This is a genomic window from Bacillus sp. 9.4, assembly GCF_055486415.1.
On record NZ_JBVFMU010000001.1, the window covers coordinates 561342 to 785720 of the forward strand.

A 224379-nucleotide genomic window follows, 5' to 3' on the forward strand; every position below is an offset into this window, starting at 1 on the left:
AAAAGCCGCCAATCAAGCCGCCGATATGTCCTGAATTATCAATATTCGAAACTGCAAAACCAAAGCCCAGATTGATGATAATAATGACAATAATATTGGTTCCTATGGTTCTTAAAAACATTTTTCGATTAGACAAAGCAACATACAGTAATGCACCTAAGCATCCGAATATGGCTCCTGATGCCCCTGCCGAAGGATACGGGCTGAACACAAAACTCGCAATCGAACCCATAATGCCAGCAGCCAGATAAATCAGCAAAAATCTCCCCGATCCATACATCCGCTCAACCGCTGTACCAACCGACCATAAAGCCAGCGTATTAAAAGCTAAATGCGCTATGCCGATGTGAAGCACGATCGGTGTCAGAAGCCGCCACCATTCTCCTTGTGCAATCAGGCTGTTTTCTTTTGCTCCAAAAGCCACCAGCGTCTCCGTATTAGTGCTGCCTCCGTTTATTTCGAGCAAGAAAAACATCAGGATCTGAAGCGCAATAAATAAATATGCAAAAAACGGTTTTCCGTTTTGAAAAACCGCCGCTTCAGTTTTTCTCTGTTCTTCTTGTTTCAGCACTAGCGAAAGGAAACGTTCTCGCGCCATTTGCGCGTCTTCAAACGAAGCGTGTTCCTCTGTACAATCTTCTGTACGAAATGATGGAAAAACCGCTTGAAGATCATCTCGAAGCATCGTTCCTCTAACGATCGCCGGCTCAACTGACACAGTTCCCTTCTCAAACATTTTTTTTGCAATCTCTTCCCAGTCATCAACAGGGGCTTCCGTTGAAAAAAACACATTCAGCAGCTTCATCCTTCGTCTGCCCAATTGATGTCTGAGTCGTTCTACTCGTTCGGCCTGCTCTTCGATGTCTCTAACCATTTCTTGACGGAAATCAAGATCGTGCTTATAAAGACGAACTAGATCATGAGAGGACTTGTCCGGCGCTTCCAGCCATATTTCATCTGACTCACCGGCTTGTATGACGCCATACCCGCTATTCACCAGGTGCGCCGCAATTTTCCAATATGTATACTCCAGCAAAAACATGTTTACCGCTCCAATAGTTTTTTTTCATTATAACAGCTGGCGCTCCCAAACGCCTACTGAAAGCAAAAAATCCCGTTTTTCACGGGATTTTAGAAAGCTTGCTGTATAAACTTATTGCGGATAAATGGAATTCTTAAAAACAAATGGATAAAAGACCGCCTGATTCCTGGCTGGCTGAGTACAGTATTCATAAGACGGTAGCGATTTTGATAAAACATGACGGCAGAAACAGCGAAAATGGCATATATCAAAAGTTTTTTCATTATATCCCTCCTGCCAATAGGATTTGTTATTCTGCCTTATTTATTCTCGAATCAGGGACAGGAAAGTTATGAAAAACAAGAAATGATCCGATCCTCTGTTATCAGCTTATGTACCGGGATGTCATGCGGCAGACTGGGTACGTGCGCAAACAACTGGCACTCCAAAAGCAAAGAGACTGTCTTCCCTTCATATGCACTTAAATAGCGATCATAATAGCCGCCTCCAAAGCCGACCCTAAACCCGTTAACATCAAAACAAACACCTGGAACGATCACCAAGTCAATTTGTGATGGGTTTACTTCTTTTGTTTTTTCAATTACCGGCTCGAGCAGTCCGGCGTAAACGGTTTCGAGCTGATCATCGGTCTTATATGTCCGAAATTGCATTTTCTTCGTGTCCGGATGGCATTTTGGGATGCAAACTTGTTTCCCTTCTTCCCAAGCCTGCTCAATGACAGGACGCGTCGGTATCTCTAATCCTCTGGAGATGGTGACCGCAATGGTGCCGGCATTTTGCCACTCCGGCAGAGAAAACAAGTACTTATACATACGTTCCGTTTTTTGAAGCAGATCTTCATTTGATAAAGCAGACAGTGCCTCCAGCGTCTTTTTTCTTAATTGTGATTTCATCTCTCATCCCCCTCGGAATAGAAAAAAAGCCAGAACCTTTTTCAAAGCTCTGGCTTTTTTCTTACACCTCAAACAGCAAAGCTGTTATTTTGTTTCACGGTGTAACGTAGATTTTTTATCACGTGGGCAATATTTTTTAAATTCAACGCGGTCTGGATTGTTGCGTTTGTTCTTTTTAGAAATATAGTTACGCTCACCACATTCAGTGCAAGCCAAAGTAATATTAACGCGCATTATTTTCCCTCCAAACTAAAATCATTTACTTATTCAGACTTATATATAATACCACTATAATGGACGGAATGCTAGGCTGTTTTTCAATGAATTGCTGAATTATTGAAGATACGCTCATAAAGCTGCAAATATGATGACATAATGAGTCGGGGGTGGTGGAGCTTGAACACTTGTTGTCTGCCAGCTTCTTTTATCCGGCGGGCTTTCTCCCGGTCTTTTAAAAAGCTGTCCAGCAGATCAGCCGCTTCCTGTACGCGCGTAAAATCAGCGATGACTGCCGTTTTGTCATGAACGGCATAGTCACAAAAACCACCCGACTGAGAAACGACAGTCAGCACACCTTGTTCCATGCTTTCTTGCGCGGCAAGCCCAAACGGTTCATAAGTACTAGGGAAAACAGCCATTTCACAGTGAGACAGTAACGTTCTGATGTCTTTCCTATTGAGAAACGGCAGGAACATGACGCGATCCTTCAGGTTATATGCCGCAGCCAATTTCTCATAGCAGGACAGAGACGGCCCCTCCCCAGCCAGCACTAGATAGAGGTCTGGCTGACGCTGCTTCAAGATGGCAAACACCTTTAACAGCTGCGAAAATCCTTTTTCCGGAACAAACCTTCCATATGAAAAGAGGAATCTTCTATTCATGCTTCTTGGTATTTTCCCCTTCTCTTCCTCCATAGATGCAGGGCTCGGGATAACGGTTAATTTTTTATGTGCCGCCTTATCAAGAGACCGCTTCATAAATGTGCTTAATACGATCAAAGCATCAGCGGACTCTATAAGGAGCCGTTCGGTCTTGAGCCTGTAAGGGTGTGGGGCTTCTCGGCACACCTTCTTCCTTTCTCTTTCAAGACCGTGGATTGTCGCAGCAAGCGGAAGGCCAAGCCGTTGTTTCAAATACTGGGCGGCAGGGGCAGTTGTGTCATCATGGGCATGAATCAGATCAAAGCGTTTATTGTGTGATAACACATGGCGAACCATTGTAAAGTTAGCATCAGCTATGTAATCTTCAAACTTCGCATACGAAAACAGCTGCCCGCTCGGAGTACAAACTGTAATGTTGATATGAGGGTTTAAATAGGAAATGAGGCGGTTTAAATGGACACCGAGCCCGCTTTTCGGCTCATCGGGATGTTCGGGTGAAAGCATGAGAATGTTCACCGTTCTTTTTCCCCTCTCTCATAACAGGTGTATGCAGAAAATTGCGCCTCCCAACTGGTGTGCGCTTCTTCAATCTGAAAACTGTTTATATGACGAATCCCATTTTCATCAAGGTAGATGTCGTCTGTATCGGCAAGCTTGAGAGAGACATTCATTGAATTCACAATTCTGTATTCAGCCCGATATACAGCATCACCAGCCGCCTGTCTAATCGTCCATTCGCCTTTATCATACGTTGTGCGTTTTGTACTGACAGCTTCAATGTCTTTTCTTTTGATGACAATGCGCAATTCTTTTATCATATCCTGCGTTTTTTCGAAAAGGACCGCTTCAGCCAGCCGCATTGTTTCTTCTGAGATTTCCCAGCTTACGGTCAGGGTGTGAGCGTTTTGAATGATCATGTCGAATGTGTCCCTAAAAAAGGAAAGCTTATGTCGTATATTATAGGGAAATGGGTGTTTATCCATGGACTCCTAACATTCTCCTTTCCAATCGTTCACTTCGTGTTCCTATTAAACCATTACATAAAGAAGAAGCAAAGAAAGATTTCTCGACAAAATCTCGTTTTTTTCGCGAATTCCTTTAGAAACTATTGGTTTTATGGTATAAAAAAGAAGGATAAAAAAAGAATAGAAGGTGATGAAACGTGGAAATTGCTATTATTGCGTTGTTTATCGTCAGTATAGCGCTAATTGCATTCTCATATTCTCAAAGAGACCCGATGAAAGATGTAGAACAGGAACTCGAAACACTGCAGCTTTCTGCGATGCAGGAAATTTACAAGCTCAAAAAGAAAATGACAGTGCTTGAGGAAGAATTACTGGAAACAAACCTTGTCATTCGCAAATCAAAGCAGAACGACATCAATCAAAAAATCGCTAAACAAATACTTTCTAAATATAATAACGGTATGTCAGCTGAAGCGATTGCTAAAGCTGAGCATGTATCAGTGGAAGACGTGAATACGATTATCAAAGATAATGAGAAGGTGCTCGTATGACAAAACGGGGCATTCAGGCATTTGCTGGCGGCATCATTTTAGCGACAGCCGTTCTTGCAGCTGTTTTTTATCTGACTGACGAAGACCAGGCCGCTGCTGTAAAAGATAATAAAACAGTAACTGAACAAGACGTGAACAATTACCTTGATTCTAAAAAAATGGTTTCTGTGAACCGTGATGAATATCAAAAACTTCTCGATTCAAAAGAGAAATCCTTAAACAATGACAGCGGCTCAGACACGAAATCAGACAAAGTCAAAACCTACAAGCTCACCATTAAAGACGGCATGAGCACGGCGGATGTATCTGCTATTCTTGAAAAAGAGGGCATTATCTCCTCGGCTCAAGACTTTAATGACTACGTCATTGATGCCGGCTATCACAAAGAAATTCGTGCCGGCGAGTTTAAAGTAAAATCAGACATGAGTTTCAAAAAAATCGTAAAAACGTTAACACGATAAAAAAACAGGCTGACTCAGCCTGTTTTTTTCATCCAAACTTTCCTGAAATGTAATCGAGCGTTCTTTGGTCCTTCGGGTTAGAGAACATTTTATTCGTATTGTCGCATTCAACAAGCTCGCCCATGTAGAAAAAGGCGGTTTGATCAGAAACCCTTGCTGCCTGCTGCATGTTATGCGTGACAATGACAATTGTATATTTATTTTTCAGCTCTAGAATGAGTTCTTCAATTTTTCTCGTTGAGATTGGATCTAGTGCAGATGTCGGTTCATCCATCAGCAAAATATCAGGATTGGTCGCAAGTGCTCTGGCGATGCAAAGACGCTGCTGCTGGCCCCCTGACAGCGAAAGAGCGGACGTATGCAATCGATCCTTCACCTCATCCCATAACGCCACGTCTTTTAATGACTTTTCCACAATTTCCTGAAGCTTCTTCTTATTTTTGGTGCCGTGGACTCTCGGTCCGTAAGCCACATTATCAAAAATAGATTGCGGAAACGGATTCCCTTTTTGGAATACCATGCCGATATTTTTTCGCAAATCCACGATGTCCACTTTATCCTTTAAAATGTTGCTGCCATTATAGTTCAGCTCACCTGCAAGCTTTACATTCGGCGTCATTTGAATCATTAAATTCAATGTCTTGATAAAGGTCGATTTCCCGCATCCGGATGGCCCGATAATCGCCGTAACCTCATTTTCATAAATGCTCAAATTGATATTTTTTAAAGCTTGATGCTGTCCATACCATAAGTTCATTCCATTGACTTGATAGACTTCCTGTTTCATTACAGCTTCGGTAGCAATACTCATTGCCGCCCTCCTATCCGAATTTCCCGTTAATATAATCCTCTGTCTTTTGCTTTTTCGGACTCGTGAAAATCTGTTCGGTCTGTCCGTATTCTACAAGCTCGCCGTTTAAAAAGAATGCCGTCCGGTCAGAAACCCGCAGAGCCTGCTGCATATTGTGCGTGACAATAATAATTGAGTATTCTCTTTTCAATCCTGTAATTAATTCCTCTATTTTTGCATTTGAAATCGGATCAAGCGCTGAAGCTGGTTCATCAAGCAGAAGAACAGCCGGCTTCATCGCAAGCGTTCTCGCGATGCATAAACGCTGCTGCTGGCCGCCGGATAACGAGAGTGCTGATGAATGTAAACGATCCTTCACCTCATCCCAGAGCGCTGCTTTTGTTAAACTTTCTTCCACAATTTCATCTAAAACGGCTTTATTCCGCTCTCCGGCATATTTCAATGCATGTGTGATATTCGCATAGATCGATTTCGGAAATGGATTTGGTTTTTGGAAAACCATGCCGATTTCTCTTCTCAAGCTGACAACGTTAATATTGCCGCCCAATATATTTAATCCTTCATAAAGGATTTCACCTTCCGCTCTTGCAGATGGAATTAAATCGTTCATTCGGTTAATATTTCTCAAAAAAGTGGATTTTCCGCATCCCGACGGCCCAATTAAAGCAGTCACCGCATTTTTTTCAATATCCATGTTTACATGATGAACGGCTTGTTTATTTCCGTAAAAAATAGACAGATCTTTGACCTCAAGCACGTGGTTCTGCTTCGGAACAATAACAGCTCGCTCAGGTTTTTCTTTTACCATTTGTTCAGACATGTTTTTCGCCTCTTTCCGTTCTAATTTGCCGTAAGCTTTTTGTAGATCATCGTGCCAAGCCATCTCGCCGCGAGATTAAACACAAGAACAGAAATCACCAGCACGGCAGAACCACCATTGGCAATCGCTTCAGCATCCGGAATCATTCCTTGTGTATTGACGTTCCAAATGTGGACCGCAAGTGTTTCAGCGGGCCTGAAAATATTAAGCGGTGATGTTTCCGAAAACGGGTTCCACTCCGTAAAATTAAGACGCGGTGTTGTCAGGCCTGCCGTAAATAATAATGCGGCCGCTTCCCCGAACACCCTTCCTGACGCTAAAATTGCCCCTGTGATGATAGAAGGAATCGCACTTGGAATTAAAACGGTTTTTACGGTATGCCAGCGTGATACACCTAAAGCGAGAGAGGCTTCCTTCAGATCTTTAGGGACTGAACGGATCGCGTCTTCTGTCACACGCACCATGACAGGAAGGTTAAAAACAGTTAACGCAAGCGCCCCGCCTATGATCGTATATCCCCAGCCTGTTAAGTTGACAAACATCAATAATCCAAACATCCCAATGACAATAGACGGAAGAGATGAAAGCACCTCTATACATGTTCTGATGAAATCAGTCACTTTGTTATTAGGCGCGTACTCAGCCATGAAGACTCCGCCGCCCACACCGAGCGGGATTGTAATCAGCATTGTAATAAACAAAATATAAAAGGAGTTAAACAGCTGGTCTCGTATGCCTCCTCCAGCTGCAATGGCGCTCGATTTTGTCGTAATAAAATGAAAACTGAGCTGAGAAACACCGTTTATAATAATATAGGAAAACAAACATACTAAAATGGCAGCGATAATGGCTGCACACAAACCAAACATTCCGGTCGCCAGTTTATCTGTTATTTTGCGGTTCATTACACTTTCCTCCTAGATGACAAGTAGCGAATAAGCAGGATGAACAAGAATGACATCACCAGAAGCACAAGCCCCATTGACCACAGCGTATTGTTTTCAACACTTCCGTATGTGGTGTGGCCCATATTCAGCGTGATGATCGTTGTCAGCGTTCCCGCAGTGTCAAACAGGCTTTCCGGCAATACTCTTGTATTTCCAATGACCATCTGAACAGCCAAAGCTTCACCGAACGCCCGAGCCATGCCTAACACAACAGCTGTCATCAATGTTGGAAAAGCTGCAGGCACAAGTACTTTTCTGATCGTCTGCCATCTTGTCGCACCAAGCGCGTAAGAACCCTCTCGTAAACTCTTCGGAAGAGAAGCCATTGCATCAGCAGAAATCGATGTGATCGTCGGCAGAATCATGACGGAAAGGACAATCGTTCCCGCCAATAAACTGTGCCCTGTTCCGCTCGATTTGAACTGGGCGATAAACGGCACCAATACTGTAAGACCTATGAATCCATAAACAACAGATGGAATACCGACTAAAAGCTCAATCACCGGCTGCAGCACTTTCTTTCCCCAATTCGGGGCAATCTCTGTCATAAAAATCGCACCTGCAATGCCAAGCGGCGCAGCGATTAGAGCAGAAAGAATCGTTACTGCAAATGAGCCAAAAATAAATGGCAGCACTCCGTATTTCGGATCAGTATCTGTAGGATTCCAATTTAAGCTCGTTAAGAATTCAATTGGGCTTACACCATTTACAAGAAAAGATTGCAGCCCCTTCACGCCGAGGAAAATGGTGATCGCAACAGATGCCGCAATCATAATCAGCGCACATGCTGTCACAATCATTCTTCCCCGAACTTCATCCAATTGCCGATTTTGCCTTGAGCTGATTAAACGCTCGCTCACAGACATATTTTCTCTATTGTTTATCATTGTTTTACACTCCTATGAATGTGTTAAGAGGAGAAACGGTTGTCCCCGCACTCCTCTTTTTATTAAGATCAGCTTTGCTTCCCGTTGGCATCGCGTGTCACTTTCATATCAGTAACCGGAATGTAGCCTTGGTCAGTAACAATGCTTTTTTGAATGTCTTCACTCTTTAGATAATCAAGAAATTCTTTAGCTAAACCTGTCGCTTCACCTTTTGTATAAGAATGCTGATAAGCCCAGATCGGATACTCGCCAGTTGCTACATTTTTCGCTTCAGGTTTAACACCGTCAATAGATAGAGCAGTTACTTTGTCATCTGTTAAATATGAGAATGCAAGATATCCAATCGCTCCCGGAGTATCAGCAATGATCTTTTTCACCGTGTTGGAGGAATCTTCAGTAATGCCTTCTGCAGGCTCCTCTCCGTCAAGCGCATATTTCACAAATGTAGCACGTGTGCCAGAAGAATCAGGACGGTTTACAAGTGTAATCTTTTGGTCTTTGCCGCCGAGCTCTTTCCAGTTTTTGATTTTGCCAGTGAAGATTTTTTTCAATTCATCTTTTGAAATATCCTTCACACCAGCATCAGGGTTTACAGCTGCTGCCATACCAACTACAGCGACTTGATGATCGACAAGCGCTTTTGCATCGATGCCTTCTTTTTCTTCAGCAAAAACGTCTGAATTCCCGATCTGAACAGCTCCTTCAGAGACTTGAGAAAGCCCTGTTCCAGAACCGCCAGCTTGTACCTGTATATCAGCATCAGGGTTTTCTTCCATAAATTTTTCCGCGGCTGCAAGTACTAGTGGCTGCATTGCCGATGAACCAGAAATGGTTAAAGAACCTGATGCCTTTTCTTCTCCTTTTGCAGAATCGCTATTCGATTTTTTACTTTCTCCTGCATTTCCGCATGCAGCTGCAATCATCATAAAAGCAGCCATCAGAAGCATAAGCATCAATTTGTTTTTTTTCATTTCCTGAATTCCCCCTGCGTATAATGTGTAATTTGTCCTACACGTATAGAGTAAAGGTTCTATGTAAAAAGGGTTTGAACCGAATGTTAAGGTTTTGTAAATCAATGCGTTTTTTTGTATAAAAAAAAACGCCCACATCATGTGAGCGTTTCTTTTTAGTTATCAGAAGACGTTGTGTTTTCTGCATTTTCTTCGATTTTGTTTTTATTCTTTTGCTGAGTATCTTCTTTGTCCTGCTTCGATTTCAGCTCAAAATATTTATCCATTACTTCCCTGCCGATTTCGTTTGTAATGGTATATTTAGCGCTGTAATCAATATAAGCCCAAGGGACTACTACAGAGATCGCAATCTCAGGATTATCAGCCGGTGCATAGGCAACAAGTGTCGTATTATAAGTCGCTGTTCCTGTTTTTGATTTATCAGGTCCATCATAGAACGATTGTGCTGTTCCTGTTTTACCAGCAGGCTGATATGACGCTGAAGCAAATTGGCTGGCAGCTGTCCCTTTTGTCATCACCCGTCTGAATCCGGCCTGAACCTCTTTAATGTATTCACTCTTCATGTCGATTTTATTCAGCACTTCCGGCTGAACGGATTGTACGACAGCACCGATCCCTCTTTTAGCATCAGGTTCTCTGACTTCCTTTACAAGCTGAGGCTTTAAGCGATATCCGCCGTTTGCAATCGTTGATACGTATTGCGCGAGTTCCAGCGGTGTATACGTGTCGTATTGGCCGATCGCATAGTCAAGCAAGAATCCCGTCAATCTGTCTGTTCCTTTATAGCCTGTCATTTCATTCGGAAGATCAATTCCAGTTTTGACACCCAGTCCAAATTGGCTGAAGTAATTACGGAACGTATCAAAGGCCGTCGTATCAATCGGTAAAGCTTGGTGCGGTTTATATTCACCTTTTCCGAGCGCGATCGCTGTTTTGAACATAAATACGTTGGAAGACTGCTCTAAGGCTCTTTGAATGTTAACAGGTCCTAAAGTAGTCCAGGATTTTTTACCATTTTTATCCTGACCGATATACAATGGTTCATCCTGAAAAACTGTATTCAGGTTGATGGCACCGGTTTGAAGGCCTGTCAAGACTGTTGCGCCTTTGACCGCTGATCCCATGGCATAAGATGACGTCATTGTACCTAAAGCGTAATCATCAATTTTATATTTCCCATTTTCTTGTTTAATCTGCTTGCCCGCCATTGAAAGCACTTCACCGTTTCTTGGGTCCATCATCACAACGAATGCCCGGTCTAACAATTGCGTGCTTGGTCTTGCTTTAGCAGATTTGAGGTTCTTCTCAATGATTTTTTCCACTTCTTTTTGCAAATCAATGTCAATCGTAAGCACGAGATCTTTACCGGCTTTGCCTTCAGATACCGTTTTTGTTCCCGTGACATTGCCGTTTGAATCTGTGATATTTTCGACTTTGGCTTTTTGGCCCTGCAGAAGGCTTTCATATTGGTATTCCAAATAGCTTTTTCCGACCCTGTCATTACGGCTGTAGCCAAGCGACAGGTAATGCTCGAGCAAGTTGGAAGGCAATCCTTCATTAGAGCTGGAAACACTTCCGAGCACTGAGCGAAGAAGGTTTTTATACGGATACTCACGTTCCCAATCGGACGTGACATCAACACCTGGCAGTTCGTCTAAATGTTCACTTACCACTGCCATTTCCTTCGCTGATACATCTTCGTTTTTGATATATTGAGGGGTCAATGCATAGCCCGAATCCATCTGTCTTTTGATAGCGAGGATCTGCATATCTTTATCCGTCAATTCATTCAACTGCTTATCAGTAATCCGTTTTAGCTGAAGCTGGTATAAATCGTCATCGGATATTTTTTTGTCTTCAACCTGCTGTCTTTCTTTAGAGCTAATGAGCTTTTTTGCTTCTTTCGGTCTAGTCAAAATCCAATAATCTTTTTTATCCCGTTCTGTTACTTTTTTTGTATCGACTTTGATCATGTCAGACAGCTTTTTTGCGATCTTTAAGCGCTGTTCTTGCGTGGTCGATTTAGATCTCGTGTATGTGATTGCATTTAAAGCCTTATTTGTCACAATGGCATTAAAGTTTCGATCATAAATTTTCCCGCGTGGTACCGCTGAGCTGACTTCACTTTGTTCCTGCTTATTCGCTTGGTTTTTGTAATCATCGCCTTGCACGATCTGCTTGATGCCCAGTTCCACAATAATCCAGGTAAATATAACAAAGGCAGCTAAAAATAAAATATTCAGCCGGATCGGAAGCGACTTCTTTTTCTCTTTATGATTTTGCTTTTTTGGTTTATTTCTCCTCATAACATCACCTTTTCTATTTACAGAAAGAAAAGACACTCAAGTAAGAGTGCCAGTTTTCATTTTAAAGGTTTTTTCGACTTTTTTCTACAGATAACCCCTTTTTGGCAAAAAAATTATCTCTCGCCTTTTAACAGGGTCGGTTCTGTTACCCGTTTTTGGCCGTCTTCTTCCATGGTTTCATTTTCCCCTTCTTTCTCCTTAAAACGGATATCCTTGACAAAGTAATAAATCAAAGGATGTCCTATACCCAATATCGCAAGTGACAAAGGAATTCCCACATCCTCTTTCAGAAGGGCCACGATCAGGAGAAAGCACAAAATGGAAACAATTCTGCCGGCATTCAAGAACATTTCTCTAAGCACGATATATTCAATTCTTGCTTTTCTGGCATGCCTCGCGCGCCCTATCACATCATATGTAAGTGATACATATGGCACAAGCAACAGAGGATAGCCGATGGCAATAAAAACGCCGTACGTTAATAATGTCGAAAAGCTCATATGGAACAGAATCAAAAACAGCGCGCCATACAAAATAAGTCCGCCCAGCAAAATCGATTTTTTTCTCGCCTTTTTCTTAATCAGCCTGGATGCAAAGTAGTAGGCAAAGAAAGAAACAGCTGAATTGACAAGACCGAATGTACCGAGAGCAAGTTCGCTGTTTGTCTCAATAAATACAAACACACTGATTAAAAAGACAAAAATCCCTTCTCTCAAACCCTGAAAAAAATGCGCATTCGTGATTCTCCGCCAATTCATATTGCTATGGCGCTCTCCAAATACTTTGCTCAGCATAAAACGGCCCTTTGATTCTCTCCGTTTTAAGAAAAAGCTCATCACGACAGCCAGGGCAAATAAACTGAGGGAGAGACTGAAAATCACTGTATAACCCGTATTATTTTCAAGCCTTGAGATCACGAATCCGGCTACAATCGGGCCGATCATTCCTGCAGAGGAAGACAGAATGCCCATAAACCCGTTGAAAAAGTCTCGCGTATCCGGCTCTGTTATTTCAAAGGTCAGCACGTTAAACGCTAGCCAATAAAAGCCATAGCCCACTCCGAGCACCGCGCCGATTAGCACGAGGCGGCTGGCCGCCGTTTCTCCGGCTAAAAGCACACTTAAATAAAAGGCAGCTAAAAAAATGACGCCGAACCTTAAAATGAATACCCTGTCTATTTTTTTGGCTAACCGTCCAGCCAAATAAAAGGTTATCGGCTGCATTGTCACAATGGATAAATTATATATCGCCAAATCAATAAATTTCCCTGACTGCTTCCAAAGATACACATTAACAAATGTATTGGACAGTGCAATTCCCAGCGAGTAAAGCCCGCCAATGGTCAGCAGAAAGAGTAACCCTTTGTTTACGTCTACATCGCCTATCACTTTTTTTAGTTTGCTCATTACTGACTCCCCTTTACTATCCCTTAGTCTGTCTCACTCAAACCGAGATATGTAAAAAGAAGACATAAAAAAACAAGGCCCCATAATGAGGACCTTGTTTGTGCCATTATTTTGCTTCGCTGTATAGACGAGCCACTTCGTCCCAGTTTACAACATTCCAGAAAGCTGAAATGTAATCAGGGCGGCGGTTTTGATAGTTAAGGTAGTAAGCATGCTCCCAAACGTCAAGACCTAAGATAGGCGTTTTGCCTTCTGAAAGCGGAGAATCTTGGTTTGGCGTGCTTGTGATTTCAAGTTTACCGTTGTTCACAACAAGCCATGCCCAGCCAGAACCGAAGCGTCCAGCTGCTGCTGCTGCGAATTGCTCTTTGAATTTGTCAAAGCTTCCAAATACACTGTTGATCTCTTCAGCAAGCGCGCCAGTCGGTTCGCCTCCGCCGTTCGGAGATAAAAGTGTCCAGAATAATTTGTGGTTTGCGTGTCCGCCGCCGTTGTTGCGGACTGCAGTGCGGATGTTTTCAGGAACAGAATCAAGATCTGCAACAAGCTCTTCAACTGATTTGTTGGCAAGAGCAGTGTTTCCTTCAACCGCTTTGTTTAAATTTGTCACGTATGTGTTGTGGTGTTTCGTATGGTGAATAGTCATAGTTTCCTTGTCGATATGCGGTTCTAAAGCATCGTACGCATAAGGTAATTCTGGAAGTTCGTAAGCCATGATAATTCCTCCTTAGTATATATGTACTGAAATGCCGCTTCACAGCGAGCCTTTCTTCATTCAATGTAACAAAAGAATGCTTTGTAATCAATGAAAAAGCTCACGATTTGGCTCATTTCAGCGGACATATTTCACTTTAACCGATAATCGGCACCATTAAACCTGCCGCCAGCATTTCTTATAGGACCGTCCATAAAAAATATCCGATCATCAAAAGCTGTATGATACCCTTTGCAATAACCCCTGTTAAAAAACCAATGAGTGAGCCGAGGCCAATTTTAAACGCTGACTTTAAGTCCTTCTGATGGACGATAAGTTCTGCGCAAACAGCCCCGATAAACGGACCCAATATGATCCCTGCAACCGGAATGACAAAAGGCCCGATTAATAAACCGATCGTGCTTCCCCATATGGCAGCTTTGCTTCCTCCGAACCTTTTTACTCCAAGCAGATTCGACAGGTAATCTGCTGCGAATAATACTGCGGCAAAAACTGCCTCAACAAGCCAGAACATATAAGAATACGGACTGAATGAAAATAAAAATCCGTACAATACAAATCCGGCAACAATAAATACTACGCTCGGAATAACAGGATACACCAGCCCGATAAAGGCAATGATAAAAACCGCTGCAATCAACAGCCAATACAACATATCCATAGCTTCCATCCTCCCATTTTACTCTGTCTTCTTCATGTCTTCCTTGTATTCACACGCATGCAACGATACAATAAGCAACATATATTAGTTTAGCTAGGAAGTGAAGATAGTGAATGTGTTTCAGCTTTTCATTAAAAGTACATACTCTCCCCGTGATATTGCAAAAACAAGATTTCAAGGAATCGGAAAAGCGATTCTTTATGTATTTTTGCTCTCTGTCCTGTTTGCAATCCCTACCGCTTATTATGTAAGTACAGGGACCGTAAAATCAATGAACGGCTTTAAAACTGTTTTAAACAAAGATTTCCCTGATTTCACAATTTCAAACGGCAAACTTCAAACGGATGAGAAAAAAGCCACGGAATCTCAGGCAAATGGTTTCGTCATCGTGTTCGATCCGACAGACTCCTATGGCACTGAACAAATTGAAGCAAAGCAAAACGCGATCGGCATCCTTCAGAACAAATTTGTTTTGGCCATTGACGGACAAGCCCAAGAAATGTCTTACTCAATGATGCCGTCAGAGTTACAGAAAAAAGATGTCATTGCAGGGTTAAACCAAAATAAAGCGATGATCGTAACTGTTCTCTCAGCTCTTATTTTTCTCGTAACAGCAGCGGGAAAATTTATTGAAGTATCGTTTTTAGCGCTTATCGGGTTAATCATTAAGAATTCGCAGAAAAAACATTTATCCTATCATCAGCTCTGGAAGCTTTCTGCTTATTCCATCACCCTTTCAACTGTATTCTTTACAATCATGCGGGCATTAGAAGCAACCGTACCAAGTGAATTTTTGCTGAACTGGTTTGTCAATTTTGTCATCCTGTTTCTCGTTTTAAAAGAGATTCCGTCCAAAAAAGCTGCTGTATAAACCGAGGCTGCATTCGCAGTCTCTTTTCTTTTGTCATGAATCGAAATGGACAAGCATACTATGGTATAAAATTTCGTATACGGGAGGAAAAGCGATGAAGCGTCTCACCTTAGTATGCAGCATTGTTTTTATACTTTTTATTCTTTTTTATGACCTTAAAATTGGAACCATACCCATTCAGGACCTCCCTGTCTATGAAGCATCAGCAAAAACGGCTGTACAAGAACCGGCTTATAAAACGGTGAAGGTAAAGCCGGGTGATACGGTTATGTCGATAGTCGGATCAGCAGGTTCTCCGGATGACATTGTAAAGGATTTTGAAGCACTGAATCCAAATGTGAAAGCTAACGCCATTCAAGCCGGAACAGCGTATAAATTCCCGGTCTACCCTTAATTTAACGTTAATTTCTTGTCAGTTCGGCGAAGACACTGTTACAATGTAATTTGTAAAATAAATTCACATAAACCATACTAGAATTGTTATATCTAGAAGCGGCAACTACAATTAAGGAGCGATTGCAAGTGAGTGAAATCACACATCGTACAAAAACGCGTCCCGTCAAAGTGGGACCTTTAACAATAGGCGGCAACAATGAAGTTGTCATCCAAAGCATGACAACAACAAAAACACATGATGTAGAAGCAACGGTTGCGGAAATTAACCGTTTGGCTGAAGCCGGATGCCAAATCGTTCGGGTAGCATGTCCGGATGAACGGGCGGCAAACGCCATTGCGGATATTAAAAAGCGCATTTCCATTCCTCTCGTTGTTGACATACATTTCGATTATAAACTTGCGTTGAAAGCCATTGAAGGCGGCGCAGATAAAATCCGAATCAACCCCGGCAATATCGGCCGGCGCGAAAAAGTTGAAGCGGTTGTTAAAGCGGCCAAAGACAAAGGCATTCCGATCAGAATCGGAGTAAACGCCGGTTCATTGGAAAAACGGATTTTAGAAAAATACGGTTATCCGACTGCCGATGGAATGGTAGAAAGCGCACTTCATCACATTAAAATTCTTGAGGATCTTGATTTTCACGATATTATTGTCAGCATGAAGGCCTCTGACGTGAACCTTGCAATCGAGGCTTATGAAAAAGCAGCGAAAGCGTTTGACTACCCGCTTCACCTCGGGATCACCGAGTCAGGAACACTGTTTGCCGGCACAGTAAAGAGCGCAGCAGGACTCGGCGCCATTTTAAGCAAAGGCATCGGGAACACCATGCGCATTTCACTAAGCGCAGACCCTGTAGAAGAGGTAAAAGTAGCAAGGGAGCTTCTGAAATCTTTCGGCTTAGCCTCCAATGCTGCCACGCTCATCTCATGCCCGACTTGCGGCCGTATTGAGATTGATCTAATCAGCATTGCCAATGAAGTGGAAGAGTATATTTCTAAGATAAAAGCGCCGATTAAAGTTGCTGTTCTCGGCTGCGCTGTAAACGGACCTGGTGAAGCGAGAGAAGCTGATATCGGAATCGCCGGCGCACGCGGTGAAGGGCTGCTGTTCCGGAAAGGGAAAATTGTCCGTAAGGTTCCAGAGGAAACGATGGTAGAAGAACTCAAAAAAGAAATTGACATTCTTGCTGAGGAACACTACGCAAAACTTGAAGCTGAAAAAGCAAAATTAAAAGAAGAAACACAAAAAGCTTGACGGGAACCCGTCAAGCTTTTTTGTGTTAGAAAAATGGAATAATAAATATTCCAAGCACTAATGAAACGACACCGATACCCATTGCCCAGGCTCCAAGGCCTTGAGCACCTCTTCTTCTTGCGATATAGCCGACAATAATACCGGCAGCTCCCAATAAAACAGGCAGTACAAACAATGAAATGATGGACAAGGCTAAAGCGATGTACCCTATTCCCCGTCCTTCATTGACATTGCCGCCGCTGCGATCATTGTCTTGGTCATTGCTGCGGTCAGCAGCACGATAAGGCTCTGCGATTTCAGCAGCTGTTTCCTCAAAAAAACGGTCATTGTCGCGGGTAATATTTGTCCCTTCAGATCCATGATCAACATAGTAACTGTTGTTATCACGCTTTTCGTAATCGTTTGCCACCTTCAATTCCCCCTTCTGTTTTATTAAAGGAGCTTTTATAGTTTGATCCATTTTGCCTGATTCATGTTTGCTAAACTTTTCTGTTAATGTCAATTGTTTATGTTACACTTGAAGGGATGAAACTGAAGGAGTGTGGGCATGTTACGCTTAGGAATAGATATTGACGGCACAATCACGGCTCAGGATACATTCGTCCCTTATTTGAACCGTTCGTTTAATCTTTCCATTTCATTAAACGATATGACGGATTATGATTTAACAAAGCTGTTAAACATTACCCAGGAAGAATTTTGGGATTGGATGAATCAAAATGAAGCAATCATATATAAGGAAGCATTGCTTGCACAGCATGCGAAACAGTCACTTGATCTTCTCAAAGAGGAGCACAAGCTTATTTATATTACAGCGAGACGGACTCATTTAACTGATATTACCTATGAATGGTTTGACAGACAAAACATTCATTATGACCACATCGAACTCGTTGGCGGTCATCACAAAGTTGAAGCGGTCAAGGATCATAACATCGACCTGTTTTTTGAAGATCATCACGGGAACGCCATGATGATTGCGAAAGAAGCCGGGATACCGGTGATTTTGTTCAATTCCCCTTATAATCAGCTTCCGATTGATTCAAACATCATCAGAGTAAACAACTGGCTAGAAGCCGTTCAATGGATGAACAACAACAAGCATCACTTTATACGCGTCAATAACTGAAAAAGGAGCCCAAACCGGGCCCCTTTTTCATATATACGCATTTTACGCAGTAGTGTTGTCTTGGTTTTCCGCTGTACAATCAGGGCATGTGCCGTAAATCTCAAATTTATGCCCGCTGACCTGATAGCCATCCAAATCATCACAAAGCTTGTCCATCGGACATGATTCAATTTCCTTTGTTTTGCCGCAGGCAAGACAAATAAAATGATGGTGGTGATGGGTGAATGAACACTTAAATCTGAAAAGCTTTTCACCGGACAGCTCAGTTGTTTCCAAAATCCCAAGTTCTTCATATAAAGAAAGATTTCTGTAGATTGTATCAAAGCTTAAGCCTGGATAATCATCATTCAGTGCAGACAGTACGTTTTTAGCGGTAAGATATCTGTCTGAATCAGCAAAAAGCTGCAGCATATCCTCCCGTTTGTTTGTATATTTATATCCGTTTTCTTTTAGTAGGTTCAGCGCTTCTTGGACGTTCATGAAGGGTCCCCCTTTTCGCTTTGCTTAAGAACGTATCACATGTATGAAAAAGAAAATGGCAGCTGTCTGTCCAGCAAGCCATTTTCTTTACTGCAGATAAAATTATACCCATAAAATGAATAAAAGTAAATGAAAGCCTAGTGGATTGCGTTTTTGAATTTTCCGCCTCTCGTTTCATGAGTATTCATAATTGTTATGAATGCATTTTGATCAACTTCAAACACGATCGATTTGAGCTTTGTCACTTCCAGCCTTGTGACAACCGCGTAAATTACGTCTTTTTCTTCGTCCGTATACCCGCCTTTCCCCTTCAGCTTCGTTGTGCCCCGACCAAGACGGTGCAAAATCGCGTCGGAAATCTCATCATACTGCTCAGACACAATAATGACAGCTTTTGTTTCATCAAGCCCTTGGATCACGGCATCAATCGTTTTCATCGCAATATAATAAGTCATGAATGAGTACATCGCTTGCTCAGGACCGAACACAAAAACTGCCCAAATGAAGATGAACACATTGATGAACATAACGAACTCACCTACTGAAAACGGGAGTTTTTTGGTCAGCAAAATACCGAGAATTTCTGTACCATCCATTGAACCTCCGTTTCGAATAACAAGCCCGACGCCAAAGCCGAGTAAAAGACCTCCGAACACAGTAGCCAAAATAGGCTGGGTTGTAATGGCTTCTACATGGTGAAGTGAGGATTCAATAACGGCAAGCCCGACAATCCCTATAAACGTAGAGACTAGAAAGGTCTTACCGATATATTTATATCCGAAGATCATAAAAGGAATATTTAATATGACAACGAAAAAAGCGAAATTGAGAAAGGGGTTTGACATAAAGAGGTGGTCTAAAATAAGTGATACACCGATAATCCCGCCATCAATAAAATCATTGGGGATTAAAAATAATTCGATACTTACAGCCGCAGATGCAGCACCTACCAGAATCATAAAGACCCTGAAAATAAAATGGGTAAATGTTTCTTTCTTATGTTGTTTTGTTGGGGTCATAAAATCTCCTTTCCTGCAATAACTATTTTAAATACATTATAAATCTATTTTACCATTAAACACTGACACATTTTACTGATTTGCCCATACATTAAGTCTGGAGGTGGAATGACCGATGATTTTATTTCAAAGAATTATTTTACAGCGGCTTAATCAGGCTACTGCTGATGATTTGCTGAAGTACTCAAAACAATACGGAATCAGCTTAACAAGATCGCAGGCCGTTGAAGTAGCGAACTTGTTATACGGGAAAAATGTAAACATCTTTAATGAGAGTGAACGAATGCGGCTGTTGAAACAAGTAGAGACGATTACATCGAAAGAAACAGCTCAAACAGTTAATGAACTATTCAAACAATTTACAAGCTAAAAAATGGGGGTGTTATCCCCCATTTTTTATTGCTGTAGAATCTTTTCGAGCAATGTATCATCAAATTGTTTTTCTTTCAGCATTTCAATCTCAAAACGGTATGGCGGTTTTTTGTTCTTTTTATCTTCACCGACATATGGTGTTTCAAGAATTTTTGGAATGTCTTTTAACTGCTCATGGTGAACAACATATTGCAGTGCGTCAAAACCTATTTCACCAAAGCCAATATTTTCATGGCGGTCTTTTCTCGCACCTTTGACATTTTTGCTGTCATTGATATGAAGCACTTTAATACGGTCAATGCCAATGATTTTATCGAACTCATTTAGCACTCCGTCAAAGTCTTCGACAATGTTATACCCGGCATCATGTGTATGGCACGTGTCAAAGCACACTGACAGCTGCTCATTGTGTGTAACGCCTTCGATAATCTGTGCAAGCTCCTCAAAGCTTCTGCCGCATTCTGATCCTTTTCCAGCCATTGTTTCTAATGCAATCTGGACATTTTGATTCGGATCAATCACTTCATTTAAGCCTTCAATAATTTTTTTGATGCCGGCTTCAGCTCCTGCCCCTATGTGAGCGCCAGGATGAAGGACAATTTGCTTCGCTCCGATGGCCGCTGTCCGTTCAATTTCAGAACGAAGAAAATCAACACCCAGCTCAAAAGTGGACGGATTTGTCGTGTTGCCAATATTAATAATATAAGGCGCGTGTACGATAATCTCGTCAATGCCGTTTTCTTGCATATGTGCCCGGCCTGCTTCTATATTTAAGTCTTCAATTTTCTTTCGGCGCGTATTTTGCGGTGCGCCTGTATAGATCATAAACGTATTCGCCCCATAAGAGACTGCTTCCTGGCTTGCAGCCAGAAGCATATGTTTTCCGCTCATAGAGACGTGTGAGCCTATTCTCAGCAACAGGTTCCCCTACTTTCTTTTCTTAGATTGGTTTCTTCTCTGTTTTTTCTTGATTTTCTCCATCTCATAGCTCATTTTCTTTTTATACCCAGGCTTAACCTTCTTCGGCTTTTTCACGAGACGATGAGCAATTTCATCCGCTTCATTCGGCGTTTTTTTACGCTTTTTGCGGCGCTGACGGTCATCGCCTTTTTTCCATTCGCCCTTTTCAAGCTCTAAGTAATCAAATTCGATGCCCATTTTTTCAAGTCTTACTAATGCATCCTCATCAGTAAGCTCATAAATGGTCATCGCTTGTCCTGATGAGCCGGCACGAGCCGTTCTGCCCACACGGTGAACATAGAAATCGAGATCATCCGGCAGCTCATAGTTGATAACATGGCTGACACCTTTAATATCAATACCTCTTGCGGCAAGGTCAGTTGCAATGACATAAGTGAATTCCAAATCATTAATCTGCTTCATGACTTTTTTCCGCTCACGTGGTGTTAATCCGCCGTGCAGCAAGCCGATTTTCATGCCTTTGCCAGTCAGATACTGGGCAATATGGTCAGCCGTATTTTTCGTGTTAGCAAACACAATCCCCAGGTATGGATTCAGATGCGACATGATGTCAAAAAGGAGCTTGTCCTTGTCACGATGTTTCGAAGGAATGAGGATATGCTCGATTTTCGCAGCAGTCACCTGTTTTGGCTCCACATGGGCGTATTTCGGATTTTCCATGTATTTCTTCAAAAATGGTTTCAGCTTTTCCGGTATGGTCGCTGAGAACACAAGCATTTGCAGATCCTCAGGCATGCGGGAACCGATGTAATCTACATCTGCAAGGAATCCCATGTCCAACATTAAATCCGCTTCATCAATAACAAGAGATTCCGCTTTATGAACACTTAACGCCTGTTCTTTGATTAAGTCAGCAATCCGTCCGGGTGTACCGACAACAAGATGCGGCTGTATTTTCAATTTATCAATTGATTTTTGTTTATCAGTGCCTCCGATAAAACATTTCGAGCGAATCTGACTGCCTTCCTCACCCTGCGTGATTTTAAGCGCTTCCTGATAAATCTGGTTGGCTAGCTCTCTTGTCGGAGCCGTAATGACTACCTGAACGACATCCTTAGCAGGATCGATTTTGTTTAATAAAGGCAGTAAATAAGCGTGAGTCTTTCCAGTACCCGTCTGAGACTGGCCGATGACGCTTTCTTTTTTTAACACTGCAGGAATCAGCCTTTTCTGGATATCAGTCGGTTCGTAAAAACCAAGGCGATGTACTGCATCTATAATAAATGGTTTCAATTCATAAAGTTCAAATTTCGTTTCTTTCATTTTTCCCAGCTCCTTAAAGCGGCACATTATGTGTCCATCATCACATTATACCCGATTTTGCTTAAAAACACCACGTTTGCAAGGCGTTTGTTTTATTCAGTTATGTAAAGCAAATACCGCAGCCCATGCATATTCTAATAGCAGAGAGAGCTGAAAGGAGGTACAAGTATGTTTTCACCGCAGCAGCCAATGAGAAATTACCCACAGCCCGGACCGCCCCGCCCCATGCCAAATCAGCGAATGATGGGCAGAAGACCGCCTAATATGCGAGGACCTTCATTTGGAGCACAGCAGCAAGGTTTTCAGCAAGCCGGACAATTTCTTCCTCAGGCAAATGCCGGAGCGAGAAATGGTGCAGGTGCAGGTACAGGCGGAGGCTTAAAAGGAATGCTGTCAAGGTTCCTACCCGGCGGAGGAGGCGCTGGCAGCGCCGGAGTTCCTGGAATTCCAGGAGCAGGTGCAGCAGCGAGCGGAGGTGCTGGCCTGCAAGGCATTCAAAATATCGCCAATCCTGCATCATTATCCAGTATGCTTGGAAATGTGCAAAAAGTACTCGGCATGGCGCAGCAAGTCACCCCTATGATCCAGCAGTACGGCCCATTAGTCCGCAATCTGCCAGCAATGATGAAGCTGTACAGCCAATTAAGTAAAAGTGATGATACTGAGACAGAGACCAATGAGGAAAGTGAAAAACAATCAGTTTCAGAAGAATCATCAGAAAAAGAGAAAGAGACTGAAACAAAAACCTCAGATGGGAACAAAAAATCAAAACCAAAAAGTTCTTCTCTCCCAAAGAAATCTAAAACAACTGACAATAAAGAACAAGAATCAAAAACGTCTGCCCCGAAGAAAAAGGAAGCTGCCTCTCCTGCTCCGAAAAGAACATCAGGCAGTTCAAAACCGAGATTATATATTTAACATTCTTTGATATCTGAAGTGAGATTGGCTATAATGAGATCAGAAGAATGCAAGAATAGAGCCGTTTGATTACGGCTTTTTATATTGCCTTTACTCACTTCAGTATTGGAGGACAACCGAAAATGGACGTAATTAAAATTTCACCGCGCGGCTATTGCTATGGTGTTGTTGATGCTATGGTCATTGCCAAAAATGCGTCACTAGATAAAAGCTTGCCAAGACCCATCTATATACTCGGGATGATTGTTCATAATAAACACGTCACTGATGCGTTTGAAGAGGAAGGGATTTTTACATTGGACGGCTCTAACCGTCTGGACATCTTAAAGCAGGTTGACAAAGGAACTGTCATTTTCACTGCGCACGGTGTTTCTCCCGAAGTCAGAAGAATCGCAGAAGAAAAAGGGTTAGTCGCAATTGATGCTACATGTCCGGATGTGACGAAAACTCATAATCTAATCTTAGAGATGAAAGAAAAAGGATATCACGTGATCTATATCGGCAAAAAAGGGCATCCAGAGCCTGAGGAAGCCGTTGGCGTAGCGCCGGAGATCGTTCACTTAGTTGAAACAGAAGAAGATGTAAAGAACCTTGATATCCAAGCAGAGAAGTTAATCGTGACGAATCAAACAACAATGTCTCAATGGGATGTTCACGACATTATGGAGCTTGTCAAAGAAAAATATCCTCATGTCGAATATCACCAAGAGATTTGCCTCGCTACTCAAGTGCGGCAGGAAGCTGTATCAGAGCAGGCAAAAAAAGCGGACTTAACAATCGTTGTCGGAGACCCGAAAAGCAACAATTCAAATAGGCTTGCTCAAGTGTCAGAAGAAATAGCCGGGACAAAAGCATACCGGATCGGTGACTTAAGCGAATTGAAGCTCGAATGGCTGAAAGGCGTTAATACCGTTGCAGTTACAGCGGGAGCTTCAACACCGACGCCGATCACAAAAGAAGTCATTCGCTTTTTAGAGCAGTTTGATCACGAAGATCCATCAACTTGGACAACTGAACATAATATACCGCTCAAAAAAATACTTCCAAAAGTAAAAGCAAAAAACTGAGGCTGTAAAAGCCTCAGTTTTTTTATAGAAATGTAAATGGATTTGTATCTGTTTCAGAAACAAAGATATTCACGCCAAACTTTTTATCATTACACATTGATGTCAGTTTTCTCGTGACGCCTTCTTTCATGATTTTTTCCGCGTAATGGCCCGGATCAACCACATTTAGGCCAAGCATCATCGCATCATGGGCCACATGGAAGTATAAATCTCCTGTGACGTAAACATCGGCTCCCTTTCGTTTTGCATGATGAATATACTTGTTTCCATCTCCGCCAAGAACAGCTACTTTTTTCACCATGCTGTCAGCATCCCCCACCATTCTGACACCATTGACGTCAAGCTTGTCTTTCACAAATAAAGCGAATTCCTTGAGCGTCATCTCATTTTTAAGGGTTCCGACACGGCCGAGCCCTTTTTCGGCGGGAGTCTGTTCGATAGGATAGATATCGTAAGCGACTTCTTCATATGGATGGCTTTTTATCATTGCATTGATAACAGCTTTTTCGACGCTTTTAGGAAATACAGTCTCAAGCCTTACTTCATGAACAAGCTCAAGCTCTCCCACTTCACCGATAAAAGGCTTAGCTCCGTCTAATGGTATAAAACTGCCGATTCCTTCAGATGAAAACGCGCAATGGCTGTATTCACCTATATGGCCAGCCCCCGCATTTCCGAGCGCGGCTCTGACCTGCTCTTCATATTCCTTCGGCACGTATACTGCCAGCTTTTTCAGAGGATCCGTATAAGTAGGCACCAGCACTTCCGTCTCACTCAGCTCTAATGCTTCAGCAAGCAAATCATTCACACCGCCGTCCGCAACGTCTAAATTTGTATGAGCTGCATAAACAGCAATATCATGCTTCAAACACTTTTCAATTAACCTTCCGGCAGGCTGATCTGTTGAAATATGCTTTAGCGGCCGGAAAATTGGTGGATGGTGTGCAATAATCAAGTCAACCTCTTTTTCAATCGCTTCATCGATGACGCTCTCTAACACATCAAGTGTAACCATCACATTTTTAATTGGTTTGTTTAAAGTGCCGATTTGCAGGCCGATTTTATCTCCTTCAACCGCATAGGCTTTCGGGGAAAATTGTTCAAACAGCTGGATGATCTGCTGCCCATTTACACTTTTAGCCATGATCGATTACCTCCTTTAACAGCTCCATTCGATCGGCGAGCTCCTTTAATTTTTGTTTGTTTTGCTCTGTATCCGCCGCTTGGCTGATCTGTTCATAAATGCTTTGAGTGTGCTGAAGCTCTTGTGTCCACTTTTTCAAAAAGACAGCATTTTTTTCTTTTGCCAAGAAAGGGCCGACAAGCATCCCGGCTGATAAAGAAATACCGTCATAAGCCGCATCCCTGTCTCCCGCTTCGGCTACCAGCACCTCATAGCACTTTCCGTCCTCTTCAAGGATTACCTCATCTATCAGCGCATATCCTTCTTTATAAAGCCACTCCCTGATATGAACAGCATGAATATTCGGCTGTAAAATGAACCGTTCTTTCCCCGTTAATTTGTCTTTGCCCGCTTCTAAAATGTGAGCGATCAAAGCCCCGCCCATTCCGGCAATCGTAATGGCATCAGCTTCACCTTTTTTAATCACTTCCAGTCCGTCTCCCTGCCTTACAGAAATGTGCGAGTTTAAGCCTGATTTTTCAACCTGCCGCTTTGCAGACAAAAATGGGCCATCTGTGATTTCTCCGGCAATCGCCCCGCTGGCTTTATGATTCAGCACCGCATAACAAGGAAGGTATGCGTGATCAGAGCCGATATCGGCCATCACCGCTCCATTCGGTATGTACTCCGCTACTGTTTGCAATCGTTTAGATAATTTTAATTCGTTCACTTGTCATCACAACTTTTCTCAATCATTTTTTCCTTTACTATCATATAAAAAATCAGCCCGGAATCCAAGCTGAAGCAAATGATTTTGAGATTATTTCTTTTGATGCGGGTCTGCACGCGGCAGTCAAAAATAAAAGGCTGTCGAGAACATCTCGGCGGCCTGTGAATGTATAAAGAGAAAAATGGTTCTTTTATTTAATTTTTGACACCCACTCTGCCATATCATCCAGCTTATCGGCCGGAACAAGACCGGAAGGCATTCCATTACCGCCTTTTTCGATCTTTGTTTTAATTTCAGCGACATCTTTCTTATCCCCTACACCTTTTAAGCTAGGACCCGAAACACCTTCATAATTTTCACCGTGGCATGCGATGCAGTTTGCCTTGTAAATTTCTTCTGGTGAAGCGTTTGCATCTTTCTTTTCAGCAGATTTGCTTTCTCCTCCGCTTGCAATCTCCCGAGAGTCATCAAGTCCTTTTACTGATAAAAAGAAAGTTAGACCAATTCCTAAAACAGCGATCAGCAAAAATGGAATAAGCGGGTTCCATTTCATTTCCCTTCCCCCTTTTTGATCCTTCCCCCTATGTAAACACTTCTAATTCTAACTTATTTTTACAAAAAGTAAATGGATTGCTATACAAAAGTTTTTTATTCACACTTTATACAAAATTGAATTGAAACATGCCTAAATCTCTAATATCCTTTTTATTCTATTGTATAATGTATTGTATACGCTTACAATAGAAAATATGGAATTAGATTTTGAAATTTTTCATCACAATGTTCATTTGCAAATGACATCATTTTTCAGTAAAATAAAGGCATATTATCCATATATCTTTTTAAAAAAGAAGAACGGATCATCAAGACCCGTTCCATCTTATTCGAGGAAATCTTTCAAACGTTTACTTCTGCTAGGATGTCTTAGTTTCCGCAACGCTTTGGCTTCGATTTGTCGAATACGCTCTCTCGTTACTCCAAATACTTTGCCGACCTCTTCTAATGTTCTTGTACGGCCGTCATCAAGACCGAATCGAAGACGCAATACATTTTCTTCACGATCAGTTAACGTATCAAGCACATCTTCCAGCTGCTCTTTCAATAGCTCGTATGCGGCGTGGTCAGAAGGTGAAGTTGCTTCTTGGTCTTCAATGAAATCACCAAGGTGCGAGTCATCCTCTTCACCGATCGGTGTTTCCAGCGATACCGGCTCTTGAGCAATCTTTAAGATTTCGCGTACTTTTTCAGGCGTTAAATCCATATCTTCCGCAATTTCTTCAGGTGTTGGTTCTCTGCCTAAGTCTTGCAGTAATTGACGCTGCACACGGATTAATTTATTAATGGTTTCAACCATATGAACGGGAATCCGGATCGTTCTCGCCTGATCGGCAATGGCGCGTGTAATCGCCTGTCTGATCCACCACGTAGCATACGTACTGAATTTATAACCTTTGCGATAATCAAATTTTTCAACGGCTTTCATCAGGCCCATGTTTCCTTCCTGGATCAGATCAAGGAACAGCATACCGCGTCCGACATACCGTTTTGCGATACTGACAACAAGCCGCAGGTTCGCTTCAGCCAATCTGCGTTTAGATTCTTCGTCACCTTCTTCAATCTTTTGAGCGTAGGCGATTTCTTCTTTTGCAGAAAGAAGGTTAACCCGACCGATTTCCTTTAAATACATACGAACTGGGTCATTGATTTTAACGCCAGGCGGTACACTTAGGTCATTAAGGTCAAATTCTTCTTCGGCTTTGGCAAGCTGCTGAATATTAGGATCTTCTGTTTCTTCATTCTCACTAATTAATTCAACACCTTGTTCACCTAAAAATTCATAATACTCATCCATTTGGTCTGATTCAATTTCAAAGCTGGACATACGCTCAGCAATTTCTTCATATGTCAAAACGCCACGTTTTTTACCAGACTCTGTTAATTGCTCTTTTACTTGGTCGAATGTTAATTCTGTCTCGTGGGTTTGTTTATCAGCCATTATGGATCCCTCCTTCCAAAGCTTGCAACGAATTCTATAAGCGGTATGATTCTTATTCGGTCCATTCAGGCGTTTTCTATGTGAACTGCCTTTAACAATGTGCGAATAATGAAATGACAATTCATGATGAGGTTAAGCGATCTATTTGCTCCTCCGCAAGGAATCATTGCCAATAAATGCTCCTCATCAGTTCTCCAGTTATTTTAAAGATCGGTTCAATGTAACGATTTCTTGAGCCAGAGAAGCAGCTCTTAAAAAATCTTTTTGCCTTTCGGCTTCGGCTCTTTCCGCCTCTTTTTCTTTTATCATTGACCAATTTCTTTGATTCAACACTTTTTTTACATAATCTGATAACTCGGCTTCGCTAAGCTCTTGACTAACCTGAAGCATTAATATATCAGACAAGAGCTGGCTTATATGATCATCCGTCACCCTGGCCATCAGATGCTGAGGCGTCAGCTCGGCTCCCTCTTCATAAAAAGCATAAAGATAGGCAGCTAATGCCCGGTGCTCATCAATATTAAATTGAAACCCTACCCGGTCAATCACTTTTTTGATGACGCTCCGATCTCGAAGCATGTGAGCGAGTAACAGCCTTTCTGCATTTTCATACGCCGGACGCAAACGTTTTTGCCTTGCTTTTGTCGTCAGATGCGCTCGCCGCGTTTTTGTTTCACCGCTATTGTCAGCAGGTTTGTTTTGCTTGCTGAAAACAGACAGCTGCTCAGTTAAAGACTCCTGTGAAAGCGAAAACTCTGAAGCAAGCTGCTTTACATAGACTTCCTGCTCTAGAGACCCTGAAAGCGTGCTGATTTCTTTCAGTACGTCTTTAATGTAAGCTAGTCGGTCGCCTTCATCGGACAGGTTCTTTCCTTTTCGGAAATATTGCATTTTGAACGCCATTACGGTGACACTGGCGTCAATAATGTCGTTTTTAAATTTTTCCCCGCCGAATTTTTTGATGTAATCATCAGGGTCCAATCCGTCAGGAATCATTGCAACTCTGACTTTGCAGCCTTTTTTTTGCAGAAGCTCCGAAGCTTTTAAGGTGGCTTCATAACCGGCTTTATCAGAGTCATAGCAAAGAATGATTTCTTCGACGTTTCTTCTCAGGATCTTGACATGATCATCTGTAAGCGATGTTCCCATCGTGGCTATGCTTTCTTTTACACCCGAGCTTACGGCCGATATGACATCAGCAAACCCTTCAAATAAGACTGCTCTTTCCTGCTTTCTGATATGAAGGCGGGCCTTATAAAAATTGTAAAGCAGTTTACTTTTATGAAAGAGCGGGGTTTCAGGACTGTTCATATACTTAGGCTGCTGGCTGCCAAGAGCCCTGCCTGAGAAAGCAACAACAGCCCCGTGATGATCATGGATCGGAAACATGACACGGTTTCTGAAGCGGTCGAAATATCCGCTTCCGTCTTCGCGTCTGATCAGGAGACCCGCTTTTTCCATTTGTGCCTCACTAAATCCCCTCTTTACAAGGAATTTCGTGATAAAGTCCCAAGAATCAAGAGCATAGCCAATCTGAAATTCATCAATCAGCTCTTTCGTAAAGCCCCTAGAAAGCAGATAATCCAGCGCCTCTTGACCTTCTTTTGTATTTATTAACAAATGATGGTAAAATTTCTTCAGGAGCTCATGTGCCTCAGCCATTTTTTGTTCTCCAGAAGACTCTGGCCGGGCTCCGGAATGGACTGTTATATCATCTGGAAAATCAATTTGGTATTTGTCAGCAAGGTGAGAAACCGACTCGGCAAATGAGTAGCCTTCCATCTGCCTTAAAAAAGAGAAAACATTGCCGCCCGCTCCGCAGCCAAAGCAATGAAAAATCTGTTTGTCGGGCGATACGGAAAACGAAGGTGTGCTTTCTCCATGAAAAGGACAGAGTCCAAAGTAGTTTCGGCCTTGCTTCTTTAATTGAACATAATCACCTATGACTTCAACGATATCTGCCGACTTTTGCACCTGATCCACAATTTCATCTGGTATCCGATTTCCCATCTTATAACACTCCGTCGTACATTATTCGATGCTTTAGTGCAAAATCCCTTCATCGTTCGACAGGATTTTTTGCAGCAGTGCAATAAATCGTTCTCGATCTTCTTTATTCAATTTTTTAGGCCCTTTGGCATATACGCCTTTTCTTCTTTGTTTGCCGGAAAAATGACGGCCCTCTAGAGCAAAATCAATCGTGTCTTCTTTGTAAAGACGACCTCTTTCCGACATAACAGAGACATTTCTGTTCAACAGCAGAGATGCTAATCCGATGTCCTGCGTCACAACAATATCTCCCGGTTTCACGTGATTTGCGATATATAAATCAGCAGCTTCTTTATGAGGATCAACATACTTCCATTTTTCTTCATTGCTTCTGGAAAGCTGATAATGTTCAAATGAAGCGACAAAAAGAACTTGAACTTCACACTCGGATGCTGTTTGTAAAATTTCATCTTTTACCGGACAAGCATCAGCATCGACAAAAATCGTCTTTTCTTGTTCATTAAGAAGAGTAATTCTCCATCCCTCCATTAAACTCCTGCATAAAAGCAAGCAAAATCGCACATCCTTTATTATTGTGGATGTATATGAATTTGTCGAAAAATTTCCGGGAGAAATTCTTGACATCTTACCCATAATAGTTTATTCGTATCACACGATCCTTAAACCTAAAATTAATCATTTTATCACAATTTTTTATTATAATACAAACTTCACAAAGATGCTATTGTTTTTCATTATTCCCTTTTGGCACAGCCAAAAACCCAGGATAGAGCGTCCTGAGTTATATGTTTTTTGTTTTGAGATGATGGATAATATTTGCTGTTTCCTCAACCGCTTTATTTGAAACATCAACAACCTGGCAGCCGATCCGATCCACAATCTTTTCGAAATACTCGAGTTCCTCTTTGATTCTGTTGATATTTGCATAAATCGCTTTATCATTAAGCCCGAGTGATTTTAAACGTTCTTTTCTGATATGATTCAGTTTATCAGGGCTAATCTTTAAACCGATGCATTTTTTCGGATCAACGTTAAAGAGTTCTTCCGGCGGATCAACCTCCGGTACAATCGGAACATTGGCAACCTTCAGGCGTTTGTGTGCGAGATATTGAGACAGCGGTGTTTTAGACGTTCTTGAAACGCCGATCAAAACGATATCAGCTTTTAAAATCCCTCTTGGATCACGTCCATCATCGTATTTAACTGCAAACTCGATGGCCTCCACTTTTTTGAAATAATCTTCATCAAGCTGGCGCACCCGCCCCGGTTCGTATTTCGCTGTTAAACCGTAGGCTGTTTCCATTTTATCAATCAACGGGCCGATAATATCATAATATAAAACATTTGCTTTTTCCGCTGCGGCTATCAAATATTCTCTGATTTCCGGCACCACGAGTGTAAAACAGATAATGCCGCCGTCTGCCTTTGCAAGTGAAATCACTTCATTGATAGTGCCTATATCTTCAACATAAGGAATTCTTCTTACATGAGTATCATCCGCCGATCCGTTAAATTGGCTGAGTGCTGCTTTTACTACCAATTCAGCCGTTTCACCGACGGAATCCGATACAACATAGATGATGCGGTTATTCATATTATCCCCCCGTTAGTTTGCAATCTTATAGGATTTCATTTTCAGATAAACTGACAAGTATTTTTGTCATATTTGTTTTTGTCACTCTGCCGATCACTTCAAAGCCTTTATCGGTGTCTTTGATGACAGGCAGTGCATCAATTTGTTTTTCTATTAAGTGCTTTGCAATGTCCATCACATAATCCTCGCGTCTGCACACCGTAATGTTCGGCATCCTTGTCATGATGATGTGAACAGGGACCGATGTAAGCTCCTGCTGGCCAATGCTCGCTCTGAGCAAGTCTTTTCGGGAAAGCACCCCGACTAAAACAGCATCGCGGTCCACCACAAACAGAGTACCTACATCTTCTAAAAACATGGTGCAAATCGCATCGTACACAGAAACGTTTTCGTGAATCACTACGGGGATAGATTGAAAGTCTTTCACCTGAAGCTTTTTGAGTTTATCCGCCAAAAGCTGCGTGCCGGTTTTTCCCGTATAGAAATAACCGACTCTCGGGCGCGCCTCGAGGAATCCTGACATGGTGAGTATGGCTAAATCCGGGCGCAATGTCGCCCTGGTGAGGTTCAGCTTTTCTGCAATATGCTCCCCTGTAATCGGCCCGTTTTCTTTTACAATCTGCAAAATATGTTCTTGCCGTTTATTTAGTTCGATCGTACTCACCACCTTTTCACTTCATAGCTATGTAAAGAAATAATAATCCATATTATAACGTAAATATCTTGTAATCAAACAAAAAACTTATAAATGGGGAAAAGACGATTACCGATCACACAGCAACCGCCTTTTCTCTCTTTATTTTACAATAAGGGCATTCATATTCGCAAAGGACTTGATCTCATCCGCCAAGCTTACCATTTGCGCTAAACGATTTGCCTTTAATGCCTCATTATCCGCTATAACCATTGTATGATCGAAGTAAGCATCGATCGGTTCTTTTAAGGCTGCAAGTGAAGCAAGCGCCGCCTCATAATCTTTTTTGCTGAAGTTTTCCTGCAGATTTTGCTTCGCTGTTTGGTAGGCATCAAACAGTTTTGCTTCGTATTCATTTTCAAACAGATCAGGCTGAATGTCTCCGCGGACTCCTTTTTTGCTGATAGAGATCACTCGGCCTAACGCTTCGGCTGTTTCCTTAAAGCCAGGTGCACCAAGCTTTTGCTCCAGTACTTGTGCTTTATGCAGCGCAGAGTACGGCTCAAGCTCAGAGCTTTCCAGCACGGCGTCAATGACATCATGTCTGATTTGTTCAGCATTCAAGACATATTTCAAGCGCTGAGTGAAGAAATCCAGCAGTTCATTTTCTTTATCGGTTTGTACGAAAGTAAGCAGCTCTTCAAATGAAATTCCCCAGTTGCGGTCAAGAAGAATCGCAACAATACCGCTTGCTTGGCGGCGCAGTCCGTAAGGGTCCTGGGAACCGGTTGGAATTACGCCGATAGAGAAGAATGAAGCGATTGTGTCAAGCTTATCCGCCATTGCTACAACAGCTCCGGTGAAAGTAGAAGGCGTTTCTCCGCCCGCTGATCTAGGCATATAATGTTCATTGACTGCCGCCGCCACAGCTTCATCTTCGCCAAGCATTCTCGCATACTTTTCGCCCATAATTCCTTGAAGTTCAGGGAATTCATATATCATATGCGTCACAAGGTCGAATTTAGAAATTTCAGCAGCCCGCTTCACATGTTTTAATGTATCTTCATCAGCCTGAAGACGAACGGCAAGTTTCTCTGCGATTGATGTGACTCTTCTAACCTTATCAGCAAGAGAACCAAGCTCTTCATGGAAAACGATATTTTCAAGCTTCTTCACATTTGCATCAATGTTTAGTTTCTGATCTTCCTTGTAGAAGAATGACGCATCAGATAAACGTGCGCGCAGCACTTTTTCATTGCCTCGGGCCACATTTTCAATCGCGTGGCTGTTGCCGTTTCGGACTGTGATAAAGTGAGGCAGCAGGTCACCGTTTTTGTCTTTGACAGGGAAGTAGCGCTGATGCTCTTTCATTGTCGTGACAAGCACTTCTTCAGGAATTGACAGAAACTCGGATTCAAATGAACCGTAAAGAGCTGTCGGGTATTCTACTAAATGATTCACTTCATCAAGAAGGTCTTCGTCAACTGGAATGCTCCAATTGTTTTCAGCAGCCATTGTTTCCAGCTGAGATTGAATCATTTGCTTTCGGACGCTAGGATCAGCAATAACATGCTGTTCTTTCAGCTGCTCTTCATAAGCTGAAGGTGATTCAATTGACACTTCATGTCCGAGGAAACGGTGTCCCTGTGTTGTCCGTCCAGACTCAACGTTTGTGATCGAAAATGGAATGACATCCTGTCCAAATAATGCGACAATCCATTTGATCGGTCGGATATAACGCAAATCTTCATTTCCCCAGCGCATGTTTTTCGGGAAATGCAAGCTTGTAATTAAACCGCTCAATTCTGGCAGAAGCGACTTCGTTTCTTGGCCGGCTTGGAATTTTTGCACGAATACATACTCTATGCCTTTTACTTCTTTGATATACAGGTCTTCCACATTCGCGCCTTGGCCTTTTGAAAAGCCGATTGCCGCTTTTGTCCAGTTCCCGTCCGCATCAAGGGCAATTTTTTTCGCAGGCCCTTTTGCTTCTTCTTTTATATCATCCTGCTTTTCTGCGACATCCTTAACGAATACAGCAAGACGTCTCGGTGTATTGAAAAGTTTCACTTCACCGTGAGTAATATTTTTTTCTTTAAGCCAGCCTGTCAGCTTGCCGCCAAGCTGAACCATGCTTTCATTCAAAAAGCGCGCCGGCATTTCCTCTAATCCGATCTCTAAAAGTAAATCCTGTTTACTCATGAGAAGAACCCTCCCCCTTAAGCATTGGGAACCCTAGTTTTTCTCGTTCCTCATAATAGGTTTTTGCTACTTTTCTAGCTAAATTCCGCACTCTTGCGATATAGCCCGTCCGCTCGGTAACAGAGATCGCACCTTTGGCGTCAAGCAGATTGAAGGTGTGCGAGCATTTCAGTACATAGTCATATGCTGGATGAACAAGTCCGTTATCCATTTGCTTGATCGCTTCTTTTTCATATGTGCTGAACAATTGGAACAGCATATCGACGTCTGATGTTTCAAACGTATAAACGGAATGTTCATATTCAGCCATCATGAATAAATCTTTTACTGTAAACCCTGACGTCCATTCCAAGTCAAACACATTTTCTTTATCTTGGATATAAGACGCGAGACGTTCAATTCCATACGTAATCTCTACAGAAACGGGTTTACACTCTAATCCCCCGACCTGCTGGAAATACGTAAATTGTGTTATCTCCATTCCGTCAAGCCAAACTTCCCAGCCTAGACCCGCGCAGCCTAAAGACGGATTCTCCCAGTTGTCTTCAACAAAGCGAATATCGTGCTCAAGCGGATCAATTCCAAGAGCACGCAAGGAATCTAAATACAGTTCTTGAATGTTATCAGGAGACGGTTTAATAATGACCTGGAACTGATGATGCTGATACAGTCTGTTCGGGTTCTCCCCGTAGCGGCCGTCTGCAGGACGTCTGGAAGGCTCTACATAAGCCACTTTCCACGGCTCAGGGCCGATACTGCGCAAAAATGTATACGGGCTCATCGTGCCGGCTCCTTTTTCTACATCGTAAGCCTGCATAAGCACACAGCCCTGACTGGACCAATGCTTTTGCAAGGTTAGAATCATGTCTTGAATATTCATTTCAAGCACCTCCACTTTTCTTTCATAAGTTGACTGCGGCAGCAACCAAAAAACTCCCGTCTCTATGCTTGCCAGCCGCAAACATAGGGACGAGAGTTCTCCCGCGGTTCCACCCTAGTTGCTGAGAACAAAATCCCAGCCTCTTTTTTTAAAATTGCTCAAGAATGCCTTTCGTTGCGTGCTCATCCTTAGCTTACACCGCCCTAAGGTCGCTTTCATGAGGTAAACGCAAGTACTTCTTTCTCTCACTGCAACATATTTTATAATAAATGATCATATAAAAAGATGGACCAAATGTCAACTTTTGTTTTCACCCATAAGATGTTTCATGCTTTCCATTTGATCTAAAAAGCGCTTTGATTTTAAATACAATCCCGAATATTCTTCGTAATATAAATCAATCACTTGCTTTAATTCAGCTTTTGTTTCCTCTTTTAAGGACACATTGCCGAGTCTCGACAGATCAAAATAGTAGAAGAGTCTTAACAGCCTTGCCGTTTGCGGTTTAATCGGTATCCTGTAAGGATCTTTTTCAAAACAGCGGTGGCATATAAAACCATTATCACGAACAGAAAAATGAAAGGTTCCGTCTTGGCTTTTACAATGTACACAATGATTTAGCTCAGGATACAGGCCCATGACACCGAGCATCTTCATTTGAACAATGAAGGTGATAACATCCGGATCTGTTCCTTCATTCAGCTGTTTTAATGATTCTAATATGAATTCAAATAAATAAGGATTTGACTTTTTTTCTTCTGTGCCTCTGTCGACTAACTCAGCAATATAGGCAGCATATGCTGTTAAAAACAAGTCTTCCCTGATGCCTCTCATGCTGAGGATCATTTCCCCCTGCTGAAGCGTTCCGAGGCCCGATGTTTTTTGCATTAAGAAAGAACCATACAAAAAGGGCTGGCTGACTGCTGATAAACGGCTGTTGGTTTTTTTGGCGCCTCGTGCCATAACACCTATTTTTCCGTGTTCTCTTGTCAGTAAAGTTACGATTTTATTCGTCTCTCCGTAATCATTTGTGCGAAGAACGATTCCTTCACATTTTGTCAGCATTTCCGCACCTTCCTCAAGCAGGAGCGGCCAAGAGGTTTATAAAATTGGATAATCAAATCGGGCTAGCTCATCTTCTAGTTCTTCGGGTCTTTCCATGTTCTCTTTTTCCAGTTCTTTAAAAAGAAGATACGTATCAACATTTCCTGTTTGAGAAAATACGTTCCAGGTAAAATTCAACACAAGAAACCCACCTTTCTGTAGTTAAACTAGCTTACCTAAACTCCAAATTCTTACCTTTATCTTGACCAGATGTCCTCCATTTCATGTTAAACAAAATTTGCTAATGTATCCCTGTTCCTGTGAGATAATGACACACACAGCAAGAGATTAATATTCGTCCTCTTTAAAGCCAAAATCGCGAAGCTGGGACATTTTATTACGCCAGTCTTTCTGCACTTTCACCCACAATTCAAGGTAGACACGGGAGCCCAACAGTGCTTCAATATCCGCTCTCGCTCTTTTTCCAACCTCTTTTAGAAGGCTTCCTTTTTTACCGATCACGATGCCTTTCTGGGAATCCCGCTCGACCACAATCGTTGCCGCTACGTGCACAGAACCGTTGTCCTGCCCTTTGATGGATTCGATGGCCACCGCAATGCTGTGCGGGATTTCTTCTCTCGTCAAATGCAGCACCTTTTCCCTGATTAATTCAGAAATGATAAATCGTTCAGGGTGGTCAGTTACCTGGTCACTCGGATAGAATTGCGGCCCTTCCGGCAAATACGCTTCAACCTGAGCAAGCAATGTTTCGATGTTATTTCCTTCTAAAGCAGAAATCGGAACAATTTCCTTAAAAGGATAACGTCCGCGGTATTCGTCAATTAGCAGGAGCAATTGGTCGGGATGAATTTTATCAATTTTGTTTACGATTAAGAATACAGGCGTAGACATCTTCTCCAATTTCTCAATGATGAATTCGTCGCCCTTCCCGTAGCCTTCCTCAGCATTGATCATAAACAAGATCAAATCGACTTCTTTTAATGTATTTTGCGCCACTTTCATCATAAAGTCCCCAAGCTTATGCTTAGGTTTATGAATCCCTGGTGTGTCAATAAAAATGGTTTGTGATGTGCCTGTCGTCAGTACTCCTTGCACCTTGTTTCTCGTCGTTTGGGGCTTATCGCTCATGATCGCGATTTTTTGTCCAATGACTCTGTTCAAAAATGTAGATTTTCCTACGTTTGGTCTTCCAATAATGGATACAAATCCTGATTTAAAGCTTTCGTTCGTCATGTAAATCCTCCGATGAAAATGCGCCTGGCAATAATTCTTCCACAGTCATTTCTTTTATTTGTCCTTGTAAATTAGTTAGTACGACAATAACGTCTTTTGTGCAAAGCTCAGAAATCACCTGGCGGCAGGCTCCGCACGGAGATACCGGTCCAGGGGTGTCAGCCGCAACGGCCAGCATCTGAAACTCTGTATCCCCTTCAGAAACAGCTTTAAATAAAGCGGTACGCTCGGCGCAATTGCACATGCTGTATGCCGCGTTCTCAATGTTGCAGCCTCTGTACACTTTTCCATCCTTGGTAAGAAGAGCGGCTCCTACTTGGAATTTGGAATACGGCGCATATGCCATATCACGCGCTTTTAAAGCTTCTGTTATTAATTCTTGTCTGTTCATGTGTACATTCCTCTCTTACCTATAATGGTACCGCTATCACTTTATATTTTACATAATCGCGCGCTTTTTTTCACGCCCATTTCTAAAAATGTAAAATAAATGTAAGAATTTTCAGCCATTACAGCTTTGGCAAAAAAATAAGTAAACCAATGATACACGAAATCACGGCAAAAACGCAAACAGCCCCGGCGGCAGCGTCCTTGGCCGCTTTAGCAAGAGGGTGATGTTTGTCAGTTATTAAATCAACCGTATGTTCAATGGCTGTATTTAAAAGCTCAAGCGAAAACATACCGCCTATCAAAAGGAATATAATCATCCACTCAATCATGCTGAGCTCTACAAGGAAGCCGCAAATGAGAACAGCGCAGGCGGCTGCGGCATGAAATTGGAAATTCCGCTCCGTCCGCGCTGTTTCCCAGATGCCCCGGCCTGCATGCACGAAGCTTTTGAAGAATCGCTTCAGCTCATTTCTATGATCTTTTGAGTCCATAAGCGTCCAGCAATTCCTTTTGCTTAGTAAACATCTCCTCTTCTTCCTCTTTCGTCATATGGTCATATCCTAAAAGGTGCAGAAATCCGTGTACAGCTAGAAATCCGAGCTCTCTTTTAAAAGAATGATTATACTCCTCTGCCTGCTCTCTTGTGCGATCGGCACTGATGATAATATCACCTAAAACCGGAGGCATTTCGGCGCCCACGATTTCGACCTCGCCTTCTCCCTCTTCTTCAAGAGCAAATGAGATGACATCTGTCGGAGCATCCTTTCCCCGGTATTCTTTGTTAATCTGATGTATGTCATCATTGGAAACAATCGTGACAGAAACTTCAGCCTGATCCTGAACGCCTTCACGCTCAGCGGCAAATTGAAGCAGATTTTCTACTTCTTTGAGCATCTCTTCTGAGACGCTTCCTGTTTCATCAACGATATCAATCAGTAAACTCATCTATTTCACCTTCTTAGTAGCCTCCGGATATTCAATCCGGGAGTGGAAAATTCCTTTTAATGTTGCACAGAGCGTTTTTGCGATTGTATCCAGCTCTTTAAATGTCAAATCGCATTCACTGAACTGTCCGTCCTGAAGCTTATCGGATATAATACCCCGGACAAGCTTTTCAATTCGTTCAGGATTTGGATTATGCATGGATCTGACGGCCGCTTCAACACTGTCGGCCACTGATATAATTGCGGCTTCCTTTGACTGCGGCTTCGGCCCCGGATAACGGAACTCTTCCTCTGTAATCTGGTCGCCTTTTTCCTTCGCTTTATAGTAAAAAAACTTTAAAAGCGAGGTTCCATGATGCTGCTCAGCAATATCGACAAGCTCTTTCGGAAATTTATAGCTTCTCAGCATATTCGCACCGTCTGTCGTATGCGAGATAATAATATTTTTACTCAACTGAGGTGACAGCTTATCATGCGGATTGTCAATATTCATTTGGTTTTCAATAAAATATTGCGGTCGCTTTGTTTTTCCGAGATCGTGATAATATGCGCCGACTCTTGCAAGCAAACCATTAGCCCCAACCGCTTCACAGGCTGCCTCTGATAAATTGGCAACCATTACACTGTGATGATATGTACCTGGTGTTTCTGTCAGTATTTTGCGCAATAGCGGATGGTTAGGATTAGACAGCTCGAGCAGTCTCATGGTGGATAAAATGCCAAAGCCCGTCTCAAAAAACGGCATCAGGCCGATGATTAATACAGATGAAGCAAACCCCGACACAACCCCCATGAGCATTAATGTTCCTATTTCAAGACCCGACAGTGCAGTGTTTTGGATCAATAATAAAGAAAGAACGACAACCATATTAATAAACGCTACGAAAAGCCCGGTCTGCAAAATCTTTGATCTGGCATTGTGCTTTCCTAAAAATAATACACCTGAAATCCCGCTGATCAAATAATAAATCCCTATGACATAATTGAATGTTCCTGTCACACCCTGATTAAACATCATACTTCCGCAAATCGCAAGAATGATACTTCCCAAAATGGCAATGCGTTCATTCATCAGCAGTTTGATTAAGATGGCTCCGGCCGCAATGGGGACCAGATAGCCGATATTATTATACTCCATCTTCTGAAACAAACTGACAACCTCCATGATCACAAGCAAAAGTGTTGTGATTATGGAGAATAACAGAATGGATTGGTTTTTAAACTTCAGATTTTGTTTCTGTTTTTCAAAATAATATACAAGTGTTGCAATGAAAAGTCCGATCATAATCAATAGCCCGCTGATCGGTTTAAAGAGATTTGAGTTATTTAATAACCCAGTCAGCTCAAGTTTCCTGTACACTTCCCGATCAATGAGGTCATTTTCTTCCACAAGCACTTGCCCCTGTTTGATTTGAACCTGCTGGACATTGTCTGAAGCTTCCTGCCGTTTTGCCTCTGTTGCTTTCGGATCAAAGACGTAATTCGGAATAATAGCAAAACGCCCGATTTCTGTCGCAGCTCCCAAGTATTTAGACGGAATAGAATTGCTCTTTAGCTCTTTTTCTACCTTATCCTTTGCATCAGATAGTTTATCCGAAGGGATTTCACTGCTCATGACCGTATTTACTGCGGTAATGACCGTATCTCTGACAAAAGAAAAGTCTTCACTGTCTGCTTTCAGCAATGTCTTAATTGAGTCCTCGGATATGGAATCATTCACATCTGACGTCAATTTATCCTTTACGGATTTGACCATTGATTTTTCCGATGGTGATTTGCTGCCTTCTTCCGATGATTTTTTCACTTCACTGATACTGTCGAATATTGATGACACAAGGTCAATCCGATTATCTGTGTATTCTTTTTTTAATGTATATTGATCCTCAACCGCGTCCTCAGCGGCTTGCTTTTTTTCCTCTGTGGCTTTTTGATCTTCCACGGTTGCCGGAGCATAAATGGTCTTGTCGCTGACTGAAAACAGGTCTAAATCAAGTGTTTCCGGCTTAACATGTACAAAGAGCAAAGCAAACATAATGGCAGCCAGCAGAAGATACAGCAGTACATGCATGGAGCGGGCATTTTTAAAACTGCTCCATTTTTTTGAGCTGCTTTTGGTCTTAGCCTTCTTTTTCAACACAAGAACCTCCTCTTGAAACATCAAGCCAATAAGCAATCATAAAAATGACCCGATAACGCGCGATCGGGTCATTCAGCATTAATTTTGCTTATCGTATGCTTCAATAATTTTCGCAACAAGCGGATGTCTGACCACGTCTGTCTGGTCTAGCTCAATCATAGAAATGCCGTCTATTCCTTTCAGCATCTCCTTCGCTACTGCAAGTCCCGATTTGACGCCTTTCGGCAGATCAATTTGGCTAACGTCACCTGTAATGATCATTTTAGAGCCAAAACCCAGTCTCGTCAAAAACATTTTCATTTGAGCAGGCGTGGTATTCTGTGCTTCATCAAGTATAACATAAGCATCATCGAGCGTCCGTCCCCTCATATATGCGAGCGGAGCAATTTCAATGATGCCTCTTTCCATCAGACGTTCTGTATGATCTGCCCCAAGCACATCATGGAGAGCGTCATACAGCGGGCGCAAATAAGGATCTACTTTTTCTTTTAGGTCACCTGGGAGAAAACCAAGGCTTTCACCAGCTTCCACGGCAGGTCTTGTTAAAATGATTTTTTTGATATGTCCGTTTTTTAAAGCATGGACTGCTTTTACGACAGCCAGGTACGTTTTCCCGGTTCCCGCCGGACCAATGCCGAATACAAGGTCATTCCGCTTCATAGCGGCCACGTATTCCCGCTGTCCCATTGTTTTTACACGGATTGATTTGCCTTTTGCGTTTTTTGTAATTTCTTCTTCATACATGCTTTCAAAGTATTCAAGTTCATTCTTCTTTGCCATTTTGATGGCGTAAATCACATCACGTTCAGAGATCTCTATCCCCTTGCGAATTAAAGCGAGGAGCGATCCCAGCAGCCTGTCTGCAATCTGAAACGATTCATCATCGCCTGAAACATAAATCGTCTCGCCGCGCGTAATGATATTTACATTCAGATCTTTCTCCATCAATTTCAAAAAAGAATCTTGGTTCCCGAAGAGTGAAAGCGCCTCGTCCGGGTTTTTCAGTTTTTGATTCATCGCAAGTAAATGTTCTGTCATTCTTCAGTCTCCCTGACAATAGGTGTGGTTTGAACGATATCTTCTATAACTTGGTAGAGAATAATCAACTTTACTTTACCATTCTCAACAGTCTGGTGCAAAACTTTTTCACTTTTCACCTCGCCGTTTTCGCCTATTTTATCCTCTACATCCTGTTTACCCAATTTAATGCCTTCTTGAACTGCTTCTTCTTTCGTATATTTTCGCAAAGCCTCTTCACTTTCTCTCGTTTGCTCTTTGACATAGGATACAGGGAGCTTAAACCCGAGAAAATGAAGCGAATGCTTTTCTTGTTCTGTTTTTGGATGCTTCAATTCCTCTTTTTTAAACGTCATCCCCCAGATCGGGATTGCCAAAGAACCAAAAGAAAGCTTGTGCTTTGTCCTTACTTTGCCCGTATAGACGTTAAATAATGTTTCAAGCGGGACTGTCACTTCTGATCTATACCAGGTTTCTCCGTAAATTTCTGCTTTTGAGGCGACTTCCTGCTGATGGTCTTCGCTGCCGATCAGTCCCGAAACAAGCAGCTGCCCCTTTTCAACATGATCGTGTATGGCGGCCATGGGCTGTCCTTTTTGCACAAACATTCTCGTAATGGTTGCTTTCTTTTTGGCGACAATATTGCGCGGGCTAACATACTTTTCTTTTTCGGGCTCATTTTTCTCCACAACTTTCATGTGAATGGTCGTCCCCTTCAGATCAACTCCGACCCAAGTGATATTGTCTATTCCATTGGTTAATGATTTCTGTATTTTTTCGGGCGACATCATTAAAAACTGCAGACGGCCCTTTTTGACGCCGATTTCATTAAGATGCTGCCTCATTTGATGTTCTGTTTCAGGCTTAGCGCCTGTCACATCAATTTTCCACACCATATTGGACAGCAAAAACAAAAGGATGAAAAAAATCGCAAAACCGATCGTAAACCCTATATTCAGCTTTGATTTCAGCAACAGGAAGGGAAATCCCTTCCGATTGATAAATCGGGCTTTACATTTAAATTTACATCTCACCCGCCGAAAGGCATGTACATCCTGAAGCTGTATATATAACGATACGGCTTCTTTCTTTTTTTTGACATGAAAGACCGGAATCCCCTGTCTTGTGCATTCATTAAGGAGCCGCTCAATCCCTCTTCCCGTCAATTCAAGCTGGACCTTACCCGAAAAAAAAGACAGCCATTTATTTTTCACAACATTTCCCCCTCGGCTTTATGACTCAACATATCGAACGACATCAATCGTACCCTCCAAAAGTATCTCTTCCGGAAGAATCGCCTTGATGACAAAATTTTTACCAGATATGATGCACTGGCCCTGCTTCAGCATCAGCCTCACTTCATTCTCACTGAAAAGCAAAAGACCTCTGTGGTTTTCTATGTAGATATGAAGTCTGCCAACCATTGTAATCCTCGGCAGATCCATCATAACGTCCGGGGGAATTTCCAATGCTCTTGTCAGCCAAGCTTTCATACGATTCTTTCTTTGCCCCATACAAAAAGAACCCCCTTTCATCTCATATGTATGATTTGAAAGGAGGTTCTAACACTTTAATTTTTACGGGCCGGGCGCATCGTACGGTGAGGTTTTTTCGCCCGTGGAGGCCCGAACACCTCTCCTAGAACGATCCCCTGTACGACGGTGTCTTTATTCACCTGAAGCATTTTTTGTTTTGTGTATACTGTTTTTTGTTTGGCAGCAGCAAGATCTCGTTCCAGCCCTTTCAGGTTTCTTGCTGTTTCCCTGCGTCTTTCTTCCGCTTCCCGTCTTGCCTGTTCCATACGGTTAGGGATAGGTGCAGGGGCATCTTCTTTTGACTGCTTCTTTTGAGGAGAAGCAGATTGCACGTGTTGAGGTTTTTTTCTTTTTTGGTTGTTTTGCTTTTCTTCTTTGCTCTTTTTGCCGAAAATCGCAGAAATGATTCCGATGATCGCTGCAATAATAAGCGGATTGGTCAGTAAATCTTCCATCAGCGTTCTCCCTTCTTAGAGAGATTATGATTTGCGGTCTTCATCCGAAGGGTCTTTCGTCAGCTTCCCGAATGAATCACGCATTTCTGTGTCAGCATCGATGTTCTTGATATTCATGTAATCCATGACACCAATATTCCCTTCACGCAAAGCTTCTGCCATCGCAAGCGGCACTTCCGCCTCGGCTTCTACCACTTTCGCGCGCATTTCTTCTACGCGGGCACGCATTTCCTGTTCTTGAGCGACAGCCATCGCACGTCGTTCTTCCGCTTTTGCCTGCGCGATGTTTTTATCAGCCTCAGCCTGATCGGTTTGTAAAATTGCACCGATGTTTTTGCCGATATCTACATCTGCAATATCAATTGAGAGAATTTCAAACGCAGTTCCTGAGTCCAATCCTTTTCCAAGGACTGTCTGAGAAATCATATCAGGGTTTTCAAGCACTTTTTTATGATTGCCAGATGAACCGATTGTAGAAACGATCCCCTCACCTACACGAGCTACAATGGTTTCTTCTCCTGCTCCCCCGACGAGGCGCTCGATATTCGCTCTTACTGTGATTCTCGCTTTCGCTTTCACTTCAATCCCGTCCATTGCGACACCGGCAATGAACGGTGTTTCAATCACCTTAGGATTAACGCTCATTTGAACAGCTTCCAACACGTCCCGGCCTGCAAGATCAATGGCAGCACAGCGCTCGAATGTGAGTTCAATGTTAGCTCGCTGAGCGGCGATAAGCGCGTTGACGACTCTGTCAACATTACCTCCAGCCAGGTAGTGGCTTTCAAGCTGGTTTGTTCCAACATTAAGTCCCGCTTTATGGGCTTTAATCAGCGGGTTAACAACCCGATTCGGAATGACACGGCGAAGCCTCATCCCAACTAGAGTGAAAATGCTGATTTTCACTCCGGCTGCCAAAGCTGAAATCCAAAGCATTACAGGCACAAATGTAAAAAATACTGCCAAAACAATGATCGCTACTGCGACAATTGCCAGAATCATAAGTGTTGACGGATCCATATAACTTCTCCTCGTTTCTATTTAAATTTCTCTCACGACAATGCGTGAGCCTTCTACTTTTATCACTTTTACTTTTTTATCTTTTTCTGTAAACGATCCCTCCGATACAACGTCAAGGCGTTCATCATCAATAATGACGGTACCGGAAGGACGCAGCGGTGTAAAGGTTATACCCACTTTTCCCATTAAGTCCGTGCGCGTTTGATTTGAAACGTAGCCGCTCTCCGTATTTGTAGAATCATTTAATATCAATTTCTTAAAGAATTTCATACGCTTTCCCAACACCCTTGTCAGTAAAATAAAAGCTGTAATCGAAACAGCTGAGGCGATCAAGAGAGAAACCGCCATGACAGTGAAGCTCCCCGCGGCTAAAAACAGGCTCGCAATAATCGCTCCCAAGCCCAGTAATCCAATGATTCCTCCGGGAAGAAAAATCTCAAGCAGGATGAGGATCACCCCTGCTATAAAGAGGAGAACCGTCTCATACCCGGCAAGGCCGGCTGCAAGATGCCCGTAAAAGAACAGCAATAACGCAATGAATCCAGCCGTTCCAGGGAGGCCGACACCCGGTGAAAAAAGCTCCACCGTCAGACCTAAAAAAGCGATTGTCAGCAGAATAGGGACAATGACCGGATTCGTCAGCCACCTTGCCGTCTTTTCCGCAAAGCTCTCCTTTGCGTAGCTGATCTGCGCTTTTTCGAACCCAAGCTTCTTTACGAGCGTGGACATATTGTCAGCAGTGCCTTCTGAATAGCCTACCTCAATTGCCTTGTCTGCGTTAAGTGTCAGCAGATCTCCCTTAGGCGCGCCGACTTCCTTGGCATCTATATCCGGGTCAGCCATTGCGAGCGCATATTTTGGATCGCGGTTATTTTTCACTGCGGCATCTTCCATCTCTGCCAGCCAAAGTGATTGAGCTTTTTGGTCAGCGGCATTGCCTTGGCCATCAACAATCGCGGCGGCTCCCATTTTTCCGCCAGGCGCCATATAAATGTGATCTGCTTGAAGTGCAATATATGCACCAGCAGACAACGCGCGTTTGTTGACATATGCAGTTACGGGGATCTCGCTTTCGGTTATCAAATCGGCCATATCAATAGCAGATTTGACCAATCCCCCCGGGGTATTGATATCAAGAATAATATGGTCTGCATGTGCATCCTTTGCGTCTTGTAACGAACGGGACAAAAACGAGGCGAGACCCTGTTCGACATTTTTTTCAACCGGAATCACATAAACAGTTTGTTTTTCTGCTTTTGCGTTCAGTTGTACGCCTAATAAAGAAAGCAATAATATACTCAAAAGAGCAGCACGGAATCCTTTGATTTGAAGCAAGGGCGGTGTATCCCTCCTTCCTTTTATAATAAGTGCCTTCTCTTCATACGTAACAAATGTATCAAAGGTTTCATTTTTTTATGTATAAAAAAAGACATCTCTCTTAGAAAGATGTCCTTTTCTTTGCCATTTAAGACAGTTGACTGCTCACAAGCTTATTAATTAAACTTCCGTCAGCTTTACCTTTTACTTTAGGCATAATTGCCCCCATCACTTTGCCCATGTCCGCTTTTGAGCTCGCACCGACCTCCGCGATGGTTTCATTTACGATTGTACGCAGCTCTTCTTCTGACAGCTGCTCAGGTAAATAAACTTCTAAAATGTCCAGCTCTTTTTGAACTTTATCTACTAAATCTAAACGATTAGCGTTTGAAAATTCCTGGAGGGAGTCTTTACGTTGCTTAAGTTCACGAGAAAGGACAGTGAGTTCCTCATCCTCGGTCAAACTGTCTTTCTTAAGCTTAATTGCTTCATTTTGAAGTGAAGCCTTAACCATTCGAACGACAGTCAGTTTGTCTTTCTCACGGTTTTTCATATACAGCTTCATATCCTGGTTGAGACGCTCAAGAAGACTCATAAATCCACCCTCTTTTAGAATTTGCGTTTTCTAGCAGCTTCAGACTTTTTCTTGCGCTTTACGCTAGGTTTTTCATAAAATTCACGCTTTCTTGCTTCTTGCAAAGTACCTGTCTTTGATACACTGCGTTTGAAGCGACGAAGAGCATCTTCAAGCGATTCGTTTTTTCTAACGACCGTTTTTGACATTCTCTTTCCCTCCCTCCGAATACACCAATCGACTACCTTTAAGTTACACATATAAACATGTACTTTGACATTATAATATAAGCCATCAGTCAGGTCAACTAAGTGAGTTCACTTTTCCGTCATGAGTGCGACTGCCTGTCTATATAATGAAAGAAAGGGGTTGGTGAATAGGATGTTAATTCTGATTAGCTTTACTGCTCTTATATTATTCTTTCTCGCAGGCATGAACATGCTTCGAAAGGGCTTAATTTCAATGGCGTACTCAAAAATTGAAGAACGTTTGCTTTTATTTACGGACCATCCGTTAAAAGCGTTTCTTATCAGTATTGTATTTACGGGGATACTTCAGAGCAGCTCAGCCTTTATGGTCATTGTCATCGGCTTTGTAAGTGCGGGCGTTCTTTCTTTTAAGCGGACGATACCGATGATTCTGGGGACGAATGTTGGCTCTACTTTTACAACTGAATTTATTGCTATCAAAATGGATATTTTGATTTGGGTTCTTTTAATAGGTGGTTTATTGTTTTTTCTGACTGGCAGGTATCCTTTGAAACACCTGGGAACAAGCTTCCTTGGACTGGGCATCATCTTCTTTTGCATCAGCGGATTCAGCCATCTTGCCGGGCCGCTGACGAAGCTGAAAACGGGAGCCGACGTTCTATACCATGTTAACGATTCAAACTGGTCCGCTTTGCTCATCGGGATGGTGTTAACTGCCATCATTCACTCCAGTTCTGTCTGTATCGGCATTTTGATGAGTTTTATGAATGAAGGGATTATCGGACTGACACAGGCGATGAGCGTCGTACTCGGATCAAATATCGGGACATGCATTACAGCTGTCATGGCTGCTGTATCCGGCGGATATGCGGCGAAACAGACAGCGTATGCGCATGTGGTATTTAACGTGCTAGGGGTGGCTCTAGTATTGCCTTTTCTGACCGCAGCGACCGGCTTTGTAGAGCAGTTATCACCCGATCCTGCCCAAAGGATTGCTCATTTCAGTCTTTTATTTAATGTAGTAACAGCTCTTTTATTTCTTCCGCTTACAAACTTGTTTTACCGATTGATTCACCTTCTGATCCCAGTTAAATAAAAAACCGGTACATTTTAATGCACCGATTTTTTAGGTTAAGAAGACAAACGCATGTGTTCAGTTATTTCATCCTCAACCACACGGACAAACTGTCCTTCGTTGTAAGGATAACCTGCTTTTAGGATTTTGACTTTTACGATTTTGCCGATCATATCTTCCGTACCTTTGAAAACAACCTTCATATAATTGTCTGTGTAACCGACAAACATATTTTCTTCTTCTGTTTCCTTAAACGCTTCCTCAGGGATAATCTCAAGCACTTCATTTTCATACTGAGAAGCGTATTCCTTTGCAAGCTGGTCAGAAAGAGCAATCAGGCGGTGCACACGTTCGTTTTTCACGTTTTCATCCACTTGGTCTTCCATTCGCGCAGCTGGTGTTCCTGTACGTTTACTGTAAGGGAAAACATGCAGTTCAGAGAATTTATGTTCTTTAATAAAGTTATAGGTTTCCATAAATTCTTCTTCTGTTTCTCCAGGGAACCCGACGATGACATCAGAAGTAACAGCTAAGCCTGGCAGTGCTTTTTTCAATTTATTTAAACGGTCTGCAAAGAATTCCATTGTATATTTGCGTCTCATCCGTTTAAGCACTGTGTTTGATCCGGATTGGATAGGAATATGCAGATGATTCACTATCTTATCTGAGCGGTCTAAGACCTCGATCACTTCGTCAGTGATTTGGCTGGCTTCGATTGAAGAAATTCTGATCCGTTTCACGCCTTCCACACGGGTGTCTAATTCGCTCAAAAGCTTCGCGAAGTTGTAATCTTTCATATCTTCGCCGTAGCCGCCTGTATGAATACCCGTAAGAACAATTTCCTTATATCCGGCATCGACAAGCTGCTGCGCTTGTTTAATGACTTCTTCAGGGTCGCGGGAGCGGAGCAGGCCGCGCGCCCACGGAATGATACAGAATGTGCAGAAATTATTGCAGCCCTCCTGTATTTTCAATGACGCTCTTGTGCGGTCCGTGAAAGCAGGCACATCTAGCTCTTCATAGACTCTTGCTTTCATGATGTTGCTGACGCCATTAATCGGCTGGCGTTCTTCTCGGTATTGGTCAATGTAGCCAAGCATTTTTTCACGGTCCTGTGTTCCGACTACAATGTCGACACCGGGGATCGCCATAATCTCAGCAGGTGAGGTTTGCGCGTAGCAGCCTGTGACACAGATGACACCGTCAGGATTTTGACGAATGGCGCGTCTGATCACTTGGCGGCTTTTTTTATCTCCCGTATTTGTAACCGTACATGTATTAATGACATATACATCAGCTGTTTGTTCAAAGTCTCTTCTTTCATAGCCCGCTTCTTTGAAAAGCTGCCAGATTGCTTCTGTTTCATAATGGTTGACTTTACAGCCAAGCGTATGGAAAGCAACAGTTGCCATTACTGATCACCTCTTAATAACTCTGTTTGATAAGAAATCGCGCTCAACGCGTATAGCGGAGCGGTTTCTGTCCTTAAAATTCTCGGTCCAAGGCCGCACGGCACACCGTCTTGCTCTGTGAGCCGTTCAACCTCCGCTTCTGTTAAACCGCCTTCGGGACCAAATACGATCAATAGAGATGATCCTTTCGGAAGGCTGCTTACAATCGCGCTGAATGCGCTTATTTCCCCTTGCTTCGATGACTCCTCGTATGCAACGACACATTTATCGAAATCCTGCATCCTTTGAAGAAGCTGCTGAAAAGAATGGACATCCATCACTCGCGGCACTTCGTTACGGTACGATTGTTCAGCCGCTTCCTTCGCAATTTTCGTCCATCTTTCCCGCTTTTTCTTTGCCTTTTTGTCATCCAGCTTGACAACAGAACGCGCGGCTTGGAAAGGAATAAAGGCATGAGCTCCGAGCTCAGTCCCCTTTTGGATAATCCATTCAAGCTTATCTCCTTTCGGAAGGCCGCTCGCAATATAGACCTTTATCGGAAGCTCTCTGTTTTCATTCGTCCATTCTATCACAAGGCAGGACACTTTATCTTTGGAAACAGATTGAAGTTCACATTTTGCCTCGAAGCCGTCTTGAGAGCAGCAGATAATCTGATCTCCCTCATTCATTCTCATCACGTTCACAATATGATGAACATCTTCGCCGGTAATCGAAAAAGCCGGCGCTTCCTCTATTTGCTGCTTCGTGAGCTCGATAAAATATCGTTGCATACGCTGTGACACCTACTAACTGTTATTTTTTCGCAATAATACTGACCCAATCTTCCATTGAAAGGATTTCTACAATGGTAAAGCCAGCTTGTTCCAGTGCTTCTTTTACTTCTTGTTTTTTATGACCGATGATTCCTGACGTAATAAAGTGGCCGCCTTCTTTTAACAGGCTGTACGCTTGTGAAGTAAAGCGAAGAATGACTTCAGCCAAAATGTTGGCCACAATCACATCATGTTCCCCTTCAATCCCGTCTAACAAATTGTTTTGCTTCACTTGAGCAATATCGCTGACTTTGTTCAGCTTGAGATTAAGGCGTGCACTTTCTACAGCCACGGGATCAAGATCGTAGGCATGAACCGATTCAGCCTCAAGCATTGCAGCCGCAATACTTAAAATTCCCGAACCAGTGCCGACATCAATCACCTTATCACCCTTTTGCACAAAGCGTTCAAGCGCCTGAATGCAGAGTACGGTTGTGGGATGTGTCCCTGTGCCGAAAGCCATTCCCGGGTCCATTTCAATAATCAGTTCATCAGTATGGACCGGCGTATATTCCTCCCACGTCGGCACAATTGTAAACTTTTCAGAAATTTTCACAGGATGATAATATTTTTTCCAGGCAGTCGCCCACTCTTCTTCATTTACTTCAGAAATAGTGATGTGGTTTCTGCCCAAATCAATATTGTAAAGAAGGAGATTATTAATCGTTTCTTTAATGCCGTCTACAGTTTCGCCCAGAAAACTGTTAACCGGCAGATATGCTTTGACAATGACACCCTCATCTGGGTAATCATTGGGGTCGAGCTGGTAGATTTCCCCGTACACATTCTCACGTTCTTTAATTAAATCAAGCGGGTCCTCTATCACAACCCCACTTGCACCAGCTTCATGCAATATATTTGAGATAGGTTCGACCGCTTCATGTGTTGTGTGAATGCTTAATTCGGACCATTTCAAAACTACCAACTCCTCATCCAATAATTAATCGCCTTTAAACGCGCGTTTTACCTTGTCAAAGAAACTCATTTCCTGTTCGTCAGGCAGGTTTCCGCTGACTTCGGCAAATTCGCGGATAATGTCTTTTTGTTTATCAGTCAGATTTGTCGGCGTAACGACGCGGACGACGATATGCTGGTCACCCTGTCCATAGCCTCTGACATTTTGAACGCCTTTGCCTCTTAATCTGAATTTCGTTCCTGTTTGTGTACCGGCCGGAATTTTCAATTTCACTTTTCCATGCAGCGTCGGCACTTCTACCTCATCTCCAAGAGCAGCCTGAGCAAACGTTAACGGCATTTCACAGTAAATATCATCGCCGTCACGCTCGAAAAACTCGTGTGCGCGTACATGGAACACGACAAATAAATCCCCGGCAGGGCCGCCGTTTATTCCTGGTTCACCCTGTCCCGAGAGACGAAGCTGCTGCCCGTCATCTACACCGGCTGGAATTGTCACATTGATTTTCTTGCGTTTTTTGATTTTTCCTTTGCCGCCGCAGTCCGCACATTTGTTTTTAATGATTTTGCCTGTACCTTCACAGTGGTGGCAGACCCGTCTGTTAACGACTTTTCCAAACGGTGTATTTTGCTCCACGTTTAACTGGCCGGAGCCTCCGCAGTGGGAGCATGTTTCTGGATTTGTTCCAGGTTTCGCACCTGAGCCTTTACATGTTTCGCACGTTTCCTCGCGGGGAATTTCGATGGTTGTTTCTTTACCGAAAGCCGCATCCTCAAACGACAGGGTCATCGTATACTGTAAATCAGCACCCTGGCGCGGAGCATTTGGATCTCTCCGTCTTGTGCCTCCGCCGAAAATACTTGAGAAAATATCATCGAAACCAAAACCGCCGAAATCGCCGCCGCCAAAACCTCCGCCGCCAAAGCCTTGGTTAGGATCAGTGTGACCAAATTGATCGTAATGCGCACGTTTTTGGTCATCTGACAGCGTTTCGTACGCTTCTTTTACCTCTTTAAATTTTTCATCTGATCCGGCTTCTTTGTTAATATCAGGATGATATTTTTTTGACAGCTTCCGATAAGCTTTTTTAATTTCATCCTTTGAAGCGCTCTTACTTACTCCCAGCACTTCATAGTAATCACGCTTACTCATCTCGCTTCACTCTCCCGAATTTCTCACATAAATTAGATTGTATCATTTTGAATTATGATTTTTCAATTCCTTTTATCCCGGGCAAGAAAAAAAGTCAAAGCCAAGAGATGCCTGACTTTGACTTTCTAATCATTGAATCAGATTATGAAATGTGTTCTTTTCGGTCAGCTCCGGAAGCGGGGCTGACACTAAAAAGAACTTATTTTTTGTTTTGGTCGTCGTTTACTTCTTCGTATTCAGCGTCGACAACGTTGTCATCCGCTTTGCCTTCAGCGTTTGCTCCGCCTTGAGCTTGCTGTGCTTTAGCAGCTTCTTCATAAAGCTTCATAGAAAGCTCTTGAACGATTGTTTGAAGCTCATCTTTTTTCGCTTTGATCTCTTCAAATTCGTTTTTCTCAATCGCTGCTTTTAAAGCGTCTTTGGCATCGTTGGCTTTTTTCACTTGTTCTTCATCCACTTTGCCTTCAAGATCTTTTAATGTTTTCTCAGTTTGGAAAACAAGCTGATCTGCTTCGTTGCGGACTTCGATTTCTTCTTTTTTCTTCGCATCAGCGTCAGCATTTTCTTCCGCTTCTTTTACCATGCGTTCGATCTCTTCATCTGAGAGACCTGAAGAAGATTTGATTGTAATGTTTTGTTCTTTTCCTGTGCCTAAGTCTTTTGCTCTTACGTTTACGATACCGTTTTTGTCAATATCGAAAGAAACTTCGATTTGAGGCACGCCGCGCGGTGCTGGCGGGATATCAGTAAGCTGGAAGCGGCCGAGTGTTTTGTTGTCGGCAGACATTGGGCGCTCACCTTGAAGAACATGGATATCAACAGCTGTTTGGTTATCAGCAGCAGTTGAGAACACTTGAGATTTGCTTGTCGGGATCGTCGTGTTGCGGTCGATCAGTTTTGTAAACACGCCGCCCATTGTTTCGATACCGAGAGAAAGCGGTGTAACGTCAAGCAGAACAACATCTTTTACGTCACCTGTGATAACGCCGCCCTGAATCGCAGCACCTAGCGCTACAACTTCATCCGGGTTTACGCCTTTATGCGCTTCTTTTCCAGTTTCTTTTTTGATTGCTTCTTGTACGGCAGGGATACGAGTTGATCCGCCGACAAGGATGACTTTGTCGATTTCGCTTGCAGAAAGTCCTGCATCTTGAAGCGCTTGACGGACAGGACCCATTGTGCGCTCTACTAAATGAGAAGAAAGCTCTTCGAATTTAGCGCGAGTTAATGTAAGTTCAAGGTGAAGCGGTCCTGCTTCTCCAGCTGTGATAAACGGTAAAGAAATTTGCGTAGAAGATACGCCGGAAAGATCTTTTTTCGCTTTTTCAGCTGCGTCTTTCAAACGCTGAAGCGCCATTTTGTCTTTTGATAAATCAATGCCGTTTTCTTTTTTGAATTCAGACACAAGATGATCGATGATAACTTGGTCAAAATCGTCCCCGCCCAGACGGTTGTCGCCGGCAGTTGAACGAACTTCGAATACACCGTCGCCAAGCTCAAGGATGGAAACGTCGAATGTACCGCCGCCAAGGTCGTATACTAGGATCGTTTGATCTTCATCTGTTTTATCAAGTCCGTATGCAAGCGCTGCTGCAGTCGGCTCGTTGATGATACGTTCTACTTCAAGACCTGCAATTTTACCAGCGTCTTTTGTTGCTTGACGCTCAGCATCGTTAAAGTATGCAGGAACTGTGATAACTGCTTTTGATACTGTTTCGCCAAGATAGCTTTCAGCGTATGATTTAAGGTGTTGAAGGATGATAGCAGACACTTCTTGTGGAGTGTAATCCTTTCCTTCAATTTCAACTTTATAATCAGTACCCATATGACGTTTGACTGACATAATTGTGTTAGGGTTTGTAATAGATTGGCGTTTAGCCACTTCCCCTACTTGACGTTCGCCGTTTTTAAACGCAACAACTGATGGCGTTGTGCGGTTTCCTTCAGCGTTAGCAATAACTTTAGGCTCGCCGCCTTCAAGCACTGCCACACATGAGTTTGTTGTTCCTAAGTCGATTCCGATAACTTTACTCACTTGAATAACCTCCTGCTATGTAATTATTGATTCACTTTGACCATGGAAGGGCGAATGACGCGATCCTTCAGCTTATAGCCTTTTTGCATTTCCTCAACAACAATGTTGGAGCCGTAGTTTTCGTCTTCAGCCTGCATAACAGCTTGGTGCAGATTAGGATCAAATTCCTGCCCTACAGCTTCGATGGCTTCGACGCCTTCTTTTTTCAAGGCTTCTACGAGCTGACGGTGGACCATTTCCATTCCCTGGAGCAAACTTTTCGTCTGTTCATTGTCGGCTTCAACCTGAAGCGCTCGTTCAAAGCTGTCAAGAGCCGGCAGCAAATCAGTCACGATATTTTGAGAACGGTATTTTTGGGACGCTTCCATCTCTAAACGGCTGCGTCGTTTATAGTTTTCAAAGTCTGCTTGAACACGCAAAAGTTTGTTTTCTTTTTCCTCAAGCAAACCTTGCAATTCGTTAATTTGGTTTTGAAGAAGTTCGCTTTCATTTGTTTCTTCCTGCTGTTCATCAGCGGCAGCTTGTTCTTCAATGATTTCTTGCTCTTCTGTTTCGTTTTGTTCAACGGTTTGTTTTTCTTCTGACATTGTGTTCACCTCCCTCAAAGTGTAAGGAGAAGGACAGGTGCTGCCCTTCGATAAAATTTGCCAAAATTCCCTTATTCATCATACAGACTTGTTAATGCTTTTGACAAGTCCGAAGTCACATGCTGAAGCAGGCTGACAACCCTGGAATAATTCATGCGGGTCGGGCCGATAATCGCAATTGAGCCGATCTGCTTCTGGTCTACGGAATAAGAAGCCGTAATCAGACTGCAATTTTCCATCTCTTCATAGTCGTTTTCTTTTCCGATTTTAATCGAAATACCCGTGTGCGGAGATTGAACCAGCTTTAAAACATCCTGTTCTTTCTCAATTAATGAAAGCAGCGACCGAACTCGGGTGATATCATGGAACTCAGGCTGGTTCAGCATATTGATTTTCCCGCCAAAAAACAACTTTTCAACATGATTTGTGGAATGAAAGGTTGAACGAAGCGCGTCGAGTATATTGTCATAGTTTTTAATGTGCTGTCTTAGGTACATGACAACTTCCTTAAATATGCGCTCATTCAGTTCATCCATTGGAACGCCGCTTAAACGGTCGTTCAGTATATTTACCAGTTTTTCAATATCAGACAGATCCATTTTGGTCGGAAAGTTAATCGTTTTGTTTTCCACATGCCCCGTATTGGTAACGAGAATCGCTACCGCCATATCAGGCTGAATCGGAATGATTTGAATCTGTTTAAGGTAATTCTCACTCAGCTTCGGCCCGAGTACGATGGATGTGTAATTCGTCAGATCGGACAAAATTTGCGCTGATTTTTGAACTGTCTTCTCCAGCTCGAAAATTTTCTCTTTGAAGATCGAGTGGATTTGGTCCAGGTCGCTTTTCGTCAGTTTGACGGGTGACAGCAAATGGTCAACATAGTACCGATACCCTTTTTCTGACGGAACACGTCCTGAGGATGAATGGGTTTTTTCAATAAAGCCCAATTCCTCCAAGTCAGCCATCTCGTTTCTTATTGTTGCAGAGCTAAATGTGATTTCATCTTTTTTCGAAAGAGTTCTTGATCCCACCGGCTGTGCCGATTTAATAAAATCGTTGATTATAACCTGAAGGATCAGCAGCTGACGATTTGTTAACATCATCATCACCTCTGTTAGCACTCTCAATAAGCGAGTGCTAATTCTATAACAAAAGTATCAAACCACAAGAAAAATGTCAATTATAACTCACCCAAAAAAGCGCCAAAAACTTCATTGCCTAATAATTTCCCTTGATGAGTCAAATAAACGGCAGACTCCGAATTGTGAATCAGCCCTTTTTCAGCGAGGTCTTTTAACACGCTTGGGAAAAGTCCATCCAGGGAACGGCCGTATTTTTCTGCGAATCGTTTTTTGCTGACACCGGCTGTTTTTCTCAAACCTAAAAACATTTCTTCCTCAATCTGTTCTTCTGTTGTCACTTCATGTGTATCTCTGTACGGAAAACCCTTTTCAGCTATCAGGTCAATGTAATGCTTAACAGGTCCGACGTTCACTGTTCGTGTGCCGCCGATATATCCGTGAGCGCCAGCTCCGAAACCGAAATATTGTTCGTTGCTCCAATACGTTAGATTGTGCTTAGATTCCATGCCTGCCTTAGCAAAGTTGCTGATTTCATATTGATGGATGCCGTGAGCTTCCATCTGGCTCATCACCATTTCATACATTTCAGCTTCCTGCTCCTGCGGCGGAAGATGAAGCCGCCCTTTTTGCATCAAATTATAAAATACCGTTTTCGGTTCTACAATAAGGGAGTAAACGGAATAATGCTCGGCATCCAATGATAAAGCAGTGTTTATGGAATGTTCCAGATGCTTGAGGGTTTGCCCCGGAAGCCCGAACATGAGATCAAGACTGATATTCTCAAAACCGATTTCCCGCGCTCTTTCAAAAGAGGTGAATACATCTTTTTGCTTGTGCACTCGGCCGATTTTTTCTAACAGATCGTCTTCGAACGTTTGCACACCAAAGCTGAGGCGATTTACGCCTGCTTCTTTTAATATTTTTAATTTCTCTGCGGACAGGTCGTCCGGATTCGCTTCAACCGCAAATTCCGATAAGTCGCTTGAGGGCTTCAGTACGCGGTTGATCATGTCCATCAGCTTTTTAAGCTGTTCCTCAGACAGGGAGGTCGGCGTGCCTCCTCCGATAAAGATTGTTTTGAGATCAGGCTGCCCAGTTTTTGCTATTGTATTTATCATTTCCTGTTCGAGTGCGTTTACATACTCGTCGACTGGCTGACTTTGAATAAAATATTTATTGAAATCGCAGTAGTGGCAAATATGCTCACAAAATGGGATATGGATATAAGCTGATTTCAACGGATTCACCTTCTTTACAGAAAGAAGCCGCAGTACAAGACTGCGGCGGCTTCTATTGTTTTTTCGGACTGTCGTCCATTTTCAGAACTGCCATAAATGCTTCTTGCGGCACTTCAACTGAGCCGACCTGCTTCATACGGCGTTTTCCTTCTTTTTGTTTTTCAAGAAGTTTCCGTTTACGCGAGATGTCCCCTCCGTAACATTTAGCCAATACGTTTTTACGCATTGCTTTTATGGTGGAGCGGGCCACGATTTTCTGGCCGATTGCGGCTTGTACCGGAACTTCAAACTGCTGGCGCGGAATGAGTTCTTTCAGTTTTTCAACGATCACTTTTCCGCGTTCATATGCGTAATCACGATGCACGATAAAGGAAAGGGCATCGATTTTTTCACCATTCAGCATAATGTCCATTTTCACAAGCTTGGACGGTTTGTAGCCGATCAGTTCATAATCAAAGGACGCATAGCCTTTAGTGCTTGATTTCAGCTGGTCAAAAAACTCATATACGATTTCCGCTAATGGCATATCATAAATGATGCTGACACGGTTTGCGTCTAAATACTGCATATCAATGAAATTGCCGCGTTTTCCTTGGCAAAGCTCCATCACAGCGCCGACATAGTCATTCGGCACCATCATCGTCGCTTTTACGTATGGCTCCTCAACCCGTTCGATCTTTTGAGGATCCGGCATGTTGGACGGGTTGTCGACAACGACCTTTTCGCCGTCTGTCATGTACACGTCATAGATAACGCTTGGCGCTGTTGTAATCAGGTCGATGTTGAACTCACGCTCAATTCGCTCCTGAATGATCTCCATGTGAAGCATGCCTAAAAATCCGCAGCGGAACCCGAATCCAAGCGCTTGCGAAGTTTCCGCTTCATATTGAAGGGAGGAATCATTCAGCTCAAGCTTTTCAAGAGCTTCCCTTAAATCATTATACTTCGCTGTATCAATCGGATACAAACCACAGTACACCATCGGGTTTAGCTTGCGGTATCCCGGCAGCGCTTCTTCTGCAGGATTAGCAGCGCTCGTTATTGTATCACCGACACGTGTGTCACCGACATTTTTGATTGAGGCAGTCAGGAAGCCTACATCACCGACCGTCAGTTCATTTGTCGGAGTTGCTTTCGGCGTGAACACGCCTACCTCTGTTACTTCGAATTCTTTGCCGGTTGCCATCATTTTGATTTTTTGTCCCGGCTTTACCGTTCCTTCAACGACTCTGATATAAGCCACGACACCGCGGTAGGCGTCATAAAGCGAGTCGAAGATCAGCGCTTTGAGCGGCGCCTCCGGATCTCCGGTCGGAGCTGGCACCTTTTCTACGATTTGTTCTAAAATCTCCTCAATCCCAATACCGGCTTTTGCTGAAGCAAGCACGGCTTCTGATGCATCAAGGCCGATAACGTCTTCTACCTCTTGGCGCACACGTTCAGGCTCGGCGCTCGGAAGGTCGATTTTATTGATGACCGGAAGGATTTCAAGATCGTTGTCAAGCGCTAAGTAGACATTGGCGAGCGTCTGCGCTTCAATCCCCTGGGCTGCATCTACGACAAGAATCGCTCCCTCACAGGCAGCAAGGCTTCGGGATACTTCATATGTGAAGTCGACGTGTCCCGGCGTATCGATTAGATGAAAGATATATTCTTCTCCGTCTTTTGCTTTATATTTAAGCTGAACAGAGTTTAATTTAATGGTTATGCCCCGCTCACGTTCAAGATCCATAGAATCGAGCAATTGTTCTTTCATTTCTCGTTGAGTGATTGCCGACGTTTTTTCTAAAATACGATCCGCTAAGGTCGATTTTCCGTGGTCAATATGGGCAATGATAGAGAAATTCCGTATTCTCGATTGCCTCTCTAAACGCTTTTCTTTATCTGTCACAATCTATCACTCCTACTATTAAACGCAAAATACACTAGCTTAGATTATATCAATAGGATTGTAAAGATTCAATGTAAAACAAGAAAGAGAAAAGTTCCCTATCATATCTGGGCTGCTTTTCTCTTTCACGTACTTATTGATTCATATCCCGTATCCATTCATACATTGACTGGGCAGTATTGGTTACGGTGTCCGAAAGCGCTTTTCCGGCTTTTGAAAACATATTGAATGTCTCCACCTTTTCCAGCTCTTTTTGTTTTTCTTCTAAATCTTTTGCCGTGACTGTTTCTCCTAGGATTGAGGCTTCTTTTTCATTATCTTTTCCGTCGGTGAGCGTAAACGCCCCCTTCAGTGAAGGGTCATGATAGCCTTTCATACTCAGCATCCCGTTGTTTGCCTGCTGCATGCCGAACAGTACGCCTAAAAACATGATCGTGACAAGCAGTAAGCATTTTCCAAAGTATGCAATCAAATCAACCACCTATTTCTTATTGTTTTTTCGTCTCCCCGCTCGTTGCGTTGACCTTTTCAGCATCCCAGTACATTTCGCTGAATACGTCCGCGGCCGCGTTAGCCGCACGCTGCAGCTCTTCGAGATTATTATCTACTCCGCCAAATTCGAGCAAAAGCGCTCTATCGGTTAAATCCTGATTGTAAACACCATTATCGCCTGGCGAGCCTTTGGAAAAGACACCTGTGCTAAGTCCGGGATATTTTTTCTCCATCAGTTTATGAAGCTCACTCGCAATTTTATAGTTTTCTTCGAAGTTTTTGCTTTTTTTCCCGACGACAAAGGCTACCCTGGCATAGCTTTTCCCTTTAATCGTTGCGGTTGTGTTTTTTTTGCGCCGTGAGTCTCTGTGGATGTCAATGATATATTGCAGATTTTTGTTTGAAGCGAGGGCGTCTTTCACAACCGGCCTTGATTCATCATAGGACCTGGCATAGTTTAAGCCTTTTTTATTCAATTTTGACTGTATATCGGTTTTATTCACTGTGGCTCCGATGCCTTGGGATTCAAGCGCTTGTCCGAACATATCTCCTACAAGCGTGACGTTGGCTTTAGAATGGCGCGCCATGTCAGGATCGGTCTCACCTTTTAATAGAGGGAGATATGATTCCGTATTGTGCGTGTGATAGATAAACACAACCTTTTTATCACCTGTTGTTTGTTTGGGCGGATCTTTTTGCGCATTATCTGATTGCGTTTGCTGTTTTTCAATCTCTGCCAAATTCGCTTCCCTTTCTTCCTCCATCACCTTAGACGGCGGCGGCGATTCCGCAGGCATATTCGTATAATCCGTCCCTTGTCCAGCTAACAAAATCTCGGTATCAAATTGTGCAAACCCCGGCAGCTCCCTACCGAGAAAGCTCCGCGGATCTTCGAGGTTAATGCTCGTCGCCAGCTTTAAAGAAAGACGAGAAAGATGAAATGAGCTGTCTGTTTGAGAGAGGTCAGAAGCGAAATAATGGTTTTCCATCCGCAGCAAATGTGCAAACACGTCACCCGGCAATTCTTCAGCAATCCCATAAAAAGAGTCAGACGACGGCCTAAGTTCCGGCCGGAGAGACGTCAGCACACCGGATAGAACAAAAATCACGATAAGGCTTACGATAAATAGAAAGATGGCTTTTACCGCTTTCCCGCCATTTACCGCAACAACAATTTGTCTGTTTCTGCGTTTATTTCTCATTGAATCCCTCCAGCGCTTGTCTAGTAATTACTCTATGAACAAGCTAGAGGAAGTAGAACTGTTTAGTGATTGTAGGAGCCTTTGTTTTCTTGTGACACTTTTTCATGAAGCGCTGTGTTTAATCCGTTCGCTAAAACATTTGCCATATCGTCGATAAATGAATCGACTTCCTTCGGCGTAACCATTAAGTTGTGCCCTAAAGGCGAAAGCACCTCGTGAATGAGCTGCCGTTTTTCATCTTCTTGAAGGGTTCCGACAATACCTAGGAACGATTGGCGCTGCTTTTGATCAGGAAGATCTTCTTCAGTGAGCACTTTCTTCTTCCCAAAGGTCATGCCTGCCGGAACAAGCGACCTTGACGGCCTGTTATCCTTCATTTCTCTGCCAAAATGTTTTAATATGTAGTCCACCGTGTCGCTGGCAATTGTCACGGCATCAACTACTGTCGGAACACCGATAGCGATCACCGGAACACCAAGCGTGTCTTTGCTTAAATCTTTTCGTTTATTCCCCACTCCAGATCCAGGATGAATGCCTGTATCCGATATTTGAATCGTTGTGTTGACCCTTTCCACCGCCCGCGCCGCCAACGCATCAATGGCGATGACAAAATCAGGCTTTGATTGCTCAATCACACCTTTAATAATGTCACTTGTTTCGATTCCTGTTATCCCCATTACACCCGGTGCAAATGCACTGACAGGCCTGTAACCCTCCTGTACGTTTTCCGGCTGAAGCTTAAACAAGTGCCTTGTTACCAACAGATTTTCTACTGCCATCGGTCCAAGCGCGTCAGGTGTCACGTTCCAGTTGCCGAGCCCAACGATCAAACAGCTCGCATCTTTTGAGATATTAAGGTTTTCAAGAAAAGCTGAGAATTCCTCTGCAAAGACAGCAGAGACCTTCTCCTGCATTTCCGAATCATTCTCCCTGATTCCCTGTGCTTCAAGCGTTAAATAGCGCCCTTCTTTTTTTCCCGAAAGCTCTGCGCCTTCCTTTGTAACATCAACTGTGCGGATTTTAATGCCGCCGTGATCACGCTCTTTTTCAATAAAGCCTTTAATTTCTTTTGTCGGCACAGCCTGCTGATTGGCCATTGCTTCCTTCGTTTCCACTGCCAAATCGGTACGTATCAAATACTGATTCACATCTAGCTCACTTTTTTTCATACAGGGGCCTCCTTCACATTAAGTACCTATATTGTTGCCATTTGCTGAATGAATCATGCTAAAAAGAGAACCTTCAATGAAAAATACTTTACATTTATATTGCAATCTAAAGGTGTGTTTGATAGAATACAATTTGTTCTATTGTGAAGAAGATTTAACCTTAAGACACTGTGCTACAGGTTGTATCTTAGGAGGTGAAACACATGCCAAACATTAAATCAGCGATTAAACGTACAAAAACAAACAACGAACGCCGCGTTCACAACGCGACAATCAAATCTGCTATGCGTACTGCAATCAAACAAGTTGAAGCTTCTGTTGCCAACAACGAAGCTGACAAAGCGAAAACTGCTCTTACTGAAGCAGCTAAACGTATTGATAAAGCAGTGAAAACAGGTCTTGTACACAAAAATACCGCAGCTCGATACAAATCAAGACTAGCGAAAAAAGTGAACGGACTTTCTGCATAATATAAAAACGATCCTCAATAATGGGGATCGTTTTTTTCATTTCTTTTTAACAGCTGTAAAAGGAACAGTTCGAGCAGGAGCTGCTTGTCCTTTTTCCCGGTTTTCATCTCATAGTCCATGACAGCAAGCTGTTCAATAATTGAACGGAGCTCCTCCTCTGAAAAAAGCCTTGCTTGATCCATCGCCAGCTTTACCCGAAATGGGTGAACTTTTAGATTAGAAGCGATTTGTTTTTGTCCGTATCCCTGTTCCGCGAAGTACTTTGTCTGCAGAATCAGCCGGAACTGGTTCGAAATAAGCGCCATAATTTTGATCGGTTCTTCATTTTGTTTAAGCAAATCATAAAAAATTTGCAGACTCTCAGTTCGTTTTCGGTTGACGATTTTATTGATCAGCTCAAAAATATTTTGTTCAAGGCTTCTAGCAACAAGCATTTTCACATCATCCAGCGTAATTTCTTCACGATCTCCAATAAACGTGCAGAGCTTTTGAATCTCCTGAAAAATCGATGACAGATGCCCGTTCACAAGCAGAACCAAATGCTCCGCCGCTTCCGTGCCGATTGTTTTCTGCTCTGTTTTTGCAAGGTTGACAGTAAAGTCTGTCGTTTCCTTTGCGTTTAATTCCTTCGCCTCCATCATAAACGCGTGCTTCTTTAACGCTTTCGTCAGCTTTTTCCGCTCATCAAGCTTTTCATAAGGAGCAAGCAGGACAAAGACTGTGTAAGGCGCAGGTGATTGTATATATGATTCAAGCGCACTGACGTTGTGCTCAATTTTTTCTTTTTTCTTTTCACCTGTTAAAAAATATGGATTTTTCACAATGACAAGACGCCGCTCCCCCATAAACGGAAACGTTTCAGCATCTGCAATTGCTTGATCCAGCGGGTCCTCTTCCAGATCAAAAACGGACAGATTGAAATCCTTTGTCTCCTGATCAACGACCGTCTGTCTGATCCTGCTGACGGTTTCTTGCAGCAGATATGTCTCTTTTCCGTATAAACAATAAACTGGATGGACCTCTCCTTTTTTCAGGCTTTTCCACACATCAAATACCATTGTTGTACGACTTCCTCTCTTTCATCATCCCCTTCTATCCTAAATTGAGTTTGCAAAATAGTAAAGAGGAAGCCTGACTGCTGCTTCCCCATTTATATTAAACGCCTGTTCGCAAGCCCCCGGGACAGCTTGTAAAAAGGCGATAATCACCAGAACAGAAAACGTTACCTTAGCTTCTAGATTTTTCAAAACAATTCCATTATACTTAAGTCAGTCAGGAGGGATAAAGTTGAATGATTTTGAAAAAAACGTTCAAAGCAAACGAAATGATGCTGTAGATTCAGCTGTTGGTTTTGTTGTGTCCTTCGGATTTTTCGCCTTCTTGTTTGTCATGGCAACGGTTATTCACCTAGTTGGTTCATAACAGCGACTGCCCGGGCTGCTGATTTCTCGGCAGTCTTTTTTAGTTCGTCTCTGTTATATCTGATGTATCATATGGAGGATAGACAGAAAAGGTTCCAACTCTGTTTTTGTATCTATATTGGATCGTTCCGTTTTGATCTGTTCGCAGCACACGGATAGAATGTCTCTGTAATAGTTGCAGAACTTCTTGATGAGGATGATGGTACCGATTGTTTTTCCCGGCTGAGATAATGGCCGTTTTCGGCTGAAGCTGTTGGATGAATTCTTCACCAGTAGAGCCTTTGCTCCCATGGTGCCCCACCTTTAAGACATCTGCTTTAATATTTGGAAACACGTCCATCACCTCCTGTTCCCCTTCTTTCTCCAGATCACCCGTCAAGATCCAGCTCAGAACGCCCGTCTCCATCCAGAGAACGAGAGAGGAATTATTTTTGCTTGCAGGATCAGGTGCTTCAGGTGACAATACATGGAACTGCAAATCCTTTATTTGCAATACATCGCCTCGCTTCACCTCTTCAATTGTCACTCCCTCTTCTCTGGCTGTCTGCAGCACTTTCTCATCTTTAGGTTCAGAAACGAACCCTTTCGGAATCACGAGGCGCTTTACTTTATGATGCTTCAGCAGAGTCTCCGCCTCTCCGATATGATCTTGGTCAGCGTGCGTCAGAATTAAAGCGTCAAGCTGTTTGATTCCCTTAGCAGTTAAAAACGGAATCAGCACCTTCTCCCCCAGTGAAAACGGATGCTGTTTTTCGCGCCAAGGCTCTGACGAGTAAGACAAAGTGCCGCCGGTATCAATTAAGACACGCCCCCGCTGATGCGGAGCACCTACAAACATGCTGTCCCCCTGTCCAATATCTATCATATCCACTTCTCCTTCGGAACTAAGACACGGATATATAAAGAGCAGAAACAGCACCGTGCAGCAAATGCCGCCGGTTACCATCAACTGCGACAAGGAGCATTTTTCAATCGCCATAAGCAATAGGATGATCGTGACCGTGAATAAAAAAAGCAAAACAGGTGCAGGATGTGCGATCATAATCGTGAACACATCAACATCTGCAATGTTTGTGATTAACCTATTGGTCCAGCTTATCAATAAATCAAACCAGCTGAAAAACAATCTCCCAAACGAAGCGGAAAGACTTAATAGAAGAACACCTGCTACAGCTCCCGGCAAAATACAGAAGGTATAAAATGGTACCATCAACATATTCATCGGTACGCTAATTATAGAAAACTGATGAAAATGATACAGGAGAATCGGAAGCGAGCCCAGCTGAGCGATGAGTGATACAATTGTCAGCTGTCCCAAGGAGGTTTTAACCTGCTGAAAAATAGAAGAGGATAGAATTAAAGAAAAACTGACGGCGAACGATAGCTGAAAACCGGCTTCAAAGAGATGATAAGGATTGAAGAGCAGAAGGACGATGTATGAAAGGCAAATTGCAGTTGCAGAGCGGACACGCCATTTGACAAGACTTCCAGCTAAGTAAACACCCGACATGAGAGCGGCGCGTAGCACTGAAGGAGCAGCGCCGGTCAACATCACATAGAACGGCAGAAATAACAGCAACAGAATTGACGCCTTTTCTCTTGTTATACCAAGGCGGATCATGATATAAAACAAACCTGCTGTCAAAATCCCCACGTGGAGTCCTGATATTGCCAAGAGATGGACAACACCAAGCTTTTGATACGCGGTAAGCACTTCATCCTCCACGTAAAATCTGTCACCGACTGTAAGTGCCTGTACAATCCCTGCCGAATCAGGAGGCAGAAGGCTGTTTGTGAATGATATGATATGTTTTCTCAAACTGAGCACCTTGTACTTGAAATTTTCAGGTTCGCTGCAGTTTTGGATAGACGTGACAGAGTAGTTCCAATGAATATGCTGCCGATAGAGATACTCGTTATAATCAAATGCACCCGGCACAGTTGCGTGTTTCGGTTCTTCCAATGTACCAGTCAATTCACATGACATTCCTGGTTCTATGTATAACAGCTGTTCTTTTTCACCAGCAGACTGAATGCGATACGCAGCAGCCCATTTTTCCTTATCAGGTGTCTCAACCATCATAGACATACGGTCGCCGTCAATTTTGGGAATAGTGTCAATCACTGCCTTGAATTGATAAGTTCCCTGCCGATAGGAAGAGACATTCTGAGAATCTGTGACTGCATACAGTACAAAAAACAATATAAAAGAGAAGAAACAAACAATAATAAGAAAAGCGTGCCTCGTTTTGATTAAAATGATGAGGAGAAGGAGGATGAAAAGAAAAATAGCGGGGAAATAAGCGGCGGCAGTAATTCCAACCGTTGCCGAAGCTGCCGCCATAGGCAATAACAAACGCGAATTACGCATTCATCACACGTAGCTCGTGAAAAGTGTATTCGCCTGTTCATGTATCTTTTTCAATTCTTCCTCCGCTAAACCGGCATCGGCCAATTTCCCTATAAGTCCCGCTACAAATGAAAGCTTTTCTCTGTTTTTCAGATCAACGATCATTTCATCGAGTTCAACCTGTTCAACAGTTACACCCGCCTGTTCAAATAATTCCTGCGCATACGGATGTGTTTTGTAATCCTCAGCATAATAAACCGTTTTGATACCAGCTTGAATAATAGATTTGCAGCATTGAATGCACGGATAATGCGTCACATAAATCTCCGCTCCATCAGTAGGCACCCCAAACTTAGAGCATTGAAGAATCGCATTCATTTCAGCGTGAATCGTTCTTGCACAATGATCATCTATCATTAAGCATCCTTCATCTGCACAATGTACGCCGCCTGCGATTGACCCGTTGTAGCCTCCTGCTATCATGCGTTTGTCTCTGACTATAGTAGCGCCGACAGATAATCTCGGACATGTGCTGCGCAGCGCCAATAAATGGCTTTGAGCCATAAAGTATTGATTCCATGAAATTCGTTCCACGTTGTTCCCTCCAAATGTTGTATTGCCTGACCTTTAGTTTACCTATCATAATGCATGACCGTCAAATCACTTTACTGTAATGGAAGACTTTATTTTCTCAAATGACTTTTCACCTATTCCTGAAACCTTAGTGATATCTTCAATTGTTTGGAAACGACCGTTTTCTTCCCGATATGCAATAATAGCTTCAGCTTTGGATGGCCCCACCCCTGAGATGCCTTGTAACTCCTCTAAGGTTGCTGTATTGATATTCACCAGCGCTCCCTTCCCTCCATCGCTTTGAACAGACCCTCCGCCACCTTGCTGCACTGCTGTTTCCTCTCCCTTTTTCGGGATGTACACCACTGTCCCGTCCTGCAGAATCTCCGCCAAATTTACTTGCGCTTCGTCTGCTTGTTCACTGGTCCCGCCCGCTTTCTCAATTGCCTGAGATACTCTGTCCCCTGTTCGCATTTCATAAACGCCAGGATGCTGAACAGCACCTTTGATGTCTATCACAATTGTTCCGTTTGACTCGTCGTTGTTTGCTTCCTGCTTTACCACTGTATTTTCTGCCTCTGTTGGTACAGCTTGCTTCACCGGCTCTTTATTTTTCCCTGTGGCCAGAAAGATCATAATCGCTGTGAAAACAGCCGCAGAAGCCGCTAAAATAATTGCTTTCTTATGCTGATTCAACCAATTCATCGTGCATGTTCCCCGCTTTCGTCATATTTTATTTTCATAACACATATGGTTTAGAGGATAATAGCTCAAAGGAGGGGAAACCATTGAAGATAGGCTTTATCGGCACAGGAAATATGGGTACGATCCTTATCGAATCATTTATTGAATCAAAAGCAGCCGATCCCTCAAACATAACAATCACAAACCGCACAATTGAAAAAGCGTTACACATAAAAAACCGCTACAACAGCATAAACGTTACCGAAAGTCTCGAAAAGCTCGTTTCTGAGAACGAGATGATTTTTATTTGTGTTAAGCCGCTTGATATATATCCTTTACTGGCAAGAGCGCTACCTTATTTAAGAAAAGATCATATTCTCATTTCAATTACAAGCCCCGTTCAAACCGAACAGCTCGAACAATATGTGCCGTGTCAAGTGGCGCGAGTGATCCCAAGTATTACGAACAGAGCGCTGGCAGGTGTTTCTCTCGTCACGTTCGGCACAAGCTGCAGCGAATCTGCAAAAGCGAAAATCAATGAGCTGATGCAGCATATCTCTCATCCGCTGCAAATTGAAAGTGACATCACGAGGGTTGCATCAGACATCGTAAGCTGCGGCCCTGCTTTTATGAGCTATCTGATCCAGCGGTTTATAGATGCAGCTGTTTCGGAGACATCAGTGTCTAAACAGGACGCGATTTTGATGTGTAAGGAAATGCTTGTCGGAATGGGAAAACTGTTAGAAACCGAATTGTATACCCTGCCTGCATTACAGGAAAAGGTTTGCGTTAAAGGCGGTGTAACAGGAGAAGGCATTAAAGCGCTGGAAAGCGGTGTGCAGGATATGTTTCACCGGGTATTTCAAAATACTCATATGAAGTACGAGGAGGATATTTCCGCAGTGAAAAAGCAGTTTCATGTGTAGACGAGTATGTCATACTTTCGTCTGTACTGCAAAAGCATAAAAAAGCATTTTAAAAAACCATCGTTTTAAGAAACGATGGTTTTTGATTTCTGCGCCTTGAAAAAGAGGCGTTCTGATTGTGCTGATGGCTCGGTATCCGTAAAATCAGCTGTCACGCGATGGAGCTGAAAGCCGCAGTTCTTAAGCATTTCTTCGTATTCTTCCACCGGGAACGTTCTTTGCTCGTGTGTCTCATCAAAACGATCATACGCTTCTCCATTCCACACAAAAAACGACATATCATGAATGACAGAAAGCTCGCCACTTCCGGCAAAACTCTGCCAGATATAGCTGATATCTTCGTCCTGGTCAGCAAATGTGCTATCCGGAAAGACTTCCGCAATTTTATAAGATGAATGGACATCAAACAGCAAAATGCCTTCAGGCTTTAATACCCGAAATACACTTTTAAAGGTTTCGATCACATCATTTTTTGTTTTTAAATAATTTAATGAGTCACAGCATATCACAACAGCGTCAAACTGACCGTCAAAGCCGGTAATCTCTCTCATATCCTGCTGAAGAAATAAAATAGGCTGGCTACTCGATACCTTTTGCTGGGCGAAAGAAAGCATCTCTTCGCTGAGATCGATGCCTGTAACCTCGAAGCCTTTTTCGGCAAGCCGGATGGAGATTTCCCCCGTGCCGCATGCTAGATCGAGAATACGGCCTTTTTCCGGGAGAGATGCTTCAATCCATTCTGTCCATTGATCGTAAGGAGCGTGTGACATTAACTCGTCATACACGCTTGCAAAGCCTTGATAAATCATTGATTCATTCCAAGATCAAGATCTGCGAGCGGAGCGTCTCCCCACAGCTTTTCAAGGTTGTAGTAGCTTCTTTCATCCTTGTGGAAGACATGGACAATCACATCGCCTAGATCAACGAGAACCCATCTTGCTTCATCAAAGCCTTCCATCTTTTTAACTTGAATGCCGTTTTCATCAGCCTGATCCTTGATTTCACGGGCAATCGCCTGTACCTGTTTATCTGAATTTCCGTGGCAGATCAGAAAATAATCAGCAACCAGAGAAATACCTTCCATATCCAGTGCTAAAATATCCTCTGCCCGTTTATCGTCGCAAGCCGCAGCTGCGATCTTTAAAATGGACTTTTGGTTCATTCACAAATTCCTCCTGTTCAGCTGCCAGACACAAGCCAGTTATACGTTAAAAATGTGTCTGGAAAAACCGGTTGATTTTTTTTCATAAGAAAAACCATTGTATTTTTAATGGACTGAATCAGCGCTTGATTCAAATCTGTCTCAGCAAGCTTACGCACCTCATCGACACCGGGAAATGCCCGATTTGGCTCAATGTAATCAGCAACGTAAATGACTTTTTCTAAAAGTGTCATGCCGGGGCGCCCTGAGGTATGATACCTAATGGCGTCAAGAATGTCTTCATCTTGAACCCCTGCCTCTCTTTGGACCAAATAAGCGCCGACCGGAGCGTGCCAGAGCTCCGGATTATGATCCAATAAATGCGCAGGCATTTTTTCTCGCGCAATAATTTGTTTCATTTCTTCTTTCGGGCGGAATTTGGCGTAATCATGAAAGATTGCCGCTGTTTCCGCTTTTTTAGAATCGGCTCCAAAACGCTCCGCAAGTTCGATCGCCGTGTTCATCACGCCAACCGTATGGATATATCGGTGTTCGGTCAATTGCTGCTTCACGCATGCAAGTGCCTCCTCACGATTCATATAAACCATTCTCCTCTACATACTTCTTCACTTTATCAGGGATTAAGTAGTCAGTGGGCTTCTTGCTTTTAAACCGTTCCCTTATCATAGTTGATGATACCTCAAATTCCGGAACGTCTGCAAAGAGAAGCGGATAAGGGGTTTCAACATGAAAACCGGGGCGCTTTACTCCAATAAATTGAATGAGGTTCAGCAGCTCGTCCAGCTTATACCATTTCGGCAAATATTCAATCATATCAGCACCGATAATAAAGAACAGCTGATCATTTGGATAACGCTGCTTCAGTAAAGAAACGGTATCAAAGGTATATGACGGTCCTTCTCTTTCCATTTCAACAAGCTCCAGCTTAAAGGACGTATTAGATTGAATTGCAAGCTTTAGCATTTCCACGCGATGAAAGCTGTCGGTATAGTCTTCGTTCTGTTTATGCGGCGGAATTTGATTAGGCATAAACCAAATTTCATCAAGCCCTGCCTGGTACAGCACCTCATTCGCCATTAAGAGGTGACCATTATGCGGAGGGTCAAACGTGCCTCCGAAAATTCCGATTTTCTTCATTTCAACCACCTTTAAGGAAGCTCGATTTGTTTATTTTCCTTTGATTCCTTATATAACACAATCGTATTGCCGATTGTCTGCACCAATTGAGAGCGGCTTCCTTTTACAAGAGCTTCCGCTACATCGTTTTTATCCTCTTCGCAATTCTGAAGCACGCTGACTTTAATGAGCTCTCTCGCTTCAAGCGCCTCAGCAATTTGTTTAATCATGTTGTCGTTTACTCCGCCTTTACCTACTTGAAAAATCGGCGTTAAATGATGCGCTTTTGAACGCAAAAAACGTTTTTGTTTACCTGTTAACATTCTGTTCCTCCTAATTTTCCTATTACAATGGATCTCATTTTTTCAATATTAGGCTCTTGTCCAGTCCACAATTGGAAAGACAATGCTGCCTGTTCAACAAACATGCCCACACCGTCGAGTGTTTTCAAGCCTTTTTGGCTTGCTTCTTTTAAAAGGGCCGTCTGTATTGGATTATACACGATATCACATACGACGGCACTGCTCGCGGCACGCTGTAATGAAAGCGGCACATCGTCCACGTTCGGATACATGCCCACAGACGTTGTATGGATGATAACATCATACTGCTCAAGACGTTCTTCTGCTTCTTTTATGCTTAATACTTCTTTATTGTGAAACGAGGGAGTAGCTTCTGTAAGCCGCTTTGCTTTTTCTAACGTCCGGTTGCAAATGTCAAATTTTTTCGGGGTATTTCGGACAATTGTTGTAAAAATGGCTCTCGCCGCTCCGCCAGCGCCGATCATTAAGAATGACAGTTCAGAGATGGGCTTGTCTAATACCTTCATTAATGACTTCACGAAGCCTTCCCCATCGGTATTGTATCCGACAAGCTTATCTCCCTCTCTTCTGACCGTGTTTACGGCACCGAGCACTTTTGCACTCTCATCAATATGATCCAGATAATCCATAATGGAAACCTTGTGCGGAACAGTCACATTGATTCCTTGTACGCCTAGAGCTCTTATTCCTTTTACCGCATCCTCCAGATCATTCTCTTCTACCTTGAAGGCATGATAATGTCCGTCAAGCCCGAGGTCTTTCAATGATGCGTTATGAATATCAGGTGACATAGAATGGCCAATCGGATTTCCGATAACCCCGTACAGCTTTTTCATGCTCCTCTCCCCTTTTCTTAAATTAATGAACGCCGAACAAATACATGAACGCCTTTTGGCGCGTATGCAGTTACCTTTTTATCGGCGTCATGGACAGTAACCCAGCCTAACCCAGAGAAAACGATATCTGTCTTTTTGTCTTTTATCGTAAACGTATGGGCGACCAATTCCGGAAACTCATCCATTTCATCTTTACCCGGAGGTGTGAGCAATTCCCCTGCATGCTTTTCATAAAGCGCGTCTGCATTTTCAAGTTTTGTTCTATGAATCATCAGCTCATTCGGCATATAGCAAATAAAAGGAGATCTTTCCCCAGACACATAATCAAACCTTGCAAGTCCGCCAAAATACAGTGTTTGCTGATCATTAAGCTGGAATGTGCGAGGCTTCAGCTCCTTTTTAGGAGATAATATTTTCAGATCCTTTTTATTGACATAATGCGCCATTTGATGGTTGTTGATAATTCCAGGTGTATCATAAAGCGATGAACCGTCATCCAGCGGGATTTCAATCGCATCAAGGGTTGTGCCAGGAAATTGGGATGTTGTAATAATATCTTCTTCACCTGACACTTCTTTAATAATCCGGTTAATAAAGGTTGACTTTCCTACATTTGTACATCCGACAACATAGACGTCTTTTCCGTTGCGGTAATGCTCAATCGCGTCAATTACTTCTCTGATTCCCTGGCCGCGTCCCGCACTGACCAAAAATACGTCAACCGGTTTTAAGCCAAGCTCTTTCGCTTCACGCTTCATCCATTGGATCAGACGCTCTCTTTTCAGTGACTTAGGCAAAATATCCGCTTTATTGCCAACTAATAAGATAGGGTTTCCCCCCACCAAGCGCTGCAGCCCATTAATCCAGCTGCCGTTAAAATCAAAAATATCAACAATTTTTACGACAAGAGAGTCCGTTTCTCCAATACCGTGAAGAATGTTCAAAAAATCATCATCAGTTAAGGAGACATCTTGTATTTCATTATAGTTTTTCAGTCTGAAGCAACGCTGGCAAATCACATTTTCTTTCGTAAGTGATGCAGGCGGCGCGTACCCCAAACCTGTTTTGTCCTCGGTTTGGATCGTAACTCCGCACCCGATACAAACAACCTTTTCCATTTCTTACTCCTCCCACTGAATGTGCCCTTTTCGTTTGAGAGCACTCAGTATTCTGCGTTCGACCTGGCGGTTAAAGCGCGTAATGAATCCGTCAGAGGAAGCGACTGGCACGACCAAAATCGTATGGTAGCCGTTTCGGTTTCCCCCGAGTACATCGGTCAGCAGCTGGTCTCCGATGACAACGCAGTCCTCTTTTTTCAGCTCCATATTGCGCACCGCTCTATTAAAGGCTTTACCCATCGGTTTTCTGGCTTTATAGATGAATGGGATTCCAAGCGGTTCTGAGAAAAGTTTCACTCTTCTTTCGTTATTATTAGAGACAATTGTCACTTTAATGCCGTGTTCCTTCATTTCTTCAAACCACTCGATCAATCGCGGCGTCGCGTTCGGCCTGTCCCATTCAACAAGCGTATTATCCAGGTCAGTAATAATTCCTTTTACATTTCGTTCCTTTAATTTCTCAGGTGTAATATGAAAAATATTTTTTACAAACTCGTCAGGTAAAAAAAACTTTTTTAACAAAACCCGCACCCTTCCCTTTTTTCTTTCTCTCAAAATGATTGTCGAAAAAAATCGAACTTGCGCCTAAATAAAAACTGAGCAAAAAAATTTCGACAAAAATTGGGTTTCTTCACCAGGTGTGGATAAATTTACACACACTATCCACTCTTATTACATCACTCTTTAGACAAATTATAAACACGATACTCACAAGTTATCCACTTTTTGGTGTGGATAACAGAACGATTGTTCTTATATGCATTTCATGGTAGATTAAAGATAACTTCAACCTCAGATGAACGCAACTTATCATTGTATGCGTTAAAATCATGAATGATTCCAACTTTTAAGGAGGTGCCTCTCCCATTAATTGGGTTCCTAGCATGAGAAAACTGTCTGATGAATTACTAATAGAATCTTATTTCAAAGCCACCGAAATGAATTTAAACCGTGACTTTATCGAGTTAATTGAAAACGAAATAAAAAGAAGATCGCTCGGACATATTATTTCCGTATCTTCTTAATAGGAATTTGTCTATTTTTTCCGGGCGTATTTCCTTTTTTTACTCAGATGACTGATATTATATCACTTTGGCTGCGCGCTTTACTACTATTTTCAGCAAAAAACACCCCTAAAAAGAGGTGTTTTAAAGGGCCGGTTATTATGCTAACCAGTATATGCCGCCCACAACCAGGAGAACAACAACTAAAACAACAATAAAAGCGTATCCATATGCTCTGCCTGCGCCATACATGTGAAGCGCCTCCTTAATAAGGTTTTATAACAGCCTATGTAGGAGAAATAAATCGGACTAGGCGGTTGTCCGGCTCAACGCTGCAGGATCTGCCCATCTTGTATTCCTTCATATACGATCCTTGCCCCTTTAGGTGTCATATGATTTCCAGAAGGATCTATAAGACCAGATTGGATAAGCGCTTCATCAGTTGCTTTTCCGCCGTCTGCTTCTATAAAATGCTTCCAGTTATCTACAAGAGGGACATCCAGGCGCTTCGACACATCTCTTGTAATATCGTTATATGAGTTGTGCCATTTCCTTGCTCCGCCTTTTGGTTCAAAAGCAGCTGCTTGATATCTGGAATAGTAAAACAAATGATGCTTCCCATTACCTTCTATAATTGGGATACACGTCATTAAGATTGGCTTGATTCCGTGTTTTCTGCTTTCTTCAATAAAATAAACCAGATTTTCTCTAAAACGCTGCTTCGACACTCTCGGTTTCCCCTCAGTCAGTATGGCAGCGTCATTGGTGCCGAACATAATAAACAAATACTTCGGTTTTTGATCCAGCACATCTGTCTGAAATCGGAGACGGGCATCCTCTGTCGTCTGTCCGCCGATTCCCGCATTGAGTATGTCAAGGTTACCGCGCTCAGCTGTTTTTAATATATTGACCCACTGCTGTGCTTTTGGATAATCGCGATAATCCCAATTAGAGCCACGCGTATTGCTGTCACCAAATGCTACAACGTCTTCGTATCCCCTTCCCTCGCATCCTGCTGTAACGAACAGCAGAAGGAAAAGGATGATAAAATGTTTCATCTTTACACCCCCAAAAGCCTCACCTTAATGTTATACCTCTGTTTCTCTTCGTTCAATGAAGAGTTTTTCGCTATCACTGTTTTTTCCTATAGTTAACGTGTCCCCCTCAGTGAATATCATTCTGCTTTCATTGCGGCGCAGCTGATGATTTTTTAAAATTCCCTTCTTTCCAATCTGAAAAACACACAAACCAAAGAAAAGAAAATAACCTGGATCCGCACTGGAAACAGGTTATCCGTTAAATCCTGCATTTACTTTAACTTCGATTTAAGCTTGGCCTTTGTTTTTGGCCCATAAATCCCGTCTGCAGTTAATCCGTTCATGAGCTGAAAACGCTTGACGGCATTCGCTGTTTTCGGTCCGTAAACTCCATCTATGCCATTGTTTTTGGCTCCCTTATCAGGGTAAAAGTGAAGTGCAGCTAAAGCCTTTTGCAGCTGGAGAATGTTTGTGCCCTTTCGATAAGGCGAAGTGAGCTTTATAACCCCAGACGGCAGAGGATATGATGGTAAAGGTTCTTTTGGAGGTGTATCCGAGGAAGAAATTCCGTTTATAAAAGAGTTCCAGTGGTTCAAGAGTTTCCGCGGACATTCTTTCCCAGACCATTTTTTGTGGGGAACAACACGATTTAACGGAATATTGTTTTCCTTCATCAGCTTTCTGATCAGCCACTGGGCATTTGATGTTGCTTTTTCAAAATCGCCATCAGCATTTTCGCAGATTTCAATCCCGATCGATTTGCGGTTTCCTGTCCCGTTTGTACCGTCTCCCGCATGCCAGCCGTTTTCATCTATCGGGAGATGCTGATAAATGACTGAATCGTCAACTGTAAAATGCCAGCTTTCGGATGTGCTCGGGTTTTTTACAAAATTGGCGTGCATTTTCGCATCAGCGCCTTTTGCTGTATTCGCTGTATTATGCACCGTAATATAAGCAGGCGTCATCGCATAGCCAGGACGATTATCATTTGATACCGGTATAAAATCCTTTTTTATGGTTACCATTTCTATCCCTCCCTATTATTAAGAATGCAGAAAACAGAGAGATGGACAGCCTTTTTTATGAGGTAAAAAAGAATTGTGTTCTCAACCTGGTTTTCAGTTGAACCGCTGAAATGGCACCAGTTATACTAATTTAGATGACGGAGGTTTTGGCTCCTGACATCACCTAAGTTGGGAGTGACCATAGACATGTTAAAAAAAGTAATAGGTATACTTGTGATTATTGCTATCATTGCAGTCGGTTTTTTTCAGAAAGAAGCTTGGCTTGATGCAATCAAAGCAGGAGGGATGTTTTCCGTTTTATTTAGTATGCTGCTGATTGCTGCCGATGTTTTTTTCCCAATAGTGCCGTTTGCTTTGATTGCTGCTTTAAATGGCGCAGTGTTCGGGACTGCAAATGGAATTTGGATTACACTGACCGGCTCAATGCTTGGTACAATATTGCTGTTTTTTCTCGCCAGGTACAGTTTTAGAGATTGGGCCAGAAAAAAAGTTCAGGCCTATCCTGCCATACAGAGCTACGAGGCTTCCTTCAACAAAAACGCTTTTACCGCTGTTTTATTAGGAAGGCTGATACCTGTCATACCTTCACTTGTAATGAACGTGATCTGCGGGCTGAGCCAAGTTCGCTGGCATGTTTTTTTCTTTGCGTCTTTAATAGGGAAAATCCCCAATATTGTTGTTGTCACTATTGCAGGTGCCAATTTCACCAGCAATAAATTATTGTCTATCAGCATTTACGGTACATATATTCTGATCATCATGGTGGTCATTTATAAAAAGTTCCCTCATCTTCTGAAGGTGCCAAAAAAATAAGGCGGCTTGTTTGGCCCCCTTACTTTTTTTCTGTCGCATGGCCTCCAAATTCATTTCGAAGCGCAGCGACCACCTTTCCTGTAAACGTATCGTCTGTTAAAGAACGGTATCTCATCATCAGTGACATGGCGATGACCGGAGTTGCCGTCTGCAGATCAAGCGCGGTTTCCACCGTCCATTTTCCTTCACCTGAGGAATGCATAATGCCCTTGATCTGATCCAGTTTCGCATCCTTAGAGAAAGCTCGCTCAGTCAGTCCCATAAGCCAAGAACGAATGACAGAACCATGATTCCACACTCTGGCAACCTTCTCATAGTCAAAATCAAATTGGCTGTTTTCAAGCACTTCAAATCCTTCACCAATCGCGGCCATCATTCCATACTCAATTCCATTATGGATCATTTTTAAAAAATGTCCGCTTCCCGCTTCACCAGCGTATAGATAACCATTTTCGACGGCGGTATCACGAAAAAGCGGTTCCACAATCTCCCATGCTTCATGGTCGCCCCCCACCATAAAACAGGCTCCATGCCGTGCGCCTTCCATTCCGCCTGACGTTCCGGCATCGAGATAATGGATACCCGCTTCTTTCATTTGATTGTAGCGGCGAATTGATTCTTTATAATGAGAGTTTCCAGCTTCGATAATCATATCGCCTTTACTTAATAAAGGTGATACATCACGCAAAACAGCATCGACAATGCTATGCGGTACCATAACCCATAGGATACGCGGCGGGTCTAATAAAGAAATTAACTCTTTAAGATTCGTTGTCCCCTCAGCCCCGTATGCTTTCAGTTCATCAACAGCCGCTTGATTTACATCATATCCTACCGCTTGATGATTGCGGTCAATGAATTGCTTTCCTATGTTTATGCCCATTTTCCCTAAGCCGATTAATCCGATTTTCATATCTGTTCCTCCTGATTGTCTAAAAAGCCTTTACTCTTTATGTTCCCTTTGGATTGTATTGTGATACGCAGAAAACAAATGGGGCTTACATCGTCTGCGCATGTAAATTTTATTTTTCATGACCGACGGCGCCTGCCAGTTCTATTACTGAATCTCTTTATATCCATAATTATCGCTTTATCCTTGATTTACCATCAGTTTAAGTTAAAATATGGGAAGGATTTCGATTTTTTCAGTAAAAAGAAGGTGACATGTTGCAGAATCAATCTCATACTCTTATTGGAGTTACGAAAACCGCTGTATTCTTTTTATACGCTGCACTTGCAATCATCGGTTTTGCAATCGGGTATTTTATCCCGCAGATTGCGAAATGGGCATTATCCCTCCCGTGGATCCCTCTTGAAGGACCTCTTCGGCTCATTACCTCTTTTCAGGGATCTACAGCTGCATTTATCACTGCTCTTCTCGGTATGTGTGCGGGGATTTGGTTCGCTCATTCTGTTATTGCAATGCTGCTGTCTGTCAAAATTACAGATCACACAGTGGAATTCATCAAAGGAAAAAAAGTGCAAACAATTCATTCCGATGACATCGCTCTTGTATTTATGGATCACAAACGGCTTGTCCTCCTGGGAACAGCCGGATATGAATTGGTACGGGAAGAAATTGATGAAAAAACAGTAAACGTTGAGAAGGCCTTTAGACAGCATCATTACGAATGGGCAACAGATGGTGATCCGTTTAAAGATCAATTTCGCCGATGGATTCCTGATGCACCAGACCTATCGCAAGGCGCCCATGCCTTATTAAAAGCTCGTGACAAAGCGCTGCAGGACGAAGAAAAAGACGATATTGAAGAATTCCGTCTCGAACTGGCACAGCTGGGCATCGTTGTACGGGACGACGGCACACGCCAATATTGGCGAAAAGCAGAAACCTATCCCCCGAAAATTCAGTACGGCGAAGGATTGTAACAACAGAGGCTCAAGAAAGAGCCTCTTCTTTATTACTGCACAATAAACAGCACTCTGGTGCCGTCAGGATAGCTGCTCATTTGATTCCCTACCCACGAGCCGGCGCCGCGATTATCAGAAGGCGTCACATATCGGACATCAGCCCCTGCGCCGCCTTCCTCGCAGACAGCCATCGGCCACTCATCCCGGTCATAGCCCGGCTTCGTCGGGATTCCCTTTAAAGATTCCTCCCGCCTTTTGTCTGCTCCATCTCTATCAATGGTACAAATATCTGGATGTCCCTCTGCAATCGCATCTCTAATATGACTGCCGGTTTCCGGATAACGAGACAGCGGAAAATATAACACTTTGTCATACGAAGATGCGCCTTGGATCTGTTGCGGAACCATTAAACAAAGAAGAACTGCTGCAGCAAGAAACAGGCCTGCCATCCATTTTTTCATTCCCATCCCCCCATATCTTTGTTCACTTCAATGTATGGGCGCTTGATAAAGATTATTTTTAACATTTGAAGTTAGTATGCTGCTTACAAAAGCCGGACTCCCCCGCGAGAAATTTCCCGGTACAGACACAGACAGCCTCCCGGTCACATACATTTACATATAGGCTTTTGCCTACATACTTTTGTGGAGGTGACGATGGTGACAGGTGTTTTCGCAGCGCTCGGCTTTGTTGTTAAAGAGCTTGTCTTTTTAGTATCTTACGTGAAAAACAATGCCTTTCCACAACCGCTCTCAAGCAGCGAAGAAAAAAAATACTTAGAGCTCATGGCTAAAGGGGATGAACATGCCAGAAACATGCTGATTGAGCATAATCTTCGCTTGGTCGCCCATATTGTGAAAAAGTTCGAAAATACAGGTGAGGATGCAGAGGACTTAATCTCCATCGGAACGATCGGGCTTATTAAAGGAATTGAAAGCTATTCCGCTGGAAAAGGGACAAAGCTGGCGACGTATGCTGCGAGGTGTATTGAAAATGAGATTGTAATTACAAAAGGGGGGTGCATACACCCCTCTTTAATACGTTTCAATATATACGGTGTCAGAATCCACAACGGTAACTTCTTTCACGATAAAGTTAACAATTGTTTTTTTATCTTCAAGAGTTAAGTTATCTGCACCGATTGATTGAAAATAATCAATGGCTCTCTTTAGAGCATTTTCACTTGAGCTTGTATCATCTAATACTTTCATTTTTGATTGAATTTCGTTACACTTTTCAGTAAGCTGATTTTGCTTTTTTTGCAGTTCAATAATTTGTGCTTTGATTTCATCTATGTCTAAATCATCGTCATCGCTTAGGCTGATTAGCGTTAAAAGACGCTTGCGGCCTTTTTTTGTTTTCTCTATCTCTTTTTGAATAAGTTCTAATTCATCAGACAGGTGATTTGATTGTTCAATCTCTTTAAAAGAAGCATATTTTTGAGGATTGGTGATAAATTTAAAAATCTCACCCCATACATGCCGGTTTAATTTATTCTCAGACATTTCTTTTCCGCAACCGCGGTCCTTTGCTCCAGAATAATTTTTCCGGCAAGTATACACATAGTAGTCTTTACCGTGTGATTTTCTTTTCTTCCCTGTCATGGTATTTCCGCATTTCCCGCATCTAACCAAACCCGATAACAAGTAATTGTGAGGGCTAATACTCAAGTGTTTTCTTTTACTTTGACCTAAGAGTTCTTGAGCATAATCCCATTGTTCAGCTGGAACAATTGCTGGAATTGCCACAGTGATTTGCTCTTCTTCAGGCCTTATTTTAATGATAGATTTGTTTCCTGCCTGTTTTGAAACATAAGAACCCTCAGTGTCATATTTATACTGCTTATGTTCACCCTTATAAGAAGAGTTCATTAATATCTGTCGAACAACCTGCCTGTGCCATACTTTGGCGCCTTTTTTTGTTTTAACCCCCATCTGGGTTAAATGTAGAGCAATCCCATTCACTCTGCCGAAAAAAGGGCTTTTGTGATCGGTGAAATAGTTGAAAATCATCCGAATGATTTTTGCTTCCTCTTCTAATATCTCAAGAGTTCTTTTCTCTTTAACAAATTTATAGCCATATAGTTTGGAATCTTTAATGATCATACCTTTTTTCATTTTTTGAAGTCGGCCGCTTGAAGTCCGTTCTTTAATTTTGGCTTTTTCAAATTCTGAGATTGCTCCACGCATTGCGAAAAATAATTGACCTTCTGGAGAATTGGCGTACTCACCATTTACAAAAATTAAGGGTATATTTCGCTTTCGCAGTTCATCATCAATGATAAGCTGATTCATTAATTTCCGAGAAAGACGGTCCGGATCGTAACAAATGACTTGACTTATAAGTCCCTTGCTTGCATCCTCCCTTAAGCGATTCAAAGCCGGACGTTCTAAAAGCTCCCCAGAAAATCCTTCATCGGCATACTTCAGCACATCCTTAGTCCCTGCTTTCTTTAAGCAAGCCTCGATCTGACTGTCGATGCTCGATCCCTTGATCGCTTGTTCCTCGGTCGATACCCTTACATATATTGCTATCACCCTGAATCTCCTTCCTATAAAGTTTTATTAAATAATGATAGCAATCGTTAATGCATTTGTCAGCTTGCGGTCCCTCGATGATTACCACCTTCATAAAATGCATCACCCCTTGGGTAATGCTATGTAACAGCTGTTTGTCCAAATGAGGAGATTTTAAATTAAACTACAGTGTTATTAAACGTTTCAATGTATATGCAGAAAATAAAAAACACCGATAATTTGAAACAATCGATGTTTTGTTGAGACATTTCTACACTCCTTAGATCCTCAATAGGAGAGATTTTATTTTCTAATCAAAGCCTTAAATCAAAATTAGCTTATTATCGTTCACAAAAATTTATCTCATTTTTAAAAAATGAAGTAGCGTTTTCATTGCCAGTTATTAATGCAATTTCAACAATACAAATTTTTGTTGAGGGGACTATTTAAGAAAACAGAAGTAGGGCAAAAATTAGAAGAAACCTTGGTATATAACAGAATACTGCCCCTATTGTAAATAAACAAGCTACCACATTGGTAGCCATCTTAAATTAACTTGTTCAAATTAAGATTATCCTCATCCGGTAGTATTAAAATAACCAGTGATAAACAAAAAAATCCTCTCTTGAAAAGTTTGTGCTTAAGGGCTTGTATAAGTTAAAGAAATCATTAAGTACACTTTTTCGTCTGAACGGTTTATATACGTATGAATCTCTTCACCTTTAAATTTAATGATATCCCACTTGTTTAGTTGGTGTTTTTCCTCTCCAACTTTCATTTCCAATTGACCATTTAATACAAGTACGATTTCTTCAGATCCAGCCAAATGTGACTCACTGTACTCACTGTTTGGATCGATACATGCTCTATACCATTCAACCGTGCCAAATGCCTTAAACAATGGGTTGATAAACCAATCATTATTTTGTCCCGCAAAGTGATGGGGAGGCACAAATCGGTGTACTTCAATTTCCTCTTCAAAAGTTAGTAAAGATGCTAATGGAATATTTAATCCTCTACATATTTTCCATAAGACATTAATTGTTGGGTTCGCTTCACCTCTTTCAATTTTACCTAGAGTTAATTTACTGACATTGCTTAAGTTAGACAACTCTTCCAAGCTAATTTTTTTACTTCTTCGAATTTCTCTAAGTTTAATCCCTACCTGATTGGATAAGTCAATATTTTCTTCCTTCACTTTTTCACACCTTTCGCCTTGATTCTACCCAAAAAATATATTATAGTATACCAAAGATATAACTATAGTATGCATACACACAAAAAAGTTAACTATATTATATCAAATAATCATCTAAACTCATAAAAGGAGCGTTTATAATTATGAAAAAAAAGAGAAAAATTTATATAATTTGGAGCATCTTTTCTTTGTTTGTTATATCCATGAGCTTACGTGCTTCCATTACATCAATCTCTCCAGTTTTAAAAACTATTCAGGCAGATTTACAAATGTCTAATGTTTCGGTTAGTTTACTTACAGCCCTCCCAGTTTTTTGTATGGGGGTATTTGCTCCTGTGGCTGCAAAGCTTAGTCAACGATGGGGAATTGAATTGACCATTGCATTTTCAGTCTTATTAATTGGATTAGCAACAGCGTTGCGCTTTATGGCAACCTTCCCTTTTCTATTATTAATGACAGCTGTACTTACCGGAATTGGGATTGCAATAGCCGGTCCACTTATCTCTGGATATATAAAAAAACAATTTCCTAAATATTCATCTTCAATGATTGGTGTTTATTCAGCTGGCATGGGGGTTGGAGCATCCTTAAGTTCTGGGTTGGTAGTGCCCGCTATGCATTCTTTTAATAATTCTTGGAACATCGCTTTATCAATATGGGCTTTATTCGCTGGAATTGGAATAATTGTTTGGATGCCAATAATTAAAAAATCAAAACTAAAGAAAAGTGTAGAAGCGGCGTCTGTAAAACAAAAAAACCAATTACCTTGGAGAAATCGATATGTATGGCTGCTTATGGTGATTTTTGGCCTCCAGTCTGGCATGTATTATTCTTTTGCAACATGGCTAGCTCCAAAAGTACAAGAAGTAGGTTTTAGTGCCACATATGCAGCAACAACTGCTACTGTTTTTTCAATCATACAAATGATTTTCAGCTTCATCATCCCTATTTTAATTAATAATAGTCCAAATAGAAAACCTTGGATTATTCTATGTACTTTATGTTATTTTATCGGGATAATCACGTTAATAGCTGGAAGTATTTCACCCATTATTAGTGCTATTTTGACTGGTATTGGTGCCGGAGGGTTATTTCCAATTGCAATGATCCTTCCTTTAGACGCAACAACTACACCAAGAGATGCTAGTCAATGGACTGCTATGATTCAATTCGGTGGTTACATTATAAGTGGCGCTGTCCCTATACTCGTCGGGGCTGCAAAAGATATGACAAACTCTTATAATTTTGCATTCTTATTATTACTTTTTATTTCAATCATATTAATGCTATTAACTTTAAAGGTTAGGAAGAAGAAAGAATCTAATTTTCAAATAAATGAGTTGAAAACAACAAGTATGTAATATTTTTAACACATTAAAAACTACTTGACATAAAAAACCCAGCTTCTCTATTGTAAAGATGAAGCTGGGTTTTTATTTAGATATTCACCTAAGAAAAATATAGTTATTAGATTATTTAATAGTGTGTATCTACATAATAAAAATTCTTAAGTTATCTAATATGGGTGAGAATTTCCCTTTAATTCTTCAACTAACCTTGTAGTATTGTGAAATCAAAAAGAATCCATCAGTTGCATTGATTTACGCTTTTTACTTTCCCCTTAGTTATACTTTATATGCGGTGATAGATTGAATAGTCACATTAAAAAAGCCGTGGTTAATGAAAAATCAACATTAAACAAAATGTCTATTCATTGGAAAATCACTCAAACTATATTATGCACCAACTCGATCGATACTCTTACATATATCTCTATCATCCTTTAAGCCAATATGTTTATTACTTACTGTTCCCCTTCTTCATGGGAGGCATCTTGCGAGTAATCTGATTCCTTTTTCAATTTCTTCAATTGATAATCCACCAAATCCCAACATGATGTAGGAATCACCTTCGGGGTTTGGATTAAGCCAAAACCTAGACGGAGAATAAACTTTGACACCTTTTTGGAAACCAGCTTCGATCAAATCGAAGGCTGTTACGCCTTTTATTTTCAATAAGACATGTAAGCCTGACTTTTCTCCAACAATTTTTACTTGAGTGCCCATATACTGTTCAATGCTCCTTAACAGAGTCTGATGTTTTCTTTGATAAATCTTGCGCATTCTTCGTATATGCCTCTCAAATTCCCCAGACTGCATGAACAGAGCCATAGCCCTCTGAATAATAGGAGAAGCAGATTGTTTGTAAGCTGTGAACTTTCGGGAATATTGAACCATTAGAGAAGATGGAAGTACAATATAACTTAATCGGGCTGAAGGTAGAAATGATTTAGAAAATGTACCTAAATAAATAACCCTTTCCTCTTCGTCTAAAGATTTCAGTGAAGGAATAGGCTGTCCCCTGTATCGAAACTCGCTGTCATAATCATCTTCAATAATGTATCCCTCAGTTTGATAAGCCCATTTTAATAATCGCATTCTTTTCGATATGGACATAATCATACCAAATGGAAATTGATGAGAAGGTGTTAAATACACGGCTTTTGCCTTGCTCATTTGTATATGCTCCATTGACAATCCGTCCATTTCAAGAGGCACTGGTTCAATCTGGCATCCCTGGTCTTCTAAGACTGATCGAACCCCACTGTAACCTGGTTCTTCCATGGCCACGGTTTTTTCCTGGAGTGCTAAAAGACGGCAGATTAACGCCATAGAGGTTTGTGTTCCGGGCGTTACAAGAATCTGTTCTGGTGTAGAGCGTACACCTCTGGATTGCAGTAGATAGTTTGAAATCTCTCTCCTCAATGCAAAGTCACCCTGGTTTTCTCCATAATGAAATACTTGATCAACTGCGTCTGACAGACATTTTTTCCACTGCTTCAAGGGAAACTTGTCAAGATCGATGTTCCCATATTTAAAATCCACAAGGACCTCGCTTGATTGTATACTTTCCAGCCTGATAGGATGTTCCACTACAATCGGATGTAGTAAAGGTTTCTCAATCTCAGCTACCCATATTCCACTTTTAGGGACACTTTCTAGGTACCCCTCTGATTGTAACTGCTGATATGCTGTCTCAATCGTGTTTCGGCTAACCTTTAAATGAGCCGTTAGCTGACGAATTGATGGCATCTTCATTCCTGGCAAGAGCCTACCTTCCTCAATTTCATTCTTAATCCAATGATACAATTGACTATATAACGGCTCGGAAGACTCCCTATGTAAAAATGGGGTAATTTCCACTGTTAACCCTCCATCTGTCCCTAATGTTTTTTTAAATTCTGTCACTTTTATTAGGTACAGAAATTCTCTAAAATGATTTTATCATTTATAAAGAAAGTTGGGATAAAAAATGCATAAGATCCGCCAACAAAATTAATATGTACAGATAATAAGAGGGTTGATCTTACTCAGATACGATCGGATAAATTGTTTGGATTATTCTAAAACTAGGTACTTTATTGGGAGAATTCTTACGCTGATGGAATCCCCAAAAGTTAGAGAAAAAGCATAAGTTCATTACTTCGTGGGTTGATCTAAGAAAGGATATGTTAAGTATGCAAATTAACCAATTTGGACAAAAAATCGGTGAGCCAGTTGAGGGGTATCAACACCCACTAGTTCCCACAAGAAATACAATAGCAGGAAAATACTGTACGTTAGAAAAGGTATCAATGAAGCATTTTGATGACCTGTACAAAAATGTTTATGGGCCCGATAGTGACGATAAACAGTGGACCTATCTGCCAACCGAAAAATTTACAAGTGAAAAGGAATTCGAAATTTTCCTATCAAAATTAATAAAATCAGAAGACCCTTTTTACTATGCAATAGTTGACAATGACACTAACGAGGCACTAGGCTCTTTTTCACTAATGAGGATCAATATCGAAAATAGTTCAGTGGAAGTTGGACATGTAATATACTCTGAAAGACTAAAAAAAACTAGAATTGCTACTGAAGCACAGTTTCTACTGGCGCGTTACGTATTCGAAGAGCTGCACTATAGACGTTATGAATGGAAGTGTGATAGTTTAAACGCCCCTTCTAGAAAGGCAGCTCTAAGATTGGGATTTCAATATGAAGGAACTTTTAGGCAAGCACTTGTATACAAACAAAGAAATAGAGATACAGCTTGGTTTTCGATAATTGATAAAGAATGGCCCACTATAAAAAATCGGTTCGAAAAGTGGCTTTTGGAAAGCAATTTTGATGAATATGGAAATCAAATTTCAAAACTAGACAACCAGTTTTGAAACGAGAAATTACTTTATCCATTTTTATGATGTTTCAAAACAGATCCGCGGCTTTTTGCTCTCGAAGTTTTTTCATAGCCACCGGGCGTTGCAAGTGGGACTTCCCCTACAGATTTGACTCCACCAACCGTGGCAGAAATCGGTAGCACCTGGTATGGAGCTTCATTTCAACGTACTGGTGTTAATACAGAGTGCAAGCTTCTGATGCTTGCACATGCATTTGATTCGTGGAATACTATCAGAGTCACACTGAAAACTGACGCTCGTAACATACGTTCACGTTCTGCTATACAAAGGCTTGGTGCTACTTTTGAAGGCATTCGCAGGGCACATCTTCCTGCAAGTAATGGTAGCATTAGGGATACAGCTTATTTTTCAATCATTGCCGAGGAATGGCCTGCTGTCCGCACAAATCTCAAAAATCGGCTTGAAAAATATAACTGAGTAAAGCGAACGAGAATCAGAGTGTAATGAACATAAGCCGGAGCCTCTAGTTGAACAGGAATCCGGCTTTAATGAAAAGTGGCTTAGCGTGCGAAATCGCATTTTATAGGTGGGCCATCTTAAAGAAGTCATAAAAAAAGTCAGCCTCCTTTGACAGGAAATTTGACTTTTTTTAGTTTGAAGTTAAGCTTTGTGCAAAAAATCCATGTTTCCTAATGTCACTTTTGAAATTTTAGCATTTGGAAATAAAAACAATCCTATGACCCCTTTATACATGTATCTTGGCTGAACCCCAAATAGACTTTGTTCCGTGGTCATGTATCTGTCGAAAAAGCTGAATCTTTTTTGGCTTCTTGTACCTTTTGGGTACTAAGCACAAAACTTACGATTGCTGCAACGCTACAAACATATGGAAGTGAAGAATATCCCCAATTAGATATAACATAACCCCCAATCATTGAACCAATGGTAATACCAATATACAAAGCCGTATTATTCCATGCCATAACAATTCCTCGTTCTTTTGGATATTCCACTGCTAATCTTGCTTGGTATGATGTAAATCCTGCATACCCAACTAAAGCCCATATAAAAAGAAAGAAATAAATCCAATCACCAGATGAGAAAAATATCCCTAAACAAATGAGTATTAAAATTAAGAAAATTAGCGTAACCTTCGAAATTTTCTCTTCTCCAAATTTATCTGTTAATTGCCCACTTGTAAGGCTCCCTAAAACAGCACCGACACCATAAAAAGCAACAGCTAATGCGATTTCTGATGACGAGAATTTATTTTTGGAGTAAAGAGCTGCACCTAAATAAACATAAAGGGTATACATTGAAATCGCCCAAATGGTAGTAACACTTACAGAACCAAGCATTCTTAGCAGATTTCCTTGTAACAGATTTCTTTTTAAACTTTTTTCAGGAATAGATTCCCATGTTTTAAAATTCACTGCCGCCAATATGGCTCCTATGATTGCCATTACGGCAAATACTGAGCGCCATCCAAGAAAATGCTCTAATAACGTACCGATTGGCGCTCCTGCCCAAAGAGCTGTCAAGTGTCCTGAGACAACAATCGAAAGCCATATTCCTCTTCGGTTAGGTGGGGCAGTATCTCCAATAATTGCGTATATCAAAGGAGTGATTGAAGCAACGGATAAACCAGCTAAAATACGGCTAACAATCAACAATAAAAATGAAGGAGAAAATGCAGTTAGCATATTAGAAATAGCGAACAGCAACAAGCCAAATGTAATCAATGTTCTCCGTTCTTTTAAATCTGAAAGCCAACCGAAGAAAGGAGCCGAAAAAGCATATGTAACTGAAAAAACAGTTACCATCCATCCAGTGGTCGATGCACCAACTTTATATACTTCTGAAATAAACGGTAATAATGGAGAGACAACAAATAAATCAGTACCCATTAGAAACAAAGTTATCCAACCAACGCTTAAACTTATCCTCCCTTGCAATTTCATATAATCCCCCATATGAAAAAATATTTTTACATGTATATTCTCTAGGGGGCATAAAAGAACTTTATGTAAGTGGTACACCCATAAAATGAGACAAATAAAAAACACCGATAGTTTGAAACAACCAGTGTTTTCTCGGACAATTACTTCGGCCATTAGGTCCTAAGTAATTTTGAAGTCATTCATTACATCTTTTTACACAGTTTTATATTCATTTTATCCACAAAAATGAGTACAAGTTCAGCAATCATCCAAAATAGAAATACAAGGTCTGATCACCTTTCTCTTTATGCATAACTTGTTCTTCAGCATTTTAAAATCACTTTTGAAGCACTGTCTTCATCTACGAAGTGAGTTTTTAATGAGCTAATCCTCAAAACCACTTAATTCACCATCGAGAGATTTTCCATGAGAACTAAAAAGTTATTGCGGTCTCACCGAAAATTTAAATTGCGGTGCCCTATTGCCTTTTTCTGCGAACGAAAACTTGTTAATATTTACATTACTAGTAGAGTTAAGGGAAGGGTGAATATCTTGATATCAATCACATCAGCTGAAGTGGGAATGAAGATTAATGAATGGCATAGGCATATTCAAAAATTTAACGTAACTGATGCTGAAATGTTAAAAGCTGAAATCGAACGTGATATAGAGGTTATGGAAGAAGATCAAGACTTGCTTATTTATTATCAACTTATGGCCTTTCGCCATAAAATTATGTTGGAATACACGCTACCATCTGATGAAAACCGAATAGAACTTTCAGAATATTTAAAGAAAATTGAAGGCCATAAGAAAAAACTAGACAATATGCGGGCATATTATTATAACTTCTTCCGCGGAATGTATGAGTTTAGAAACGGTGAATACACAAAGGCCATTACATATTACAAAAAAGCTGAACGCAAAATTCCAACGATCTCCGACAAGATTGAAAAAGCTGAGTTTTATTTTAAGTTATCCGAAGTCTATTATCATATGAAAATGACACATATCTCGATGCATTACGCCGAGCTTTCATACAACATCTATAAGAAACACGAGCTTTATTCTGTCAGACGTATACAGTGTCATTTTGTTATTGCCGGTAACTACGATGACCTTGAAAATCATGAAAAAGCTCTCCCCCACCTTCAAGAAGCTTTAAAAGGTGCTGAGCTGCTTAAAAGTAAAAATACTCACATCTATGCCACCGCATTTTTTAATCTCGGTAACTGCTATCACAAAATGGACAACTTAAATAAGGCTGCACGTTACATCGAACAAGCCTTGGTTCAATACAGAAAAATAAACTCTGACGTACTTCCCCAAGCTTATCATGACCTAGCGTTGATTTATTTTAAACAAGGCAAAAAAGAACAAGCAATGGATTGCTTCCGCAAAGGAATCAGAAGTGCTGTAGATTTTAAAGACGAACTTTTTATGAACTTATTTGAAGCATTAGACGTTTTTTATATAAGAAATGGTGATACACCTAAACTCCTCAACATTTTTTCTCGTTTAGAGAACGGCAAAGGATACCCTTATCTGGAAGAGCTGGCATTGTTAGGAGGCAACCTTTTCGATTATAATGGAAAAATAGAGGATAGTATCATCTGTTTCAAGAAGATGGTATATGCTCAAAAGCAAATATCGAAAGGGGAATGCATGTATGAAATCTAAATTGTTTATCAGTTTATCCGCCGTTTTAATTGGACTTGCCTTTTTCGGATCTATGTCTGATGGCGAAATGAAGGAAGCATCCCGGAATGTAACTCTAGTACCTACTCATGAATTCCTTGTTTGATTCGATAAACAACATTAGTTCTAATTCCCTTTAGCCGTTGCATAACGGCTTTTTCTTAATTCTAAGAAAGATAAGCGAATCTTGTTCACCTACATACAACGGAAGCGATTAAAGTATCTCTAACAGATAACGAATGTTATTCTATACTAGAAAATTTGGCTAAATCATCTCTACTACCAATTACAACTAATAAATTTCCTTTGTGAATAATCTGATCTGGAGAAGGGGATATGATGACATCATCTTCTTTAACGATGGCTATTACGCTGACATTGTATTTGGCACGAACATCTAGTTCTCGCAGACTTTTTTCAGCCATTTTGGAAGGGATCATTATTTCCTCAATATTATATTCTTTTGACAGTTTAATGTAGTTTAGCAAATTGGGTGATAGAAGATGATTAGCAACTCGTTCCCCCATATCCCTTTCAGGGTAGATAATCATATCAGCTCCAGTTTTGTCTAAAAGCTGTCCATGCCGCTTTCCTATCGCTTTTGCGATGACCTTTTTTACACCCTGTTCCTTAAGAAGCATAACGGTTAATACACTCGCTTCCATATTATTCCCGATCGCTACAATCACACAATCAAAATTACGAATCCCGATGGAAGCAAGTGCTTTCTCTTCTGTTGAATCTGCCACGACTGCATGAGTAACAAATGATTCTGCATCTTCGACTCGATCCTCGTTCAAATCAATTCCTAAAACCTCATGACCTGCTTCGTGTAACCTTCGAGCTACACTTACTCCAAATCTACCTAATCCAATCACTGCAAATTGTCGTATGGCCATTTCTTTTATTCACTCCCTGCTTGTTAATTAACCAATCATTATATTTCCTTTTGGATGGTGGAAAGCTTCTTTTGTTCGTCTCTTCGTAATAGCGAAAGCAAGTGTTAAAGGACCTAATCTTCCTGCAAACATAGTGAATATTATGAATAGACGACCTATTGGAGATAACTCTGGAGTTAACCCCATAGAAAGACCAACAGTACCAAAAGCAGATGTAGCCTCGAATAAATACATAATAAAATCATGACCCTTTTCTGTAATACTAAGCAACATGGTAATAGTAATAACGATAATTAATCCACTTATAGCAACAGTGAGTGCTTTTAATATCGTTTCAATTATAATTCGACGTTTGAATAAGACTACATCCTCTTTCCCTCTATACTGCGCCCAGATTGTTGCTATTAAAACAGCGAAGGTAGTTATTTTAATTCCTCCAGCAGTTGATCCTGAGCCACCTCCAATAAACATAAGGAAAATCGTCAAGAATAAAGTTGGATGGGTTAAATCAGCTATTGACAGTGTATTAGAACCAGCTGTCCTTGGGGTAACCCCATGAAACAATGCCCCTAATCCTTTACCGGTGATAGATAAAGGTCCCAAAGTCTTACCATTACCAAATTCAAATATGAAAATTAAAAGAGCTGCGCCTACCGTTAGAATCAAACTTGACATCAATACGACCTTTGTGTGTACCGATAAGCGTCGAGTTTTCCGATATTCATAAAGATCGTTCATCACGATAAATCCTATCCCACCTAATATGATAAGGGAACATACAGTAAGAACAACAACGGGATCATCTACATAAGCAGTCAGACTCCGAAATTCGCCCATTAAATCAAAACCTGCATTATTGAAATTTGATATAGCATGGAAAAAACCAAAATAAATGGCATTTCCTATAGACATGTCGAAAGAAAAGCGAATCGATAAGATAATCCCACCTACAATTTCAATTATTGCAGTGAACATCAATACTCTTTTAACTAACATTACAAGCCCTGAAAGGGAAATGTTATTGAAAGCCTCCTTTATAAGCAGCCTTTCCTTTAAAGAGATTTTTTTTCTCAAAAGAAGAAATAAAAAAGTTGCAAATGTCATAAATCCTAATCCACCAACTTGAATGAGCGATAATATCACCAACTCACCAAACATTGAAAATGTATCTCCTGTGTCTACAACGACAAGTCCAGTCACGCATGTAGCAGACGTAGAAGTAAATAAAGCATTTAAAAATGAAAGTCCTTCACCATCTTCTGTCGCTATAGGAAGCGTTAATAAAAAAGCTCCCAAAAGAATGAGCATCATAAAGCCTAGTACAAGGGTTTTTGGAGGATCAAGATAGGATATTATTTTTTTCATCGTTTTCTCCTTACTGACCTAATATAAAAAGCATTTGTTCTCTTTTTTTTACTCTCTCCAAAGTTAGATCCAAATATTTAGCTAGAGAAGCGAGATAAAAAAGAAAGACTATTGCTTATACTCATGAAGTATAAGCTTATTAATGAATTTTTTAAAGCTTCTTCTGCAGTTTCTGCAGTTTAAAAAGCAACACATTTACAGTGGAGGGTTCTAAACGACTAACACAGAGGATTTTTTGTTTTAAAAAATGTATTCTTACTTAAATTACCTTTCATCTTAAAAATCAAAAAAACACCAAACAAAATAGCGATAAAGCTATTAGTTCAGTGTCCGCAGGCTTTCCGTATTGGATTTATTAATATAAATTCTATCTACAATCTTTCCCTCCATTCTACATAGATTTTTTAGCAATTAGAGATAAAATAATTATGCCCATAAATAGTAAGCCTAAAATCACTTCACCTATCCCATCAATAATCAACTCCAGTTGGTAGCTGAATGTTCAATTCACACATTTTTATTCAGTTCTATATCCATGTCTTTTAAAGTAAAATTATTTCAAACCAACTCATTAGATCCTATATAAAAAATACAAATAGTAATTCAATCCAGTTAAAATCACCTTTTTGTTAATATCTCCAATTGATAAAAAGGCTATTCAGTTAAATAATTCACGATTAAGACTAAAGTTTAAACCATATTTATTCTTTCTCAAAGGTATCTTCTAACGAACAAAAAAAGGAGTAGACACTTAGTCTACTCCTCTAACTTAGTTTCTTCATAGTATGATATCTTCCTTACGAACACCAGTCTGTGATTTCTCCCTTTAATCTAGTTCTTTAAAACCAAAAAGTTATTGCGGTCTCACCGAAAATTTAAATTGCGGTGCCCTTTTGTCTTTTTTTCTCCTTAAAATAAACATTTCTTTTAACTCAATGTCAATGTTGAACCAAGCCAATACATAAATAAAAAACCCTCAATTGAGAGGGTTTAATCAGTTTTCATGTTTGATTCCGGTCAGAAAGTTGATGATATGCTGCACCTTGCTCTACATTAAAAGTAGTAACGAGACCTAAACTTAATGTAACTGCGGCAATAATAATGATTACGCCTTTTTTAAAATTCATACAGGCATTCTCCCCTCTGAATTTGTTTTTGCGTTTCTAGCATTTTTTGATGATAAACATATGATGTTTCAAATTCCTTTGATTTTGCAAAAACTTCAGCCGTATCAATTGCGATATCTTCCACATACGCATAATTCTTATTTCTTTCTAAGTATTCAATCGTTTTTTTGATTCCCGCTTGATCTACTGCATTAATATAAAGTGCTTCCAAGTACTTTTGCAGGGACACAAAAAGTTTATCACCTTGGGATATCGCAGCGGATAAACCCTTTTTACTCATTTTTATTGCTTCACTTGTTTTCCCCTGCTTAAAAAGAAATTTAGCGTATGTAAACAGGGAATGTGGTAAATTGCTCAACTTAGCACTTTCTGATACCTTGGCAGCCTCATTTAAGAAATGATCTGCTTTATCATTTATTCCTAAATCTGCGTAATTCTTTCCGAGATTGTAGTAAGCCGAGCTAAGTAGCCTTTCATTGCGATCTAATTGTTCGGACAACTCTAAGGCTTTTTCAAGGTGCGGCAAGCTTTTCTCGAAATGTTTAAAATCAACGTAATTTCCAGATATCACGAAATGACATTGTATTTTTCGTACTTTATAAAGTTCATATTGATTATAAATGTCCATCGCCTGTTTAACATGGTGCATCGAGATATGATTTTGCTTCATAATATAGTAAGCTTCAGCCAACTTAAAATGGAATTCCGCCTTCTCAATATCATCATTTACATGAGTAAGATGTTTTTCTGCTTCTCGATAAAAACCAATTGCTTTGACATATTCCCTCTTATCAAACTCATACATTCCACGAAAAAACAGAGAATAGTAAGACAGCAGGCCAGTAATCCCCTTATTAGATGCCTCTATTTTTTCAAGAAGTTCGTCAATAGTTGGTCTAATACGTGTTGTTACGGGTTCTAAATAATCTAACATGAGCTGATGACGGAATTTCATTAAGGAGAAGTAAATGAGTAAATACTCATCTTCCTCCATCTGATTGATCTCTTGTTCCACCTCAGCCTTTAAAATCTCTGCATCCGGAACACTGAATTGACGTATCATTTTATACCATTCATTAATTTTCACGCCAACTTCTGACGATGATAAAACAGGATTCACAGGACCCCTCCTCCCACGTCTTTTTATGTAATATTCTAACATTTCTAAAAAGTGTTTGAACCGCAAAAAAACCGCAAACTTTTTATTCGGCTCTTTCATAATAAAAAAGCAGGCATTATGCCTGCTTTTTTGTAAGGACTCTATCAATTAAAAACATAAATAAACTGAATAACAAGGACATAACTAACATGTCGAGTATAGTAATCCCCGAATCTCTTTTTATTCCAAAAAACAAAATAGCTTGTAAAATCAAAGAGACTAGGAAAAACAATATGTACTTCATACTTTTCATGTTAGAACATCCCCTTTAGCGTTTTTATTTACCGATACAACGTACACTAAACCAAGCTAAACTTGCAGCTAAACCAACAACTCCGCCTTTAATGGCATTTTTACCTACAATTTTAATGATCTGAATTGCAGCTTCTTTCCAGAGTTTCTTTTCAAGTAATTTTTGCAAACCACCTGAAATAAATCCGATTCCAGTGAAGTCAATGATCTTATCTTTCAAGCACCCCATATATGATGCTGTCGAGAAATCTCCCGCAGGATTTGGAACACCTACTAGGTCAGATTCACTGAGTTCTTCACCATTAACCATTTTAACAAAGGCAACGATAGACGCAACGTTCTCAGGTCCGAATTTTTCGGAGACTAATTGCTCATTTACAACATATTTACCGTTTTCGAGAGTAGAGGCTTCATCAAAAATAAACTGCATGTCCTGTGCTAGTTGGTCTTCTTCTGAAAGATTTTGCGCATTAGCGAATGGCGTAAACACCGCTACAGATAAAGCTAAAGCACACAACAAGGCAACAACAGACTTCCAATTTCTTTTTAAGGCAATCAACTTTGAAACTCCTCCTTTGGAAATGATTAATATTACCTAATATTGTTATATCAATTATTTATATGCTTATCAACCATAATTTACATATTTCTCTATTCCATGGTACTATTTTGATATCAAAACAGTTTAGAAGGGATAAGTCATGAAAGTCTTTGAAGCTAAAACACTTATGTCTGAAGCTACAGACCGCGCCAAAGAATATAAAGAACTAAGGACGCAAATGGTCAACTTGAGAAAAGCTTTACAAAGCGTCGCTGAACTGGACGACAGCGAATTCTCAGGTAAAGGCGCTAATAACATTAAAGCATTCTATCACGATCATGTTGGTGTCACTGATCAATGGATCGACTACATTGACATGAAAATTGCATTCTTTAACAGCATTGCCGGAGCTGTCGAGGACAAAGGCCTCTCTGATGCTTATATTGAAGAGTCTTTTTTAGAACATGAACTGGCTAACGCCCATAAAAAATCAAAGTCCATCATGTCTGAACAGAAAAAAGCCATGAAAGATATCCTAAACGACATTGACGACATCCTCCCGCTCGACTTGTTTTCAACAGAAACCTTCAAGGATGAGCTTGCGGATGCCAATGACAAACGCAAAAAAACAATTGAAAAACTAGGTGATCTTGACGAAGATTTACTGACAGAATATGCTATGTCAGAACCAAATGAACAATTCATCAAGTCAGATTTCCAAAATCTCCAAGAAGCAACTGGCAAAGGCAAAAACGCTACGCCTCTTCACTACAACGCCAAGGCGTACCGTGAGAGTGATATACATAAGAAAAAAGGCGATATTGAGAAACATACAGAAGCTTATTTGACGATTAAGAAGAAGGAAGAAAAAGAACGAGAAATCGAAAAGCTGAAAGAAAGACTGAAAAATTACGACTATGCTGATGCAGATGAGTTTTATTCAATAGCCAAAACCATTGGTTATGATAACCTAACAGAGGATCAGCAAAGATATTTCACACAGATTGAAAACACACGTGAGTTGATGGCTGGAGCCAAAGGTACTATTACAGCTCTTTATGATATGACAGCTGAAACATTAGACTATATGGCACACAATCATCCTGTCGACATGCTTATTAATTCTGCAGTTGCAGTTTATCACTATGATTCCACATTTAATTCAATTAAAGATGCAATTTTAACCTCCTATGTAAGAGACGTAAAGAACGGTGACACAGAATCAAAGGCTCATTGGTTTACATATGCAGCAGTAAACATCTTTGGCTTAAAAGGTGCTGGTTCAGTTGCTAAAATAGGAGTAAAAACAGCCGGAAAAGCTGCAGTCAAAAAAGTATCAAAGAAACTTGATGCAACTCCTGATCCACTAACAGCAATTAAACCGTTTGTCATGCGAGAAGATATTGTTGTAGCAGGTGGCATGCCTTATAATGTCATCAATGATGTGAGCACAAAAGACAGGCTGCTTCAGCTTGCTAAAAAACTAGATGATAGCAGAAAACCGTTTACAGGTAAGGAAATAAATCTTCCTTGGTTAAATAAAGAAAAGTATAGTGCTGTTGAAATAGACGGCAAAGTAAAGGTTAAAGGTGAAGTTAGAGATGTAAGCCGGAGAGTCTATACCTTAAAGGACATTGATATTAATCAAAAAACTCCAAAAGGAAAAACCAATCTTGAATTAATGAAAGATGGTAAATCTCCTTATGCTAAAGACGGAACACAGATTAACTTACATCACCTCATACAAGAAGAAAGTGGAACATTGCTTGAGATACCTAACAGTTTACATACAAAGTATAGTGACGTGATACATGGCCTAAAAGGTAATGGTGAAAGCTTTAGGAATGATGTTTACCTGGAGAAACAATACAATAACTTTAAGACAAGGTATTGGAAGTGGAGAGCAAAACAATATGAAAAAGAATAAGGAGTTATAAACCATGGATTTTTATTTGAAAGTAAAAGATTTCTTAGCTGATAATGCAAAGGAAAGAGATTTTACAGGTGGAGTCGGAGAAGATAAAATTTTAAAAATAGAACAAGATCTTCAAGTTACTCTTCCAGATAGCTACAAATGGTTTCTTAGAAACTATGGTTCTGGCGGAATTTATGGAATCGATTTATTAGGCTATGATTTTGGCGGTGCTTCAGTTGTAGAAACAACCAGGGAATATCGTGAATATAGGGAATTGCCAAGTGGATTGGTAGTTATAGAGCATGTTGATTTTTTTGGTTATTGCTTAGATACCAATAAAATGAACAGTGAAGGAGAATGTCCAGTTGTTATTTGGAGTGAATTTGGTGGCTATAAAGAGCTTGATTCGGCGCATTTTATAAAGTTCTTTTATGCAAGACTTCTTGAGATGAAAGAAAACTGGGAAGAGGATGAAGACTGGGACGATTAAGCAAAAAATTGAATTTAAAGCCCCTTGCAAATGAGGGGCTTTTTTTCATTGAAACGAATATATTTCCATACTTTGAAAACAATATTAAAAAAAGAGTGTGGTCGTGTATGATTTTCAATTTATTTTGTTTATTATTACCTTGGGGTTTTTTTCTTATTCACTTAAAAAATAGACCCTTTTTGACTTTGGAACACTTGTTGATTATCGGTTCATTTTCAGCATTGATCGCTTCACTAATCAACGAAGTTGGATACAGTTTAAAATTCTGGTCAATAAAACCTTTTGAATACCGCGTATTATCAATGCTCCCTTATGATTTAGGAATATATACAATTCTAGGCGTATATCTTGTCTATTTCATAAAGATTTTCCGCTCTCCGTCTTTTTTGATTGTTTCCATAGCATTAATTACTACATTGTTTGAATTGGTTTTATATAAATTTGAATGGATCATTTATTCAAATGGATGGAATATATTTTTCACTTTTTTAAGTTATTTACTGGCCTATTCCTTGGTGTTTTTCTTTGCAAAGCTAACAAGATTCTTATAATAGCCCATCCATTTTCGCTTTCGTTTTTGGTCCGTAACTGCCTCTATTTTCAGTAGAAAAAAGAGCCCTTCTTTAAGTAAGGACTCTTCTCAATTTAGAATTATTAATTTTTATTTAAACCAAGCTTTCTTTAAATTGTTGGTGAAATTACTATCATTAAAAGGAACATTTGCTTTACCGAAATCTGCTGTATTTAATGCATTCCTTGCGGCAGGAGTTAAATCATCCCAATCGATTAACGGTTGAGTACCACCTACAACACGATCGCTCATCATCAATTCGTGGTTGAGTGGCCACGTGCTGTCATAGGCAATCAAAGGATGAGTGCCATCTTTCATGTTGGTTCCGCTTGGTGCTACATTTGTGAATTTTCCATGTCCAGAATATGCAATTGATAAAACCTTTGGATTTTGATTTGCTGGATTATCAACCCATACAACGATTCCTTCCCAGTCATGTCTGTGACCTAAGCTTGGTGAGGCTTCATCTTTAGGAAAATACCAAGAATACATAATTGCCCAAACCCCATTGTGCCATGCAGAACGTGAATATACTTGTCCAGTATTTTTGCTGCAATGTCCTTCAGGTGCTCCAGTAGGCTCTAAACCGCCACTTGTATTACCTTGCGCATCTACTGCAGGAAAAGGCACACAGCCGCTATAAACCTTTAAATATGGTTGAAAACGTTTCGCTGCTTTTTGAGTAACAGTGGTAGGAACCACCTCTCTAAAACCCACAACTTTATCATGATCGATTACAGCTGCATTTGCTGTTGAAACCATGCTAACAGAAGTGATTACAGATAAAAAGAGAGCCAAGAAAATTTTGTTCATAATTTCAACTCCTTTTAAGAATATTGACAACAATTAAATACCACAGAGTTGGAATAAATATCAATATCTTTTTTAGAGTTGACTGAATTTTCATACCATATCACTATTTTATTTTTCTTATGTCTTTGAATTCAGTAAATAATGAACTCTTCAAAAATAAATAAAATGTCCTCCCTTTAAAAAAGAGGGTTGTTATTTCAATAATGATTCAAGTTTAGCTTTCGTATCCGGTCCATAAATACCGTCTTGGGTAAGACCATACATCGACTGGAAGCGTTTGACCGCGTTCGCCGTTTTTGGTCCATAAATACCGTCTATACCGTTATTCTTTGCTCCTTTATCCGGGTAGAAATAAAGAGCCGCCAGCGCTTTTTGAATCTGCTTTACGTCATCACCTCTACGCATAGGGCTTGTCACTTTATAGATGCCAGATGGTAGCGCATATGACGTTTTTTTGCTACTTGAGTTTGTTTTCTTTTTAGTTGCACTTGTTTTGCTTGAGCTTGTTTTTCCACCTAGCGCCTTTAATTCTTTTTCAATGGCAGCCTTAACTTGATTCCATCTTCCCTCTGACAAAATACGGTGTGGGCAATACTTGCCGTTCCAGTCTTGATGCTTACGGACACGATCAACACCCCATCCGCGTTCTTTCAGTAGCTGCGCCACAAACTTAATAGCAAGCTTTTCCGCTGCTTTATATCGTGCTCCTCCTGACTTGCTATAACAAATTTCGACACCAATCGACTTACGATTCCCCGTACCATTAGTTCCATCTCCTGTGTGCCATGCATTTCGATTAGTTGGAATTCCTTGAATAACTTGTTTATCGTCTACTGCAAAGTGAAAACTTGTTGAGCTTGAATTATTCTTCATATATGAAATTTCATTGGCTGCTGAAGCATCATTCGCAGTGTTGTGAATAGTGATGTATTCAGCTTTCATTGGATTAGGACATTTCAATCCATACTTTGATTTGGAGACTAGATTCTTTACAACTTTAATGGCCATATATCCTCTCTCCTTCTGTCTGTGTAATAAAAAAAGCCACCGGCTCAGCCAACAGCTTTGTCTGCGTTATTCTTACTCTGTTCTTTTTCGTTCTCAATTGTTTGTAATCGATCTGTTATCGTTGAAGGGATTTTAACACCGATCTGTGCTAGGTTTTCAGTTATTGACAAGCCTTCATTAGCGATATAAAAAAGAACGGTACCAAAAGTTAGGACACCGTTTAAATTGAGGACTGTATCAATAACGTTTGCTAAAATGACTGCAAAGAAATTGAGCAGCTTACGGACATAACCAAACCATGCGCTCCGGCTTCGCAGTTTTTTGAATTTCCATGCCTTGATTACTCCTGTTAAAACGTCAATTATGCTAAGTACTAGAAGTAAATCAAGGTACTTCACCCCTCCAAATAAATATACTCTTGCTAAATCTAATGTTTCAAAATTGATAAACAAACTTGTCTCCCCCATTTCTAATCACCTCCTCCGAGGCAAATAAAAAAGGACAGCCGGATCTTATGAGACGGCCGTCCCTCTAACTGAAAAGTTTCCATTTGTTAAAGATGTAAGCTCCATAACAATTTCTTTAAAACCAGTAATGTCAAAAGACCAAGCTTCAGATTTTCCTTTTGTGCTAATGGCAAATGTTCCGTCATCCACTTTCTGCCCTCTAAGGGCTCTTTTTGTTCCCGATAAGGATTTACCCCAGAACTTCAATTCACTTGTCTCAGCCGTCCCATAAACCTCAATGAGTAACGTTTTGAATGATCCAACGGTGAATGGGTTACCCTCACCTATAATTTCTGTTTTATCGTGAAAGACAATATCCATTGTTTTTGCTTGAGTGTCTAATGAGCTAAGGTTCAAGCCTTCAGTTTGAACTTTTAAACGACCATCATTAGTTAACCCGCTTTTATCTAACTGGACTGAGAACGGAGCAACTGCTGTAATAGGAACAGTGTGGTTAATGTTTATATCCTCTTCACCTGCCCCCAATGACTGGTATAGTAAAAATTCAGATTGCTATAGATTACCATTTGCGTATCTGAAACGGAAATAGCGTTTAGTTAAATGAATCCATTCAGTCTCGCCAAGCGTATTTGCTTTAACAACCAACGAAGAGATTGTGGTCCATGAATTCATATCGTTACTTTCTTCAATGAATAAGGTACCTTCACTATCAGAATAAGCATGACCTTTTACTTTTGAAATTAAAATCTGACCTAATCGATCTTGACCATATTGCGTGTACACTTCGGTCGCTTTTAAAACTGCATTCGTCAGCAGCTCTGCATTACCGGAAATTGAAGCTACCGGCACAACAAAATCTCTGTTTCCTTCTCTGTAAGGCTTGGCTGCCCCCGGCTTACCGGTTGCATCTGTTGGAAATTGAAAACTATATGATGGCATTAAAAATCCTCCTTGCTATTGTAGATCATTAGTGGTGAGCATGGGTTTACAACGGAACCACCCCCTTTAAGGCAAAATAAAAAAGCCCTAAATGGCTTCTCCTGTGATCTCTTTATACTGTTCAGCTGTAATGAGTTTTTTCTCTATTCCTTCCTGTAAATCTTCGGGCGAGCAATCTTTGAAATGGATTGCCTTTTTCACCATTTCAGAAGAAGCCCAATTATAATGCAAAGCCAGCACCCAATAATTCATGAATCTTTCCCTCCTTGTAGAGTAAGCAGTTGTAACTTTATTTTTGAGAGCTCGCTTCCCAAAGTTTGGTTTAATTCTTCAAGTTGTTTACGAGCTAGCTTCTCCTGAGATAACTCTCGCGCGAGTAGCTCAATCTGATCGGGATGTTCATAAGACGTTTTTTTCTGTGACTCCTTCCACCAGTCCTCTAATTCTTCTTGAGTCGGTAACGGCGCCCTGATATTCCATTTCTCAATGTATGAACCGTTCCCGTCATTCCGTAATTCAAAATCTTTTCTCGGTACTGCGTTAGGATACTTGTACATAATCGCATCATACAAAATCATAAAAGCCTCCTAAAATCTCGGGTAATTTCTGCCGCCGATTTCTGTGATATCAAAGTAGTTATACCATCCTGAGTTATCAGAAATATACCGTGCAGTATTACCGTCATAACCCACATAAAGGTACATCTCTATATAGTCCCCCTTATCAGCCGGAACAGTAGCAGCTCCATATACTCCTACATTGAAATCTGCAGTATCAGACGGGCTTGCAGGGCTATTTCTATAATGTGCTATGTTTTTATAAATCGTTCCGTTCAAGTAAATCTCTAATTCATAGTTGGCATATCTCTGAACGTTTTCAATATATACACCGGCATTGACTAGAAACATTCCGCTGTTTGGACAGATAAACCGGCAATTATTAATGTCAAAGGCATTATGACTGTCCTTTATCTTTCGATTAAAACGAATTTTTTGCTTTTCTCCTTTGATAAGAAGTTGCTTACCTGTTGTTCCAATATTGGCATGAGCGAACCCTGATATCTTTTGCCAAGGGGTCCACCCTGAACCACTCCACCAGTGTCTAATCCAAACTCCTGTACTATCGTAGTAAGTCCCAGACTCATTTCCTGTTCCATAAAAGTATTGCGTAAATCGGTAATTATTATATTTTTCATTTTTGACTATGCCATAACCCAAAGGGTAACCTGTAGTATTTCCCTGACCAATCTCCATTAAGGTCAGTCCTAAAGGATATTCTTCCCCTCCTGTTCTTGCATCTTGAATAGCATAGTCTCCAGTAATTAACGTTAGATTGTTATTTTTGTAGTTGGTATCCACGTAATGTTTTGCATCCGTTAAAGCCTTATCAGCTTTTTCCTGAGCCCCGGCAGTTGTTTCTTTTGCATTCCAATTCTCCCGTTCTACTGGTGTAATGTGCCGTTGTAAATCATTACGATGCTCTTCAAATTCTTTTTTCGAAGCTTGCTGTACATTATCTACGTTCCCTAGCCCGATTTGCGCCTTTGTTGTATTGTGAGGGTTGTTCATGTCATTTTTATGTACAGCTAAATCTTTATGCGCGTCTTGAATACCTTTCTCCCAACGGTTCACATCATCCTCATTAATAGGATCATCTGGCAGCCAGTCTCTTTTTGCTTCATATGCCATTTGTTACACCACCTCAAAAGTAATCCTAAAATCAAGCGTTCTATTATTACTGACGTCTAAATCTGTTGTTCTTTCCGTAATTACGTTGTTTTGTTCATCAAGGATCTGCACACTCTTAATATGTTTGATATCTTCCTCTCGTTGAGTAAGTACCGTGACAACCGCACCGTGAATGGTGAGTTCCACAATTTCTGTTTCACTCCCATTCAGTAGCACTTTCGATATCCTATTTTTCAAATCTGCAGCTGTACGCTCTCTATAAACCTGCGTAATCATGCAAGGACCACCTCGTTATTATTGAGCGTGACGGAATAACCTACCTTTAGCTCACTTGCTTTTCGATACCTTCTGTTATTCAAAATGACAGTATCTTTTATCTTGAGTGGCTCATTCACAGCAGCTCGCAAGGTATATGCCAAATGAGCTGGCTTCATATTCTCCAATGTTTCTATGAGCTCGCTCATATGCTGCATATCATCTATATCAATATCAACATTAAAACGGTACTGTCCTTGAAGCAGCCTGACCTGAGCAGACGGATTTTTCAGGAACCGGTTCAATGCCTGTTCAATGGCCTTATATGTTGCGGGCGGTATATTGGACATTTTAGAGATTAGACGCAATCGGCGGATCTCATCGGGGTCACCTGATTCCCGCGGTACGTTCAAAATCTTTTCCCATCGTTCAAGCCCCCAGGTTGCCGTAGTAATAAACAGCTGATCTGTCAGATCAAAGATGCTGTTATTTTGCTCCTCAAATTCCGGAGCTTCCGCTTTAAGAAGTTCAGCCATTTCCTTTAACTTGGTAAGGAACGGAGGCAGGTAAGCAGTCATTTCATCGAGTTTGCTCAATGATGTTCACCTGCCCCAATTTAGGGATTTCGACGTCACTCAGAACCAAATTTTCGGCCACGCCGTTGATTTTAATATCTGCGTAATCACTTACTGAAGGTGAATTGTAGACGATATTATTAATCTGCGATAAACGGATGACGTTATCTTCAAAAGCAATCTTTTTAAAAAGATTTAAAACGCCTGATTCGATTTCTTGCTTTACCTGATCGATAGAGCTATTGACCTCGGGAAGTACCTCGGCTGAAATCTCAACCTCTTTCCATTCCGCACTCTCCACTGTGACAAAGGCACCTATTGGCGCTTGTCCCTCACCTTGTCCGGGTTCAGGATCAATATAGTTTTTCACTTTTGATATTAAAATATCAGAAGCAGGTTCCAAGTTAGCATTGGTCACGACAATTTTGACTGTGCTGTCCCCGTTCCAAAGCGGAAAGACCTTTACCTTCCCTACTCCGTCTACTTCTTCAGCCCATTGTTTATAGTGAGCTTTATTGGCACTGACAGCTTCCCGACGCACGCGGGTAAAATATCTAGCTCTTAAACTGTCATCATCCTCCTCTTCTCGGCCAGGAATTAGAATCTCTTTCACGATCGCTTTTTGGAGTCCTGGTATGGTGTCTAATGACAATAGATTCTGGCCGGAAATATTTGCGTTCCCCGCTTCCCCCGCTGTTTCACATTCCAATGTTCCGTCAGCTGTGTATTGAAAATAAAGATTATCAACATAAAAGCGAGACCCTACAGGAATGGTCACGTCTTCAGTAAACTCCCCTGCCCTGACTGCTTTCGTGGCAGCCGTTCGCTCAATGCCTGCTTCAGTAGCCCGACGATCTAAAAATTCCCCTTGTGCTGTGTCTGAGAAGACAAGTTCCAGCACAGTATCGAGCCAAATATATGACTTGGCCAATTCTGCGGCTGCAGGAGCTAAGGCATTATAAATCACGCTGCCTTCCCTTGTATCAATGTCCGCTGAAATGCTGTTCAACATACGGTCCATAATCACTTCAAAGGTTTGATCCTCAAACATCTTCATCAAGCACCTCCTCGATCTCCAATGTTCCCTCGTCAGTTTCGACTATAAAGGAGACATGGAACGAATCGCCTTGTTTTTCTATTTCAAAATCTATAACAGCAGAAATCCGATCGTCATAGATCAGTGCTTCCTCTATCAGCCGCGGGATCTCCATTTTCTTATATGCGTCTGTTGTTTCGTTATCTGCCAACACTTCTTGAAGCTCATTTCCAATGTCATGACTGTAAACAGGGTATGCATATCGCTCAGTATGGAGAGATAGATATACAAACTGCTTGATCGCTTCAAGACCTGTGATGATTTCATTTGTGATACGGCCATTTTCAAAATCTATTTTGTAGGTTTGCGAGGTCTCTATGATTTCGCTGTCATCTTCTATATCCTCAAACTCGATTTCCGGAGACAAAGCCATTTCAAACACCCCCTATATTTTGTCGAGAATAAAAAATGATTGTCCGCCTTTTAAGGAGACAACCATCACATTCTCACCCATCTTTAGTTCTTCATCTCCTCTAGCGCGCAGCCGTTTAGGAATAATAATCAAATCAGACGGAATAATTAGCTTTTCATTTTCATTGAGTTTAATTTCAACAGGAGAAACGGAAACCACTTCAGCCGGCAGGATATCCACCGGCGACTCTGAACCAACGGCACCGACAGCCAAATGCTTGATCGCTTCACTTAGTCTCATGAGGAAACACCATCAGGGATAGAATTTTTCTCAACCACATCAATGGTCATCGTGTGTGTCGATCCTTTAAATTCGTGTTTATCTGTATCAATCCAGTATGTTCTCTTAATCCCGACTTCCGGAATTGAAATATAGACAGGCAAACCGCTCTGAAGATCTGGAATCCCTATTGCTTGAATACTTTTGAGTTCTTTTTTGACGCCTTTCTTCTGTGCTTGTTTAACTTTCGCACGCTGCTGAAGCTGTGCTTGGTTAATGTTATCGGAGACCGTTTCTACATACTGAAGCACGCCGTATTTACTGATACCCGAGTTGTCACTTGCGGTGGCCGTGTAAGTTTTATTGTCTTTCTGACGCCGTAGTTTTACTCTTGTGGCCGTGTCATTAATGGAAGTGCTGTATTGATAACCAGTAATGTTCACACCCGTTTCTAGCACCCATACTTCTGAAGGGTCTGGCCAAGCACGTAGACCAAGCTTCCCCTTCGCCGAATATAATTGATAATTCCTTCCGGTTTGGCTCTTCGTTTGTTTCAAGGCTTTTAGAATCATGTCATAAAGACTCGTATCATCTTTAAACACTAATGATTTAATGGTGTAACTCGTATTTGCAATGGATGTAGTCGGGATTTGAAAATCTCTTGCAAGGCGCTTTATAATCTCGTCTGCACGCTGATTAGAGAACACATAAACATCCTTGTTCTTGACCAGATATTGCAGCATGTCATAAGCCGTAAAGGTCAGCCCGTGTTCTTCCGGATTGCGAGAAAACACAATACCTCGAAACAGCTCTTTTCCTTTCCACTTAAACAAAACCGTATCTCCTTCTGATACGCTGTAATATGAATGGGTTCCTTGTTTCGTTATGATCTTTGCTGTGATTGATCGCGGTGCCTGATACCGTTGGCCCTCAAGAGAAACACTTTCAGTTACCAGCTCAAGCCATTCCGTTTCTTTAATGACGAAAAGTTCTATCATGTCATCACCTGCTTACTGCGGTATCTTTAATTTTTGCCCAGGAAAGATCCAGTGTCCTGGCTGTCTGATATTCCGTTTGCTTCGTTTGATCATAGCCTTTTTATTGACGTTCCAGATCTTGCGCCATTTTGTGCTGTCTCCATAAAATTTGCCGGCAAGGTCCCACAGTGTATCGCCTTTCTTAACGGTGTACGTTTTAGGAGCTGATTTAGATGGCCGTTTCTTCTTCGTCTTTTTCTTCTGCTTGATCTTCCGCGGCGAAGCAGTTTTGTATTCCTTCAGCTTTATTTCATAATCACGATCACCTATATCTTTTTGGCCCTCGCTATAAGAAAAAACCTCGATACTGCAAGTTAAATTAATTTTCGTTCCAGTAATTAAGAATTGAACCGGCTTTTTAGATTTCACCCATTTCTCGATCTTTGCAATAGCATTTTCAGGAGAAGGAAATCCTTTATACTCAGCAAGCGGGCTATGTTTCTTTGGAAAAAAAGAAGAGAACGAAATTTCTTTCGCTCCCGGTTTATCAATAAAAGTGATCTCCCCAAAACTAGCCACTTTTACTGATTCATTTTGAATTGTGTTGGATATATCAATTTGTTCAGGAAGGACCGGAAGCCGCAGCTTGTCCTTCCCTTGTGAAATCCAGAATTCATATATGGATTTAGTCAAAAGCAACGACTCCCTTCGTTCCAATGTTGATATCCTGTTCAAGCTCATCGACAAGGGCCTGCTTAATCTTAGCTACAAGACTGTTCATGTCTTGACCATTGTGAAAATGCTGATCGCCATTAAACTGAATAATAACCTCTTTACCTCCTGATGCTTTAACAGTTGTTTGCTGACTACCTGTTGTAGCTGCTGTTACCTGACTGGAAGATAATTCAGTTTGACCTTTTTGAGATGGGTCTGTGACTTCCATTCCGAGTGCCTTAGCTGCTTGGGCTAATAAATAACGTCCACGGATGCCTCGCTCCTCCGGAATGATCCATTCCCTTTTGTTTCCTTCACCGACACGTGCAATCTGCTCTTTGGTAATAAGTCCGCCGTTAGCGTAGCCAACATATGGACCTCCGTGTCTCATGCTTCTAATGCCTGGTACATTATTAATTGATCCATATCTGCTTTTGATATAGCCAATCGCAGCAGCAGCGTTGTGAATCGGGTTAAGAATGTTATTCATTCCCGGCAATTTGTGTGCGTTGAAGGTACTTGGGATTGTCTGCATGAGCCCCTGAGATGGATGTCCTGCTTTCGCATTACTATCCCATAAGTTAATTGCCTTCGGATTACCCCCTGACTCATGCTGAGCAATTGTCATCAGCCCTGGAAGCCAGCTCATTGGTGTCTTTGTGGCCATGATAGCTGCCATAAGCCATTGCTTCACATTTCCGCTAACTGCTCCCATTCCGGAATAAGCAGCAGCTAGTGAACCTGCTTGTTTTTCAGCAAACTTTTTCACATCAACTGAATCCAGACCTTTTACAATACCAATAGAGGCAAAACGACCGAGACTCATCATGACACGGGAAGGTGAATGAATATCAAGCTCTTCACGAAATGCCTTCTCAACTTTTTTCGCCAGTTCCTTGGCAGCTTCATGGACTTCACTTGCCTTAGAAGTCATGCCAGAAACAAAATTACCGACCATACCGCTTCCCCAGCCGTTTGATGATTCTTTTGAGCGGATAAACGGCTTGTTAATATGAGTGCTGACGTATTGATCAGTACCAGTTTGTGAACTATTTTGTCCTGAAGCAAAACCTTTGACCGTTCCACTTCCCCATGAAGAGGATTTATTTACGGTGTTCTGGAATGGTGTTTTAACCTTCGTCTGCAAGAAGCCATCTGTACCGGTTGAAGTACTGTTTTGACCTTTAGCATAACCATTGACCATTTGCTTTCCGTAATTCGGAGAATAAGAGATTAAATTGTTCATTGGCTGTCCAACGTTTTTCTGTTTCCATGCTTCCATAGAAACAACATTATCTCTAATTCCTTGATCAAAGCTCTTCGTGAACTGTTGACCAAATGATGTTGCTTGTTCATCAAGACTGGATGTGTCAATAATAGGAGATACAGAAGCAGTCACCGCCGCACTACGGACTAGCGGGGAAGTTGCTGGTTCACCTCCTGCAGATGAAGCAGATGCTATATCATCAACAACACTCATCCCTAATTTCGAAGCAGCTTGAGAAAGGAGCATTTTGCCGCGACCTTTATTATTCTCAACAGGAATAACAAACTCTTTACCTGCTTCACCAATCCAAGATATTGTTGGTTTCGTAATGTAACCACCAGTAGCATGTTTCTTTGGCTTTTCTTTTCCCGTACCAAATAAATAATTTACGCCACTCTTCACATATCCCCACGCTTTACCAGCAGTTTTTTTCGCACTTGAAGCTACTTTACCACCAACTTCTTTTACTCCGCCTAAAATACTGCTTCCCAATTCCTTTACACTCTGCCACTTTTCAGACCACCACTTCTTACTAAAAAGGGTTTCTGAGATGGAACTCTTAACACTTTTCCATATTGATTTAGCATTGTCCCATTTATTTTTTGACCAGCTCTTTACACTTTCCCATTTTCCTGACCACCATTTCTCACTAAATAAAGTGGATTTCAGCTTTCCTTTAACTGATTGCCAAACAGAAGACGCACTGTCCCATTTACTTTGAGCCCAACCTTTTACGCCTTCCCACTTTCCTGACCACCACTTCTCACTAAACAAAGTGGATTTTATTTTTCCCTTTACGGACTCCCAAACAGATGATGCACTATTCCATTTGTCCTGTGCCCAGGTTTTAACGCCAGACCACTTCTCAGACCACCATTCATTATTAAATAAAGTAGACTTCACCTTTTCTTTTACATTAGACCATGTATCACTTAACCCATTGAGAGAAGTCTTCGCATTACTCTTAATGCCGGACCATTTTTCAGACCACCATTTTTGATCAAATAATGTACTGTCTAGTTTCTTTTTTACTTCTGAACCATCAAACGCCTTACCTAAACTTGAGCCGCCCATGGTGCCTGCTATACCGCCAACTAATCCACCAATAGCTGTTCCCACTCCTGGAAAAACACTGCCAATAGCTGCTCCTGTAGCCGCTCCAGCAAGGCCACCGCCAGCTGATCCAATTTTTTCACCAACATTGTCTTTATTCATCCCAATTAAATCGGTTACCGCTAACGCTGTTCCTAATAGAGGAACTCCCTTTGTAAACTTACCAACACTTTTCAGAGGACTTAAAACTTTCCCGAACTTCGATGTACCGCCTGCAGCTCTACCTGCTGAGTATAGTTCCGATCTCGTAGTGGTTATTGCTGATCTTGAATCTCTGGTTGGATTAGTACCTACAGTTCTACCGGAACGCCTTCTCTCCAACCGTTCAGATGACACAGCAATTGAACTGTCAGAAGGGTTCATTCGGTTTGGATTACCGCGTCGTCCTAAAACTCTTTTCCCTCGTCTTCTACGAATGCGATCATTTTTACCTCCATCGCTACAACAGCAACATGTTAAGCTGCCACTTCGAGGCAAACTCGTTGGACCTATGGCAGTTTTGGATGTCCTTGTGCTGGCATTACGATTACTGTTTCTGTTCCTCCTTTCACTTCGCGTATTAGCGCCAGCTTCAGGAGTACGTTTTGGAATTAACTTTCGGATTACGCCTGCTGCATCACTTCCGACAGTACCTATGCCTTTTAAAAGCGGACGTAGTATTTTCAAATAACCAATCAACCCAATTAAAGAAGGGATCACAACTTTAATCGCTGTTTTTAAATCATCCCAATGGTTGACGCTCCACTCAATGGCTACGTTTAACTTATCACCTATCTCCTTACCAAGATCAGCAATATCTTTTTTGATCTCTTTAAGCTTTTCCTGACCTTCTTTACTGTTAATGAACGAGCTGATTTTATCAAAGGCCGGTCCTAATCCAGTTAGCAGAGATGTTCCCATATCCTTAGATAAGCTTTCAAAATCTCTCATGGCATCATTAACCGGTGTCATTGGGTTATTATCCCGAAGTTTCGTAAAGCTACGTTCTAATTCATCGCTTGTTTTGGCACTTGTACCAATACCCTCAGCCATATCTAAAATCGGCTGCTTAAGGTCTTCATATTGTGTTCCAATAAGCTCAGTCGCAATAGCAGCCCGCTTTGTTTTATCTTTCACTTTAGAAAGGGCTTTTGCCACCCTAAATAAACTTTCCTCACCGCTTATTGAACCATCTTTGAAGCCCTTGAACATTTTCTTAGTTTCCTTGGCTCCGAACAGCGTTTTAAATGCGTCCACTTGACTATCAGACATTTCGGTTCGGCGGATGTTAAACTCACGCATACTATCGGCTAGGTTATCGAAGTTTCTGGCGCCACCCTTTGTTCCTTTTATCATGGCGTTTGCAATCTGGCCGCCTGTGAGCTTCAAGTCTTTAAAGGTGGAACTGTATTCATTCATCGTATCCAATAAATCGTCGGCTTGGTCACCGGCATTCCGATATACATAAGCAATTAAGTCTCCGCTTTGTTTCCCGGACAATTTCAAGTTGTTATACATTGAACTGAAAGCACGATCTACCTCTGCCTGATCAGCATTCATGAGCTGGGCAATCTTACTTGACGACTCAGTCAATTCAGCAAGAGCTTTTTTAGAAGCCCCTGTCTGTTGCGATAAGTTTCTCAAAGATAAACTGACTTCTTCCCGAGAACTGCCCGCTTTATTGTTGAAATAGATCTGATCCGTCATTCTTGCAACATCCTTCTTATTAACGTTTGAAGTTGCTGACACATAAGCATCCTGAGACATTGTACTTTTACCTGAACCCATAATTGCACCTGCAGAAAAACCACCTGCAACTGCCAGAGTAATGGTAGCATTCTTCAAGCTGTCTATTTTCGCTTCAATAGCATCCAGAGCAGCTGAAGCTCTGTCCTTAATAGAGACGGTTGGCTCAGCATGTTCGCTGTCTACATCGGACACATGACGACGGATCTCATCTAATTGGTTTGAAGCATGATCACGAACTGAAACAGTTGGCTCAGCGTGCGAGCGATTTAAATCAGAGAGACCTCCACGGATTAAACGAAAACGTGGTGTAGCTTGATCATTTACGGAAACCGTCACCTCATGACTGCCCTTGGTAAGATCCTCAGCTTGCTGACGTATAGAATGTAAGCCATTCGAAGCTCGATCATCTAAATCCACTTCAAGCGATCGAGCCCGTCCGGTCAAACGGTTGGCCGATCGGTCAATCCGCCGCATAACTCTCTCAGTCCGGTCTTCAGCCTCAAAAATAAGAGGGCCATTAGCAGCCCTCTTAAGTCTTTCAGCATTGCCTTGTATCATTCGAAGCTTGCGGGAAATCTTATCATGTAATTCAAACGTGGCTGTTAGTTTAGCCATAGTTAATTACCTCCCTTCTTCGTTTCTTTTTCTAACAGCTCAAGCTTATAACTGATAAACCCATATAAGAGCGCCTTGAATTGTCGCGGTGCCTCATATAGTTCTCTTAATTCTGACGGGGCGTATTTGAGCTCATGCATCGCGTAATAAAGAAATACAGCCTCTTTGTCCCCGTCCTTTACTAGTTTTTTGCTGCTTCTTCAAGGTCTTCGAGATCATCATCAAATCCATTGATTTCAATTGCTTTGTTCAGCCAATTTGCATACTCACCGCCGACAGAAAGAACACGTTTTGCAACTTCCACTGGATCTTCTGTTTTGTAAGCCTCACGTAGTTCCTTAGCTTTAAAGTTCGGATAAACAGTCGTTTCAACCGCAATCCGAGCATAAAAGCGTTGGCTGTCCAAGTCCTTCACACGGCCGCGACCTTTTACATTTTTGTATGTCGTATTCTCTTTCTCCAGCTCGTCAATTCGTTCAGTCGTAATTGCTTTGAAAATGAATGGAACAACATTGCCCTCTTTGTCTACAAACCGTTTAGAAATCGGCACTTTTACTTCTTCAGCTTCGATTGTTTGTCCTGGCATAAAGAATGAAAGATCGTATACTTTTTCGTTTTGTTTTTCACTCATGTTTATTAACTCCTTCAAAATTCGATTTAAAGTTTTTCGCAATAAAAAAAGCACATTCTCCTGTGCAAACAAATTGAAATCATCAATTTATTTAGGGGATGTGCTTACCATAATATTCATGTATAATAGATTCTTGAAACTACCTTTTCCTATCTATAAAGGAGGGTGGTAGATAATGAATTCATGTAAACACCTCCTGAGAGGAGGTGAAAAACAATGACCACTGTCCAGTTTCTGCAAGTTTTGGCACCGATAGCGTTAAAGGTTGTTGCAGACAGATATTTTAGAAAGAAAGACACAAACGAATCAAAAGACATTGCAGTGTCTAAAGTATGTTTGTGTCAACAGACGCGACGGATGATTAGTCCGAATACAAGATATAAACGGAATATTCGCCCGAATAGACGCTTTAAAAGGAAAAGGTAGCGTCGTTAATAAGAGCTAGAGTGTTGCAGCACTCTGGCTTTTATATTTTATGCATTTCTCATGAAAGAAATACACGTTAACAAGTTGTATTGTTGTAATTGGTACCAACTATAAGCTTACGCCAGTAGTTGCAATACTTTTGCTTGGCACCATTATAACATGAATATATATTGATTATATAATTATTTGTATCTTTTATTCGTTACTTTTTTTATCTCTGATCTCAAAATGGCCTCATCTTTAGAAGCCTTCCCTTTTTCTTTTATGTCTTTAATCAATAAATATCCCTCTGATTTGAAAGTGTTATGATACAATATGGTTTAGTATAAATGAATATTGGCTTTCAACATCTCAAGGGCGGTCTGGCTCACTCCCTCATGAAAGGGGGTGATGCACGTGTCAACATTTCAAGCATTGATGCTTATGCTTGCTTTCGGGTCATTTATAATTGCCCTGTTGACTTATATAAAGAAGAAATAGACCCACCCCTTGAGCTCGGCAAAGTTAAAGGGTAAAGTCTATCCTAAATACTTTCATGAAGTTGTTAAGCCAGCCCTCTTGATGGGCCAACATTTATACCGACCCGGCGGCAACCGGGTCTTTTTTATTTTATGCATTTCTCATGAAAGAAATACGGCAAAACAATATTAATAATAATAATGTTATTATTATCGTTATTATTATCGTTATTAATAACGATATAGCGATATTATAGCATACAGCGTGTGTTATAGTCATTTTTTGTTTTCGCTACTGGATATATTTTTCGCACATTGATTTTTGTACACTGGTGCATTTTTAAAATGTACACCAGTGTAGCTTAAAACGTATCCTTCAGCCGCTCAGGAACATCAAAGTCCTCAAAGGTAAACGGTACCTCTTCCTCTAATGCTTCTGAGTCCACATCAAGCCCAGCGATTTTCGCAGAATCAAAGTTCACATCGTACAAGGTGACTCGTTCAGTGCCACGACCTGAAGAGGCGTCATCCAGAACAGCTTGTAAAGTGAAGTAAGGATCACTTCCCTTTTTCACATAGTCCATCATAATAAGAACAAATTGAGAAGTCACTTTATAAAAAGTGGCGGTTCCCGTTCCATTTGCTCCAGTCGTTTTGTGCCCCGTCATTCGGCGGCCCATGATATTTACTTCGGATTTATTTTTCTCCACGTTGGCTTCAAACGTTTTGATATGTGCCATTTCTTCTCCATCAAGAAACAGCCTGCCCTCTTTACCGGAAATGGTGTTTTGCGCTTTTAATGCCATTCTTATTTCACCTCAACATTAAAGTAGAATTTTTCAGCTGCATCCACCGGTTGAACTGCAAGATCAATCAGGAAGCCGTCACGATCGTTATTCAGAGCAATAGTAATGTCATTCTCTGAATCAAAATCAGTAATGCCCCCGTTATCTTGAAGAACACTCAAGTATTGAGTAATCAGCGTTTTTACAAACTGCAGTCCGTCATTTGTAGCAGGAACGTCACTGCTGCTCGCTTTTCGAGACTTGATCAATGCTTTCAATTGAGAAGTCAGATCATTATTGATTGCATCAAGTACACGGACAATTTTGTTTTTCTGGAACATCTTATTTTTCTCTGCTGTTAGGCTTGTGAGTGAATTAATGTCCTTTTCAACCGATACTGATTTATCACGAGAATCATAAGTAAACAAGAATTCCCCATTTGACAATTGTTCAACGATTTCGTCGTTGTCAATTCGGTTAAGGACATCTACAGCTCCCTCGTATTCTACAAATGTAAGTGATTGATTAAATGTAGCCCCCGCACTTGCGCCTGCAACCCAAGCAGTAGCTTTTTCAGGAGTAATCTCCGTTCCATCTTCAAGTAGGACGCCACCAGTTACATTGATAATACCCTCATGGTCTCCCTTGTAATTTGAAAGAACACCTTGAACCTTTTGCCCTTGGTTGTCTCTCAGTCGCTTAATAAACGCAACAAAAGTCGCTTTTAATTGCTCGTTATCCTCTACAGGTAAAGCGATTGTGTCAAAGTATTCCGTTTCAGCCGCTTCCAAGAAAGCTGTATAATCAGCATTGGTCGGTGTTTTGTCTGTTCCGCCTGACAAGCGGATTCCGGAAGTTGCAGGGAGAGCACCGCTAACATCTTCAGGGGCCGTACCGGTTAACGGAATAGTGACTGTTAAATCCCCTTTCCCCGTAAACGTGACATAGTTATTTTGTTTAAGCTCTTCAGCTTTAGACACTGTTTGTTTATCCACTTCAGATTGATCAAGGTAGGTAGTGACATCAACTTTCGAAGAGTCAATAACGTTCTCCGTAATACTAATAATGATGTCATTACCTTTAGTACCGCCATAAAGAGCAGTAGCCTTTACACCTTCGCTAATGTCTGCTGAAGCACGAAGACCTTCCGTCAGACGATAAAGCAAGACTGTACTTGCCTTCTTCATCGCCTCACGTAAAAGCAACATTGAAGGATCATCAATGTTCAACCCCACTTTTTTATTCAAGTCCTCGATTGAAGAGATAGAAATGAATTTCTTAACCTCACCCCAGCTGGACGCTATCGGCAGCGCAACTGTTCCACGTTCTCCGGCAGAAACACGGTTCTCCGCGGTCGTTTTGAAGTTAAAGTAAATACCGGCACGCTCTTTTTCCTTGCCGGGTGTGAAAGTTCCGCCGTTCATCTATTTGACCTCCTTTTGAAGAAACTGAGTAATCAACTTCTTCGCTTCCGATTTTGTAATACTCGTTTTATGAACATGAAAAAGAGCACCGTCAAACACCTCGGGTCTTACCCCAAAGAGCTCTCGACTGTGCTCTCGCAAATCCTTAATATAAAAAGCATTTTCCGCTTTCTCTTTTTTAGTGGCCATCATTTCACCCCACTTTTAAATTTAAAACCATCCAATGAACGCTGTTCTTCCCGCTCATACCAATAGCGGCTCGTCCAGTTTAAGACAATGGTCGCGTAATCATCTGATACCCGCGTTTCTATTCGAGATAGGCGAATAAAATCCCCCGTATCCTCGCCAGATTTTTGTATAAGCGGAATTATGCCCTTTTTGCTTCTAAGTGCATCCGCAATCCTTTCTGCTTCGTTATGAGCCTTCTGTGCGTTTTCGTGAAAGAGTTTTACGTTTAAAATATAGGCTTTCTGAAACGTAGATACTGTGTCCGCCCCATAGACCGTGGAAGCCGGTGGAAAGTAAAGAGACGGAACAGCAAAGTCCTGCGGTATTTCTTCTTCATACACTTGAACAGGATACAGTTTGTATAGATAGCCCATAATTGAACCTACTTCTTGATTCATGGCAACACCGCCTTAAAATTCTTCATCAATCCATTGCTGCAGCTTCCGCTCAAGGCTTCTCTCAAACATCAACTGAAATATAGCCATGGCGTTATCCCAAAAGCCGGAACCGTCGACCCATTGGAACTTCAGTAGCATACCGGAATTTCTTTCGGCAGGGTCATAGTCGAAACGGTCGCCTTTCCACCGCCCTGGGACCCACCGTCTATCCTGATTTTTAGACGGATCGATAGTAAAGTGCCCGTCATTCACGTATGAGGCGTATTCTAGATTTGTTCCAATATCCAACTTTAAGCTGCCTTTTGTTATTGAAAAGATATTACCCTGGTCACCTTTCTGAAAGGAATTTAGCAAGCGGCGTGTGTCTACCGTCTTCGTCCTGATAATTTCATCTTGGATAATGTCTAGGAACTCAAAACCCATACCTTCAAGCCACTCCTCGTACTTCCCTTTCAATCCTCCACGAGAAGCACGGTTTAATGATTGAATGAACTGATCAAGACCTTTTATCTTCACAGATATTCAACCTCTCGTACTGCCGTAACTTCCCAATGATGATTCCTGATTTTGCGGGGCTTCTGTAATTTATAAGCAGTACCATCCCAAACCGCCCTGTCATTTACTCGAATATCAGCAGTTGCAGGGAAATGCACAAGGAATGATTGATAAACAGCTACATTTGGTTCCTGTTGGATAACGGACTGACTCTTTTCTGTAAAATAACACGGCTGATTTTCTATATCCGGATCATCAGGGTACGAAAAAAACGGTTGAACATCTTCAACCGGAACCCCGAATTTTTGCTGTCTATTTTCTTTTTTCTCCTGCAGATGGTAAATGTCGCATCTGTGAGTCAATAAAGATTGATAACTCATATTGATCTCATCCGCACTCTCGCTTCAATCCCTTCTAAATCAGGGTCAGCCGGTTTCACATAATCTTTTATTAATGCATACACATCAGGTTTTTGAAGAGAACTACCATCCCCTAGAGTATAAGAATAATCACCAATTTTTTCAGTTGTATATCCTTTAACAATTGACTCGTCGCCATTTATAAGAGCATAAAACTGAGACAACTTTAATAGGGCCAGACGAACCGTGTCAGGCAAAGGAATATACTCTGCATCTGAAAAATCATGTCCAACTTTAAGAATGATATCGGCAGTTGCCTCAAGTATATCCTGTTTTAACAACTCATCAGGTCTGGTCTTTACAGACTCAAAAACTGAATAATTCTTTAATTCATCGGGAGTGATTAACAGCATAAGGTCACTCCCCTTTGTTATCTATTTGGTTAAGGATGTAGGCAATTCTTTCATCTGCGTTTTTGAAGTCAGACGGATTGCCACCAAGATTATAAATAATGGATTCATGCTCTGCTTTATTCATACCTTTCAATTCCGATTCAGTATAATTTATTGGATCATCCTTTTGATTCTTAAGATCTTTATCCAGTACAAAATATGGATTTTCATTTAAATACTCATAGAGCTTTTTCGGTACTGTTTGACTGACACCTGCTCGAAAGGTTATTCCCATAACATTGTATGTTTTGCCTTTAATAAGCCTTGCAGTATACACGCCAGACCACCTACTCCTTCACTTTCACAATCTTGGCTACTGCGTCTTCTTCTTCAAAAACACTATCCAATTTTGCTGTCAAAACAATGATAAACATACGGCGACGGATGTCTTTATCTACTTCAATCCGAATGTTACGAGAGAATCCGAGAATGATATTCTTCGGATGAGTTAGGATAATATCAGAAACATCGGCTGCAGTATCTCCCTCTCCAATCGTATAAGGTTGTAAATTTGCAATACCTTTGATCGGAACACCAAAAGCAGATGAAAGGCCACCTTGAACAGCTGCATCCCCTAAATTTGTTTGACGATCAGCTACGCGATCTTTCCATTCGACCTCAATACCAGGCGATGTATAGAAACGGAACTCCTGTGGAATTCGCAAATATTTTGGAGGTACAGCTTTGTATCCTCGCTTGAACGTTTGGCGTGTCAGTTCCTCACCTGCAGCATCGACAATATGAGAAGTAGCTTGTTTTCTAATGCCATCTAATTGTGCAAGATATGAATCGGATGAAGATGTATCCCCATTTACAAGCAATTCTTCAATATCAACTGCAGCACGTTCAGCTATCATTTGCATAATTGTATTTTGAAGACCATCTTTTTCGATGTTGTTTTCAAGTGTGTCATAGGTAATGTTAACTTCAGCAATTACTTCTTTTGTGCTTAAGTTAACTGTGCTAGTTGATGGAACTGACTTTTGATCTTTAGTTAGCGCAACTCCCTCTTGGGCTGCCCTTAAAATACGCTGACCAAAACCGATCTTCTCGATTTTTTGTGTGTCATGATCCATTTGGATAACTCGCGCATCTCTTAAAATAGTTGGCGTATCTTGAACCATTCGAATAAAAGTTGAAGCTTGAGTAGGATTCATAATCCCGCCGCTCTCTAAAGTAGAAAGCGTCATTTCAGCTTTATTAATAACCTCTTGATTTCTCATTCGTATCCTCCTTATACATTAAAACAACCCTGACCAGATTGTTTTTTGAACTTGTTCAGAACCCGATTCTTCGGTTTGCTTAGATGTTCCACGGCTTTTTTCGATTGCTTCAATTCGATCAACGAGCGGTTGAACAGCATCTGAAATTGCTTTTTTCAACTTCTCAGCTTCTTTTTCAGCCTCTTCTTCTGTTTTTTCTTTATCATTCTTTTTAGGATCTTCTTCTTTTTCTAGATCTGCCAGCCGCTTCTCAATTGGCTCTAATGCTTCTTGAATGGATTTTGTTACTTCCTCCGAAGTCATTTCTTCTTCCTCCTCTTCTGTTTCCACCTGGCTCAGTAAATTTCCCAGAGCGGTATGAGCATTTTTGATTTCTTGCAAGTTTGAAGCGGAAAATTTTCTGCCCGCCTTTGCAACTGGCTCTTCATATGATTGCTGTTGTTTTCCAACAAAAAAGTTTTTGAGCAAATAAAAAAGCCCTTTCTCATCTGTTTTATCTTGAGAAACGAGCTTTTCTTCTTGTTTTTCAATTGTCTCAGCAGTACCAGCCATTGAATAACCGGTAATTTCACCTTTTTTGATTTGTTCCCAAACTTCCTCAGAAGCCTTTGTGACAAGGACCCATGATCCCTTTTTAATGGTTTCCCCATTCATTTCAAAATCAGCAGGTGAGACATAGGACTCTACCACCTCACCAACACCGCCCTGAAAATCATGTTGCTTGTCAATTTCTCGGGCATCTTTCAAGAATCCATGGGCTGCCTTTTCGATTTCTGCGGCTGTCATGAAATCCCCGTGAGCGTCCACTGTATCAGGCTCATATACGATACCGTACACAAGTTTTTGCTCGTCCGCTTCTTTCGTAAGGACCTTGACTTCCTTTTGAAAGTCCGGCTGTTTTTCTGATTTCATAAAAAAGAACTGCTTTTGATTAGCAGCCTTGTCTACATAAGAAACATGCGTGATTTTTGCGTTTACCAATTCTCTTGGCATATTGTTCACCTCCTTTCAAAATAAAAAGACCTCTATGATTGAAGGTCTTCTGCAAGTGTTTTTGATAACTCAGTACGAAGTTGTTCGAGCGACTCCGCACAAAGAACGTAATAGTCTCTTGCCCTATTTGCAAATATGGTTCTTTCATTTATATTTACTTTCATACTATCATTTTGTACTGATTGAGAAATGATAAATAACCCTTTTATAGCATCCGCCGCTTGTTTCGAAATTTTTCTATTTTCGTACAAAACATCCATAACGTGAAAAGTATCGCCTTCTAATTTCAAATCAGTATTTTCCTCTACAAAAGTTGTGATATTTTCTAAACCTTTTAAGAAATCACTCCAAATATCTTCAATAGTTCTTACTGGATCTATTAGCGCTTTTTTGATTACAACTTCTAATATTTGTTGATTATTTAACATTGTAAATACAGGAATTTCAATAACAGCTTTATCATCTTTTACAACTTTTTCAGATGCTTCTTTTAAATTAACTTTTGTAGTTTCTAATAACTCATCTACAACGACCTTAATCCCATTTCCTCCTCCCGCTTCTACTTGAACTTTCCTATTTTTTAAAGTCTCTATAATTCCTTTTTTGAAGGAAAGTGCAATTATTACTATGGCTAACGGCCAAGAGGTAATTGCACTAGTAATAAATTTAGAATTTAAAACGGATGATATAAACTTAATTAATTCAGCTGGTGGAATGTGAATATCTAATAAATATGAAAAAAACAAGAGACTGAAGAGTACTGTCATAATAATCCCCCATTCGAATAATGAGGATATTATACTACTTTATTCCATGTTTGCTAAGGCTTCTCTTCGAATCTCTTCCTTTTCCTCAGCTGACAGCCCCAAGATCTCGTTATCTACCACAGGCGAGAGAACGCAGTGACAATTAACTCGCTCAACCGCGGAAAGCTTCGTGTCCCGCGGATACATACATGTTTCGCTGCTACCGGGTATCGAAAATTCTTCATCCACTCCAATGACTGTGCCATCAAGATCGATGTGAGTTTTACGAGGATTGTTCTTCTTCCCTCCGCTGTGCCGCCATTTCTTTTTCTTTACAGCCGGCGATTGTGCATAAGATTCATGCTGAGCGGCTGAGGAAGCGGCAAGCACTTCAGTGATGGCCGTTGTGCGAGCTCGCCCCCTATCAAATTGCGGCATGTCTTTTAGGGTCAACTCAATGTCCTGAATCGATGAACCGTTCTCGATAGCATTAGTTAGCACGTTCTCCACCGCTTCATGTGTGTTTAACTTCATGATCTCAGCCAGCTTCTTTGACCAATCCTTAATCCAATTAACTGTACGGGTAGATAAGACTTTAAAAGGCACTTCTGGATCTATAGAATCCATGATTATTTCAGCCAGCTCTTCAATAGTCTGTTGCAGGAATCCCTCAGTCAGTTCCTGAAATTCATCCTCGAAGTCATCCTCCGCAAATAGGTTCTGAGTAAAAAACACTAGAAGGGCTTCTAACGTTTCTTTTGAGTCTTTACTTACAAAACCATTAAGACCATCTAAAAACTTCTTACGCTGGCGTCTGAGTAATCTAGCGATGCCTTTTTCATAATCCTCCACATATTTGGGGATATTAGATTTGCCAGGAAAGTCAGGTACCATCTCCCCCAATTGCTTATACTGATTTTCCTCTGCTTTTTGAATGAATACGTTCAGACTTTCCAGCAGTTTATCCGTTTTGTTCATCTCTTCAGATCCTCCAGAACATCCCGCATATCTTTTAATAACCCAATCATATCAGGTGTACCGGTCTTAGATTTAAACAGCGTAGCCAAAGGATCAGAAGCGGACGACTCGTTAGTCTTACCAAGCGGCCTATTGTATTCTTCCTCTGGCCATTCTTCAAGCGTCTTCCCGAGCACCCGTCCAGCCAGATCACGTAGATCATTCGGAGAAACTGCACCAGCTGTTATAAACGGTGTTAGAACCTTAGCAATCTCAAGCGGGTCTCTAAAGTCTGGCCCTTTCAACATAAGACGAACCTTATGAATTTCAAGATCATTTAGAAATAAAGCATTCAGTTTACCTGTGATTAATTTTCGTTCAGGCTGAAATACTTGTTCCTCAGTAATCTTTCTTGCTGTGTCAGCTGTCGCTCTGTTGTAATCTTGAGCTTCACCTGTATAAAGTGGAGGCAAACGAAAAGCCGATCTAATTTTGTCTCGGCTCTTTTGGTCATATTCAAGAAACAAGGCATCCTCTTGAAGGATTTCAGCAAGTGATTTAATATCAACTTTCACTGGAGCAATCTCTTCATCACCATGAATGTTTTTCCCCTTCGCTATGCCTTCCGCTTCAAGTAAAAGAAACTTATGAGCATTTTCCACACCTTCAAGCCCATTCATGTAATCCTGCAATTGTGTATATGAGTCCTCAGACAACATACCATTTTCAATTGTAATGGCAGCGGGAATATGTCTACCTTGTTTGAAGTACATGAAATTTAGCTCTTCAGCTTTTCGAGCCCCGTACAGATTAACAATATGGCCAATCCATCGCGGTTTCCCATAAGTACCGCTTCCTATTTTGAAATGGACCACTTCATTTGCTCGTTTCTCGAATGGGGTTTGTTCATCATATTGACCTGTCTCTAAATTTAAAGTGCGAGGATCACCATATTCTTTAAAATAAACCATACGGCCGTCAATCATCTGAACATACTTTCGAAATCGTTTCTCTCTTTTGATTGATTTTCTTTGTCCTTGTTCAAAGTACGTAAAATCAACTTCGATTGGTTCAGACAGTTTGCAAACTCGTACATTTTGAACGTCCATGTATTCAATGCCGGCTGGCTTATTTTCACCGTTTCGGATAACCTCAATAAATCCATTACCGGTCTTTTCTCGGTCTTCAATCACAAAGCCGAGTAAAGTCTCAGCTGACTCATCAAAGTGAAGATATTTAACGAACTCTTCAAGCTTTGTCCATTCACTTTCAGCTTCTGTTTTTTCTTCATTTGTCACATCTGGAGAGTTTACATCAAACGAATACTCAAAATCAAAACCAAAACCCACAATATTTGTCCTGTAAGCATCAACGCATTGCTGTAAGATCGTTGAATACTCAGCAATCATCTTTAATTCTTTTAGGTTATACGGAGGCGGTAAAATATTGCTGTCATAACTGTCCGCAAATTCATCTTCATAAATTTGTTTCGTTGATTCAGTAGGTGGAGAAGCTTTGATCACTCGTGCTTTAACAGATTGTTTTGACATGCTTTACCTCCTTTCTGGTCTTGATCTTTGAGGTCTCCCTTTAGATTCTTCTTTCAAATCGGTTACCTCATAATCATCGAGAGCGTACCAGATAGCTGACAGTGTATGCGGGTCTATGGTGAACTCGTCTTCTATGATGTTCCCCAGCTTATCGGTAGCATAAGTGAGCGGTTTTAGTTCATAAATCGTGTTCTCGCAACGATCAGAGCAAATGATCTTCTTGAACCGTTTGATCTTCTTTGTGTATTGGAGACGTGATCCTTGATACTTTCGGGCACCTACCATATTGAAACCGTGTTGCTGAAAATAACGTATTGTTTTGGGCTCTGCTGAATCCGCCTTGATTAATTCCTTAGTCTCTGCAAATTCCTTGAGTTCTTCGGCTGTCTTATCATCCGTCAGTCCATTTTTGTAATACTCCCAGTAGATATAGAGATATTTCTTCTCGTGATCCACAGCAACCCTAACAACGGCGTTATACGATTCCACAAAACCAAAGTCCATGCCAACTCGTTTAAGCGGCCGGTTAACGTTAGCGATTGCAGTCATAACCTCTTCATGCGGCCATTCTTCAAACTGCGGCAGAACCCGAATTCCATTCACGCCAAAGTGACCTTTCCGCGCAATCCGGTAAAGGTCTGGATCGTATTCCTTTAATTCTTCAAGTTGCTGGACGTAGCTTTCTGGCAGAAAAAGATTATCATCCGCCGTTGAGTGATGATAATAGGTATCGCCGCTAACTAATATCCGCTTTTCATAAAGCTCCTTATCTTCCAGTACAAATCGCTTCTCCCTATCATCCTTGAAGAAATGCTTAAAAGTCCAATTGTCCTCTCCAACAGGATTTGTCGAAAGTATCATGTGAAGCGGCAATGTCGGGTGACGAAGACGTCCTAACAGCTCCTTGAATCCTTCATACTTCACTTCTGAACATTCCTCAATCCAAATGAGTGAAATATTATTGATTGATTTCAGTTTGGCTGGCTTATCCATCCCTTTAAAGATGATGCGGCTGCCATTTGAAAATCGAATCTGCATAGGAGAAGATACGCACCTAACAATTCCATCTAATTTCAGATCACTTACAAGTTCATCAAAAAGAGAAAATGTGGAGTCCCTATGTGTGTCGTACACTTCTCTGATAACAAGAGCAGTACGTTTTTCTTTAAGCAATTTCAGAACAATCTTCAAAGCAACATGATAACTTTTGGATGACCCATAACCACCAACAAGAAACTGAAACTTTTGATTCCAATCAAAAAGAAATTCTTTAAAATGAGGATTTACTTGTTTAATCATTTGTCATCACTCTTGTTTACTATGGTGATCTCAAAAGGTTTATCTTCTTCTGTAAGTTCTTCAATCTCTAATTTTTCCTTGTTGATTTTTAAACGCATATGCTCCAATTTAAGGCGTCGTTCGTCTTCGGAATGAGCTAACTCATCAAACTGTTTTATTAGGTTCCTGAGCTCTGCCATTGCCCGAGATTGAGCGTTCAAGAACGTGGCATGACGATCCCAAGAAAATTGGAATTCATACTCTTCCTCTTCAACTTCGTTTGTCTCAGTTAGGACAGACTTTTTCTTTTTCAGTTCTTTAATCATTTCCTGCTTATCAGAAACGAACATGATCTTTTGTGCCCTTATTATTGCAGCATATTGGATTTGTATTTGGTCCCATATCATATCGACAGGTGAGCGCTCCTGTATTCCTTCCATGATCGATAACGTTTCTTCTGGCAGGAACTTTGAGAAGAATCCATGAGTCACAGCGTTTTGATTTCTTAGTGGAGCAGCGCCGCCTTGATTACCCAATGCATTTTTATTACCAAGTGGTGCTCTTCCTCCCTTGTTTCCTATTGCATTTTTGTTCCCTTTAGGTGCACCTCGACGTAAAAGAGCGCTCCCTTTCGATTTAGGAGCGCTCCCTTTTATTTTTTCTTCCCATTTATCGTTTGCTTTCCATTTGCGAATAGTGCTGCTTGTGATACCTAATTCCTCGGCAATGTCTTTTAACTTCTTGCTCCCGTTGCTCTCTTCCCACAAACGAAAAGCTTTGTCTCTGCGTGGATCTCGTGGTCTTGGCATTACATCTCACCCACCTCCAGACCTCATGTTTGAGTTTGTGTTTGTTTTAATAGCTTTTGCTGATGTGTCCGCTATTGCACTTTTAGACAAAATATTCATTTCTTCTTTTTTAGACTTAAATCTATGTCGAAAGTTATTGTTTATCATACCTTATACTATCTCCCCTAAAGGAGGTGGAAATATGGGATTCTTCGGTGGATACTCTAACGGAAATACTGGTTATTCAAATGGATATGGTAACTCCTTCGCTTTGATCGTGGTGCTATTCATTTTGTTAATCATTGTTGGTGCTGTATTCCTTTTCTAATCTAGAGGAGTTTAAATCCAAAGCCATCTGGTATTCATCTCCCTGTAATACTGCATACGCCATAAGAAGTTTTTATGGCGTTTTGCTATGTTATTAACTTTATCAATGCTGATAAAGTTAATAAATCAGCGTTAAAAATAAAAAGAGAGGATCATTCTAAAGCCTCTCTTTTTATTTTCTTTTATAGCTACTTTCACATTCCAGCTTCAGTATTAAATATTAAAAGCAACCCTAAGGATGCTTTTTTATTTTCTGCTCTTTATGTAATCTTCTTTACTGATACCTAAAAGCTCCGCAGAATGCTCATCTGCTGACTGTTCTAAATGATGCATTTGGTACTTAACGAATTCTTCTTCTGTAAATACCTTTTTGTCGATGAGAATATCAATTAGAGCTTCTATTGTACATTGACGGTTTACCGATCCACCTGCTAACTGTTCTAACAAATGTTGCTGATTAACATTAATTGTCTTATTCATGTCTTCATCTCCCAACTTAGTATAGGCGAAAGGTTTCGACAAAAAACCTTTACAGGATCATTAAGGTGACAAATAACCCAGTAGATTAAGATGTTTAGCTTAAATACTCAATGCTGTGCGTTCTGTTGGTTCTCTTTTTGATTTTCTTCCTGTTCAGCAAAAAGCGAAGCTGTAAAAGGTCGCTCACTTTTCACCACTAAGGCGTCTAGATATATACTATAATCTTTTTTAACAAATATAGAATATAGAAAAGGAATAGATCTTATATTATCGAGAAAAGACAAATATCTATATGTCAACTTACTATAAAGTTTATTTTTCTTAAAATAAAATCTATATTCTAAAAAACGTTTTGCATTTTCGAATCCATATAGTCTAGTAATAAATTTAAGCAAAAAATACATTGTCCGATACTTAGATATCTCTTTCTTAGACTTACGGTCATAAGGCGCAATTTTTATTAACTCATTTAAAATTTCTTCATAAAGATTAAATTGAGCACAATCTAGACTAATTCCTGATAAATCATCAACATAATCAAATCGTTTTAGTTCATTGTAAGCATTAATTATTTTAGGAGATGCGTACTTTAAGTTCTCACCGATATGATAATTTATATCATTTAACATCAACTGTTCATCTATAGGATCGTCTTTTAAAATACTTTTATTGAATTCAGTAATGAAATCACAGTATTTATACATTTTTAATAAAATAGGCGCATAAAGTTCATTGTAATAGAGTCTCTGATTGTTCTTTTTTTCTCTTCTTAAAACCAATCTGTGAGAAAAAAATTGTGCTACGCAGGCACCTATAAAAGCTCCAACTAGTGTTGTTGCAGCAGTCAAAACTGCAGGTCTCATTTCTTTTGGTATATCTGTTATCCACAAAAGTTCCATTTCTACTCCCTCCCACCTTATTATCGGATAAGGTGCGAAACAAAGGGAACCATTTGCAGAATTTGTCGAACGAAACTGTTGAATAAAACCCACTATTGGTCGGGGATATTAATTTTCACGGAATACTGCTGCTGTTTTATCACCCGATTCACTATGTAAGACCTCCCGATCGAGTAACCCCTCGCTTATCGTTGGGAGGTTTTATTCGTTGTATAGAATTGGTGGTGACGCAGGAATAATTCGCCGCGCCGACCTGCCTCCCATTTTACACCACAGATTTTTTCAGATTCAACAAACGCTCAAAGTGGCAATCTTGGCATAATTGGCTGATCAACTCGTCTTTCATTTTGCGTACAGTTTCCCGTGAAATACCAAGATGAAGACCAATAGCACGGTAACTCATCCCCTCCATCATGCAATCATAAATGACTTTATGTTGCTCTCCTTTGATCATTTCAGCCCCTAACTCCACCACATATACTAGTTCTTCATAATACTTAAGACGTTTGAAAAGACGTTCTTCTCTCATATCCATTTCCCGCAATTCAGCCTGACTCTTCCCGGGACTTCCTTTAGGCATAGCTGCTTCTAGTCCATATTGAGCAATCCCCCAATTCTTCATGGGAATTACTGAACCATAGAGTACCCTTTGCAAACGACGAACCTCTTTCACCATCCAGTGATAGCTATTGATTAGATTTTCAATGTCTTTTCGATTCATGAAACGTCCTCCTTTTTAAACAAATAAAACGGACACCAAACCAACAGCGTAAATGCTTTAGTTCAGTGTCCGCAGGCTTTCCTTCTTGGACAATATTACCTCCTCAGTGCCCATGCTGTACCCTCATTTCGGGATGCAGGCATTCGGGAGGTTTCTATATTTAAACTAAGTTCACAAAATATTAACAAAAAATACCTTGGATATTTTTGTATCTCATGTAATAATACACTTGTATTAAAAAAACAAAGGGAGTGTTTAAAATGAAATTGAAAAAAGTTTTAACTGGTACTGCATTGTCACTTGCTTTACTTGTTTCTGCTGCTCCTGCCTTTGCCGCAAGCCCTACTGATACTCATTCTGAAGAAAGTCAAACAAAGGAAGTATCTGCATTAGGTACGCTAGTTGTTCGTGGACTTCCTTCTGATCCAGAGCCTGGACAAACAATCACTATCAACGGAACAACATATTATTTAGACAGTGTTACTTTTTATCCTGATGGATCTTATGTAGCCTACTATTCAAGTTAACTATGAGGAGGTTTATAGCCTCCTCTTTCTTATAGTTCTACTACCTGATTGACAGTCATTGCTACAACTGTCATTGCCTTAACGGCACATTTGAAGTTCAACTTGTAATGGCACCCACCATAAAACTCCCTTCATTACTTACCTGACTTTGTAACCTATTTCATGATCAACCCGCGCAAAGCTCCCCTTCACAGTTTGGATCACCGTTTTACCGTGCTCCGGAGCATCTAAGACATGTGCTGTACCCTGATTCCCATCTAAAACAATAATTTTAACCTTCCCTTGGTCAATCTTCTGCTGAATAGTGAAGTCTTTTTTGATGTTTATTTCTCTTGGATTGTACACTCAAAGCGCCCCCTGTGTTATGATAGAAGTACCAGTTCATATCAAGAACACTGAGGCTAAGCGCTTCAGTGTTTTTGATTTTAGGGAGAAACCTCTTCTATCTTGATTTCCACCCTCGGCTCTTCGCTATAAAACTTGCTGACTTTCAGATCAACCACCTGGCTATCATCTTTATATATCAGATGATTCAAAGCATCTTTCACACCCTTTACGTAGTTATCAATATCAGGCTTCGTTGTCGGCCGCAGAAGACCATTTTCAGCTTGTTCTTTCTTCTTTTTTGAGTTTGAAACTGATTTTGGCATTGGTCTGTACACTTTGACAGCCATTGCAACAGGACCAGTAATAATTGTTTCTGGGCGATGCTGAGATGCAACCAATGCTACATACTGCTTAAAGTGCTTTGATTTCGCTGGATCATGCATATGCACCTTCCCATTTTGTATTGATCCACGCGGCCGTCCTTGTGCGACTGGCTCTCCATAAACAGTGAACTTAATGCAATCCAACTGTTCTTTACCTCCCGTCAAGCTGTTCCCATAGCTGAATTTCTTTTTCTATTCTCGGTGCCGAGATTAAAACTGCCAGCAGAGACAATACTGCTTTAAGCACTCAGCATCCGCTCCATTTGCTTTATTTTTTCCTCAAGTAAACGGATTGTTGGTGTAAGATCTTTACCTTCTGTAGGACTTAGAGGTCCGAATATATAAAGTCCATCAGCTGCTTTTACATTCGTTTTCTCCTTCATTCCCAATCACCTAACCTATGATTTAATTGCATTCGATCACCTTTAATAATCACTATGTAATCACGACACATCTGGTGAATTCGTGAACCAAGAGCCTCGTCAATGTCCAAAATCTCATCAATTGTTAACTCCGAAGAAATCAGCAAAGGCTTATGATTCAAATATCGATAATTTAAGACTGACTGGATTTGTTCAACCTGCCAGTCAGTTGCCCTTGGCTGACCGTTTATTGGTTTGAATAAGTCATCAATGAATAGAACTTCGATCTTTCTCATGGCATCCAGTTTCGCTTCTAAGTTATCAAAGTTAGCTTTCAAATCACCCATGCCCTCTACATAAGGGAAATACATGCAGTGTACTGATTTTTTCTTGATCAGATTATTCATTATCGCCGTGAGCAAATGAGTTTTGCCACTGCCCGGCTGTCCAAGTAATGCAATACTGTTTTGCCTTTCTCCTTTGATTTTTTGAAAATCTTTATAGTATTCCACTGCACATTCATAAGCATCTTTGATCATGTCTGGCTTACCGTCCGTGATGAAGTTACCAAAGAGAAGCTTTTCAAACTCTTCTGTAATGCCGCTAGCTGCCATGAGTCTGGCAATTTTCTTTCGTCTCACACATTCACACTGTTTTGAATAAGTATCTTTCCATTCACTAGCTTTGTCCGGCGTGCAAACCTTACCTAACAGAAAATCATCTTCAGGTACCATTTCGTTAGGAACCATAAGGTCTAACTGTTCATCTAAATGCCAAGAAGTGTCCTTATGGACCCGATAAACGACAATTCCACGATCCTTACAATAAGGACAATCAAATTCAGCCTTTTCTTCGGATACGGCCTGTTTTGTTCCCAAAAAGCGGGCTGACTTTTCCCGAAGTTCGTGCATGATCGTTTGAAATGCGGTGTCTATACTGACTGCTTTGTTTATAGCCATATTGTTTCTCCTTTCTCTTTTGAGTGAATGGATTTGATAAGATGGCTTGAACATATGACAAACTTGCAGCTTTCCCCTTTAATTGAAACGCTGTCTTGATAGCCTCCATCACTTTTTCTTCACCATAATCGTCGACCATGTATCCAATTCGCTGTGTCTCTATAGGACCGACTGACCGAGCAACTTTGTTTTCATATAGCTCAAAGGCATTTTTCATTTTGTCATTGACCTCCTGAAGTTCAATCTCAGCTGGTTCCAAAGCTTTTTTCTTCATATAGTTTCCTAGCTGTATGTAGTCTGCATAATGAAGTATGGTGACGATGAACCCTCTTTTTTGTGGAAGACGGTCCAATTTGATATATCCCTGATTCTCCATTCGGTCTAGTGAGTATTTGATCTGTGAAGCTGACCAGTTAAAATCTTTTGCAAGTTCCACAACTTTGATAATGGTCTGCCCAAGTTCTAGCTCTTGATTTGGCCTGTATTCAGCTCTTTTGAACAAGTGGTCATAGATTTTTTCATCTCTAAACTCTTTGAATGGTAGTCGGGGTATGACCACATACCCCATTGCTTTTATTTCCAAGTCACTCACCTACTTCCTTCACAGAGTGCAGTTATGTCACGGATGCCGACCTCAATCGAACGGAAGTTCATCTTCTTTTATATCTACAGGCTTGCCATCAAAAGGATCGGCTTCTTGCGCGCTTGGTTTTTCTGTTTCTTCTTTGGATGAAGGCTCGGAATCGATAATTTCTGAACTTTCTGCTTCATTGGTAATGTCAATCCGTTCCCTTGTTTCATCTTCCTCAATAACTGCTTTTTGCATTTCAACAGAGAGAATCCCCCACTTGCTCAAAACTGCTTTTAATACAGTCTTAAGAGCCATCGCATCCCAGTCATTTTTCCATCCAAAATCAGATTTACTGAATTTCTTTTTGTGCTTCTCTACTTGTGCCTTTGTCCAGTACACTGTTTTTCGGAAGCCATTTATCAACTCAAAATAAGCTGCATAACCAATTACCACGTCTGATTCTCGCTTTTCAAAATCAATCTCGATTTCTTCAGTCAATGGATTCCACATCTGCAATTCGCCTTCATGAATCGGTATGCAATTGATAGACTTATATTGGCCTGTTCGCAAGGCAAGCTGGATATATCCTTTGTATCCTAGCTGGAATTGAGCCTTCCCTCCATAAGGAACAATCCAGGCATACCCTAAGTTTTTATCTATAGGTAGGTCGAGTGTAGCTGCCACCATTGCAGATGAAATAACGCTCATAGGATCTGTTTTCTGTAACATCTGCTCGCTGTTATAAAGGCTTAAGATAGAGGCAGTAAACTGTGTAGCCCTCTTCCCTAACACTTCCTCAAATCGCTTAATAACGGATGGGGAGGAAAGTAAACCCTTCATGGTTGCTCCTTGCTGTTGCACAGGTGCGCTTTTTTGTTTCTTTTGGATGTTGTTTTTAATTGATTGATTAGTAGCCATAATCAACTAACCTCCTTGATTCCAAAACGTCTGAAATGAGTTTCCTTTTTGACCTTCTCGTAAATATCCGGAAACTGCTCTTTCAGCTTTTTCGTGTCAACTCGATTTGAGACAACTGGCTTCCAACAAGCTTGATAGTTTCCAATAAACCCATACTCTGCATCCTTCATTTCATGTTTGATCTGATTTTCTAATTCTTTTGCCTGGCTTTGAAGCTCTGAGATCTGTTCTTTAAGAAGCAAGTATTGTTGAATACGTTCTCGATTAGCCCCAGTTAAATCAATGGCTTTGTTATTTTCCGTTTCGGCATATCGTTTTTTGAGGTATTCCTCCGCAGCACTTGAACCATCTAAAGCAGGAGCTTGTCTGCCTATGACCTTGTCATTCCAGAACTCAATCTCTGCTTCAAAGATCATGTCAATTAACTCGTCGTCTCGCTCAATCTCTTTCCAGACAAATTTATTTCCACCGATCAGCACAGCAAAGTAAGCTTTTTGATATTCAGGTCCAAGCACACCCAGATAATGCTGGACCTGAACAATATAGCTCTCAGGGATTTCTTCGTCTTCCCATTCTTTTAAGTTGTAGGCCGATGTTGTTTTACACTCAAGAATCGCTTTTTCACCAACGATCATTCGATCAACATTCGCCAAAATGAAATCATGTTCTGGATGTCTGAGTATTGCTTTTTTACGTCTAACCTTCTTGCCACTACGTATCTCAAATTCTTTTGCAACAATGTCTTCTAGCAATGATCCAAAGTAAGCAGCTTCACTTTGCGATTCACTAACAGGGACCTGTCCTGTTTTGTCTAACCATAATTCAAAAGGTGTCTTCCACTTGTTCAGCCCCAAGATAACGGATGCATCTGAGCCGCCAATTCCTTTTCTCCTTTCAATAAGCCATTCATCGCGGCTCATTTCAGAAGTCTTAGCAAGAACCTCAGCCCTTTTGCTTGTCATATCCTAACCCCCATTGTTTTTATTGAGGCTATCTGATAAAATATTAAGCACATGAGTTTTTATAGATAGCCTTTAAAGAAGTCCACTTTGTCCGAGTGGGCTTTTTTATTGCGCATTTCTAAATTCAAAACCAAGTTGCTCCCTTAGATATCTTTCCAAGTTCTCTCTCAGAATGATTTCGCCGCCATCAATTACATAATCATCAACTGGTGTTACTTCATCACCATAAAAATCTATTTGCATATCCGTTTCAGTCAGCTTATCGTGCCAGTTGTTTATGACCATTGGGTTTTCGACCATTCATATTCTCCTCTCTGAATTTGTCTGCACGTCTATCCCATAACAGATGGAATTCACTATTGTTACGAATCATCGCACACCATTTACGAACTTCTAGAGCAGTTGCCGGTTTATGAACAAAATGAACCATTATCCTATACACCTGCTCACTACAGTTAAGTTGATACCTTGCTGTTGCATTTTCAATGCCGTTTCATAAAGGCGTCCTTTGTTTGCCAGCCGGCTAATATCCTCAGTAAGAACCTTAATGCTTCCAGCGAGACTAATCGCTTCTTCATAATCACCATCACGTAATGCCTCTGCCAGCATGATTGATAGCTCTTCTGCTGATTCGATTTTTCTTTTTGCGATAGGAACATCTGACTTCAAGAAATGATTAGTATTCATACTGAAACCGCCTGCTTTCCTTCTTGTTTTGCCATAGCCACTTGATCAACTAAAGCTTTCCGTGTCCACCTATCTGCAAGCTCCTGCATTTTCAACCCGTGAGTACGAACAAGTGAATAAATCAACGTTTTGTTAGCCGCAATCAAATCAAAAATCTGCTTAATATCGGCCATCGGCAGCTCCTCTGTTTTACCTGGTCGGTTATCCGTAAGCCAACGGGCTAAATGTTTGGTTGCTTGCAGTGCTTCCTCCAATTGGTGAACCATATTAATCACCGCATTACTTGCACATTCATTGAGTGCCGGATCAATAGGAGCAGCGGCTGTAGGATGAAGTTTAAATAAGTAATGGACAAGATCAATATGTTCATAGGCATCGCACTTCTCAAACCATTTAATACATAACTCCGGAGTAAGCTTGGCAAGTCCATTTTCAACATCTGAAACATACCTTTGATCCTTACCTCCGATTAGCTTTCCGATTTGGTATTGGGAAAGACCTACAGCCTTTCGAGCACTACGCATAATCTGCGGTAAATTCCGCATGTTGTATGGGTTGTTCTCCATATGTTTGCCTCCTGATATATTGAGTTTTCAGTTTTAAAATTGAAGTTAAAAGACCATGCTGTTTATAAATGACTTAGGCTGATTCCTTTTTCTTTTGTTGTGCAAGCTTCTCTTGATGCTCATTCATTCGCTGAACAAGTATGCCACTGAGGTATTTGTAAGCTTTGGCCTCTGCCTGTTCAAACAGTGGTCCTTTTTTCACGATGACTTTCATAATTAAAAGGCCTCCTTTGTAAATTCCAATCATGCTGAATCCTTAGAATTATGTTTCGTTTCGTTACATACATCATCAAAAAAAATAGTCCAATCAAATTCTAATTTCTCTCCTATTTTTTTTGAGACAATAACACTAGGCTTCCTAGTACCATTTTCTATCATGGTGTAGTATGCTCTACCAATCTGTGCAGCTTTGGCAACTTCTTCTTGAGTAAACCCTTTTTCTAAGCGGTTTTTCTTAAGCCATTTTCTCATCAGGTTTCACCCCCTTAATCAGAGAATGTAACGTTTCGTTACTTAGATAATAGTATCGATTCGTTACATTGTCAACACGTTTTTATAAAAAAAGTATCGTTTTGTTACCAAAACTTATATGTAACTCTTTGTTACGTTACAATGAGAGATAGAATAAAAATAAAAGTCAGGTGATTAAAATGTTCTCCGAAAACTTGAAAAAGTGCAGAAAACAAAAGAAACTAACCCAACAAAATATGGCTGATAAACTTGGAATCACTCGGCCTGCCTACACCGCCTATGAACTAGGTAGTCGTGAGCCTGACTATAAAACCTTAATTAATATTTCAAACATACTTGATGTTTCTTTGGATTATCTTCTTAAAGGAGAAAGCAATGAAAAAGAATTTCAGGATGAAGCAAAAAAAGTGTTAAACGATCCTGAAACGTTCCTTGCAGCAAAAGACGGAGAAATAACTGATGAAATCTTACAGGCTGCTTTGGAGATTATAACGGAGCAATTAAAAGAAAGACGGAAATCAGATAAATAAACGCAGTCAGTTTTATTATTATTTATTTCAGTTTATTATGTTTAATTCTGTTTACTAATAAGATTTAGATTCTCATTTATATCTCATTCATACCCTCATTTATAAAGTGATTTTTGAATCCTTAAAAACCCTTACGTGGCAAGGGTTTTTGTTGTTTTCTCATTTATATTTTCATTTATGTTTCTTTTATATTCTCATGTAAAAAAATTGAGCTTTTATTGTGAGGGAAATTGCAGAGTATCGAAATGGGAAAAAAGAGGGCTTCTTGTTAAAAACCTTGCAAAGTATATGTAAAAAAAATAAACAATACAATTATCGTAACAACAATAATTGTTTCTTTAATAAAATTTTTATTATCTTCATTCTCTTGTTTCTTTTTTTTAATCTCTTCTCTGTATTTTCTTTGAACCTCTTTCTTCTTATCATTATTTTTCATGATTAAACTCCTTTGAAGTCCATTTATTTCCCTTGCCCCTATCATTTGCAATTGTAATAATTCACTAATGATTACACCAACAAAAAAGGATCGGCAAGGGCTTTTCACTCAATGGTAACCAGCATAAGCACTAGCTGGACAGGTTTCAGGGTGTATCTAATCTTTTAGGTTCCATTTCCTGCAACTGAACCAAAAACTTCCTTATGAAGAACATTCTCTTCTCTGTTGTGGGGATGCTACCAAAAATAGTAGACAAACTGATAGCGGTATAAAAAACAGCTCATTAAATGCCATACTGGAACTGTCTTTGATTTTTGGATTTATTTTCTTATGCAACTATCGCTATCCGTTAGTTTAATTAGAATTCAGATAATCCAAGACACGGTCAACTCTTTCATTGACTGAGTGATCGCCTTCAATCTTTAGCACTGGACAAGATAAATTTTCCATCCAATGTTCATGCAAAGCTTTGCTTCTAACTTCCATTCCAGCATTATCATATAAAGAAGCCCACTCTAAAAATGCTTTTGATTGTTCATATTTACTGCCACCGGCTAACACTTCATTCCCATAACGCTGAAATTCCCTATGCCTTAATCTCTCAAGCCGTATTTCTTGTGGAATCCATAAGAAGACGACAAGGTCAAAATAACTTTTTAGATTATCGCCCCAGCCACACACTGCACCAGAAAGAATCCATTTCTCATTTATTGTTAAGTCTTTTTCAAGCAACTTTCTTCTTTCAGGAATTTCTCTTTTTTTAGTGAATTTATCTAACCAATAGTAATTATCAGTATCAAGATGCGTATGAGGCAAACGCTTTGATAATGCAACACCCAATGTTGAAGTTCCGGCACCAGAGGCTCCCAATATGTGAATATTTTTTTTCATACTTCCCCCTCCTAATTAAGCAACCAAACTCCCTGTTTGTTGCATAAGGTACTTACTATTATTTTGACATAAATCCTTAAAGACCTTTACTTTTCGAGGGAATTCCAGATGAGTGTTAAAATCATCATGCTTACGAAAACAGCCATTATCAAACGCATTCATATTCCATCTCCTTAGACGCATTTTCCTATGAAAATAGTCTTGGTTTTCCTATAATATTTAACGAATCCAATTTTTAGATTGTTGTCTTTAAGGAGGTTTTTCATCTTGAGATATACAAACAGTCATTTAGAGGATTGGATTGAAAACTTATACAGGAAGATTGATATTACAGAACCTGAACAAATTAATTTTGAACGGATTGCTGAGTCATTAGATATCAGACTTTCGTTTAAACCTATTACAAGCTTCGCACTTAAACACAGCGGAATTTATAACATATGCTTGGACAGCCGAAAAAGCCGAGTTGAACAATGGTATGATTTTGCTCATGAATTTTGCCATATATATAGACATGAAGGCGATAAAAAAACAATGCCGGCAACTTGGACTGATTATCTAGAGTGGCAGTCGAATTATTTTACATATCACTTTTGCATTCCAACTTTCATGTTGCGTAATATTAATCTTCCGTACATACAAACACATGCAATTGAAAATGTAGCTTGGTTATTTAAGGTATCCCCTTCATTCGCTAAGAAACGTTTGAACCTTTACTACAGTAAGCTGACTCAACATTTATTTAGTCAAACTGTTACGGGAAATTTATGCACCCCCCTTTTGTAATGAATAATGAAATCCTCATGCATTTGCGCGCATTGAAAAAAACAAAAAAAGACGTCTCCCTTCACGATCCGATCGGGCAGGATAAGGAAGGGAATGAAATAAGCCTGATTGACGTTTTGAAATCAGAAAACGAAGACGTGATAGATACGATCCAGCTCAATATGGAGCTTGAAAAAGTGAAACAATACATTGACATTTTAGATGACCGTGAGAAGGAAGTGATTGTCGGGCGGTTTGGACTTGATTTGAAGAAGGAAAAAACGCAGCGAGAGATTGCCAAAGAACTCGGTATCTCGCGCAGCTATGTATCGCGGATTGAAAAGCGGGCGTTGATGAAGATGTTTCATGAGTTTTATCGGGCAGAGAAGGAAAAGCGGAAGAAGGCGAAGGGGAAATAATGCAGAAGAGGCCGGATCTCATATTCCGGCTTTCTCTATTTGAAAGAGTTATGAAAATCATTTTTTTCATAGCTGATAAGCTCTCCGAGAAAGACGGTCAGGATCGTAACAAATGACTGGACTTATAAGTCTCTTGCTTGCATCCTCCCTCAAGCGATTCAAAGCCGGACGTTCTAAAAGCTCCACAGAAAATCCTTCATCGGCATACTTCAGCACATCCTTAGTCCCTGCTTTCTTTATACAGGCCTCGATCTGGCTGTCGATGCTCGATCCCTTGATCGCTTGTTCCTCGGTATATTGCTATCACCCTGGATCTCCTGCCTATAAAGTTTTATTAAATAATGATAGCAATCGTTCATGCATTTGTCAGCTTGCGGTCCCTCGACGATTATTACCTTCATAAAATGCATCACCCCTTGGGTAATGCTATGTAATAACTGTTTGTCCTAATGAGGTTATTTTCAATGAGTATGAAAACAAATAAAAAACCGATGGTTTGAATCATCGGTTTCTTTTCTGACATATACCACGCCCACTAGTTCCTCAACCTAGTAAAAACATATCATGAGTTACAAAAGCTTTTATTCAAAGCATCTGTTTATTTTATTTATATTTATTTTCATCATTTTTCAGAATTCTGGGCACAAATTGGGCACCTATTAGAGACCAAGGAACTCTACATTTCATTAAGAAATATGTACTCATTGCCCTGCTTTAATTAATTTTAAGCCCTCGCTCTATGCCCTCCCTGAATTCAGTATTCGATGTAACTTTGAAATTAAGTTTATGAAAATCTATCACAAACCCTTATTTTCATAACACATAATTTGTTTCAGCTTCCCTCGCGAATACCGGATTAATGCTCGGCTTTAAGATAGTCAACCAATCTCTCCGCACTGTTCTTAACATCTTCTTTTGAAAGATGAAGTGTCCCATATTGTGTAAACGCAGGAAGAAAACGCATTCCTATATAGTTAGCAGTGACTTGAAACGGTCTGATAAGCTCGCTGATCGTGATATTATATTCTCCGCCTGCTTGATAATCAGATTCCTGTGCGCCTAAGGAGATCGCTAAGAGTAGTTCTTTTCCATGCAATTTAGTTCCTCCAGTTCCATAAGCCCAGCCATGTGTTAACACATCATCTTCCCATTGTTTGAGTAACGCGGGACTGCTGTACCAATACATTGGGAACTGAAAAACGATACGCTCATGATCTAACAGGAGCTGCTGCTCTTTTTCTACATCAATGATAAAATTAGGGTATTCACCGTACAGGTCATGAACCGTAATGTCTTTCTCTTGCTTTAAACGATTCATCCAGGTTTTGTTGACAACAGACGTTTCCAAATTAGGGTGTATAACGATAACTAATGTTTTCATTCGACTGATTATCCTTTCTTTGCCAATTAGTTATTATTGCTTTTAAGATAATGAATTGATTCTAATTTTAAAATAGCAACTTTATTTTACACCTATTTTATCCTTTTTCATGAATTCAGGGCAACTAATTGGGCACCAAAATCAATGATGAATTAAGACATTGTTTTGTAGAAATCCGATATAACAGAATAATCCCTTATTTAGAAAATTTCCACCTTTCCCCTCAATCCTTACCAATTCAAACTCATTAAGGAGATACTTTATCACCAACTTTAAATAATAATGGAATAAGTGCTAATAAAATAATTCCTACAACCAACGTAGATATTATTAACTCCTTCCATACAATCAAATTCTTTAAAAACATTTGATAAATAACTAATGAGTTTACTGGAATGTTAAGCAATAAGCCCGTAAGAAGTCCAGGTGCATACTTTTTCATTACAACAGTTGCGATAAGATGTGGAAAAATAGCGTTGATAACCATAGAACCTAGAAAGCCAATGAAAATCCATTTTGCAATATCTGATTCTGGCATATATAAAAAACCAAATGCAGATAAATAAGCCAACATAGTTATAACAATGACAGCAAAATGAAATTCATTTGAAGTTACTGGCTTTTGAAACTTTGAAGATTGTTGTGACCACTCAGGTAACCAAATAGCTTCCTCAATATTATGAAGTGTAATAGCAAAACAAAAAAATGCTACGAAATAAACCACCTATCATTTCCTCCTCGGTGCCATGTCTCTTTAAGGAATCACCCAATATGGTTTAATAACATTATATTACATATGAGGGTGAACTGATATGGTGTTAAAAGACAGAAGAAGCTGCCTAAGTAGTTGCTTCTTTTTTATGTGCAATAACGTGTTGTTGGTGGCAAGTTCGTATATCTACACATACCTGATAGGAGGATCTCGGCATAGAATGATTTGTTCCCCATTGCTGTACTATCAAAAAAACTATCTAAAATCTCTCTTACAACTACCTCTGTTAGTGCCATAATCACTTCTCCTTTTTTTAATGAATGCAATTTCGTTTTTGAATTGGATGTCAATGGGGAAGCACCAAAAATAACCGAATTTCGTATGCTAAAGCAAAATTTCATTTCATAAAGAAAAAACCGATGTTCCTATATGTGCGGGACATCGGTTTTTGTTCGTATCCTTCTACTTAAAAGTAATAAAATTACCTATACTAACTAGTAAAGGGTTCATACTATACATTTTAAAATATCAATTAAGCACTAATATTTGGGTTATGCGCCGTTTCACCTTTATGGGAAACATAACTATGTGCTATCATTCCTAGCATTATTACAAACATACCACACCAAGATAAAATAGAAGGAAATGAAGAATGTAATAAAATTAGTTCTCCGATAACAGCAAAAAGTACTTCCATGGATTGTGTTGCTTCAACAGTTGCAAGTTTCTGCATATCTCCTTTAACCATATCAGTCGCTTTAAAAAATAAGATAGTTGCAATTACACCCGAACAAATAGCAACTAAAATAGATTGCATAGTTTGCTCTTTACTAGGCAATCCTTCTGTAAAAAGACCATACAAGGATAGTAAAAACCAAAATGGTAAGCTAGCTAATGTCATTCCAAGGACACGTTGATAAGCATCTAGACGATTTCCACAAACCTCCATCATCTTACGATTCCCGAGCGGGTAAGCGAAAGATGCTACAATAACAGGGATAATACCTAACAAAATATCTTTTACAGCAAGCGATTTTGCTTGTTCCATTTGCATGAAGAAAATACCAAGAAGAATAATTAATGACATACCCATACCTTTCATTGGGATTTTTCCTCTTTTCTTAAGAATTCCATCTGGTGTTTCAATGGTTTGAAAAAAAAGAGGAGCTAACAATGATCCTGATATAATAGTAATTTGCCATGTCCCAGCAATTATCCATCCTGGTGCATGTACAGCGGCAAAGCATAATGGAGCGTAAAATAGACCAAAACCTACGAAACTCCATAAAAACCATGCTCTTAAATTCTCTCTCATAACTTGTAATAATACTTTTAATTTTTTCCTACTCATAACAAGAAGTAAAAGAAATGGAAGCATGAAAACAAATCGTAATGAGGCACTCCATATCCAGCTACCACCTGATAATTCCATTGCTCGATTCAATATAAATGTGAAAGCAAAAAAGAAAGCAGCACATATACCTAAAAAAATAGGGCGTAAATTTCTCACCTCAATCTGTCTCATAAGTCAGTAATTCCCCCAGACTTAACCAGTTTTGTTCTACAAGATGTGCTGTTGTTTCTTTATCTTTATTTTTGCATGCTTCTATAATGTGCTGATGTTGTTCTACTGATTTCAAACCATTCATAGAAGTGAACTGAGAAATTTCAAGGCGTTGAATCTTAGATATACTTCGTTCTAGCGCGCGAATGATTTCAGGATTTCCCGCCACATCTAGAAAAACATTGTGGAATAGCTCATCGGCTTCAATTGCTTTTATAATATCTTTTTTCTCAATAGATAGTAGTAAGGCTTTATTACTGAACTCTAATTCTTGAATATCTGCCTCTTTGAGTAATGGTACTGCTAAACGAGCTGCTAATGAATGTAAAGCTGCTACCACAGTAAATGCGTGTTTTGCCTCCTCAAGATTTAATGGTGCAACGCGAGTCACTGAACCAGGAATAGATTCAACCAGTCCTTCATCTTCAAGACGTTTTAGAGCCTCTCTAACCGGAGTACGGCTAATTCCGAATTCTTCTGCTAACTCTTTGTCATTTAAGCGTTGTTCCGGTTGCAGCTCTAATGTAACAATTGCTTTTTTCAAAGTTAGATATACTTCATCTCTTAATGACGTACGTTTAATGGGTTTAATAATATCTTTTTTCATAAAACCAATATATCGGATATTGGTTTTAAGGTCAACTGTAATTTTTTCAATCAGATACATTCAATTAGCAAGTTCTAAAAATGACTGTTTATGGTACTTGGTTATTTTAAACAAAAGCTTTAAAAATTCATCCATTTTAAGTACCAAAACCCCGGTGCAATGATGGCGATGGGAACTAACATTGGTCTAAATAAAATGGCTGATGCTACTCCTGGTATCTCCTACGAAAATAAGAGATATACCATATATCCAAATCTGTTGTTTTTCTAATTTTTCTCTAGTTATCTTCATAGTACTATAGTCAAGACTTGTCCAAGTCACCATTATCAAAAAGAATTTCATCAAGCACTTGAAACATTTATTGAACGTGAGCATGTTATAACATTAATAAGAAACCAACGAGTGATGAATCTTTTAATCTTTCATTTTACCAGCTGACTCATATCAAAGAAGCTCTAACCAAATTTTAATAGCTGTCGCACCTATTAATAGCGCTAAAATCCATTGCAGGAATTTTGTATTTACTTTTTGCCCAACTGATGCACCAATAGGAGAAGCAATTAAACTAGCAATCATAAGAACCAGAGCTGGTACAAAAAGAACCTGGCCCGTGATTACTTTTCCAACTGTTGCGCCAATAGATGAAAGAAATGTAATCGCAAGAGATGAAGCGACTGTGATTCTAACAGGAATATTTAAAATCGATAACATAATGGGGACCAGGATAAAGGCGCCGCCAGCTCCTAAAATACCTGATACACCACCTATGATTAACGCTAGGGACGAAGCCAACCATTTATTAAATATCACTTCTTTGTCTTCGCTATGTTCTTGTCCTTTTTTAGGTATCAACATTAAAATAACTGCTAAAATAGCCAGAATTCCGTATATAAAGTTAATTCCTTTTTCAGATATGTAATGAGAAAAGTAACTCCCCAATACACTCCCTAAAAGGATGCTGCTTCCCATGTAAATAATTAATGCTTTATTTAGAAGACCACTCTTACGATAAGCCCAAACACCGCCGAGTGTCGCAAAGAAAACTTGAATAGCCCCTATCCCTGAAACTTCATGGGCAGTTAATGACATCACTCCCACTAAAGAAGGAATGTACAATAGCATTGGATAATTAATAACTGCTCCGCCAATACCAATCATTCCGGAAATAAAGGCACCAATAAACCCTATAATGAAAAGAGTTGTGATAAAGGCAATATCCACTTTGGTTTCCTCCTTTCAAAGGAAAAGGGTATCTTTTTATTCGATACCCTTTCACATTATTAGCCTTTTTTAATCCAGAATTTCAATACATCACCTTCATCAGTTTGCTCTAAAAGGTCATGCCCGCCTGATTTAGACCAAGCTGCAAGATCACTTTTAGCTCCCTTATCTGTTGCATGCACTTCTAATATTTGACCTGATTCCAGTTCATTCATCGCTTTTTTTGTCCTGACGATTGGCATTGGGCATGCCAGGCCTTTTGCGTCTAATACTTTATCTGAGTTCATGTTCATCTCTCCTCTTTTTAATAGAAACTTGTGTTACCGTATTGCACAGCGGTTTGGACCAATCTCCATTTCACGCTGTTTTTCTTCATCTGGGCTGATTTTCCCCATGTTTGTTTCTCGAATCTCTTGGTATGCATTTGGTTGCGGAGGCAAATGATCTGTTACTAGGTGTCTAAATTCTGTTTCATCCGCAATGTTCAAACCATGGTTCTCGCTAAATAATGTACTTAGTTTTTTACCAACACTTCCATCCTCATTTAGCTCGTCAATGATCATAAAGTGTGCCGGTAATACAATTAAATCCTTTGATAACGCTTTGTAACGGCTATAAATCGTTTTTCTTAAATCTCCTACCCAATCTTCTGCCATACCGGCTAAGTCTGGTCTGCCAATTGAATCAATAAACAAAATATCACCTGAAAGAAGATACAGATCATCGACAATGAAAGAAGTGGACCCAATCGTGTGCCCCGGCGAATAAATCGGTTGAATTTTAATCGTTGTATTTCCAATGATCATGTCGTTTCCTTCTTCCAACGGCTGATAATCGAATACCACTTCTTCAGCATCTTTAGGCGGTAACCAGTAGGTTGCTTTTGTTTTTTCAGCAATGACTCTGCCGCCTGAAATATGGTCCGCGTGAAGATGTGTATCAAATACGTGAGTAATCGTTGCACTCTTCTCCTTCGCAAAATCCATAAAGAAATCTACCATACGTGTCGCATCAATAATTGCTGCTTCACCATTGGAAATGACCATGTATGACAGGCAGCCTTTACCGATTCGAACAAACTGATACATCTCACCGCCATCTTTTAAATCCCCGACTTTTACCGGCTCTAAATGTTCGCTCCATGCTTTCATTCCACCCTTAAGATAGGATACAGAATGACCTGCTTCAGATAGCATTTCGGATACCATGACGGATGAACCTTCTTTTGCACAAACAACCAGCACTTCTTTATCAGAAGGAATTTTCTCCAAGATATCTTCTACGCCATCTAAAAGATCGAAATACGGTATATTTAAATGGTCAAAGTCATGTCCTTCAATCTTCCAATCGTTAAAATCATTTTCATTACGCACATCCAAAATAAATAAAGGTTCTTTGTTAAAGATTTTTTTTGTCACTTCTTTTGGGGTCATTGCCTTTACGGTCATGTTTCAATACCTCCTATATCGAATCTTTTAGCGGGACTAAAATGTTAAGGATACATCAGCATCTTTAGTAAAATCTAAAAAGGTAACAGCCCCGCCTACTTCGATTCCTTCCATAAAATCATCTTTTGTTAAACCCATAACGTCCATCGTTATTTGACAACCAATTCATGCAACTCCCATTTCAATCAGTTAAGAATAGAAGGCACATTTGCTTTCTTACAACCTTCTGCGAAGTGTTCTTTTCCTTTCGGCATTTCTAAATGTTGATGGGAATGCTTATGGATCAGGTTTAATCCCTCGAATGTAAAGAAGATAGATACTTCTTGATCACTTGCTGCTGCCGCAGTCGCAATATTAAATACTTTATAAGCGTCAAACAGACCACCATTTGCCGCAATAATCGCTGCTCTTGTACTTATCTGTTCATCATCCTTTTTGTTTATTCTGTTTTACCTGTCCAATCCCGCATACCGGGAACAACATTAATAACCTTTTTAAAACCTTGTTTTTTCATAGTGCGGGCCGCCATTTCACTTCTTCTTCCCGAATGGCAGATAATATAAATTTCATCATTTTCGTTTAATTCGTTAGAGCGCTTTTCCACTTCACCAAGAGGGATATGCACAACTCCAGGGATATGAGCTTTTTCATACTCCTCTATCTCTCGTACATCTAAAATGTTAAGAGACTTGTCACTATCCACTTTCTGTTTGAAAGCTTCTAATGAAATCTCAGGAATTGAAGATGCATTTTCTGATGAATGCTCTCCTCCTTTTCGAAGAAAATGACGAAGTATTTCTCCCTCTGCTTCAGTACCTAGATATTCATGGCCTGTACTTTTTGCCCATGCTGCCAGATCTGCTGTAGAACCTTTATCTGTCGCATGAATTTCCAATACTTCACCAGCTTTTAAATCCTTCATTCTCTTCTTCGTTTTTACGATAGGCATTGGACACGCCAAACCTTTAGCGTCTAGTACAATATTTGCTTTCATCATTTTTTCCTCCTTTTCTCATATAGGGGTGGGGGTATATAAATATACAAAAAGTTTCTCCCTAGAAGTTAATACCATGTATTCATACCCCCTTTTATATTTGTGATCTTTTTAAATCCTTGTTTCTTCAATATTTTACTTGCCTTTAAACTTCTCATTCCGCTTTGACAGATAACAAAAACTTCTTTGTCTTTCGAAAGCTGATTCGTTAGACGAGGCAAGTTAGTCAAGGGAAAATTTTTGAACCCTTTAATATGCTTTGTACGAAACTCATAAGGTGTTCGCACATCTATAAACTGTATGTCTTTATTTTTCAGCTCTGACTTTAAATCAGCAGTTGTTATTTGTTTAACACCTTGCAATGATAAAAAACGTCGAAATACGAACCAAAGTAAAAATAAAATGAGTAAGATAATGAACATGGCGCCACTATCCATAGTGTTTATAACTTCCCTTCATTTATTTAGCAATGAGTAACATTAGATAAATAAGTTGACACTGCCTTCCTCAGCATCAGCCAAATAGGCTGCTACACCAGCATAGTCGATATCATCTAATAGTTCTTTTTCCTGTAAACCAAGAAGATCCATTGTCATCGTACAAGCTACGAGCTTTACCCCCTGTTCTTGAGCCATCTCAATCAACTGAGGTAATGTAAGTGCATTATGCTTTTTCATCACATTTTTAATCATTTTAGGGCCCATACCTGCAAAGTTCATTTTAGATAAACCCATCTTATCAGCACCACGAGGCATCATCTTTCCAAACATTTTTTCAAGAAATCCTTTTTTCACTGGAATCAGCTCTTCTTTACGTAAAGCGTTTAATCCCCAAAAAGTATGGAAGATCGTCACTTCATGATCGTAGGCAGCTGCACCATTTGCAATAATATAGGCTGCCATTGCTTTATCATAATCCCCGCTAAATAAAACAATTGTTGTACGTTTTGTTTGTTCTGTCATGTTGATTCTCCTAACTAATTACCCCCATGGGTATATTGAAGTCAAAAAATTTTTTCGAAAGATCTGCTATTATTCAACTCTTTAAATACCGGCAGGGGTATAATATAACGCATATAAAAATTCGTCAACCTTAGGTTGATGAATTTTTATCGGCTCTTTACCAATAAGTCGACTGCTTCTTTTACTAAATTTTGTGTGTCTTCGCCTTTTTCTAAACTTTCACGAACACAATGTTCAAGGTTTGTGCTCACAATTAAACCCATCGCTCGATCGATAGCATTACGGGAAGCTGCTAATTGGGTCACAACCTCTCTACAATCTTTTCCTTGTTCCATCATAGTCAATACACCTTTAATTTGTCCTTCTATCCGTCGTAAGCGGTTTTTAATCTTTTGATCATACTCCATATATCAATGAAATCCTTTCTTAAATTTATTTTTACATTTACATGCTGCCAGTTCATAACTGTTTACATGGATACCTTTGCGCTTTAGAAAACGCACTCCTAAATTTAATTCCACCCGATCACGAGCTATTATGTGTATTTTATCACGTGGAATCTCTAAATAAAAACGTTTTAGATACGCATATGGGATGTTTAAAATAATATCATCCGAAAAATTGGGTACATCGTTATAATGGCGAATATCTAATATTGTCATGTCTATAGCCTTTAATTTATCTTTATGGATACAAGAGATTCCGGTTATAGGATAATAACGTCTATACGTTGCAATGATAATCACAAAAATAAGCAGGAATGCAATAACTAAATAATTGATACTACTTACACCACCTTATTAACTCTTTGTTATTCACAAAACTATAATATACCCCCATAGGTATATAGTCAAGTGTGAAAGTCACTTTCTTTGAGCTGATAGATTCATTTCAATATCCGCGAATTGAAAAAATACTTACATTTCGATAATGCCAATTCTGCTAAAAGTAACTTGAATAAAGAAATAAGCCGATTTTATTTTAAATCGACTTTATTTTATCAATTACTTTTAAAATTAGCACAAGACTGCTTGGATATTACATTGGGTTTCATTTGCATAAAAACAATTCTTAGGTACTGGTTCCCCATGTTTCATGCTGGATGTGATTCTGCGAATAACTATGCTAATCTTCCGCAGCCACTGCATCTGCTTTGGTTTTATGAACTGTACCAAATGGATGGTTAGGAGGAGCATAAATGGAGTAAAGTTTTAATGGCGTATTACCTGTATTAATCACGTTATGCCAAGTGCCGGCAGGTACAACAATGGCAGAATCATCATAAACATTTCTTTGAAAGTTCAAATGATCTTTGCTCTTTCCCATTTTGACGACCCCACGCCCCTGCTCAATCCGTAAGAACTGGTCAACGTTAGGATGGATTTCCAAACCAATGTCTTCTCCAATACCAAGACTCATCAAAGTAACTTGAAAATGCTTTCCTGTCCATAAAGCAGTACGGAACGTATTGTTTTGTTTTGTGGCTCTATTGATATTTACAACAAATGGTTTTGGTCCATAATCCTTCAAAAGAAGGTTTCTATCTTCATATGAAGAGCGCAAATCGGCACCTCTGTGTACGTTCTCCATCTCATTTGGAATAGTCCAATAAACAGATCTTCCATCATTATACATCGGTACAGTCACATAATAATAACATTGAGGCGAAAAAGGGTTATAGTACATTTTTTGATCCCCACAATTATAAATTTTTGTGATAGTATCCTATGCATTTATTAAGGGAGTGTGCTAAATCAAGAAAACTCATATTAAACACAAAAATGAATGTTCGATCACCGTTTGATTCACGGATGAATAATTTATCACCGACCTTGTAATCGTTTTTTGGATGTTGAATTTCACTAGCCTTTGTTAACAAGACATCGAATGACACTTTTATATGATGGATTATCAAAGGTCGACGATCCTAAATGGCTTTTGAACATTTACATAGCACAACAACAGAGTATACGGAATTCTGTTGTTTGTCCCCCCTATCCCAGCTCTTTTAGATTTATCCCTTTGGATGCGCCTTGATGGCCAGCTTTTCAGCAGCGTAGTATTTAGCGCCTCCTGAATCGTTATAGATATTTCAACGCCGATAGACTTGCGGTTCCCAGTGCCGTTTGTACCGTCACCTGTATGTGGGCTCGTTTTTAGTAAACCAGTTTATATTCTTTTTGGGCACACAATAGAAGCAATTTTTCATATGAAAATTTCGTAATCTTACACCTCTTTAACTTGAAGGAGGATTTTTGCATATGTATTTTCATACCCGTCAACTACCATCTCATCCAGCATATATTCCTCATATGCATTTTCCCCTATTTGCATTCCATTCTTTTCAATGAACTCAATGATTCTCCGGTACGCCTCTTCAGTATTTCCGCCTATTTCATATCCAACTGCATACAGGCCTTTTGGCCGTACATGATAATTTATGTTCTCTCCCCCATTTTTTACTTTTATATAAAAGTAACTGTAATTGTAGAAGTCTTTTTCTAAGATTTGTTCCCGTGCAAAGATTCCGCCTATCGGATATCCTTCATCTAATTCATATTGCTGAACTTCATGAATGAGTTCTGAAATGGCTGCCACATATTTTCGTTCTGGTAAGTTTAATGTTTTTCGGCTTAACATGAATGTTTCTTCATTTAAATATTCAAAAGAAATTGAGGAAAAATCAGTCTCAAGTGCTTGTTCTGTAAGCGTCACTTTTGTTTGTAAGATCGTTTGCAACTGCTTAAGCTCATTTATTTTTTTATCAATCTCAATAGACTTTTCTTTTAGAACATGCAGGATCTTGTCTGGTGTTTTTCCTTTTATTAGACACTTTATTTCTTTTAATGGAACCCCAAGCTCTTTAAATAGACTGATGACTTGAAAAATCTCAAATTGATGATAGGAATAATATCTATACCCATTTTCTTTTTTTATTTCCGGCGAGAAAAGACCAATCTCATCATAATGAAATAAGGTTTGTTTTTTTACACGGCAGAGCTTCGAAAACTCCCCTGTTGTGAAATACTTCTTAACATCTTCGCTCATAAAAACCTCCTTGACTATACGGTAACCATATACCTTATGATTTGATTGTACTTGAAAAAAGCTTCAAGCGAAAAGGATAGGTAAAAAGGGTTCAATTGAGTAAAAGGGGAATTCAGATGAAAAAATCAATAAATGAGCAAAAAACGATATTCATTATACTATTAAGCAACATCTTCGTAGCATTTCTTGGTATCGGTTTAATCATTCCAGTAATGCCTTCTTTTATGAAAATCATGCATTTATCCGGCAGCACAATGGGTTATCTTGTTGCGGCTTTTGCCATTTCTCAGTTAATTACTTCACCTTTTGCAGGTAGGTGGGTTGACCGGTTCGGGAGAAAAAAAATGATTATTCTCGGGTTGCTTATATTCAGTTTATCTGAGTTGATTTTCGGATTAGGGACCCATGTTTCAATATTTTATTTCTCGAGGATACTGGGTGGTGTAAGTGCGGCTTTTATCATGCCCGCGGTAACAGCATATGTAGCTGATATTACAACCCTAAAGGAAAGGTCAAAGGCTATGGGGTATGTTTCTGCTGCAATTAGCACCGGCTTTATTATTGGGCCTGGTGCGGGAGGATTTATTGCCGGCTTTGGTATCCGCATGCCGTTTTTCTTCGCCTCCGCCATCGCGTTAATAGCAGCTGTCACTTCCGTTTTTATACTAAAAGAGTCATTGTCGACAGAAGAACGCCATCAACTCTCATCTCATACAAAGGAATCAAATTTCATTAAAGACTTGAAGAGATCCATTCATCCTGTCTATTTCATTGCATTTATTATCGTCTTTGTAATGGCTTTTGGTTTATCAGCTTATGAAACGGTATTCAGCTTGTTTTCTGATCATAAATTTGGCTTCACACCAAAAGATATTGCAGCCATTATTACGATTAGTTCCATTGTTGCGGTAGTTATTCAAGTTTTACTATTCGGGAAATTGGTCAACAAACTTGGAGAGAAAAGAATGATTCAGCTGTGCTTAATAACCGGTGCGATCTTGGCTTTCGTGTCTACTGTTATGTCAGGATTTTTAACTGTTTTGCTTGTAACTTGTTTTATTTTTCTAGCGTTCGATTTGCTACGTCCCGCCTTAACCGCTCATTTATCCAATATGGCCGGTAACCAGCAGGGTTTCGTAGCAGGCATGAACTCCACATACACCAGCCTGGGAAATATATTTGGACCTGCTCTAGGCGGTATACTATTTGATCTTAACATTCATTATCCTTTCCTTTTTGCAGGTTTCGTTATGATTGTCGGCCTTGGTCTTACAATGGTTTGGAAAGAAAAAAAGAATGATGCTGCAGCTTTGAATTAATTCATTTTCTATAAAGTCAAGTCATTTGGATGCAGGGAATGCCCCTGGTTAGGCACAATAAGAAAAGGTGCTTAATTTGATAGGCTACAGTTGCTTGACGTGAATATAGTTTAAGCTGAGTTTTAGCAATATCAGGATTTCATCTGCCATCACCTTAAGCCGCAGCCTAACCGGGATAAGAAAAAAGGAGAATGTAGTATGAGTATAAAAATAAAAGCAGTAACTGATGATAATCGTGCTGCAATTCTTGATCTACATGTCAGCCAGAATCAATTATCATATATTGAATCTACAAAAGTATGTTTAGAAGATGCAAAAGAATGTCACTATTATAAACCTGTCGGGCTTTACTATGAAGGAGATCTAGTCGGTTTTGCAATGTATGGATTGTTTCCCGAGTATGATGAAGATAATAAAAACGGACGAGTCTGGCTTGACCGATTTTTTATTGACGAACGCTATCAGGGAAAAGGATTAGGGAAGAAAATGCTTAAAGCCCTCATTCAGCACCTTGCTGAGCTATATAAATGTAGGAGAATTTATTTAAGTATATTTGAAAATAATATTCATGCTATACGCCTTTATCAAAGGTTTGGTTTTCGATTTAATGGTGAACTCGACTTTAATGGTGAGAAGGTAATGGTAAAAGAGCTATAGATATCCAAGCCTCCTTGTTTGCTGAGTAACGTTTTAACTTCGATAATGATTACCTACTTAAACTGCAAGATCATTGTTTAAAAAAGCCTGGATGAAAATTTCATCTCAGGCTTTAAGCATCTTATTAGTCAAAATCTCATGTGTTTTATCCAGATGTTATTCTTTTTTCCGGACAATTTCTAAATAATTAATATGCCGGCCAACTGTTTTGTGCACTTTAAAAATATACCCATCGGCTTCTATAACGGACCCAACTGCAGCGTCTATTTGTTGAGTCATAAACCAGCCGCCTATTGTATCCACTTCGTCACTTGCTAACGTCGTTCCCAATAAATCATTTACATCCTCAATGAGCACTTTCGAATTTAAGATATAGTGATTATCATTTACTTTTCTAATATCAGGCACTTCATCTTTATCAAATTCATCTCTGATTTCCCCAACAATTTCTTCAAGAATATCTTCAGCAGTGACTAAACCTGAAGTGCCGCCATATTCATCCACAAGAATAGCGATATGTGTTCGCTCTTTTTGCATTTTTACCAATAAATCATGAATTGGAACGGATTCAATAACACGGATAACAGGATTGATATGATTTTCTAACTTGAAATTCTCTTTTATCTTCTGGTCTGTGTCAATATAAGCTGACAAGAATTCTTTAGCATTGATAAAACCAATGATTGAATCTTTATCTCCATTTAGGACTGGGTACCTTGTATAGCTCTCTGTCTTAATGGTCTTAACAATAGTTTCATAAGAATCCTCACTAGAAATCGCTACGATCTCTCTTCTCGGAATCATAATTTCTTTGGCGATTCTTTCATCAAATTCAAAAATATTATTTACATATTTCAACTCATTTTTATTGATTTCACCGCTCTTATAGCTTTCAGATAGTAAGATGCGCAGTTCTTCTTCAGAATGAGCAAGTTCATGTTCTGATGCAGGTTTCAAACCGAAGAGTCCTACTATAAACCGGGCTGAACCATTTAAAAACCATATAAAAGGGAACAGGATGCGGTAAAACCAAATAATTGGCTTTGCAGTCAAAAGAGTGATGGTTTCCGCTTTTTGGATAGCGAGTGTTTTAGGAGCAAGCTCTCCAACTACAACATGCAAAAAAGTCGCCATCACAAAAGCAATCACTAAGATCAATACATGTGAGACTGTTTCACTTACATGAAAATGAGCAAATAAGGGGTGCAGAATCACTTCAAAAGTCGATTCTCCAACCCAGCCAATTCCCAACGCTGTAACCGTGATCCCTAATTGACAAGCTGACAAATATTCGTCCAAATGAGTAATGACCTTTTTGGCTGATACGGCACCTTTTTTTCCCTCTAATATGAGTTGGTCAATTTTTGATGACCTGATCTTTACTATCGCAAATTCAGTCGCAACAAAAAATGCTGTTAAGACAATTAAAAGAGTAAAGATTATAAGGTTAATGGTTGTCAATGATTTGCCTTACCTAGTAAGGCGTACACCTCCGATGTAAATATTTTCTTTTATTTTTATAACATCCTTTTTTTCTGAATAAACAAAAAACAGTATATATAACATTATAAGTTCAAAAGAACCCAAAATCAACTCCGAATGATGTAAATAATCATCTTTTTCCGTATGGAGAGTGGTTCCCATAGTATTCAACTAGCGATTGGTGACGTTTTAAGGCTTAAAAAAGAAAACAAAATAAAAACACACCTGAATTTTCTGGTGTGTTTCAATAATACCCAACCGTCTTAATTTATTTAATGTCTTTATTAAGGTTTTCTTTTAAAATTTGAATCAATTCCGCCTGTTGCTTTATATTTTTGCGGCCATTTCTATTAATTGCAGCAAGTTCACAGACAATTCCAGCTGAAATGAAAAACAATAAACCTTCAAACATTTTAAATCCCCCACCGTCTAAGTGATAGTCAAATTTGTTTTTTCTTTTTTCAATACCTGCTTATAATCTTCCTTACGCTGATATATGTTATTTAAAATGAGTCCAATAATGACAAACAGTGTTCCTACTATATCAAATGCAGTTATGTTATATCCTTTGATCACCATGATTAACAATGTAGTAATGGGGACAAAGTTAATAAATAAAATCCCATTAATGGATGATAGGATTTTAATGCCATAGTTCCAACTAAGGAGGGCTATGATACCTGGTAAAGTAATCATAAATAAAAAATCATACTTAATTGCTGCAATCACTTTAATACTCGGTACCGACACGTAACCTTGCGCGGTAAGTATAGCTGTCATGATTCCTGTTATAGCTGTGCCGAATAAACATGTCAAAGTTGAATAACGAAGTGTGGACCACTCTCGGAATATCTGTCCCCCCATTGTGTAGACAACCCATCCTAAAACACCAATTAATATAAAGAGTAGCGAGAATAGATGATCCCCTAATGAAAAAAAGAAACTTATATTACCTTTGGTTATGACCATCGAAGCCCCCAAAAAGGCAATCAATATACTGATCATTGTGTATTTTTTAGGTTTCACATGTTTATATCCCCATAGAATAACAATTGAAAGCATCGGCATGAGTGCCTCGGCAATGGATGCTGTCATAATTCCAGACTTCCCCATCAACCTTTGACCTAAAAAAATAAGAACATTGTATACAGTAAACGCCATCACCCCAAATAAAATGATCCATTTTGCTTTACCCTCTAAATGAAATGATTTTTTTCCTTCTCTCACCAATAATAAAATCACTAACATAATCGTTACCACACCGTAGCGAATAAATGAAAAATAAAACGGATCAACAAATTCTAATGCATGATCTGCAACTGGAAACATCGCGCCCCAAGACATACTTGCTACTAAACATGTAAGGGCACCAATGAATAATTGTCCTTTTTTCATTGAATTCCCCTCCTTTTCTTTAAAATTACAATGAGAATTATAAAAAGAAGTAAGCATCAAGTAAAATGAACAAAAGTGATGAAAAACATCATTGATAATGATACTTTAATGAAGGGGGGACATCATGGAACTGCGAGACTTACAAATTTTCAAATGCGTAGCCCATCACAAGAGTATTACCGGTGCTGCAAAAGAGTTAAATTATGTACAATCTAATGTAACTGCGCGGATTAAGCAATTAGAAAATGAGCTCAAAACACCTCTTTTCAATCGCCATAAAAAAGGGGTTTCACTAAGCCCAGAGGGCCGAAAAATGATTGAATACGTTAACAAAATTTTGAAAGATGTTGAAGAACTGGAGCAAGTCTTTCTAGATACTGATATACCGTCTGGAATATTAAAAATCGGTACAGTGGAAACAGTGAGGATACTGCCGACCATCATAGCTTCCTATTATAAAAAGTATCCTAATGTGGATTTATCATTGCAGGCTGGTCTAACAGAGGAACTTATTAAAAAGGTCATGAATCACGAATTAGACGGAGCTTTTATTTCAGGCCCTTTGAAACATTCTATTCTGGAACAATATGATGTTTATACTGAAAAACTTACTCTTGTAACCAGTAACAAAACGTTTAATATAGAGGATTTTTCAACGACTCCGATTCTTGTTTTTAACCAGGGGTGCGGGTATCGGTCTAGGCTTGAACAATGGCTCAAAGATGAAGGTGTGCTCCCAAACAGAATGATGGAATTTAACATCCTAGAGACAATCTTAAATAGTGTTGCACTTGGACTCGGTATAACAGTGGTACCGGAATCTGCTGTTATGCATCTAGCTGCACAAGGTAAGGTTTATTGCCACCCATTGCCTGAGAAAGATAGCTGTATCTCAACAATCTTTATACGCCATAAAGATGCGTACCTGACAAATTCAATGCGCAGCCTCCTTAAGACCATTGTTGAACATAAAAATATGAGTATGGCTTAAAGTGATTTTTCTCTTTCTATATTCTAACTTCTTAAATAAAAGAGAAGGCTCATCTCCACTTCGCTACCCTTATTCACAATAAAATAGAGCAGTAAACATGTGAGTTACTGCTCTGCTTCGTTTATTCACCGTTCATTTGTTTTACAATGTATTCAGCATCATTTCCTACGCCTTGAAGCAATGCTGAACCTCGCTTATGCTGCCAAGGCAAACCTATAAAGTACAATCCTTCTACAGGTGAAACACCTCTATGATGTATGATTCGACCTTCTTGATCCAAAACACCTTTTATATTTATCCAACATAAGGGATTCCTGAAACCAGTAGCCCAAATAATATTGTTTACTTCTAATGTAGATGAATCTTTAAAAATGATTTCATTTTGCTTTGCGGCAATGACTCTTTTTTTTAAGATGATCTCCTTCTGTTTTATTGCATGTTTTAATTCATGCCCAAATACTGGATCACCTTTCTTTTGAATGAATTTGCCTACTATTGATGTATGACTTGCATGTAAAACTCCTAATTTATCAAACCACCAAAAGATGCTTCTTTTCCCGATCATTAAAGGGAAATAAACTAGTTTATTACTACAGGCTAAATATGTAACTCTTTCTTTGGATAATTCAACAGCTATCTGAGCACCACTATTCCCACCACCAACTACTAGTACATTTCCATGTACCAATTGTTTTGAATTTTTATATTGTGATGAGTGTAGTTGATTAATATTATCGGCTAAATCCTTTGATATTGATGGAATATTAGGGGTATGAAAAGGACCTGTAGCAATGACAAGATTCTTCGTTTGATATTCTTCCCGATTTGTTTTTATTAAGAAATGATTCTTTATTTTTAGGACACTTATTACTTCTGTCCGTAATTGGATTGGAATTTCAAATTTTTTAACATATTTCTTTAGATAAGCAACAATTTCATTTTTTGAAGGAAATCCATGTTTTTCTCCTTCAAGATGCATTCCAGGCAAAGAGCTATACATTCGAGAAGTAAATAAAACTAATGAGTCATACCGATCTTTCCAGCTCTCCCCCACCTCATGACTTTTATCCAAAATAATAAACTTTTGATCGGACTGCTTAAGATAATATCCTATCGAGATCCCTGCTTGACCAGCCCCGATTACTATAGTGTCGTACACATTATCACCCCGCCAATTTCAAATTGTCAGTAGACAGAATCTGCAAAATGCTAGTTGATCTCCTCACTATAAAGTTAGATAAAAAATTTAATGGTGATGGTGGTCACGCGGCTTCTCAATTTTGGCCTGACAAAGGATCGCATTGTCGTGATTATGCGCTTCGGTTTCCATTTGAATGGTTACGTGCGTAATGCCTTTATGCTCAAGTTCATGTTCAATTTTGCGTAAAATATTTTCACTTTCTGAAATGGTCAGTTGATCGTCAACAACTGCATGGCAAGAAAGAGCATTCAATCCGCTTGTGATAGACCATATGTGTAAATCATGAATGTTTTGAATTCCCTCTGTCCCTTCAATTGTACGAATGATATCATAGACATCGATATTTTCTGGAGTTCCTTCCATTAATATGTGAATGGAATCTTTAGTCACATTGTAACCGCTTCTTAGAACAAGAATAGCCACAATGATACTAGCCAATGGGTCTGCCCAGCCCCATCCAAAGAAGATGATAAGTATGGCAGCTAAAATGGCACCTACAGAGCCGAGCATATCGCTTATTACATGTAAATAAGCTCCTCTTATATTCAGATTATTCTTTGTATCTCCGCCACTCATCATAATCCAAGCGACCAATAGATTCACAACTAACCCGATGATACTAATTGTAAGCATGCCGGTTGTTGCTACTTCTGGTGGATGAGAGAAGCGTTCGATTGCTTCATAAATGATATAAAGAGAAATAAGAATTAAGGCAGCACCGTTTATCACAGCTGCAAGAATCTCAAATCGTTTATAGCCGAATGTCTTATTGTGATTTGCCTTTTTTTCAGCTAATGTAAAAGCAATCAGGGCAACCATTAATGAAATTGAATCACTCAGCATATGGCCTGCATCAGATAAAAGCGCCAGGCTATTTGTTAAAAATCCACCTATAGCTTCTATTATCATATAAACTGTAATCATGATAAAAGAGATCAATAAAACCTTTTTATTTGCTCCTTCATTATGATTGTGACCCATAAAAAACTCCTCCTTACCCAAAGTTTATTGATACATATGTATTTATTATTTCAAATCTGTTATGAAGCATTCCAACATGATGTAATAATATTTATATATATGATCATGTGCTCATATATAAATATATCTGTTCTTTACTGAAATGTCAAAATATTTTTTATGGAAATCCACAATACCTCCTTAATTATTCTCTAAAAAGCGGAGTGGTTTGCTCCGCTAACCTAGTTTCTCTATCCTTTTCCTTTTCTTCACTCAAGCATTTGAGGGTAGTATGCAACTACAATTTACCTGTTAAAAATTGGGCCTCACCAAGTCCAAAACTCCAGTCAGCATTATCATTTTCAACAATAGATACAATTAAATCAGTTGATGCGATACCACACTCAGATTCCAGTCTTTCGGCTAACAGCCTGTAAAATTTTTGTTTCTTCTCTGCCGGTCGGGATTTACTTGTAACTGAAAGAACAACAAGATTTTTAGTTCGGTTAAATCCTAACCCAGTATCCTCAATAATCATATGATTTTCTGGATGTTCATGAACAATTTGATAACGGTCTTGTTGAGGCACATCAAAAGCCTCTACTACAACATTGTGAGCAACATCTAAAAGTTTTTTCAAACTTGATTGATCTCGCCCTTCTATTAAGTCAAAACGAAGTAATGGCATAAAATTTCCTCCTTCTACTACAAATCAACAGTCTTTTTAATTTCATTCGTTAATGTGTCAGCTATTTCCAAGCAGCTGCTACATTTAGAATAAAATAATTTCCCAATAACCCCTTCATTCTGGTGTTAGTCAAGCCTATGTTATGATGTGTATTTCCATAGGCAATATACAGAATCAACTTCGAGTAAATTAACCATTTTTTGAAATAGCCTTATCACTTACTTTAGAAATCATTTATTCTTCTAAGCTTTAGTTTACATGAAGCTCTGCTATCATATATAATTCAAAATTAAGATGGAAGACATCTCAAAATCAGATATCAACTATGGAGGACTAGATGAATATTCAGTTGTTACAGGTTTTTCTCACTACTGCTCGTGAAGGCAGTATTTCCAAGGCTGCTCAGACTTTAAATTATGCACAATCGAACGTAACGAATAAGATACAACAACTAGAAAACGATTTACAGACAAAATTATTCTATCGCCATAGTCGAGGAATCACACTTACTCCCCCAGGGCAAATTCTTGTTTCTTACTCAGAGAAAATTCTACATACTATTGAAGAAGCTAGAGCAGCCATGGGCGAATCATCCGCGCCTTCTGGGCCACTGCGTATAGGATCAATGGAAACAACAGCTGCAGTTTGGCTTCCTCAACTCCTTGCACATTATAATAACCTCTATCCAAATGTTGATTTGAACCTAGTAACCGGCCCTACGGAACAACAAATACAAGCAGTTTTACATTATGAGTTAAACGGCGCTTTTATTTCAGGGCCTATTGAACACCCTGATTTAGTTCAAGAAAAGGTATTGGATGAAGAGATGGTTCTTGTTACAAGCGCTTCACACCCTGTGATTTCTTCCATTCAGGATGTTCAAACACAAACAATGCTTGTATTCCGTGAAGGATGCTCTTACAGAGCAAAGCTCAATCATATCCTGCAAGAAGAAGGTTTATTACCTATAAAATTAATGGAATTTGGCATACTTGAAGCGATCATTGGCTGTGTAAGCGCAGGCTTGGGGATTTCACTGCTGCCTCGTTCAATCATTGCTTCGCATGAAAAAGAAGGCCGCATCCGCAGCCACACTATCTCTGACAAATATTCTTTCGTATCAACCATGTTTATAAGGCGGAAAGACACTTTAATTACCCCTGCTTTATCTGCTTTTTTAACGCATATGAGGGATCATTTTCAGGTAAAGAGGCCAGATCAATCGTAAATAAATGGATGGAAGGCAGGCTTCGCCTCAAAATACCCCTGATCAGTTGTCTGATATAAAAATATAGGCGCATCTCATTGTTTGTATAGAACAAAAAAGCAAACTTCGGTATGTAGTTTGCTTTTTCTTCGTGATTTTGCACTCTGAATCGTGAAACCTAGCCGATATTAGGATGTAGATTTTCCTCATTCAAAGAATTTTGAACGAAGGTCATTGCCCTAGACACTTGGTTGCGTCTTGAAGTTAAAGGCTGACTATTTCCTAAAGCGTCAATCGCTCTCACAACTATTAAATATTCACCTACAGATTTCGGGTGACAACGGAAAGAGAATTTCTGCCACTCAACACTCTTACGACCTTTAACTTGAGCTTCTTTCCAACTCTCTCCTCCATCAGTGGATACTTCAACTGTTACAATTGGATGTTCTGCCCATGTCCAACCGAAAATATCAATCTCTTCAAGTTCAACCAATTGTCCATTCTGCGGATGTACAATAATACTGTTTGGGCTAACAGCCCATACCGGTGACTCTTTTAGTTGTCCATCTACTACTTCTCGGTCAACATAATATTTGGTAGTGAAAGCACTGTTGCTTCGGGAATCTGAAACAATCAAATGAGTCAGCCATTTTGTAGAATTAGTTCCATAATAGCCGGGAAGAACAAGCCGAACAGGACCACCCCTCTCTACAGTTAACGGCTCATTGTTAATTTCCAAAGCTATTAATACGTTTGGGTTTAACGCCTTTGCTAGGGAGAGGTCTTTCTCGTACTCCGAATAGTATTCGTGGTTGTAAACTCCTTGATCAATTACCGGATGTTCTTCCTGCCTTACGAAGAGGCGAAACAAGAGGAAGGATGATTGTAAATTTGGTTGAACACATTTAATAAGCAATGCAACCGGCGAACAAGCACTTTGTCCTTCCTGCAGATATGAGTGATATTGCTGTTGATTGATCAACTTGTTTTTGTTCGGAATATACTCAGTATATAGCCGCATATTCCCCCTGCAATAGCTGGAATGAGCCACCCCAGCCCTATGTTATACATAGGAAGAATCTGAGTGAAAATACGATTCACAACTTCAATTTTTATTCCCGCCTCCTTCAAACCGTCAAATAGGCTGATGATGAATGCGAATAATAAACTGCCTTGATACACTTCTGTCTTCCCTTTAAATACAGAATGCAAAAACGTTAAAAATATTAAGGAAATCGCGATAGGATACATTGTCAGTAAGACAGGCATTGACACCTTAATGAGCTGGGTTAATCCTATATTTGCGACAAGCGTACTAAACACTGATAAAACGACAGCAATTTTTTTATAAGAAATATTCGGAAATAATTCATGAAAAAATGAAGAACACGCTGTGATCAGTCCGACACTTGTCGTCAGACACGCCACTGTAATCATTAAGCCCAATAAGATTGAACCATAAGAACCAAAATAATAGGATGAAACCTTAGCCAAAACCTCTGCTCCATTTTCTAAAATCCCCAGTTCTTCAACGCTGGAAGCCCCCATATAGGAAAGGGCTGTATACATAACTGCTAAGAGTACAGCTGCAATCGCGGCTGCTTTTGCACAAACACCCATCAGCTGTTTTTTGGTAGAAGCTCCTTGTTCTTTCAATGCATTCACGATGATAATTCCAAAAACAAATGCTACAAGGGCATCCAGAGTGAGGTATCCTTCCTGAAATCCTTTAAAAAACGCTTGTGATGTGTACCCTTTTGATGGTGCTTGAATGGTTCCAATTGGGCGAATAAGAGCTACCACTACAAGCAATCCGATAAATGTCAGCTTAATTGGCGTCAAAAATTTTCCAACTATATCAATGATTTTTGAAGGATTGAGTGATAACAAGCATGCCAATGCGAAAAATAATATTGTAAATATGATCAATGAGACAGGGCTTGCATCATTTGATAAAAAAGGTTTTACCCCAATTTCAAACGATACGTTTCCTGATCTCGGGATAGCGAAAAAAGGCCCGATTGCCAAATAGAGAATCGTCGTAAATACAATGCCAAACACCGGGTGAACACGGCTGGCTAACGACTGTAAGTTTTGTTTACCCGAAAAAACAAATGCTGTTATAGCCAGTAATGGCAATCCAACTCCGGTCACTAAGAAACCTGCATTAGCGACCCATACATTTTTCCCGGCCAATTGACCAAGCATAGGCGGAAAAATGAGATTTCCTGCTCCAAAAAACAATGCAAATAGCATTAATCCTATAATGATGATATAGGAAGCAGACACTTTTTTTGACATTATACATCCTCCGATTAAAGTAGACACTTCTTGAATAGCCAGGAAACATTACAGATGCTATTTGCACTGGCACAGTGTTGATTCCAAAATAAGCTTGTGTCAGTTTTATATATTTTTATCAAGTTTAATAAAAGCATGATCATTTTGATCGTTTCCGATATCGGTTAAAAAACCAATTGCACCAAAACCATATAAACAACGGTTCCCCCCGCTATGGAAAGAAGCATATTTTTCTTCCACAAGTGAAGCAGTACAACAGCAGCTGCTCCAACCAATTCAGGAATGCCATGACTTCCAGAAAGTAGACTCACATCTTTCAAACAATAAATGACTAAAAGCCCGATTACCGCTGATGGCAGCACTTTACCAAGATACTGTACATATTTCGGTGTCGGTTTGCCAGACGGGAAAATCATGAATGGAAGGAACCGTGTCAGCATTGTTCCAAGCACGACCATTGCGATGGTGATCATTTGCTGCGTCATCGTCATCGTCATACGGAAACCTCAGCTTTCTCCAATGGTTTTCTCAGAACAGTCAGTACCCCTAAAATGGCGAGCATAGCAGGAATAATAAATTGGTTTCCGCCAAAAAGGATAAGACTGGCTACTGAAAGTCCAAGTCCCGTGAGAGCACTGTAATGCTTTTTCTCTTTCATCCATTGTTCTATGAATATCACAATAAACAAAGCAGTCATCACAAAATCAAGCCCTTCGGTATTAAACTTCACGTACGACCCAAAAATACCTCCTATCGCTGCCCCCGCGACCCAATATAAATGATTAAGCAGTGTCACAAAAAACATAAACCAGCCTTTATCAACATTCGCCGGAACATTAGCGGTATAATTGATAGAAAATGATTCATCGCACATTCCGAAAATCAGATAAAGCTTTTTCTTTCCAGTCCCCCTGTACTTATCCAACATGGAAATTCCATAAAACAAATGCCGGGCATTGACCATTAACGTCAAAAAAAGAGCATTCATAGGGTTGAACGCACCAAGTAAAAAATTCGCTGCAACAAACTCCATTGAGCCCGCAAATATCATAAAACTCATGATGATTGGATAGATTGCGCTAAATCCTAAAGAATGCATAAAGATCCCATAAGCTATCCCCAAAAATAAAAACCCCGCAAAAATCGGAATGGTATATGGGAATGCAGAACGAAATGCAGCCCATATTTGACTTCTCTTATTCATATGAGTGTTTATAGCAGGAGAGCTTAAATGTAACGATTCTTTATTTTTATTCAAATCAACAACCTCCTACATTTCATCAATTGGCACACTGACAGTTCTTTTTTCTGTACTCATGACTATGCTTGTGTCAACTCCACTAATAGCAGGGTTCTGCATTAATGAATCAATGATAAAATTCCGATAACTCTCCATGTCCTTCGCCACAATCTTAAGCATATAGTCATGGCTTCCTGTAAGTGTGTAGCATTCTTGAACCTGTGGGAATTTGTTTATATCCTCTAAAAATGAATGAATTGTCTCCCTATTTAAAGGTGATAAGTTGATGAGAGCTAGTGCTGTGACTTCAATTCCAAGTTTTTTCTCATCGACAATAGTCGTAAACTTTTTAATTATACCTGCTTCTACTAGGTTCTTTGTTCTTGCAAGGCAAGCTGATGGTGAAAGCCCAATTTTCTTAGATAAATTTAAATTTGAAATTGAAGCATCTTCCTGCAATTCTCTTAAAATGGCCTTATCAGTTTCGTCAAGCATAATACCCATTTCATAACCCCCAATACCCTTAAAAGAATTATATTTCATCCAATTTAAATAATAACGAATTTTTATTCGATTATCAAATATTATTTAAATTTAATTCCCTTTAAAATATTATTTACAGAATAAAATTACCCTCGTGATTAACTCATAATGAAATTAACTTACATCAGAAAGAAGTCATGGGAGAGTTATGTACTTGTGTGACTTGATACCAACATCATAAGAAACTTATCAGAAGCCAAAAAGTTATTGCGGTCTCACCGAAAATTTAATTTGCGGTGCCCTATTGCCTTTTTCTGCGAACGAAAATTGTTAAAATTCGCAAAACAGAAAGTCTACTCTATTATTATTTTAAATTCGTCCTTTAGTTCCTCTTGAGCCTCTTGTAAAACTTCTAATACATCATCAGCGTATGAACCTAAAAGTGTATTGCTGAACTCAAGATTTTTCAAGACTAAAGTGAGCGGCAAATCCACCCACCCTGTCAGGCAATCCCATAAAGCGTCTAAATTTCTCCCATAGTAGTCTGGGAAGTCTAGTTTATCTTTTAAAACATCATGTAAAACTTCTATATTTTCAAAGTCTCTTCCATCTATCATTATTTTTCTCATTAGAAACTGTGCCCTCCATTATTTTATCTTAACAAATGTTTACTAAGTAACAGCTGTTTGTCCAAATGAGGCTGAAAACAAATAAAAAACACCGATAGGATGAAACTATTGGTGTTTGCAAGACATTTTCATGCCCGGTAGGCATAAATAATGCTAAACTTTGTTTTTGAAAAGCTATCATATCAAATTTTTATGTTACAGCTTTTACTATCGTTTAATCTAATTGAGGAGTAAAACAAGATATGTTTGAAAATCACATATCCCCCAAAAATTAAAAACTAAGCGGCAGTTCTTCGAGTGCTCTCATCAGAAAATTCCCTTTCCATTTCATTTGTTCCTTTTCGCCTTTTAACTGTATATTTGGACAGCGGCGTAATAAGGTGGAAATCGCAATCTTTGCTTCTAAGCGGGCTAGCTGTGCACCAAGGCAAAAATGATTGCCATGGCCAAAAGCAATATGGCGGTTGTTCTTTCTTTCAATATCAAATATGTCGGCATTTGGAAATATCTTCTCATCACGGTTTGCTGATGCTAAAGAAATGATGATCACGTCTTTCCGTTTAATTTCCTGCCCATGCAGTATAAACGGTTCAGCCGTCCAGCGAATTGTCGTTAGCTCAACAGGGCTGTGAAACCGCAATGCTTCTTCTATGGCTGAATTCATCAAGTCTGGCTGCTGGCGGAGCTTTTCTAATTGATCACCGTGGCACATCAGAGCATATGTCATATTGGTGATTAAGTTTACGGTTGTTTCATGACCTGCAACGATAAGCAGCATAATCATCGAGTACAATTCTTCTGTACTTAATTGTGTGCCTTCACTTTCCGCTTGAATTAATGCACTGATTAAATCTCCTGAAGGTTCGCTCCTTTTTTTGCGAACTAAGGATTCCAGATATTCAACAAATTCTCCTAACAAATGATCATTCTCCTGGAGTCTTTCAGGGGCATCTGAAAAATCAATAATTGCTTGCGACCACACTCTGAATTTTTGACGATCTTCTAGGGGAATGCCAAGCATTTCACTTATCACGATAATCGGCAAAGGAAACGCATAATCGTCTACTAGGTTCATGAGTTTGTTGGGTTGTACTTTATCCAATAAAGAATCTGCTATATGTTGGATTTTGTCTTCCAACTGCAAAATCATCCGATGAGTAAATGCTTTCTGAACAAGAGTTCGCAAACGATTGTGATCCGGGGGATCTGAATTAAGCATATGCTTTGTTAAAGGCTCTTCATTCTTCAACAGAACAGGACGGTTCTCTTCTTTTGCGGTTATTACATTTTCATAGTTTTTCTTTAATTTTTCATTCTTTAATAAATGTATTGCATCATCATATCTCGATATGAGCCAGCCTTTCCCCAGAGTTCCTAAAGATAATGGGTAGAGAGGCTGTGATTTTCGCAATTCTTTATAAAATTCATACGCTTCATCTTTAAATGCTCTCGAAGACAATTGACTTTCCGTCAAAATGGTTACACTATTTTTTTCTTTTGAAGACATTCATTCGACCTCCATCTTTATGAAAGGTTATGATAATCTTTAAATATAAAATCAGTACGTTTTGTAAAATGATCTATTGAGGTCAGTATTCGTGATAAGGGCCAAGATGCCGCCCCCGCATTTTGAAATAAAAGGTATGAGACAGTTATTAATCATTTTGCTGCCCAAACTCTTTCCCTGATAAGATGGCGAAACTCCTAATACTTCTAAATACCATGCCGGCTCTTTTAAGGATTTGGAAGATTGTTTAGCCTCATTAGTCACCGTCAACATGTTCAATACTGAAAATCCCCCCATTTTGATTATTGTTATCCCCCCTGCTGCTATATAATCGATCAAGTTAATGTCGGGTTTATCACGATGTTTTAATAGAGCGGCAACAACAATTTCACCATTCTGAATGTCAACAAAAAAAGAAATGCTTTTTAAAATATGCTCTTGTTAGTACTTTATGCATTTCAAAAATAAATGAATGATCTTTTTTTTCGCGTTTTACGAGTAAATCCATAAAAGGATATTGATTGAAAGATTGATGGAATAGCTTTGCCACTTTGCTTACTTCATCTGCTCTTGCTTGTCGATAAAGAAACATTGATGCACCTCCTTTTCCACTAAACCATTTTTTGACTCATGAACACATGTTCATTATAATGGTAAGAAAATTTGAGTATCAATCTGCAATTTAGCTGTACATGTTCATTAATGAACAATACTTAATAAATTGTATATTAACGGAGGATGCTATGGGGGACAGACGATCAATCAAGACAAAAAGTGCTATAAAACATGCCTTTTTAAAGTTGCTTCAGAAAAAAGAAATCAACAAAATAACTGTTTCCGAATTATCTAAAGAAGCCGATATAGGCCGAGGCACCTTTTATCTTCACTACAAAGACGTTTTTGACTTGTATGAACAGATCGAAGACGAAATATTTCAACAGCTAGGAAGCATTTATGATGCATCTTTTCCAAGTGATGATCCACTGAACATACTGACCTTTATAGAAAAAACGACAGAATACATATACCAAAACGTCGAAATTTTCACATTGTTAACAAAACCAAAAATGAATGTCCTTTCAATCAACAAACTAAAAGAGTTTTTCAAAACAAAAATGATTGAGGAATTGAGCATGATACAATCAGCAAAATCAATTACCGAAATTGAGAAATTTGAAACAACATTTATCGTTTCAGGTGTGGTAGGAATTATAGAAGAATGGATTAACAATGGGATGATAAAAACACCTACTTGTATCTCTAATAACATTCATCAATTGTTATTAAAATTTGAAGATTAGCATGTAAAGAAGGAGACTTTGTGTAAATCCAATAGATTGCGCAGAGAGGTCCTGTGTTATTTCACATGCTATACCCTTGTGAATTTGGTCCCGCTGGGAAAGAAGTAATGAAAAAGCGAATCGCGAAAACAAACCAGTTCTCGAATCTATTAGATATAGTTAGCTCGGGTAGCTACACGCACATGGCATTGGTGGCATGTTTGGATACCTTTAAGAGAATCAACATATAAATAAAAACATACCAATATCATTTGGTATGTTTTCTTTTTGAAATAGATCCTCTGCAAATAATCTTTCTCAAACCTTATAACAAATTTTTAACAAGAGAATAATTTTGGTTCAAAATTCAAAATCAAATCTTGTTTCTCATTTTATACGTATCAAATGTAGAACAAGCAAATCAATTAGAAGCGTTAAAAGGCCATCTATAAAAACAGATCATCTAACTAACTCCATGGAACTCTTCTAACATGTTTATTACGTCGTCCCACCTTCGGAAAGCTGTATGGGCAAATATGTTTCAAGTGGTAAATCATCAAATTCGCCTTCAATTTGTTTTTCTAAAATCTCAATGGCCGTTTTGGAAATTAATTCGATCGGCTGTTGAATAGTAGTCAATTCTGGCAGAATAGCCTGAATGGTTTCTGTACCGTCATAACCAATCACTTTTAATTGACCTGGAATGTCTTTTCCGCGTTTTTTGGCTTCCGTAATGACTCCTGCAGCTATGATATCATCACTGGCAAAAATCCCGTCAACTGCAGGCTGTTCATCAAATAGTTTTGAAATAATGTTCCTGTAGTTATCATGAAATGACACTTCATATGTAATAGGCTGTCTTCCGTGTTCACGCATCACATCTTCATATGCTTTTCTCCTGAGATTTGCAGGCGTTTCAAGTTCAATCGGCCCATTGATGTGAATGATGTGCTGACAGTCCTTTTTTATCAATAGTTCTGCTGCCTTTTTGCCTCCGTCAAAGTTGTCTGAGCCGACGACAGGAACTGTTTCCGATAAGTAATGGTCAATTGCGACAATCGGCAGATTTTGCTGGTGATAATTGAGTATTCCCCTGTTGTAAGTGACGGCGATGACGCCATCCACTTGATTTCTGATCAGCATTTCGAGATATTTTTCTTCTTTATCTATTCGATTTAAACTGTTGCAAAGCAGCAGTTTGTAGCCCATGGACGTGCAGATGCTTTCAATATAAAAGGCGAGTTCGCCGAAAAACGGATTGCTGGAGTTTGGAATGATAAGCCCTATTAAATTGGTGCGCTTTCGAAATAAAGAACGGGCCAAATCATTTGGAAAGTAATTGATTTCTTCCATCGCCTTGTAAACTTTATCTTTTGTTTTTTCGCTTATATAGCCGCGATTATTTAATACCCTCGAAACGGTTGTAGATGAAACTCCCGCTAATTTTGCAACATCGTGAATGCTAGGCTTCATTCCCTTTCCCCCTGCTTTTACTGAAATGGCTTACAATTCTCGTCACGCACTTATTTTAGAGAATCAGCCTGACATGTGCAAGGATTTTCCATAGTTCGTAGTATATACTCAAGTTCGTTCTTTAAATTTAGAATTATGCATAAATTTATGTCAACCGGTTGACATAAGAAACCGGTTGACATACAATTCTTCTTGAAAGCGCTTTTACATTTTTGTGCAAAAGGAGGGAAATTAATGAATATGAAAAGGTTGATGTTAGGAAGTTTGTCGTTGCTGCTCATGTTTGCAGTCTGGGGTTGTAACAAAAGCGAAAGCGCAAATAGCAGCGTAAAGAAAACGGTTACAATGTGGGTGCACGTATCGGATGATAATGAGGAAGGAAAGGTTTATCAAAAGCGGGTGGATGCTTTTAATAAAAAGTACGCTTCAGAAAATGTCGAGGCGAAAATTGAATTCATTCCCCGAAGCGGCAACGGTGGAGGTTATGAAGACAAAGTGAATGCGGCACTAACAACGAACACCCTGCCTGATGTCATCACTTTGGACGGACCAAATACTGCGGCTTATGCGAAATCTGGCGTTATTGCACCTTTGGATGAGTTTATTAAAGACCAGGATGATTTATTGCCAAGTATTAAGCAGCAAGGCACCTACCAAGGGAAACTGTATGCCATCGGCGTCAGTGAATCGTCGGTCGGCATCTACTATAACAAAAAAATGCTTAAGGATGCCGGGGTTGATTTGAAAACGCTGCCAACAGTGAAAGATCCTTGGACATGGAAAGAATTTCTTGAGCTTTGCGAAAAGCTGAAAAATAAATACGATAAACCAGCCATCGATATGCAATTACAGTCAAAAGACGAAATATTGTCTTATGCGCTCTTACCGTTTGTTTGGTCAGCTGGTGGGGATATTCTTTCAGAAAACGGGAAGAAAGCGGATGGCGTCTTTAACAAAAAACCAACAGTTGAAGCGATGACGTTTATACAAACGATGCTTAAAGAAGGCTATACAACACGTACTCCTGTCAAACAAGCGTTTGAAACGGAGAAATACCCGATGAAGATGAGCGGTGTGTGGACAATAACCGATATGAAAACAAACTTTTCTAATGTCGATTATGGAGTAATGCCATATCCTGTATCGCCAAAAACCAAAAAGCTTGTCTCTCCTTCAGGAAGCTGGCAGTTCGCAATGACACAAGCGTCTGAAAATAAAGAATGGGCAGCAAAATTAGTAGATTGGATGACTAATAAGGAATCCAATATCGAATTGAGCCGATCAATCGCCGCCCTGCCTGTACGTTATTCTTCAGAGAAAGTGCTGACAAAAGAATTTTCTGATGAGATGAATGTCTTTATGCAGCAGCTGAAAGAAACAGGCCATGCACGTCCGGTGACACCGGCATATCCGCAGGTAACTCGAGCATTTCAACAAACAATCGATGATATTAGCTTTTATGATCAAAATCAGGATATTCAAAAAGTGCTGGATACACGTGTAAAAGAAATGCAATCTGCCATCGATAAGGCAAACTAGCAGGTGGACGCCATGAATAAAACAATATTGAAAGAGACTAGACCGGCCTTGCCAATAGAAAGAAAGACAGTGAATAAAATACGCTGGCGGGAAAACGCAGTCGCATATATGTTCTTAGGACCGGCGTTGCTTATTTTATTAATGTTTCTTGTGATTCCTTCTATCATGGCTGTGTACTACGCATTTACAGATTACTATTTGTTGACGCCTGATTTGCGTAAGTTTATTGGCTTTGATAATTTCATCAAACTTTTTCAGGACCCAATATTCTTAAAAAGTTTGGGCAACACCATAAAATTTGTTGTCTTATTGATACCGTTACAGATCGGGGCAGCACTTGGGCTTGCCCTCCTATTGAATAAAAAGCGCAAAGCCAACGCATTTTTCAAAGTCGCATACTTTAGTCCTGTCGTCATGTCACTGGTTGTCATCTCCGTTTTGTGGATGTACTTGCTGAATCCGAATGAAGGTATGATAAATAATATATTGGCGCACTTCGGTCTATCACCACAGCCTTTCTTGACGAGCCCTAAGCAAGCAATCTTTACGATCGTTGTCGTTTCCGCTTGGCAGGGAGCAGGTTTTCAGATGCTCATTTTTTTAGCTGGTTTGCAAAACATTCCCGAGGATGTCTACGAGGCGGCACAATTAGATGGTATGAATAAATGGCAGCGTTTTATTTACATTACATTACCATTGTTAAAACCGACATCTGTTTTTATCTTTATCACAACGCTGATCAGCGCGTTTAAACTCCTTGTTCAGCCCATGGTCATGACCCAGGGCGGACCAGTCAATTCAACGATGACCGTTGTCTATTATATTTATCAAACTGGATTTACCGATCGGATGGTCGGATATGCAAGCTCGATCGCGCTCTTGTTTGGAACGATTATTGGATTGGTGACACTCGCACAACGCAAGCTGGTTAAGGAGGATGAAGACCATTGAGACGTAAGTTCGGGCCTTTGACAATTCTGGAGTATACGTGTCTTGCTTTGCTGGCCGTTCTATTTATCTTTCCGCTAATTTGGATGATTGCATCTTCCATGAAACCGGAAGCGGAAATTTACAACAATATGAACAGCTTTAAAGCATTTCTGCCCTCTCTTCATCTGGCAGAATGGTTTTCGTCCTATAGGGAAGTGCTGACTCGGTTTGATTTGCTTATGTATATTGGTAACAGTCTTTTTTATGGTTTGTGCGTAGCAGTTGGATCTGTTGTGATTAACGGAATGGCAGGGTTTGCATTCGCCAAGCTGCAATTTTCAGGGAAAAAGATGCTCTTTGGCATTTTGTTGGCGCTTTTAATTGTGCCGTTTGAAACGATTTTAATCTCACAGTTTACAATTATTCATAAAATCGGTCTGGTCGATACACGCCTTGCCGTTATTTTGCCGGCATTAGCGGGGGCATTCAATATTTATCTGTTCCGAAACTTTTTCATGGCAATTCCGGAGGAAATGATTGAATCGGCCAAGCTTGACGGGGCAAATACATGGCAAATCTTCTGGCGGATTATGATACCGATGTCTAAACCAGCTGTAGCAACTGTCGGAACCTTAGCCTTTATCGGCAGCTGGAATGATTATATTTGGCCGCTAATGGTTTTGACGGATAAGTCGAAATTTCCGATTCAAGTTGCGATTACAGCTATCAACAGCACAGAGCCTGTCTACACAAATCAAGTTATGGCTGTCTTGACGATTTCCACCATCCCATTGATCTTGATTTATATTGTGGCTCAGCGCTACATTTTGGAAGGTCTTAGCGGTTCAGGAACAGGTATTAAGTAGATATCAATGTTGGGTTAAAAGGAGCTGTAGAAATGAAAGGCTCAAAAAGTCTGTATTGGAAACTGAGCGCTTATCTCTTCTTTTTCTTTTTTACCTGGTCTTCCAGCTACTCTTTGTTTGCGATTTGGTTGGGACAGGAAGTCAAATTGAATGGATCGGCGACTGGGATCATCTTTTCTGTAAACGCTATCTTTACTTTATGCATGCAGCCTTTATATGGCTTTATCTCTGATAAACTTGGGCTGAAGAAAAACATATTATTTATGATTAGTATACTTATTGTTTTTACCGGGCCGTTTTATATCTTTATCTACGGGCCGCTTTTACAATATGATGTCTTCCTCGGCGCCATTGTCGGTGGTATTTATTTAGGAACTGCTTTTCTTGCGGGAGTTGGCGCTATTGAAACCTATATTGAAAAGGTCAGCCGAAAATATCAGTTCGAATACGGCAAGACAAGGATGTGGGGTTCACTTGGCTGGGCGGCAGCAACTTTTTTTGCAGGACAGCTGTTCAATATCAATCCGAATATCAATTTCTGGATTGCCTCCCTTTCAGCAGTCATATTGGTGGCCATTATTATGTCCATAAAAATTGAGATGACAGATTATGATAAGGAAAGAGCGGATTCGATCCGATTAAAAGACGTAGGAGGACTTTTTCTATTAAAAGACTTTTGGTTTTTAATGTTGTACGTAATCGGAGTGACATGTGTGTACGGCGTCTATGATCAGCAATTCCCGATTTACTACGCTTCTTTATTTCCCACTTCAGCTATGGGGAATCAAATATATGGATATTTAAACTCATTTCAAGTATTTATTGAAGCGGGCATGTTGTTCTTAGCCCCCTTTATTGTTAATAGACTCGGTCCTAAAAAAAGCTTGATTCTCGCGGGGCTTTTAATGTCTTTCCGTATTATTGGGTCTGGAATTGTCATCGGGCCGTTCGGAATTTCGTCGATGAAACTTATTCATGCTTTAGAATTGCCAATCATGCTGATTGCGATTTTCAAATATTTAGCCGCGAATTTTGATACACGGCTTTCATCAGTTCTTTACCTTGTCGGCTTTCAATTTGCATCTCAAGTTGGTACATCGATTTTCTCCCCGATTGCGGGAGGTTTATACGATAGTATAGGTTTCCGTCACACTTATCTTTTCATGGGAACCCTGGCTTTGTGCTTCACAATTATTTCAATTTTCACTTTATTAGATTCGAAGAAAGGTGTTGCGTATACTCAGCCTTTTCGAAAAAACAGATATAGAGAGGATGTCACAAATGGATAGAATCAAACAGGCAGAGGAAGCGTTGAAAAAAGCGGAGGAAAAGATGAACACACGTTATCGATTAGGGTACCATATTATGCCTCGGGCAAACTGGATAAATGACCCGAACGGGCTTATACACTATAAAGGAGAATACCATGTCTTTTATCAGCATCATCCGTATGATGAGAATTGGGCACAAATGCATTGGGGCCATGTAAAAAGCAAAGATCTCATTCATTGGGAACATCTCCCGGTCGCTTTAGCCCCTGGTGACTCTTTTGATAAAAGCGGCTGTTTCTCAGGAAGCGCGGTAGATTATAATGGAAAACTTGCTTTAATTTATACAGGGCATAATGTGATAGATCAAGAGAAGGACATTTTCTATCAAAATCAAAATATCGCTGTCAGTCAAGATGGGATCGTGTTTGAAAAGCTTCAGGAAAACCCTGTCATCGCGAAACCGCCGGAAGACAGCTCCCGCCATTTCCGCGATCCTAAAGTATGGAAGCATCGGGACAGCTGGTATATGGTAGTCGGTAATTCAACGAAAGAAAACGTCGGGCGAGTTATTTTATACCGCTCGCCTAATTTGCGAGATTGGGAATACAAAGGTGTTCTTGCCCAAAGTGATGGAAATCTCGGCTATATGTGGGAATGTCCTGACTTCTTCAAATTGGGCGACAAACATGTCTTGCTGATTTCTCCTCAAGGCATTGAAGCAGACGGTGATTTATATAAGAATTTACATCAAACCGGTTATTTAATTGGAGAATATGATGATGAAACAAACGAATTTGTGTACGGTGCTTTTACAGAGCTGGATTACGGCCATGACTTTTATGCTGTACAAACGTTATTAGACGATAAAGGACGCAGAATTGCCATAGGCTGGATGGATATGTGGGAGTCTGAGATGCCGACAAAAGCCGATGGATGGTGCGGTGCTTTGACATTGCCGAGAGAATTAACATTGCGGAAGGATCATAAAATTTTAATGAATCCTGTGGAAGAAACTAAGTTGTTGCGAAAATCAAAACATCTGGATTGTGCTAATCAGTTGATTTCAGGGGGTTACCTGGCAAAAACAGCCGAAGAGCTTCTTGAAATTCAAGTCGTATATGACTTAAGAGATTGCAGTGCCGAATCAGTAGGTTTGAAGATTCGCGGCCTTGAAGAAGAAGAAACAGCTATCAAATACAGCATAACTGATCAAAAGCTCTTACTCGATTGTTCTAAAATGGGGAAATCGCGAGACAGTGTGAGAAATGCGCCGCTAGAAGCAAATGGAAAGCTGACACTGCGTATATTTATTGACAGATCCTCGATAGAAGTATTCGCAAACCATGGAGAAATAACGATGACTAGCCGCATTTATCCGAAAAAAAATCGATTGGGAATTGAGCTTTTTTCTGAGAAAGGCGTTGTAAGGGTTGAGGAATTCACTTATTGGACTTTAAAAGACATCTGGAAGGAAGATGAATCACTTGAAAAAAATATTTTGCATCGGTGAAACACTGGTTGATTTCATTCCAGTCCAAAAAGAAAAGGCTTTACAAGATGTCACTACCTTTGAGCGCGTTGCCGGCGGTGCGCCAATGAATGCGGCAATCGCAGCTGCAAAATACGGCGCGCATGCCGTCATGCTGACGAAGATTGCTAACGATCATTTCGGGGATTATATAGTTGGCGTACTTAAAGAAAATGGCGTAGATACCTCTTATATTATTCAAAGCGATGAAGGTGAAACCGGATTGGCATTTGTATCTGTAGACAAGTCTGGGGAAAGGAGTTTCCATTTTTATCAAAAAAATGCCGCCGATTTGCTGCTTTCACCGGATGAATTGATGTCAGAAAGGTTTAATCAAGGAGATATGCTTCACTTTTGTTCAATCGATTTAGTTGACAGTACAATGAAACAAGCCCATATCAAAGTTATTGAGGACTTTCAAAGAATAGGTGGAATCATAAGCTTTGACCCCAATATCAGGCTTCCTTTATGGCCTGATGAGGCAAGCTGCCGTGAAACGATTCAGAGGTTTCTGCCTCTTGCGGATATCGTAAAAGTGTCTAATGAGGAGCTGCAGTTTATCACAAACATTGATAACGAACAAGAAGCGGTCACATCGCTTTTCACCGGACTTGTTAACGTCGTTGTTCTGACAAAAGGTAACAACGGTGCGGCGATTTATTTAAAAAATGGCGAGTCGCACAAACATAAAGGGTTTAAAGTCGCTGTTTCGGATACAACCGGTGCGGGTGATGCCTTTATCGGCGGTTTTTTATCTGAATTGATGTCAATCGGCATATCAAAGGAGACGCTATGCGAACAAATAAGTAAACATCACCGACGCTTGCTCACGTTTGCAAATGCAAGCGGGGCTCTCACTGCTTCTGTAAAAGGAGCAATTCACGCTGCACCGGGCAGACAGCATGTACTGAACTTTATTTCTGCTAGGAAGGAAATCCAAGAGAAATAAGAACTTAGAAATAATCCACTCATATTACTATCTCTTGCAAGTACCAACTTTTAAACATAACAAGGATGATATTAATGATAAAAGAAAAAGAGAAAATGTTAGCCGGAGATTTATATGATCCGTCGGACTCCGAGTTAGCAAAAGACAGACAAACAGCAAGACAACTTGTTAGAATTTACAATCAAACTACAGAAACTGAAATAGTTAAACGGGTTAATTTATTGAAAAAGTTACTTGGTTCATCTGGAGAAAACGTATATATGGAACCCAATATTAGGTTCGACTATGGGTATAACACTTATGTAGGTGATAACTTTTTCGCAAATTTTGATTGTACAATTTTAGATGTATGTGAAGTGCGATTTGGTGACAATTGTATGCTTGGCCCTAGTGTACAAATCTATACGGCAACACACCCTCTTCATCCAACCGAACGCAATTCAGGGTTAGAATATGGAAAACCCATTACTTTTGGAAATAATGTATGGATCGGAGGAAGCTCAGTCATTAATCCAGGAGTTACGATAGGTAACAATGTGGTTATTGCTGCTGGTGCTGTTGTTACTAAAAATGTGCCAGATAATGTTATAGTTGGGGGCAATCCAGCTAAATTAATTAAACATCTCGAAATATAATACACTAGCGTTTTGATCCACAAAATAGTTTGATTCTTAAATCAGTAAGGCTTTATTTTGTTTCATCAGCTGAAACCATCATAAAAAGACTGTAAAAATGGACCTAAAATGAGGTAACTGAATGTACCTCTCCTCTCCCCTTCTTCTACAGAAGGGGTTTAATTGTCAGCCGTCCCATATAACTTAATGAATCACGTTTTCAATGACACAACAAAGGCGAAGGGCAGGCATGGGTGCCTTTGTTATGTGGAAGTGCGGTTTGGAAGAAATTGAGATTTCAGCCGAGGTGCTGCCTGTGATTAATAGTTCTATTGAGCAAGTAAAGCATGAAATCGAATTAAAGCGCCCTTCCTATTGGAAAGACGCCTGCCGTTTTACTGTGCCAAAATGTTTTTCATCAGTGAGTTTTTATAAAATCATTTATTAATTGATCAGTTGTCAATATTGTGGCAAATTCATCATGCAATGTAGCTAGAGATATATTATGAATAGTCGCCGCATCATAATATGTATCATTTTGGTCTCTCATTCCGAAGGCTGCTGTTGCATCTGAAATCAGGTATGTATCAAACCCTAAATTACCACTCATTCTTGTGGTGGTTGATACACAGTGAGGCGTGGTTAAACCAGTTATGACTACAGTGGTTATTTCATTTAATTTTAAGAATTCTTCTAAATTCGTACCAATAAAGCTGCTATTTACTGTCTTGGTTATAATGACTTCTTCATCCATAGGCTTAACTATTTCCTTTATCGCAAACCCTTCATTCTTTGGATGGAATAAAGAATGAGGTTTATCAGAAGTGTGTTGTATGTATATGACTGTCCATCCTTTTTCTCTCCATAATTTTAGTATATTACTAATGTTTTCTTCCGCCTTTACGTTATTCCGTTCCCCCCATTTTTTATCATCGAAGGCTTTTTGTACATCCACAATGATTAAAGCTTTCTTTTCTTCCACAAGATACCCTCCTACGTAGAATTTCTATTTATTACTACATTCTAAATACAAATTTTACTTTTGTACAATTGTTTAATGATGAATTTCAAATGAGCGCCTTCTTTATTGGAAAATGCGTTCTAAACTGCAACTGTGCCCAAGCCGTTAACCTTCAATAATCTAATCTGAGAATCACTGGCTCTACAGAGAATGATAAAAAGCACTCAAATAACGAGTGCCGAAATTAAAAACTATTGATTTAGAAGCCATTTGATACGCTCAGCTGAAAAGATGTAGTGGAGTATTATTAGACATAAAAAGACAATACCAACTGGTTTTAAATGACTAAAATAAAGCGCTGCAACAGCCATTGCAAAGATCAATAATTCAATAACTAACCTTGTTACCCCGTTTACAGCTATTACAGTTTGTCCGCTTCGACTAGGATCATGAGGTACTGCAAATACAGACCAGACAATCATAACTGCAATAGGTAAAACCAAAGTTAAAACATATTTAAAATAACCATTAAAGCTTATCCAAGCAAACACCCCTAAGGAGATTAGTGCAGCCATTTCAAGGGTGAATCTTAAAAGTAAATTAGTCTGATTCAGTTTTTTCAACTCCTCTATAAAAAACACCCCCGTAGGAGATGCTCTTTCTCTGCTTTATTTCAGCGTATAAAAACTTTTCTGTTCTTCCTCTTTAGATTCTATTGTAGTTTTCGGCGAGATTACCTCTACTTTTGAAGAGATGATACCGACTGCTGCTGTGACCAATGCTCCGATTAATAGAACGATGATAAGTATAATGAAATATGACAACTTTTCCCCTCCTATCCAGTTAATTATCCAAATAATCAGGAAGTTGTCTACAATTTGCAGAATTTGTCGAACGAAGTAAAGAATATACCTTGGAGGCTTTACTCATTGTATGAATTACAGTAAATAAATTGCCTTCCCTTTTGAGAAGACGTTCCTCTCTTATATCCATTTGTTGCAACTTAGCTAGACTCTTCCAATAGGCTTCCTTTTGGCGCAGCTGCTTCTAGTCCAAATTGAGCAACACCTGAATGTTTCATTGGAATTTCTGAGCCATAGATCGAATTTGTTGCAAATGCATACGTAGGAGTAGTCGAATGGTGGTTGAAGAATGCAATGCCTTACCCACCTCGAGTGATGGCAGAAAAAGCGGGGGTTTTGTTAGAGAGGAATCTATAGATATGTGTATCTAGAAGATTAGACAGCATTAAAAATTATACTTACATCGTTGGGAATAGGCCAACAATAAAGCAGAAGAACGTTGTCATTTGAAGTGTTTGGAATAAAAATGATTCGAATATGTTCTTATCATTGGTAAACGAACAAAAAAAGAACATGTTTTGAAAAAAGATAGATCAAAACATCTTCTTATATGTTGTCATAGCGTAGCTTTTTTATAAAAAGGTTGATTACATTTTCGGGGCTTCCAAACCAAATTTTACCCATTCTTCTTTTGCTGGACCATAAATACCTGGAACAGTTAAACCTGCTTGTCTCATAAGAACAGTCATTTGTCCCCGATGGTGATTTTGATGTTGAATCAAAAACATCAAAAGTGAACCGTTAGGCAATTGTTGTCCGATAAAGTTGATACGTTCTTGAAGTGTATGGTCAGTCCATTGGGTTTTTAATGCCTGTACAAATGCATTACTGGCTTGATGATAGCTGTCAGCTATAAACTGAGCCGAAGTTGGAACAGGATAATCTTCAGCTGGGGCATGGAACGTTAAGTCTGTGTTTGAGGTAATGATGCGAATGGCAGCAACAGTATGCCAAGCAATACGGCCCAGAGTCCAATTTTGTGAAGTTATTTCTTGTTTAAGTGATTCATCAGTTAGACTATTTAATAGTTTCTGTGTAGCATCTGCTTCGAACTCCCAAGATTTCAAAAAATGGTCTAAGGTTTGGAACACAAAAATCCTCCTTTACATTCTTTTATTTTTTTAATGTGCCTATAGGTTAATTATAATGCTTCGTTTCGTTAAAAAGAACAAAAATTTCGGACAAGAATAATCATAGTAAAATGCGTAGACATTCTTAAACGTAACGATTTACGCATCTTTTTACAAACATCTGACTACTTGGTCTCCATTGTCAGCGAGAATCAAATATCATATGAAGACAATCCTATATTCTTATCACTTTACTGAGCAATAAATACCTTCCGTATACTTAGTGATACCTTCATCGTAATCAGGATACTTATATGCAAGACCTTCTGATACAGCTTTTGAATACTTTCTAAATAATGCATAGCAAATAAATAAAGACTTCCACATTTCCTGATACCCATTCACAGAATATGTAGACATGAGTTCCTCCCATTCTTTATTTGAAAGGTACCGTTTCATAAATTTATAGTTCTTCCCCATACTAAATGAATACCCTTTCTGAGATGCGATATGCCAGGCCATCATTCTCAGTAAATTAGGACGTACAATTTCATTTAAATGGTCAATGGCAAAAAGGATTTCATTTCTTGCTAATCCTTTTACTACGTAAGTCGAAACCATCCAGAACTCATTACAGCAATCATCAAATTCCCTTGCAGTCGGCTTTTTCATCCAGTATTGGCGATCATTTGGGGTCACTTTATAGTTGATGAACGAATCCTTATCGAGCAAGACCTTAACCAAACCATCGTTATTAGCAAAATAATCTTCTGCTTCACGAATTGGAATAAGGGTTAGATCTAATTTGTTGCCATCCTCAAAAAGAATAATGTATGAGAACCAATTACCTAATTCGGGAGGAAAAAGCTCCATATCTTCTGGTTTTTGCATCATAATGCGCTTCCCAAAGATTTCGAGCCACTGATCATTTTCTTTAAAAGATTCTACATCAGTTACAAAATACGAGATGTCATAATCTTGGAAGTTGTCAGGAGGGATATTTCTGTTTGTACGTGACCCTTCCAAAGTGACCAATCGGATTCTCTCATCGTTCAAAGCAAAGTCCAAAAAAATGTCCATCATTTCCTGTTCACTTCGCATTACATGTTCCTCCGTTTCAGCCTTAATATCTAACTATAAAACCGAATATTGATCTAGATTTTTCTACTCTTGAATGTGATGTATTCTTCTAAGCTTTATTTTACATGAAGTTCTCCTATATATCATTCAAAGTTACGATGCAAGACATCTCAAAATCAGATATCAACTATGAAGGACTTCATGAATATTCAGTTGTTACAGGTTTTTTTGTAGAGCCGCCATGGGACGACACTATCTTTGACACACTTTAATCCCCCTGCTTTATCGACATGTTAACTAGTATGAGAGATTGACAAAAAGAAGGAAAACGATATATTTAAGCGAATACGAGTTTTTGAGTAAACTTAAAAATGACACTTTTTTCAAAAATCATGTCTTAACGGGGGGATTCGGTATGAATGAATTTATGAAGAAGTTTTCCTTAACAAAACCGATTATTCAAGCTCCAATGGCTGGCGGTATTACAAAGCCCCGACTTGCATCTGCAGTTTCGAATCAAGGTGCTCTTGGCAGCTTAGCATCGGGGTATCTTACGCCAGACCTACTAGAACAACAGATAAAAGATATGTTTGAGCTGACAGACGCTCCTTTTCAAATTAATGTGTTTGTTCCGCTAGGTCTAGAGATGCCGCCAAAAGATCAGATTAAAAAGTGGAAAGAAAACATACCGTTAGCTAATCAAGTAAATCAATTCACATCTGTACAAGAAGAGTGGGATGACTTCTATCAAAAAATTGATCTAATTTTAAAATATAAGGTTAAGGCTTGCTCATTCACTTTTGATCTGCCGCCTGAAGACGCAGTAAAGGAGCTAAAAACCGCTGGATGCTGTTTAATAGGAACCGCTTCAACAGTAGAAGAAGCATTGTTAATGGAAGAACGGGGAATGGATATAGTAGTCCTTCAAGGAAGTGAAGCCGGTGGACATCGCGGAGCATTCTTACCTTCCAAAGGTGAATCTGCCGTAGGTTTAATGGCTCTGATTCCACAAGCAGCAGATGCACTGAGCGTACCTGTCATAGCTGCTGGGGGAATGATAGACCACAGAGGAGTAAAAGCAGCTTTAACCCTTGGAGCCCAAGGAGTTCAAATCGGTTCTGCCTTTTTAATTTGTCACGAGAGTAACGCACATCCAGTACATAAACAGAAAATACTAGAAGCAAACGAAGCAGATACAAAGCTTACGACATTATTTTCAGGTAAAGAGGCCAGAGGAATCGTAAATAAATGGATGGAAGAAAAAGAACAGTTTGAGACACAAACCCTTCCGTACCCTTATCAAAATACACTAACGAAGGCAATGAGACAGCAGGCTTCACTTCAAAATAACCATGATCAGATGTCTTTATGGGCAGGTCAAGGGATACGGTCATTGACTGAGGAAATTTCGGTTAAGCAGCTTTTAAATCAGCTTTGCCAAGAGGATATAAAAATATAGGCGCACCTCATTGATAGAGCAAAAAGCAAACTTTGACAGGCAGTTTGCTTTTTTTTCGTAATTTCATCCACTGACTCTGGAAATCTAAATACTCCTACATTTTCAAAGCTAATTTGAATCGGGTTATCAATCATCACATTGATACGATACGGTCTTGATAATTTCACCACAACCACAATACATTACCAACATTTCGATCTTATCTCCCCTTCTCCAGTTTTGCTCCCTATTCGAATAATCGATAGCTCCCATATTAAATTTGAATAGTAAAATGGTTCTTTTTCGTTTGATTCAGATGATATAAAGTCATATGATAAAAAAAGAATGAGACAGAAAGCGTGAGAAGTGATGAAAATAGGATTTTTTGATTCAGGAATTGGTGGCATGACTGTATTGTATGAGGCCATAAAAGTTCTTCCTTATGAAGATTACATTTTTTATGCAGATACGTTAAACGTTCCATACGGTGAAAAATCAAAGGGTAAAGTTAAAGAATATATTTTCAATGCAGCTAAATTTCTGGCCAGTCAAAATATCAAAGCTCTTGTTATTGCGTGTAATACAGCTACTAGCATTGCGATAGAGGATCTTCGGAGAAACTTCGACTTTCCGATAATCGGAATCGAACCCGCTGTAAAGCCTGCTATAAATAAATGTACAGAGGAAAGAAAAAGAGTTCTGGTAGTTGCTACTAATTTGACGCTTAAAGAAGAGAAATTTCATAATCTAGTTAAAGAAATTGATCACCATGACCTTGTTGATTGCTTAGCTCTTCCAGGACTAGTTGAATTTGCTGAGAACTTTGATTTTAGTGAAGACAAAATCATTAAATATCTAAAGAACGAACTATCTTCTTTTGATTTGAAACAATACGGAACGATTGTGTTAGGATGCACTCATTTTCCGTTTTTCAAAAACAGTTTTGAAAAACTGTTTGGGATAAAAGTTGATATGATTTCAGGCAGTGTCGGTACTGCAAAACAGTTGAAAAAAGTTCTTGCAGATCGTAACCGGCTTGGTAAAGGATCGGGCTCAATCACCTTTTTCAATTCAGGCCAGAAAATTGTGGACCAAGAAATCATATCAAAGTACAAAAAATTGTTTGAAATATTAGATGAAACTCAAAGGAGTCATGTTGAGCATGGAATGTAAGGGGCTCTGGTTATAAACAATTTTTCAGTAAATTTATAAAAGGGAGAAGTATGAATTCGGGTTTGTTATCCAATGTAAATGAAAAAGACAGTCTCCTGAAGGGAAACATGAACTAAGAAGCGGGTTGAAAAAGCCCACTTCTTTTCTAACAAACAATTGAGTTATGCACACATATCTGATTACAGTGTTTTCGCTCTTTCCCCTCTTATTTCTACCCCATCTCTATAGCTTTTCTATTACAATAAAGCACAAGTATCGATTGAAAAGTTATCGTAACATGTACACTTCACAGGACATTTTTCGAGATTGCGAATCGACCGTTTGCCAGATATACATAGTCATAATGTGTAAATTCTGTGTCTATTTTCATGTTTATTATGGAATTATTTTCATAATGTTTTATAATACAAGATGATAACGCTTTCTAATTATAATGATAGGGGGAAATAATGATGATGAAAAAAGGACTGCTTGCGGGTGCGCTTACGGCAACTGTGCTTTTTGGCACATGTGCAGTAGATGTGCCGGGTATTATTAGCCCAAAAACCGCAGAAGCTGCATCACAGCTAACTGATGGAATCGGCGGGAGGGCTTACTTGAACAGCACTGGTGCAATTTTTGTTACGAAAATCCAGCTTCCTAGCTCCATTCAGGTTTCAAATGGGACAGCCTATATCTACTCTGGCTTTAGCGGAGGCACAGAATCCGATATCGGGTTTCAGTACAGTGATAAATATAACGTATGGAAACCATATATGAAAGTCGGTTCAAAAGGACAGGATCAGGTTCAGTACCTCGAAGGAGGAAGCCAATTCACGAATACGAAAGGCTTCCGTCCCGGCAGCACCGTACAACTTACCATCTACAAAAACCTTAACGGCAATACACGCGCTACATACTGGGGCACAAACAATGCGGGATACAACGGCCGTCTCATTTCAGAGATCAGCAAAACAAATGTCGGCTCCATCTCCAAATGGAAAGCGCTCGCTACAGTTGCTACAACAGGGTCACGCCAATCTATCAAATCAAACTTTTCTACATCTTTTACAAACATCACCATCGACACCAAAGCAATAACACCTGTAATTGATACACAAGACTTCGCTAAAGTAACAGTCTCAGGCAACAGTGTCAGTTTATCCGTTGTGAAAAATTAAAACATGTTAAACATACAATGCATTAGGCTATTGAGAAGCTCTCGATAGTCTTAAAGGGGGCTTAACATGCCCCTTTTTTCATTTCAATTTAACTTTCAGTTAGCTTCGGTACATGCCGTCTATCTCCGTCTTTTATCTGGGTGAAGTAAGGAGCAGCTCGCCCCTTCTGAACCTGTTCCATTTGCTCAACGCAAAAGGTGTGCATCACTGTCTTAAAAATGTTAAAACAAATGGCAGATGGTACACTTTATTTTTAGATGAGGCATGCTTACGCTCGATATGCAAGTCAAATGATTAAGGGTCTGCAAGAGAGAAGGAAGTTTTGGATGTAGTTCCATAAAAGGGGAGTGTCTTCATATAGCTCGATTGCACCAGGAAGTGCCGAGAACAACACATCTCTTTGAAACGGATTCATTCCAAAATGATAAGTATGATCCAATAACTAATAAAGATCAGTTAGCAGTCCAGCCTTAGGCTAAAAAATATTTTTACATCAATTAAACTAGCATCACTATCGAATAAGCTCGATCTGCATATCATGTACTATCCTCTTTTAAGGAAGGTGATGTTATGAGGTCATTTCCATTAATTGTAGTTCTATTCATCCTATTAATCATCGTTGGGACATCTTTCTTTGGTGGCTATTAAGAACACACCTTACCTCATATCCATCAGACGCCATAAGAAATCTTTATGGCGTCTGTTTTTTATTAGATTTAAACAAAACCATTAAAGTGGGGCCATGCAAACACACCAATGGAGATTACTGCCACGACTTCTTTGTGAGGGAAATATTCTTCCCTTTATGGACTATTGTCGATCAAAAGAGAAAGTTGAAATACCTTTTTATGGTGAGATGAATCGAGGCTTAGACATATAAAAAACCGCAAAGCTTTCTTGAAGAAGCTTTGCGGTTTTTGGGTCTCTTTTTTGCTTTGTATAAGCCTATAGATTTCAAGCGAAATCAACTGGTCTCAATCCGTTGTGGGATCAAATGCGTGTTGACGTTCCTCTGCTTTGCTGTTTAATATTCGGTAGCTCGATTTTCCAATGTGAAGCGGAATATCCAATTTTTCTAAATCTGGCATTCCATTTTTCAGGAAAAGCTCTTTATCTTGATATCTCTGTAAAACTTCACCCACAATCCACTCTTGATCGCCCAACGTGGAAACACTATGTACTTTACACTCATAAGCAAAATAAGCATCAGTTAAAATCGGCACCTCGGCTTTTAGCCCTTTTTCGTATTGAATATGAAATGCTTCAAACTTATTTATATCTCTACCACTATGGGTGCCTAATGCTTGAATTAATCCCGAACATCTCCCTGGAAGAAAATTCACACCGAAAACACCACTTTTCTCAATCATTTTGTAAGTATATGTCTCTTTGTTTACTGATATCCCATACATTCCAGGAGAAGATCCAATGTACGTATGCCACCCAGAAGCCATTGCGTTTTTTTCACCTTCATATTGAACAGTAACTACAGCTACCATTCCAGGGTAGGCGTACCAAATTGGTTCATCTATCGGTGCTCTCATCTTCATCGCTCCTTTTGTTTAAGATTTAATTTTTATTAAAATTTGAGATGAGGCAAAACAACAATGATAAAAGCTAACCCAGCAAATTAGAAGTACATGAGATGGTGGTCAGGGACTGAGGTGTCAGATGTCAATCAACCGATAATAAAGCAGTATCTCCATCGTATTTTTCGATTAAGTATGCAAAGGAGCAAGCTCTACACCGCACGCCCCGCCAAAAACAATAACACGATCAGGGCTGTGCTTTTGAATTAAACTTTTGGCAGACCGAGCTTGCTTTAATCAAAAACTCCTTCCAATAATCCCCTGCTCTTTTTCAAGATCCGCATCTAAATCGACAAGTACTTCTTCAAATGGGCCATTCGTTTTGGGAGCAAGTCAGTTTAATAAGTGTGCTCCGAGTACGTAAGGGTTGTTACCGCCTTGCCATTGCGGCATGAGTAACCGAAGCGCATACCTTCTTTATTTGTCATTTTATACATCCTTCCTTTCATGAATGAATATGATGAACAAATCATAAACCCTATAGCAGCTATAGGGTCAAGGGTTAGTTATTTTTTAGCACTCTTAATTCTGTAAGGAAGTTTTCTTCTCTTAATGAGTTATAGTCGATTGGAAGAGAAACTTGATATACTTTTCCATCCGTTTGGATGCCGTGAGATTCAATATATTGATAAAGCTTTTGGTAATACTCATCATAATTTTTTGCAGACCAATTAAATGCAATACATACATATTCACCAGATGGGATCGTATCTAACCTCATGTTTTTTTCTCCTATGTCTATTTTTTTCCCACTGCAAACAGTCGTATAAATACTATTGCAATAAATTTCACGAGAATCCTTATAGGGCTTGAAATCATAAATGAATCCATAATAGTTATCTATTACATCTCCTATTTTTTCGACAACGTCAGCCAGCTTTCTGTAATACAAATCGGATTGATTATGAGGATTAACTTGAGGCGTCTCTACTTTTAATATTGTTTGTTTATCTATATACCGAAAATAAACGAAACCTTCATCTTTTTTGCTGCATATTTCTAATTGTTCATTAAGCTGTTTTCGTCTCCTATGAAGTAATTGACGAGCACGTTCGAGCTTTTCCATTTCTTGCACAATAACGCTTTCTTTCTCCTCAAGAAAGTGTTGCATATCTTCTGGGGTGCAAGTATATGAGCTGAAACGCTTAATTTCTTCTAGAGGTGTCCTAATATATTTTAGATACTTGATAACATCTAAATAAAAGAACTGTTTGACATGATAATACCGATAACCATTATCCTGATCTGTATAATAAGGCTTGAAAATTCCGATCCTATCATAATAGCGCAATGTTTGAATTGAGATGTTATTTAGACGGGCTGTTTCGCCAATTGTAAAATATTCCTTCATCCATCTCATCCTTTCGTCTTAGCTCTAAGAATTCTTTCTTCACTATACACGGTTACCTTCAAAATCTTAACTGAGCAATCTTGAGAGCAATCTGTTATCTTCTTTTTCGTTTTCTTAAAAAGATCCGCCAAGAAATGATCTTTCCAGTTTCATAACAATTGCATGTTAAGCAGAAAAAGTATTGACCCTATACTCACAACAGGGTTTATGATTTGTTACGCAACTTAAAATAGTTGGAAAAAGGAGGGGGAGTATCTGTCAGAAGATGTTTAAAGTATCTACTGTAGTCGTGGCTGAGTTTATGAGGCAAGTCATTCAAGACTGACAGGCTTAGATGATGTAAATGGGTCGGTACATATAATTGAACTTTTAAAAAAGCTTAATCCTTAAAAAGATTAAGCTTTTTTCCTTTACAATGCTCACCTTATAGATGCCATATCAAGACGCAAGGCTCTTGCAGCACTTCAAGGCTTTACATATTACATCCCCTCTCCCTCGGGCCTGTCGCTTACTTGGTTTTAGTTAACATGTAGCTTTGTGTTATCATATCGTATATGTCTTCATCTGGGACAGTTCCGTCAAGAATGATAGAATTCCAATGCTCTTTATTGAGATGAAATGCTGGAACGACCGAAGTGTATTTCTGTCTCCAAAAATCGAGAAAACCGGGTTCACACTTCACATTGATCCAAATATAATCATCTTTTTTAAATATCCACGCAAACACCTTTCTGTTTTCTATGTGTCGCATTAACGTCCAATTTTTATCACGAAACGGGTAATCTTCATATACATTTTTAAAGCTCAAACAATAATCAATTGCTTCCTCTCTATTTTTCATTGCTTGCCTCTCCTTCTACACATTAATAACCGCCTAAAGTTTTTTCTTTAGCGATTAATTTCCTCTACTTTATTTAACAATAATGAATATGTGAATAAAAGAACTATGATTAAACAATTTGCAGATCGGGCAGTAAATTGAAATTTCAGTTGCTTTTTTCTGAAAGCTACTTTAGCTATTCGGGCACATTGGAGAAACAGAGGCTTTCGTTGGTACCCCTGCCTTTCTTCGGCAATCCGCTAGCCTGTTTACCGGCATCATCAACCGATAAACATAAACAAGCTGGCAGCAATAAGCACCAGCTTGAAACATATTCTTTATGAAGTGGCTCCCCCAACTGATCATTGCCCCTTGTTGGATGCCAACATTCATTGCAGAACGCCGTACTTTCAGAGAGGAAAATGCCGCATATTTTGATATCGCAGAAATCAGGCTACAGTGTAATTGACGGTCTTGGTCCACTTACCGATGTATATCGAATGAAGGCGGGGGCGACGACAACGATTAACAGGGTCCCGGCAAATGCCACGATGAAAAAATATAATGATAAAGGAACCAATTCCGGCAGCACGAGCTCCAGTCTCGGCAGCATCGTGAGTTTGGTCAATAGTTACGCGGACCCTATTCTTCAACGAACCCGGCTAAGGGATATTTTCACTTTGTTAATGCAATAACGTTGTTTTATTAATGTTTTGTTTATTTTTTAGGAGTCAATGAAAAAGAAGTTACCGCTGGCGGAGAGAGAAAACAGACAAAAAGCTGCTGGCGAAGAGTCAGCAGCTAACACAGGAGCATTTAAGCATTTCACCTCTATAAAGGACAGGCGCCATTTTCCACAGTGATAAATGGCTGTTGCAGAACAGCTTTATGATAAAAGAACACCATACTTCATAGAGTAATCATCATTAATGAGCCATCATCTCATGGGCAATATCGTGTCCATCCATTTTTGACGGGTAGTAGGTAGGCCAGTTTTTGACTTCATCAAGTAAAGCTTCACGGTCGTCCCCCCAATAGAGATGGTAATGACTAGCTTTAGTCGGGTAAATACTATGATCACTAAACTGAATATACTGAGGCAGCCCTTCTGCTTTTTTAGCTAGTTTGAATATGTATCTTACCCCTCTATTGCCCGCATCATAGGTGAGAATTTCGTACCCGTCATACGTATACTTACCAGAATATTCTTTTCCATTTTTGAAGAACGTTACAGTATCTTTCTGGATTACAATACGGTCAACATCTGTTTGATAGCCCTTTTTATAATACTCTTTATATTCTTCAGCTGTCTTGCCGCCTTCGTGTTCTGATTTATATGAAAACACTTCGTCAAGAGTACCATCTTGCAGGTATGGATATACAGATTGCCAATCTCCTTTCCAATCAGAAAGTAAGCGATCCTTTACTTGGCTGTTTTTAAAATAGCCTTCATATATTTTTTCTGTTTCTTCATCATGCGCATGACTATGATCGTGAGAATGTTCGTGTGTATGACTTTCAGATGTTTGCTCTTGCGTTTTGGAAGAGTCTTCTTCAACTGCTGAGGATGATGTTGTTTGATTAGACTCACCTTTAGATGAACCGGAAGTCTGACATCCTGCCAATACGAGTAATGAACCAATCGTTAATATGCCTAGCCGCTTTGAAAATAAAATGTTCATTCCAACACTCCTTTTTATTAAATCGAAAACATTACGATTTATATTATACATGCATCTCTTGCAAACATCAAAGGGAAAATGCTCTTCATGCGGATGGACTATTTTAAAGGAATAACTGACTTTGTTCATCAGTTATTCCTTTAAAATACGAAAGTCTACGATATTTCCATATCGATCCGCTTCAATATGACAGCACCCCTCAAGCAGCTGTTTTAATTTTCCCCGTCCGCGTTGTACCCTTGATTTTGCTCCTGAGTAAGAAATGCCGAGCTTTTCACTCAACTCTTTCTGTGATAACCCCTGAAATTCAGTTAACTCGAGCGCCTCTCGATACTTTTCAGGCAACCGTTTGATGGTCGATCGAATACACACAGCTGCTTCCTTGGTGAAATTTTCTTCCTCTGCACTGTTATTAAAATGTAGATCATCAGGCAATATTTCGCTTGTTTTTTTTGTACGGTAAAAATCAATAATCGTATTTCTAGTGATCCGATAAATCCAGCTGTCGATCTTTTGTTCATCGATCAGATTTGGGAGATGCACTTGTATTTTCATAAATACGATTTGCAAGAGGTCATCAACGATAGATTGATCGTTAACCCTTTGTGAAATATATGTTTTTAACGGCTGATGAAATTGATCCCATAGATCCTCTATATTCATTTGAAAAAACCTCCTATAATTTTGCGTCTGCTTTACATTTGCTTCGTCTTTTTAATCGTAACAAAGAGCGAAACAATTGTTGAATCAATTGTATTGCAGCTGTTGCAAAAAATAATGATAAAGGAGAGGTTTGTTGTGGAGTATACCTATTTAGGGAGAACAGGATTGCGGGTGAGCCGTTTATGTTTAGGCACGATGAATTTTGGAGTTGATACAGACGAAAAGACTGCGTTCCGTATCATGGATGAAGCGCTTGATAACGGCATCCAATTTTTTGATACTGCCAATATTTACGGCTGGGGCAAAAACGCAGGATTGACAGAGAGCATCATTGGAAAATGGTTTGCACAAGGAGGACAGCGCCGCGAGAAAGTTGTTCTGGCGACAAAAGTATATGAACCGATTTCTGATCCGAATGACGGGCCAAATGATATGAGGGGCTTGTCTCTATACAAAATCAGACGTCATCTGGAAGGATCACTGAAGCGGCTTCAGACAGATCATATCGAATTGTACCAAATGCATCATATCGATAGGCGGACACCGTGGGATGAGATATGGGAAGCTTTTGAGACTCAGGTTCGCTCCGGCAAAGTAGACTATATTGGATCCAGTAATTTTGCAGGCTGGCATTTAGTTAAAGCGCAAGCTGAAGCTGAAAAACGGCGATTCATGGGACTCGTCACTGAACAGCATAAGTATAGTTTATTAGAACGAACAGCTGAGATGGAAGTGCTGCCGGCTGCACGGGATCTTGGTTTAGGAGTAGTGGCGTGGAGTCCCCTTGCAGGAGGGCTCCTTGGCGGGAAGGCATTGAAAAGCAATGTCGGAACTCGTACAGCAAAAAGAGCAGATTTAATTGAAAAACATCGTTTACAACTCGAGAAATTTTCAGATTTATGCAAAGAACTAGGAGAAAAAGAAGCAAATGTGGCTTTGGCATGGGTGCTGGCAAATCCAGTTTTAACTGCGCCGATCATCGGACCACGAACGGTTGAGCAGCTGCGTGATACGATAAAAGCCGTTGAAATCAGTCTAGATGAGGAGATTCTCCGTATGTTAAATGATATCTTTCCCGGACCTGGAGGAGAGACACCTGAGGCATACGCCTGGTGATACATTCATTACTCAATACTGACATTTTTCTTAAATATTTATGCTGAACTATCATATATAGGAAAGACAAGAGCTTGTTTGTCTCTTGTCTTTTCCACATCGTGCTGAAAATGCTGGCTAAACATCGACAAAAACGCTACCGTTTTATTCATTTAATGCTTATTTGATTACGAAATTACCGTACTCGTTTGAACGAACATGAATCGGCCCGTTTAGATTATAGTTGTTCTCCTTGGCGATAGAGCGAAGCACGTCCACACGGGCAACTGATTCTCTCCATTCGTCACGGGTGTCATGATTGGCCGGATTCATCAGATCGTCATAGCGTACGTCCAAGAATTTATTTAACCACTTCTTCTCGTCTATTCCCTCTTTAGGTGATCCGCCCGCTTTTTTGTTCGTACGTTTAATCAAGGCATAAAAAGAGTCAGGGTCATCACCATCGCCATGCTGAATAACCGTATCGTACATCACAGCTCTTGCCAATGCTGTTTTTAGTCCGGCATTATCCGATCGTTTCATGGCAGGCTGATAATACAAACGGTCATTTACTTTGTCTTGAGCGGCGCGAAATTCCTTATCATTTGCAAGTGACTTCCAGGCAGAAGCGAATCCCTTGAGATTGCTTGTATCATCGCTTTCTTCCTTGGCCAGACGGCGCAATTCAGGCAGATACTTTTTCAGTTTGTTATTCGGAACTGCCTTTGTGTATACTTCCACTACTTCCAATGCATCCCCGGTAGCCGTTGTAAAGCCTGCCCGTCCGCATGTATAGCCTCGCCCATCATCCAATCGCTCTACATATCCATATTGGATCTCCGTTGTGCCGTTTTCAAAGATACTTGTCAGCTGTTCCGCCCGGCGCTTTTGATCTTTATTCAGTCCCGCCGCAAAAACCGTTTCGCTCATCATCAAGGTAAAAAACATGGTGAAAACAAGTAATGAGATCGCTGTCTTTTTCCAAAAATCTGCTTTTTGCATACTGATTTTCATTTCACTTCCCCTTTCTAAATATTGTAAATACAGACTCAGTATACATGAAGAAACTGCCCTATTGTTGAAAATACATCAATTTGTCAATATTTTGAATCTAAAGTAATATAGCTTGAATCTTACTCTTTTCATTGCCAATCAGCCTTAGCCCCTCTCACTGGGAAGGTCTCTTGATTTTCATACTGCTTCAACTTTAATTAACAAGATGCCATAAGGCTTTACTCTATTTTATAATGGAAGTGATCATAGAAAATCGTTAGGGAGGTGATGTAAATGGCAAGCAAGATGAGAATGCCAGATTCCGCAACGTCCCATGCAAAGCCTATTATTAGGAAGGCGATACTTTGCATGGGGTAGACTTTCTAAAAGATCGCCCAAGTAAGCTTTTCTGGTATAGTGGCTTTGCACCTTATTTGACATAAAAAAATAAGGAGCTGGCAGAAATGGCATAAAGCAACCGCTATTTTACCTGAAAAGCTGATATCGGAAATTCAAAAATATGTTCAAGGAAAAACAATATATATCCCTAAACCTGAATCCTCTCATCAAAAATGGGGTGCGTGTTCAGGAACAAGAAAGCTGATCGATGACAGAAACGCTTCTATTAAAAAAGCATTTAAAAACGGCAAAACCATTCATCAATTATCTGATGAATATCACCTCTCTGATGAAACAATAAAAAAAATTGTCTACTCTAAATAAACAAAACGGAAGCACTGATGAAAAATCATCAGTGCTTTTTATATGGCGAGTTTGTTTCTTAGTTATTTCCTGCATATGATACCATTGGCCAATTGTGTAAAGTTAAGGGAGATGAGAAGAAAGGAAGGTCCTACAAATGACGATAAACAATGGAACGTTGCAAGTACCCGGCGCGAACATCCACTATCAGGTGCGTGGCTCAGGTCCAATCATTCTTTTGGTCCACGGCGGAGGCGGTGATGCCGACAAGTTCCATCATGTTGCCAATCATCTGGCTAACTGGTACTCGGTTGTTACTTACGATCGCCGCGGCCATTCCCGCAGCAATCTCGCCAATCAGATTGAGGATTACCGTGTGGAAACACACAGTGACGATGCTCACCGTCTTCTAGCCAAAATCACCAATAAACCGGCATACGTATTTGGAAGCAGCTCCGGGGCTGTTATCGGGCTTGATCTGTGCATACGCCATCCCGAACAAGTACATGTCATGATCCCACACGAACCAATCTTATTGCAGCTTCTGCATGGAAATGAGCTGAAACAAGCCGAGCAATTCATGGAAGACCTTAAGAAAAATCATCGAAGTGAAGTCATTAAATTAATGTCAAGATTAGAGACAGACGAACAATCAAAGGCTGTCCTGACAAAGCGGCTTCTCGGCAATTCAACGTATTTCACTGAGTATGAAATTCAAGGAATTCTCAACTATACATTAGATTTCGAAGCATTAAAAACTGTGTTTACATCTTCACCGATAAAGGTACTCCCAGCTGGCGGAAGTGCTTCTCGGGAGCTTTTTCCTTATCGTTGCGCGAACGCCCTAGCGGAACAATTGGAAACAGAATTGGTTGAATTCCCCGGAAATCATACGGGGTACACAATGTACCATAAAGAATTTTCTGAGAGGTTACACGACATGTTAGAAAAAGAAAAGAAACATACGTGTTAAGGATTGATTAAAATTTTCATAATAGGACAGGTAAAACTAACTATGGAATTAGAGAAGATTTCACGAAGCGTAAAAAGAACTTTTCACTAACGAGAACGCAATGTGAGATGTTTAACCAAAGTGATATTAGGAATTTCATCGAAAAATAGGTTTGTACATTACATTCTCCTATTGATTATTTCCTATCTTAATTCCGTATTTTATACCATTAGATACAACTCTAAAGCGGCTCGTTATTTTGTCCTCAACAACAACCAGTGTCTAACATCATGAATCTCTTTTGAAAATTACCACAAATGCAGGTATGGAAGACTTCATCGCAGCAAAAACCATACCAACTAATGTTGTTGGTATGGTTCGTCCTAGATAGGCCCTTAAGAAGAGATTCTATTGTACGGAGTATTTAACTAATTGCATTTGTAACCGACAGGGCCGTCTGATCCTGTATACACATATGTGTCAGACACATATCCAATATTCACGATCCCCCGGGAATCTTTCCACTGGATTTGGTCCCAGATATTACTCGTTCCATACTTCCCTGTAACAGTCGTTCCATAAGCGTAACAATAATAAGGAACACGGGAGCCGCTCGGAATGGAAAGCATAATAGGATAATTTGTACCAGGACCGCTGCGCATATTGACAGGCGCACCGCTGCTTGTTGAGACAGTAAAGTACTGAACGGCAAGTGCCTGACTGGAAAAAATGAATAAAGATGCAATCATCACGGTTAACATACTCAGCATTTTCAGTTTAGTCAATGTCATCCCTCTTTCTTCAATTCCTTCATTTTAAAAAACGATAGAACATAGGCTACCAGCTGCATTTAGGAACAACCGGACCGTCTGAGCCTGTATACATATATGTATCAGAGACAAATCCAGGAACGATCTCCCCGCTGGCAAGCGTCCGCTCTGTGTAATTCCAAATATTACTCGTTCCATACTTTCCAGTTACAGTTGTACCGGTTTTGTAGCAATAGATCGGGATGCGGGTTCCGCTCGGAATGGTCGTTACAATTCCCCAACTTGTACCTGGGCCGCTGCGCATATTTACAGGCGCACCGCTGCTTGTTGAAACCGTATAATACTGAGCCGCAAGTGCATGGCTAGAAAAAATGAACAAAGATGCAATCATCACCGTTAGCATACTTAGCCTCTTTAACTTATTCACCTTATACCCTCCCCTTATAAATGCCGTACGTTTGACTTTCTTACATCCAGTTAAGGATTTACTTTCAGATACCATGCCCCCTCCCCTCCCATATATTTATCAATGTACCATAAACTAGATCTTTCAAAAGTGGAATTGTTCCTATGTTTTCGACAATTAAGGATACAAAATAAATGGTAGTCAGGCTTATATTGATGGTATGTTACATTTGGCTCTTAATCATTTGTCTAGTCGGTAATCACGATTGACAATTAGGATCAAGCGGTTTCGTGTTCACCAATTAACTCAATCAGTGTACTGCTGCCTTGTATCCACGCTTCTCCTCGATTCATGGATACTCCACCTTTTTCACCAATCAAAAACGGACACCAAACAAATCAGCGTAAATGCTGCAAGTTCAGTGTCCGAAACCTATTATGACTTTGCTTTCTTTTATCAGGGCGTATAAAAAAATGATAAGGTACGTTATCAACCGTTATTCTATGATTTTGCGAGTCGAAAAATCATAACATTTTATATATTTCAATCAAGTTATGATCTGGATCTCTGAAGTGAGCAACTCGGGCACTCCATTCCTTGCGATCATGCGGTTTATTCACACATTTAACTCCTTTTTTGTGTAAATCGTCATACATTTTATCAACATCTTCTACCTTAAACTGAAGCAAAAATTTTGATTGAGCTTCTCCTTCCAACGATTTTTTTCCCTCTCCAACGATTTCAGCCATCGTTTCTCGAGATAAAAGCTCTATTTTCGTTTCCCCATTATCAAAGAGTGCATATTCCATTTCATTCTCTAACCAACTTATTTGAAGTCCTAATGAATCTTTGTAAAACTCGACGCTTTTCTTAAAATCATTCACCAAAAGTCTAATTTGTAACAGCTTCATATCGAGTGCCTCCTATAAAACCATACTTTTTACTGGTCATCCAATTTAATAATACAAAAGGAAACCTGACAGCACTATGTCAAGTTTCCATAAATAAATTTCCATACTTCACCTTTATTTCAGATTTAAGTGCAGTTTAGTGCAAGTCATAAGAACGAGCAAAAACAGCGATTCTTAAAACAAAAAATGATACCGAGTGTACTTTCTGTATGCTTCAACGTCATTTCGGGAAATGTAACGTTGATAAAAGGAGGTTACATCAATATGGATCATCAAACATTGGCAGCTCACGAGGCTGTTGACTTACATGAAATCGTGAACTTTAAAACACTTTGTATAGCGAAATCAAAGTTAATGCAAGGACTTGTGTTTGACCAAGAACTGAAGGACTTGATGCAAAAAGATGTGCAGCAATCCATTCAAGACCTTACTGAATTACAGGCGGTTTATGAGCGTGCCTCATTTCAGGCCCCTGTCCCTCAAAGCCGCCCAACGCCAATCATCAATTGAAAGGAAGGTAAGCCTCTTTGAATAATGATCATTTAGACCCCATTAATTCGCTGAATGTGCCTGAACTAGCAGACACTACATTCGCGATGGATTTTCTTATACGAGCTAAGGAAGGCGTAAGGAATACTGCTGTAGCTTTGACAGAAACCGCTTCACCAGATGTAAGAGCCTTGCTGCGGAAACAGCTGATGCAAGGAATTGCAATGCACCAAGAGATTACGGAACTGATGATCAGCAAAAAATGGTTCCACCCATATGAGCTGAGCGAACAGTATAAGCTGGATCAGCTCTCTGCAAAAAACACGATCATGGTCGGCAATATGAACCTCTTTCCTGATGAAACAAATCGTAAAGGGATGTTTGACCGGACACCTGATGAACACTAACACTGGAGGTTGTACAGCATGAAGGCAGTAACGTATCAAGGCATTAAAAATGTTGTTGTCAAAGATGTCCCCGATCCAAAGATTGAAAAATCCGATGACATGATTATCAAAGTCACCAGTACAGCCATTTGCGGATCAGATTTACACTTAATCCATGGATTGATTCCTAATATGCATGAAGACTATGTCATCGGCCATGAACCGATGGGAATTGTTGAAGAAGTTGGGCCAGGGGTTACAAAGGTCAAAAAAGGTGACCGCGTCATTATCCCTTTTACGATCGCCTGCGGTGAATGTTTTTTTTGTAAAAACCAGCTGGAAAGCCAATGTGATCAGTCTAATGACAATGGGGAAATGGGTGCTTATTTCGGCTATTCAGGGCAAACTGGCGGTTATCCAGGCGGGCAAGCTGAATATTTAAGAGTGCCGTTTGCGAATTTTACCCATTTTAAAATCCCTGAATCTTGTGAGGAACCCGATGAGAAATTAAGCGTGATTGCCGATGCCATGACCACCGGCTTTTGGAGTGTGGACAATGCCGGCGTAAAAAAAGGCGATACAGTTATCGTTCTCGGCTGCGGACCAGTCGGCCTGTTTGCTCAAAAGTTTTGTTGGCTAAAAGGCGCAAAACGCGTCATAGCAGTTGACTATGTAAACTATCGCTTACAGCATGCGAAACGTACAAACAAAGTAGAAATCGTTAATTTTGAAGACCATGAGAATACAGGGAATTATTTAAAGGAAATCACGAAAGGCGGAGCGGATGTAGTCATTGACGCTGTTGGGATGGATGGTAAAATGAGCGATCTCGAGTTCCTTGCCAGCGGCTTAAAGCTTCATGGCGGAACAATGAGTGCATTGGTCATTGCCTCTCAAGCTGTTCGCAAAGGAGGAACCATACAAATTACAGGTGTGTACGGAGGCAGATATAACGGTTTTCCGCTAGGAGATATCATGCAGCGAAACATCAATATACGCTCTGGACAGGCTCCTGTGATCCACTATATGCCGTACATGTTTGAACTAGTATCAACGGGCAAAATTGACCCGGGAGATGTTGTCAGCCATGTCCTGCCGCTTAGTGAAGCCAAGCATGGCTATGACATTTTTGATTCAAAAATGGATGATTGTATCAAAGTTGTGTTAAAGCCTTAAAAAACGGAGGTTACAGAAATGGAATACGCCTTACACGAAGTGCTTGAGGTTCAGGAAATGACTGCTTTCAAGACACTTTGTTTGACGAAATCTAAAACAATGAAAGCACTGGTATCTGATCCGAAGCTGAAAGAAATCATGCAGCAAGATGTTGATATCACCACACGCCAGCTGCAGGAATTTGCCTCTATTTTATCTAATGCAAAGCACGAATGAGGAGATGAATAAATCATGAATCCTATCATTGAATATCTGACCGGCATGAATGTTCTAACAGACCAAATCATTGCTATGGACTTATTAATTGCAGCAAAAAACGGAGTCAGAAATTATGCGATGGCAGCCACTGAAGCCGGAACGCCTGAAGTGAAAGAGGTCCTTATCCGCCATTTGGAAGAAGCCCTTGATATGCACGAACAACTCTCAAGCTATATGATGGAAAAAGGCTGGTACCACCCTTGGAACACAGACGAACAAGTCAAGCTACATTTAAAAAATATTGATACAGCCATTCAATTGCCAACCCTTTAACATACAATGAGTGATTTGCTGAGGAACAGTATTGATTGGCCACAACTGTTCCTCAGCTTCAAGTTGAATCGCCATGAGCACTGTTTTTTCGGGTCCTATGATCGTAAATAGATTAACCCGCTTTTTTCCATCTGATCTCCGATAATGTTTGCAAATTCTCCAATCAAATAAGAATTCGTAACCACCTTATGCGATTTCTTGATGGAGAAAACAGGCCAGAAACAAAATCCTTCGTTTTTGACCTGCCCTCTTCACACGCAAAGAATGCTACCTTCTTTGCTCCACTGATCCGTGAAGACTTTCCGTTTTAGGCCTGCTTTTGAGCTTTGCCTCGTTTTCGCGCAATTTCCCATCATAATCTTTAATTTTTGTGTCTAATCTTTTAATTGTTTCATCAATTTCTTTCCGCTTCTCTATCAGCCGCTGTCGTTCGTCAGCCAGGATATTTTTTCGAGCTTCTACTGTACGGTCACCTTCGGTAAATAATGTTGTATATTCAATTAGCGCTTCTATCGATAGTCCCGCATTTCGCATGCATTTAATGAATTCAATCCATTTGATATCTTCTTCATCATAGTCGCGAATGCCGCTGTCTTTTCGTTTTACTGGCGGGATTAATCCTACACGTTCGTAATATCTGAGTGTTGCGGCTGTCAGGCCAAACTGCTTTGCCACCTGCGCAATATTCATGGTCTTCACCTCTCTATTCTGCATGTTGTGAAGGTAACACTTAAAGTTAACTTTAAGTCAAGCTCAAAACAAGTGGTTAGCTGCTGAATCTGGGTTTATATATTCGGGACTTGCCTTAAAGCACACTTTAAGCTCTATACTTCTCCATGCAATAAAAACAGTTTAGATGGAGGGATTGCTGAATGGCAAATAAACAAACTGCCGGAAGAGAACAATTAGGAGAATTTGCGCCAAAGTTTGCTGAACTTAATGAGATGTTTCGGTGACATTTGGGCAAGAGAGGAACAACTTTCACCCCGGGATCGCAGCATGATTACAGTTTCTGTATTAATTACTGACTGTTTCTCAGCTTATAAATCAGGTTCATTTTAAATGTTATTTTTAAAAACCCTTGCCTTAAAGCAGACTTTAAGGTTTATCGTTATGTTGAAGACACCATAAAACATAAATAAGTGCATGTTTTTTTACAACACTTATGATGAAGAAAGGAAAGGTTCATATGTGTAATCAACATCAAACCCGTGTATTAAGCGTGTCACATGCAAAAGCCAAATTTGAACAAACGACGATTGAGCGAAGAGGATTACGGCCGCACGATGTCTTAATCGATATTAAATTCAGCGGTATTTGCCATTCAGACATTCATAGTGCTTTTGATGAATGGGGCGGTGGGATCTTCCCAATGGTGCCAGGACATGAAATAGCCGGTATCGTAACAGCCGTTGGAGCAGAAGTCACCAAATTTGCTGTCGGGGACCGCGTTGGTGTCGGCTGTTTTGTTGACTCCTGCGGAGAATGCGAATACTGTCTTAGCGGAGAGGAACAGTTCTGCACGAAGGGTGTTGTTCAAACGTATAACTCAGTAGACTACGACGGAAACCCCACTTATGGCGGGTACAGCCAAAAAATCGTTGTCACTGACAGATTTGTTGTTCGAATTCCAGATCGTTTGGAAATGGATGTTGCCAGTCCGCTGTTGTGTGCAGGTATCACAACGTATTCCCCGCTGAAACACTGGAATGTTGGCCCTGGTAAAAAGGTTGCGATTGTAGGCGTGGGTGGCCTTGGACACTTGGCGATTCAATTTGCACATGCGATGGGTGCAGAGGTAACCGTCCTGAGCCGTTCCATGAATAAGAAAGAGGAAGCTCTGGAACTCGGTGCAAATCATTACTTTGCAACAAGTGACCCAGCTACATTCACTGCATTGGCCGGGCGTTTTGACGTGATCTTAAATACGGTATCGGCAAATCTCGATGTAGATGCCTATTTATCAATGCTTCGTATAGACGGGACACTTGTAAACGTTGGAGCACCTGCCAAGCCGGACACATACAGTGTGTTTTCCCTAATCATGGGGCGCCGCAGCATTGCAGGTTCTCTAGTCGGCGGAATTCAAGAAACTCAAGAGATGCTGGATTTCGCAGCTGAGCATGGCATCGAACCTAAAATCGAAGTCATCGGAGCTGACCAAGTGGACGAAGCATACGAACGTATCCTCCGAAGCGATGTCCGTTATCGATTTGTGATTGATATTTCCACATTGTAATAGGTTAGTCCTATATGGGCTGACCCGCTTTTAATGAAACTCACGAAAAACGATCTCGTTAAGCAAATATTTTGAGGGCCGGTCAATCTTCCTGTTATTCTATGAATAGAGAGTTATTAGGAGGGTTTTTTATGAGCAAAAAAATTGCAGTTCTTGTTACAAACCAATTCGAAGACATCGAATATACAAGTCCGGTAAAAGCATACGAAGAAGCTGGCTACAGTGTTGTGGCTATCGATTTGGAAGCCGGCAAAGAAGTTACCGGTAAGCATGGCGAGAAAGTAAAGATTGACAAAGCCATCTCTGATGTGGATGCAAGTGACTTTGATGCACTTTTAATTCCTGGGGGATTCTCTCCGGATTTGCTTCGTGCAGATGACCGTCCGGGTGAATTCGCAAAAGCATTTGTCGAAAACAAAAAACCTGTTTTCGCAATTTGCCACGGCCCGCAAGTACTGATTGATACGGATCTTCTAAAAGGCAAAGATATCACAGGCTACCGCAGCATCCGCAAAGATTTAATCAATGCCGGTGCAAACTACAAAGATGCAGAAGTAGTCGTCAGCCACAACATTGTCACAAGCAGAACACCTGATGATTTGGAAGCATTTAACCGCGAATCTTTAAATTTGTTAAAATAACGAGAAGGCACAGACTGTTCGGGTCTGTGCCTTTTTTAAAATTAAGACTCCTTCTTTACATTCTGAAAGACAGCAGTCGCGTCCCACACATTCAAGCCAAATTGGCCTTCTGAAAATGCGGAATCATTTGCATCAATCACAAGACGATCATCTAAATAGATTTTAAAGCGATCGCCCTCGGCCTCTGTTTTCAGATGATACTTTTTATTAACGTCTATCGGTGTTTTGTATTCAGCAATGACAGAAGCAGCACCGTTCTCAAATTTAAAGAATTTCACTAGATCATGCTTCGCATCCACATTGGCAAGGTAACCGTTTTTGGCATCTTTGTCAGAGCGAAACATTAGTGCTCCTGCCCCTCTTCCGTTTCCATCCGTAATGGTGATATCAGATTCATAAGTGAAGTCTGACCCGGATGCTGAAGACAAGATAAAGGAATCTCCGTCCGACCTCCCTTGCTTCCCCTCAATTGTGTCGGCCCACGTGCCATTTACAGTCGTCCAGCCAGTCATATTGGACATAAAAGGTGACGTTCCCCATATCTTTTTTAAAGGGTGTATGGTTAAAGATTTTACCTTTACACCGCCCTTTGCAGCATATAATTCAAGCCCTTTGCTTGATCGGTCTGGGAGAATAATATCCGTTATGACCTGCTTTCCGTCATTCCCAAATACTTCAACCGAGGAGCGGTCAACAAAAATGCGCAACTTAACCTTCCCATTTACCGGCTTCAACGGGGCTGTTTCTTTTCCGGTGTTAAAGGCCGGATTAAAGGTGTCGTTGCCCGACTCGCTCCGGTCAACGAACAATTTGGCGTTCCTTCGGTCATAGCCGACCTTCGTAAATTGATTTTCACCTGTTCGGACCTTAAAACCAAATTCAGCAGCTGAACCAGGGCTTACTTTAAATTCTGCATTTATTTCATAGGCATCTCCAGATTGCCCCGCTAACACATTATGACTTGCAGGCGATATGGTCAGATTCTTCCACTTCTTAGAGGTTCCGCGAATGGTTTCCAGCTCTTTCACTGGTGTTTGGACCACTCTAACCCCTTCGGTAAACGCTTTCAATTTTAACTCTCTTGGAATGGACGTTGCACTTCTCCATGGGGATGTCGGAACATCATTCGCATATTGCCAATTGCTCATCCACCCTAACCATAGCCGGCGGCTGTCTGTTGATGGAATATCAGACCAGGATACAGCCGCATAAAAGTCTCTGCCGTAATCCGTCCAGAGAACTTTGTTTGACGGGTTTTCATTTTTAAAATGAGTTCCATCAAAGTCCCCTACAAAATATTGCATGCCTGATCCTCCCGAGACCGCTCCGTTTCCGACACTGACCTGCATGACCCATTTCTTTTGATTCGGATTGCCGTCTACCGGAAGCTCAAATAAATCCGGGCATTCCCATACTCCCCCGTGGCTTCCTTGATCCTGTCCAAATTCACTTGCATACGTCCACTGCTTCAGATTTTTTGATGTATAAATGAGGATTCGGTCACCGGCCGCAAGCACCATTACCCACTTTTTTTCTTTCTCATACCAAAAGACTTTTGGATCGCGAAAATCTTTTTTACCTGGGTTTGGAATGACAGGGTTGCCAGCGTATTTCGTCCATGTTCTTCCTTTGTCGTTGCTATAGGCAATACTTTGCACTTGATGGCCTTCCCGATCCTGTGTATAAATGGCCACAAGCGGCTTCTCTTTGCCTGTTTGAAAACCGCTTGTGTTATTTTTATCTACAACTGCGCTTCCAGAAAAGATCGTGCCTTTTTCATCCGGATAGAGCGCAACAGGAAGGTGTTCCCATGTAACCAAATCTTTGCTGACGGCATGCCCCCAATGCATGGGCCCCCACTGAAGCCCGTATGGATGGTATTGATAGAACAAGTGATATTCCCCAGCATAATATAACATTCCGTTTGGGTCATTCATCCAGTTTGCCTCCGGTGTGAAGTGATATTGAGGACGGTAATCCTCATCATAGTAGCTTGAATCGGCTGCATCTGCCGAAAATGCCATAGTCAACAGCAGGGTGAACATGATCATGACTTGAATAAGTCTCTTTTTCATTTGTTCCTTCGCTCCTCTCTTCATGTTTGAACACTTTCAAGAGAGACAGCTGCGCAAGCTGGTCCGTTTCTGGCAATTCTCCTCTGTTTCGCTGTTATCCGAATGATTTATATATGAAAAGACTGCTGCAGTTTCTCTCTTTTTCCTTCACACACCTTATGCTAAGAATCCAGCCCAATACCCGAGAATCCCGATGACAAAGATGCCGCAAATAATGAGAAGAGGATTCACCCCTTTGCGAAGCATCCATGCCACCAATAACGTTAATCCGAGAGGCAGCGCACCCGGCATAATGCTGTCTAACACATTTTGTACAGTTTGAACATCTACTTTTCCGCTTTCATCCTTAATCCTGGATACAACGATTGGAATGTTGATGGTGGTCCATTTGGACACGAGAGCCCCCATAACAAATAATCCGAGAATCGAAGCGCCCTCTGTAAGCTTTTGAATGCGATTCCCCGCTAAATCCTGAAGAATCTCCATTCCTTTCACATAGCCATACTTTAATCCGTAATATTTTGTGCTTAATCTTATGGCATTCAGCAAGAAAAAGAATAGCAAAGGGCCGGCAATGTTTCCTCCTAAAGCAAGGGAGGCTCCTAGCGCAGCTAAGACAGGACGAATCGTTCCCCAAAAAATTGGGTCGCCTACGCCCGCTATTGGTCCCATCAAACCAATTTTCATTCCGCTTATCGCTTTTCCGTCAATTCCTTTATTGTTCGCCATTTCTTCTTCCATGGCTGCCGTCACGCCAAATATAGGCGCTGTCAGCCACGGATGTGTATTAAACCATTCCAAATGCCGCTGCAAGGCTTCGTTTCTTTTCGCTCCGGGACCGTACAATTTTTTGATCGCCGGTATCATGACATAACAATATCCCATTGCCTGCACACGTTCGAAGTTAAAGGAACCGAGCAAAAAATTTGAACGAATAAACATGCTGAAAATTTCTTTTTTCGTTAATCGTTTTTCTTTCTCCATTTTTTCTTCCCCCCTCATCGTTTAGGCATCAAGATCATCATCGTCATCATAAACAGCAACACTGCCACTGTCTGATGCGGCCGCGACTGCTCCGTGAGCGCTTTGTTTTTGCATCACCTGCTGGTATAAAAGCGCCAGACAGAGACCAAGGGCTCCAAATCCCACTAAGTTAAAATCGGTAAACGCCGCTAATAAGAAACCAATATAGAAAAATGGCTTTAAATAAGGAATATTCATCATATTGATCACCATGGCATACCCGACAACCACAATAATGCCTCCGCCTATTTGCAGTCCTTTTGTAATGACATCAGGAATATTTCCCAGGAACGCCTGAACAGCGCTGACACTAATTAAAGCAACAATCAATGTAGGAATCATGACGCGCAAAGCTTGAAACACCATCGCGGTAATATGCATAATTTCAATTCCTTTTATATTTCCCGCTTTTGCATATTGATCAGCGTGGTGGATGAAAAAGACAGTGATCGTCCGAACAAAAATCGTCAGCGCCTGACCCGCAGCTGCTAAAGCAACAGCGACAGCAATCCCTTCGCCAATTCCCTGATCAGCGGTAATAACTAAAATGGTTGAGATGACAGAGGCGATCGCTGTATCAGGTGCCATGGCAAGCCCGACGTTCATCCAGCCGAGCGCCATCAGCTCCAGTGTGCCTCCAAGAATAATTCCCGTTTTTAAGTCCCCGAGCACCAAGCCAACTAACGTACAGGCCACAAGCGGACGGTGTGTCTGCCCTTCATCCAATACACTTGCGATTCCGGTGATTGCTGCAATGATTAACAACAAAATAATTTGTAATGAAGACATATTCTCATCCCCTTGATTATTTTGTTACGTTCCGTAAAATCTGTACAAAATCCTCACTGGCATCTGAAGGCAGCTGCCTCAATTCCAGTTTCACGCCCTTGTCACTTAATGTTTCAAATGCCTTTATATCTTGTTCTGTGACACTGACTGATTTTGTGATTTGCCTGCGGTGATTTTCAAAACGCATTCCCCCGACGTTTACGGTTTTGATCGGTACACCTGCTTCTATAAGAGATACAATATCGGACGGATTTTCAAACAAGAGCATTGCTGTTACGCCTTCGTAGCGCGGACTATGAAATGCTTTTGCCATTTTAGAAACCGAGACGGCACTCGCCTTTACATTTGAAGGCGCAACAGAAAGGATCAGCGTTTTTCTCATTTCGTCCTGAGCAACATCGTCGGAGACAACGATGATTCGGTCGGCTGCATGGACTTTTATCCACCTTGTCAGGATTTGGCCGTGAATAAAGCGGTCATCGATTCTTGCTAACACAATGTTCATCATAATTCATCCTCTCTTGTATCTTGATTGGCTGTTTTTACTTTTTCTAAATGTTCACTGCACACTTGAAAGCTTTGCTGACTCATTGCTTTTAAGTTGTTCAGCAAATCTTTGAGAGCCAGATGTTCTCTCAGGCTTAATACCTCCAGCAGAATCGGCAGGTTTACGCCGGCTGCCATATCCATTCTTTGATCCTCAGCAATAAAGGAAGCTGCCGCGTTATATGGCGTCCCTCCAAAAATATCGACTAAAAAAAGCACTTCATGTTCTTCCGGGATATCCTTGAGCGCCTGATGATATTTTTCTTGCAGCGTTTGTATTCCTTCCCCTTTAAAAAACGGCACTGCAATCAGGTTATTTTCTTCACCGAATATCATCCCTGAAGATTCTTTTAATGCTATGGGAAAATCTCCATGACCGCTGATAATAACTGAAATCATATCTATTGCTCCTTTCCTGTTTTGTACATCCATATATAATGCAAGGATCGTGCCAACACAGTTGTGTTAAGCGTTTTCATTGTTATTTCAGCCAATAGCAATTTGTTGTTGAAACACTTAAAACGAAAAAAATAAACCTGTATTAAAATGGTGTTCCATTTAATACAGGTTCATATGAAAAAACTGTTTTTAAAACAGCTGGCCATGCACTTCTTCAGCAAATATGGCGGCTATAAATAATTTTTCATCATCACTTATGCGAAGTCCGAGCTTTTCTTCATAAGGGGCTAATGTTCGCTCTGTCACGTACACCATTTCCTTCAGCTGATCATTGATCTCTTCTTCCTCCGAGAAAGCGATCGGATTGTGCTTAATTACCCTTTCAAAGGCGAAAGCCGTGTGCATAATGACTTTGATCAAAACCGCATTATTGAAAATGACCCCCAGCTCATCTTGAACGGTTTGCAGCCACTCCAATAACATTTCGATCACATGATGAGGATTCAAGAAGACAAGGTATTTTCTCAGGCTATCCTCGCAAAGCTCCCTGACAATAATATTTGCTTCGTTCAATCCATTGCTCAAGGGGATGCTTCCTTTTGTAATCGCCTGTTGAATCAGCTTCTCTCCCTCCCCTTCAATTAACACTTCTAAAGATACATGCGGAGCATTGATTTTAGGGTCTTTCGTTCCGACTGTCGCAAGGATTTCATACTCTTTTTCGATTTCTTTTATGCTGTTGGCCAGCTTAATCGATGATACGGTCAATATGTGAATCGGGGTATCGGAGGCCTTGTTTACGATCGTGGTTAGAATGTCTTCCAGCTTTTTGGCCGTTCCGCTGCCCGTCGTGCAGATGGATACCAATGCCTTCTTTTTGCCGGATGCCGCTGGCTGACGCTCCCACAGCTCGATAAAATCCTTCGTGACCGATTGATAGATCGCATGCAAATTTAAATTCAAATAGTTGACCTTTCTGACAGCATCCAGCACCATTGAAGTCGTAACATTGCTGATCGTTTTGATGGAAATACCTGTCTTTTCCTCCAGCCTGCTTTCCAGCATTGCAAGCGACCCCATGTCTACCAGCATTAAAACACCTTCGCCTTCATCGACCTGTTTCATTTTTTCCGCTACGCATTCAAGAATGTCCGAAGGTGAAACAGAAAGCGGCATGTCAACTGCTGCAATCGGCGTGCTCCCTAGCAGTTCTGTCGCGACTTCAACCATTGAACTCGCCGTGCTGTTTCCATGAGCAGCCACGATGATACCGACTCTTTTGTTCTCCTTTAACGATTTGATGGAATGAATTAACATCGTTAAGTAGATGACTTCTATTTCAGGAATAGCCACTTTAAAATATTCCTGAATTTTATCTTTAAAAATCATCGCCACCCGATATTCTTTCACATGAGTATCACGAATTTCATCCGTCTCCTGTGTATTTAAAACATCAATTTGCTTTCCTCGCTTTAAAAATGCGTCAATATGCATACTCAAGAAATAAATAAACTTGCGGTCAAATGTGCAATCCAGCTCATGTTCAGCTATTTCTTTTAACTGTTTTGTCATTTGAATCACGTCATCTTCAACGAATGTCAGCAGGCTGTCTTTTTGAAAAGCTTGATGATGAAAAAAACTTCTGACATGCAAATGGACATCAGTCAAGATGTATTGGTTAATATCCTTTTTGGATAAACCTTCTTTCATAAGCGTTTTCACTTTTTCCTCAATCAAATGATATAAGTTAAATGAGAGGTCTTCCTCAATTTTTGTTGTTTCATCTTCTACAATCGGAGAGATAATCGTTGTAATATTGACATATTCAGAAATGGCTTTGCTTCTTTGCATGTTTTTGCTGCTGGACATCCATTCTTGCTTGATTTCATCAGGCAGATCGCGAACAGTCAGTTCAATAACCTCATTTCTGTCAAGGTTATGCAAAAATCCGTGTGCGCAAACTAACTGGACATTTGATTTCAGCTGTCCGACATTCCCAAATTTCGCAGAGTGAATAAGCGCATTATAGACATCGATATGCACACTCAGATTCTTCTTAATCCGCTCTGCTTCTTTCCCTAATAAAAACGTCGTCAGATCCACTCTTTCTTTAAGCGATCGTTCTTCAAGCGAAGGAATATGAATGGTCATTGGGATTCTTCGCAAAAACGTTTTCAATAGTGCAGAACTCGGATTTTCTGTAGTCGCACAAATAAACAATACGTTCGATGTTCGTTTATGTTCAGATTCTCCAAGCCTGTTATAAGAACCGCTGTCAATAAAATAAAACAGCATTTCTTGTCCCTCGGGAGGGAGACGGTGGATTTCATCCATAAAAAGAATGCCCCCATTGGCCTGTTCGACTAAACCTGCCTTATCCTCGGCAGCACCTGTAAATGAACCTTTTTTGTGTCCGAATAATTGAGAAAGCAATAATTGAGGGTTGTTGTAGTAGTCTGCACAGTTAAATGTAATAAATGGTGCGCCGGCCTTCAATATGTCAGAGTAAATGGCAAACTGGTAAATTCGGTTCGCAAAAAGGGATTTACCGGAACCAGTCGGCCCTAGGAGGAGCATATGCAGACCGTTCGGCGGATAAAAGACAGCTGCTTTTGCCTGGGAGATCGCTTTCTTCAAACTCCCTTTTGCCCCTATCATAAGCTCTAGGGGATTCGTGGAAATGTGTTGATGATTTTGCTTTGAATTTCCGGAAAACGCCTGAAGGTCTTTCACTTCCATCATCTCTGTATCCCATTTCTTGTTGAATAATTTTTCTGCTATCTCGACTGGGATGTATCTTACAGGAAACGTTTTAATTTTGATGACCTTTTTGGACCGGACGAGATTGTTCAATTCAAAGCTGACATTGGACCGCTCCATTTTCAGTTGCTCGGCAATCTCCTTTGCTGAATTCCCTTGTATTTTTAATAGATGATCTAAGGTTGAATCATGAAAATTATGCATGAGCTGATGGTATATTTTATCTATTCTTCTCACGTCTATCATCCTTTGTCCTTATTAGATAAGCCATTAACAAGAATATTTCGAAACTTTATAGTCCGCGTTGAGATTATCTGCTGATACACGTTCAAAAAGGTCTCTATAGCAGATTGACAAAGCTGGCTTTTATGCATATATGTTTACATTTCGAATCATTTGCAACTCATATTAGTATGATAGATTCGCGGTTCTGGAGGGCCAGTCCCCTTCAAAAGTAATAATCAGTAAACAGTTTATCATTCTTGGGGAATGTAATGATGTCAAAATCATCAATGACAAAAAATGAATCTTATAGATCAGGACAATTTTCCTAAATATACCCCCTTAGGTTCGTTCACAACAAAAAAGACGGACACTCTATGTGACCGCCGCAGTATTACAATATGCAAAACTTCGTCATTTTTGCAATCCACCTTGAAAGTTAAGGAATCTGTAAGCTTAAAAACTTTATCTCCGATTCTATCGATTTGATCCCCCTGCAGGCCTCAATCATAGTGGGTATGCAATTATACAAATCGTTACCGATTAAAACTAGCCTGTCAGATTGTCCAAATGACTTTCCTGTTTTACTCTGCTATTCAGGTAGAATCACGAGTGAAAATAGAGCCTGAAGACATGTAACAGCACTTAAAATAGTTTTAAAATTTAAAAATAAAAGTATCTATTCTTTTAAATGTTATAATATCCGATAAAACTTTACTCATCTTTTTATTACTGGAGGAAAATAAAATTGATAGGCAATTCTAGCAAAGACAATTTTGGCCAGCAACAGAAATTGTCTAGAGGCCTTAAAAACAGGCATATACAATTAATGGCGATTGGAGGTGCAATCGGTACAGGTTTATTTTTAGGTTCAGGTAAATCCATCCACTTTGCAGGACCATCCATTTTATTTGCTTACTTGATCACCGGCGTATTTTGCTTTTTCATTATGCGCTCGCTCGGAGAACTGCTCTTATCAAATGCGGGATACCACTCTTTTGTTGATTTTGTAAGGGACTATTTAGGAAACATGGCAGCATTTATCACTGGGTGGACCTACTGGTTCTGTTGGATTTCCCTCGCGATGGCTGATTTAACGGCGGTCGGCATTTATACACAATATTGGCTTCCCGATGTGCCTCAATGGCTGCCGGGTCTTCTTGCGCTTATTATCCTGCTGATCATGAACCTTGCCACCGTTAAACTTTTCGGAGAATTAGAATTTTGGTTTGCATTGATCAAAGTCATTGCCATACTGTCTCTGATCGTAACTGGCATTGTCCTGATTGCGAAAGGTTTTTCCGCAGCTTCCGGCCCTGCCAGCCTCACCAATCTTTGGAGCCACGGCGGCATGTTCCCAAATGGATGGCATGGGTTTATCCTGTCGTTCCAAATGGTCGTCTTCGCTTTCGTGGGTATTGAACTTGTTGGACTGACAGCAGGTGAAACAGAAAATCCCCAAAAAGTGATCCCTAAAGCCATCAATCAAATCCCTGTCCGGATTTTACTTTTTTATGTTGGCGCACTTTTCGTGATTATGTGTATTTATCCTTGGAATGTGTTGAATCCAAACGAAAGCCCATTTGTTCAGGTCTTCTCTGCAGTAGGCATCGTTGTGGCTGCCAGTTTGATCAATTTTGTTGTATTAACATCAGCCGCGTCAGCTGCAAATAGCGCTTTATTCAGCACAAGCCGAATGGTCTATTCACTTGCAAAGGATCATCACGCACCTGGACTATTAAAGAAATTGACTTCTTCTAACGTGCCAAGCAATGCGCTGTTCTTTTCATCCGTCGCCATTCTGATTGGCGTTAGTCTGAATTATTTAATGCCCGAGCAAGTCTTCACACTGATTACAAGTGTTTCTACAATATGCTTCATTTTTATTTGGGGCATCACGGTGATTTGCCATTTGAAATATCGAAAAACAAGACAGCATGAAGCGAAAGCAAACAAATTCAAAATGCCTTTTTACCCATTATCCAACTATTTAACACTTGCATTTCTCGCGTTCATTCTTGTCATATTGGCACTGGCGAATGATACACGTATTGCTTTGTTTGTCACCCCGGTCTGGTTTGTTTTATTGATTATTTTATATAAGGTGCAAACCCGCAGAGGACATAAGATGAAATAAAGAAAAGACAAGGGATACTCACTCCCTTGTCTTTTTTATAGGGCCAAACACTAAATTAAACTTTGGTTTCAAATTTCATTCACTTCATTTAAGTGTTAACTCAAACCAGTTTTGATGCCGAAACCTACTAATATTATTCCGGTAATTTTTTGAAACACTTTCTGGAACTTCGAGTTTTTCATCCATTTTTTTGCGTAATCAATAATATAAACAAGAAACAGGAACCACAACACCGCTAATAAGGTTAGGATTGAAGCTAAAATAATGAGCTGCTGGTTTATATTTCCGTTCAAATTGATAAATTGGGGCATGATTGTAACATACACCAAAACAGTTTTAGGATTGAGAATGTTACTGAGTGATCCTTGCATAAAGGAAGTTTTATAATAACGTTTCGGAGAACTTGCCATATTTTTTGCTTGGGATTGCATGTCATCTAACGAAAACATACTTTTAGCAAAAAAACTTTTTACACCTAAATAAATTAAGTATGCCGCTCCCAAATATTTGATCGTTGTGAAAAGAATCACTGACTTTGCGATCACCACTGATAATCCTAAAATGGCAATTACCGTCCAAAAGGAAAGTCCTGTCGCCAATCCGAGAATGTTATAACGGCCGGCTTTCGGGCCATACCTAAGCGTATTTTTCATCACAAGCATCGTATCTGCCCCCGGCATGATAACCATCATGGCAGCGATCGGTATGTATGCGAGTAAGCTGTGCATTGTTCTCTCCCCCTTTAAAAATCCCCTCAATAATATAGTGACTACAAAAGTAACTACTTATAAAAGTGTATCAATGCGTTTGGAATAAATCAATATGGTTTGTTAAAATAGCGATTACTAAGGCAGCGATTGCTCTTTATATTGGAGGATATATGAAAGAAAATATGTTAGACATTTTAAAAAACCTCAATTTTACAGAATATGAATCGAAAGCGTATTTGGCATTATTGCAAGAATCACCTTTAACAGGCTATGCCGTTGCCAAAAAATCCGGAGTGCCCCGTTCTAAAATTTATGAAGTATTGGAAAGCCTTGTCATAAGGGGAGATGTTTTTGTCAGTCATGGAAATACGCCTCAGTATGTTCCAGTCCCCGCAAAAGAACTGATTAAAAACCGCCGGCTCAAAGCGGAAGAGCATTTTGATCAGGCTGAGAAATATTTTGAAAAGTTCGAGCAGACTGCTAATGACCGGGAAAACATCTGGAATATCACCGGCCGCAGTGAAATTCTTGAAAAGGTGAAGGCTTGTATCTTATCCGCCAAAAAAAGAATCCTCTTAGAAATATGGAAAGAGGATTTTAAGGAGATAGAATCAGAGCTCAAACATGCGGCAGAACAAGGCGTTATTGTCACCATTATTGCGTACGGAGACATCGTATCTGATTTTGCCAATGTTTACCTTCACGATATGAGCAGTGAAATTACAGAAGAGTATGATGGACGGTGGCTTGTCTATAGCGGAGATGATTCAGAAGTAGTAGCGGGCATTGTCTCACTTGGCAACGACAGCCGTGCTGCATGGACGATGCATGTAGGTTTAGTCATGCCTATTACTGAAGTGATCATTCATGATCTGTACCTCATGGAAATTCTGAAAAAGCATAGAGAGCTTTTAGAAGAGAGCTTCGGGAAAAATCTCATCCAGTTGCGCCGTAAATTTTCTATTCACTCAGATTTCAAGAAACATTATTTGGAATAATGTTTGGCATCTCTTACCCCAAAAACATGGCTTGTACAAAACAAGCCGTGTTTTTTTATGCATAAACCCACCATGCTGATTTACTTCTCTCTTTTAAAAAAATGCGATTCTGCGCAAACTATTTTTCAGCCTGCCGCGTCTATCCTAGGTAACAGCCTGCGATATACGTATATTCAAAAAGGAGCCCTTTATTGCAATGAAGAAAAAACAAACAACAAAAGCGTTGCTTGTCACATGCATAACTGACCATAAGCAAGATTTCTACAGGTTGGCTTTCAGTTATGTAAAAAATCAAGATGACGCATTAGATATTGTTCAAGAATCTATAAAAAAAGCGTTGAGCTCAGTTGAAACGGTCAGGAACCCTGAGACGATAAAAAGCTGGTTTTATAAAATTTTAGTACGGACAGCCATTGATTTTTTGCGCAAACAAAAAAAGATAAGAGTGATGGACGACGAAACGATAGAATTTTTAAGCAAAGGAAAGGAAGATCATTACAAGGATACTGATCTCCATGAAGCGCTTGACGAATTGCCGTACCGCTATAAAACCATTATTATTTTACGTTTTTTTGAAGACCTCAAATTAGAAGAAATTGCGGAAATTACAGGAGAAAACACGAATACCGTCAAAACGCGCCTATACAGAGCATTGAAGCTGATGCGCATTCAGTTGACGAAGGAGGATCTTTCTTAATGGATAAGAGATTACAGCAATTAAGAGAAGAATATAAAAATGTTCAGATTCCTAAAGAATTGGATATCATTGTTGAAAAAGCCCTTCAGCAAGAACCAAAAAAGAAAAGAATCGTCATGTGGCCGACATCAGCAGCAATCGCTGCAGCTATTTTATTCACTGCGCTTGTTAATATCAACCCGGACGCCGCTCAGGCTATGTCAAAGATCCCTGTCATCGGCAAAATCGTCAAAGCGATCACCTTTATTGAAATCAAAGAGGAAAAAAACCAATCAAGCATTGATGTCAAAACACCTGCTTTGTCCGGACTTTCTAATAAAGAGCTTGAAAACAGCATTAACGAGAAATACTTGAAAGAAAGCCAGCAGCTGTATAAAGATTTTATACAGTCCACATCCCAAAACAAAAAAGGGCATCTCAGCATCTACAGTGATTACGAGACGGTCACAGACACGCCAGATTTACTCTCTATCCGGCGCAATATTGAAAAAACACAAGCATCTTCCTACACACAAAGCCGTTATATTACAATTGACAAAAAGAATGATATTTTACTTACATTAAAAAGCTTATTCAAAGATGAGCGCTATATCAAAGTCATCAGTCAAAACATCAAAGAACAAATGAAACAGCAAATGAAGGAAGATCCAAATAAAATATATTGGCTCACTGACGAAGATGCAGAACCGTTCAAAACGATTCTTCCTGATCAGACGTTTTACATTACTGAAGACCATAAACTTGTGATCTCATTTGACGAATATGAAGTCGCCCCCGGCTATATGGGCGTTACCGAGTTTACAATTCCAACCAGCGTCATTTCAAACTTGCTCGTGGGAGAACGTTATATTCGATAAAATAAAAACATCCATCTAAGATTATGGATGTTTTCTCTCTTCTCTTATTGAGGTCGTAACCTCGCTATCAAAAACAACGAGAATATTTGCATACTATTGGAGGAATACCCATGTATCACAAGACACAGCATCATCGATACATCCCTGGACTTGATGGCCTTCGGGCTTTTGCCGTCCTGTCAGTTATCGCTTATCACCTAAATTTCAATTGGGCTAACGGTGGTTTTATCGGAGTTGATATCTTTTTTGTTTTATCCGGATATTTGATTACATCCATTCTATTACCGGCATATGGAAATGATATCAATCTTGATTTTCGGGACTTTTGGGTGCGCCGCATTCGGCGGCTTCTGCCGGCAGCGTACCTTATGATCTTTTCCACTGTTGTGTGGGTCGTATTGTTTGATCGAGAACTATTGCACACTGTACGTGGAGATGCGATCTCTTCTCTCTTTTATATGAGCAATTGGTGGTTTATTTTTCACAAGCTATCATATTTTGATAGTTTCGGTTCCCCATCACCTCTAAAAAACCTTTGGTCGCTGGCGATTGAAGAACAATTTTATATCATATGGCCGATGTTCTTAGTTGTTGGAATGTACATAATGAAAAGCCGCGCCAGATTGGCTGCGGTGATATCGTTGCTTGCGCTTTGTTCAGCCGTGATGATGAGCGTACTGTATGAACCTGGCGGAGATCCGAGCCGCGTTTACTATGGCACAGACACTCGTTCGTTTGGACTTCTCATCGGATGTGCCTTGGCTTTGGTATGGCCGATGAAAAGGCTGTCTTCCAACAGGCTGCCTAGCAAACTGAAGCACACTTTGCACGCCACTGAATTTTTGGCATTTTGTATTTTAGTGTTGTGTGTCTATTTCACAGATGAATACGAGCCTTTTCTTTACAGAGGCGGAATGCTATTCATTAGCGTGACTGCCGCAATCCTTATTGCATGTGTTTGCCATCCGAGCAGCTTTTTAGGCAATCTGCTTTCATGGAGGCCGCTTCGGTGGCTTGGAACGAGGTCTTACGGAATTTATCTTTGGCACTACCCTGTTATTGTGTTAAGCACGCCAGTTCAAGAAATCGGAAACCCTGTTTTTTGGCATATCGTGCTAAAGGTCATTGTGACATGTATACTTGCCGAGCTCTCCTACCATTTTATTGAGAAGCCGATACGGACACAGGGATTCAGGTCATTTTCCCGCCGTGTTTTTATACATAGAATCAAGGAATGGAAAACGACATCTGTCATCAGCAAAATGTCAATTGGTTTCATTATTTTCGCTATACTTATTTTTGCAGGCGGGCTGTCAGGGCTAGCCGGCGAGCAAAAGCACCCTACCAAATGGACCTATAGCTCACAAGAAACAAATGCTGACACCAGCCAGGCTTCTGGGGATAAAAAGAACGCTGCAGCAGATAAAAAACACAATCCTGAACAAAAGACAACAGATTCCAATCAGGGTCAAAAGGAAAACAAAGATAGTGGGCAAGAGACTCATAAAAAGAAAGACACGCAATCCCAACAGCAGAAAAAACCAGCAGACACTGCGAAAGAAGTTTTAGCTATAGGAGATTCCGTCATGCTTGATATTTCTTCACACCTGCGTCAGTCATTTTCAAATGTGACGATTGATGGAAAGGTAGGGAGACAAATGTCTCAAGCTTTGGAACTCGCAAGGGAATACAAGTCTTTTAATCAGCCGAACAAGGCTGTCATCATTGAGCTTGGAACCAATGGCTATTTTACAAACAGCCAAATCGAACAACTGCTTCAATCTTTCTCAAAAGCTCATATTTATCTTGTCAATACACGGGTTCCCCGCCAATGGGAAAGCAAGGTAAATGAATCTTTGCAGCACCAGGCAAGCGCACATCAACATGTTACGTTAGTTGACTGGCATACAGAAGCTCTTCAGCATCCGGAATATTTTACCCCTGATGGTGTTCACTTGGTTCCTAAAGGGGCAAAAACTTTGACTGCTCTTATTGTTCAGGCGATGAAATCGTAAAAAAGAGATTCTATGTGGATCTCTTTTTTACTAATTGCCTCTGGTTTTTGAAGGAAAATCTTGTGAATATAACTAAACATTCAAGCAGAAGATTACTCTAATTGCTTAAAATCGTTGATTATGTCTCCTTTCAGCAAGGCAGCTCTTATGTTTACATTCCGTTTACGTAAGGGTAAGCCAAAATAGAATGGAGGGATGATGGTGACAGTAAATGAAGAACGTGACATCCAAAAAGAGCTGAAACGATATGAGCTTTTTTTCAAAAAACGATATAAGATTCTTTATACAGTAAACGATTTTATCATTGGTGCTTTGTTTCTCGTCGGGAGCTTTTTCTTTTTTTATGACCGATTAATGTCGGCAGGGATATGGCTGTTTGCGATCGGAAGCTTGCTGCTGTTAATCAGGCCCACGATCCGGCTGATTCATGACTTTCATTACCGTAAACATGTGGAACGGCAATTCAAGCATCAATCTTCAACAGATGACTGATCTCGAGGAATCACAAGATAAAATGCAAAAAAATGATGTCAAAATTGCAAAAACAAGACTTTAAGACTATTTATTTTTAAAAATAAGGCAAAAAACATAAACTTTCGTCCCTGTTCGCCGATATTAACAATAAGGCCGGCGCGATACTCCCTATAACATCCTTTTCAGTAGATTTCATTATCGTGCCGGTTTTCTCACATGCAAATCAATCCCGCCAATCAGATTGGCGGGATTTTTTATTTTACATTCCTGTCCAAACGTCTTTTACATAACGTTTTTGATCTTGCAGCTTTTGCAGCCATTCAGCTGATTCTTCCTGACTTGCTCCTTTTTCAGCTTCATACGCCAATCGCAAAGTTTTCTCTACATCAGGAGCCATTTGTGATCCATCACCGCATACGTAAATATGAGCCCCTTTTTCAATGAGTGTCATCAATTTCTGCGTATCTTGCTTGAGCAAGTGCTGGACATATTCTTTTGGTTCGTTTTCGACGCGCGAGTAGCATCGGCGGATTGTGACCAAACCGTCCTGTTCCGCTTGATCCAGCTCTTCTCTGTAAAGGTCGTCATGGTCCGGGCGGCGGCAGCCGAAGTATAAAAGTGCTTCACCAAGGGTGCTTCCTTCCTTCTTCAAAACCGATCTTGCCTGAATAAAGCCTCTGAATGGCGCAATTCCTGTGCCCGGCCCGACCATAATCATAGGCGTTTCAGGATCATTCGGCATCTGGAATCCGGACTGCGGCGTACGAATGAAACAGGCTGCTGCATCACCTGTATTCAATTCTGCTAAATAATTAGAGGCGACACCCCGGTATTCACCTCGGCCGCTCCATGCTGAGGCTTTCACAACTCCTACCGTCATGCTCACGATATTTGCATGAACTTTCGGTGAGCTTGAAATGGAATAGTATCTCGGTTTTAGTGATGGCAAAAGTGCTAAAAACCGTTCAAACGGCATTTCGCAAGCAGGATAATCCTCTAAAAAATCAAGCATGGTAAGACGTTTTGCAAGTACCTGCTCTTTGTAAATGCCATCATCTGAAACGAGCTGTTCCAGCTCTTTTTGATGCGGCGGACAGACTGTATAAGAGGCCAGCTCCCGAAGCTGAAGCCTTGATGCCGGTTCCTGCAGCTCTACATAGGACGACAATAAATCCGCTACTTTGATCGGCCGATCCATCGGCAGATGAGACATATGAGCGCTTCCGCTAACTTTTATCACATGATTGGACTGCAAACCGAATCGGCTGAGAACCCGCTGAACAAGCTCCCTGCTGTTCTTTGGCAGGATTCCGATATGATCGCCTTCTTTATATGTTTTACCAGCCGGAATTTCCAATTCAATATGGCGGGTTGAACGCGTGCTGGCAGCTGTCTGGAGTTCTCGATTCTCTAACACAATCCCTTCAAACGCGCCATATGCTTTAGCAACCGGCGTTTCCGTCGCTTCACTGAGAAAAGTAATCGATAATGAAGGCCTGTCTTCTTTCTGGGCTATTTCGTTAATATCAAATGCGTCCATCGTTTCGTTCCAGAAGCGGTTTTCCCAAGACTCGCGATGGCTTTCAAAATCATCGGCGGCGTCACCTTCCCCAATCGCTGTTAAACGCGATGCCCCCTTTGCTTTCATCATGTCATCAATCAGGCGGGGAATCCGCTGATACGTGCTGGCCCAGCTCCGGTTCCCGCAGCCGAATACCGCATAGGAAACACCTTTCAATTGGCCTTCCTCAAGTTCTTTCAGCCACTCTACAAAGCCGGCAGCATTATCAGGCGGCGCCCCATTATAAGAAGCCGTTACAATGACGACTGCCCCTTCTTCAGGGAGCTTGCCGATATAATCATCAAGCGGAGCCGTTTCAGCTGTAAAGCCCATCTGGCGGCCTTGAGCAGCCAATTCACCGGCTATTCCCTCAGCTGTCCCAAGATTTGAACCGTAAAGAACAAGTAAAGGTGTGCCGTGTTTAGGTTTGGTTTCTTTTAGCTTTGTTTCTGATTTGATGTCTGCCTGTTCTTTTCTCTGTACATTGATTGCCGCTGTTTTTCGCGGTTTCACAGTAATTTTAAAATCATCCGGCTTGATCGTTAATGCTTCTTTGATTTTTAGTTCGTAGCCAGTATGGTTTATCAATTCAAAATGCTTTAATACAAGACCGAGAACCATTGTCGCTTCTTGAAGAGCAAACTGCATGCCAATACAAGCGCGCTGTCCGTTTCCAAACGGCTTATACGCATGGTGAGGGATACTTGAAGGATCCTCAAACCGTTCCGGACGGAAATCTTCCGCATCCGGTCCCCAAGCGTTTTGATCCCGGTGCAGTTTTGGAATTAAAACAGTGACTGGCTGCCCTTTACTGATCGGATATTCCCCGCCTAGAACAGTATCCTCCTTCGCATATAGAGAAAAAGCCGGAGCTGTTGGATACAGTCTGAGGGTTTCATTTAAAACCATCCGAATGTATTTGAGCTGCTGGATTTGTTTATATTCAGGCGTGTCATCCGTTAACACGCGATCCGCTTCCTCCTGAGCTTTTTTCAGTTTTTCCGGATGTGTAAGCAGACAATAAATCGCAAAGGATAGCAACCCGCTTGTTGTCTCATGTCCAGCAATTAAAAATGTGATGATTTGGTATCGAATGTTTTCGTCATCCAGCGTTTCACCCGTTACTGGATCTTTGGCATAAAGCATGAGAGACAAGAGATCCTTAATGTTTTCATCCGGATTCGCCTTTCGCTCCGCTATCATTCTATCAACCAGGGAGTTCATGACTTCTATATCCTTTTGGAACTGCAGCTTCGTTTTCACCATCATTTTATCTTGCAGGCCCAGTCTTTTCGATTGATTCATCGCCTCTTTTAAGGCACGGAGCATACTGGTGATAAACGGATGCTGTGAATCACGGTAAAAGCTGTTGAATCGATAGTTAAACCCGCATAACCCAATCGTATCAAGCGTCAGACGTGTCATATCGTCCGCTACATCAATTTCTTCATTAGGGTTTAACCGGCTCCACTTTTGAATCAGCTGAGTTGCGATATCCAGCATCATAGAATGATAGCCTTTCATCGCTTTTTGACTAAAACTCGGCAGCAAAATGCGGTGGGCTTTTTGCCAGTTCGGTTCGTGCGTCCAACTTGTAAATAAGCCATCTCCCCCGAACTCACGCACCTTTTGCAAGCCTTTGCCAAGGTTCTTGTCAAAGCGGCTTTCATCACATACTTCAGCCACAAAATTGTGGCCCGAGACAAAAACACTGGATACTCCCGGAAAATCAAAACGGAAAATCGGTCCCAATTCATCAGCTATCCGCCATAAGGATTGAGAAAGCTGTTCTTTTTCCAGATGCGGAAGATTTTTTAAAGGTCCGTATGTTTTGGGCTGAGGTATTGCGCTTGCCTGTTTCATTAACATCTCCCCTTCCTTATTTTTGTGATGAATGAAGCTTAATGGCGTCCCAGCAGCATTGTTCCAATTCAGTAATTAAATCAGTGTCCATCTCTATATCACCTGTTTGGACGAGCTGATATATCTTGAGAAACGCCCCTAATACAATCGCAATTAACACATTAGAGGGCAGGCTGCGAATCACGCCTTCCGCTTTTCCCTTATTAAAATAGTCATCAAGCATTTGAGTCAGATTTTCTATCATTTTTTTGCTTGTATGATTTAAGTAATGAGCATCTTTTTTGGTTTCAAGAAAAAAAAGCGCATAGTCGCTCTCTTTCGTAAACTGAACGAGACAGCAAAATACGTGGTGAAAGCCTTCTCTGACAGGCAATTCTGAAACATCTTGCTTCAGTTTTTTCGTAAATCGCTGGATGCTTTCTTGAAACAGTACGTTGACGAGTGTTTCTTTGCTGTCAAAATAACGATAGATCGTTCCTGTCCCTACATGAGCACGTTCAGCTATCATAGGAATAGTGGTAGCGTCAAAACCCCTTTCCGTAAAAAGTGAGACCGACGCTTTCATAATCATGTCGTATTTACTGCTGGATGCGGATAACATGTAATCTACAACCTCCGATTCGTTTGCGGAATGAATATTCATTCCTATTGTTCATAAAGAATGTCTGCCCTGTCTGAAATCACCTCTTTGTTCTTTCTTCTGTTATAAGTTTATATGAAAAAAACTTTTTTTAATATAAAGTATATGCAAAAAATAAAAAATTAAGAAAATATACCCAAATCCTAATGCGAGGATCTTGGATATATTTCCCGAGAAATTTTTTATTTAACAGCCACAATACATAGACAGGAATCACGCCTGATAACAGAAAGATCCCTGAAATGCTGGTCTTTCAGCAGTTGAATATACGTTTTCTCTTTTTCACCGGTATTTGTGTCAATACTGATATAAAACCGGCCGTCAATTTGAAGCACCCTGTAAATTTCTCTTAATGCAAGCCTAATATCGGTGCAGCTCTGAACCGTATGTAAAGAAAAGACTTTATTAAAGGTACGGTCATCAAAGGGAATGTCCTCTGGATAGCCATGAAAAACCTCCCCGTTCCCCATGTTCTTTCGATTCGCACGTAATATCTGTCTTACCTTTCGCTTTGAAGGATCAATGCTTTTTAGGCTTCCCTTTTCTAGTTTCTTGGTTATGCTTTTAAAGACAGTGCCATTCCCAATTCCAATTTCTAAAATTCTGTCATTTTCTTGTATATCTATAGAGTCAATCATCATATGCTCAATTGTTTTGGTTAGCTTATATTTCCGAGAAAATAATTTCCAAAAATTCGATCGTTTATAGAGTCTATTTTCTAGCATTTTAAACACCTGCTTTTGGTTTCCTATGTTTATTTATTATATTCAAAAAATAAACATCATCTTCATTCTAAAAGTGAAGGAAGGTACCAACTAGACGGCAATGTATTGAAAAATGTTTCAATAGAACTAAACTTTTTCATTTTTTTCCGCAAAAAAAGCAGAAAACAAAATGTTTTCTGCCCTCTTTCTAATGCCAATGATAAGGGAATGCAAACAGCCTTTGCTGCTGCATTGCCATCAGCCTCTGCTGTCGGAATGGATTTCCATAACCATGTTTGAAGGAATGCGGCATGGACGCATAACCATGGCCAATCGACGGCAGCCTTTTTTGATAATCGTTCATCATGCCATCACCTGCCTCACAGTAACGTTGATTTATTGTATGCAGGCAGGCATTTTCTTGACAGCTGTTTCGCTAAACTTGGTCCTTCTCCATTGTATAATGCATCAATAATTCCATTCTAAGCATATGCCATTCCCCCTTCAGTTTTTTTCGTTGCTTTTAGCGCCAGTTTGTTAAATAAAGATGCTTTAACTGAGACTCTTTCATTTCATCATAAATCTGCTCAATCTGCTGTTCTCGTTCGAATTCTTCCAGGCTTTTAAACCTTTTTTTTATCGTTAACGTTAAAAAGAATAGGTTAATCGTCATATCGCTCACCCCCTTTCAAAGTCCGCATCAAGCGAAATAACCCGCGGCACACCCCTTCTGCCGCGGGCAAATAAAAACCGCAGACAAAAGAAGACACCAATGCCTCTACTGCCTGCGGGGAGTTGCGTATGTCCGACTATTCCGAATTTAATGCGTGCGATAAGCATCGGTTAAGGAAGGACACGAACTCTTCCACAGGCTGAATAAACTATGAACTTTTACATGTGTATCACGTACAGGTTGACGTTGTTGTCTCATTGTCATTTTGGTTCAGCCTCCTTTGCTTTTTTCTTACTTTGTAAGTATATCCACCAAATTCCATTTTGTAAACATCTTTTTCTAAAAATGGACGGAAATTGTGCAAATCATCGAATGGATTTGCCCGTTGGTCATGACACCTGCTTCATTTCTTTTCTGGAGCGGTCTTTCTTATGATATGCAATAAAATAAATGAGACCGACAAATACAGCTCCGCCGATGACATTACCGATAAAAGCCGGAATGATGTTTCCGATGAACTGCCCCCACGTGAATGAGCCTGCAAAAATGGCAGCAGGAATCACAAACATGTTGGCGACAACGTGCTGAAATCCGATAGCCACAAAAGCCATGATTGGGAACCAGATGCCAAGGATTTTTCCTGCTGCGTCTTGGGCGCCGAAAGAAAGCCACACTGCAAGACATACAAGCCAGTTACAGCCGATGCCGGAAATGAGAACCTTGCCAAAGCTCATATCAAGCTTTCCTTGGGCAACGGCAATCGTTTTTTCTAAATAGGGACCTGTTTCAGTCAATCCAACCAAATGCCCGAAAAAGTACGCAACAAACAATGCGCCGATTAAGTTCATAATTGTGACGATTCCCCAGTTAATCGCCAACTCTTTTACTGATATTTTTCTCGAAAATAACGCCATCGCAACTGACATCATATTGCCTGTGATCAGTTCGGCGCCAGCGAGTACGACAAGGATCAGGCCGACTGGAAATACTGCTGCACCAATTAAACTGGACAGGCTCCCCCATTCTTTCGGAAGATCGCCGATTACCCTGATATCAAGCAAATACCCAAGCGCGATAAATGCACCGCCTAAAAACCCCAGCACAAGCAGTGACGGCAGCGGGAGCTTTATTTTTTTCATCCCTGCTTCAATTGCTGCTTCCGCTATTTCATCCGGTTTTCGAAAAGCCATAATTAAACGCCTCCATTACTTCTTCTTTTCTCACAGTTATGCAAGAAAGGCAATAAAAAAGGCAGCACTCAAATAACCTGTGTCAAACCAGGCGTTTGAATGCTGCCTAACTTGTATGCATACCCATACAACAATATCAAGCAGTATGTAAGATATTGAAAGAGAATATATACAGATCATGCATACATTCCATTGCTTTAGCCTTCTATAACTGTAGCAACATCATATCAAATGTGACAAATTTGTGTCAATAACAAATATACTAGCTTTGCAGAGCTTCTTTTTGCTCATCTATTTTTCGGTCAAAAACAAATACAGATACAGCGATGTTTTCCTCAATTTTAATATCAGAAAACAAATGGACTAGCTTAGCTCCCATGAGTTCCTCCATTCCTTCCGGT

The 224379-nt window shown here is 40.2% G+C and carries 258 protein-coding genes, 14 pseudogenes and 1 other annotated feature (2 of these 273 running past the window's edge); of the genes and pseudogenes, 69 read left to right on the plus strand and 203 right to left on the minus strand.

From position 1 onward, the window contains the following. The 6 genes from yqgP to ACZ07B_RS03495 form a co-directional block, all read right to left on the minus strand. A protein-coding gene (gene yqgP / locus ACZ07B_RS03470; protein WP_464876898.1) for a rhomboid protease YqgP crosses the window boundary here: on the minus strand, positions 1–1042 show its 5' portion. 482 nt of this gene lie to the left of the window's left edge; 1042 of the gene's 1524 nt are visible here — the first part of the coding sequence; the start codon lies at positions 1040–1042; its stop codon lies off the left edge, out of view. Positions 1043–1131: 89 nt separating this feature from the next. Beyond that, a complete protein-coding gene (locus tag ACZ07B_RS03475; RefSeq protein ID WP_003230126.1) occupies positions 1132–1305 on the minus strand; it encodes a hypothetical protein in 174 nt (57 codons plus the stop codon). Between the two features lie 66 nt (positions 1306–1371). Further along, complete coding sequence (locus ACZ07B_RS03480) at positions 1372–1935, minus strand: 5-formyltetrahydrofolate cyclo-ligase (protein ID WP_046160591.1); 564 nt, start codon at positions 1933–1935, stop codon at positions 1372–1374. A gap of 84 nt (positions 1936–2019) precedes the next feature. After that, positions 2020–2169 carry a 50S ribosomal protein L33 gene (rpmG, locus tag ACZ07B_RS03485; protein ID WP_003153056.1) on the minus strand — a complete coding sequence of 50 codons (150 nt, stop codon included), beginning with the start codon at positions 2167–2169 and terminating at the stop codon, positions 2020–2022. Positions 2170–2252: 83 nt separating this feature from the next. After that, positions 2253–3332 carry a glycosyltransferase family 4 protein gene (locus tag ACZ07B_RS03490; RefSeq protein WP_464876899.1) on the minus strand — a complete coding sequence of 360 codons (1080 nt, stop codon included), beginning with the start codon at positions 3330–3332 and terminating at the stop codon, positions 2253–2255. Then, positions 3329–3799, minus strand: coding sequence for a hypothetical protein (locus ACZ07B_RS03495; RefSeq protein WP_024571928.1), 471 nt, complete (start codon positions 3797–3799; stop codon positions 3329–3331). Before ACZ07B_RS03495 ends, ACZ07B_RS03490 begins: the two co-directional genes overlap by 4 nt. Before the next feature lie 179 nt (positions 3800–3978). Between ACZ07B_RS03495 and ACZ07B_RS03500 the strand changes: the two genes are divergently transcribed. Next, a complete protein-coding gene (locus tag ACZ07B_RS03500) occupies positions 3979–4332 on the plus strand; it encodes a hypothetical protein (RefSeq protein ID WP_003245993.1) in 354 nt (117 codons plus the stop codon). Beyond that, positions 4329–4793 (plus strand): endolytic transglycosylase MltG, encoded by a 465-nt coding sequence (locus tag ACZ07B_RS03505; protein ID WP_413358484.1) that lies wholly within the window; start codon positions 4329–4331, stop codon positions 4791–4793. Before ACZ07B_RS03500 ends, ACZ07B_RS03505 begins: the two co-directional genes overlap by 4 nt. Before the next feature lie 28 nt (positions 4794–4821). On the opposite strand, the gene pstB (ACZ07B_RS03510) is transcribed toward ACZ07B_RS03505, so the two are convergent. The 9 genes from pstB (ACZ07B_RS03510) to ACZ07B_RS03550 form a co-directional block, all read right to left on the minus strand. After that, positions 4822–5604, minus strand: a complete 783-nt coding sequence (gene pstB, locus ACZ07B_RS03510; protein ID WP_413358487.1) for a phosphate ABC transporter ATP-binding protein PstB — start codon at positions 5602–5604, stop codon at positions 4822–4824. Positions 5605–5614: 10 nt separating this feature from the next. Further along, positions 5615–6424 carry a phosphate ABC transporter ATP-binding protein PstB gene (gene pstB, locus ACZ07B_RS03515; RefSeq protein ID WP_015384102.1) on the minus strand — a complete coding sequence of 270 codons (810 nt, stop codon included), beginning with the start codon at positions 6422–6424 and terminating at the stop codon, positions 5615–5617. 20 nt (positions 6425–6444) lie between these two features. Further along, positions 6445–7329, minus strand: coding sequence for a phosphate ABC transporter permease PstA (gene pstA, locus ACZ07B_RS03520; RefSeq protein WP_464876900.1), 885 nt, complete (start codon positions 7327–7329; stop codon positions 6445–6447). Continuing rightward, positions 7329–8258 (minus strand): phosphate ABC transporter permease subunit PstC, encoded by a 930-nt coding sequence (gene pstC, locus ACZ07B_RS03525; RefSeq protein ID WP_015714268.1) that lies wholly within the window; start codon positions 8256–8258, stop codon positions 7329–7331. The genes pstA and pstC overlap by 1 nt, the downstream gene beginning before the upstream one ends. A gap of 68 nt (positions 8259–8326) precedes the next feature. After that, a complete protein-coding gene (locus ACZ07B_RS03530; protein WP_070547540.1) occupies positions 8327–9229 on the minus strand; it encodes a phosphate ABC transporter substrate-binding protein in 903 nt (300 codons plus the stop codon). Positions 9230–9384: 155 nt separating this feature from the next. Beyond that, entirely contained in the window at positions 9385–11535 is a 2151-nt protein-coding gene (gene pbpA / locus ACZ07B_RS03535; RefSeq protein ID WP_130572567.1) for a penicillin-binding protein 2A, read from the minus strand. Between the two features lie 113 nt (positions 11536–11648). Continuing rightward, the gene (locus ACZ07B_RS03540; RefSeq protein ID WP_003230095.1) at positions 11649–12941 is read right to left on the minus strand and encodes an MFS transporter; all 1293 of its coding nucleotides are present in this window, start codon (positions 12939–12941) and stop codon (positions 11649–11651) included. A 106-nt stretch (positions 12942–13047) separates the two neighbouring features. Further along, positions 13048–13656: a superoxide dismutase SodA gene (gene sodA, locus ACZ07B_RS03545; protein WP_004398583.1), complete on the minus strand. Its 609-nt coding sequence runs from the start codon at positions 13654–13656 to the stop codon at positions 13048–13050. Positions 13657–13834: 178 nt separating this feature from the next. Then, positions 13835–14317 carry a DUF456 domain-containing protein gene (locus ACZ07B_RS03550; RefSeq protein WP_464876901.1) on the minus strand — a complete coding sequence of 161 codons (483 nt, stop codon included), beginning with the start codon at positions 14315–14317 and terminating at the stop codon, positions 13835–13837. Between the two features lie 109 nt (positions 14318–14426). Here ACZ07B_RS03550 and ACZ07B_RS03555 point away from each other — a divergent pair, with 109 nt between their 5' ends. The 3 genes from ACZ07B_RS03555 to ispG all read left to right on the plus strand — a co-directional run bounded on the left by ACZ07B_RS03555 (position 14427) and on the right by ispG (position 16838). After that, complete coding sequence (locus tag ACZ07B_RS03555) at positions 14427–15188, plus strand: DUF1189 domain-containing protein (protein ID WP_015384107.1); 762 nt, start codon at positions 14427–14429, stop codon at positions 15186–15188. A gap of 94 nt (positions 15189–15282) precedes the next feature. After that, entirely contained in the window at positions 15283–15582 is a 300-nt protein-coding gene (locus tag ACZ07B_RS03560) for a LysM peptidoglycan-binding domain-containing protein (RefSeq protein WP_003230087.1), read from the plus strand. A 122-nt stretch (positions 15583–15704) separates the two neighbouring features. Further along, complete coding sequence (ispG, locus tag ACZ07B_RS03565) at positions 15705–16838, plus strand: flavodoxin-dependent (E)-4-hydroxy-3-methylbut-2-enyl-diphosphate synthase (protein ID WP_010886567.1); 1134 nt, start codon at positions 15705–15707, stop codon at positions 16836–16838. 25 nt (positions 16839–16863) lie between these two features. Here the strand turns inward: ispG and ACZ07B_RS03570 are convergent, their stop codons facing one another. Next, a complete protein-coding gene (locus ACZ07B_RS03570; protein ID WP_464876902.1) occupies positions 16864–17253 on the minus strand; it encodes a DUF308 domain-containing protein in 390 nt (129 codons plus the stop codon). 132 nt (positions 17254–17385) lie between these two features. Here ACZ07B_RS03570 and ACZ07B_RS03575 point away from each other — a divergent pair, with 132 nt between their 5' ends. Beyond that, positions 17386–17967 carry a hypothetical protein gene (locus ACZ07B_RS03575; protein WP_064671026.1) on the plus strand — a complete coding sequence of 194 codons (582 nt, stop codon included), beginning with the start codon at positions 17386–17388 and terminating at the stop codon, positions 17965–17967. Positions 17968–18009: 42 nt separating this feature from the next. On the opposite strand, the gene zur is transcribed toward ACZ07B_RS03575, so the two are convergent. Both zur and ACZ07B_RS03585 read right to left on the minus strand, forming a co-directional pair. After that, positions 18010–18447: a zinc uptake transcriptional repressor Zur gene (zur, locus tag ACZ07B_RS03580; RefSeq protein ID WP_003230079.1), complete on the minus strand. Its 438-nt coding sequence runs from the start codon at positions 18445–18447 to the stop codon at positions 18010–18012. 137 nt (positions 18448–18584) lie between these two features. Beyond that, positions 18585–19466, minus strand: coding sequence for a YitT family protein (locus tag ACZ07B_RS03585; RefSeq protein ID WP_003230077.1), 882 nt, complete (start codon positions 19464–19466; stop codon positions 18585–18587). 115 nt (positions 19467–19581) lie between these two features. Between ACZ07B_RS03585 and ACZ07B_RS03590 the strand changes: the two genes are divergently transcribed. Then, positions 19582–19836 (plus strand): DUF2624 domain-containing protein, encoded by a 255-nt coding sequence (locus ACZ07B_RS03590; RefSeq protein WP_003230076.1) that lies wholly within the window; start codon positions 19582–19584, stop codon positions 19834–19836. 26 nt (positions 19837–19862) lie between these two features. Here the strand turns inward: ACZ07B_RS03590 and ACZ07B_RS03595 are convergent, their stop codons facing one another. Together ACZ07B_RS03595 and cshB are read right to left on the minus strand one after the other, a co-directional pair. Beyond that, the gene (locus ACZ07B_RS03595; protein ID WP_464876903.1) at positions 19863–20756 is read right to left on the minus strand and encodes a deoxyribonuclease IV; all 894 of its coding nucleotides are present in this window, start codon (positions 20754–20756) and stop codon (positions 19863–19865) included. Positions 20757–20765: 9 nt separating this feature from the next. Next, positions 20766–22082, minus strand: coding sequence for a DEAD-box ATP-dependent RNA helicase CshB (gene cshB, locus ACZ07B_RS03600; protein ID WP_015483443.1), 1317 nt, complete (start codon positions 22080–22082; stop codon positions 20766–20768). Between the two features lie 168 nt (positions 22083–22250). Between cshB and vrrA the strand changes: the two genes are divergently transcribed. Together vrrA and ACZ07B_RS03610 are read left to right on the plus strand one after the other, a co-directional pair. Then, on the plus strand, positions 22251–23000 hold the full coding sequence (gene vrrA / locus ACZ07B_RS03605) for a VrrA/YqfQ family protein (protein ID WP_130572570.1): 750 nt from the start codon (positions 22251–22253) through the stop codon (positions 22998–23000). A 122-nt stretch (positions 23001–23122) separates the two neighbouring features. Beyond that, positions 23123–24067: a 4-hydroxy-3-methylbut-2-enyl diphosphate reductase gene (locus ACZ07B_RS03610; protein WP_464876904.1), complete on the plus strand. Its 945-nt coding sequence runs from the start codon at positions 23123–23125 to the stop codon at positions 24065–24067. A 22-nt stretch (positions 24068–24089) separates the two neighbouring features. Here the strand turns inward: ACZ07B_RS03610 and ACZ07B_RS03615 are convergent, their stop codons facing one another. From ACZ07B_RS03615 to rpsU, 25 genes are all read right to left on the minus strand, one after another. After that, positions 24090–25211, minus strand: coding sequence for a Nif3-like dinuclear metal center hexameric protein (locus ACZ07B_RS03615; RefSeq protein WP_024572415.1), 1122 nt, complete (start codon positions 25209–25211; stop codon positions 24090–24092). Next, complete coding sequence (trmK, locus tag ACZ07B_RS03620; RefSeq protein WP_015714276.1) at positions 25204–25854, minus strand: tRNA (adenine(22)-N(1))-methyltransferase TrmK; 651 nt, start codon at positions 25852–25854, stop codon at positions 25204–25206. The genes ACZ07B_RS03615 and trmK overlap by 8 nt, the downstream gene beginning before the upstream one ends. Positions 25855–26110: 256 nt before the next feature. After that, positions 26111–26473, minus strand: a complete 363-nt coding sequence (gene cccA / locus ACZ07B_RS03625; protein ID WP_003230068.1) for a cytochrome c550 — start codon at positions 26471–26473, stop codon at positions 26111–26113. Positions 26474–26800: 327 nt separating this feature from the next. Beyond that, on the minus strand, positions 26801–27916 hold the full coding sequence (rpoD, locus tag ACZ07B_RS03630; protein ID WP_003226225.1) for an RNA polymerase sigma factor RpoD: 1116 nt from the start codon (positions 27914–27916) through the stop codon (positions 26801–26803). A gap of 198 nt (positions 27917–28114) precedes the next feature. Beyond that, a complete protein-coding gene (dnaG, locus tag ACZ07B_RS03635) occupies positions 28115–29926 on the minus strand; it encodes a DNA primase (protein ID WP_064671022.1) in 1812 nt (603 codons plus the stop codon). 33 nt (positions 29927–29959) lie between these two features. Next, entirely contained in the window at positions 29960–30454 is a 495-nt protein-coding gene (locus ACZ07B_RS03640; protein WP_464876905.1) for a YaiI/YqxD family protein, read from the minus strand. 253 nt (positions 30455–30707) lie between these two features. Then, positions 30708–31520, minus strand: a complete 813-nt coding sequence (locus ACZ07B_RS03645; RefSeq protein ID WP_464876906.1) for a pyruvate, water dikinase regulatory protein — start codon at positions 31518–31520, stop codon at positions 30708–30710. A gap of 25 nt (positions 31521–31545) precedes the next feature. Next, entirely contained in the window at positions 31546–32184 is a 639-nt protein-coding gene (gene ccpN / locus ACZ07B_RS03650) for a transcriptional regulator CcpN (RefSeq protein ID WP_003237058.1), read from the minus strand. Between the two features lie 132 nt (positions 32185–32316). Beyond that, positions 32317–34356: a glycine--tRNA ligase subunit beta gene (gene glyS / locus ACZ07B_RS03655; RefSeq protein WP_153256211.1), complete on the minus strand. Its 2040-nt coding sequence runs from the start codon at positions 34354–34356 to the stop codon at positions 32317–32319. Continuing rightward, positions 34349–35236, minus strand: coding sequence for a glycine--tRNA ligase subunit alpha (gene glyQ, locus ACZ07B_RS03660; RefSeq protein WP_003226213.1), 888 nt, complete (start codon positions 35234–35236; stop codon positions 34349–34351). Before glyQ ends, glyS begins: the two co-directional genes overlap by 8 nt. Positions 35237–35318: 82 nt before the next feature. Continuing rightward, positions 35319–35494 (minus strand) — a binding site (T-box leader). A gap of 39 nt (positions 35495–35533) precedes the next feature. After that, a complete protein-coding gene (gene recO / locus ACZ07B_RS03665; RefSeq protein ID WP_160221682.1) occupies positions 35534–36301 on the minus strand; it encodes a DNA repair protein RecO in 768 nt (255 codons plus the stop codon). Between the two features lie 36 nt (positions 36302–36337). Next, positions 36338–36481, minus strand: a complete 144-nt coding sequence (locus tag ACZ07B_RS03670) for a YqzL family protein (protein ID WP_003230053.1) — start codon at positions 36479–36481, stop codon at positions 36338–36340. 147 nt (positions 36482–36628) lie between these two features. Next, on the minus strand, positions 36629–37534 hold the full coding sequence (gene era / locus ACZ07B_RS03675; protein ID WP_217000862.1) for a GTPase Era: 906 nt from the start codon (positions 37532–37534) through the stop codon (positions 36629–36631). Next, positions 37515–37925, minus strand: a complete 411-nt coding sequence (locus tag ACZ07B_RS03680) for a cytidine deaminase (RefSeq protein WP_003230049.1) — start codon at positions 37923–37925, stop codon at positions 37515–37517. The genes era and ACZ07B_RS03680 overlap by 20 nt, the downstream gene beginning before the upstream one ends. Before the next feature lie 118 nt (positions 37926–38043). Continuing rightward, positions 38044–38415, minus strand: coding sequence for a diacylglycerol kinase family protein (locus tag ACZ07B_RS03685; RefSeq protein ID WP_015384119.1), 372 nt, complete (start codon positions 38413–38415; stop codon positions 38044–38046). After that, positions 38396–38869: an rRNA maturation RNase YbeY gene (gene ybeY, locus ACZ07B_RS03690; protein WP_024572410.1), complete on the minus strand. Its 474-nt coding sequence runs from the start codon at positions 38867–38869 to the stop codon at positions 38396–38398. The genes ACZ07B_RS03685 and ybeY overlap by 20 nt, the downstream gene beginning before the upstream one ends. Next, positions 38870–41005 carry a cyclic-di-AMP phosphodiesterase PgpH gene (pgpH, locus tag ACZ07B_RS03695; protein ID WP_010886570.1) on the minus strand — a complete coding sequence of 712 codons (2136 nt, stop codon included), beginning with the start codon at positions 41003–41005 and terminating at the stop codon, positions 38870–38872. A gap of 78 nt (positions 41006–41083) precedes the next feature. Further along, entirely contained in the window at positions 41084–42043 is a 960-nt protein-coding gene (locus ACZ07B_RS03700) for a PhoH family protein (RefSeq protein ID WP_014477373.1), read from the minus strand. Then, positions 42040–43236 (minus strand): sporulation protein YqfD, encoded by a 1197-nt coding sequence (gene yqfD, locus ACZ07B_RS03705; RefSeq protein ID WP_411225370.1) that lies wholly within the window; start codon positions 43234–43236, stop codon positions 42040–42042. Before yqfD ends, ACZ07B_RS03700 begins: the two co-directional genes overlap by 4 nt. Positions 43237–43254: 18 nt before the next feature. Continuing rightward, the gene (yqfC, locus tag ACZ07B_RS03710; RefSeq protein WP_003226191.1) at positions 43255–43536 is read right to left on the minus strand and encodes a sporulation protein YqfC; all 282 of its coding nucleotides are present in this window, start codon (positions 43534–43536) and stop codon (positions 43255–43257) included. A gap of 56 nt (positions 43537–43592) precedes the next feature. Next, positions 43593–44012, minus strand: coding sequence for a hypothetical protein (locus tag ACZ07B_RS03715; RefSeq protein WP_464876907.1), 420 nt, complete (start codon positions 44010–44012; stop codon positions 43593–43595). A 24-nt stretch (positions 44013–44036) separates the two neighbouring features. Then, entirely contained in the window at positions 44037–45032 is a 996-nt protein-coding gene (gene floA, locus ACZ07B_RS03720) for a flotillin-like protein FloA (protein WP_014477375.1), read from the minus strand. 21 nt (positions 45033–45053) lie between these two features. Further along, the gene (locus ACZ07B_RS03725; RefSeq protein WP_464876908.1) at positions 45054–46367 is read right to left on the minus strand and encodes an NfeD family protein; all 1314 of its coding nucleotides are present in this window, start codon (positions 46365–46367) and stop codon (positions 45054–45056) included. Between the two features lie 130 nt (positions 46368–46497). Further along, positions 46498–46944: a GatB/YqeY domain-containing protein gene (locus tag ACZ07B_RS03730; protein WP_003230022.1), complete on the minus strand. Its 447-nt coding sequence runs from the start codon at positions 46942–46944 to the stop codon at positions 46498–46500. Positions 46945–46958: 14 nt separating this feature from the next. After that, complete coding sequence (rpsU, locus tag ACZ07B_RS03735) at positions 46959–47132, minus strand: 30S ribosomal protein S21 (RefSeq protein WP_003152957.1); 174 nt, start codon at positions 47130–47132, stop codon at positions 46959–46961. A 172-nt stretch (positions 47133–47304) separates the two neighbouring features. Between rpsU and ACZ07B_RS03740 the strand changes: the two genes are divergently transcribed. Continuing rightward, the gene (locus ACZ07B_RS03740) at positions 47305–48228 is read left to right on the plus strand and encodes a Na/Pi symporter (protein WP_464876909.1); all 924 of its coding nucleotides are present in this window, start codon (positions 47305–47307) and stop codon (positions 48226–48228) included. A gap of 35 nt (positions 48229–48263) precedes the next feature. On the opposite strand, the gene mtaB is transcribed toward ACZ07B_RS03740, so the two are convergent. The 12 genes from mtaB to gpr all read right to left on the minus strand — a co-directional run bounded on the left by mtaB (position 48264) and on the right by gpr (position 62198). Beyond that, a complete protein-coding gene (gene mtaB, locus ACZ07B_RS03745) occupies positions 48264–49619 on the minus strand; it encodes a tRNA (N(6)-L-threonylcarbamoyladenosine(37)-C(2))-methylthiotransferase MtaB (protein WP_003230017.1) in 1356 nt (451 codons plus the stop codon). Further along, positions 49619–50389, minus strand: a complete 771-nt coding sequence (locus ACZ07B_RS03750) for a 16S rRNA (uracil(1498)-N(3))-methyltransferase (RefSeq protein ID WP_015251679.1) — start codon at positions 50387–50389, stop codon at positions 49619–49621. The genes mtaB and ACZ07B_RS03750 overlap by 1 nt, the downstream gene beginning before the upstream one ends. A 22-nt stretch (positions 50390–50411) precedes the next feature. After that, on the minus strand, positions 50412–51347 hold the full coding sequence (gene prmA, locus ACZ07B_RS03755; RefSeq protein WP_004398884.1) for a 50S ribosomal protein L11 methyltransferase: 936 nt from the start codon (positions 51345–51347) through the stop codon (positions 50412–50414). 24 nt (positions 51348–51371) lie between these two features. Beyond that, positions 51372–52499, minus strand: a complete 1128-nt coding sequence (gene dnaJ, locus ACZ07B_RS03760; protein WP_003230010.1) for a molecular chaperone DnaJ — start codon at positions 52497–52499, stop codon at positions 51372–51374. Between the two features lie 199 nt (positions 52500–52698). Further along, complete coding sequence (gene dnaK, locus ACZ07B_RS03765) at positions 52699–54534, minus strand: molecular chaperone DnaK (protein ID WP_014477380.1); 1836 nt, start codon at positions 54532–54534, stop codon at positions 52699–52701. A 23-nt stretch (positions 54535–54557) separates the two neighbouring features. Beyond that, positions 54558–55121: a nucleotide exchange factor GrpE gene (gene grpE, locus ACZ07B_RS03770; protein WP_003230005.1), complete on the minus strand. Its 564-nt coding sequence runs from the start codon at positions 55119–55121 to the stop codon at positions 54558–54560. A 71-nt stretch (positions 55122–55192) separates the two neighbouring features. Then, positions 55193–56224 carry a heat-inducible transcriptional repressor HrcA gene (gene hrcA / locus ACZ07B_RS03775; RefSeq protein WP_003246126.1) on the minus strand — a complete coding sequence of 344 codons (1032 nt, stop codon included), beginning with the start codon at positions 56222–56224 and terminating at the stop codon, positions 55193–55195. An 80-nt stretch (positions 56225–56304) separates the two neighbouring features. Next, complete coding sequence (gene hemW, locus ACZ07B_RS03780) at positions 56305–57444, minus strand: radical SAM family heme chaperone HemW (protein WP_128993167.1); 1140 nt, start codon at positions 57442–57444, stop codon at positions 56305–56307. A 52-nt stretch (positions 57445–57496) separates the two neighbouring features. Next, positions 57497–59335 carry a translation elongation factor 4 gene (lepA, locus tag ACZ07B_RS03785; RefSeq protein WP_003229999.1) on the minus strand — a complete coding sequence of 613 codons (1839 nt, stop codon included), beginning with the start codon at positions 59333–59335 and terminating at the stop codon, positions 57497–57499. A 133-nt stretch (positions 59336–59468) separates the two neighbouring features. Continuing rightward, the gene (locus tag ACZ07B_RS03790) at positions 59469–59807 is read right to left on the minus strand and encodes a YqxA family protein (RefSeq protein WP_014477382.1); all 339 of its coding nucleotides are present in this window, start codon (positions 59805–59807) and stop codon (positions 59469–59471) included. A 16-nt stretch (positions 59808–59823) separates the two neighbouring features. Further along, entirely contained in the window at positions 59824–61029 is a 1206-nt protein-coding gene (spoIIP, locus tag ACZ07B_RS03795) for a spore autolysin SpoIIP (protein WP_406900757.1), read from the minus strand. A 62-nt stretch (positions 61030–61091) separates the two neighbouring features. After that, the gene (gpr, locus tag ACZ07B_RS03800) at positions 61092–62198 is read right to left on the minus strand and encodes a GPR endopeptidase (protein ID WP_014480309.1); all 1107 of its coding nucleotides are present in this window, start codon (positions 62196–62198) and stop codon (positions 61092–61094) included. 203 nt (positions 62199–62401) lie between these two features. Here gpr and rpsT point away from each other — a divergent pair, with 203 nt between their 5' ends. Next, positions 62402–62668, plus strand: coding sequence for a 30S ribosomal protein S20 (rpsT, locus tag ACZ07B_RS03805; protein WP_003229989.1), 267 nt, complete (start codon positions 62402–62404; stop codon positions 62666–62668). Between the two features lie 14 nt (positions 62669–62682). Here rpsT and holA read toward each other — a convergent pair whose 3' ends face one another. Further along, positions 62683–63726 carry a DNA polymerase III subunit delta gene (gene holA / locus ACZ07B_RS03810; protein ID WP_015714286.1) on the minus strand — a complete coding sequence of 348 codons (1044 nt, stop codon included), beginning with the start codon at positions 63724–63726 and terminating at the stop codon, positions 62683–62685. A 39-nt stretch (positions 63727–63765) separates the two neighbouring features. Continuing rightward, the gene (locus ACZ07B_RS03815) at positions 63766–63915 is read right to left on the minus strand and encodes a hypothetical protein (RefSeq protein WP_003229985.1); all 150 of its coding nucleotides are present in this window, start codon (positions 63913–63915) and stop codon (positions 63766–63768) included. A 40-nt stretch (positions 63916–63955) separates the two neighbouring features. Between ACZ07B_RS03815 and ACZ07B_RS03820 the strand changes: the two genes are divergently transcribed. Further along, positions 63956–64090, plus strand: coding sequence for a YqzM family protein (locus tag ACZ07B_RS03820; protein ID WP_003229983.1), 135 nt, complete (start codon positions 63956–63958; stop codon positions 64088–64090). A gap of 39 nt (positions 64091–64129) precedes the next feature. Here the strand turns inward: ACZ07B_RS03820 and ACZ07B_RS03825 are convergent, their stop codons facing one another. The 3 genes from ACZ07B_RS03825 to comEA form a co-directional block, all read right to left on the minus strand. Continuing rightward, entirely contained in the window at positions 64130–66460 is a 2331-nt protein-coding gene (locus tag ACZ07B_RS03825; protein WP_406900760.1) for a DNA internalization-related competence protein ComEC/Rec2, read from the minus strand. A gap of 3 nt (positions 66461–66463) precedes the next feature. Beyond that, positions 66464–67033 (minus strand): ComE operon protein 2, encoded by a 570-nt coding sequence (locus ACZ07B_RS03830; RefSeq protein ID WP_003229978.1) that lies wholly within the window; start codon positions 67031–67033, stop codon positions 66464–66466. 66 nt (positions 67034–67099) lie between these two features. Continuing rightward, positions 67100–67717 carry a competence protein ComEA gene (comEA, locus tag ACZ07B_RS03835; protein ID WP_130572582.1) on the minus strand — a complete coding sequence of 206 codons (618 nt, stop codon included), beginning with the start codon at positions 67715–67717 and terminating at the stop codon, positions 67100–67102. 83 nt (positions 67718–67800) lie between these two features. Between comEA and comER the strand changes: the two genes are divergently transcribed. Then, positions 67801–68622, plus strand: coding sequence for a late competence protein ComER (gene comER, locus ACZ07B_RS03840; protein ID WP_024572261.1), 822 nt, complete (start codon positions 67801–67803; stop codon positions 68620–68622). A gap of 65 nt (positions 68623–68687) precedes the next feature. Here the strand turns inward: comER and ACZ07B_RS03845 are convergent, their stop codons facing one another. From ACZ07B_RS03845 to ACZ07B_RS03880, 8 genes are read right to left on the minus strand one after another with little or no spacing between them, the layout of a single operon-like run. Next, the gene (locus ACZ07B_RS03845) at positions 68688–69431 is read right to left on the minus strand and encodes a class I SAM-dependent DNA methyltransferase (RefSeq protein ID WP_029946669.1); all 744 of its coding nucleotides are present in this window, start codon (positions 69429–69431) and stop codon (positions 68688–68690) included. Further along, complete coding sequence (gene rsfS, locus ACZ07B_RS03850) at positions 69428–69784, minus strand: ribosome silencing factor (protein ID WP_014480315.1); 357 nt, start codon at positions 69782–69784, stop codon at positions 69428–69430. The genes ACZ07B_RS03845 and rsfS overlap by 4 nt, the downstream gene beginning before the upstream one ends. A 17-nt stretch (positions 69785–69801) precedes the next feature. Continuing rightward, on the minus strand, positions 69802–70362 hold the full coding sequence (yqeK, locus tag ACZ07B_RS03855) for a bis(5'-nucleosyl)-tetraphosphatase (symmetrical) YqeK (RefSeq protein WP_014480316.1): 561 nt from the start codon (positions 70360–70362) through the stop codon (positions 69802–69804). Further along, on the minus strand, positions 70352–70921 hold the full coding sequence (locus tag ACZ07B_RS03860; RefSeq protein ID WP_024572404.1) for a nicotinate-nucleotide adenylyltransferase: 570 nt from the start codon (positions 70919–70921) through the stop codon (positions 70352–70354). Before ACZ07B_RS03860 ends, yqeK begins: the two co-directional genes overlap by 11 nt. 11 nt (positions 70922–70932) lie before the next feature. Beyond that, complete coding sequence (gene yhbY / locus ACZ07B_RS03865) at positions 70933–71223, minus strand: ribosome assembly RNA-binding protein YhbY (protein ID WP_003226133.1); 291 nt, start codon at positions 71221–71223, stop codon at positions 70933–70935. Further along, entirely contained in the window at positions 71217–72059 is an 843-nt protein-coding gene (gene aroE / locus ACZ07B_RS03870; RefSeq protein ID WP_003229967.1) for a shikimate dehydrogenase, read from the minus strand. The genes yhbY and aroE overlap by 7 nt, the downstream gene beginning before the upstream one ends. 17 nt (positions 72060–72076) lie before the next feature. Next, entirely contained in the window at positions 72077–73177 is a 1101-nt protein-coding gene (gene yqeH / locus ACZ07B_RS03875; protein ID WP_003229966.1) for a ribosome biogenesis GTPase YqeH, read from the minus strand. Positions 73178–73180: 3 nt separating this feature from the next. Then, positions 73181–73699, minus strand: a complete 519-nt coding sequence (locus ACZ07B_RS03880) for a YqeG family HAD IIIA-type phosphatase (protein ID WP_003226126.1) — start codon at positions 73697–73699, stop codon at positions 73181–73183. Between the two features lie 362 nt (positions 73700–74061). On the opposite strand from ACZ07B_RS03880, the gene sda reads away from it, so the two are divergent. Further along, complete coding sequence (gene sda / locus ACZ07B_RS03885; protein WP_003226124.1) at positions 74062–74202, plus strand: sporulation histidine kinase inhibitor Sda; 141 nt, start codon at positions 74062–74064, stop codon at positions 74200–74202. A gap of 305 nt (positions 74203–74507) precedes the next feature. Here sda and ACZ07B_RS03890 read toward each other — a convergent pair whose 3' ends face one another. Together ACZ07B_RS03890 and cwlH are read right to left on the minus strand one after the other, a co-directional pair. Then, positions 74508–75239, minus strand: coding sequence for an SGNH/GDSL hydrolase family protein (locus tag ACZ07B_RS03890; protein WP_003229964.1), 732 nt, complete (start codon positions 75237–75239; stop codon positions 74508–74510). A gap of 251 nt (positions 75240–75490) precedes the next feature. Next, positions 75491–76243 (minus strand): N-acetylmuramoyl-L-alanine amidase CwlH, encoded by a 753-nt coding sequence (cwlH, locus tag ACZ07B_RS03895; protein ID WP_041351697.1) that lies wholly within the window; start codon positions 76241–76243, stop codon positions 75491–75493. Between the two features lie 186 nt (positions 76244–76429). Here cwlH and ACZ07B_RS03900 point away from each other — a divergent pair, with 186 nt between their 5' ends. Further along, positions 76430–77056, plus strand: a complete 627-nt coding sequence (locus ACZ07B_RS03900; RefSeq protein WP_217019472.1) for a TVP38/TMEM64 family protein — start codon at positions 76430–76432, stop codon at positions 77054–77056. 19 nt (positions 77057–77075) lie between these two features. Here the strand turns inward: ACZ07B_RS03900 and gnd are convergent, their stop codons facing one another. Next, complete coding sequence (gene gnd, locus ACZ07B_RS03905; protein ID WP_046160611.1) at positions 77076–77969, minus strand: phosphogluconate dehydrogenase (NAD(+)-dependent, decarboxylating); 894 nt, start codon at positions 77967–77969, stop codon at positions 77076–77078. A 251-nt stretch (positions 77970–78220) separates the two neighbouring features. Between gnd and ACZ07B_RS03910 the strand changes: the two genes are divergently transcribed. Continuing rightward, positions 78221–78943 carry a YqeB family protein gene (locus tag ACZ07B_RS03910; protein ID WP_464876910.1) on the plus strand — a complete coding sequence of 241 codons (723 nt, stop codon included), beginning with the start codon at positions 78221–78223 and terminating at the stop codon, positions 78941–78943. Positions 78944–78975: 32 nt separating this feature from the next. On the opposite strand, the gene nucB is transcribed toward ACZ07B_RS03910, so the two are convergent. Then, the gene (gene nucB, locus ACZ07B_RS03915; RefSeq protein WP_009967785.1) at positions 78976–79386 is read right to left on the minus strand and encodes a sporulation-specific Dnase NucB; all 411 of its coding nucleotides are present in this window, start codon (positions 79384–79386) and stop codon (positions 78976–78978) included. A gap of 195 nt (positions 79387–79581) precedes the next feature. On the opposite strand from nucB, the pseudogene ACZ07B_RS03920 reads away from it, so the two are divergent. Continuing rightward, positions 79582–79932, plus strand: a pseudogene (locus tag ACZ07B_RS03920) (sigma-70 family RNA polymerase sigma factor); the annotation flags it as partial. A 27-nt stretch (positions 79933–79959) separates the two neighbouring features. Here ACZ07B_RS03920 and spoIVCA read toward each other — a convergent pair. From spoIVCA to ACZ07B_RS03935, 3 genes and pseudogenes are all read right to left on the minus strand, one after another. Then, complete coding sequence (spoIVCA, locus tag ACZ07B_RS03925; protein ID WP_464877033.1) at positions 79960–81420, minus strand: site-specific DNA recombinase SpoIVCA; 1461 nt, start codon at positions 81418–81420, stop codon at positions 79960–79962. Then, positions 81378–81556 (minus strand): annotated as a pseudogene (locus ACZ07B_RS03930) (hypothetical protein). Before ACZ07B_RS03930 ends, spoIVCA begins: the two are co-directional and overlap by 43 nt. A 525-nt stretch (positions 81557–82081) precedes the next feature. Then, positions 82082–82639: a helix-turn-helix domain-containing protein gene (locus tag ACZ07B_RS03935; RefSeq protein ID WP_464876911.1), complete on the minus strand. Its 558-nt coding sequence runs from the start codon at positions 82637–82639 to the stop codon at positions 82082–82084. Between the two features lie 143 nt (positions 82640–82782). Here ACZ07B_RS03935 and ACZ07B_RS03940 point away from each other — a divergent pair, with 143 nt between their 5' ends. Further along, positions 82783–84000 carry an MFS transporter gene (locus tag ACZ07B_RS03940; protein ID WP_464876912.1) on the plus strand — a complete coding sequence of 406 codons (1218 nt, stop codon included), beginning with the start codon at positions 82783–82785 and terminating at the stop codon, positions 83998–84000. A gap of 459 nt (positions 84001–84459) precedes the next feature. On the opposite strand, the gene pdxR is transcribed toward ACZ07B_RS03940, so the two are convergent. After that, on the minus strand, positions 84460–85842 hold the full coding sequence (gene pdxR, locus ACZ07B_RS03945) for a MocR-like pyridoxine biosynthesis transcription factor PdxR (protein ID WP_464876913.1): 1383 nt from the start codon (positions 85840–85842) through the stop codon (positions 84460–84462). 314 nt (positions 85843–86156) lie between these two features. Here pdxR and ACZ07B_RS03950 point away from each other — a divergent pair, with 314 nt between their 5' ends. Both ACZ07B_RS03950 and ACZ07B_RS03955 read left to right on the plus strand, forming a co-directional pair. After that, on the plus strand, positions 86157–86855 hold the full coding sequence (locus tag ACZ07B_RS03950; RefSeq protein ID WP_464876914.1) for a GNAT family N-acetyltransferase: 699 nt from the start codon (positions 86157–86159) through the stop codon (positions 86853–86855). A 129-nt stretch (positions 86856–86984) separates the two neighbouring features. Continuing rightward, positions 86985–87299 (plus strand): GNAT family N-acetyltransferase, encoded by a 315-nt coding sequence (locus tag ACZ07B_RS03955; protein ID WP_464876915.1) that lies wholly within the window; start codon positions 86985–86987, stop codon positions 87297–87299. Between the two features lie 314 nt (positions 87300–87613). On the opposite strand, the gene ACZ07B_RS03960 is transcribed toward ACZ07B_RS03955, so the two are convergent. Further along, entirely contained in the window at positions 87614–88783 is a 1170-nt protein-coding gene (locus ACZ07B_RS03960; RefSeq protein ID WP_464876916.1) for an MFS transporter, read from the minus strand. A 531-nt stretch (positions 88784–89314) separates the two neighbouring features. On the opposite strand from ACZ07B_RS03960, the gene rapE reads away from it, so the two are divergent. Both rapE and ACZ07B_RS03970 read left to right on the plus strand, forming a co-directional pair. Continuing rightward, positions 89315–90442, plus strand: coding sequence for a response regulator aspartate phosphatase RapE (gene rapE, locus ACZ07B_RS03965; protein ID WP_464876917.1), 1128 nt, complete (start codon positions 89315–89317; stop codon positions 90440–90442). Then, on the plus strand, positions 90432–90566 hold the full coding sequence (locus ACZ07B_RS03970) for a phosphatase RapE inhibitor PhrE (protein WP_464876918.1): 135 nt from the start codon (positions 90432–90434) through the stop codon (positions 90564–90566). Before rapE ends, ACZ07B_RS03970 begins: the two co-directional genes overlap by 11 nt. A 136-nt stretch (positions 90567–90702) precedes the next feature. On the opposite strand, the gene ACZ07B_RS03975 is transcribed toward ACZ07B_RS03970, so the two are convergent. From ACZ07B_RS03975 to ACZ07B_RS03995, 5 genes are all read right to left on the minus strand, one after another. Beyond that, positions 90703–91359 carry a potassium channel family protein gene (locus ACZ07B_RS03975; RefSeq protein WP_464876919.1) on the minus strand — a complete coding sequence of 219 codons (657 nt, stop codon included), beginning with the start codon at positions 91357–91359 and terminating at the stop codon, positions 90703–90705. 27 nt (positions 91360–91386) lie between these two features. Continuing rightward, complete coding sequence (locus ACZ07B_RS03980) at positions 91387–92724, minus strand: TrkH family potassium uptake protein (protein ID WP_464876920.1); 1338 nt, start codon at positions 92722–92724, stop codon at positions 91387–91389. A 1001-nt stretch (positions 92725–93725) separates the two neighbouring features. Beyond that, positions 93726–93851 carry a hypothetical protein gene (locus tag ACZ07B_RS03985; RefSeq protein ID WP_416720532.1) on the minus strand — a complete coding sequence of 42 codons (126 nt, stop codon included), beginning with the start codon at positions 93849–93851 and terminating at the stop codon, positions 93726–93728. Further along, positions 93841–94971, minus strand: a complete 1131-nt coding sequence (locus tag ACZ07B_RS03990) for a response regulator aspartate phosphatase (RefSeq protein ID WP_416720531.1) — start codon at positions 94969–94971, stop codon at positions 93841–93843. The genes ACZ07B_RS03985 and ACZ07B_RS03990 overlap by 11 nt, the downstream gene beginning before the upstream one ends. Before the next feature lie 316 nt (positions 94972–95287). Then, positions 95288–95821, minus strand: a complete 534-nt coding sequence (locus ACZ07B_RS03995) for a hypothetical protein (protein WP_268292832.1) — start codon at positions 95819–95821, stop codon at positions 95288–95290. 142 nt (positions 95822–95963) lie between these two features. On the opposite strand from ACZ07B_RS03995, the gene ACZ07B_RS04000 reads away from it, so the two are divergent. Further along, a complete protein-coding gene (locus ACZ07B_RS04000; RefSeq protein ID WP_464876921.1) occupies positions 95964–97730 on the plus strand; it encodes a T7SS effector LXG polymorphic toxin in 1767 nt (588 codons plus the stop codon). 13 nt (positions 97731–97743) lie between these two features. Further along, complete coding sequence (locus ACZ07B_RS04005) at positions 97744–98208, plus strand: SMI1/KNR4 family protein (protein WP_348711949.1); 465 nt, start codon at positions 97744–97746, stop codon at positions 98206–98208. A gap of 661 nt (positions 98209–98869) precedes the next feature. Here ACZ07B_RS04005 and ACZ07B_RS04010 read toward each other — a convergent pair. The 17 genes and pseudogenes from ACZ07B_RS04010 to ACZ07B_RS04090 all read right to left on the minus strand — a co-directional run bounded on the left by ACZ07B_RS04010 (position 98870) and on the right by ACZ07B_RS04090 (position 113296). Beyond that, entirely contained in the window at positions 98870–99592 is a 723-nt protein-coding gene (locus ACZ07B_RS04010; RefSeq protein ID WP_268290672.1) for an NPP1 family protein, read from the minus strand. A 192-nt stretch (positions 99593–99784) separates the two neighbouring features. Beyond that, positions 99785–100600 (minus strand): peptidoglycan recognition protein family protein, encoded by an 816-nt coding sequence (locus ACZ07B_RS04015; RefSeq protein ID WP_268290673.1) that lies wholly within the window; start codon positions 100598–100600, stop codon positions 99785–99787. A 44-nt stretch (positions 100601–100644) separates the two neighbouring features. Continuing rightward, positions 100645–101067: a holin family protein gene (locus ACZ07B_RS04020; RefSeq protein WP_327847296.1), complete on the minus strand. Its 423-nt coding sequence runs from the start codon at positions 101065–101067 to the stop codon at positions 100645–100647. A 45-nt stretch (positions 101068–101112) separates the two neighbouring features. Then, positions 101113–102006 (minus strand): annotated as a pseudogene (gene xepA, locus ACZ07B_RS04025) (phage-like element PBSX protein XepA). Between the two features lie 87 nt (positions 102007–102093). Next, a complete protein-coding gene (locus ACZ07B_RS04030) occupies positions 102094–102258 on the minus strand; it encodes an XkdX family protein (RefSeq protein ID WP_268290676.1) in 165 nt (54 codons plus the stop codon). After that, positions 102255–102584, minus strand: a complete 330-nt coding sequence (locus ACZ07B_RS04035; protein ID WP_268290677.1) for an XkdW family protein — start codon at positions 102582–102584, stop codon at positions 102255–102257. The genes ACZ07B_RS04030 and ACZ07B_RS04035 overlap by 4 nt, the downstream gene beginning before the upstream one ends. Before the next feature lie 9 nt (positions 102585–102593). Next, complete coding sequence (locus ACZ07B_RS04040; protein WP_464876922.1) at positions 102594–103694, minus strand: hypothetical protein; 1101 nt, start codon at positions 103692–103694, stop codon at positions 102594–102596. 3 nt (positions 103695–103697) lie between these two features. Next, on the minus strand, positions 103698–103970 hold the full coding sequence (locus ACZ07B_RS04045) for a hypothetical protein (protein WP_032722163.1): 273 nt from the start codon (positions 103968–103970) through the stop codon (positions 103698–103700). Beyond that, positions 103967–104545, minus strand: a complete 579-nt coding sequence (locus ACZ07B_RS04050) for a YmfQ family protein (protein ID WP_464876923.1) — start codon at positions 104543–104545, stop codon at positions 103967–103969. Before ACZ07B_RS04050 ends, ACZ07B_RS04045 begins: the two co-directional genes overlap by 4 nt. Further along, positions 104529–105575, minus strand: a complete 1047-nt coding sequence (locus ACZ07B_RS04055; RefSeq protein ID WP_464877034.1) for a baseplate J/gp47 family protein — start codon at positions 105573–105575, stop codon at positions 104529–104531. Before ACZ07B_RS04055 ends, ACZ07B_RS04050 begins: the two co-directional genes overlap by 17 nt. Next, positions 105568–105993 carry a DUF2634 domain-containing protein gene (locus tag ACZ07B_RS04060; RefSeq protein WP_464876924.1) on the minus strand — a complete coding sequence of 142 codons (426 nt, stop codon included), beginning with the start codon at positions 105991–105993 and terminating at the stop codon, positions 105568–105570. Before ACZ07B_RS04060 ends, ACZ07B_RS04055 begins: the two co-directional genes overlap by 8 nt. Positions 105994–106005: 12 nt before the next feature. Then, positions 106006–106272 carry a DUF2577 family protein gene (locus ACZ07B_RS04065; protein ID WP_464876925.1) on the minus strand — a complete coding sequence of 89 codons (267 nt, stop codon included), beginning with the start codon at positions 106270–106272 and terminating at the stop codon, positions 106006–106008. Further along, on the minus strand, positions 106269–107249 hold the full coding sequence (locus tag ACZ07B_RS04070) for an XkdQ/YqbQ family protein (protein WP_464876926.1): 981 nt from the start codon (positions 107247–107249) through the stop codon (positions 106269–106271). Before ACZ07B_RS04070 ends, ACZ07B_RS04065 begins: the two co-directional genes overlap by 4 nt. 12 nt (positions 107250–107261) lie before the next feature. Then, positions 107262–107921 carry a LysM peptidoglycan-binding domain-containing protein gene (locus tag ACZ07B_RS04075; RefSeq protein ID WP_021480096.1) on the minus strand — a complete coding sequence of 220 codons (660 nt, stop codon included), beginning with the start codon at positions 107919–107921 and terminating at the stop codon, positions 107262–107264. Continuing rightward, positions 107914–112665, minus strand: coding sequence for a phage tail tape measure protein (locus ACZ07B_RS04080; protein WP_464876927.1), 4752 nt, complete (start codon positions 112663–112665; stop codon positions 107914–107916). The genes ACZ07B_RS04075 and ACZ07B_RS04080 overlap by 8 nt, the downstream gene beginning before the upstream one ends. A gap of 2 nt (positions 112666–112667) precedes the next feature. Further along, the gene (locus ACZ07B_RS04085; RefSeq protein WP_464876928.1) at positions 112668–112805 is read right to left on the minus strand and encodes a hypothetical protein; all 138 of its coding nucleotides are present in this window, start codon (positions 112803–112805) and stop codon (positions 112668–112670) included. Positions 112806–112846: 41 nt separating this feature from the next. Further along, on the minus strand, positions 112847–113296 hold the full coding sequence (locus ACZ07B_RS04090) for a phage tail assembly chaperone (protein WP_032725183.1): 450 nt from the start codon (positions 113294–113296) through the stop codon (positions 112847–112849). A gap of 816 nt (positions 113297–114112) precedes the next feature. Between ACZ07B_RS04090 and bsrH the strand changes: the two genes are divergently transcribed. After that, on the plus strand, positions 114113–114202 hold the full coding sequence (gene bsrH / locus ACZ07B_RS04095; protein ID WP_075058862.1) for a type I toxin-antitoxin system toxin BsrH: 90 nt from the start codon (positions 114113–114115) through the stop codon (positions 114200–114202). Positions 114203–114542: 340 nt separating this feature from the next. Here bsrH and ACZ07B_RS04100 read toward each other — a convergent pair whose 3' ends face one another. Genes ACZ07B_RS04100 through terS form a run of 15 tightly spaced genes read right to left on the minus strand, consistent with a single transcriptional unit; the run spans position 114543 to position 125877 of the window. Beyond that, complete coding sequence (locus tag ACZ07B_RS04100; RefSeq protein ID WP_153940215.1) at positions 114543–114986, minus strand: phage tail tube protein; 444 nt, start codon at positions 114984–114986, stop codon at positions 114543–114545. Between the two features lie 2 nt (positions 114987–114988). Further along, positions 114989–116389 (minus strand): phage tail sheath family protein, encoded by a 1401-nt coding sequence (locus tag ACZ07B_RS04105; protein WP_464876929.1) that lies wholly within the window; start codon positions 116387–116389, stop codon positions 114989–114991. Then, entirely contained in the window at positions 116390–116581 is a 192-nt protein-coding gene (locus tag ACZ07B_RS04110) for a hypothetical protein (protein ID WP_032679171.1), read from the minus strand. After that, a complete protein-coding gene (locus ACZ07B_RS04115; RefSeq protein WP_326229308.1) occupies positions 116578–117015 on the minus strand; it encodes a phage tail terminator family protein in 438 nt (145 codons plus the stop codon). Before ACZ07B_RS04115 ends, ACZ07B_RS04110 begins: the two co-directional genes overlap by 4 nt. A 12-nt stretch (positions 117016–117027) precedes the next feature. After that, complete coding sequence (locus tag ACZ07B_RS04120) at positions 117028–117531, minus strand: HK97 gp10 family phage protein (RefSeq protein WP_464876930.1); 504 nt, start codon at positions 117529–117531, stop codon at positions 117028–117030. Next, a complete protein-coding gene (locus ACZ07B_RS04125) occupies positions 117528–117890 on the minus strand; it encodes a YqbH/XkdH family protein (protein ID WP_326229310.1) in 363 nt (120 codons plus the stop codon). The genes ACZ07B_RS04120 and ACZ07B_RS04125 overlap by 4 nt, the downstream gene beginning before the upstream one ends. Continuing rightward, the gene (gene yqbG, locus ACZ07B_RS04130; RefSeq protein WP_464876931.1) at positions 117887–118282 is read right to left on the minus strand and encodes a protein YqbG; all 396 of its coding nucleotides are present in this window, start codon (positions 118280–118282) and stop codon (positions 117887–117889) included. The genes ACZ07B_RS04125 and yqbG overlap by 4 nt, the downstream gene beginning before the upstream one ends. A gap of 4 nt (positions 118283–118286) precedes the next feature. Further along, positions 118287–118598: a YqbF domain-containing protein gene (locus tag ACZ07B_RS04135; protein ID WP_187952900.1), complete on the minus strand. Its 312-nt coding sequence runs from the start codon at positions 118596–118598 to the stop codon at positions 118287–118289. Positions 118599–118608: 10 nt separating this feature from the next. Then, a complete protein-coding gene (locus tag ACZ07B_RS04140; RefSeq protein ID WP_003229922.1) occupies positions 118609–119544 on the minus strand; it encodes a phage major capsid protein in 936 nt (311 codons plus the stop codon). Between the two features lie 18 nt (positions 119545–119562). Continuing rightward, a complete protein-coding gene (locus ACZ07B_RS04145) occupies positions 119563–120537 on the minus strand; it encodes an XkdF-like putative serine protease domain-containing protein (RefSeq protein ID WP_464876932.1) in 975 nt (324 codons plus the stop codon). A 32-nt stretch (positions 120538–120569) separates the two neighbouring features. Continuing rightward, a complete protein-coding gene (locus ACZ07B_RS04150) occupies positions 120570–121304 on the minus strand; it encodes a hypothetical protein (RefSeq protein WP_464876933.1) in 735 nt (244 codons plus the stop codon). Between the two features lie 39 nt (positions 121305–121343). Beyond that, entirely contained in the window at positions 121344–122261 is a 918-nt protein-coding gene (locus tag ACZ07B_RS04155; protein ID WP_464876934.1) for a phage head morphogenesis protein, read from the minus strand. Further along, a complete protein-coding gene (locus ACZ07B_RS04160) occupies positions 122258–123790 on the minus strand; it encodes a phage portal protein (protein WP_464876935.1) in 1533 nt (510 codons plus the stop codon). The genes ACZ07B_RS04155 and ACZ07B_RS04160 overlap by 4 nt, the downstream gene beginning before the upstream one ends. Positions 123791–123793: 3 nt before the next feature. Then, complete coding sequence (locus ACZ07B_RS04165) at positions 123794–125089, minus strand: PBSX family phage terminase large subunit (protein ID WP_464876936.1); 1296 nt, start codon at positions 125087–125089, stop codon at positions 123794–123796. Next, on the minus strand, positions 125086–125877 hold the full coding sequence (terS, locus tag ACZ07B_RS04170) for a phage terminase small subunit (protein WP_464876937.1): 792 nt from the start codon (positions 125875–125877) through the stop codon (positions 125086–125088). Before terS ends, ACZ07B_RS04165 begins: the two co-directional genes overlap by 4 nt. 181 nt (positions 125878–126058) lie before the next feature. Here terS and ACZ07B_RS04175 point away from each other — a divergent pair, with 181 nt between their 5' ends. Then, positions 126059–126184, plus strand: a complete 126-nt coding sequence (locus ACZ07B_RS04175) for a YjcZ family sporulation protein (RefSeq protein WP_213383320.1) — start codon at positions 126059–126061, stop codon at positions 126182–126184. A 245-nt stretch (positions 126185–126429) separates the two neighbouring features. On the opposite strand, the gene ACZ07B_RS04180 is transcribed toward ACZ07B_RS04175, so the two are convergent. The 3 genes from ACZ07B_RS04180 to ACZ07B_RS04190 form a co-directional block, all read right to left on the minus strand. Continuing rightward, on the minus strand, positions 126430–126663 hold the full coding sequence (locus ACZ07B_RS04180; RefSeq protein ID WP_464876938.1) for a hypothetical protein: 234 nt from the start codon (positions 126661–126663) through the stop codon (positions 126430–126432). 107 nt (positions 126664–126770) lie between these two features. After that, complete coding sequence (locus ACZ07B_RS04185; protein ID WP_464876939.1) at positions 126771–127562, minus strand: hypothetical protein; 792 nt, start codon at positions 127560–127562, stop codon at positions 126771–126773. Positions 127563–127827: 265 nt separating this feature from the next. Next, a complete protein-coding gene (locus tag ACZ07B_RS04190) occupies positions 127828–128283 on the minus strand; it encodes a sigma-70 family RNA polymerase sigma factor (RefSeq protein WP_464876940.1) in 456 nt (151 codons plus the stop codon). Positions 128284–128543: 260 nt separating this feature from the next. Between ACZ07B_RS04190 and ACZ07B_RS04195 the strand changes: the two genes are divergently transcribed. Continuing rightward, positions 128544–128810: a transcriptional regulator gene (locus ACZ07B_RS04195; protein ID WP_464876941.1), complete on the plus strand. Its 267-nt coding sequence runs from the start codon at positions 128544–128546 to the stop codon at positions 128808–128810. A gap of 138 nt (positions 128811–128948) precedes the next feature. Here the strand turns inward: ACZ07B_RS04195 and ACZ07B_RS04200 are convergent, their stop codons facing one another. From ACZ07B_RS04200 to ACZ07B_RS04260, 13 genes are all read right to left on the minus strand, one after another. Further along, positions 128949–129155: an XtrA/YqaO family protein gene (locus ACZ07B_RS04200; protein ID WP_134983269.1), complete on the minus strand. Its 207-nt coding sequence runs from the start codon at positions 129153–129155 to the stop codon at positions 128949–128951. Between the two features lie 80 nt (positions 129156–129235). Continuing rightward, complete coding sequence (locus tag ACZ07B_RS04205; protein ID WP_464876942.1) at positions 129236–129664, minus strand: RusA family crossover junction endodeoxyribonuclease; 429 nt, start codon at positions 129662–129664, stop codon at positions 129236–129238. Between the two features lie 95 nt (positions 129665–129759). Next, a complete protein-coding gene (locus tag ACZ07B_RS04210; protein WP_101169936.1) occupies positions 129760–129909 on the minus strand; it encodes a hypothetical protein in 150 nt (49 codons plus the stop codon). Continuing rightward, positions 129900–130841, minus strand: coding sequence for a DnaA ATPase domain-containing protein (locus tag ACZ07B_RS04215; protein WP_464876943.1), 942 nt, complete (start codon positions 130839–130841; stop codon positions 129900–129902). Before ACZ07B_RS04215 ends, ACZ07B_RS04210 begins: the two co-directional genes overlap by 10 nt. Next, the gene (locus ACZ07B_RS04220; protein ID WP_464877035.1) at positions 130723–131400 is read right to left on the minus strand and encodes a DnaD domain protein; all 678 of its coding nucleotides are present in this window, start codon (positions 131398–131400) and stop codon (positions 130723–130725) included. The genes ACZ07B_RS04215 and ACZ07B_RS04220 overlap by 119 nt, the downstream gene beginning before the upstream one ends. A gap of 75 nt (positions 131401–131475) precedes the next feature. Beyond that, complete coding sequence (locus tag ACZ07B_RS04225) at positions 131476–132330, minus strand: recombinase RecT (RefSeq protein WP_464876944.1); 855 nt, start codon at positions 132328–132330, stop codon at positions 131476–131478. Positions 132331–132332: 2 nt separating this feature from the next. Continuing rightward, entirely contained in the window at positions 132333–133292 is a 960-nt protein-coding gene (locus ACZ07B_RS04230; RefSeq protein ID WP_464876945.1) for a YqaJ viral recombinase family nuclease, read from the minus strand. Between the two features lie 105 nt (positions 133293–133397). After that, positions 133398–133592 (minus strand): YqaI family protein, encoded by a 195-nt coding sequence (locus ACZ07B_RS04235; RefSeq protein ID WP_046663755.1) that lies wholly within the window; start codon positions 133590–133592, stop codon positions 133398–133400. Next, entirely contained in the window at positions 133552–133725 is a 174-nt protein-coding gene (locus ACZ07B_RS04240; RefSeq protein WP_122060486.1) for a hypothetical protein, read from the minus strand. Before ACZ07B_RS04240 ends, ACZ07B_RS04235 begins: the two co-directional genes overlap by 41 nt. Beyond that, positions 133722–133979 carry a YqaH family protein gene (locus tag ACZ07B_RS04245; protein ID WP_021480132.1) on the minus strand — a complete coding sequence of 86 codons (258 nt, stop codon included), beginning with the start codon at positions 133977–133979 and terminating at the stop codon, positions 133722–133724. Before ACZ07B_RS04245 ends, ACZ07B_RS04240 begins: the two co-directional genes overlap by 4 nt. After that, positions 133976–134545, minus strand: coding sequence for a helix-turn-helix domain-containing protein (locus ACZ07B_RS04250; RefSeq protein ID WP_464876946.1), 570 nt, complete (start codon positions 134543–134545; stop codon positions 133976–133978). Before ACZ07B_RS04250 ends, ACZ07B_RS04245 begins: the two co-directional genes overlap by 4 nt. 73 nt (positions 134546–134618) lie before the next feature. Beyond that, the gene (locus ACZ07B_RS04255) at positions 134619–134759 is read right to left on the minus strand and encodes a hypothetical protein (RefSeq protein WP_464876947.1); all 141 of its coding nucleotides are present in this window, start codon (positions 134757–134759) and stop codon (positions 134619–134621) included. 29 nt (positions 134760–134788) lie between these two features. Continuing rightward, on the minus strand, positions 134789–135019 hold the full coding sequence (locus ACZ07B_RS04260; protein WP_464877036.1) for a helix-turn-helix transcriptional regulator: 231 nt from the start codon (positions 135017–135019) through the stop codon (positions 134789–134791). Positions 135020–135195: 176 nt separating this feature from the next. Between ACZ07B_RS04260 and sknR the strand changes: the two genes are divergently transcribed. Further along, positions 135196–135546, plus strand: a complete 351-nt coding sequence (gene sknR / locus ACZ07B_RS04265) for a transcriptional regulator SknR (RefSeq protein WP_172850896.1) — start codon at positions 135196–135198, stop codon at positions 135544–135546. Positions 135547–135814: 268 nt separating this feature from the next. Here sknR and ACZ07B_RS04270 read toward each other — a convergent pair whose 3' ends face one another. From ACZ07B_RS04270 to ACZ07B_RS04280, 3 genes are all read right to left on the minus strand, one after another. Beyond that, positions 135815–135982 carry a hypothetical protein gene (locus tag ACZ07B_RS04270; RefSeq protein ID WP_021480134.1) on the minus strand — a complete coding sequence of 56 codons (168 nt, stop codon included), beginning with the start codon at positions 135980–135982 and terminating at the stop codon, positions 135815–135817. Positions 135983–136336: 354 nt separating this feature from the next. Beyond that, positions 136337–136873 carry an ATP-binding protein gene (locus ACZ07B_RS04275; RefSeq protein ID WP_464876948.1) on the minus strand — a complete coding sequence of 179 codons (537 nt, stop codon included), beginning with the start codon at positions 136871–136873 and terminating at the stop codon, positions 136337–136339. Between the two features lie 15 nt (positions 136874–136888). Next, the gene (locus ACZ07B_RS04280; protein ID WP_464876949.1) at positions 136889–137035 is read right to left on the minus strand and encodes a hypothetical protein; all 147 of its coding nucleotides are present in this window, start codon (positions 137033–137035) and stop codon (positions 136889–136891) included. Positions 137036–137140: 105 nt separating this feature from the next. Here ACZ07B_RS04280 and ACZ07B_RS04285 point away from each other — a divergent pair, with 105 nt between their 5' ends. The 3 genes and pseudogenes from ACZ07B_RS04285 to ACZ07B_RS04295 all read left to right on the plus strand — a co-directional run bounded on the left by ACZ07B_RS04285 (position 137141) and on the right by ACZ07B_RS04295 (position 138173). Beyond that, positions 137141–137659 (plus strand): ImmA/IrrE family metallo-endopeptidase, encoded by a 519-nt coding sequence (locus tag ACZ07B_RS04285; protein ID WP_464876950.1) that lies wholly within the window; start codon positions 137141–137143, stop codon positions 137657–137659. Continuing rightward, positions 137659–138057 (plus strand): annotated as a pseudogene (locus tag ACZ07B_RS04290) (sigma-70 family RNA polymerase sigma factor); the annotation flags it as partial. The gene ACZ07B_RS04285 and the pseudogene ACZ07B_RS04290, both read left to right, overlap by 1 nt. Beyond that, on the plus strand, positions 138057–138173 hold the full coding sequence (locus tag ACZ07B_RS04295) for a hypothetical protein (RefSeq protein ID WP_042976632.1): 117 nt from the start codon (positions 138057–138059) through the stop codon (positions 138171–138173). The pseudogene ACZ07B_RS04290 and the gene ACZ07B_RS04295, both read left to right, overlap by 1 nt. Here the strand turns inward: ACZ07B_RS04295 and ACZ07B_RS04300 are convergent. The 19 genes and pseudogenes from ACZ07B_RS04300 to bltR form a co-directional block, all read right to left on the minus strand. After that, a pseudogene (locus tag ACZ07B_RS04300) lies at positions 138139–138336 on the minus strand (recombinase family protein); the annotation flags it as partial. The gene ACZ07B_RS04295 and the pseudogene ACZ07B_RS04300 overlap by 35 nt on opposite strands. Continuing rightward, positions 138294–138458, minus strand: a complete 165-nt coding sequence (locus ACZ07B_RS04305) for a hypothetical protein (protein WP_134156245.1) — start codon at positions 138456–138458, stop codon at positions 138294–138296. The pseudogene ACZ07B_RS04300 and the gene ACZ07B_RS04305, both read right to left, overlap by 43 nt. Positions 138459–138913: 455 nt before the next feature. Next, positions 138914–139438, minus strand: a complete 525-nt coding sequence (locus ACZ07B_RS04310) for an NAD(P)H-dependent oxidoreductase (RefSeq protein WP_003246192.1) — start codon at positions 139436–139438, stop codon at positions 138914–138916. A gap of 247 nt (positions 139439–139685) precedes the next feature. Next, positions 139686–140162 carry an HXXEE domain-containing protein gene (locus tag ACZ07B_RS04315; RefSeq protein WP_004398792.1) on the minus strand — a complete coding sequence of 159 codons (477 nt, stop codon included), beginning with the start codon at positions 140160–140162 and terminating at the stop codon, positions 139686–139688. 520 nt (positions 140163–140682) lie between these two features. Next, positions 140683–141675 (minus strand): DMT family transporter, encoded by a 993-nt coding sequence (locus ACZ07B_RS04320; RefSeq protein ID WP_144486713.1) that lies wholly within the window; start codon positions 141673–141675, stop codon positions 140683–140685. Beyond that, positions 141662–142321: a GntR family transcriptional regulator gene (locus ACZ07B_RS04325; RefSeq protein ID WP_042976734.1), complete on the minus strand. Its 660-nt coding sequence runs from the start codon at positions 142319–142321 to the stop codon at positions 141662–141664. Before ACZ07B_RS04325 ends, ACZ07B_RS04320 begins: the two co-directional genes overlap by 14 nt. Before the next feature lie 444 nt (positions 142322–142765). After that, entirely contained in the window at positions 142766–143542 is a 777-nt protein-coding gene (locus ACZ07B_RS04330) for a sulfite exporter TauE/SafE family protein (protein ID WP_024572221.1), read from the minus strand. A gap of 59 nt (positions 143543–143601) precedes the next feature. Then, positions 143602–143829: a sulfurtransferase TusA family protein gene (locus ACZ07B_RS04335; RefSeq protein ID WP_114523456.1), complete on the minus strand. Its 228-nt coding sequence runs from the start codon at positions 143827–143829 to the stop codon at positions 143602–143604. Between the two features lie 33 nt (positions 143830–143862). Then, positions 143863–144997, minus strand: a pseudogene (locus tag ACZ07B_RS04340) (MBL fold metallo-hydrolase). 29 nt (positions 144998–145026) lie between these two features. Next, positions 145027–145409, minus strand: a pseudogene (locus ACZ07B_RS04345) (DsrE/DsrF/DrsH-like family protein). 20 nt (positions 145410–145429) lie between these two features. After that, entirely contained in the window at positions 145430–145987 is a 558-nt protein-coding gene (locus ACZ07B_RS04350; RefSeq protein WP_024572224.1) for a sulfurtransferase TusA family protein, read from the minus strand. A gap of 65 nt (positions 145988–146052) precedes the next feature. Continuing rightward, on the minus strand, positions 146053–146421 hold the full coding sequence (locus tag ACZ07B_RS04355) for a rhodanese-like domain-containing protein (protein ID WP_130572597.1): 369 nt from the start codon (positions 146419–146421) through the stop codon (positions 146053–146055). A 42-nt stretch (positions 146422–146463) separates the two neighbouring features. Beyond that, positions 146464–146946, minus strand: a complete 483-nt coding sequence (locus tag ACZ07B_RS04360) for a DsrE/DsrF/DrsH-like family protein (protein ID WP_024572226.1) — start codon at positions 146944–146946, stop codon at positions 146464–146466. A 146-nt stretch (positions 146947–147092) separates the two neighbouring features. Then, positions 147093–147353 (minus strand): metal-sensitive transcriptional regulator, encoded by a 261-nt coding sequence (locus ACZ07B_RS04365; protein WP_003237170.1) that lies wholly within the window; start codon positions 147351–147353, stop codon positions 147093–147095. Positions 147354–147356: 3 nt separating this feature from the next. After that, positions 147357–147692, minus strand: a complete 336-nt coding sequence (locus ACZ07B_RS04370) for a sulfurtransferase (protein WP_464876951.1) — start codon at positions 147690–147692, stop codon at positions 147357–147359. Between the two features lie 379 nt (positions 147693–148071). Continuing rightward, entirely contained in the window at positions 148072–148632 is a 561-nt protein-coding gene (locus tag ACZ07B_RS04375; protein ID WP_029318137.1) for a cupin domain-containing protein, read from the minus strand. A gap of 225 nt (positions 148633–148857) precedes the next feature. Then, positions 148858–149001, minus strand: a complete 144-nt coding sequence (locus ACZ07B_RS04380; RefSeq protein WP_032722385.1) for a hypothetical protein — start codon at positions 148999–149001, stop codon at positions 148858–148860. Continuing rightward, positions 148979–149091, minus strand: a pseudogene (locus tag ACZ07B_RS04385) (N-acetylmuramoyl-L-alanine amidase); the annotation flags it as partial. The gene ACZ07B_RS04380 and the pseudogene ACZ07B_RS04385, both read right to left, overlap by 23 nt. Positions 149092–149172: 81 nt before the next feature. Beyond that, positions 149173–149994, minus strand: coding sequence for a multidrug efflux transcriptional regulator BltR (gene bltR / locus ACZ07B_RS04390; protein ID WP_038429362.1), 822 nt, complete (start codon positions 149992–149994; stop codon positions 149173–149175). A gap of 116 nt (positions 149995–150110) precedes the next feature. On the opposite strand from bltR, the gene blt reads away from it, so the two are divergent. Beyond that, on the plus strand, positions 150111–151313 hold the full coding sequence (gene blt, locus ACZ07B_RS04395; protein ID WP_088467288.1) for a multidrug efflux MFS transporter Blt: 1203 nt from the start codon (positions 150111–150113) through the stop codon (positions 151311–151313). A gap of 198 nt (positions 151314–151511) precedes the next feature. After that, positions 151512–151970 (plus strand): spermine/spermidine acetyltransferase, encoded by a 459-nt coding sequence (gene bltD / locus ACZ07B_RS04400; protein ID WP_024572230.1) that lies wholly within the window; start codon positions 151512–151514, stop codon positions 151968–151970. 156 nt (positions 151971–152126) lie between these two features. On the opposite strand, the gene ACZ07B_RS04405 is transcribed toward bltD, so the two are convergent. The 3 genes from ACZ07B_RS04405 to ACZ07B_RS04415 all read right to left on the minus strand — a co-directional run bounded on the left by ACZ07B_RS04405 (position 152127) and on the right by ACZ07B_RS04415 (position 154847). Then, entirely contained in the window at positions 152127–153431 is a 1305-nt protein-coding gene (locus ACZ07B_RS04405; protein ID WP_101169566.1) for a hemolysin family protein, read from the minus strand. A gap of 289 nt (positions 153432–153720) precedes the next feature. Next, positions 153721–153864, minus strand: a complete 144-nt coding sequence (locus ACZ07B_RS04410) for a YrzO family protein (protein ID WP_014477437.1) — start codon at positions 153862–153864, stop codon at positions 153721–153723. Positions 153865–153881: 17 nt separating this feature from the next. After that, on the minus strand, positions 153882–154847 hold the full coding sequence (locus ACZ07B_RS04415) for a DMT family transporter (RefSeq protein WP_464876952.1): 966 nt from the start codon (positions 154845–154847) through the stop codon (positions 153882–153884). 124 nt (positions 154848–154971) lie between these two features. Here ACZ07B_RS04415 and czcR point away from each other — a divergent pair, with 124 nt between their 5' ends. Further along, complete coding sequence (gene czcR, locus ACZ07B_RS04420; protein ID WP_015251625.1) at positions 154972–155838, plus strand: LysR family transcriptional regulator CzcR; 867 nt, start codon at positions 154972–154974, stop codon at positions 155836–155838. Between the two features lie 121 nt (positions 155839–155959). Here the strand turns inward: czcR and ACZ07B_RS04425 are convergent, their stop codons facing one another. The 3 genes from ACZ07B_RS04425 to ACZ07B_RS04435 all read right to left on the minus strand — a co-directional run bounded on the left by ACZ07B_RS04425 (position 155960) and on the right by ACZ07B_RS04435 (position 158687). Next, a complete protein-coding gene (locus ACZ07B_RS04425) occupies positions 155960–156997 on the minus strand; it encodes a flavin-containing monooxygenase (RefSeq protein WP_137200859.1) in 1038 nt (345 codons plus the stop codon). Between the two features lie 87 nt (positions 156998–157084). Continuing rightward, positions 157085–158020, minus strand: a complete 936-nt coding sequence (gene czcD / locus ACZ07B_RS04430; RefSeq protein ID WP_464876953.1) for a CDF family zinc transporter CzcD — start codon at positions 158018–158020, stop codon at positions 157085–157087. Positions 158021–158297: 277 nt separating this feature from the next. Then, entirely contained in the window at positions 158298–158687 is a 390-nt protein-coding gene (locus ACZ07B_RS04435) for a tautomerase family protein (protein WP_024572236.1), read from the minus strand. Between the two features lie 337 nt (positions 158688–159024). Here ACZ07B_RS04435 and gltR point away from each other — a divergent pair, with 337 nt between their 5' ends. Further along, positions 159025–159915, plus strand: a complete 891-nt coding sequence (gene gltR, locus ACZ07B_RS04440; protein WP_042976658.1) for a glutamate biosynthesis transcriptional regulator GltR — start codon at positions 159025–159027, stop codon at positions 159913–159915. Positions 159916–160072: 157 nt separating this feature from the next. On the opposite strand, the gene ACZ07B_RS04445 is transcribed toward gltR, so the two are convergent. From ACZ07B_RS04445 to ACZ07B_RS04490, 10 genes and pseudogenes are all read right to left on the minus strand, one after another. After that, positions 160073–160531 carry a molybdopterin-binding protein gene (locus ACZ07B_RS04445; RefSeq protein WP_464877037.1) on the minus strand — a complete coding sequence of 153 codons (459 nt, stop codon included), beginning with the start codon at positions 160529–160531 and terminating at the stop codon, positions 160073–160075. Further along, positions 160514–160915 (minus strand): annotated as a pseudogene (locus tag ACZ07B_RS04450) (molybdopterin-dependent oxidoreductase); the annotation flags it as partial. The gene ACZ07B_RS04445 and the pseudogene ACZ07B_RS04450, both read right to left, overlap by 18 nt. After that, the gene (brnQ, locus tag ACZ07B_RS04455) at positions 160873–162195 is read right to left on the minus strand and encodes a branched-chain amino acid transport system II carrier protein (RefSeq protein ID WP_464876954.1); all 1323 of its coding nucleotides are present in this window, start codon (positions 162193–162195) and stop codon (positions 160873–160875) included. The gene brnQ and the pseudogene ACZ07B_RS04450, both read right to left, overlap by 43 nt. Before the next feature lie 164 nt (positions 162196–162359). After that, positions 162360–162692, minus strand: coding sequence for a branched-chain amino acid transporter AzlD (azlD, locus tag ACZ07B_RS04460; RefSeq protein ID WP_003245988.1), 333 nt, complete (start codon positions 162690–162692; stop codon positions 162360–162362). Next, complete coding sequence (azlC, locus tag ACZ07B_RS04465) at positions 162689–163453, minus strand: azaleucine resistance protein AzlC (protein ID WP_009969035.1); 765 nt, start codon at positions 163451–163453, stop codon at positions 162689–162691. The genes azlD and azlC overlap by 4 nt, the downstream gene beginning before the upstream one ends. Before the next feature lie 12 nt (positions 163454–163465). After that, complete coding sequence (gene azlB / locus ACZ07B_RS04470) at positions 163466–163939, minus strand: azlBCD operon transcriptional regulator AzlB (RefSeq protein ID WP_015251617.1); 474 nt, start codon at positions 163937–163939, stop codon at positions 163466–163468. Positions 163940–164271: 332 nt separating this feature from the next. Next, entirely contained in the window at positions 164272–164547 is a 276-nt protein-coding gene (locus ACZ07B_RS04475; protein ID WP_024571814.1) for a barstar family protein, read from the minus strand. Between the two features lie 271 nt (positions 164548–164818). Then, positions 164819–166054 (minus strand): cytochrome P450 family protein, encoded by a 1236-nt coding sequence (locus ACZ07B_RS04480; protein WP_464876955.1) that lies wholly within the window; start codon positions 166052–166054, stop codon positions 164819–164821. Between the two features lie 51 nt (positions 166055–166105). Further along, positions 166106–166351, minus strand: coding sequence for a GNAT family N-acetyltransferase (locus ACZ07B_RS04485; protein ID WP_464876956.1), 246 nt, complete (start codon positions 166349–166351; stop codon positions 166106–166108). A 106-nt stretch (positions 166352–166457) separates the two neighbouring features. Beyond that, positions 166458–166646 carry a hypothetical protein gene (locus ACZ07B_RS04490; protein WP_464876957.1) on the minus strand — a complete coding sequence of 63 codons (189 nt, stop codon included), beginning with the start codon at positions 166644–166646 and terminating at the stop codon, positions 166458–166460. A gap of 151 nt (positions 166647–166797) precedes the next feature. Here ACZ07B_RS04490 and ACZ07B_RS04495 point away from each other — a divergent pair, with 151 nt between their 5' ends. Further along, positions 166798–167355, plus strand: a complete 558-nt coding sequence (locus ACZ07B_RS04495; protein ID WP_197196171.1) for a TetR/AcrR family transcriptional regulator — start codon at positions 166798–166800, stop codon at positions 167353–167355. A 477-nt stretch (positions 167356–167832) separates the two neighbouring features. Here ACZ07B_RS04495 and ACZ07B_RS04500 read toward each other — a convergent pair whose 3' ends face one another. After that, positions 167833–168807: a LacI family DNA-binding transcriptional regulator gene (locus tag ACZ07B_RS04500; RefSeq protein WP_101169746.1), complete on the minus strand. Its 975-nt coding sequence runs from the start codon at positions 168805–168807 to the stop codon at positions 167833–167835. Between the two features lie 234 nt (positions 168808–169041). Between ACZ07B_RS04500 and ACZ07B_RS04505 the strand changes: the two genes are divergently transcribed. From ACZ07B_RS04505 to ACZ07B_RS04540, 8 genes are all read left to right on the plus strand, one after another. After that, on the plus strand, positions 169042–170346 hold the full coding sequence (locus ACZ07B_RS04505; RefSeq protein WP_464876958.1) for an ABC transporter substrate-binding protein: 1305 nt from the start codon (positions 169042–169044) through the stop codon (positions 170344–170346). Positions 170347–170358: 12 nt separating this feature from the next. Continuing rightward, a complete protein-coding gene (locus tag ACZ07B_RS04510; RefSeq protein WP_101169747.1) occupies positions 170359–171297 on the plus strand; it encodes a carbohydrate ABC transporter permease in 939 nt (312 codons plus the stop codon). After that, entirely contained in the window at positions 171294–172142 is an 849-nt protein-coding gene (locus tag ACZ07B_RS04515; protein ID WP_124058725.1) for a carbohydrate ABC transporter permease, read from the plus strand. The genes ACZ07B_RS04510 and ACZ07B_RS04515 overlap by 4 nt, the downstream gene beginning before the upstream one ends. A gap of 32 nt (positions 172143–172174) precedes the next feature. Further along, positions 172175–173431, plus strand: coding sequence for an MFS transporter (locus ACZ07B_RS04520; protein WP_124058726.1), 1257 nt, complete (start codon positions 172175–172177; stop codon positions 173429–173431). Then, on the plus strand, positions 173424–174923 hold the full coding sequence (locus tag ACZ07B_RS04525; RefSeq protein ID WP_464876959.1) for a glycoside hydrolase family 32 protein: 1500 nt from the start codon (positions 173424–173426) through the stop codon (positions 174921–174923). The genes ACZ07B_RS04520 and ACZ07B_RS04525 overlap by 8 nt, the downstream gene beginning before the upstream one ends. Beyond that, complete coding sequence (locus ACZ07B_RS04530; protein WP_327826454.1) at positions 174898–175890, plus strand: carbohydrate kinase family protein; 993 nt, start codon at positions 174898–174900, stop codon at positions 175888–175890. The genes ACZ07B_RS04525 and ACZ07B_RS04530 overlap by 26 nt, the downstream gene beginning before the upstream one ends. A gap of 74 nt (positions 175891–175964) precedes the next feature. Then, positions 175965–176525 (plus strand): sugar O-acetyltransferase, encoded by a 561-nt coding sequence (locus ACZ07B_RS04535; protein ID WP_130572615.1) that lies wholly within the window; start codon positions 175965–175967, stop codon positions 176523–176525. Positions 176526–176754: 229 nt separating this feature from the next. After that, positions 176755–176952 carry a hypothetical protein gene (locus tag ACZ07B_RS04540; RefSeq protein WP_435781893.1) on the plus strand — a complete coding sequence of 66 codons (198 nt, stop codon included), beginning with the start codon at positions 176755–176757 and terminating at the stop codon, positions 176950–176952. On the opposite strand, the gene ACZ07B_RS04545 is transcribed toward ACZ07B_RS04540, so the two are convergent. The 4 genes and pseudogenes from ACZ07B_RS04545 to ACZ07B_RS04560 form a co-directional block, all read right to left on the minus strand. Then, positions 176923–177486: a cysteine hydrolase family protein gene (locus tag ACZ07B_RS04545; protein ID WP_464876960.1), complete on the minus strand. Its 564-nt coding sequence runs from the start codon at positions 177484–177486 to the stop codon at positions 176923–176925. The genes ACZ07B_RS04540 and ACZ07B_RS04545 overlap by 30 nt on opposite strands. Before the next feature lie 230 nt (positions 177487–177716). After that, positions 177717–178088, minus strand: coding sequence for a DUF2568 domain-containing protein (locus tag ACZ07B_RS04550; protein WP_101169803.1), 372 nt, complete (start codon positions 178086–178088; stop codon positions 177717–177719). 45 nt (positions 178089–178133) lie between these two features. After that, positions 178134–178289: a hypothetical protein gene (locus ACZ07B_RS04555; protein WP_014477443.1), complete on the minus strand. Its 156-nt coding sequence runs from the start codon at positions 178287–178289 to the stop codon at positions 178134–178136. Between the two features lie 136 nt (positions 178290–178425). Continuing rightward, a pseudogene (locus ACZ07B_RS04560) lies at positions 178426–178567 on the minus strand (sigma-70 family RNA polymerase sigma factor); the annotation flags it as partial. Between ACZ07B_RS04560 and ACZ07B_RS04565 the strand changes: the two are divergent. Then, positions 178566–178685, plus strand: a pseudogene (locus ACZ07B_RS04565) (TetR-like C-terminal domain-containing protein); the annotation flags it as partial. The pseudogenes ACZ07B_RS04560 and ACZ07B_RS04565 overlap by 2 nt on opposite strands. Positions 178686–178915: 230 nt before the next feature. Here ACZ07B_RS04565 and ACZ07B_RS04570 read toward each other — a convergent pair. Continuing rightward, a complete protein-coding gene (locus tag ACZ07B_RS04570) occupies positions 178916–179419 on the minus strand; it encodes a DinB family protein (RefSeq protein WP_086344116.1) in 504 nt (167 codons plus the stop codon). Positions 179420–179644: 225 nt separating this feature from the next. Then, entirely contained in the window at positions 179645–180499 is an 855-nt protein-coding gene (gene aadK, locus ACZ07B_RS04575) for an aminoglycoside 6-adenylyltransferase AadK (RefSeq protein WP_217019452.1), read from the minus strand. 394 nt (positions 180500–180893) lie between these two features. Between aadK and ACZ07B_RS04580 the strand changes: the two genes are divergently transcribed. The 4 genes from ACZ07B_RS04580 to ACZ07B_RS04595 all read left to right on the plus strand — a co-directional run bounded on the left by ACZ07B_RS04580 (position 180894) and on the right by ACZ07B_RS04595 (position 184897). Further along, positions 180894–181937, plus strand: a complete 1044-nt coding sequence (locus ACZ07B_RS04580; protein WP_167559431.1) for a nitronate monooxygenase — start codon at positions 180894–180896, stop codon at positions 181935–181937. 348 nt (positions 181938–182285) lie between these two features. Further along, positions 182286–183089 carry a glutamate racemase gene (gene murI, locus ACZ07B_RS04585; RefSeq protein ID WP_217019451.1) on the plus strand — a complete coding sequence of 268 codons (804 nt, stop codon included), beginning with the start codon at positions 182286–182288 and terminating at the stop codon, positions 183087–183089. A 452-nt stretch (positions 183090–183541) separates the two neighbouring features. Next, the gene (locus tag ACZ07B_RS04590; RefSeq protein ID WP_464876961.1) at positions 183542–184249 is read left to right on the plus strand and encodes a YrpD family protein; all 708 of its coding nucleotides are present in this window, start codon (positions 183542–183544) and stop codon (positions 184247–184249) included. Positions 184250–184819: 570 nt separating this feature from the next. Then, the gene (locus ACZ07B_RS04595) at positions 184820–184897 is read left to right on the plus strand and encodes a YjcZ family sporulation protein (protein WP_072175780.1); all 78 of its coding nucleotides are present in this window, start codon (positions 184820–184822) and stop codon (positions 184895–184897) included. Positions 184898–185223: 326 nt separating this feature from the next. Here ACZ07B_RS04595 and ACZ07B_RS04600 read toward each other — a convergent pair whose 3' ends face one another. The 3 genes from ACZ07B_RS04600 to ACZ07B_RS04610 all read right to left on the minus strand — a co-directional run bounded on the left by ACZ07B_RS04600 (position 185224) and on the right by ACZ07B_RS04610 (position 188030). After that, positions 185224–185793, minus strand: a complete 570-nt coding sequence (locus tag ACZ07B_RS04600; RefSeq protein WP_024571554.1) for a flavin reductase family protein — start codon at positions 185791–185793, stop codon at positions 185224–185226. A gap of 547 nt (positions 185794–186340) precedes the next feature. Beyond that, positions 186341–187189 (minus strand): MerR family transcriptional regulator, encoded by an 849-nt coding sequence (locus tag ACZ07B_RS04605; protein ID WP_024571553.1) that lies wholly within the window; start codon positions 187187–187189, stop codon positions 186341–186343. Positions 187190–187697: 508 nt separating this feature from the next. Next, positions 187698–188030, minus strand: coding sequence for an MmcQ/YjbR family DNA-binding protein (locus ACZ07B_RS04610; RefSeq protein WP_014477457.1), 333 nt, complete (start codon positions 188028–188030; stop codon positions 187698–187700). 370 nt (positions 188031–188400) lie between these two features. On the opposite strand from ACZ07B_RS04610, the pseudogene ACZ07B_RS04615 reads away from it, so the two are divergent. Both ACZ07B_RS04615 and ACZ07B_RS04620 read left to right on the plus strand, forming a co-directional pair. Beyond that, positions 188401–188691 (plus strand): annotated as a pseudogene (locus ACZ07B_RS04615) (phospholipid phosphatase); the annotation flags it as partial. 52 nt (positions 188692–188743) lie between these two features. Continuing rightward, positions 188744–188872, plus strand: a complete 129-nt coding sequence (locus ACZ07B_RS04620) for a hypothetical protein (RefSeq protein WP_286673100.1) — start codon at positions 188744–188746, stop codon at positions 188870–188872. A 63-nt stretch (positions 188873–188935) separates the two neighbouring features. Here the strand turns inward: ACZ07B_RS04620 and ACZ07B_RS04625 are convergent, their stop codons facing one another. Next, positions 188936–189691, minus strand: coding sequence for a metal-binding protein ZinT (locus ACZ07B_RS04625; protein WP_217003057.1), 756 nt, complete (start codon positions 189689–189691; stop codon positions 188936–188938). Positions 189692–189823: 132 nt separating this feature from the next. Continuing rightward, positions 189824–190354: an RNA polymerase sigma factor SigZ gene (gene sigZ / locus ACZ07B_RS04630; RefSeq protein WP_024571550.1), complete on the minus strand. Its 531-nt coding sequence runs from the start codon at positions 190352–190354 to the stop codon at positions 189824–189826. 135 nt (positions 190355–190489) lie between these two features. Between sigZ and ACZ07B_RS04635 the strand changes: the two genes are divergently transcribed. Beyond that, positions 190490–191470: an aldo/keto reductase gene (locus tag ACZ07B_RS04635; RefSeq protein ID WP_217003056.1), complete on the plus strand. Its 981-nt coding sequence runs from the start codon at positions 190490–190492 to the stop codon at positions 191468–191470. A 159-nt stretch (positions 191471–191629) separates the two neighbouring features. Here the strand turns inward: ACZ07B_RS04635 and csn are convergent, their stop codons facing one another. Next, positions 191630–192463, minus strand: a complete 834-nt coding sequence (gene csn, locus ACZ07B_RS04640; RefSeq protein WP_464876962.1) for a chitosanase — start codon at positions 192461–192463, stop codon at positions 191630–191632. Positions 192464–192889: 426 nt separating this feature from the next. Here csn and ACZ07B_RS04645 point away from each other — a divergent pair, with 426 nt between their 5' ends. Both ACZ07B_RS04645 and ACZ07B_RS04650 read left to right on the plus strand, forming a co-directional pair. Further along, entirely contained in the window at positions 192890–193165 is a 276-nt protein-coding gene (locus tag ACZ07B_RS04645) for a CD3324 family protein (protein WP_464877038.1), read from the plus strand. 136 nt (positions 193166–193301) lie between these two features. Next, positions 193302–194117, plus strand: coding sequence for an alpha/beta hydrolase (locus ACZ07B_RS04650; protein ID WP_089172610.1), 816 nt, complete (start codon positions 193302–193304; stop codon positions 194115–194117). Between the two features lie 407 nt (positions 194118–194524). On the opposite strand, the gene ACZ07B_RS04655 is transcribed toward ACZ07B_RS04650, so the two are convergent. The 4 genes from ACZ07B_RS04655 to ACZ07B_RS04670 all read right to left on the minus strand — a co-directional run bounded on the left by ACZ07B_RS04655 (position 194525) and on the right by ACZ07B_RS04670 (position 196183). After that, positions 194525–194881, minus strand: a complete 357-nt coding sequence (locus ACZ07B_RS04655; RefSeq protein WP_014664754.1) for an SH3 domain-containing protein — start codon at positions 194879–194881, stop codon at positions 194525–194527. Between the two features lie 52 nt (positions 194882–194933). After that, on the minus strand, positions 194934–195293 hold the full coding sequence (locus ACZ07B_RS04660; protein WP_119899611.1) for an SH3 domain-containing protein: 360 nt from the start codon (positions 195291–195293) through the stop codon (positions 194934–194936). Between the two features lie 257 nt (positions 195294–195550). Then, complete coding sequence (locus tag ACZ07B_RS04665) at positions 195551–195652, minus strand: hypothetical protein (RefSeq protein WP_464876963.1); 102 nt, start codon at positions 195650–195652, stop codon at positions 195551–195553. Between the two features lie 144 nt (positions 195653–195796). Next, a complete protein-coding gene (locus ACZ07B_RS04670) occupies positions 195797–196183 on the minus strand; it encodes a VOC family protein (RefSeq protein WP_041339577.1) in 387 nt (128 codons plus the stop codon). A 264-nt stretch (positions 196184–196447) separates the two neighbouring features. Here ACZ07B_RS04670 and ACZ07B_RS04675 point away from each other — a divergent pair, with 264 nt between their 5' ends. From ACZ07B_RS04675 to ACZ07B_RS04695, 5 genes are read left to right on the plus strand one after another with little or no spacing between them, the layout of a single operon-like run. Further along, entirely contained in the window at positions 196448–196693 is a 246-nt protein-coding gene (locus tag ACZ07B_RS04675; protein WP_014477469.1) for a hypothetical protein, read from the plus strand. A gap of 17 nt (positions 196694–196710) precedes the next feature. Continuing rightward, a complete protein-coding gene (locus ACZ07B_RS04680; RefSeq protein ID WP_009967868.1) occupies positions 196711–197079 on the plus strand; it encodes a spore coat protein in 369 nt (122 codons plus the stop codon). 18 nt (positions 197080–197097) lie between these two features. Next, complete coding sequence (locus ACZ07B_RS04685) at positions 197098–198234, plus strand: zinc-dependent alcohol dehydrogenase (RefSeq protein ID WP_137200865.1); 1137 nt, start codon at positions 197098–197100, stop codon at positions 198232–198234. A gap of 18 nt (positions 198235–198252) precedes the next feature. After that, on the plus strand, positions 198253–198450 hold the full coding sequence (locus tag ACZ07B_RS04690; RefSeq protein WP_014480384.1) for a hypothetical protein: 198 nt from the start codon (positions 198253–198255) through the stop codon (positions 198448–198450). Positions 198451–198465: 15 nt separating this feature from the next. Beyond that, entirely contained in the window at positions 198466–198765 is a 300-nt protein-coding gene (locus ACZ07B_RS04695) for a spore coat protein (RefSeq protein ID WP_017696054.1), read from the plus strand. A gap of 267 nt (positions 198766–199032) precedes the next feature. Here ACZ07B_RS04695 and adhR read toward each other — a convergent pair whose 3' ends face one another. Further along, the gene (gene adhR / locus ACZ07B_RS04700; RefSeq protein ID WP_004398725.1) at positions 199033–199455 is read right to left on the minus strand and encodes an aldehyde stress transcriptional regulator AdhR; all 423 of its coding nucleotides are present in this window, start codon (positions 199453–199455) and stop codon (positions 199033–199035) included. Positions 199456–199637: 182 nt separating this feature from the next. Between adhR and ACZ07B_RS04705 the strand changes: the two are divergent. From ACZ07B_RS04705 to yraA, 3 genes and pseudogenes are all read left to right on the plus strand, one after another. Next, positions 199638–199827: pseudogene (locus ACZ07B_RS04705) on the plus strand (carboxymuconolactone decarboxylase family protein). A gap of 127 nt (positions 199828–199954) precedes the next feature. Next, complete coding sequence (locus ACZ07B_RS04710) at positions 199955–201004, plus strand: NAD(P)-dependent alcohol dehydrogenase (protein WP_464876964.1); 1050 nt, start codon at positions 199955–199957, stop codon at positions 201002–201004. Positions 201005–201135: 131 nt separating this feature from the next. Further along, on the plus strand, positions 201136–201645 hold the full coding sequence (yraA, locus tag ACZ07B_RS04715) for a cysteine protease YraA (protein WP_464876965.1): 510 nt from the start codon (positions 201136–201138) through the stop codon (positions 201643–201645). A gap of 41 nt (positions 201646–201686) precedes the next feature. Here yraA and sacC read toward each other — a convergent pair whose 3' ends face one another. The 7 genes from sacC to levR form a co-directional block, all read right to left on the minus strand. Continuing rightward, positions 201687–203696 (minus strand): levanase, encoded by a 2010-nt coding sequence (sacC, locus tag ACZ07B_RS04720; RefSeq protein WP_464877039.1) that lies wholly within the window; start codon positions 203694–203696, stop codon positions 201687–201689. Then, positions 203629–203796, minus strand: a complete 168-nt coding sequence (locus ACZ07B_RS04725) for a hypothetical protein (RefSeq protein WP_456528372.1) — start codon at positions 203794–203796, stop codon at positions 203629–203631. Before ACZ07B_RS04725 ends, sacC begins: the two co-directional genes overlap by 68 nt. Positions 203797–203876: 80 nt before the next feature. Continuing rightward, entirely contained in the window at positions 203877–204704 is an 828-nt protein-coding gene (levG, locus tag ACZ07B_RS04730; protein WP_003229834.1) for a PTS fructose transporter subunit IID, read from the minus strand. Between the two features lie 21 nt (positions 204705–204725). After that, positions 204726–205532, minus strand: coding sequence for a PTS fructose transporter subunit IIC (levF, locus tag ACZ07B_RS04735; RefSeq protein WP_464876966.1), 807 nt, complete (start codon positions 205530–205532; stop codon positions 204726–204728). A gap of 16 nt (positions 205533–205548) precedes the next feature. Continuing rightward, the gene (gene levE, locus ACZ07B_RS04740; RefSeq protein ID WP_071577205.1) at positions 205549–206037 is read right to left on the minus strand and encodes a PTS fructose transporter subunit IIB; all 489 of its coding nucleotides are present in this window, start codon (positions 206035–206037) and stop codon (positions 205549–205551) included. Beyond that, entirely contained in the window at positions 206037–206477 is a 441-nt protein-coding gene (levD, locus tag ACZ07B_RS04745) for a PTS fructose transporter subunit IIA (RefSeq protein WP_003246144.1), read from the minus strand. Before levD ends, levE begins: the two co-directional genes overlap by 1 nt. Positions 206478–206666: 189 nt before the next feature. After that, positions 206667–209474, minus strand: coding sequence for a transcriptional regulator LevR (gene levR / locus ACZ07B_RS04750; RefSeq protein ID WP_464876967.1), 2808 nt, complete (start codon positions 209472–209474; stop codon positions 206667–206669). A gap of 555 nt (positions 209475–210029) precedes the next feature. On the opposite strand from levR, the pseudogene ACZ07B_RS04755 reads away from it, so the two are divergent. Beyond that, a pseudogene (locus tag ACZ07B_RS04755) lies at positions 210030–210169 on the plus strand (hypothetical protein). A 38-nt stretch (positions 210170–210207) separates the two neighbouring features. Then, positions 210208–211596: an amino acid permease gene (locus ACZ07B_RS04760; RefSeq protein ID WP_101169767.1), complete on the plus strand. Its 1389-nt coding sequence runs from the start codon at positions 210208–210210 to the stop codon at positions 211594–211596. A gap of 95 nt (positions 211597–211691) precedes the next feature. Here the strand turns inward: ACZ07B_RS04760 and ACZ07B_RS04765 are convergent, their stop codons facing one another. Next, positions 211692–212324: a LysE family transporter gene (locus ACZ07B_RS04765; protein WP_014477480.1), complete on the minus strand. Its 633-nt coding sequence runs from the start codon at positions 212322–212324 to the stop codon at positions 211692–211694. Positions 212325–212476: 152 nt separating this feature from the next. On the opposite strand from ACZ07B_RS04765, the gene ACZ07B_RS04770 reads away from it, so the two are divergent. From ACZ07B_RS04770 to ACZ07B_RS04790, 5 genes are all read left to right on the plus strand, one after another. Beyond that, entirely contained in the window at positions 212477–213304 is an 828-nt protein-coding gene (locus tag ACZ07B_RS04770) for a TrmB family transcriptional regulator (RefSeq protein ID WP_024571535.1), read from the plus strand. A gap of 196 nt (positions 213305–213500) precedes the next feature. Continuing rightward, the gene (sigV, locus tag ACZ07B_RS04775; RefSeq protein ID WP_004398891.1) at positions 213501–214001 is read left to right on the plus strand and encodes an RNA polymerase sigma factor SigV; all 501 of its coding nucleotides are present in this window, start codon (positions 213501–213503) and stop codon (positions 213999–214001) included. Then, positions 214001–214858, plus strand: a complete 858-nt coding sequence (rsiV, locus tag ACZ07B_RS04780; protein WP_101169768.1) for an anti-sigma-V factor RsiV — start codon at positions 214001–214003, stop codon at positions 214856–214858. Before sigV ends, rsiV begins: the two co-directional genes overlap by 1 nt. A gap of 110 nt (positions 214859–214968) precedes the next feature. Beyond that, entirely contained in the window at positions 214969–216873 is a 1905-nt protein-coding gene (gene oatA, locus ACZ07B_RS04785; RefSeq protein ID WP_464876968.1) for a peptidoglycan O-acetyltransferase OatA, read from the plus strand. Positions 216874–217074: 201 nt separating this feature from the next. Continuing rightward, positions 217075–217365 (plus strand): YrhK family protein, encoded by a 291-nt coding sequence (locus tag ACZ07B_RS04790; protein WP_101169804.1) that lies wholly within the window; start codon positions 217075–217077, stop codon positions 217363–217365. Between the two features lie 241 nt (positions 217366–217606). Here ACZ07B_RS04790 and cypB read toward each other — a convergent pair whose 3' ends face one another. The 7 genes from cypB to ACZ07B_RS04825 all read right to left on the minus strand — a co-directional run. After that, positions 217607–220771 carry a bifunctional cytochrome P450/NADPH--P450 reductase CypB gene (gene cypB, locus ACZ07B_RS04795; RefSeq protein WP_464876969.1) on the minus strand — a complete coding sequence of 1055 codons (3165 nt, stop codon included), beginning with the start codon at positions 220769–220771 and terminating at the stop codon, positions 217607–217609. 16 nt (positions 220772–220787) lie between these two features. Continuing rightward, a complete protein-coding gene (fatR, locus tag ACZ07B_RS04800) occupies positions 220788–221372 on the minus strand; it encodes a transcriptional regulator FatR (protein ID WP_134156148.1) in 585 nt (194 codons plus the stop codon). A 221-nt stretch (positions 221373–221593) separates the two neighbouring features. Next, entirely contained in the window at positions 221594–222136 is a 543-nt protein-coding gene (locus ACZ07B_RS04805; protein ID WP_217018136.1) for a class I SAM-dependent methyltransferase, read from the minus strand. Between the two features lie 187 nt (positions 222137–222323). Then, positions 222324–222482, minus strand: a complete 159-nt coding sequence (locus tag ACZ07B_RS04810) for a hypothetical protein (RefSeq protein WP_014477487.1) — start codon at positions 222480–222482, stop codon at positions 222324–222326. A gap of 156 nt (positions 222483–222638) precedes the next feature. Next, a complete protein-coding gene (locus ACZ07B_RS04815) occupies positions 222639–222788 on the minus strand; it encodes a YrzI family small protein (RefSeq protein WP_004399102.1) in 150 nt (49 codons plus the stop codon). A 389-nt stretch (positions 222789–223177) separates the two neighbouring features. Beyond that, on the minus strand, positions 223178–223978 hold the full coding sequence (locus ACZ07B_RS04820) for a formate/nitrite transporter family protein (protein ID WP_024572080.1): 801 nt from the start codon (positions 223976–223978) through the stop codon (positions 223178–223180). A gap of 262 nt (positions 223979–224240) precedes the next feature. Then, positions 224241–224379, minus strand: partial view of a Na-translocating system protein MpsC family protein gene (locus ACZ07B_RS04825; protein ID WP_004398508.1) — the 3' portion only. The gene runs 230 nt beyond the window's last position; only the last 139 of its 369 coding nucleotides appear in the window; its start codon lies off the right edge, out of view; its stop codon occupies positions 224241–224243.

What these genes read in the sequence shown, in the direction of transcription:
- ACZ07B_RS03475 (WP_003230126.1), bottom strand. Translation starts at nt 1,305, where the DNA reads ATGAAAAAACTTTTGATATATGCCATTTTCGCTGTTTCTGCCGTCATG.
- ACZ07B_RS03480 (WP_046160591.1), bottom strand. Translation starts at nt 1,935, where the DNA reads ATGAAATCACAATTAAGAAAAAAGACGCTGGAGGCACTGTCTGCTTTA.
- rpmG (WP_003153056.1), bottom strand. Translation starts at nt 2,169, where the DNA reads ATGCGCGTTAATATTACTTTGGCTTGCACTGAATGTGGTGAGCGTAAC.
- ACZ07B_RS03495 (WP_024571928.1), bottom strand. Translation starts at nt 3,799, where the DNA reads ATGGATAAACACCCATTTCCCTATAATATACGACATAAGCTTTCCTTT.
- ACZ07B_RS03505 (WP_413358484.1), top strand. Translation starts at nt 4,329, where the DNA reads ATGACAAAACGGGGCATTCAGGCATTTGCTGGCGGCATCATTTTAGCG.
- pstB (WP_413358487.1), bottom strand. Translation starts at nt 5,604, where the DNA reads ATGAGTATTGCTACCGAAGCTGTAATGAAACAGGAAGTCTATCAAGTC.
- pstB (WP_015384102.1), bottom strand. Translation starts at nt 6,424, where the DNA reads ATGTCTGAACAAATGGTAAAAGAAAAACCTGAGCGAGCTGTTATTGTT.
- pstA (WP_464876900.1), bottom strand. Translation starts at nt 7,329, where the DNA reads ATGAACCGCAAAATAACAGATAAACTGGCGACCGGAATGTTTGGTTTG.
- pstC (WP_015714268.1), bottom strand. Translation starts at nt 8,258, where the DNA reads ATGATAAACAATAGAGAAAATATGTCTGTGAGCGAGCGTTTAATCAGC.
- ACZ07B_RS03530 (WP_070547540.1), bottom strand. Translation starts at nt 9,229, where the DNA reads ATGAAAAAAAACAAATTGATGCTTATGCTTCTGATGGCTGCTTTTATG.
- pbpA (WP_130572567.1), bottom strand. Translation starts at nt 11,535, where the DNA reads ATGAGGAGAAATAAACCAAAAAAGCAAAATCATAAAGAGAAAAAGAAG.
- ACZ07B_RS03540 (WP_003230095.1), bottom strand. Translation starts at nt 12,941, where the DNA reads ATGAGCAAACTAAAAAAAGTGATAGGCGATGTAGACGTAAACAAAGGG.
- sodA (WP_004398583.1), bottom strand. Translation starts at nt 13,656, where the DNA reads ATGGCTTACGAACTTCCAGAATTACCTTATGCGTACGATGCTTTAGAA.
- ACZ07B_RS03550 (WP_464876901.1), bottom strand. Translation starts at nt 14,317, where the DNA reads ATGGATATGTTGTATTGGCTGTTGATTGCAGCGGTTTTTATCATTGCC.
- ACZ07B_RS03560 (WP_003230087.1), top strand. Translation starts at nt 15,283, where the DNA reads ATGAAGCGTCTCACCTTAGTATGCAGCATTGTTTTTATACTTTTTATT.
- ACZ07B_RS03575 (WP_064671026.1), top strand. Translation starts at nt 17,386, where the DNA reads ATGTTACGCTTAGGAATAGATATTGACGGCACAATCACGGCTCAGGAT.
- zur (WP_003230079.1), bottom strand. Translation starts at nt 18,447, where the DNA reads ATGAACGTCCAAGAAGCGCTGAACCTACTAAAAGAAAACGGATATAAA.
- ACZ07B_RS03585 (WP_003230077.1), bottom strand. Translation starts at nt 19,466, where the DNA reads ATGACCCCAACAAAACAACATAAGAAAGAAACATTTACCCATTTTATT.
- ACZ07B_RS03590 (WP_003230076.1), top strand. Translation starts at nt 19,582, where the DNA reads ATGATTTTATTTCAAAGAATTATTTTACAGCGGCTTAATCAGGCTACT.
- cshB (WP_015483443.1), bottom strand. Translation starts at nt 22,082, where the DNA reads ATGAAAGAAACGAAATTTGAACTTTATGAATTGAAACCATTTATTATA.
- vrrA (WP_130572570.1), top strand. Translation starts at nt 22,251, where the DNA reads ATGTTTTCACCGCAGCAGCCAATGAGAAATTACCCACAGCCCGGACCG.
- ACZ07B_RS03610 (WP_464876904.1), top strand. Translation starts at nt 23,123, where the DNA reads ATGGACGTAATTAAAATTTCACCGCGCGGCTATTGCTATGGTGTTGTT.
- ACZ07B_RS03615 (WP_024572415.1), bottom strand. Translation starts at nt 25,211, where the DNA reads ATGGCTAAAAGTGTAAATGGGCAGCAGATCATCCAGCTGTTTGAACAA.
- trmK (WP_015714276.1), bottom strand. Translation starts at nt 25,854, where the DNA reads ATGGCCGATATCGGCTCTGATCACGCATACCTTCCTTGTTATGCGGTG.
- cccA (WP_003230068.1), bottom strand. Translation starts at nt 26,473, where the DNA reads ATGAAATGGAACCCGCTTATTCCATTTTTGCTGATCGCTGTTTTAGGA.
- rpoD (WP_003226225.1), bottom strand. Translation starts at nt 27,916, where the DNA reads ATGGCTGATAAACAAACCCACGAGACAGAATTAACATTCGACCAAGTA.
- dnaG (WP_064671022.1), bottom strand. Translation starts at nt 29,926, where the DNA reads ATGGGAAATCGGATACCAGATGAAATTGTGGATCAGGTGCAAAAGTCG.
- ACZ07B_RS03640 (WP_464876905.1), bottom strand. Translation starts at nt 30,454, where the DNA reads ATGGAGGGATGGAGAATTACTCTTCTTAATGAACAAGAAAAGACGATT.
- ACZ07B_RS03645 (WP_464876906.1), bottom strand. Translation starts at nt 31,520, where the DNA reads ATGAATAACCGCATCATCTATGTTGTATCGGATTCCGTCGGTGAAACG.
- glyS (WP_153256211.1), bottom strand. Translation starts at nt 34,356, where the DNA reads ATGAGTAAACAGGATTTACTTTTAGAGATCGGATTAGAGGAAATGCCG.
- glyQ (WP_003226213.1), bottom strand. Translation starts at nt 35,236, where the DNA reads ATGAATATTCAAGACATGATTCTAACCTTGCAAAAGCATTGGTCCAGT.
- recO (WP_160221682.1), bottom strand. Translation starts at nt 36,301, where the DNA reads ATGCTGACAAAATGTGAAGGAATCGTTCTTCGCACAAATGATTACGGA.
- era (WP_217000862.1), bottom strand. Translation starts at nt 37,534, where the DNA reads ATGACGAACGAAAGCTTTAAATCAGGATTTGTATCCATTATTGGAAGA.
- ACZ07B_RS03680 (WP_003230049.1), bottom strand. Translation starts at nt 37,925, where the DNA reads ATGAACAGACAAGAATTAATAACAGAAGCTTTAAAAGCGCGTGATATG.
- ACZ07B_RS03685 (WP_015384119.1), bottom strand. Translation starts at nt 38,415, where the DNA reads ATGGACTCAAAAGATCATAGAAATGAGCTGAAGCGATTCTTCAAAAGC.
- ybeY (WP_024572410.1), bottom strand. Translation starts at nt 38,869, where the DNA reads ATGAGTTTACTGATTGATATCGTTGATGAAACAGGAAGCGTCTCAGAA.
- ACZ07B_RS03700 (WP_014477373.1), bottom strand. Translation starts at nt 42,043, where the DNA reads ATGACAGAACATTTACTTGCGATGAATCAAAAACTGAAAAACCCGGAC.
- yqfC (WP_003226191.1), bottom strand. Translation starts at nt 43,536, where the DNA reads ATGGGGCAAAGAAAGAATCGTATGAAAGCTTGGCTGACAAGAGCATTG.
- ACZ07B_RS03715 (WP_464876907.1), bottom strand. Translation starts at nt 44,012, where the DNA reads ATGGAAGATTTACTGACCAATCCGCTTATTATTGCAGCGATCATCGGA.
- floA (WP_014477375.1), bottom strand. Translation starts at nt 45,032, where the DNA reads ATGGATCCGTCAACACTTATGATTCTGGCAATTGTCGCAGTAGCGATC.
- ACZ07B_RS03730 (WP_003230022.1), bottom strand. Translation starts at nt 46,944, where the DNA reads ATGAGTCTTCTTGAGCGTCTCAACCAGGATATGAAGCTGTATATGAAA.
- rpsU (WP_003152957.1), bottom strand. Translation starts at nt 47,132, where the DNA reads ATGTCAAAAACGGTCGTTAGAAAAAACGAATCGCTTGAAGATGCTCTT.
- ACZ07B_RS03740 (WP_464876909.1), top strand. Translation starts at nt 47,305, where the DNA reads ATGTTAATTCTGATTAGCTTTACTGCTCTTATATTATTCTTTCTCGCA.
- mtaB (WP_003230017.1), bottom strand. Translation starts at nt 49,619, where the DNA reads ATGGCAACTGTTGCTTTCCATACGCTTGGCTGTAAAGTCAACCATTAT.
- ACZ07B_RS03750 (WP_015251679.1), bottom strand. Translation starts at nt 50,389, where the DNA reads ATGCAACGATATTTTATCGAGCTCACGAAGCAGCAAATAGAGGAAGCG.
- dnaJ (WP_003230010.1), bottom strand. Translation starts at nt 52,499, where the DNA reads ATGAGTAAGCGTGATTACTATGAAGTGCTGGGAGTAAGTAAGAGCGCT.
- grpE (WP_003230005.1), bottom strand. Translation starts at nt 55,121, where the DNA reads ATGTCAGAAGAAAAACAAACCGTTGAACAAAACGAAACAGAAGAGCAA.
- hrcA (WP_003246126.1), bottom strand. Translation starts at nt 56,224, where the DNA reads ATGTTAACAAATCGTCAGCTGCTGATCCTTCAGGTTATAATCAACGAT.
- spoIIP (WP_406900757.1), bottom strand. Translation starts at nt 61,029, where the DNA reads ATGAGAAATAAACGCAGAAACAGACAAATTGTTGTTGCGGTAAATGGC.
- gpr (WP_014480309.1), bottom strand. Translation starts at nt 62,198, where the DNA reads ATGAAAAAAAGTGAGCTAGATGTGAATCAGTATTTGATACGTACCGAT.
- rpsT (WP_003229989.1), top strand. Translation starts at nt 62,402, where the DNA reads ATGCCAAACATTAAATCAGCGATTAAACGTACAAAAACAAACAACGAA.
- holA (WP_015714286.1), bottom strand. Translation starts at nt 63,726, where the DNA reads ATGGTATTTGATGTGTGGAAAAGCCTGAAAAAAGGAGAGGTCCATCCA.
- ACZ07B_RS03825 (WP_406900760.1), bottom strand. Translation starts at nt 66,460, where the DNA reads ATGCGTAATTCGCGTTTGTTATTGCCTATGGCGGCAGCTTCGGCAACG.
- comEA (WP_130572582.1), bottom strand. Translation starts at nt 67,717, where the DNA reads ATGAATTGGTTGAATCAGCATAAGAAAGCAATTATTTTAGCGGCTTCT.
- ACZ07B_RS03845 (WP_029946669.1), bottom strand. Translation starts at nt 69,431, where the DNA reads ATGATTTATCAAGGCTTTGCAAGCGTGTATGACGAGTTAATGTCACAC.
- rsfS (WP_014480315.1), bottom strand. Translation starts at nt 69,784, where the DNA reads ATGAACCAAAAGTCCATTTTAAAGATCGCAGCTGCGGCTTGCGACGAT.
- yqeK (WP_014480316.1), bottom strand. Translation starts at nt 70,362, where the DNA reads ATGAATCGTGAGGAGGCACTTGCATGCGTGAAGCAGCAATTGACCGAA.
- ACZ07B_RS03860 (WP_024572404.1), bottom strand. Translation starts at nt 70,921, where the DNA reads ATGAAGAAAATCGGAATTTTCGGAGGCACGTTTGACCCTCCGCATAAT.
- yhbY (WP_003226133.1), bottom strand. Translation starts at nt 71,223, where the DNA reads ATGTTAACAGGTAAACAAAAACGTTTTTTGCGTTCAAAAGCGCATCAT.
- aroE (WP_003229967.1), bottom strand. Translation starts at nt 72,059, where the DNA reads ATGAAAAAGCTGTACGGGGTTATCGGAAATCCGATTGGCCATTCTATG.
- yqeH (WP_003229966.1), bottom strand. Translation starts at nt 73,177, where the DNA reads ATGGAAAAGGTTGTTTGTATCGGGTGCGGAGTTACGATCCAAACCGAG.
- sda (WP_003226124.1), top strand. Translation starts at nt 74,062, where the DNA reads ATGAGAAAACTGTCTGATGAATTACTAATAGAATCTTATTTCAAAGCC.
- ACZ07B_RS03890 (WP_003229964.1), bottom strand. Translation starts at nt 75,239, where the DNA reads ATGAAACATTTTATCATCCTTTTCCTTCTGCTGTTCGTTACAGCAGGA.
- cwlH (WP_041351697.1), bottom strand. Translation starts at nt 76,243, where the DNA reads ATGGTAACCATAAAAAAGGATTTTATACCGGTATCAAATGATAATCGT.
- ACZ07B_RS03900 (WP_217019472.1), top strand. Translation starts at nt 76,430, where the DNA reads ATGTTAAAAAAAGTAATAGGTATACTTGTGATTATTGCTATCATTGCA.
- gnd (WP_046160611.1), bottom strand. Translation starts at nt 77,969, where the DNA reads ATGAAAATCGGATTAATCGGCTTAGGGAAAATGGGCATAAACATAGGA.
- ACZ07B_RS03910 (WP_464876910.1), top strand. Translation starts at nt 78,221, where the DNA reads ATGTTGCAGAATCAATCTCATACTCTTATTGGAGTTACGAAAACCGCT.
- nucB (WP_009967785.1), bottom strand. Translation starts at nt 79,386, where the DNA reads ATGAAAAAATGGATGGCAGGCCTGTTTCTTGCTGCAGCAGTTCTTCTT.
- ACZ07B_RS03940 (WP_464876912.1), top strand. Translation starts at nt 82,783, where the DNA reads ATGAAAAAAAAGAGAAAAATTTATATAATTTGGAGCATCTTTTCTTTG.
- ACZ07B_RS03950 (WP_464876914.1), top strand. Translation starts at nt 86,157, where the DNA reads ATGCAAATTAACCAATTTGGACAAAAAATCGGTGAGCCAGTTGAGGGG.
- ACZ07B_RS03960 (WP_464876916.1), bottom strand. Translation starts at nt 88,783, where the DNA reads ATGAAATTGCAAGGGAGGATAAGTTTAAGCGTTGGTTGGATAACTTTG.
- ACZ07B_RS03970 (WP_464876918.1), top strand. Translation starts at nt 90,432, where the DNA reads ATGAAATCTAAATTGTTTATCAGTTTATCCGCCGTTTTAATTGGACTT.
- ACZ07B_RS03975 (WP_464876919.1), bottom strand. Translation starts at nt 91,359, where the DNA reads ATGGCCATACGACAATTTGCAGTGATTGGATTAGGTAGATTTGGAGTA.
- ACZ07B_RS03980 (WP_464876920.1), bottom strand. Translation starts at nt 92,724, where the DNA reads ATGAAAAAAATAATATCCTATCTTGATCCTCCAAAAACCCTTGTACTA.
- ACZ07B_RS03985 (WP_416720532.1), bottom strand. Translation starts at nt 93,851, where the DNA reads ATGAATTTTAAAAAAGGCGTAATCATTATTATTGCCGCAGTTACATTA.
- ACZ07B_RS04000 (WP_464876921.1), top strand. Translation starts at nt 95,964, where the DNA reads ATGAAAGTCTTTGAAGCTAAAACACTTATGTCTGAAGCTACAGACCGC.
- ACZ07B_RS04005 (WP_348711949.1), top strand. Translation starts at nt 97,744, where the DNA reads ATGGATTTTTATTTGAAAGTAAAAGATTTCTTAGCTGATAATGCAAAG.
- ACZ07B_RS04010 (WP_268290672.1), bottom strand. Translation starts at nt 99,592, where the DNA reads ATGAACAAAATTTTCTTGGCTCTCTTTTTATCTGTAATCACTTCTGTT.
- ACZ07B_RS04015 (WP_268290673.1), bottom strand. Translation starts at nt 100,600, where the DNA reads ATGGCCATTAAAGTTGTAAAGAATCTAGTCTCCAAATCAAAGTATGGA.
- ACZ07B_RS04020 (WP_327847296.1), bottom strand. Translation starts at nt 101,067, where the DNA reads ATGGGGGAGACAAGTTTGTTTATCAATTTTGAAACATTAGATTTAGCA.
- ACZ07B_RS04030 (WP_268290676.1), bottom strand. Translation starts at nt 102,258, where the DNA reads ATGAATTATTGGGTGCTGGCTTTGCATTATAATTGGGCTTCTTCTGAA.
- ACZ07B_RS04035 (WP_268290677.1), bottom strand. Translation starts at nt 102,584, where the DNA reads ATGATTTTGTATGATGCGATTATGTACAAGTATCCTAACGCAGTACCG.
- ACZ07B_RS04040 (WP_464876922.1), bottom strand. Translation starts at nt 103,694, where the DNA reads ATGGCATATGAAGCAAAAAGAGACTGGCTGCCAGATGATCCTATTAAT.
- ACZ07B_RS04045 (WP_032722163.1), bottom strand. Translation starts at nt 103,970, where the DNA reads ATGATTACGCAGGTTTATAGAGAGCGTACAGCTGCAGATTTGAAAAAT.
- ACZ07B_RS04055 (WP_464877034.1), bottom strand. Translation starts at nt 105,575, where the DNA reads ATGTTTGAGGATCAAACCTTTGAAGTGATTATGGACCGTATGTTGAAC.
- ACZ07B_RS04060 (WP_464876924.1), bottom strand. Translation starts at nt 105,993, where the DNA reads ATGGCTTTGTCTCCGGAAATCGAGTTTGAGGATATAGAAGATGACAGC.
- ACZ07B_RS04065 (WP_464876925.1), bottom strand. Translation starts at nt 106,272, where the DNA reads ATGAGACTAAGTGAAGCGATCAAGCATTTGGCTGTCGGTGCCGTTGGT.
- ACZ07B_RS04070 (WP_464876926.1), bottom strand. Translation starts at nt 107,249, where the DNA reads ATGATAGAACTTTTCGTCATTAAAGAAACGGAATGGCTTGAGCTGGTA.
- ACZ07B_RS04080 (WP_464876927.1), bottom strand. Translation starts at nt 112,665, where the DNA reads ATGGCTAAACTAACAGCCACGTTTGAATTACATGATAAGATTTCCCGC.
- ACZ07B_RS04085 (WP_464876928.1), bottom strand. Translation starts at nt 112,805, where the DNA reads ATGCATGAGCTCAAATACGCCCCGTCAGAATTAAGAGAACTATATGAG.
- ACZ07B_RS04090 (WP_032725183.1), bottom strand. Translation starts at nt 113,296, where the DNA reads ATGAGTGAAAAACAAAACGAAAAAGTATACGATCTTTCATTCTTTATG.
- bsrH (WP_075058862.1), top strand. Translation starts at nt 114,113, where the DNA reads ATGCACGTGTCAACATTTCAAGCATTGATGCTTATGCTTGCTTTCGGG.
- ACZ07B_RS04100 (WP_153940215.1), bottom strand. Translation starts at nt 114,986, where the DNA reads ATGGCATTAAAAGCGCAAAACACCATTTCCGGTAAAGAGGGCAGGCTG.
- ACZ07B_RS04105 (WP_464876929.1), bottom strand. Translation starts at nt 116,389, where the DNA reads ATGAACGGCGGAACTTTCACACCCGGCAAGGAAAAAGAGCGTGCCGGT.
- ACZ07B_RS04110 (WP_032679171.1), bottom strand. Translation starts at nt 116,581, where the DNA reads ATGATGGCCACTAAAAAAGAGAAAGCGGAAAATGCTTTTTATATTAAG.
- ACZ07B_RS04115 (WP_326229308.1), bottom strand. Translation starts at nt 117,015, where the DNA reads ATGAATCAAGAAGTAGGTTCAATTATGGGCTATCTATACAAACTGTAT.
- ACZ07B_RS04125 (WP_326229310.1), bottom strand. Translation starts at nt 117,890, where the DNA reads ATGAGTTATCAATCTTTATTGACTCACAGATGCGACATTTACCATCTG.
- yqbG (WP_464876931.1), bottom strand. Translation starts at nt 118,282, where the DNA reads ATGCTGTTAATCACTCCCGATGAATTAAAGAATTATTCAGTTTTTGAG.
- ACZ07B_RS04140 (WP_003229922.1), bottom strand. Translation starts at nt 119,544, where the DNA reads ATGAGAAATCAAGAGGTTATTAATAAAGCTGAAATGACGCTTTCTACT.
- ACZ07B_RS04145 (WP_464876932.1), bottom strand. Translation starts at nt 120,537, where the DNA reads ATGCCAAGAGAATTGGTAAACGCAAAAATCACGCATGTTTCTTATGTA.
- ACZ07B_RS04150 (WP_464876933.1), bottom strand. Translation starts at nt 121,304, where the DNA reads ATGACAGTACTCTTCAGTCTCTTGTTTTTTTCATATTTATTAGATATT.
- ACZ07B_RS04155 (WP_464876934.1), bottom strand. Translation starts at nt 122,261, where the DNA reads ATGAACAAAACGGATAAACTGCTGGAAAGTCTGAACGTATTCATTCAA.
- ACZ07B_RS04160 (WP_464876935.1), bottom strand. Translation starts at nt 123,790, where the DNA reads ATGTCAAAACAATCTGTTAAAGCACGAGTGATCAAAGCTTCTCCACCT.
- ACZ07B_RS04165 (WP_464876936.1), bottom strand. Translation starts at nt 125,089, where the DNA reads ATGATTAAACAAGTAAATCCTCATTTTAAAGAATTTCTTTTTGATTGG.
- terS (WP_464876937.1), bottom strand. Translation starts at nt 125,877, where the DNA reads ATGCCAAGACCACGAGATCCACGCAGAGACAAAGCTTTTCGTTTGTGG.
- ACZ07B_RS04175 (WP_213383320.1), top strand. Translation starts at nt 126,059, where the DNA reads ATGGGATTCTTCGGTGGATACTCTAACGGAAATACTGGTTATTCAAAT.
- ACZ07B_RS04180 (WP_464876938.1), bottom strand. Translation starts at nt 126,663, where the DNA reads ATGAATAAGACAATTAATGTTAATCAGCAACATTTGTTAGAACAGTTA.
- ACZ07B_RS04185 (WP_464876939.1), bottom strand. Translation starts at nt 127,562, where the DNA reads ATGGAACTTTTGTGGATAACAGATATACCAAAAGAAATGAGACCTGCA.
- ACZ07B_RS04190 (WP_464876940.1), bottom strand. Translation starts at nt 128,283, where the DNA reads ATGAATCGAAAAGACATTGAAAATCTAATCAATAGCTATCACTGGATG.
- ACZ07B_RS04195 (WP_464876941.1), top strand. Translation starts at nt 128,544, where the DNA reads ATGAAATTGAAAAAAGTTTTAACTGGTACTGCATTGTCACTTGCTTTA.
- ACZ07B_RS04215 (WP_464876943.1), bottom strand. Translation starts at nt 130,841, where the DNA reads ATGGCTATAAACAAAGCAGTCAGTATAGACACCGCATTTCAAACGATC.
- ACZ07B_RS04225 (WP_464876944.1), bottom strand. Translation starts at nt 132,330, where the DNA reads ATGGCTACTAATCAATCAATTAAAAACAACATCCAAAAGAAACAAAAA.
- ACZ07B_RS04230 (WP_464876945.1), bottom strand. Translation starts at nt 133,292, where the DNA reads ATGACAAGCAAAAGGGCTGAGGTTCTTGCTAAGACTTCTGAAATGAGC.
- ACZ07B_RS04235 (WP_046663755.1), bottom strand. Translation starts at nt 133,592, where the DNA reads ATGGTCGAAAACCCAATGGTCATAAACAACTGGCACGATAAGCTGACT.
- ACZ07B_RS04245 (WP_021480132.1), bottom strand. Translation starts at nt 133,979, where the DNA reads ATGAATACTAATCATTTCTTGAAGTCAGATGTTCCTATCGCAAAAAGA.
- ACZ07B_RS04250 (WP_464876946.1), bottom strand. Translation starts at nt 134,545, where the DNA reads ATGGAGAACAACCCATACAACATGCGGAATTTACCGCAGATTATGCGT.
- ACZ07B_RS04255 (WP_464876947.1), bottom strand. Translation starts at nt 134,759, where the DNA reads ATGAAAGTCATCGTGAAAAAAGGACCACTGTTTGAACAGGCAGAGGCC.
- sknR (WP_172850896.1), top strand. Translation starts at nt 135,196, where the DNA reads ATGTTCTCCGAAAACTTGAAAAAGTGCAGAAAACAAAAGAAACTAACC.
- ACZ07B_RS04270 (WP_021480134.1), bottom strand. Translation starts at nt 135,982, where the DNA reads ATGAAAAATAATGATAAGAAGAAAGAGGTTCAAAGAAAATACAGAGAA.
- ACZ07B_RS04275 (WP_464876948.1), bottom strand. Translation starts at nt 136,873, where the DNA reads ATGAAAAAAAATATTCACATATTGGGAGCCTCTGGTGCCGGAACTTCA.
- ACZ07B_RS04280 (WP_464876949.1), bottom strand. Translation starts at nt 137,035, where the DNA reads ATGAATGCGTTTGATAATGGCTGTTTTCGTAAGCATGATGATTTTAAC.
- ACZ07B_RS04295 (WP_042976632.1), top strand. Translation starts at nt 138,057, where the DNA reads ATGCAGAAGAGGCCGGATCTCATATTCCGGCTTTCTCTATTTGAAAGA.
- ACZ07B_RS04305 (WP_134156245.1), bottom strand. Translation starts at nt 138,458, where the DNA reads ATGAAGGTAATAATCGTCGAGGGACCGCAAGCTGACAAATGCATGAAC.
- ACZ07B_RS04310 (WP_003246192.1), bottom strand. Translation starts at nt 139,438, where the DNA reads ATGAAAACATTAGTTATCGTTATACACCCTAATTTGGAAACGTCTGTT.
- ACZ07B_RS04320 (WP_144486713.1), bottom strand. Translation starts at nt 141,675, where the DNA reads ATGAGACAGATTGAGGTGAGAAATTTACGCCCTATTTTTTTAGGTATA.
- ACZ07B_RS04325 (WP_042976734.1), bottom strand. Translation starts at nt 142,321, where the DNA reads ATGAAAAAAGATATTATTAAACCCATTAAACGTACGTCATTAAGAGAT.
- ACZ07B_RS04335 (WP_114523456.1), bottom strand. Translation starts at nt 143,829, where the DNA reads ATGAACTCAGATAAAGTATTAGACGCAAAAGGCCTGGCATGCCCAATG.
- ACZ07B_RS04350 (WP_024572224.1), bottom strand. Translation starts at nt 145,987, where the DNA reads ATGATGAAAGCAAATATTGTACTAGACGCTAAAGGTTTGGCGTGTCCA.
- ACZ07B_RS04355 (WP_130572597.1), bottom strand. Translation starts at nt 146,421, where the DNA reads ATGGATAGTGGCGCCATGTTCATTATCTTACTCATTTTATTTTTACTT.
- ACZ07B_RS04360 (WP_024572226.1), bottom strand. Translation starts at nt 146,946, where the DNA reads ATGACAGAACAAACAAAACGTACAACAATTGTTTTATTTAGCGGGGAT.
- ACZ07B_RS04365 (WP_003237170.1), bottom strand. Translation starts at nt 147,353, where the DNA reads ATGGAGTATGATCAAAAGATTAAAAACCGCTTACGACGGATAGAAGGA.
- ACZ07B_RS04375 (WP_029318137.1), bottom strand. Translation starts at nt 148,632, where the DNA reads ATGTACTATAACCCTTTTTCGCCTCAATGTTATTATTATGTGACTGTA.
- bltR (WP_038429362.1), bottom strand. Translation starts at nt 149,994, where the DNA reads ATGAGCGAAGATGTTAAGAAGTATTTCACAACAGGGGAGTTTTCGAAG.
- blt (WP_088467288.1), top strand. Translation starts at nt 150,111, where the DNA reads ATGAAAAAATCAATAAATGAGCAAAAAACGATATTCATTATACTATTA.
- bltD (WP_024572230.1), top strand. Translation starts at nt 151,512, where the DNA reads ATGAGTATAAAAATAAAAGCAGTAACTGATGATAATCGTGCTGCAATT.
- ACZ07B_RS04410 (WP_014477437.1), bottom strand. Translation starts at nt 153,864, where the DNA reads ATGTTTGAAGGTTTATTGTTTTTCATTTCAGCTGGAATTGTCTGTGAA.
- ACZ07B_RS04415 (WP_464876952.1), bottom strand. Translation starts at nt 154,847, where the DNA reads ATGAAAAAAGGACAATTATTCATTGGTGCCCTTACATGTTTAGTAGCA.
- czcR (WP_015251625.1), top strand. Translation starts at nt 154,972, where the DNA reads ATGGAACTGCGAGACTTACAAATTTTCAAATGCGTAGCCCATCACAAG.
- czcD (WP_464876953.1), bottom strand. Translation starts at nt 158,020, where the DNA reads ATGGGTCACAATCATAATGAAGGAGCAAATAAAAAGGTTTTATTGATC.
- ACZ07B_RS04435 (WP_024572236.1), bottom strand. Translation starts at nt 158,687, where the DNA reads ATGCCATTACTTCGTTTTGACTTAATAGAAGGGCGAGATCAATCAAGT.
- gltR (WP_042976658.1), top strand. Translation starts at nt 159,025, where the DNA reads ATGAATATTCAGTTGTTACAGGTTTTTCTCACTACTGCTCGTGAAGGC.
- brnQ (WP_464876954.1), bottom strand. Translation starts at nt 162,195, where the DNA reads ATGTCAAAAAAAGTGTCTGCTTCCTATATCATCATTATAGGATTAATG.
- azlD (WP_003245988.1), bottom strand. Translation starts at nt 162,692, where the DNA reads ATGACGATGACGATGACGCAGCAAATGATCACCATCGCAATGGTCGTG.
- azlB (WP_015251617.1), bottom strand. Translation starts at nt 163,939, where the DNA reads ATGGGTATTATGCTTGACGAAACTGATAAGGCCATTTTAAGAGAATTG.
- ACZ07B_RS04475 (WP_024571814.1), bottom strand. Translation starts at nt 164,547, where the DNA reads ATGAGAAAAATAATGATAGATGGAAGAGACTTTGAAAATATAGAAGTT.
- ACZ07B_RS04480 (WP_464876955.1), bottom strand. Translation starts at nt 166,054, where the DNA reads ATGTCTTCAAAAGAAAAAAATAGTGTAACCATTTTGACGGAAAGTCAA.
- ACZ07B_RS04485 (WP_464876956.1), bottom strand. Translation starts at nt 166,351, where the DNA reads ATGGGGGGATTTTCAGTATTGAACATGTTGACGGTGACTAATGAGGCT.
- ACZ07B_RS04490 (WP_464876957.1), bottom strand. Translation starts at nt 166,646, where the DNA reads ATGTTTCTTTATCGACAAGCAAGAGCAGATGAAGTAAGCAAAGTGGCA.
- ACZ07B_RS04495 (WP_197196171.1), top strand. Translation starts at nt 166,798, where the DNA reads ATGGGGGACAGACGATCAATCAAGACAAAAAGTGCTATAAAACATGCC.
- ACZ07B_RS04500 (WP_101169746.1), bottom strand. Translation starts at nt 168,807, where the DNA reads ATGAAGCCTAGCATTCACGATGTTGCAAAATTAGCGGGAGTTTCATCT.
- ACZ07B_RS04505 (WP_464876958.1), top strand. Translation starts at nt 169,042, where the DNA reads ATGAATATGAAAAGGTTGATGTTAGGAAGTTTGTCGTTGCTGCTCATG.
- ACZ07B_RS04510 (WP_101169747.1), top strand. Translation starts at nt 170,359, where the DNA reads ATGAATAAAACAATATTGAAAGAGACTAGACCGGCCTTGCCAATAGAA.
- ACZ07B_RS04520 (WP_124058726.1), top strand. Translation starts at nt 172,175, where the DNA reads ATGAAAGGCTCAAAAAGTCTGTATTGGAAACTGAGCGCTTATCTCTTC.
- ACZ07B_RS04525 (WP_464876959.1), top strand. Translation starts at nt 173,424, where the DNA reads ATGGATAGAATCAAACAGGCAGAGGAAGCGTTGAAAAAAGCGGAGGAA.
- ACZ07B_RS04535 (WP_130572615.1), top strand. Translation starts at nt 175,965, where the DNA reads ATGATAAAAGAAAAAGAGAAAATGTTAGCCGGAGATTTATATGATCCG.
- ACZ07B_RS04540 (WP_435781893.1), top strand. Translation starts at nt 176,755, where the DNA reads ATGGGTGCCTTTGTTATGTGGAAGTGCGGTTTGGAAGAAATTGAGATT.
- aadK (WP_217019452.1), bottom strand. Translation starts at nt 180,499, where the DNA reads ATGCGAAGTGAACAGGAAATGATGGACATTTTTTTGGACTTTGCTTTG.
- ACZ07B_RS04580 (WP_167559431.1), top strand. Translation starts at nt 180,894, where the DNA reads ATGAATGAATTTATGAAGAAGTTTTCCTTAACAAAACCGATTATTCAA.
- murI (WP_217019451.1), top strand. Translation starts at nt 182,286, where the DNA reads ATGAAAATAGGATTTTTTGATTCAGGAATTGGTGGCATGACTGTATTG.
- ACZ07B_RS04590 (WP_464876961.1), top strand. Translation starts at nt 183,542, where the DNA reads ATGATGAAAAAAGGACTGCTTGCGGGTGCGCTTACGGCAACTGTGCTT.
- ACZ07B_RS04595 (WP_072175780.1), top strand. Translation starts at nt 184,820, where the DNA reads ATGAGGTCATTTCCATTAATTGTAGTTCTATTCATCCTATTAATCATC.
- ACZ07B_RS04600 (WP_024571554.1), bottom strand. Translation starts at nt 185,793, where the DNA reads ATGAGAGCACCGATAGATGAACCAATTTGGTACGCCTACCCTGGAATG.
- ACZ07B_RS04605 (WP_024571553.1), bottom strand. Translation starts at nt 187,189, where the DNA reads ATGAAGGAATATTTTACAATTGGCGAAACAGCCCGTCTAAATAACATC.
- ACZ07B_RS04610 (WP_014477457.1), bottom strand. Translation starts at nt 188,030, where the DNA reads ATGAAAAATAGAGAGGAAGCAATTGATTATTGTTTGAGCTTTAAAAAT.
- ACZ07B_RS04620 (WP_286673100.1), top strand. Translation starts at nt 188,744, where the DNA reads ATGAAAAAGAAGTTACCGCTGGCGGAGAGAGAAAACAGACAAAAAGCT.
- ACZ07B_RS04625 (WP_217003057.1), bottom strand. Translation starts at nt 189,691, where the DNA reads ATGAACATTTTATTTTCAAAGCGGCTAGGCATATTAACGATTGGTTCA.
- sigZ (WP_024571550.1), bottom strand. Translation starts at nt 190,354, where the DNA reads ATGAATATAGAGGATCTATGGGATCAATTTCATCAGCCGTTAAAAACA.
- csn (WP_464876962.1), bottom strand. Translation starts at nt 192,463, where the DNA reads ATGAAAATCAGTATGCAAAAAGCAGATTTTTGGAAAAAGACAGCGATC.
- ACZ07B_RS04650 (WP_089172610.1), top strand. Translation starts at nt 193,302, where the DNA reads ATGACGATAAACAATGGAACGTTGCAAGTACCCGGCGCGAACATCCAC.
- ACZ07B_RS04670 (WP_041339577.1), bottom strand. Translation starts at nt 196,183, where the DNA reads ATGAAGCTGTTACAAATTAGACTTTTGGTGAATGATTTTAAGAAAAGC.
- ACZ07B_RS04675 (WP_014477469.1), top strand. Translation starts at nt 196,448, where the DNA reads ATGGATCATCAAACATTGGCAGCTCACGAGGCTGTTGACTTACATGAA.
- ACZ07B_RS04685 (WP_137200865.1), top strand. Translation starts at nt 197,098, where the DNA reads ATGAAGGCAGTAACGTATCAAGGCATTAAAAATGTTGTTGTCAAAGAT.
- ACZ07B_RS04690 (WP_014480384.1), top strand. Translation starts at nt 198,253, where the DNA reads ATGGAATACGCCTTACACGAAGTGCTTGAGGTTCAGGAAATGACTGCT.
- ACZ07B_RS04695 (WP_017696054.1), top strand. Translation starts at nt 198,466, where the DNA reads ATGAATCCTATCATTGAATATCTGACCGGCATGAATGTTCTAACAGAC.
- adhR (WP_004398725.1), bottom strand. Translation starts at nt 199,455, where the DNA reads ATGAATATTGCGCAGGTGGCAAAGCAGTTTGGCCTGACAGCCGCAACA.
- ACZ07B_RS04710 (WP_464876964.1), top strand. Translation starts at nt 199,955, where the DNA reads ATGTGTAATCAACATCAAACCCGTGTATTAAGCGTGTCACATGCAAAA.
- yraA (WP_464876965.1), top strand. Translation starts at nt 201,136, where the DNA reads ATGAGCAAAAAAATTGCAGTTCTTGTTACAAACCAATTCGAAGACATC.
- sacC (WP_464877039.1), bottom strand. Translation starts at nt 203,696, where the DNA reads ATGATCATGTTCACCCTGCTGTTGACTATGGCATTTTCGGCAGATGCA.
- levG (WP_003229834.1), bottom strand. Translation starts at nt 204,704, where the DNA reads ATGGAGAAAGAAAAACGATTAACGAAAAAAGAAATTTTCAGCATGTTT.
- levF (WP_464876966.1), bottom strand. Translation starts at nt 205,532, where the DNA reads ATGTCTTCATTACAAATTATTTTGTTGTTAATCATTGCAGCAATCACC.
- levE (WP_071577205.1), bottom strand. Translation starts at nt 206,037, where the DNA reads ATGAACATTGTGTTAGCAAGAATCGATGACCGCTTTATTCACGGCCAA.
- levD (WP_003246144.1), bottom strand. Translation starts at nt 206,477, where the DNA reads ATGATTTCAGTTATTATCAGCGGTCATGGAGATTTTCCCATAGCATTA.
- ACZ07B_RS04765 (WP_014477480.1), bottom strand. Translation starts at nt 212,324, where the DNA reads ATGCACAGCTTACTCGCATACATACCGATCGCTGCCATGATGGTTATC.
- ACZ07B_RS04770 (WP_024571535.1), top strand. Translation starts at nt 212,477, where the DNA reads ATGAAAGAAAATATGTTAGACATTTTAAAAAACCTCAATTTTACAGAA.
- sigV (WP_004398891.1), top strand. Translation starts at nt 213,501, where the DNA reads ATGAAGAAAAAACAAACAACAAAAGCGTTGCTTGTCACATGCATAACT.
- rsiV (WP_101169768.1), top strand. Translation starts at nt 214,001, where the DNA reads ATGGATAAGAGATTACAGCAATTAAGAGAAGAATATAAAAATGTTCAG.
- oatA (WP_464876968.1), top strand. Translation starts at nt 214,969, where the DNA reads ATGTATCACAAGACACAGCATCATCGATACATCCCTGGACTTGATGGC.
- cypB (WP_464876969.1), bottom strand. Translation starts at nt 220,771, where the DNA reads ATGAAACAGGCAAGCGCAATACCTCAGCCCAAAACATACGGACCTTTA.
- fatR (WP_134156148.1), bottom strand. Translation starts at nt 221,372, where the DNA reads ATGTTATCCGCATCCAGCAGTAAATACGACATGATTATGAAAGCGTCG.
- ACZ07B_RS04805 (WP_217018136.1), bottom strand. Translation starts at nt 222,136, where the DNA reads ATGCTAGAAAATAGACTCTATAAACGATCGAATTTTTGGAAATTATTT.
- ACZ07B_RS04810 (WP_014477487.1), bottom strand. Translation starts at nt 222,482, where the DNA reads ATGATGAACGATTATCAAAAAAGGCTGCCGTCGATTGGCCATGGTTAT.
- ACZ07B_RS04815 (WP_004399102.1), bottom strand. Translation starts at nt 222,788, where the DNA reads ATGACGATTAACCTATTCTTTTTAACGTTAACGATAAAAAAAAGGTTT.
- ACZ07B_RS04820 (WP_024572080.1), bottom strand. Translation starts at nt 223,978, where the DNA reads ATGGCTTTTCGAAAACCGGATGAAATAGCGGAAGCAGCAATTGAAGCA.